This is a genomic window from Marinobacter goseongensis, assembly GCF_023156235.1.
In the GTDB taxonomy this organism is placed as follows: Bacteria; Pseudomonadota; Gammaproteobacteria; order Pseudomonadales; family Oleiphilaceae; genus Marinobacter; species Marinobacter goseongensis.
In genome coordinates, this window is the sequence record NZ_JAKZAI010000003.1 from 229,148 (window position 1) to 395,471 (window position 166,324).

General features: G+C 60.4%; 145 protein-coding genes and 1 pseudogene (1 of these 146 only partly in view). 65 read left to right on the forward strand and 81 right to left on the reverse strand.

Annotation, left to right across the window (positions count from 1 at the left end; all coding sequences use genetic code 11):
- Both MLC70_RS02965 and MLC70_RS02970 read left to right on the forward strand, forming a co-directional pair.
- Positions 1-139: the 3' end of a PEP-CTERM sorting domain-containing protein gene (locus MLC70_RS02965; protein ID WP_248181574.1), read on the forward strand. The gene continues 785 nt to the left of window position 1, outside the view; the window shows 139 of its 924 coding nt (coding positions 786-924); the start codon falls outside the window, past its left edge; the stop codon is at positions 137-139.
- A gap of 140 nt (positions 140-279) precedes the next feature.
- Positions 280-1,164 carry an alpha/beta fold hydrolase gene (locus MLC70_RS02970; protein ID WP_248181575.1) on the forward strand — a complete coding sequence of 295 codons (885 nt, stop codon included), beginning with the start codon at positions 280-282 and terminating at the stop codon, positions 1,162-1,164.
- 29 nt (positions 1,165-1,193) lie between these two features.
- Here the strand turns inward: MLC70_RS02970 and crp are convergent, their stop codons facing one another.
- Positions 1,194-1,835, reverse strand: coding sequence for a cAMP-activated global transcriptional regulator CRP (crp, locus tag MLC70_RS02975; RefSeq protein ID WP_248181721.1), 642 nt, complete (start codon positions 1,833-1,835; stop codon positions 1,194-1,196).
- A gap of 229 nt (positions 1,836-2,064) precedes the next feature.
- Here crp and MLC70_RS02980 point away from each other — a divergent pair, with 229 nt between their 5' ends.
- The 3 genes from MLC70_RS02980 to MLC70_RS02990 all read left to right on the forward strand — a co-directional run bounded on the left by MLC70_RS02980 (position 2,065) and on the right by MLC70_RS02990 (position 4,473).
- Positions 2,065-2,487, forward strand: coding sequence for an OsmC family protein (locus tag MLC70_RS02980; RefSeq protein ID WP_248181576.1), 423 nt, complete (start codon positions 2,065-2,067; stop codon positions 2,485-2,487).
- Between the two features lie 203 nt (positions 2,488-2,690).
- Positions 2,691-3,485 carry an adenosylmethionine decarboxylase gene (gene speD / locus MLC70_RS02985; protein WP_248181577.1) on the forward strand — a complete coding sequence of 265 codons (795 nt, stop codon included), beginning with the start codon at positions 2,691-2,693 and terminating at the stop codon, positions 3,483-3,485.
- A gap of 130 nt (positions 3,486-3,615) precedes the next feature.
- Positions 3,616-4,473 carry a pirin family protein gene (locus tag MLC70_RS02990; protein WP_248181578.1) on the forward strand — a complete coding sequence of 286 codons (858 nt, stop codon included), beginning with the start codon at positions 3,616-3,618 and terminating at the stop codon, positions 4,471-4,473.
- A 10-nt stretch (positions 4,474-4,483) separates the two neighbouring features.
- Here the strand turns inward: MLC70_RS02990 and MLC70_RS02995 are convergent, their stop codons facing one another.
- Together MLC70_RS02995 and MLC70_RS03000 are read right to left on the reverse strand one after the other, a co-directional pair.
- Positions 4,484-5,350: a phosphoribulokinase gene (locus MLC70_RS02995; protein ID WP_248181579.1), complete on the reverse strand. Its 867-nt coding sequence runs from the start codon at positions 5,348-5,350 to the stop codon at positions 4,484-4,486.
- Positions 5,351-5,369: 19 nt separating this feature from the next.
- Complete coding sequence (locus MLC70_RS03000; protein WP_248181580.1) at positions 5,370-9,140, reverse strand: DUF1631 family protein; 3,771 nt, start codon at positions 9,138-9,140, stop codon at positions 5,370-5,372.
- Between the two features lie 157 nt (positions 9,141-9,297).
- Here MLC70_RS03000 and MLC70_RS03005 point away from each other — a divergent pair, with 157 nt between their 5' ends.
- The gene (locus MLC70_RS03005) at positions 9,298-10,368 is read left to right on the forward strand and encodes an aminopeptidase (protein WP_248181581.1); all 1,071 of its coding nucleotides are present in this window, start codon (positions 9,298-9,300) and stop codon (positions 10,366-10,368) included.
- Here the strand turns inward: MLC70_RS03005 and argA are convergent.
- The 7 genes from argA to coaBC all read right to left on the reverse strand — a co-directional run bounded on the left by argA (position 10,342) and on the right by coaBC (position 19,581).
- The gene (gene argA / locus MLC70_RS03010; protein ID WP_248181582.1) at positions 10,342-11,649 is read right to left on the reverse strand and encodes an amino-acid N-acetyltransferase; all 1,308 of its coding nucleotides are present in this window, start codon (positions 11,647-11,649) and stop codon (positions 10,342-10,344) included. The two genes, MLC70_RS03005 and argA, sit on opposite strands and share 27 nt — an antisense overlap.
- A gap of 24 nt (positions 11,650-11,673) precedes the next feature.
- Positions 11,674-12,843: an acetylornithine deacetylase gene (gene argE / locus MLC70_RS03015; RefSeq protein WP_248181583.1), complete on the reverse strand. Its 1,170-nt coding sequence runs from the start codon at positions 12,841-12,843 to the stop codon at positions 11,674-11,676.
- A gap of 27 nt (positions 12,844-12,870) precedes the next feature.
- A complete protein-coding gene (locus MLC70_RS03020) occupies positions 12,871-14,112 on the reverse strand; it encodes an acetylornithine deacetylase (protein WP_248181584.1) in 1,242 nt (413 codons plus the stop codon).
- A 39-nt stretch (positions 14,113-14,151) separates the two neighbouring features.
- Positions 14,152-15,048, reverse strand: coding sequence for an acetylglutamate kinase (gene argB, locus MLC70_RS03025; RefSeq protein ID WP_248181585.1), 897 nt, complete (start codon positions 15,046-15,048; stop codon positions 14,152-14,154).
- A 73-nt stretch (positions 15,049-15,121) separates the two neighbouring features.
- Positions 15,122-17,779, reverse strand: coding sequence for a phosphomannomutase/phosphoglucomutase (locus tag MLC70_RS18490; protein WP_282448262.1), 2,658 nt, complete (start codon positions 17,777-17,779; stop codon positions 15,122-15,124).
- A gap of 97 nt (positions 17,780-17,876) precedes the next feature.
- Entirely contained in the window at positions 17,877-18,338 is a 462-nt protein-coding gene (gene dut / locus MLC70_RS03035) for a dUTP diphosphatase (protein WP_248181586.1), read from the reverse strand.
- Positions 18,339-18,375: 37 nt separating this feature from the next.
- Positions 18,376-19,581 (reverse strand): bifunctional phosphopantothenoylcysteine decarboxylase/phosphopantothenate--cysteine ligase CoaBC, encoded by a 1,206-nt coding sequence (coaBC, locus tag MLC70_RS03040; RefSeq protein WP_248181587.1) that lies wholly within the window; start codon positions 19,579-19,581, stop codon positions 18,376-18,378.
- A 169-nt stretch (positions 19,582-19,750) separates the two neighbouring features.
- Here coaBC and radC point away from each other — a divergent pair, with 169 nt between their 5' ends.
- From radC to rpmG, 3 genes are all read left to right on the forward strand, one after another.
- Positions 19,751-20,425, forward strand: coding sequence for a RadC family protein (radC, locus tag MLC70_RS03045; protein ID WP_248181588.1), 675 nt, complete (start codon positions 19,751-19,753; stop codon positions 20,423-20,425).
- Between the two features lie 198 nt (positions 20,426-20,623).
- Positions 20,624-20,860, forward strand: a complete 237-nt coding sequence (gene rpmB / locus MLC70_RS03050; protein ID WP_114335425.1) for a 50S ribosomal protein L28 — start codon at positions 20,624-20,626, stop codon at positions 20,858-20,860.
- An 11-nt stretch (positions 20,861-20,871) separates the two neighbouring features.
- On the forward strand, positions 20,872-21,027 hold the full coding sequence (gene rpmG, locus MLC70_RS03055; RefSeq protein WP_007153739.1) for a 50S ribosomal protein L33: 156 nt from the start codon (positions 20,872-20,874) through the stop codon (positions 21,025-21,027).
- A 70-nt stretch (positions 21,028-21,097) separates the two neighbouring features.
- On the opposite strand, the gene MLC70_RS03060 is transcribed toward rpmG, so the two are convergent.
- The 3 genes from MLC70_RS03060 to MLC70_RS03070 all read right to left on the reverse strand — a co-directional run bounded on the left by MLC70_RS03060 (position 21,098) and on the right by MLC70_RS03070 (position 23,410).
- Positions 21,098-21,961, reverse strand: a complete 864-nt coding sequence (locus MLC70_RS03060; protein WP_248181589.1) for an endonuclease/exonuclease/phosphatase family protein — start codon at positions 21,959-21,961, stop codon at positions 21,098-21,100.
- 53 nt (positions 21,962-22,014) lie between these two features.
- Positions 22,015-22,650, reverse strand: a complete 636-nt coding sequence (locus MLC70_RS03065) for a thiol:disulfide interchange protein DsbA/DsbL (protein WP_248181590.1) — start codon at positions 22,648-22,650, stop codon at positions 22,015-22,017.
- Between the two features lie 151 nt (positions 22,651-22,801).
- Complete coding sequence (locus MLC70_RS03070; RefSeq protein WP_248181591.1) at positions 22,802-23,410, reverse strand: c-type cytochrome; 609 nt, start codon at positions 23,408-23,410, stop codon at positions 22,802-22,804.
- Positions 23,411-23,585: 175 nt separating this feature from the next.
- On the opposite strand from MLC70_RS03070, the gene yihA reads away from it, so the two are divergent.
- Positions 23,586-24,230, forward strand: a complete 645-nt coding sequence (yihA, locus tag MLC70_RS03075; RefSeq protein ID WP_248181592.1) for a ribosome biogenesis GTP-binding protein YihA/YsxC — start codon at positions 23,586-23,588, stop codon at positions 24,228-24,230.
- Positions 24,231-24,387: 157 nt separating this feature from the next.
- Here yihA and MLC70_RS03080 read toward each other — a convergent pair whose 3' ends face one another.
- Entirely contained in the window at positions 24,388-25,089 is a 702-nt protein-coding gene (locus tag MLC70_RS03080; RefSeq protein ID WP_248181593.1) for a TetR/AcrR family transcriptional regulator, read from the reverse strand.
- 208 nt (positions 25,090-25,297) lie between these two features.
- Between MLC70_RS03080 and MLC70_RS03085 the strand changes: the two genes are divergently transcribed.
- The 5 genes from MLC70_RS03085 to MLC70_RS03105 all read left to right on the forward strand — a co-directional run bounded on the left by MLC70_RS03085 (position 25,298) and on the right by MLC70_RS03105 (position 29,891).
- Positions 25,298-26,743 carry a coniferyl aldehyde dehydrogenase gene (locus MLC70_RS03085; protein WP_248181594.1) on the forward strand — a complete coding sequence of 482 codons (1,446 nt, stop codon included), beginning with the start codon at positions 25,298-25,300 and terminating at the stop codon, positions 26,741-26,743.
- Positions 26,744-26,839: 96 nt separating this feature from the next.
- A complete protein-coding gene (locus MLC70_RS03090) occupies positions 26,840-27,472 on the forward strand; it encodes a hypothetical protein (RefSeq protein WP_248181595.1) in 633 nt (210 codons plus the stop codon).
- 30 nt (positions 27,473-27,502) lie between these two features.
- Entirely contained in the window at positions 27,503-29,095 is a 1,593-nt protein-coding gene (locus MLC70_RS03095) for a GMC family oxidoreductase (protein WP_248181596.1), read from the forward strand.
- 53 nt (positions 29,096-29,148) lie between these two features.
- Entirely contained in the window at positions 29,149-29,643 is a 495-nt protein-coding gene (gene coaD, locus MLC70_RS03100; protein WP_248181597.1) for a pantetheine-phosphate adenylyltransferase, read from the forward strand.
- On the forward strand, positions 29,643-29,891 hold the full coding sequence (locus tag MLC70_RS03105; protein WP_248181598.1) for a YfhL family 4Fe-4S dicluster ferredoxin: 249 nt from the start codon (positions 29,643-29,645) through the stop codon (positions 29,889-29,891). The genes coaD and MLC70_RS03105 overlap by 1 nt, the downstream gene beginning before the upstream one ends.
- An 8-nt stretch (positions 29,892-29,899) precedes the next feature.
- On the opposite strand, the gene MLC70_RS03110 is transcribed toward MLC70_RS03105, so the two are convergent.
- From MLC70_RS03110 to MLC70_RS03125, 4 genes are all read right to left on the reverse strand, one after another.
- Positions 29,900-31,192 carry a DUF945 family protein gene (locus tag MLC70_RS03110; RefSeq protein WP_282448263.1) on the reverse strand — a complete coding sequence of 431 codons (1,293 nt, stop codon included), beginning with the start codon at positions 31,190-31,192 and terminating at the stop codon, positions 29,900-29,902.
- 19 nt (positions 31,193-31,211) lie between these two features.
- The gene (ppk1, locus tag MLC70_RS03115; RefSeq protein WP_248181600.1) at positions 31,212-33,350 is read right to left on the reverse strand and encodes a polyphosphate kinase 1; all 2,139 of its coding nucleotides are present in this window, start codon (positions 33,348-33,350) and stop codon (positions 31,212-31,214) included.
- Positions 33,351-33,385: 35 nt separating this feature from the next.
- A complete protein-coding gene (gene hemB, locus MLC70_RS03120) occupies positions 33,386-34,417 on the reverse strand; it encodes a porphobilinogen synthase (protein WP_248181601.1) in 1,032 nt (343 codons plus the stop codon).
- A 454-nt stretch (positions 34,418-34,871) separates the two neighbouring features.
- Positions 34,872-35,093, reverse strand: coding sequence for a hypothetical protein (locus MLC70_RS03125; protein ID WP_248181602.1), 222 nt, complete (start codon positions 35,091-35,093; stop codon positions 34,872-34,874).
- 275 nt (positions 35,094-35,368) lie between these two features.
- Between MLC70_RS03125 and MLC70_RS03130 the strand changes: the two genes are divergently transcribed.
- The 4 genes from MLC70_RS03130 (at position 35,369) to panP (ending at position 40,177) form a co-directional block, all read left to right on the forward strand.
- Entirely contained in the window at positions 35,369-36,031 is a 663-nt protein-coding gene (locus MLC70_RS03130) for a TetR/AcrR family transcriptional regulator (protein WP_248181603.1), read from the forward strand.
- A 1-nt stretch (position 36,032) separates the two neighbouring features.
- Positions 36,033-37,742, forward strand: a complete 1,710-nt coding sequence (locus MLC70_RS03135) for an acyl-CoA dehydrogenase family protein (RefSeq protein ID WP_248181604.1) — start codon at positions 36,033-36,035, stop codon at positions 37,740-37,742.
- Between the two features lie 191 nt (positions 37,743-37,933).
- The gene (locus MLC70_RS03140) at positions 37,934-38,272 is read left to right on the forward strand and encodes a DUF503 domain-containing protein (protein WP_248181605.1); all 339 of its coding nucleotides are present in this window, start codon (positions 37,934-37,936) and stop codon (positions 38,270-38,272) included.
- A gap of 225 nt (positions 38,273-38,497) precedes the next feature.
- Entirely contained in the window at positions 38,498-40,177 is a 1,680-nt protein-coding gene (gene panP / locus MLC70_RS03145) for a pyridoxal-dependent aspartate 1-decarboxylase PanP (protein ID WP_248181723.1), read from the forward strand.
- A gap of 103 nt (positions 40,178-40,280) precedes the next feature.
- On the opposite strand, the gene MLC70_RS03150 is transcribed toward panP, so the two are convergent.
- Both MLC70_RS03150 and MLC70_RS03155 read right to left on the reverse strand, forming a co-directional pair.
- A complete protein-coding gene (locus tag MLC70_RS03150) occupies positions 40,281-40,547 on the reverse strand; it encodes a hypothetical protein (protein ID WP_248181606.1) in 267 nt (88 codons plus the stop codon).
- A gap of 131 nt (positions 40,548-40,678) precedes the next feature.
- On the reverse strand, positions 40,679-42,238 hold the full coding sequence (locus MLC70_RS03155; RefSeq protein WP_248181607.1) for an inorganic phosphate transporter: 1,560 nt from the start codon (positions 42,236-42,238) through the stop codon (positions 40,679-40,681).
- A gap of 251 nt (positions 42,239-42,489) precedes the next feature.
- Between MLC70_RS03155 and MLC70_RS03160 the strand changes: the two genes are divergently transcribed.
- From MLC70_RS03160 to MLC70_RS03170, 3 genes are all read left to right on the forward strand, one after another.
- Complete coding sequence (locus tag MLC70_RS03160; RefSeq protein WP_248181608.1) at positions 42,490-43,593, forward strand: GGDEF domain-containing protein; 1,104 nt, start codon at positions 42,490-42,492, stop codon at positions 43,591-43,593.
- A gap of 85 nt (positions 43,594-43,678) precedes the next feature.
- Positions 43,679-44,125: a flavodoxin domain-containing protein gene (locus MLC70_RS03165; protein ID WP_248181609.1), complete on the forward strand. Its 447-nt coding sequence runs from the start codon at positions 43,679-43,681 to the stop codon at positions 44,123-44,125.
- Positions 44,126-44,234: 109 nt separating this feature from the next.
- Positions 44,235-46,793 (forward strand): EAL domain-containing protein, encoded by a 2,559-nt coding sequence (locus tag MLC70_RS03170; protein ID WP_248181610.1) that lies wholly within the window; start codon positions 44,235-44,237, stop codon positions 46,791-46,793.
- A gap of 46 nt (positions 46,794-46,839) precedes the next feature.
- On the opposite strand, the gene tesB is transcribed toward MLC70_RS03170, so the two are convergent.
- From tesB to MLC70_RS03185, 3 genes are all read right to left on the reverse strand, one after another.
- Positions 46,840-47,700: an acyl-CoA thioesterase II gene (gene tesB, locus MLC70_RS03175; RefSeq protein WP_248181611.1), complete on the reverse strand. Its 861-nt coding sequence runs from the start codon at positions 47,698-47,700 to the stop codon at positions 46,840-46,842.
- Positions 47,701-47,768: 68 nt separating this feature from the next.
- Positions 47,769-48,923: an NAD(P)/FAD-dependent oxidoreductase gene (locus MLC70_RS03180; RefSeq protein ID WP_248181612.1), complete on the reverse strand. Its 1,155-nt coding sequence runs from the start codon at positions 48,921-48,923 to the stop codon at positions 47,769-47,771.
- Between the two features lie 43 nt (positions 48,924-48,966).
- Complete coding sequence (locus MLC70_RS03185; RefSeq protein ID WP_008173532.1) at positions 48,967-49,134, reverse strand: rubredoxin; 168 nt, start codon at positions 49,132-49,134, stop codon at positions 48,967-48,969.
- A 264-nt stretch (positions 49,135-49,398) separates the two neighbouring features.
- Between MLC70_RS03185 and MLC70_RS03190 the strand changes: the two genes are divergently transcribed.
- From MLC70_RS03190 to phoR, 5 genes are all read left to right on the forward strand, one after another.
- Entirely contained in the window at positions 49,399-49,956 is a 558-nt protein-coding gene (locus tag MLC70_RS03190) for a hypoxanthine-guanine phosphoribosyltransferase (RefSeq protein WP_248181613.1), read from the forward strand.
- Positions 49,937-50,518 carry a chorismate--pyruvate lyase family protein gene (locus tag MLC70_RS03195; protein WP_248181614.1) on the forward strand — a complete coding sequence of 194 codons (582 nt, stop codon included), beginning with the start codon at positions 49,937-49,939 and terminating at the stop codon, positions 50,516-50,518. The genes MLC70_RS03190 and MLC70_RS03195 overlap by 20 nt, the downstream gene beginning before the upstream one ends.
- 83 nt (positions 50,519-50,601) lie before the next feature.
- Complete coding sequence (gene ubiA, locus MLC70_RS03200) at positions 50,602-51,489, forward strand: 4-hydroxybenzoate octaprenyltransferase (RefSeq protein ID WP_248181615.1); 888 nt, start codon at positions 50,602-50,604, stop codon at positions 51,487-51,489.
- Positions 51,490-51,623: 134 nt separating this feature from the next.
- The gene (phoB, locus tag MLC70_RS03205) at positions 51,624-52,316 is read left to right on the forward strand and encodes a phosphate regulon transcriptional regulator PhoB (protein WP_248181616.1); all 693 of its coding nucleotides are present in this window, start codon (positions 51,624-51,626) and stop codon (positions 52,314-52,316) included.
- A gap of 42 nt (positions 52,317-52,358) precedes the next feature.
- On the forward strand, positions 52,359-53,675 hold the full coding sequence (gene phoR / locus MLC70_RS03210; RefSeq protein WP_248181617.1) for a phosphate regulon sensor histidine kinase PhoR: 1,317 nt from the start codon (positions 52,359-52,361) through the stop codon (positions 53,673-53,675).
- On the opposite strand, the gene MLC70_RS03215 is transcribed toward phoR, so the two are convergent.
- Positions 53,676-54,563 carry a response regulator gene (locus tag MLC70_RS03215; RefSeq protein ID WP_248181618.1) on the reverse strand — a complete coding sequence of 296 codons (888 nt, stop codon included), beginning with the start codon at positions 54,561-54,563 and terminating at the stop codon, positions 53,676-53,678. It abuts the gene before it with no gap.
- Between the two features lie 289 nt (positions 54,564-54,852).
- On the opposite strand from MLC70_RS03215, the gene MLC70_RS03220 reads away from it, so the two are divergent.
- The 3 genes from MLC70_RS03220 to MLC70_RS03230 are packed head-to-tail and all read left to right on the forward strand — an operon-like array spanning position 54,853 to position 57,827.
- Entirely contained in the window at positions 54,853-56,088 is a 1,236-nt protein-coding gene (locus MLC70_RS03220) for a lytic murein transglycosylase (RefSeq protein ID WP_427902085.1), read from the forward strand.
- A gap of 12 nt (positions 56,089-56,100) precedes the next feature.
- Positions 56,101-57,132 (forward strand): metal-dependent hydrolase, encoded by a 1,032-nt coding sequence (locus MLC70_RS03225; protein WP_248181619.1) that lies wholly within the window; start codon positions 56,101-56,103, stop codon positions 57,130-57,132.
- Between the two features lie 2 nt (positions 57,133-57,134).
- Positions 57,135-57,827, forward strand: coding sequence for a pseudouridine synthase (locus MLC70_RS03230; protein ID WP_248181725.1), 693 nt, complete (start codon positions 57,135-57,137; stop codon positions 57,825-57,827).
- A gap of 10 nt (positions 57,828-57,837) precedes the next feature.
- Here the strand turns inward: MLC70_RS03230 and MLC70_RS03235 are convergent, their stop codons facing one another.
- Positions 57,838-58,317, reverse strand: a complete 480-nt coding sequence (locus tag MLC70_RS03235; RefSeq protein ID WP_248181620.1) for an asparaginase domain-containing protein — start codon at positions 58,315-58,317, stop codon at positions 57,838-57,840.
- A gap of 18 nt (positions 58,318-58,335) precedes the next feature.
- Positions 58,336-59,289 carry a D-alanyl-D-alanine endopeptidase gene (gene pbpG, locus MLC70_RS03240; protein ID WP_248181621.1) on the reverse strand — a complete coding sequence of 318 codons (954 nt, stop codon included), beginning with the start codon at positions 59,287-59,289 and terminating at the stop codon, positions 58,336-58,338.
- A gap of 297 nt (positions 59,290-59,586) precedes the next feature.
- On the opposite strand from pbpG, the gene MLC70_RS03245 reads away from it, so the two are divergent.
- On the forward strand, positions 59,587-62,265 hold the full coding sequence (locus MLC70_RS03245; protein WP_248181622.1) for an EAL domain-containing protein: 2,679 nt from the start codon (positions 59,587-59,589) through the stop codon (positions 62,263-62,265).
- Here the strand turns inward: MLC70_RS03245 and ilvD are convergent.
- The 4 genes from ilvD to MLC70_RS03265 form a co-directional block, all read right to left on the reverse strand.
- Entirely contained in the window at positions 62,178-63,854 is a 1,677-nt protein-coding gene (ilvD, locus tag MLC70_RS03250; protein ID WP_248181623.1) for a dihydroxy-acid dehydratase, read from the reverse strand. The two genes, MLC70_RS03245 and ilvD, sit on opposite strands and share 88 nt — an antisense overlap.
- A gap of 71 nt (positions 63,855-63,925) precedes the next feature.
- The gene (locus tag MLC70_RS03255) at positions 63,926-65,464 is read right to left on the reverse strand and encodes a flavin-containing monooxygenase (protein ID WP_248181624.1); all 1,539 of its coding nucleotides are present in this window, start codon (positions 65,462-65,464) and stop codon (positions 63,926-63,928) included.
- A 68-nt stretch (positions 65,465-65,532) separates the two neighbouring features.
- Complete coding sequence (locus MLC70_RS03260) at positions 65,533-66,456, reverse strand: ferritin family protein (RefSeq protein ID WP_248181625.1); 924 nt, start codon at positions 66,454-66,456, stop codon at positions 65,533-65,535.
- A gap of 48 nt (positions 66,457-66,504) precedes the next feature.
- Positions 66,505-67,332, reverse strand: coding sequence for an SDR family NAD(P)-dependent oxidoreductase (locus MLC70_RS03265; RefSeq protein WP_248181626.1), 828 nt, complete (start codon positions 67,330-67,332; stop codon positions 66,505-66,507).
- 96 nt (positions 67,333-67,428) lie between these two features.
- Between MLC70_RS03265 and MLC70_RS03270 the strand changes: the two genes are divergently transcribed.
- The gene (locus MLC70_RS03270) at positions 67,429-68,046 is read left to right on the forward strand and encodes a TetR/AcrR family transcriptional regulator (RefSeq protein ID WP_248181627.1); all 618 of its coding nucleotides are present in this window, start codon (positions 67,429-67,431) and stop codon (positions 68,044-68,046) included.
- Here MLC70_RS03270 and MLC70_RS03275 read toward each other — a convergent pair.
- Complete coding sequence (locus tag MLC70_RS03275; protein WP_248181628.1) at positions 68,033-68,323, reverse strand: type VI secretion system PAAR protein; 291 nt, start codon at positions 68,321-68,323, stop codon at positions 68,033-68,035. The genes MLC70_RS03270 and MLC70_RS03275 overlap by 14 nt on opposite strands.
- Before the next feature lie 186 nt (positions 68,324-68,509).
- On the opposite strand from MLC70_RS03275, the gene MLC70_RS03280 reads away from it, so the two are divergent.
- Positions 68,510-70,894 (forward strand): phosphoketolase family protein, encoded by a 2,385-nt coding sequence (locus tag MLC70_RS03280; protein ID WP_248181629.1) that lies wholly within the window; start codon positions 68,510-68,512, stop codon positions 70,892-70,894.
- Here the strand turns inward: MLC70_RS03280 and MLC70_RS03285 are convergent.
- From MLC70_RS03285 to ald, 4 genes are all read right to left on the reverse strand, one after another.
- Positions 70,875-73,619, reverse strand: a complete 2,745-nt coding sequence (locus MLC70_RS03285) for a cation-translocating P-type ATPase (RefSeq protein WP_248181630.1) — start codon at positions 73,617-73,619, stop codon at positions 70,875-70,877. The genes MLC70_RS03280 and MLC70_RS03285 overlap by 20 nt on opposite strands.
- Before the next feature lie 94 nt (positions 73,620-73,713).
- The gene (locus MLC70_RS03290) at positions 73,714-74,322 is read right to left on the reverse strand and encodes a Yip1 family protein (RefSeq protein WP_248181631.1); all 609 of its coding nucleotides are present in this window, start codon (positions 74,320-74,322) and stop codon (positions 73,714-73,716) included.
- A gap of 92 nt (positions 74,323-74,414) precedes the next feature.
- A complete protein-coding gene (locus MLC70_RS03295; protein WP_248181632.1) occupies positions 74,415-74,984 on the reverse strand; it encodes a glutathione S-transferase family protein in 570 nt (189 codons plus the stop codon).
- Between the two features lie 28 nt (positions 74,985-75,012).
- Positions 75,013-76,125 carry an alanine dehydrogenase gene (ald, locus tag MLC70_RS03300; RefSeq protein ID WP_248181633.1) on the reverse strand — a complete coding sequence of 371 codons (1,113 nt, stop codon included), beginning with the start codon at positions 76,123-76,125 and terminating at the stop codon, positions 75,013-75,015.
- Positions 76,126-76,296: 171 nt separating this feature from the next.
- On the opposite strand from ald, the gene MLC70_RS03305 reads away from it, so the two are divergent.
- Positions 76,297-77,100 (forward strand): dienelactone hydrolase family protein, encoded by an 804-nt coding sequence (locus MLC70_RS03305; RefSeq protein WP_248181634.1) that lies wholly within the window; start codon positions 76,297-76,299, stop codon positions 77,098-77,100.
- Positions 77,101-77,179: 79 nt separating this feature from the next.
- On the opposite strand, the gene MLC70_RS03310 is transcribed toward MLC70_RS03305, so the two are convergent.
- From MLC70_RS03310 to cysZ, 5 genes are all read right to left on the reverse strand, one after another.
- Positions 77,180-77,386: a cold-shock protein gene (locus MLC70_RS03310; protein WP_041340064.1), complete on the reverse strand. Its 207-nt coding sequence runs from the start codon at positions 77,384-77,386 to the stop codon at positions 77,180-77,182.
- A gap of 238 nt (positions 77,387-77,624) precedes the next feature.
- A complete protein-coding gene (gene crcB / locus MLC70_RS03315; RefSeq protein ID WP_248181635.1) occupies positions 77,625-78,005 on the reverse strand; it encodes a fluoride efflux transporter CrcB in 381 nt (126 codons plus the stop codon).
- 17 nt (positions 78,006-78,022) lie between these two features.
- The gene (locus tag MLC70_RS03320; RefSeq protein ID WP_248181636.1) at positions 78,023-80,473 is read right to left on the reverse strand and encodes an acyl-CoA dehydrogenase; all 2,451 of its coding nucleotides are present in this window, start codon (positions 80,471-80,473) and stop codon (positions 78,023-78,025) included.
- A gap of 99 nt (positions 80,474-80,572) precedes the next feature.
- Positions 80,573-83,434, reverse strand: coding sequence for an RNA polymerase-associated protein RapA (gene rapA / locus MLC70_RS03325; RefSeq protein ID WP_248181637.1), 2,862 nt, complete (start codon positions 83,432-83,434; stop codon positions 80,573-80,575).
- 68 nt (positions 83,435-83,502) lie between these two features.
- Positions 83,503-84,261: a sulfate transporter CysZ gene (gene cysZ, locus MLC70_RS03330; protein WP_248181638.1), complete on the reverse strand. Its 759-nt coding sequence runs from the start codon at positions 84,259-84,261 to the stop codon at positions 83,503-83,505.
- 96 nt (positions 84,262-84,357) lie between these two features.
- On the opposite strand from cysZ, the gene MLC70_RS03335 reads away from it, so the two are divergent.
- Positions 84,358-84,771, forward strand: coding sequence for a VanZ family protein (locus tag MLC70_RS03335; protein WP_248181639.1), 414 nt, complete (start codon positions 84,358-84,360; stop codon positions 84,769-84,771).
- A gap of 414 nt (positions 84,772-85,185) precedes the next feature.
- Here MLC70_RS03335 and MLC70_RS03340 read toward each other — a convergent pair whose 3' ends face one another.
- Positions 85,186-85,860 (reverse strand): class I SAM-dependent methyltransferase, encoded by a 675-nt coding sequence (locus tag MLC70_RS03340; protein WP_248181640.1) that lies wholly within the window; start codon positions 85,858-85,860, stop codon positions 85,186-85,188.
- A gap of 88 nt (positions 85,861-85,948) precedes the next feature.
- On the opposite strand from MLC70_RS03340, the gene mnmH reads away from it, so the two are divergent.
- From mnmH to MLC70_RS03365, 5 genes are all read left to right on the forward strand, one after another.
- Positions 85,949-87,043, forward strand: a complete 1,095-nt coding sequence (mnmH, locus tag MLC70_RS03345; RefSeq protein ID WP_248181641.1) for a tRNA 2-selenouridine(34) synthase MnmH — start codon at positions 85,949-85,951, stop codon at positions 87,041-87,043.
- Between the two features lie 123 nt (positions 87,044-87,166).
- Positions 87,167-88,027: a mechanosensitive ion channel family protein gene (locus tag MLC70_RS03350; protein WP_248181642.1), complete on the forward strand. Its 861-nt coding sequence runs from the start codon at positions 87,167-87,169 to the stop codon at positions 88,025-88,027.
- 152 nt (positions 88,028-88,179) lie between these two features.
- Entirely contained in the window at positions 88,180-88,737 is a 558-nt protein-coding gene (locus MLC70_RS03355; RefSeq protein ID WP_248181643.1) for an aminoacyl-tRNA deacylase, read from the forward strand.
- An 88-nt stretch (positions 88,738-88,825) separates the two neighbouring features.
- Entirely contained in the window at positions 88,826-90,121 is a 1,296-nt protein-coding gene (locus tag MLC70_RS03360; protein ID WP_248181644.1) for an FAD-dependent monooxygenase, read from the forward strand.
- 29 nt (positions 90,122-90,150) lie between these two features.
- A complete protein-coding gene (locus MLC70_RS03365) occupies positions 90,151-90,516 on the forward strand; it encodes a histidine triad nucleotide-binding protein (RefSeq protein ID WP_248181645.1) in 366 nt (121 codons plus the stop codon).
- A gap of 97 nt (positions 90,517-90,613) precedes the next feature.
- Here MLC70_RS03365 and phoU read toward each other — a convergent pair whose 3' ends face one another.
- The 5 genes from phoU to MLC70_RS03390 form a co-directional block, all read right to left on the reverse strand.
- Entirely contained in the window at positions 90,614-91,336 is a 723-nt protein-coding gene (phoU, locus tag MLC70_RS03370) for a phosphate signaling complex protein PhoU (protein ID WP_248181646.1), read from the reverse strand.
- Positions 91,337-91,369: 33 nt separating this feature from the next.
- Positions 91,370-92,257: a phosphate ABC transporter ATP-binding protein PstB gene (pstB, locus tag MLC70_RS03375; RefSeq protein WP_248181647.1), complete on the reverse strand. Its 888-nt coding sequence runs from the start codon at positions 92,255-92,257 to the stop codon at positions 91,370-91,372.
- Positions 92,258-92,268: 11 nt separating this feature from the next.
- Positions 92,269-93,546 (reverse strand): phosphate ABC transporter permease PstA, encoded by a 1,278-nt coding sequence (pstA, locus tag MLC70_RS03380; protein ID WP_248181648.1) that lies wholly within the window; start codon positions 93,544-93,546, stop codon positions 92,269-92,271.
- On the reverse strand, positions 93,539-94,927 hold the full coding sequence (gene pstC, locus MLC70_RS03385; RefSeq protein ID WP_248181649.1) for a phosphate ABC transporter permease subunit PstC: 1,389 nt from the start codon (positions 94,925-94,927) through the stop codon (positions 93,539-93,541). Before pstC ends, pstA begins: the two co-directional genes overlap by 8 nt.
- 149 nt (positions 94,928-95,076) lie before the next feature.
- Positions 95,077-96,135, reverse strand: a complete 1,059-nt coding sequence (locus MLC70_RS03390) for a substrate-binding domain-containing protein (protein ID WP_248181650.1) — start codon at positions 96,133-96,135, stop codon at positions 95,077-95,079.
- Between the two features lie 194 nt (positions 96,136-96,329).
- Between MLC70_RS03390 and MLC70_RS03395 the strand changes: the two genes are divergently transcribed.
- On the forward strand, positions 96,330-96,731 hold the full coding sequence (locus tag MLC70_RS03395) for an acyl-CoA thioesterase (RefSeq protein ID WP_248181651.1): 402 nt from the start codon (positions 96,330-96,332) through the stop codon (positions 96,729-96,731).
- A 20-nt stretch (positions 96,732-96,751) separates the two neighbouring features.
- Here the strand turns inward: MLC70_RS03395 and uvrD are convergent, their stop codons facing one another.
- Positions 96,752-98,917: a DNA helicase II gene (gene uvrD / locus MLC70_RS03400; RefSeq protein ID WP_248181652.1), complete on the reverse strand. Its 2,166-nt coding sequence runs from the start codon at positions 98,915-98,917 to the stop codon at positions 96,752-96,754.
- A 158-nt stretch (positions 98,918-99,075) separates the two neighbouring features.
- Entirely contained in the window at positions 99,076-100,530 is a 1,455-nt protein-coding gene (locus MLC70_RS03405; RefSeq protein WP_248181653.1) for an NAD-dependent succinate-semialdehyde dehydrogenase, read from the reverse strand.
- A gap of 177 nt (positions 100,531-100,707) precedes the next feature.
- On the opposite strand from MLC70_RS03405, the gene MLC70_RS03410 reads away from it, so the two are divergent.
- The gene (locus MLC70_RS03410) at positions 100,708-101,724 is read left to right on the forward strand and encodes a histone deacetylase family protein (RefSeq protein ID WP_248181654.1); all 1,017 of its coding nucleotides are present in this window, start codon (positions 100,708-100,710) and stop codon (positions 101,722-101,724) included.
- Positions 101,725-101,742: 18 nt separating this feature from the next.
- Here MLC70_RS03410 and thiI read toward each other — a convergent pair whose 3' ends face one another.
- Positions 101,743-103,197, reverse strand: a complete 1,455-nt coding sequence (gene thiI / locus MLC70_RS03415) for a tRNA uracil 4-sulfurtransferase ThiI (protein WP_248181655.1) — start codon at positions 103,195-103,197, stop codon at positions 101,743-101,745.
- A gap of 160 nt (positions 103,198-103,357) precedes the next feature.
- Here thiI and ppnN point away from each other — a divergent pair, with 160 nt between their 5' ends.
- Positions 103,358-104,740 carry a nucleotide 5'-monophosphate nucleosidase PpnN gene (gene ppnN / locus MLC70_RS03420; RefSeq protein ID WP_248181656.1) on the forward strand — a complete coding sequence of 461 codons (1,383 nt, stop codon included), beginning with the start codon at positions 103,358-103,360 and terminating at the stop codon, positions 104,738-104,740.
- 44 nt (positions 104,741-104,784) lie between these two features.
- Here the strand turns inward: ppnN and MLC70_RS03425 are convergent, their stop codons facing one another.
- A complete protein-coding gene (locus tag MLC70_RS03425) occupies positions 104,785-105,117 on the reverse strand; it encodes a c-type cytochrome (RefSeq protein ID WP_248181657.1) in 333 nt (110 codons plus the stop codon).
- A gap of 132 nt (positions 105,118-105,249) precedes the next feature.
- Between MLC70_RS03425 and MLC70_RS03430 the strand changes: the two genes are divergently transcribed.
- Positions 105,250-106,353, forward strand: coding sequence for an enoyl-CoA hydratase/isomerase family protein (locus MLC70_RS03430; protein WP_248181658.1), 1,104 nt, complete (start codon positions 105,250-105,252; stop codon positions 106,351-106,353).
- A gap of 18 nt (positions 106,354-106,371) precedes the next feature.
- Here the strand turns inward: MLC70_RS03430 and MLC70_RS03435 are convergent, their stop codons facing one another.
- The 3 genes from MLC70_RS03435 to MLC70_RS03445 all read right to left on the reverse strand — a co-directional run bounded on the left by MLC70_RS03435 (position 106,372) and on the right by MLC70_RS03445 (position 109,670).
- Entirely contained in the window at positions 106,372-107,076 is a 705-nt protein-coding gene (locus MLC70_RS03435) for an ankyrin repeat domain-containing protein (protein WP_248181659.1), read from the reverse strand.
- A 69-nt stretch (positions 107,077-107,145) separates the two neighbouring features.
- Positions 107,146-109,293 (reverse strand): tRNA(Met) cytidine acetyltransferase TmcA, encoded by a 2,148-nt coding sequence (locus tag MLC70_RS03440; RefSeq protein WP_248181660.1) that lies wholly within the window; start codon positions 109,291-109,293, stop codon positions 107,146-107,148.
- Entirely contained in the window at positions 109,293-109,670 is a 378-nt protein-coding gene (locus MLC70_RS03445) for a DUF2237 family protein (RefSeq protein ID WP_248181661.1), read from the reverse strand. The genes MLC70_RS03440 and MLC70_RS03445 overlap by 1 nt, the downstream gene beginning before the upstream one ends.
- 79 nt (positions 109,671-109,749) lie before the next feature.
- Here MLC70_RS03445 and MLC70_RS03450 point away from each other — a divergent pair, with 79 nt between their 5' ends.
- From MLC70_RS03450 to MLC70_RS03465, 4 genes are all read left to right on the forward strand, one after another.
- Positions 109,750-110,880, forward strand: coding sequence for a tRNA-queuosine alpha-mannosyltransferase domain-containing protein (locus tag MLC70_RS03450; RefSeq protein WP_248181662.1), 1,131 nt, complete (start codon positions 109,750-109,752; stop codon positions 110,878-110,880).
- Positions 110,881-110,931: 51 nt separating this feature from the next.
- Positions 110,932-113,205, forward strand: a complete 2,274-nt coding sequence (locus MLC70_RS03455) for an ATP-dependent helicase (RefSeq protein ID WP_248181663.1) — start codon at positions 110,932-110,934, stop codon at positions 113,203-113,205.
- Positions 113,206-113,383: 178 nt separating this feature from the next.
- The gene (locus MLC70_RS03460; protein WP_248181664.1) at positions 113,384-114,577 is read left to right on the forward strand and encodes an OmpA family protein; all 1,194 of its coding nucleotides are present in this window, start codon (positions 113,384-113,386) and stop codon (positions 114,575-114,577) included.
- A gap of 109 nt (positions 114,578-114,686) precedes the next feature.
- A complete protein-coding gene (locus tag MLC70_RS03465) occupies positions 114,687-115,172 on the forward strand; it encodes a DUF4124 domain-containing protein (protein WP_248181665.1) in 486 nt (161 codons plus the stop codon).
- On the opposite strand, the gene MLC70_RS03470 is transcribed toward MLC70_RS03465, so the two are convergent.
- The 3 genes from MLC70_RS03470 to MLC70_RS03480 form a co-directional block, all read right to left on the reverse strand.
- Positions 115,129-116,403: a methyltransferase gene (locus tag MLC70_RS03470; protein WP_248181666.1), complete on the reverse strand. Its 1,275-nt coding sequence runs from the start codon at positions 116,401-116,403 to the stop codon at positions 115,129-115,131. The genes MLC70_RS03465 and MLC70_RS03470 overlap by 44 nt on opposite strands.
- 182 nt (positions 116,404-116,585) lie before the next feature.
- Positions 116,586-117,857: a D-amino acid dehydrogenase gene (locus tag MLC70_RS03475; protein ID WP_248181667.1), complete on the reverse strand. Its 1,272-nt coding sequence runs from the start codon at positions 117,855-117,857 to the stop codon at positions 116,586-116,588.
- Between the two features lie 29 nt (positions 117,858-117,886).
- The gene (locus MLC70_RS03480) at positions 117,887-118,717 is read right to left on the reverse strand and encodes a polyphosphate kinase 2 family protein (protein ID WP_248181668.1); all 831 of its coding nucleotides are present in this window, start codon (positions 118,715-118,717) and stop codon (positions 117,887-117,889) included.
- 129 nt (positions 118,718-118,846) lie between these two features.
- Between MLC70_RS03480 and MLC70_RS03485 the strand changes: the two genes are divergently transcribed.
- Positions 118,847-119,656 (forward strand): TatD family hydrolase, encoded by an 810-nt coding sequence (locus tag MLC70_RS03485; protein ID WP_248181669.1) that lies wholly within the window; start codon positions 118,847-118,849, stop codon positions 119,654-119,656.
- A gap of 19 nt (positions 119,657-119,675) precedes the next feature.
- Here the strand turns inward: MLC70_RS03485 and MLC70_RS03490 are convergent, their stop codons facing one another.
- From MLC70_RS03490 to MLC70_RS03525, 8 genes are all read right to left on the reverse strand, one after another.
- Positions 119,676-121,952: a diguanylate cyclase domain-containing protein gene (locus MLC70_RS03490; RefSeq protein ID WP_248181670.1), complete on the reverse strand. Its 2,277-nt coding sequence runs from the start codon at positions 121,950-121,952 to the stop codon at positions 119,676-119,678.
- Positions 121,949-122,908: an ABC transporter substrate-binding protein gene (locus MLC70_RS03495; protein WP_248181671.1), complete on the reverse strand. Its 960-nt coding sequence runs from the start codon at positions 122,906-122,908 to the stop codon at positions 121,949-121,951. Before MLC70_RS03495 ends, MLC70_RS03490 begins: the two co-directional genes overlap by 4 nt.
- Positions 122,909-123,012: 104 nt before the next feature.
- Positions 123,013-123,921 carry a LysO family transporter gene (locus MLC70_RS03500; RefSeq protein WP_248181672.1) on the reverse strand — a complete coding sequence of 303 codons (909 nt, stop codon included), beginning with the start codon at positions 123,919-123,921 and terminating at the stop codon, positions 123,013-123,015.
- A 33-nt stretch (positions 123,922-123,954) separates the two neighbouring features.
- A complete protein-coding gene (locus tag MLC70_RS03505; protein WP_248181673.1) occupies positions 123,955-124,326 on the reverse strand; it encodes a PA4575 family protein in 372 nt (123 codons plus the stop codon).
- An 18-nt stretch (positions 124,327-124,344) separates the two neighbouring features.
- Positions 124,345-124,665, reverse strand: a complete 321-nt coding sequence (locus tag MLC70_RS03510; protein WP_248181674.1) for a DUF2288 domain-containing protein — start codon at positions 124,663-124,665, stop codon at positions 124,345-124,347.
- 99 nt (positions 124,666-124,764) lie between these two features.
- Positions 124,765-125,160 (reverse strand): response regulator, encoded by a 396-nt coding sequence (locus MLC70_RS03515; RefSeq protein WP_248181675.1) that lies wholly within the window; start codon positions 125,158-125,160, stop codon positions 124,765-124,767.
- Between the two features lie 24 nt (positions 125,161-125,184).
- The gene (locus MLC70_RS18630; protein WP_248181676.1) at positions 125,185-126,330 is read right to left on the reverse strand and encodes a response regulator; all 1,146 of its coding nucleotides are present in this window, start codon (positions 126,328-126,330) and stop codon (positions 125,185-125,187) included.
- The gene (locus MLC70_RS03525) at positions 126,327-128,012 is read right to left on the reverse strand and encodes a diguanylate cyclase (RefSeq protein WP_248181677.1); all 1,686 of its coding nucleotides are present in this window, start codon (positions 128,010-128,012) and stop codon (positions 126,327-126,329) included. Before MLC70_RS03525 ends, MLC70_RS18630 begins: the two co-directional genes overlap by 4 nt.
- A gap of 103 nt (positions 128,013-128,115) precedes the next feature.
- Here MLC70_RS03525 and MLC70_RS03530 point away from each other — a divergent pair, with 103 nt between their 5' ends.
- Genes MLC70_RS03530 through MLC70_RS03540 form a run of 3 tightly spaced genes read left to right on the forward strand, consistent with a single transcriptional unit; the run spans position 128,116 to position 134,677 of the window.
- Positions 128,116-129,912 carry a sensor histidine kinase gene (locus MLC70_RS03530; RefSeq protein WP_248181678.1) on the forward strand — a complete coding sequence of 599 codons (1,797 nt, stop codon included), beginning with the start codon at positions 128,116-128,118 and terminating at the stop codon, positions 129,910-129,912.
- Positions 129,899-132,736, forward strand: a complete 2,838-nt coding sequence (locus MLC70_RS03535) for a PAS domain S-box protein (protein WP_248181679.1) — start codon at positions 129,899-129,901, stop codon at positions 132,734-132,736. The genes MLC70_RS03530 and MLC70_RS03535 overlap by 14 nt, the downstream gene beginning before the upstream one ends.
- The gene (locus tag MLC70_RS03540) at positions 132,737-134,677 is read left to right on the forward strand and encodes an ATP-binding protein (RefSeq protein WP_248181680.1); all 1,941 of its coding nucleotides are present in this window, start codon (positions 132,737-132,739) and stop codon (positions 134,675-134,677) included.
- A 65-nt stretch (positions 134,678-134,742) separates the two neighbouring features.
- Here MLC70_RS03540 and acnA read toward each other — a convergent pair whose 3' ends face one another.
- Together acnA and MLC70_RS03550 are read right to left on the reverse strand one after the other, a co-directional pair.
- Positions 134,743-137,502 carry an aconitate hydratase AcnA gene (gene acnA / locus MLC70_RS03545; RefSeq protein ID WP_248181681.1) on the reverse strand — a complete coding sequence of 920 codons (2,760 nt, stop codon included), beginning with the start codon at positions 137,500-137,502 and terminating at the stop codon, positions 134,743-134,745.
- 139 nt (positions 137,503-137,641) lie between these two features.
- Positions 137,642-139,474, reverse strand: a complete 1,833-nt coding sequence (locus MLC70_RS03550) for an ABC transporter ATP-binding protein (RefSeq protein ID WP_427902084.1) — start codon at positions 139,472-139,474, stop codon at positions 137,642-137,644.
- 138 nt (positions 139,475-139,612) lie between these two features.
- Between MLC70_RS03550 and MLC70_RS03555 the strand changes: the two genes are divergently transcribed.
- Positions 139,613-141,067 (forward strand): hypothetical protein, encoded by a 1,455-nt coding sequence (locus tag MLC70_RS03555; RefSeq protein ID WP_248181682.1) that lies wholly within the window; start codon positions 139,613-139,615, stop codon positions 141,065-141,067.
- A 36-nt stretch (positions 141,068-141,103) separates the two neighbouring features.
- Here the strand turns inward: MLC70_RS03555 and MLC70_RS03560 are convergent, their stop codons facing one another.
- Complete coding sequence (locus MLC70_RS03560) at positions 141,104-142,552, reverse strand: rhomboid family intramembrane serine protease (RefSeq protein WP_248181683.1); 1,449 nt, start codon at positions 142,550-142,552, stop codon at positions 141,104-141,106.
- A 126-nt stretch (positions 142,553-142,678) separates the two neighbouring features.
- On the opposite strand from MLC70_RS03560, the gene MLC70_RS03565 reads away from it, so the two are divergent.
- Positions 142,679-143,257 (forward strand): OmpA family protein, encoded by a 579-nt coding sequence (locus MLC70_RS03565; RefSeq protein WP_248181684.1) that lies wholly within the window; start codon positions 142,679-142,681, stop codon positions 143,255-143,257.
- A 12-nt stretch (positions 143,258-143,269) separates the two neighbouring features.
- On the opposite strand, the gene MLC70_RS03570 is transcribed toward MLC70_RS03565, so the two are convergent.
- From MLC70_RS03570 to MLC70_RS03590, 5 genes are read right to left on the reverse strand one after another with little or no spacing between them, the layout of a single operon-like run.
- A complete protein-coding gene (locus tag MLC70_RS03570; protein ID WP_248181685.1) occupies positions 143,270-143,671 on the reverse strand; it encodes an MAPEG family protein in 402 nt (133 codons plus the stop codon).
- A gap of 2 nt (positions 143,672-143,673) precedes the next feature.
- Positions 143,674-143,916 carry a GlsB/YeaQ/YmgE family stress response membrane protein gene (locus MLC70_RS03575; RefSeq protein WP_248181686.1) on the reverse strand — a complete coding sequence of 81 codons (243 nt, stop codon included), beginning with the start codon at positions 143,914-143,916 and terminating at the stop codon, positions 143,674-143,676.
- Between the two features lie 60 nt (positions 143,917-143,976).
- Complete coding sequence (locus MLC70_RS03580; RefSeq protein WP_248181687.1) at positions 143,977-144,714, reverse strand: lysophospholipid acyltransferase family protein; 738 nt, start codon at positions 144,712-144,714, stop codon at positions 143,977-143,979.
- A gap of 46 nt (positions 144,715-144,760) precedes the next feature.
- Positions 144,761-145,372, reverse strand: coding sequence for a class GN sortase (locus MLC70_RS03585; protein ID WP_248181688.1), 612 nt, complete (start codon positions 145,370-145,372; stop codon positions 144,761-144,763).
- Complete coding sequence (locus tag MLC70_RS03590) at positions 145,369-147,489, reverse strand: marine proteobacterial sortase target protein (RefSeq protein WP_248181689.1); 2,121 nt, start codon at positions 147,487-147,489, stop codon at positions 145,369-145,371. The genes MLC70_RS03585 and MLC70_RS03590 overlap by 4 nt, the downstream gene beginning before the upstream one ends.
- A 206-nt stretch (positions 147,490-147,695) precedes the next feature.
- Here MLC70_RS03590 and pdsR point away from each other — a divergent pair, with 206 nt between their 5' ends.
- From pdsR to MLC70_RS03605, 3 genes are all read left to right on the forward strand, one after another.
- On the forward strand, positions 147,696-148,397 hold the full coding sequence (pdsR, locus tag MLC70_RS03595; protein ID WP_248181690.1) for a proteobacterial dedicated sortase system response regulator: 702 nt from the start codon (positions 147,696-147,698) through the stop codon (positions 148,395-148,397).
- A gap of 3 nt (positions 148,398-148,400) precedes the next feature.
- Complete coding sequence (locus tag MLC70_RS03600) at positions 148,401-150,395, forward strand: ATP-binding protein (RefSeq protein ID WP_248181691.1); 1,995 nt, start codon at positions 148,401-148,403, stop codon at positions 150,393-150,395.
- 131 nt (positions 150,396-150,526) lie between these two features.
- Positions 150,527-151,837, forward strand: coding sequence for a DUF3422 family protein (locus MLC70_RS03605; protein ID WP_248181692.1), 1,311 nt, complete (start codon positions 150,527-150,529; stop codon positions 151,835-151,837).
- A gap of 10 nt (positions 151,838-151,847) precedes the next feature.
- Here the strand turns inward: MLC70_RS03605 and MLC70_RS03610 are convergent, their stop codons facing one another.
- Positions 151,848-152,627 carry an ATP-binding protein gene (locus tag MLC70_RS03610; RefSeq protein WP_248181727.1) on the reverse strand — a complete coding sequence of 260 codons (780 nt, stop codon included), beginning with the start codon at positions 152,625-152,627 and terminating at the stop codon, positions 151,848-151,850.
- Positions 152,628-152,720: 93 nt separating this feature from the next.
- Between MLC70_RS03610 and MLC70_RS03615 the strand changes: the two genes are divergently transcribed.
- The gene (locus tag MLC70_RS03615) at positions 152,721-155,645 is read left to right on the forward strand and encodes a transporter substrate-binding domain-containing protein (protein ID WP_248181693.1); all 2,925 of its coding nucleotides are present in this window, start codon (positions 152,721-152,723) and stop codon (positions 155,643-155,645) included.
- Positions 155,646-155,729: 84 nt separating this feature from the next.
- Here MLC70_RS03615 and MLC70_RS03620 read toward each other — a convergent pair whose 3' ends face one another.
- From MLC70_RS03620 to MLC70_RS03645, 6 genes are all read right to left on the reverse strand, one after another.
- Positions 155,730-156,308 carry an outer membrane beta-barrel protein gene (locus MLC70_RS03620; protein WP_248181694.1) on the reverse strand — a complete coding sequence of 193 codons (579 nt, stop codon included), beginning with the start codon at positions 156,306-156,308 and terminating at the stop codon, positions 155,730-155,732.
- A gap of 180 nt (positions 156,309-156,488) precedes the next feature.
- Positions 156,489-156,764, reverse strand: a complete 276-nt coding sequence (locus tag MLC70_RS03625; RefSeq protein ID WP_248181695.1) for a hypothetical protein — start codon at positions 156,762-156,764, stop codon at positions 156,489-156,491.
- Positions 156,761-157,669, reverse strand: a complete 909-nt coding sequence (locus MLC70_RS03630; protein WP_248181696.1) for a lipase family alpha/beta hydrolase — start codon at positions 157,667-157,669, stop codon at positions 156,761-156,763. The genes MLC70_RS03625 and MLC70_RS03630 overlap by 4 nt, the downstream gene beginning before the upstream one ends.
- 105 nt (positions 157,670-157,774) lie before the next feature.
- Complete coding sequence (locus MLC70_RS03635; RefSeq protein ID WP_248181697.1) at positions 157,775-158,266, reverse strand: hypothetical protein; 492 nt, start codon at positions 158,264-158,266, stop codon at positions 157,775-157,777.
- A gap of 2 nt (positions 158,267-158,268) precedes the next feature.
- Positions 158,269-158,592, reverse strand: coding sequence for an ElaB/YgaM/YqjD family protein (locus MLC70_RS03640; RefSeq protein ID WP_248181698.1), 324 nt, complete (start codon positions 158,590-158,592; stop codon positions 158,269-158,271).
- 202 nt (positions 158,593-158,794) lie between these two features.
- Positions 158,795-159,229, reverse strand: a complete 435-nt coding sequence (locus MLC70_RS03645) for a DUF4124 domain-containing protein (protein ID WP_248181699.1) — start codon at positions 159,227-159,229, stop codon at positions 158,795-158,797.
- Positions 159,230-159,809: 580 nt separating this feature from the next.
- On the opposite strand from MLC70_RS03645, the gene MLC70_RS03650 reads away from it, so the two are divergent.
- From MLC70_RS03650 to MLC70_RS03670, 6 genes are all read left to right on the forward strand, one after another.
- On the forward strand, positions 159,810-160,355 hold the full coding sequence (locus MLC70_RS03650; protein WP_248181700.1) for a methanogen output domain 1-containing protein: 546 nt from the start codon (positions 159,810-159,812) through the stop codon (positions 160,353-160,355).
- Between the two features lie 14 nt (positions 160,356-160,369).
- Positions 160,370-160,996: a PAS domain S-box protein gene (locus tag MLC70_RS18635; protein WP_248181701.1), complete on the forward strand. Its 627-nt coding sequence runs from the start codon at positions 160,370-160,372 to the stop codon at positions 160,994-160,996.
- Between the two features lie 3 nt (positions 160,997-160,999).
- Complete coding sequence (locus MLC70_RS03660) at positions 161,000-162,214, forward strand: sensor histidine kinase (RefSeq protein WP_248181702.1); 1,215 nt, start codon at positions 161,000-161,002, stop codon at positions 162,212-162,214.
- Between the two features lie 24 nt (positions 162,215-162,238).
- Positions 162,239-162,586: a response regulator gene (locus tag MLC70_RS18730; RefSeq protein WP_427902086.1), complete on the forward strand. Its 348-nt coding sequence runs from the start codon at positions 162,239-162,241 to the stop codon at positions 162,584-162,586.
- 468 nt (positions 162,587-163,054) lie between these two features.
- Positions 163,055-163,315, forward strand: coding sequence for an acyl-CoA-binding protein (locus MLC70_RS03665; protein WP_248181703.1), 261 nt, complete (start codon positions 163,055-163,057; stop codon positions 163,313-163,315).
- A gap of 145 nt (positions 163,316-163,460) precedes the next feature.
- A complete protein-coding gene (locus MLC70_RS03670) occupies positions 163,461-163,772 on the forward strand; it encodes a site-specific integrase (protein WP_248181704.1) in 312 nt (103 codons plus the stop codon).
- Here MLC70_RS03670 and MLC70_RS03675 read toward each other — a convergent pair.
- A complete protein-coding gene (locus MLC70_RS03675) occupies positions 163,769-164,242 on the reverse strand; it encodes a hypothetical protein (protein WP_410797644.1) in 474 nt (157 codons plus the stop codon). The genes MLC70_RS03670 and MLC70_RS03675 overlap by 4 nt on opposite strands.
- A 149-nt stretch (positions 164,243-164,391) precedes the next feature.
- A pseudogene (locus MLC70_RS03680) lies at positions 164,392-164,739 on the reverse strand (GreA/GreB family elongation factor); the annotation flags it as partial.
- A 107-nt stretch (positions 164,740-164,846) separates the two neighbouring features.
- Here MLC70_RS03680 and gmtY point away from each other — a divergent pair.
- The gene (gene gmtY / locus MLC70_RS03685; RefSeq protein WP_248181705.1) at positions 164,847-166,163 is read left to right on the forward strand and encodes a gamma-mobile-trio recombinase GmtY; all 1,317 of its coding nucleotides are present in this window, start codon (positions 164,847-164,849) and stop codon (positions 166,161-166,163) included.
- Positions 166,164-166,324: the final 161 nt, after the last annotated feature.

Genomic DNA, 166,324 nt, shown 5'->3' on the forward strand with positions numbered 1-166,324 from the left:
GAGCTACTCCTACGTGATGGGCGAAACCCTGGACACCGTTGACCTGCCCGTCAACGAGGTTCCGGAGCCCGGCACCCTGGCACTGCTGGGCCTCGGCCTGACCGGTGTCTGCCTGGCACGTCGCCGCAAGCACGCCTGAAGCTGTTCGGCCCGCGGTGACCACCGCGGGCCCCGCTGCGTGTCCCGCCCAACAATCTGGCCCGCTCAGCACGAGCGCACGCCCCCCTGTCCCGTTAACCTGATGCCCTGAAACCGAATTCAACGCATCAGGAGTAAACCATGGCGACACAGCAACACTGGGTGAACAGCAACGGGGTCAATCTGTACGTGACCACCGAAGGCTCGTCCGATGCCCCGCCACTGGTTCTGGTCCATGGCTACCCGGACAACCACACCGTCTGGGACAAGGTCACCGCCCAATTGGTCGACCGCTATTTCGTCATCCGCTACGACGTGCGTGGTGCCGGTCGTTCGGACAAACCTCCGCGCACCCGGGATTACCGCATGAGCCACCTGGCGGAGGATCTCACTGCCGTGGTCAATGCGGTGATTGCGGATCGGCCGTTCCATCTCGCTGCCCATGACTGGGGCTCGATCCAGAGCTGGGAATCCGTCACCCACGGTCCGCTGAAGCCACACATTCTGTCTTACACCAGCATATCCGGCCCCTGCCTGGACCATGTCGCGTTCTGGCTGAGAAACAACGTCACCCGCCTTCGCGAGGGGGGCACCCGCAAGGTGCTCGGCCAACTGGCGAGCTCTTGGTATGTGGCCATGTTCCAGCTGCCGTTGCTGCCGGAAACCGCATGGCGCGCGGGTCTCGACCGGCTATGGCCGAACTATCTGCGCAAGCGGGAACAGGTGAGCGAAGCAGACTTCAGTCACTTCCAGCGCAATGACGGTCGCTACGGGGTGAAACTGTACCGGGCCAATTTCCTGCCGCGCCTGTTGCGACCGGAGCCCAGGCAGGCAGACTGCCCGGTTCAGCTGATTGTGCCGAAGCAGGACAATTACGTGGGGGAGCAGTTATTCGAGGATCTGGGAAAATGGACCGGCAAGCTCAGTCGCAAGGACATCGATGCGCCTCACTGGGTACTGCTGACCCAGCCGGATACCATTGCCGGCTGGATCGACGGATTTGCCCGGCAGTCCGCTCGCACCTGAGGCTGCGGGCATCAGGCCGTGCCTGAGCGTCACCGGGTGCCGTAGACCACCATGGTCTTGCCCTTGACCCGCACCAGCCCCTGATCTTCCAGGGTTTTCAGTACGCGACCCACCATTTCCCGGGAGCAACCGACAATGCGTCCGATTTCCTGGCGGGTGATCTTGATCTGCATGCCGTCGGGATGGGTCATTGCGTCCGGTTCCTTGCACAGGTCAAGTAACGTGCGCGCCACCCGGCCGGTCACATCGAGGAACGCCAGGTCACCCACCTTACGGGTGGTCTGGCGCAGGCGGGACGCCATCTGTTCGCCGATGAAGTACAGCACCCGAGGGTCCTGCTGGGCAATCTCGCGGAACTTGGTATAGCTGATCTCGGCGACTTCGCACTCGGTTTTGGCCTTTACCCAGGCACTGCGGGAATCCATGTTGTCGAACAGGCCCATCTCGCCGAAAAAATCTCCGGCGTTCAGGTAGGCCATGATCATTTCGCGCCCATCGTCATCTTCGATGATGACGGTGACCGACCCCTTGACGATATAAAACAGCGAATCGCTTTTGTCACCCGCGTAAATCATGGTGCTCTTGGCGGGGTAACGCCGGCGGTGACATTGCGAAAGGAAGTAATCCAGATGCTTGGTTTTCTGCTCAACCGGCTTGACGATAGTGGCCATAGTGCGAGTCATGCCTCCTCAAATACTGGCGGATCCCGATGATTGTTATATACCCCGCTTTCCGTGCGGGTTTATTCATTTTTATACATAATCAGCGCAACTTATAACAAGAAGGCCCGGTTTCGGCAACCTGAAAGCGTAGTGATCACCACCGGCTGGCGGCTGCCGCGGCACCAGCCGATGTGCTAGCATCACGCCCAGATCCCCTTGTACTGCGGAGCACTTCGCCATGAAAGCAACCATAGACTGGGCCGGCAACGCCAGCTTCACAGCCACCAGCGGCACCGGACACACGGTTCAGATGGACGGCCCGCCCGATCACGGCGGCGAAAATCTCGGGCCCCGGCCCATGGAGCTGCTGTTGATGGGCCTGGGCGGCTGCTCATCCTTTGACGTTATGAGTATTCTCAAGAAAAGCCGGCAGGATGTGACCGCATGCCACGCCGAGCTCGAGGCCGAACGCGCCGACGCCATTCCCGCAGTGTTTACCCGCATTCATCTGCACTTTGTGGTGACCGGTCACAAGTTGAAAGAGGGGCAGGTCAAACGCGCCGTCAGCCTGTCTGCGGAAAAATACTGCTCAGCATCCATAATGCTTGAAAAGGCCGGCGTCGAGATCACTCACAGCCATGAGGTCCGCGAGGCGGAATAGCCGGCGGCAGCCACCGAAACCCGGTTACCAAAAGTTGGTTGCACAGACTACCCAACGTCATTCGCGGTGTGCATAATACGCACCCTTCTCCGCCGGTCTGCGCAAATGGTGAACAACCCGGTCAGTTATCGGTGGCGGCCTCAGCAGAATGCCCTGTCAGGCATTCTGTAGTCATTCATCTCCATCATTCGGAGGGGCTGAGCATGGAATCAAAACTCCAGCTGCACGGTTTCAACAACCTGACCAAATCCCTGAGCTTCAATATCTACGATATCTGTTATGCGCAGACTGAAGAACAGCGTGAAGCCTACATCGACTACATCGACGAGATGTACAACGCCGAGCGACTGACCCAGATTCTCAGCGATGTGGTCAAGATCATCGGCGCTAACATTCTCAACATTGCCCGCCAGGACTACGAGCCCCACGGCGCGTCGGTGACCATGCTGATTGCCGAGCATGAACTCACCAGTGGCGAGGAGCCGGACAACGAGGAATCCCCGGGGCCGCTGCCGGACACCATCGTGGCGCACCTGGACAAGAGCCACGTCACCGTGCACACCTACCCGGAAAGCCATCCCCATGATGGTGTCAGTACCTTCCGCGCCGATATCGACGTATCCACCTGTGGCCTGATCTCGCCGCTGAAGGTGCTGAACTACCTGATCCACAGCTTCGATTCCGATGTGGTCACTGTGGACTACCGGGTCCGGGGTTTCACCCGCGATGTGGATGGCACCAAGCACTACATCGATCACGACATCAACTCGATTCAGAACTACCTGACCGAAGACACCCAGAACGCCTATCAGATGATTGACGTCAATGTGTACCAGGAAAACCTGTTCCACACCAAGATGATGCTGAAGAACTTCAAACTCGACAACTACGTGTTCGGCGTCAACGCCAGCGACCTCGACCCGGGTGAAGCCCAGTCCATCGAAGATCGCCTGCGCCGTGAGATGCTGGAGATCTTCTACTCCCGCAACGTGGAATGAGCCCCGTCGCGACCGGCGGCACCCCGCCGCCGGTCATTCAGTTTTTTTGATGTCCCACTCCGAAAATCTCCGTTTTCTTCCCGACAGCCTCCGGCGTTTAATAGCATGATAGCCACGCAAGGAGGACACCATGACTTTACGAGCCGTCAAGCAAACCATCCCCGCTCTGGAAACCTCCGATGGTGCCGGCGTGAAAATCAAACGGTCCATCGGTCAACATCAGAACATTCGCCTGGATCCGTTCCTGATGCTCGACGAATTCGGTTCCGATCAACCCCAGGATTATATTGCCGGGTTTCCCTCGCACCCGCACCGGGGCTTCGAGACCGTAACCTACATGATAGAAGGCCACATGCTTCACGAGGATCACCTGGGCAACCGGGGCAACCTCAGGAACGGCGGCGTGCAGTGGATGACCGCCGGGCGCGGCATTGTGCATTCGGAAATGCCCCAGCAGGAATCCGGTCGCATGCGCGGCTTCCAGCTCTGGCTCAACCTGCCGGCGGCCGAGAAAATGAAGCCCGCCGGCTACCGCGATCTGCAACCGGAAGACATCCCCGAGGTACCGCTTAAGGGGGGTCGACTGAAACTGATTGCCGGTGAGGTTGCCATTGATGGCATCAACCGGGCCGGTGCTGTGACCGGTGGCAGCACCCGCCCGCTCTACATCGATATCCAGCTGGAGCCTGAGAGCGCTGTTTCACTCCCGGTTGATGAGGAACTGGACGGCCTGCTGTACCTCTACGAAGGCAGCGCCGGGCTGCGCCACGGCGAGCACCCGGAGGCACTCACCCCGAGCGCAGCCAGCATCCTCGGAAGCGGCAACGAGATCCGGCTGGAAGCCGGCAGGGCGGGCGCGCGTCTGCTGTTGATTGCCGGCAGGCCGATCAACGAACCGGTAGTTCAGTACGGCCCGTTCGTCATGAACAGCCGCGCGGAGATCGAGCAGACGCTACGGGATTACCGGGACGGACGCCTGACAGCCTGAGGGCGACCAATCACGCGAAGGGTTTTTGCGCCATCAATCGCAACACCATGGGTCTCAGGATGAGATCCATGGCCAGCCCCAGCTTGGTACCGGGGATCACCAGAGTGTCGTGACGGGACACACTGCTGCCGGCAATCATCTGCAGCAGATACGGAAAGTCGATTTCCGACGCCTCGCGGAAGCGGATCACCACCATGCTCTCATCTTCGGTGGGCACGTCCCGAACCACGAACGGGTTGGAGGTGTCGACCAGCGGCACCCGCTGGAAGTTGATGTGGGTCTGGGCGAACTGAGGCACGATGTCATGCACGTAGTCGTCCATGCGGTTGATGATGGTCTCCACCACGGCTTCCTGGGAATAGCCTCGCTTGTTGGTATCCCGGTGAATTTTCTGGATCCACTCCAGATTCACGATGGGCACCACACCGATCAGCAGGTCCACGTACTGGGCAATATTGTAGGTGTCGCTGACCACACCTCCGTGCAGCCCTTCATAGAACAACAGGTCCGTATCCGCCGGCAGCGGCCCCCAGGGCGTAAAAGTACCCGGCTTGTGGCCCGCTGACCGCAGTGCCTGGTCTTCATCGTGCACGTACTGGCGATACTGACCGTTGCCGGTGTGGCCGTAGTCGTAGAACAGGGCCTCAAGCTTTTCGATATGATTGGCGGCCAGCGCGAAATGGTTGCGCTCACCAAACTGACCCTTCGCGGCCAGGCGGGCCATCTGCTCGCGGGTGTAACGGTGAAAACTGTCGCCACTGACCATGGCGGCGTGCAGCCCTTCACTGGCAAACATGCGGCTGAAAATCTGGCCGGTGGTCGTGGTGCCCGCGCCCGAGGACCCGGTCACCGCAATAACGGGATGGCGTTTTGACATGGCAAACAGAGCTCAGAAGTTAGTTTAGACTGTCCAGCAACCGCGGCTTTTCGATCACGAAACCCTGGGCATAATCCACACCCAGCTGCCTCAACTGGTCAAGCACGTCGCGGGACTCCACCTGCGAGGCAATCACTTCCCGCTTCATGTAGTGGGCCATATCCACCATGGACTTCACCATCGCGCGGTCCGTATCGTTGATGTCCACCTGGTTGGTGAAGGCGCTGTCGAGCTTGATCATGTCCACCGGCAGGGTACGCATCAACTGGAACGACACCGGTCCGCTGCCAAAGTTGCCCAGACAGAACCGGCAGCCCAGTTCTTTCAGTTCGGTCATGAACCCGGCCAGGCGATCAAGATCGGTGATAGCGGCAGTTTCCGTCAACTCGAACCACAAACGCTCGATGGGCGCATCCTTCTGGCTCAGTTTGTCATAGATGAACTCCAGCAACGACTGGTCGTTGAGCGAATAACCGGACAGGTTCACACAGACACCGCCCAGATGTTCCGGGTCCGGCCCCTTGTCCCGCAGCCAGTCAAGCATATGCCCCACCACCCACCGGTCCACGGCCTGCATGCGGTCATAGCGCTCGGCGGTGCGCACGAAATCGCGGCCGGCGATCAGGTTGCCGGCATCGTCGTACATGCTGATCAGCACCTCGTACTGGGCCGACATTTCGGTGTTGGGATGAAGCGGTATCATTTTCTGGCAGCGCAGCAGCATGCGCTCTTCATCGAGATCTCCGAGACTGGCAACCTTGGCGGCAATCTGCTCCTGGCGAGACTGGTCATCGGCGTCCAGGGTATAGTTCACCACCTTGCCATGCCCCTGCTGTTTGGACGCCTTCATCGCCTGCTCTGAGGCTCTTAGCCAGCGCTCAGCAGTCGCCAGAGCCGGCAGTTCCATGGCCATCCCCGCGCTGGCCGACAGGCGGTAGTGACGTTCCCCGAAGATCAGGTCACAGGCCTCGATATCGTCAATGATGGCCTGTGTTGTTTCGGCGGCGGTCTCTGCGGGTAGCAGCCAGGCAAACTCATTGCCCGCCAGACGCGCCAGCGGCATGCCATCCACCACCCGGGCGCGGAGTATGTCCGCGACCTGACGCAAGGCATCGTCGCCGGCCTGATAGCCGGCCGTATCGTTGAGAAGACGGAACTTGCGCAGGTCCAGTCGCAGCAGCGCCCGCTCATCTTCCCGCTGCGCCAGTTGCTGATCCAGCACCCGCTCGAATTCACGACGCCCCAGCAGGCCGGTCAGCTCGTCGTGGGTCGACGCCCACGACAGCTGGTCATAGACCTTTCGTACCATCCGGTCGAGGCTTTCGTCCACCAATGGACGCTCGTATTGGCTGTCCGGCACCACGATGCCTTTGCGCATCTGACGCGCCAGCGCCTCCAGGTCCAACTCCACCACCCGCATGCCCTGGTGATTCACAAACACGAACCGACTGAATTCGCGGGCAATCCACACCAGCCGGATGTACTGGGGCTCGTCAGGATTGTCCTGATCCCGCAACCAGTCACCGGTGCGCAACTGCTTGGCCCGATGGACCCAGCGCTGCAGGCTTTGCTGCTCACGCTCGGACAGAGTCTTGCTTCTGCTCTCCTCCGAGGCCAGCGCTGGCATGTCCACCATCTCGGCCGGTGTCTCGACACTGCGAACCAGAAACTGCTTTAGCTCATCCCGGATCTGGGATGACGGCATGTGGTTGCTCGAAATGGAGGCCAGGCCATCCTGGATCACCCGCAGCAACTCCGGCAGGTTGACACCCGCTTTCGGGTCATCCGCAAACGCCAGCAGAGAATCCACAACCGACAGATAGTCCTGCCATAACTGACTGTCCTGCCCCTGTCGGATCCACGTCAGCGACAGCAGGTCACGCCAGCCACCCTCCAGCAGACTCAGCAGAGCCCGGGGTACCCGGCGCCCGGCCAGTTTCCGGTTCAACACCTCGGCGACAGCCGCCTTCGACTCCGCTACTTTCTGCGCGCCTTCAGCGGCCGCGGTCACCCGCTCCACATTGCGACGGTACACCAGGTTCTGGCGATCGATCAGGGTGTCCAGCTCCTGCAGAGTACTGTCAAACACCCCGGTGTCCTGTTCAAAATCGGTCGTGATGCGATGAATCAGCTCGTCAATACGGCGCTGTACCACCGGATTGATTCGTCCACCCTTGACCCCTAGCTGGGCCAGACGGTTCATCACACCGCGAACCGGGCTGTTCTGATCATCGAAAAACGTGGGATCCCGCATCACCACCTTCAGCACCGGCACTTCCAGCTGGCGCATCCGGCTCTGGGCATAATCGCTGAGTTTCGGGCTTTCCACCACGCTGCGGAAAAAGCGGTCGACCACGTCCAGAGTGTCCTGCTGTTCGTCATTGAGTGCGTGATCGCCACTGTGTTTGACTCGTTCCACCACCCGCTCACGAAGGCTCGGCTGATCCGGAGCCAGGGCTGCAGTTTCCGCCTGCAGCTGCTGCAGCTCCCGGTGCAATTCACCGGCGGATAGCGGGCGCGCGTTGGGGGCAAACGCCACTGGCTCGGCATCGCCGCGGGCCAGCCGGCTGGCGGTGAGCGTACCAATCAGGTTGCGCACCGTGGCAAACGCGGTCTGGGCTGCCTGGGCGTGACCGCGAAACTCCTGCGGTGCACGACCGGCAAATCCGGGTTTGCGCTCAGGCGCGGTTTGCCGGGCAGGCGGCGCGGACTCCGGGACTGCTACTGCGGCGGATGACGATTGCGCGCTTGTTGTCGCGGGTTTTGGTGCAGGCGCCGGCTTTTCTTCCGCTGCCGCCGGGCGCTCACTGAGGTATTTGCTCAGGTCCAGATCCGGCAACACGCCGTGCCGGATCAGAATATTATTGAGTTCCTGATACAGGGGGCCGAGCTGCTGCAATATGGTCTGCTCAAACACCTTGAGACAGATCTTCTCGACATCGCGACTGGCCTTGAGGTGGTTCAACCCGTTATGAAACGCTTCACAAACCAGGGACGGCCCAAGCGGGTTGTGGTGGCCAGTGGCATTGGCAACCCCCAGCGTGTCGAGCCTAAGCTTCAACTGCAGCAACTCGCCGCGGAACTGGGTGTCCGCTTTGGTGACCATGACCCGGATAGTCAGCCAGTCCTCGAATTCGCCTTTGTCCACCACCGACAGTTCTGAACCGGGAAATCCTTTGGGTGCCGGTTTGAGGGGTGACTCCAGATTCTGCGCCATCTGATGCCAGATCACCCGCTGGCGGGCCTGGAGTTGCCCCGTCGCGTCCATGTAGTCGTTGGCCTGCTGATCACTGACCGCACGCTGTGCCGCCTGTTTCAGGGCCGCCAGCATCTGCACGAAACAGGTGTCCATCAACGGCTCGATAAACTGCACGACTGCCCGCGCCGACTGATGCAGAACGAACTGTACCCGGTCGCTGGGCGCCCGCAGTGCGGACCGCTCCTGATCACGGCTGCCGCCGCATTGCTTGAGCATGGCGTGCACGGCGTCGGGATTGGAACGGGTGAAGTGCACACCCATAGCACCTTCGATACGACGAATCGCACTGACGTGAAGCTCGTGGCGACGATTTCCCTCCGCCGTGCGGAAGCGCACAACAAATTCGTCGGGATGATCGTTGGCAAAAATCCGTTCGAGCTTGCGCGAAGTATCCCCGGAGTAGCGAACAAACAGCCCCTCCGCGCAGAAATCGGCAATCTGGCACGGCCAGGTCTCACCCGAGCCGAGATCCAGCTGGGCGGCGAGCTTGATAGGCTTTCGAGGGCTTGTGCGACGATCTCTGGGGTCCATGAACTACCTGATATCTGGCAAAAACGGGGGAAGGATTCTTCTCTTCCACCGGTGTCCCTGAAGGAGCGGCATCTGCCGCAAACTACTCATCCGGGATCTGTCTGTAATATAGTGAGGAATCCCGTGCTGAGACAGACACACTATAACGTTGTGAACCATGACACAGCTTAGTCAGATCTATACGCTTTTGCTACTGGTAACAGTGCTTCCGGGGTGTACGACCATTGGCTACTACAGTCAGGCCATCAGCGGCCACGTCTCGCTGATGTGGTCGGCGCAACCGGTTGACGACCTGTTGGAAAATCCCGCGACCGACCCGTCTCTGGCGGACAAGCTGGCACTGGCCCGAGACGCCCGCGCGTTTGCGAAAAGCCGCCTGGCGTTGCCAGTAGGCGATGCCTTCACCGAGTTCACCGAGCTGGGGCGCCCCTGGGTGGTGGTGAATCTGGTGGCGGCGCCGGAGTTTTCCCTGACACCGCGTCAGTGGTGCTACCCGGTTGCCGGATGCCAGGCTTACCGCGGTTATTTCAGTCTTGACGATGCGCGCTCTGAGCAGAAAATCCTGAGCACCCGCGGCTACGACACCTTTATTGGCGGTGTCACCGCTTACTCCACGCTGGGCTGGTTCGATGATCCGCTGCATTCCGGTTTTACCAACCTGCCCGATGACCGCATGGTGGCGCTGATGTTCCATGAACTCGCGCACCGGGTGGTGTACGTGGACGAGGACACCGCGTTCAATGAAAGCTTCGCCACGGCGGTGGAGCTGGAGGGCCTGCGGCTATGGCTGGAAGAGAGGGGCGATACGAGCGGATTTGCGGAAGCGCTGGCACGCCTGAAACAGAGGAACGCCACCCTGGTGCTGGTGGAAGACACGGTGACGGCCCTCGAGCGCCTGTACCAGGGCCCGGGCGCGGTGGCTGCAGCCGACATGCGGCAACAGAAACAGGAGCTGATCGCCGACCTGATGGCCCGCTATAATGCGATGGCCGAGAGCTGGGATGAACCCGGGCCTTTCGGCGAGTCCGTAGACACCCTCAACAACGCCAACCTGGCGCTGTTCCGCCAGTACAACCAGTACGTGCCCGGATTCCGCCAGCTGCTGCGGGAGCATGACTACCGCTTTGCCGACTTTTTCGAGCAGGTGCGTACGCTGTCGGCACGGGAGTCCGAGCAGCGTTCGCAGGCACTGCTGCACCTGTCAGAGCGTTTTGACGAACACTTTTGAGTTGCGCTGGGTGTTGTAGGCCGCCAGTTTTGGCCCCGGCAGTTCCTGAACCGTTGAGGGCAGAAAACCGCGCTCACGGAACCAGTGTTCGGTCTGGGTGGTGAGCACGAACAACCGCGCGATGCCCTGGCTGCGCGCCAGCCTCTCCACCATCGCGAGGATGTCATCGCCGCGGCCGGCACGGCGGTAATTGGGGTCGACGGCGAAGCAGGACAATTCACCGGCGCCTTCCTCCGGGTAATGGTAGAGCGCGGCACACCCGACAATGGTGCCGTCGCGCTCCGCTACCACGAAACGGTCGATTTCGGTTTCCAGCATCTCCCGCGAACGACGCACCAGAATGCCCTGCTCTTCGAGCGGCTGGATCAGTTCCAGCACACCGCCAATGTCTTCGGCCCGGGCCTGGCGAATCTGCTCGTAGTGGTCGCCACTGACCAGAGTGCCGGAACCGTCGCGAGTGAACAGCTCCTCCAGCAGGGCGCCGTCATTCACGTAGCTGATGATGTGGGAGCGGCGCACGCCTTTGACACAGGCATCGCAGGCAGCTTTCAACAAGGCGGCATCGTGACCGGTGACCGCGCCTTGCGCCAGCTGCTCGGAGGCCTGCCGCGCAGACAGCTCGCGAATCAGCGAGCCGTCGGCCTCCAGCAGCCCCTGATCGTCGATGAAGATGATCAGTTTCTCGGCCTGCAGGGCAGCCGCCACCTGGCTGCCGACATCCTCGTAAGACAGGTTGAACGTGTCGCCGGTGGGGGAATAGCCCTGGGGCGGCAGCAACACAATGTGCCCCAGCTCCAGCAGCTTTTCGATACCGGCCACATCCACCCGGCGTACCCGCCCGGTGTAACCGAAGTCTACCCCATCGAGAACCCCGACCGGGCGCGCGGTCACGAAGTTACCGCCGCTGACACGAATTCGCGCATTGTGCATCGGCGAGTTCACCAGCCCCATGGACAAGTGGCTTTCCAGATGCGCCCGCAACCCGCCAACGGCCTGCAGTACCAGCGGTAGCTGATCCTCCGGCGTCATTCTCAAGCCACGATGGAACGACGACTCCACCCCGGCACTGTCCAGACGCTCCTGGATCTGCGGGCGCGCTCCGAATACCACCACCAGTCGCACGCCGAGACTGCTCAGCAACGCAATGTCGTGAATGATATTGATGAAGTTGTCGTGGGCTACCGCATCCCCGCCAATGGTCAGCACCACCGTGCGGCCCCGATGGGCGTTGATGTACGGGGATGAATGGCGGAATCCGTGCAGCCAGTCGTTGGATTTCAATCGTCTCTCCTGATGGCCTGGGTGTTACAGGCAGAACTGGTGAATCAATCCCTTGAGGATCCTGACGGTGGGCTCCAGTTGCGACAGCTCCAGGAACTCATCGGGCTGGTGGGCCTGATCGATGGAGCCGGGGCCCATCACCAGGGTTTCCAGACCGAGCTGCTGCAACCACGGTGCCTCCGTGGCAAAGCCCACGGCGTGCGCGGTGTGACCGGTCAGCTTTTCACAGGCACGAACCAGCTCCGCATCCGCCGGCGTCTCGAACGGCGGCACACCATCGAACAGCGGCTCGAACACCAGGTTCAGCTCACGGCGTTCTGCGACCGGCCGGACTTTACTCAGAATGGCCTGGCGCAGGGTTTCCATATTCATGCCCGGCAACGGGCGCAGATCAAAATGCAATTCGCATTGGGCGCAGATCCGGTTCGGGTTGTCACCGCCGTGGATGCAGCCCAGGTTCATGGTCGGCACCTGCACCTCAAAGTTCGGGTTCTGGTATTGCGCCTGCCAGCCCGACCGCAGCGCCAGCAATTCGCCGAGAGCCTCGTGCATGCCCTCCATGGCATTGCGGCCGAGCGCCGGATTCGACGAGTGCCCGGACTGCCCCTCAAACTTCAGCCGCTCCATCATAATGCCCTTGTGCATGCGTACCGGCTTCAGCCCAGTGGGCTCGCCAATCACCGCGTAACGGCCTTTCGGCCGCCCTGCCTCCGCCAGCGCCCGGGCGCCGTTCATCGAGCTCTCTTCGTCGGCGGTGGCCAGAATGATCAGCGGCTGTTGCAGCTTCTGCCCGGCGAACGCCCGGGCCGCTTCGATGGCCAGCGGAAAAAACCCCTTCATGTCGCAGGTGCCCAACCCGTACCAGCGGTTGTCACGCTCGGTAAGAGTGAACGGATCGCTCTGCCAGCGCTTGTCGTCGAAGGGTACGGTGTCGGTGTGCCCCGAAAGCACCAACCCACCGGGGCCGCTGCCCAGAGTGGCAATCAGGTTGTACTTCCCCGGCATGCCGGGCACCGGCATCATCTCAACAGCAAAACCCAGCGGCTCCAGCCACTCGGCGAGAGTGCGCACGACCGCCTCATTGCTGTGATCCCACTCAGGGGTCGCGCTGCTGATGGATGGCAAGGCGATCAGCCGTGTCAGCATGTCGCGAATACCCGGCACAAAACCGGTTTTCAGTGTGGACTCAGACATAGAACAATTCCCTGATCCGGTTGCGGATCAACGGGTCTGGCCGCGCCGCCAGACCTCAAATGACTCAATGGCGCGAATAACAATCGGGTAGGCGACTTCGCCGCCACCCACAATACGGGCAATCTCCAGGGTCTGCTCGTCGACACTGGCCAATCGCCCCTCCACCACATTGCCGTTGGACAAGGTGGCCTTCACCGTGCGCCCTTTCCAGCGGCCGGCTTCGGTCACATCGGCGGGGTACCAGCCGGCCACCTGGCCGTCTTCACCCTCCGGAACCAGAGGTTGAACAGCCTCCCCTGCAACGGTCGACTCGGGGGGCTGAACCGCCCTCAGAAAGACGTCCGGAACGACCTGTTCATTGTACCTGACTGCCAGTGTTGCGGACTGTTCCCCGTCCGGCTCCCGCACCGGCACACCCATAAGCTCTTCGCCGGGCATCAGCGTGAGGGTCAGCTCACCGCCCTCGGTCAGCCATTGCCGATACAGCGCCAGTAACTGTGGGCTGGCCTCGTAACCGCGCGCATTCAGCCCGGAGCGAAACGCCTCCATCACGATTTCGGTCCACTCTTCGGTGGCCACGGCAGATTCGCGGGCGCAGTAGGCGGCGATCCGCCGCATCAGACCACCGTCACGGAGAATAACTCGCATGGGCCCGTCCGCGCCCTGAATCGGCGAATCGGGGTTCAGCACATCAAGGCGGGCTCCGGGCCAGCGGGCTTCCAGGCTGCCAGCCTTATCCGTAGTGATTTCCAGATACAGATCCTCGGGCTGCTGCCGGATCAGGACTTCGCCGCCAATGCCGTTCATCCCCATTCTCACCAGGTCTCCGCTGCCCAGTTGTTGGCGGTGGTCGGGGCCACAGACCGGCGCAAACAGGGTGTCAGCGCCATCAGCACCGTCAGTGACCCAGTTGCGGAACATGCTGGCCTCGACTCGCACGCCCAGCCGCTCTCCCCGCAGGGTCCATGAAGGTGGCAGTGCCGCCGGATCCAGCAGCGTCTTCAACAGATTCACCGGCGAGCCGGCATCAAAGGTTACCCGTCCGGCGCGCAGCGGGCCGGCAAGGCGGAAATCCTGGTAACTGGCGTCGTTAAGCAGCAGACGCCCCTCAATACCCGAGCTGATCGAGCCCCGCTCGATCACGCCCACTTGCTCCATGGCCGCCCGGGTGTCGGCAAGGCGCTGGTCCGCCAGCCACCACACCGATGCTTTGAACAGCACCCAACCGAACAGCAGTATGATGGCCACAAAAGTCAGCAGGCGTTTCATCCATTTATCCTCATGCCGGGCAATACGACCGGATACCCATCAGTTGCGGGAAATCAGTGTCCCCACACCCTCATCGGTGAATATCTCCAGCAGGGTGGCGTGCGCAACCCGGCCGTCGATGATGTGAGACGTGCGCACGCCATTTTCCACCGCACTCAACGCGCAACGGATCTTCGGCAGCATGCCGCCGTGGATGGTGCCATCTTCAATCAGATCGTTGACCTGCTTTGCGGTCAGGCCGGTCAGCACCTTGTCTTCCTTGCTCTTGAGGCCGGACACATTGGTCAGCAGGATCAGCTTTTCGGCTTTCATGGCCTCTGCCACTTTACCCGCCACCAGATCGGCATTGATGTTGTAGGAAGCGCCATCGGGGCCTACGCCGATCGGTGCGATCACCGGAATCACGTTGCTTCGGGTCAGCATGTCGATGACCTCCACATTGACACTGGCCACCTCGCCCACGTGACCGATATCGATGATTTCCGGCCGCTCCAGTTCCGGGGAACGGTCGAACACCTCGAGCTTTCGGGCACGGATCAGGTTGGCATCCTTACCGGTCAGACCCACGGCAGTGCCGCCCTGAGCGTTAATCAGTGACACAATTTCCTTGTTCACCTGACCGCCGAGCACCATCTCCACAATATCCATGGTTTCGCTGTCGGTCACCCGCATGCCGTTGACGAAGCGGGATTTGATGTTCAACCGCTCCAGCAACCCACCAATTTGCGGGCCGCCGCCGTGCACCACGATCGGGTTGATGCCCACCAGCTTCATCAGCACCACGTCGCGGGCGAAACTGCTCTTGAGCTCTTCGTTCTCCATGGCGTTACCGCCGTATTTGATGACCACGGTTTTTCCGGTAAAACGCTGAATGTAGGGCAAGCCCTTACTCAGTACGGACGCCACCTGCATTGCTGTTTCACGATCCAGTGCCATGTTGCTGCCTTCGCCTTTCCAAACGGTCGGTTAACGTAGTGTCAGAGTGCTCTGTCTGTGCTCCGGGCGGCCATCAAAAGCTCACCGCCAGGTCCGGAGCCACTTTCTGTAGCTGGTCACGGAACACCTGTTTGATGCGCTCCAGTGCCTCCTCGGTTTCCGCCTCGAACCTCAGCACCAGCACCGGGGTGGTGTTCGACGCCCGGCACAAGCCCCAGCCGTCGGCATAGTCCACACGAATGCCATCGATGGTGCTGATATTGCCATCGCCGAACACCCCTTCCTTCCCCAGGCGCGCCACCAGCTCGAACTTGGTGTCTTCGGTCACATCCACATTCAGTTCAGGCGTACTGATGTCTTCCGGGAAATCCTCGAACACCTCATCGCTGTGGCGGTCCTCAATGCCCAGAATTTCCAACAGCCGGGCGGCCGAATACAGGCCATCATCGAACCCGTACCAGCGTTCGCCGAAGAAGATGTGGCCGCTCATCTCTCCCGCCAGTAATGCCCCGGTTTCCTTCATCTTCGCCTTCATCAGCGAGTGTCCGGTTTTCCACATGATCGGGCGCCCCCCGGCTTCGGAGATCACCCCCGCCAGGCGGCGGCTACACTTGACGTCGTAGAGCACGTCAGCGCCCGGATTGCGCGAAACCACGTCGCGAGCAAACAGCATCAGCAGGCGGTCGGGCCAGATGATCTTGCCGGTGTTGGTCACGACACCCAGGCGGTCTCCATCGCCATCGAAGGCCAGGCCAATATCCGCTTTTTCCGCCTGAACCCGGGCAATCAGGTCCGCCAGGTTGTCGGGCTTGCCGGGATCCGGATGGTGGTTGGGAAAATCGCCATCCACCTCGCAGTACAGGGGAATTACATCACAGCCGAGCTCTTCCACCAGCATGGGTGCCAGCTCTCCGGCAATACCGTTACCGGCGTCCAGCACCACCTTCAGGGGTGCAGCCACGGCAATATCGCCCACAATACGATCCAGATAGGCGCGCCGGACATCCTCGGACGACTGGGCCCCCTGGCCACTGGCCAGATCTCCGGTCTGGATCCGCTGCAGCAGCTTCTGAATGGCGTCACCGGACAGAGTCTCCCCGCCCAGCATGATTTTCAGGCCGTTGTAGTTGGCCGGGTTGTGACTACCGGTCACCATCACCCCGGAACCGGTCTGCAGTTTGTGAGTGGCAAAATACAGCACCGGCGTGGGTACCGCCCCCACGTGAACCACATTGCAGCCGGTGGACATGATCCCCCGAGCCACGGCGTCCGCGAGATCGGGGCTGGAGTGACGGCCATCGTAGCCGATGCAGATCCTGTCCACACCCCGCTGCGCCGCTTCGCTGCCAATGGCGCGGCCGATGGCATACACAATATCCTCGGACAGGGTTTCACCCACAATGCCCCGTATGTCGTAGGCCCGGAAGATTCCGGCAGGCACGCTGACCGATGGCGGTGTCGCCTCCCGCACTGCCGATGCCGGAGAGGCCTCCCCGAGACTGTCATCCCCGCTGCCACCCCCGCTGCCACCCCCGAAACCCAGAACGTCTTCATCACCGTCGAGCATGTCGATGTCCAGCATGTCCTTTTCCTGGAACAATGGCTCGTCGGTCTCTGCCGGCACCGGCTTTGACGCTCCCTTCGCCGGCCGGGCCGACTCGGAGGCTTTCGCCATCCGCTTATCAACCATCTGGGACAACCGCTGCAGGACCTCGCCGGCGGAAGCCACCATGTCCCACCTGAGCGCGGGCAGCTTCAATCGCTCACCGCCGAATACTTTCTGAGCCCACTGGGTGAGCGCGGTCACATCCTGACGGATACTCCGCTGGGCCGCGCCCAGCAGCATCCACACCACAATCGCCGCAACGAGCACCGGAGCCAGCACCAGAATCAGCGAGAGCATGGCGCTGACCACCGGAGCGGGGGCCGAGGCCGGTTTGTAGCTGATGGACCAGTCCGGGGCGCCGAGCCCGCGCTCCAGCGCGGCACCGCCGCCGGTGCCGTTGCTGACCACCACCCGGGCGCTGCCACCGACTGTTTGCACCAGCGCCAGCTGCCCGCCAAGCTGATCGTTATTCACCGCCAGCAGCGGCCGCAGTTGCGCTGCATCGAACACCACCAGCATGCTGCCGGCCATGGCCTGATTATTCGGATTACGAATAGGTGCGGCCAGCTGGAAATACCACTGGTTGTCGCGGGGAAAGGCGTCGGGGTGCAACGAACGCCCGGATTCGGCCCGCCGGGCCAGGTCGAGACCGGCAAACCCAAGGGTGTCCGAGCCACTGGCACTGCGGGGTATATCACCGTAGGGGAAAAGGTGAACTGCACGCACGCCGGGCAAGGCACCGGCAAGCTCATCCGTAACGGCCTGCCTTTCTTGTGGGCTGGCCAGCGCCTCACGCACGTGACCCTGCGCGGCCAGTCCGGACACCGCGGCCTGCAACAGCGCAACGTGCTGGTTCAGGCGATTGGCCGCGGTGTCGACCTCAACCGCCGCCTGCAACTGCGCACGGCGCGATTCCGCCGGTCCGACGATCAGAAAGTGGATCAGCCCCGCCGCCAGCAAACCGGCCACAAACACCACCGCCGCCTGGGTTCCGGCAACCGAGCCCATGCGTTTCAGGCGTGGACCACTGGCTGCCCTTTTTCTCGGCTTCGATTCAGCCGGCGACGGGTTATCGGATTGGTCGGCCACAGCGTCATCCGGTTTCTTCTTTTTACCCAGCTTCATGAGTCCATCCTGCACTTATAATTTTTTCCGAGGCAACGAGCCATCAGCCAAGTATAGACGCCCGACGCTTTTTCTGCGTTTACAGTCTGTTACCTGATCAACGGGTGCCGGTGGAGCCAAAACCACCGGCACCACGGTCACTGGCGTCAAAGGCATCAACCACTTCAAAATCCGCCTGCACCACCGGCACCAGAACCAATTGCGCCAAACGCTCACCGATGTCGATGGTGAACTCGCTGTGCCCACGATTCCAGCACGACACCATCAGTTCGCCCTGGTAGTCCGAATCGATCAGACCAACCAGATTGCCCAGCACAATGCCGTGCTTGTGGCCCAGACCACTACGGGGCAGGATAACGGCCGCCAGTGAAGGATCGGCGATGTGAATCGACAGGCCGGTTCTGATCAGCTCGGTATCGCCCGGTTTCAGGGTCACCGGCTGCTCCAGGCAGGCCCGCAGATCCAGTCCTGCAGAGCCCTCGGTGGCGTATTCCGGAAACGCGATGGTGTCACCGATTCTGGGGTCTAGGATGCGGACCTGAAGTGTTTTGCGTGTCATGAAAGTTCCTGTCGGTAGGGTTTCAGAGAAATACGGTTCAGGGCAGTTGCCCGGCAATCAGTGCGATCAGCCGGCGGGCGATACCGGTTTTGCTCTCCGGCCCGATGGCCTGCTGGCCACCCGGCCAGAACACGGTGACGGCGTTACGATCACTGTTAAAACCCAACCCGGGCACGGAGACATCGTTGGCAACAATCATGTGCAGCTTCTTGCGTGCCATCTTGTCGCGGGCGTAATGCTCCACATCGGTGGTTTCTGCGGCAAACCCGACCGTGAAAGGCGCATCGTCCCGTGCGGCAATGGTTGCCAGAGTATCCGGGTTGCGCACCAGGGCCAGAGTCATGTCTGTGCCGGTCTTCTTGATCTTGTCACTGGCGCAGGCACCGGGACGGTAATCCGCTACCGCGGCAGTGGCGATGAACAGGTCGCAGCCTTCGTCCACCGCACGACTGGTTTCCATCAGCATCTCCTCAGCGGTCATCACCGGCCGAACCAGCACGCCGGGAGGTGCAGACAGGGTGACCGGCCCGCTGACCAACACCACGTCGGCGCCAGCGGCACGAGCAGCCGCGGCAATGGCATAGCCCATTTTACCGGAGCTGTGATTGCTGATGTAGCGCACCGGGTCAATGGGTTCTCGCGTTGGCCCGGCGGTAATAACAATCCGCTTGCCGGTTAAAATACCGGGGCCAGGCGATGGCGCACCGGCGTCGCCAGTTATCCGCTCGAACAGAACCAGGGGCTCCAGCATCCGGCCCGGGCCGGTATCCCCGCAGGCCTGGGATCCTTCATCCGGCCCCCACAGCCGGATCTGGGAATCCTCAGCCAGTAATTCGATGTTGCGCCGGGTGCGGGCGTTGTTCCACATGGCCTGATTCATTGCCGGAGCCAGCGCGATGGGCGCTTCGGTCGCGCAGCACAGGGTTGTCAGCAGGTCGTCCGCCAGGCCATGAGCCAGGCGGGCAATGAAATCCGCTGTGGCGGGCGCAACCACAACCAGATCTGCCCACTTGGCCAGCTCAATGTGCCCCATCCCCTGCTCAGCCTCGGGATCCAGCAGCGACGTCCTCACCGGCTCTCCGCTCAGGGCCTGAAAGGTCAGCGGCGTGACGAACGCCTCGGCGCCCCGGGTCATCACCACGCGGACCTCGTGCCCGGCCTTTTTCAGCAGACGCACCAGCTCGGCACACTTGTAGGCGGCAATACCGCCGGTGATTCCCAGCAGAATTCGTTGTGGGGCCATACCCGCTCCGTACCCGAATGACATAAAGAAGTCATAAGATACCACGGCTAACGCCTGTGGACAGCCTGCAGCCCGTGATAGACTTTCTGACAGATTTCAGTGGCCTGCGCAGGACGCGCCGACGCCACCCGAACCCTGACCACTGACCACTGACCGCAAGGATGCAACCATGACCACCCCCACCTGGCCCGCCGACGAGCGCCCGCGCGAACGACTGCTGGCCCACGGCGCGGGCAGCCTGTCTGACGCCGAGTTGCTGGCCATTTTCCTGCGCACCGGCACCGCCGGTATGCCGGTGATGGCACTGGCCCGCCACCTGATCGACAACTTCGGTGGCCTGCGCGGCCTGATGACAGCATCGCAACGACAATTCTGTGAGGTCAAAGGCCTCGGCACCGCCAAATACGCCCAGGTTCAGGCTGCCATGGAGATGGCGCAACGGGTGATGGACGAACCCCTGCGCCAGGGCGACCCGCTGCGATCCCCCGGCGACACCCGGCGTTTTCTGTGCAGCCGGCTCGGCACCTACCCACACGAAGTGTTTGCCGGTCTGTTTCTGGACAACCGACACCGGGTCATTCAGTACCGGGAGCTGTTTCGCGGCACGATTGATGGTGCCGCGGTCTACCCCAGGGAGGTGGTGCGTCAGGCATTGGAGTATAATGCAGCGGCGGTCATTTTTGCCCACAACCACCCGTCCGGCGTGGCGGAACCGAGCCAGGCGGACATTTCCCTCACCCGACGCCTGAGCGAGGCCCTGGGATTGGTCGATATCAGGGTTCTTGACCATATGGTTGTCGGCCACGGTGAGGTAATATCCCTGGCTGAACGGGGGTTGATGTAAACTGCGCTGGGCCAGATCCAAAAAACTGGCCAAATTCCCAACAATTTTTTGCGTTGGGGGGCCAGTTCTGGTATAAAAGCGTCCCTTTCTGGCGGCGTCTGGCGAGCAGCTTGCTTTTTCGTGGCGCAAGCAGCGACAACCAGAAGCGCGATTAAACGAATTCGTATATCAAGACCATTGCTCAGGTCGGAGGCAAGTATGTCCAGAGTTTGTCAGGTTACCGGTAAGCGTCCGGTCACCGGTAACAACGTATCCCACGCGATGAACCACACTCGTCGTCGCTTTCTGCCGAATCTGCAGAACCACCGCTTCTGGGTTGAATCAGAGAAGCGTTTCGTGAAGCTGCGCGTATCCACCAAGGGTATGCGCATCATCGATAAAAAAGGCATTGACGCTGTGCTGGCCGATCTTCGTGCCCGCGGCGAGAAATTTTAAGGAGCCGCATCATGCGCGAGAAAATCAAGCTGGTTTCATCAGCAGGTACTGGTCACTTCTACACGACCAACAAGAACAAGCGTAACACCCCGGAAAAAATCGAGATCAAGAAATACGATCCGGTTGTCCGTAAGCACGTTGCGTACAAGGAAGCCAAGATCAAGTAATTGATCCGGCGACCGACAAAAAACCCGGCCTTGTGCCGGGTTTTTTAGTGCCTCAAACCTTTCCCTTTTATCAGAACGTCTCCAGATACCCTTTCGGCAGCGCCACATCCATGGCAATCGGCAGGTGGTCGGACATCGGATAACTCACTACCTCCGAGCGGCGGATCTCCAGACTGGGACTGACCAGGATGTGATCCAGCGCTTTTTCCGGACGCCAACTGGGGAAACTGTGGGCGGTATCCGGCAGCGGAATCAGGTTCGTTTCCTTCAGGGGGGTCTGGGTCAGTAACTCTTCGGCGTGATTGTTCATGTCCCCCATCAGCACCACGTGCTGATAATCGCCGATCAGTTCGCGGATGTAACCCAGCTGGCGCTGCTGCGCCGCCCGGCTCAGCGACAGGTGCATCATCACCAGCACCAGCGGGTCGTCTTCGGAGCCATAGCGGGCAATGATCGCACCCCGCCCGGGGATCAGCCCCGGCAGCTTGTGCTCGGTAACATCCAGCGGCCGATAGCGGCTCAGCAGCCCGTTACTGTGCTGGGCAATCTGCCCGAGGTTGCGGTTGAGCTGTTGATACCAGTAAGGAATGCCCGCCGCCTCAGCCAGGTACTGAACCTGGTTGATGTAGGCACTGCGCAGACTGCCGCCATCGCACTCCTGCAGGGCAATGACATCGTAGTTGCGCAACAACGTGGCAATTCGGTCGAGGTTCTCGATGCGGTTGCGGTGCGGCAGAAAATGCTGCCAGCTGCGGGTCAGATAATGCCGGTAGGACGAGGTATTGATCCCCACCTGGATATTGAACGTCAGCAGCCGGATATGCCGGTGCGCTTCGAACTCGGGCACATGCTCGCTGCCCGAGCTGCAACTGCCCCTGGGCTCTCGGGCAGGGCGCAGGAGCCCGTCCAGCTGCTTGCGAATGTGTCTGTACATAGTGGCCAGCTCACCCGACTGTGACGCGTGTTTACCTGCGCAAGCAGGGTTGTTTACTCGGCAGCGCCCCGCTCCTGTTCGACCAGGTAATCCACCACTTCCAGCGCCGCTTCATGACTGCCAGCCATGGAGGCACTGACCGTATACTTGCCATTAACCAGCATAGTCGGTGTCCCAGTGATGCGCGCACCACGGATTTTGGACTGCGCCTTCTGCATTTTCGCATTCACCCCGAAGCTGTTGTAGGCCTTCAGGAACGCCTCGCCATCGACGTCATGATCGCTGACGAACGCTGCCAGCGCCTCACCGGAGTTCAGTGGCCGGCGATCCCGGGCCAGCGCGTCGAACAGCGCGTCGTGCACCTTGTCCAGCTCACCCATGAACTCCAGCGCGTAAAATGCCCTGGCGTGTGGTTCCCAGGATTGACCGAGCGCTGCCGGAATCTGCACGTAATCGACGTCGTCCGGGATATCCTCTACCCAGGACTCCACCAGCGGCTTGAAGTTGTAACAATGGGGACAGCCATACCAGAACACTTCTGCCACTTCGATGGTTTCGCTGTTGTCGGTACGAACCGGTGAACTGAGCTCCCGGTAATGGGTGCCTTCCTGCCACTCCGCCGCACTGACCTGTCCGGCAATGGCAAAGGCTGCGAGCAAGGTGACAGCAGTACTCAGACTTCTCAACATCGACTATCTCCGTTTTTGAACATTGTTTCTGGACCTGATTATGACCCAGCGTGCGCATAAAGTTCCACCGACCCCAGATTAAAGCGGGGAAAGGCATAAAAAAACCCCGCACCGGGCGGGGTCTTCACGTCGCGACACTGATCCGATGAACTCAGTTCAGGCCGGAGAGGTAGTTGGAAACCGCTTCAATTTCCGAGTCGGTCAGCTTGGCGGCCACGTCCATCATGATGGACGCATTCTGGCCACCGGCACGCTCACCATCGCGGTAAGCCTTCAATTGCTTCTGGATATACTCGGCATTCTGGCCACCCAGTCGCGGATAGCCCGCCGGCTCGTTACCCTTGCCCTGCGGGCTATGACAGCCGGAGCAGGCAGGAACGCCAGACGCCATGTTGCCGCCGCGGTACAACGCCTGACCGGCGTCAACCAGATCCGGATTGGCCTGCTGGACAGTCATGTCCTGCTCGTTGTAATAGGCGGCCAGGTCCTGCAGGTCCTCGTCTGACAGGTTATCCAGAATACCGGTCATTTCGGCGATCTGACGGTCGCCGTTCTTGACTGCCACTAACTGGCGGTACAAGTATTTTTCACCCAGCCCGGTCAGTTTAGGGTAAATCCCCATGATGGGTTTGGCACCGCCTTCGCCGTGACAACTCGCGCACACTGCTGCATTCGCTTTGCCTGCTTCAGGATCTCCCGCCCCGTGCGCCATCGCTGTGAGGCCAACGCCGAGAACAACTCCTGCGATCAGTTTTTTCATGCTCGCTCCGCTTCTCTCATCCAAAGTATTCTTCGTTATGCAGCCGGCAGGCACTGGCCCAGACAGGCACAAAACCGGGGCTGTTCAGCAGCAACGCTCAGCGTGCTGCCCGGAATTGGTGTAGCATTATACATTAATCCCTGATAACTGAAATCCAATAGGAAATCCAACCGCCGTGTCATCCGACCTGACCCCGAAGCCCGTCTCGTTCAACAGCGCCCGCTTTCTGATCAGCGCCTCCAAACTGGAGGAGTGCCCACCGGACACCGGTGCCGAGGTGGCATTCGCCGGGCGCTCCAACGCCGGTAAGTCCAGCGCCATCAATTCGATCACCGCGCACGGCAAGCTGGCAAGAACCAGTAAAACCCCCGGTCGTACCCGGCTGATCAATTTCTTTACGCTGAACCGGGAACATTGCCGCCTGGTGGACCTGCCCGGCTACGGCTACGCCAAGGTCTCCCGGGACATGAAAGACGACTGGCAGAAGCACCTGGGTCATTACCTTAATGATCGCCGCTGCCTGCGCGGCCTTGTGCTGGTGATGGACATCCGCCACCCGCTAACCGATTTCGACCAAATGATGGTGGAATGGTGCGAGCATAACAACCTGCCACTGATGATTCTTGCCACCAAGGCCGACAAGCTGAAGTTTGGTCAGGCCAAAACCGCGATGATGGGGATTGCCAACAAACTGAAAGCCTTCACCTGCGTGCACCACCTGATCATGTTCTCGGCCACGTCCAAGCGCGGCGTCGATGAGTGTCGTGATGCGCTGAACGCGTGGCTTGAGGGAGAGAATACGTCGCCTGCGGCGGAGTAAGCGATAAAAAACCGGCTTGCCATCAGACAAGCCGGCGAAACGTCAGGGTTTGCGACGTGCTAAAACCTGAGAACTCACTCAGGGTGACACCAGGGATGTCCGGATCCCCAGTGTCGGTAGTGAGACACCCGGCCTTTTGAAAAGTTCCCGCCGCTGATCAGTTTTTAATCAGACTCGCTTCGGCGGTTTGCGCTTGAGGCGCAACCGCCGTCTCCGGCAGTTGCGGACGGTACCGCTCCCGCAGGGCCATCACCCGCTCACGGTAAGCGGAAGTCAGGTAAGGCACTTCCAGCGTCAGCACCTGATAAATGCCCTGCTTGAGCTCGGTCAGGGTCAGCGTGGCAGACTCCTCACCGGCATGGGCGGTTTTCAGGAATGCCATCCAGTTGGTGATCACCAGCCAGACATTCAGCGACATGGCCGCCCGTAATTCGTCCGGCTGCGGCTCGATGATTCCGGCTTCCGCCAGTTTCTCGAAAATACGGCTGATGGCATCCAGGCAGCGGTTGGTGAACTCCCGATAGTCCTGCCGCAATCGCCGATCACCATCCAGCAGATACTCCAGATCCCGGTGAAAGAACCGGTAACTCCACAAACCATCAAACACCGATTCCAGATAGAACGTCATGTCCTCGAGGGTGAGCGGCCGGTCTTCGGGGATATCCAGGTAAAAATCCACCAACTTTTCATATTCCAGGAAAATCTCGTAGATGATGTCCGACTTGTTGCGGAAATGGTAATAGAGGTTGCCCGGAGAAATAGCCAGGTGCGCGGCAATGTGATTGGTGGTGACGTTCCGCTCTCCCCGTTCGTTGAAGAGCTCCAGGCTAGATAACAGAATCTTGTCTCTGGTTTTCATAGGTTCGGCGTGGCCTTGTTGTTAAGGACGTCGTTGTATGGCCGGCGGATGGCCTGATCCGCCATCGGGCTTTTCTTGACTCACTAGAGTATATACTCTAATAATACCATCAAGCGCAAATTGGGCGTTTTTTCGCCACCACGCACTATCGCCACACACAACAACAGTGTTTCCGGCACCCCGCCCGGAGCCGCGAGGAGAAAGCACCATGGGAGCTACAGTCGTTCAGCTTACCGAGAGCAAGAAACAGATTCAGCATACACACCGTGTGTTCGAAGACCAGAAAAAGGCCTTCCGCAACAATCCGATGCCGTCGCTGTCAGAGCGCCAGGAAAACCTCAAACGTCTGAAGCGTGCGCTGCTGAACAACCAGGACAAACTGACCGACGCCATCGATCGGGACTTCAGCTGTCGCTCACGGGACGAATCGCTGATTGCCGAGATCATGCCGTCCATACAGGGCATCAACTACACCCTGAAAAACCTGAGCGGCTGGATGAAGCCGTCCAAGCGACACGTCAGCGTGCTGTTCCAGCCGGCCAGCAACAAGGTGCACTACCAGCCCAAGGGCGTTGTCGGCGTGATCGTGCCCTGGAACTATCCACTCTATCTCGCGGTTGGCCCCCTGGTGGCCTCGCTGGCGGCGGGTAACCGCACCATGATCAAAATGTCGGAATTCACCCCGCACACCTCGGCATTGTTCAAAGAAATCATCGAGTCCACCTTCCCGGAGGACCTGGTGTCGGTGATCACCGGCGAAGCTGACGTGGCCGCTGATTTCTCCGGCCGGGCGTTCGACCACTTGCTGTTCACCGGCTCCACGTCCGTCGGCAAACTGGTGATGAAGGCGGCCGCCGAAAATCTGACCCCGGTGACCCTGGAACTTGGCGGCAAGTCACCCGCCATTGTGTCCTCGGACGTACCGATGGAAGATGCCGCCCAACGCATCGCTTTCGGTAAGGCTTTCAACGCCGGCCAGACCTGCGTGGCCCCGGACTTCGTGCTGTGCCCCGCCGATCGGGTCAAGGCGTTTGTGGACGAGTTCCGTGCCCGCTTCAGCGACATGTACCCGAGCCTGCGGGACAACGACGATTTCACCGCCATCATCAACGAGCGTCAGTACGATCGCCTGCAGAGCTATCTGACTGACGCCCGCGAGAAAGGCGCGGAAGTTATCGAAATCAACCCCGCCCGGGAGAATCTCAACGATGGCACCCGCAAGATTCCGCTGACTCTGGTGCTGAACACCACACCGGACATGAAAGTGATGCAGGACGAAATCTTCGGCCCGATTCTGCCGGTGGTCAGCTATGGCAATCTTGACGAAGCCATCCACTACATCAACGATCGCCCGCGGCCGCTGGCGCTGTACTTTTTCGGCTACGACAAATCCATGCAGCAACACGTGGTAGACAGCACCCATTCTGGCGGCATGTGCATTAACGATGCCCTGATGCACGTGGCTCAGGACGACTTGCCCTTCGGCGGTGTTGGCGACTCCGGCATGGGCCATTATCACGGCAAGGAAGGTTTCCTGACCTTCTCCCACCACCGGGCTATCTTCGCCAAACAGAAGTTCAACAGCGGCAAGTACGTGTATGCCCCCCATGGCACCGCCGCCCACAAAATGGTCTACAAGCTGTTCATTCGCTGAAATACCGACAATCCGGAGACCGAAAAGCCGGAGAAAGCGCCGGGTTGCACCCCGGCGCTTTTCGTCAGCCAACGACAATAAAAAGGCGACCCTGACATGCCCCACGTTCCCCATTCCGAATCCCACGACGCGACCGCCATGGACCGGCGCAGCTTTCTCCGCACCGGCGTGGGTGGCACGCTGTTTCTCGGCACTGTAAGCCTGGGCGCCGGTCTCAGTGGCTGCGCTACCGCGCCCGCGGGGCGCCTGAGCGCCGTGGATACCCGCATGGATGCCAGTTACCGCTTCCAGTTTCTCACCCGTGACGACATCACGCTGTTCGAGGCCCTGCTGCCCGCGATCGTCGGGCCGGCGCTGACCGAGCAGCCGGAACAGCGCAGCCAAGCGATTGCTGGCACCATTGAACGTATCGATCAGGGCATCGTGCAATTCGGCCCGGCCAACCAGCAAGAGTTGCGGCGGTTGTTTGACCTGCTCAACTTCGGGCTGACACGGATCACCATTGCCCGGGTCTGGTCCAGCTGGCCCAGTGTGACAACCGCCGAAGCCGAAGCCTTTCTGCAGCGCTGGCGCTCCAGCGGGATCGGCCTGTTCAACAACGGCTACATTGCACTGACCAAAATCAGCAACGTGGCGTTCTATGGCCACCCTGATCACTGGCATCTCTCGGGTTATCCGGGACCACCGACCTGGGCCAAGGATGCCCTGCCCCAGTTCAAGAACGCCTGACACCGCCTTTGCTGATTACCGGAGCCAATCATGTCGTTAACCGATCGTATCGCCCAGGGCCTTGAGTCCGGCTGGCGCGTCACCGACGCCGCTACCCTTACCAATCACCAGACCCACGAAGCCGATGTGGTCATCATCGGCACCGGCGCCGGCGGCGGCACCACCGCCGAAATACTTGCCCGCGCGGGGTTGTCGGTCATCCTCGTGGAGGAGGGTCGGCTGTATCACCAGAAAGACTTCCGCATGGACGAGCTCACCGCCTATGCCTCGCTTTACCAGGAAGGCATGAGCCGGGTCACCAAAGACGGTGCCATTGCGATTCTGCAGGGCCGCTGCGTCGGCGGATCCACCACCGTAAACTGGACGTCAAGCTTCCGCACCCCCGAGCCGACACTGAATTACTGGGCCGACCAGTTCGGCCTCGAGGCCCTGCGGCCAGAGGCAATGAGACCCTGGTTCGACGGTCGGGAGCAGCGCCACACCGTGGCTCCCTGGCTGACCGATCCCAACGTCAACAATGACATCCTGCGCCAGGGCTGTGAAAAGCTCGGTTTTTCCTGGAAAGTCATCCCCCGCAACGTGAAGGGGTGCTGGAATCTGGGTTACTGCGGCGTAGGCTGCCCCACCAACGCTAAGCAGGGCGCTCTGACCACCACCATTCCCGCTGCCCTGGATAACGATGCCCGCCTGTTCCATGGCTTGCGCGCCGACAAACTGGTGATGAAGCAGGACCGCATCGACCATCTGGTGGCCTCCGCCATGTCCGCGGACAGCGTGACACCCTCGGGTGTGACGGTGACGCTCAAGGCCCGGCATTTTGTGGTCGCGGCCAGCGCCATCGGCTCGCCGGGGCTATTGCTCCGTTCACAGTTGCCCGACCCCCACAACCGGGTCGGCAAGCGCTCATTTATCCACCCGGTCAATGCCACCGTGGCCCGAATGCCTGAAAAGGTCGATCCGTTCTACGGGGCCCCCCAATCGATCTACTCGGACGAGTTCAATTTCCGCGAGGGCGTAGACGGGCCGGCAGGCTACAAACTGGAAGTACCGCCGCTGCATCCGGCGCTGTCCAGCGGGGTGGTGCCGGGTCATGGCACGGAGCAGCTCGACAACCTCAAACAGCTGCCCTGGATGCAGTCGGTGATTGCGCTGATGCGGGACGGTTTTCACCCGGACAGCCCCGGCGGCACCGTCAGCCTCCGTGATGACGGCAGCCCGGTGCTGGATTACCCGGTCACCGACTACCTTTGGACCGGGTTGCGTAACGCGTTCCGCACCATGGCGGAAATCCAGTTCGCCGCCGGCGCAGAGCAGGTGCGACTGATGCACCTGGACTCGCCCTGGTTTGATCGCTGGGCCGACGCCAAAGCCGCCATCGACACTCTGCCCATGGAGCCGCACCGCGTGCGGCTGTTCACTGCACATCAGATGGGTGGCTGCGGGATGGGCAAGGACCCACGCAACTCGGTGGTGAACGGGTTTGGCGAGCACCATCAGGTCAGCAACCTGAGCATTCACGATGCCTCGGTGTTTCCCACCAGCATCGGCGCCAACCCGCAGTTGTCGGTGTACGCGCTGGCGGCGCGCAACAGCACTCGCCTCGCCAGCCGGCTCAGAGGCTGACAAAGGCGCAGGTGCCCGAGTATGCTATAGGCCCGTTACCCAAGGAGCTGTGCATGCCTAAAGTCATTTACCCGGGCACTTTTGACCCAATCACCAATGGCCACACCGACCTGATCGAACGGGCTGGCCGAATGTTCGACGAAATTGTGGTGGCGGTCGCTTACAATTCGAAAAAACAGCCGCTGCTGAATCTGGACGAGCGCTGCGAGCTGGTCCGCAAGGCCACTGCCCACATTCCCAACGTGACGGTCACCGGATTCAGCAATCTACTGGCGGATTTCGTGCGGGAACAGAAAGCAACGGTGATTCTGCGGGGATTACGGGCGGTGTCGGATTTCGAGTACGAGTTTCAGTTGGCGGACATGAATCGGCGCCTGGCGCCAGAAGTCGAAAGCGTGTTCCTGACCCCGGCCAACCACCTGTCCTACATTTCCTCAACGCTGATCCGGGAAATTGCCTCCCTGGGCGGTGACGTGTCGGAATTCGTGGACCCCGCCGTTGAGACTGCCCTGAAACAGAAATTCCAGCATTCCTTAGGTAATCCCTGATGGCCCTGTTGATTACCGACGAGTGCATCAATTGCGATGTCTGCGAGCCAGAATGCCCGAACGATGCGATTTCGCCGGGCGACGAGATTTACGTGATTGATCCCAACAAGTGCACCGAGTGCGTGGGGCATTTTGATGAGCCCCAGTGCCAGCAGGTTTGCCCGGTGGATTGCATCCCCCTGGACCCGATGCGGCCGGAAACCGAGGCGCAGCTACTGGAAAAATACCACCAGCTGACCGGCAACTGATCAGGCCATTACAGCAGGGGGGGTAACGGAATAACCACTCCGTTCACGTTGAGGGCCAGATCCTTCAGCTCCGCCTCCATGCTCAATCGGTCGCCCTGCTGCACCATCATGCCTTCCTTGATCAGCGGTGCCAGCTGCATCATCAGCGCCGGATACTTGTCGGCCAGCATAGCGGGCAGGCTCACCGCCACCTGACCGGTCAGCCGCTGCATGACCATCAGCATTTCTGCCCGCTCCTGGTCCGAGAGCCGGGGATGGCCGATCATCACCTCACCGTTCACCTCACCTTCCGGTGTCATCACGCTGATGGCTGGAAAGCCGATAGTGAAGCCTTCCGCCGCCAGACCAAGCAGCGACTCATTGATGCGATTCATGCTGGCCATCTGATGCTCAAAAGCCGCCGGCGAGCCGCCCTGATCCATGGCGGCCATCTGCAGATCGGTCAGGGCCGCCGTCAGGGCACTCCAGCCGTCCACATCCAGATCCTGCAGCACAAATTCCAGGCGGTGCGGGCCGGCGGTCTGCTCACCGGCGGTGACAGTGTCCACTGTCGCCAGGGTTTCGCTGTTCACGCGTCGTTCGTTATCAGTGGCCCAGGTCTGGCTGGTCAGGGCAAAGCCTTCCAGCCGCACCGACGGCTGTCCCGGAGCAGACCACTCCAGGACGTCGAGATGCGCCTCACCTTCCCCCGTCCAGACTTCGCCGCGCAGGTGGCGCAGACTCTGTTCCAGCCGGAATTCATTCACCGAGAGCGACATCTCCGGGGAGGACACAACCATTCCGGGCCAGACGAGGGTCAGATCCGCCTCGGTGCCGGCGCCACCAATATCTGCTCGGGCAAAGCCCCCAGACATCCGCAGCGTCTCACCGGTCTGGTCGTCGTTCACCGACACCGCCGGCATGGTCAGCTCGACAATGGCGGTGCCCCACAGACGGGTTTCCAGGGTCAACTCGGGTTTTTCCTCCGCGAACAGTTCCTTCGCGACCTCCGGCAAGTCCTCCAGTGGGGAGAACTCCATCAAGCTGCCAGTTACCCCGTGGGAGACCCGGGCCTGATACCGGAACCGCAGGGGCTCGTCCCCAGCGGGATCATCAAACACCAGGGTGCCCTCAAAGCGGCCACCGAGATAGCCACGCTGGTAATCACCGGTATCCACCCGGACAAACTGCTGTGACGCGTTCACCTCCGATGTAACCCTGTGCCATTGCTGCTCGGTCACCATGCCAACCCCATAGGGCGCGGCGATGGCGGCGGCAAGGACAACCGCACCCACGACTATTCCTGTCTTTTTCAATGCCATTCTCCGTCACACTCTGAATTTATTGCCCGGTCAGGCGGTCCAGCAGAACCAGTTGCGATGCCAGCCGCTCTTCGCCTTCCGCGGGCTGATTCTGCAGGTAGCTGCCATCCGGCTGCAAGACCCAGGACTGGCAATTGTCCGCAAGATAGGTATCCAGGTCCTCACGCACCCGCGCAATCAGGTGCGGGTCTTCCAGCGGGAAGGCGGTTTCGATCCGGCTCAGCAGGTTGCGTTCCATGCCGTCGGCACTGGAACAGTAGACGTCCGGCCGACCATTGTTGCCGAAGTAATAGACACGGGTATGTTCCAGAAAGCGACCGATGATCGATCGCACACGGATGTTGTCCGATAGCCCCGGCACCTCCGGCCGCAGGCAGCAGATACCGCGAATGATCAGGTCAATCTTTACCCCCGCCTGGGACGCCCGGTACAACGACTTGATCAGCTGCGGTTCGGTCAGCGCATTGAACTTGAGAATGATGCGGCCTTTCTGGCCGTGCTCCGCCTCACGATCGATCAGGCTCAACAACCGCGTATGCAGGGTAAAGGGCGCATGGAAAAGTTTCTTGATCTTCAGTGCCTTGCCCATGCCGGTCAGCTGCTGGAACAGCTTGTTGACGTCATCGCCGATGGATTCGTCACAGGTCAGGAAGCTGTAATCGGTGTACAGCCGGGCGTTACCGGCGTGGTAGTTGCCGGTACCCAGGTGAACGTAGCGACGCAGGCGCCCCTCTTCCCGCCGCACGATCAAAATCATCTTGGCGTGGGTCTTGTAGCCCACCACACCGTAGACCACGATCACCCCGGCTTCCTGCAGACGGCTGGCCAGCTCGAGGTTTTCTGCTTCGCTGAAACGCGCCCGCAGTTCGATCACCGCGGTCACTTCCTTGCCACGGCGGGCGGCATCGGCCAGTGCTTCAACAATTTCCGAGTCCGCGCCGGCGCGGTAGAGCGTCTGGCGGATCGCAAGGACCTGGGGATCTTTTGCCGCCTGGCGCAGCAGGTCGGTCACCGGGCTGAAATTCTCATAGGGGTGCAGCAGCAGGATCGGCCGTTTGCGGATGGCATCAAACATCGAATCCTTGCTGCGGATCTGCCGCGGTATCGAGGGTGAAAAGCCGGAGTACGTCAGGTCCGGCCGATCCACCAGCCCGCCGACCGCCATCAGTCGGGTCAGGTTCACCGGGCCGTGCACCTGATACAGGTCCCGCTCGGTCAGCCCGAACTCCTGCAGCAGAAACTGAACCAGTTCTTCCGGGCAATTGTCAGCCACTTCCAGACGCACACCGTCACCAAACCGGCGGCTGAGCAACTCTCCCCGCAGCGCCGACGCCAGATCCTCGAGATCGTCCTCCAGCTCAAGGTCGGCGTTGCGGGTCAGGCGGAACTGGTAGCAGCCCTTGACCTCCATGCCGGGGAACAGCTCGTCGGCGTGGGCGTGAATCATCGACGACAGGAACACCAGATTCTCACCGCCATCGCAGACGTCATTAGGCAACCGCACCAGCCTCGGCAGTGAGCGCGGCGCGGGAACGATGGCCATACCGGTCTCTCGCCCGAAGGCGTCCTTGCCGTCGAGTTCCACAATGAAGTTGAGGCTTTTGTTCACCAGCCGGGGAAAGGGGTGGGACGGGTCCAGTCCGATGGGGCTGACCACCGGCAGGATTTCCTCGTCGAAGTAACGGCGCACCCACTCGGCCTGGGCCGGAGTCCACTCCCGGCGGCGCACGAAATGGATGTTCTCCTGCTCCATCTCCGGAATCAGCACGTTGTTGATGATGTCGTACTGTTCACGGATGTACTCGTGAGCCACGCGGCTGATTTCCGCCAGCGCCTGCTCAGGCATCATGCCGTCCGAACCGACGGTCTCACGGCCGTATTTCATCTGCTGGCGCAGACCGGCGACACGGATCTCGAAAAACTCGTCCATGTTGCTGCTGAAAATACAGCAGAAAATCAGCCGGTTGATCAGCGGGTGCGTGGTGTCCAGCGCCTGCTTCAACACCCGATAGTTGAACTGCAGCTGGCTGAGTTCACGGTTGAAGTAGTTTTCGCTGGCGCCCAGATCAACTTCCTGCCCCACCGGCGGCACTTCCACCGGGGCCGGGATGCTCTGATCGTCCACAACGTGCAATTCATTGGCTGATTCGGTAGTCATGACTCGCTGATTCCAGATGTTTGATTCTTGGTACTTTATGGCTTCCCGGCACCTTGCGCGGACTCACGCAGCAGCCGTGCTGCCCTGACCGCGAAATAGGTCAGGATGGCATCGGCACCGGCCCGGCGCATGGCCATCAGGCTTTCCATCATCACCGCATCGCCGTCGAGCCAGCCATTGTCCGCCGCTGCCATGTGCATGGCATACTCTCCGCTGACCTGATACACAAATGTAGGTACCTGTAGCTCGTGTTTGACTCGGTACACAATTTCCAGATACGGCATGCCGGGCTTGATCATCACCATGTCGGCCCCCTCGGCCAGATCCATGGCGACCTCGTGGAGTGCCTCATCACTGTTGGCCGGATCCATCTGATAAGTCGATTTATTGCCTTTGCCCAGATTGGCGGCGGAACCGACGGCATCACGGAAGGGGCCATAATAGCTCGACGCATATTTGGCAGAATAAGCCAGAATGCGAGTGTTCACATAGCCCGCCGATTCAAGGGCATCGCGGATGGCACCGACGCGGCCGTCCATCATGTCTGAGGGCGCCACGATATCGGCGCCGGCATCTGCATGGGACAACGCCTGATTGACCAGCGCTTCAATGGTGACGTCGTTCAGCACATAACCGTCATTATCAACGATGCCGTCCTGGCCATGGGTGGTGAACGGATCCAGCGCCACATCGGTGATCACACCCAACTCAGGCACCGCTTTCTTCAATGCACGCACCGCACGCTGGGCCAGACCGTCGGAGTTCCAGGCGCCCGAACCGGATACGTTCTTGTCCGCCGCCGGCACCACCGGAAACAGCGCCACCGCCGGAATGCCCAGGTCCACCAGTTCTTCCGCCAGCTCGACCAGCAGATCAATGCTTAACCGTTCAACACCCGGCATCGACGGCACGGCTTCGCGCTTACCCTGACCTTCCAGCACAAATACCGGGTAGATCAGATTGTCTGCGGTCAGTTGATGCTCCCGCACCAGGCGACGAGAAAAGTCATCGGCACGATTACGACGCAGGCGGGCAGCAGGAAAAGCACGACGGATGGGTGAACGCATATAACACCTCCTGGGGCGGGTCAGATTTTTGGCCGACCGGAGATCACCGATCAACCGCACTTTCATCATACACGCCCATGCCGTCGGGAGGCACGCGACCGCCGGTAATGGCCCCGATAGCGCCAGATCGTAACCGGGGGATATGACAGCTCCGTTACCGCAAGGATCCAGAGCCCCTGCTCACCGTTACTCGGGTCACGAGTCGACAGCCGGCGGTTGTGACCCGGGTGATTGATTTACCAGCCAAAAACCGACGAGGACTGCTATGATCACCAGCAAACCCGTTGCCAGCAGCAATGAGACTCTCATAATCCGCAGGTGCTTGTTGGAATTATAAAATGCAGTCCGCCGGCGAAGCCGGCAGCCGAGGGAAACAGAATAGACCAATGCTCCAGGGCTCGCTGAGACAGCGTTCAAAAACCGGCCCGCTCCGCACGGAGGCGGGCCCGAGAGATCAGAGTGACCGGTTATTGAAACCAATCTCCACCTTGCGGGAAGGGTCGGACCGGAACGTTGTGTCCACTTCCTGGATTTTTCCGCCCTGGCTCAGAAATGCTTCGATGTCCGCCTGCAACTGTGCACGAATCCGGGCACGGCCAGCGACCGAGTGGTTATCCTCGTTGTCGCTGCTCCAGCTTCCGGATTGCTCCAGATTGCTTTCGTCGAATTCACTCACGGCCTTAATCTCCATCAACGAAAACAAAACACCGAGCGCACCAAACCCGGCGCGGGCAGGCCGCTCTGTCTCGGTGACACCGGGCGTTCCGGATCACCTTGGCGTCTTTATAATCTGCTTTTTCGAGCAACGCTATTTCAGATCAACGACTTTTTTGTAATTTTTTGTAATCACTAATAAGATATTGAAATGCATATATAAAATTGTTCATCCGTCAGCCCCTTCCAGGTTGACACAAAGAATGAATAATGATTCACTACTTCAAAGGAGCCGGCATGGCTTACCGGGAAACGGAAAAAATGCGCAAACGCAAGGCGGAAGCCCGTCAGCGCATTCTGACTTGCGCCTATGAATGTGTGGCTTACAGCGGATTCCGCAGCGCCAGAGTGACCACCATTGCCACTCAGGCTGGCGTGGCGACCGGAACCATCTACCGCCATTTCGAGTCCAAAGAGGATCTGTTTGCGGAGATCTTCCGGTTGGCCACCCAGAGGGAGGTGGACAAGGTCGCGGAGGCTCTGGCCACCCGGGGTAACGCCACCGCCCGACTGGAAGCCGCACTGCGCCAGTTTGCAGAGAGAGCACTGCGGGGACCGGTCATGGCCTGGTCGCTGATCGCCGAGCCGGTCGATCCGAAGGTGGAAGTGGAACGACTGAAATACCGCAAGGCCTACGCCGAGCTGTTCGAGCAAGCCATCAGCGAGGGCATGGAGGAAGGCTGCATTCCACAACAGGACGCCGGTCAGAGCAGCACCTGCCTGGTGGGTGCCATTGCCGAAAGCCTGGTGGGACCCTTGTCACCGGTGCAAAGCGACGCCCGACAGAAACCGGGAAACGAACCGGAACCCGACAACAACGACAACAACGACAACAACGATCCGCTGGTCAACGCCATCATACGATTTTGCATGCAGGGGCTGACTGGCACCAGGAGGTAACATGAACGCCCGCCAGCCCATACCGCCCGTCGCGGCCGATGACGCACAGGAACCGCAAGAGCACTACTTGGCCCAGACCCACGACGTGGTCAACCAACCGCCCGCCCTGGAAGACTACAACCTGTACGAACAGGATCAGGCGCTGCAGGAAGCGGTGATACGGGAAGGCGGGCCGGGCGCCACGAACGGCCTGGTCGCCTTCGGCGCCCTCGCCGGTACGCGCGAAACCATCGAACTGGGCTTCCGCGCCAACGAGAACAAACCGGTGTTCAACACCCACGACCGCTTCGGACACCGCATCGACCAGGTGGACTTCCACCCCGCCTATCACCAACTGATGTCCATCGCGATGGAACATGGCCTGCACAGCAGCCCCTGGACCAACCCCGGTGCCGGCGCCCACGTTAACCGCGCAGCCAAGTACTACATGCACTCCCAGGTGGAAGCCGCCCACTGCTGCCCCATTACCATGACTTTCGCCGCCATCCCCTCGATCCGCAAACAGCCGGAACTGGCGGCGTTGTGGGAAGATCGCATCCTTGCCAATGCGTACGACCCCCGCAACCTGCCCGACGGCGGGAAAAGCTCGGTGACCATCGGTATGGCGATGACCGAAAAACAGGGCGGCAGCGATGTGCGGGCTAACAGCACCCGGGCCTACCCCGTGGGCGCTGAAGGTCCCGGCCAGCCCTATGAGCTGCTCGGCCACAAATGGTTTGTCTCCGCCCCCATGTGTGACGCTTTCCTGGTGCTGGCCCAGACCAGCAACGGCCTGTCCTGCTTCCTGATGCCGCGCTGGCGACCGGACGGCAGCAAGAACCCGTGGCAGATCCAGCGCCTGAAGAACAAGATGGGCAATGTCGCCAACGCCTCCAGCGAGGCGGAACTGCGCGGCGCCCTGGCGTGGATGGTCGGTGACGAAGGCCGTGGCGTACCCACCATCATTGAAATGGTGGCCATGACCCGCTTCGACTGCATGATCGGCAGCTCCGCCGGCATGCGCCAGGCCGTGGCCCAGGCCACCCATCACTGCCGCCACCGCAGCGCCTTCGGCCACCGCCTCAACGAACAGCCGCTGATGCAGAACGTGCTGGCCGACCTGGCGCTGGAAAGCGAAGCGGCACTGGTCTATACCCTGCGCATCGCCCGCGCGCTGGACAACCAGCACCTGGAACACGAACGCCTGCTGGCGCGCCTGGCCACCCCGGTGGGCAAATACTGGATCTGCAAACGCGCCCCCAACCACGCCTATGAAGCCATGGAGTGCATCGGCGGCAGCGGCGTGATGGAAGACTGCATCATGCCACGCCTGTTCCGCGAATCCCCGGTCAACGCCATCTGGGAGGGCAGCGGTAACGTCCAGTGCCTGGACACCCTGCGCGCCATCCAGAAAGAGCCGGACACCCTCGAGGCCTTCTTCCGCGAAGTAGCCGAAGCCCGCGGCAGCGATGACCGCTTCGACCGCTTCGTGGCCGAGCTGCAGAACGACTTCGCCGACATCAGCGACTTCCAGTACCGCGCCCGCAACCTCGTCGACCGCCTGGCTCTGGCCCTACAGGCCAGCCTGCTGCTGCGCGGCTCCGACCCGGCCGTGGCCGACGCCTTCTGCGCCGCCCGCCTGCAGTCCGGCGGCGGCCTCAACTATGGCAACCTACCCTCCGGCACCGACGCCGCGGCCATTATCAAACGGGCCACGCCTGTAGTAGGCTAAAGTTCAAATGATCAGGATATCCGAAGCCTGACTGAACCCGATGCCACCTGAAAAGTTGGAGAGCTGTCGGGGGCAGGACTTCCAAAACCCTGCGGAGCCATGGATGGCGGAGCGGAGCGTACAGGGACGTATTCACAGCGTGTTTTGGAAGTCCTGCCCCCGGCGGCTCCCGCACCGAAGCCGAACACAACATGTCAGAAGCACTCAGAAAACTGCTCAACCAGTCTGGTCCGACGCCGGTGATCACCCCCCACGTGGGTGTGCTCACCCTGCACTTCCAGCTTTACGGCTGCGAGGATCTCAAGGCCAAACGCAAAGTCTTCACCGCCCTGAAAGCCGTCTGGGGCCGCGAACCTGATCTGGCAGTGGCGGAGACCGCCGACCAGGACGCCCTCGACTGCGCCACCTGGACCATCGCCGCCCTGGGCAGCTCGACCCAGCAGATCACCCAGCGCCTCGACCAGGTCGAAAAAGCCATTCAGGAACGGGTGGATGCTGCCATACTGGACGTGCACCGGGAGATTCTCTGAGTGCGGCCGGAGGCCCTGTAGCCTAACTACCCACCAGGTCGTATACTACGCGTCCTTTGACAGGGTGCCGAAAGGCTGGCTCAGGGGTCATAAGGGAGGCCAGAGCGCCCGCGGGACAACGGGCAAGACGATTTCTTCACCGTCGGATGTAACCGTCCGGCTGTATCCGCCAGGCATCCGGAACCCGCCAGGCGGATGACCACCGATGAAAAGTGTGTGTCGCGTATGACCGGAAAGAAAAAATCCGCCCAGGCCTCAGTTGAGGCAATGTATCGGGTCTTCACGGTGCCAGAGGCGCCGGAATCGACCCTGAGCCGGATTGACCAGAACATATCCCGCAACCTTGCCGGTTTCCTGCAGGAACACATCGTCGCGGTCGAGCGGGACCTGTCAGAAGTCGAAAAGGACTTCTCCGACTACGCCATTCCCGAAAAGCCCGTGTTCGTCTCCGAACAGGCCCAGTTCCTGCTGGACAAGCTGGTGGCCAACTCGGTTCACACCGCCTCCCCCAGCTTCATCGGCCACATGACCTCAGCGCTGCCCTATTTCATGCTGCCGCTGTCCAAAATCATGATCGCCCTCAACCAGAACCTGGTGAAGACCGAAACCTCCAAGGCGTTCACCCCCATGGAGCGCCAGGTACTGGGCATGATTCACCGGCTGGTGTATGGCCAGGACGGTGCCTTCTACCGCAAGTGGATGCACGACCCCCGCTACGCCCTCGGCGCCATGTGCTCCGGTGGCACGGTGGCCAATCTGACTGCGTTGTGGGTTGCCCGCAACCGCGCATTCCCGGCCGAGGGCAGCTTCCGCGGCATCCATGAAGAGGGCCTGTTCCGGGCGCTGCGCTATTACGGCCACGAGGGTGCCGCCATACTGGTGTCCCGCCGCGGTCACTACTCCCTGCGCAAGGCCGCCGACGTGCTTGGCCTGGGCCGTGAGTTCCTGGTGCCGGTGGACACCGACGACGACAACCGCATCGATACCGACGCGCTGCGGGACAAATGCCTGGAACTGCAGAAACAGAAGATCAAGGTCATGGCCATCTGCGGCATCGCCGGCACCACCGAAACCGGCAACGTTGACCCACTGGACGCCATGGCCGACATCGCCCGGGAATTCGGCGCCCATTTCCATGTCGACGCCGCCTGGGGCGGCCCCACCCTGTTCTCCCGCGCCCACCGTGGACTGCTGCGGGGCATCGAACAGGCGGACTCGGTCACCTTCGACGCCCACAAACAGCTTTATGTGCCCATGGGCGTGGGCCTGGTAGTGTTTCGTGATCCAAGCCTTGCCAGCGCCGTCGAGCACCACGCCCAGTACATCATCCGTAAAGGCTCGCGGGATCTGGGCAGCACCACTCTGGAAGGCTCACGCCCCGGCATGTCGATGCTGATCCACTCGGGCCTGAAAATCCTGGCACGGGAAGGCTACGAAATCCTTATCGACCAGGGCATCGACAAGGCCCAGACCTTCGCCGATCTGATCGACGCCCATCCGGATTTCGAGCTGGTGACCAAACCGGAACTGAACATTCTGACCTACCGCTACTGCCCGCCCGAGGTGCAACAGGCGCTGGCGCAGGCCGATGAACTGCAGGCGGAAAAACTCAACGCCTGCCTCAACCGCATCACCAAGTTCATCCAGAAAACCCAGCGGGAGCGGGGCAAGGCATTCGTCTCGCGGACCCGACTGGAGCCGGCCCGTTACTTCCACTTCCCCTGCATCGTGTTCCGGGTGGTGCTGGCCAATCCGCTGACCACGCGGGAGATTCTGGAGGATATTCTGGCCGAACAGCGGGAACTGGCGATGACCGAGGACGGGATTCAGGACGAGATTTCAATTCTGCATCAGATGGCGGATGCGGTGCTTAAGCAGCGTGAGCCTGGCGTACGACAGGCCTGAGTAATCCTGGATCGGGTTCCGCCAGCGCCGCCATCCATGGCTCCGCAGGGTTTTGGACAGGCCACCCCGACCCCGGCTCTGCGTTCTGCCGCAGCCCCCCGACTCAGTAAAGCGCCTCTTCGTCATCCAGCACTTCGTGCAGGATGTCCAGAAACATATGATCCGCCTCACTCCAGTTCTCCGGGATACGGATCGTGGTATTCGCGCTGATCTCACGGGCAATCACTTCATTGGCATTCTGCTCGCTACGGTGCTTGCGGGCGATTTCCACGGATTTGACAGCAATGGTGGGATCGCTCAGTACTTTTTTGATGAACACTCGCAGCTCATTGATCATACGAGCCTGACGGCTTTCGGCAGACGAACTCATCATAAACTCCCGGATAGTTTAACGTTCAGGGCTCACCCCTCAACATCGCAATAGTATGGCTAATTCGGCGGGCGGCAACCAGCCCGGAATCGTCCCGCCCGGTCCGCCAGCGAACCGGGCAACGGCCAGCTTTACATCAACAGCCCACGCAGGGTGAAGAACAGCATCGCCGCCATCAGTGCGGAGGCCGGCACGGTGATGATCCACGCGGCCACGATGCGAGTCAGATGGGAACGCTTGACCATTTCCTCGCGGTAGATCTTCTTCAGGCGCTTGCGTTCGCTCTTGGACAACGGCACCTGCTTTTTCTTCTTGGCCTGCTTGAGCAGGTTTTCCATTTCCTCCACCGAGGCATTGCGGAAGTCGTCGAGGAACGGACGCAGGCGCGCCTGCTCTGCTTCGTCATGCTGCTCCATGATCTTGTGCAGCTGGGTGGCGTAGTTGTATTTCAGATACTCCCGCAGGAAGCCGACACCGAACACACCGCCGATGGCGATGTGGGTGGAGCTTACCGGCAGGCCCAGCTGGGAGGCGATGATGACCGTGAGCGCGGCCGACAGGGCGATACAGAAGGCGCGGGTTTTGTCGAGTTCGGTGATCTCGCTGCCCACTGTCTTGATCAGGCGCGGGCCGAACAGCATCAGGCCAACGGCAAGGCCGAGCGCACCCACCAGCATGACCCAGAGCGGAATGGCGGCGGAGGTCACCACCGCGCCGGCCGACAGGGCATCGTTAATCGCGGCAAGCGGACCAATGGCGTTCGCCACGTCGTTGGCACCGTGGGCAAAACTGAGCAGCGCCGCGGCAAAAATCAGCGGCCAGGTAAATAGGGAGTTCACCCCCTCGGCACTGTTTTCCATGGTGGCGGCGCGACGACCGACCAGTACCCGCATGGCCACGAAAACCACCGCCGCAACCGCCAGCCCCACCAGCGACGCGCCGAGGAAGTCCACCTCAACCAGCTTCTTTACACCCTTGACCATCAGGTAGGTGCCGAACGCCCAGGCCATGATTGCCACCAGCCAGGGCACAAAGGTGCGCGCCGCCGGGATCAGATTCTGGCGATAGAGTACGGTTTTTTTGATGGCAAAGAGGAACAGCGCTGCCAGCACGCCGCCCATCACCGGTGAAATCACCCAGCTGGCCACGATTTTGCTCATCACCGCCCAATCGGCGATGCCCCAGCCCCCAGCGGCAATACCCGCGCCCAGCACACCGCCAACGATGGAGTGAGTGGTGGAAACCGGTGCGCCCATCCAGGTGGCCAGGTTCAGCCACAAGGCACCGGCCAGCAACGCGGCGGTCATCAGCCAGACGAACGCGTTAACGTCGTCGAGACGATCGGCGGCAATGATGCCGCCCTTGATAGTCGATACCACGTCACCGCCGGCAATGATCGCGCCGCCGGCTTCGAAGATGGCCGCAAGCAATACCGCACCGCCAAGAGACAGGGCGCCGGAACCCACCGCGGGGCCAACGTTGTTGGCAACGTCATTGGCACCGATGTTGATCGCCATGTAGCCGCCGATAACCGCGGCGGCCATCAACAGCATGCTGTTGGGCATGCCACTGCTCAGTTGCCCGACCACCAGCCAGATGCCGAGCAGGAACAGAAAGCTGAAGCCTACCCGGTAACGCTCGGTGGAAGGACTGGTCAGGAGGGTGTCAAGAAATCCGCTTTTCGGGGCCATAACAGATCCGGTCTCGTCGATGCTGAATGAGTTGCTACGTATTGCGCCTTCCCGGCCAGTCAGATTGCGCCTTCCCTAGGGTAGTCTACACTGCGCGGCAACTATAATTTTTTTGCCACAAAAATGAAACATTTGAACCGGACCCGGGGCTGCTGACAAATATCTTGGATAGTTGCTGCACGGTCGGCTCAAATTGACTCATAATTGCTATAAAACGCGCCAGAAATACAACAATAGCAACAAAGGCAGCCATGACCGATCGCATCCCCCCCCAGCCCCCCGACAGCTCGGAAGAGGCGCGCATCGCGCGGCTGCTGACGTGGTTGTCGCTGATGGCGATTGTGTTTCTGGTGGGCATCGGCACCAAGGCGTGGAACGCCGATCACGCGGTCCATGCCTGGACGCTCTGGGCATTCGCGTTGCCGATCGCACTGAACATGGCCCACTTTGCGCGCACCCGGAACCGGGCGGCCCAGAAAGGCGGTCTGATTACCGTGGTGGGCTTGCTGTTCGCCTATCTGATGGCGTCTGGTGGGGAGAGCAACACCGGCCCGCTGTGGTTTTTCGTGTTCCCCCCCCTGCTCTTCTACCTCACCAACCTGAAAACCGGCACCGCCATTCTGCTGTTCTGCTATCTGCTCGCGGTGGTGGTGTTCCAGTTCCCCAACCTGCCGCTGGTCACCGCGGAATACTCAACCGACTTCAAGATCCGCTTTTTCGCGGCACTGACCTTCGAGTCCATTTTCTGTTTTGTGCTGGAAGCCAGCCGGCTGAAGGCGAGAAACGAGTTGATGGAACTGGCCCGCACCCATGAACATGCGGCCCGTACCGACGAGCTGACCGGGCTGGCCAACCGGCGGGATATGCAGCACCGGCTGTTGGCGGAATTCTCGCGCTTCCAGCGTTCGGGCCATCACTTCTCGATCGTGCTGATCGATCTGGACCTGTTCAAGGCGATCAACGACCAGTTCGGCCATGACGCCGGTGATGAGGTGCTGAAAACCTTTGCCGGCCAGATGCGCACGGTGATCCGCCAAACCGACGTGGCGGCCCGCTGGGGCGGCGAGGAGTTTCTGCTACTGCTGCCTGACACCTCGTTACTGCAGGCCCTCACGCTCGCCGAGCGCCTGCGGGCCGAGGTGGAGACCACAGAGTTCGTGTTCGGCAGGCAACGACTGCCGGTCTCCATCAGTGCCGGGGTCTGCTCCATCGCCAAGGCCAGCTCGGTGGATGAGCTGCTGAAACAGGCGGATGTCCACCTTTACAGCGCCAAGGAGGCGGGTCGCAATCGTATTGCCCCACGCGTCCGCAGTCTTGGCGGGAATGACGCTGCCGACCCCCTCACCCAGTCTTGAGCGGCGCCGGACCAACCGCTATGATCCAACGCCAGATCTAACCATGGCGGCCAACAACTGCCATGAAGACATGACAGAGGCGGATATGGCAGCAATTCGAGTACTGGTGGGCAGCGTTTACGGCGGCGCTCTGATGACCGCACGGGCAATCCGGAAAACCCTGGAAAGCGAGGGGCACACCGTCACCGTGCTGGAGAATCCGGTGCTGGACCAGATCACCGACAACACCGACCCCCTGCTGATATGCACATCAACGACAGGACAGGGCGAGGTGCCCCCGAACCTGCTGCCGTTTTACCTGTCCCTGCGCGAGCAACTGCCGCAGCAACCCGGACGGCCGTTTGGCGTGATTGTGCTGGGTGACAGCTCCTACGGAGAGACGTTCTGTGGCGCCGGCGAGCTGCTGGAAGAGGCGCTGTACGAAACCGCCGCCCGCAAGGTCGGTGACACCCTGCGTATCGACGCGCTGGAAACCCTGGAGCCGGAGCAGGAAGCCCTGCCCTGGTCGCGGGAATGGATCGCCAATCTGTAACCGTGGTGGCAGAGTGAGTAACACTCTGCAAATTTCAGGATGACACCCTTGAGCGGTTCCCGGGCGGAAGTCATACTGCACAAAACAAACATAACAAGTTCGGTATTTTGTGCGCCATATTGCTCTGTTTTTCGCCCTGATGGGCGCGATGATCACCATGGCCCCCGAAGGTCAGGCAGATGCCACGGGGTCGTCACGACTTCCCCAGCCCACCATTGCCTTCCTGGAGGCGCCCGGGGGCGACGACCTCTCGGGCTTGCTGGCCCGTCCGGATTGGCAGCCCCTGGCGGAAGACACCCCCAATTTCGGCTATGTGACCGGTCATTACTGGTACCGTCTGTCCCTGCCGGATGGACCTCCGCAGCAGGTGCTGGAAATCAGCTATCCGCAACTGGATTATGTCACCTTTTATCTGCTCGCTGATGGCGAGCTGGTGGACAAAGTCGTCACCGGGGATCATCTGCCGTTTGCCGAGCGCCCGCTTTACCACCCCAGCTTTCTGGTGCCCTACACCGTAGAGCCGGGTGTCAGCTACGAGATACTGCTGTCGGTCCAGACCAACGGCGCGCACCAGGTGCCCATTCGGCTGTGGGAGCAGAACGCCCTGTTCGACGCCCTGACCACCGAGGACCGCCTCCACAGTCTGTATTACGGCATCCTGATCACCACCATTTTCTTCAACCTGTTTATCTTCCTGACCCTGCGGGAAGCCACCTACCTGTTCTATGTGCTGTCGACATTTGGCTACCTGTTCCTGATGGCGACTCTGCGTGGGGTGACTTATCAGGTGTTCTGGCCCGAAAGTCCGTGGCTGCATAACCAGACCATGCTGATGGCCGTTCCGGTGGCCGTCGTGTTTGCACTGCTGTTTGCCCGCTCGTTCCTCAAACTGCGGGATCGCGCGCCCCTCACGGACCGGCTGCTGAAAGTCATTATCGGGCTCAGTCTGGCGGCGGTGCTCGGCACCTTCGTGCTGGATTTCAATACCTCGATCAAATCCTCGGTGGCGCTGGCATTGTCCGGCTTCCTCGTGCTGACGGTGATCGGGCCGGTCCAGTGGGCCCGGCGCAACCCCCAGGCTGGCTACTACACCGTCGCCTGGGCGCTGTTGATTGTCGGCACCATGCTCACCGCCGCCAACAAGTACGGCTTGCTACCCACCAACTGGCTGACCACCTACGGCATGCAGGTGGGCTCTGGCCTGGAAGCCATTCTGCTGACCATCGCCCTGGCCAAACGGCTGTACAACGAGCGGGAAGAGAAGCTGCACGCCCGCGAAGCGGAGCTGCGAGCCATGGCGGCGCGGCGGACCGCAGAGCTGCGGTTGATGGATCAGGCCCTGCACAACCCCCTGACCGGGCTGCCCAACCGCACCAGTTTCGAGATGATGATCAACGATCTGATCACCCGGGTGCCCGATCGCCGTTACGCCATTGCAGTAATCCACCTGAGCAACCTGCAGGCGATCACCAAGACCCTAGGGCATCGCAATACCGATCGCCTGATCGAGCTGGCCTCGGCCCGCTTCAACAGCATTGTCAGGGAACTGCCGGGGATTCTGCCCATCGAGACCACCGAACAGCGGTCGGTGTACCTGGCGTCACTGGAGCCTTCAACCTTCGGTTTTGTGGTCGATGCCGCGATGATCGGTAACGCACCCCGCGCCATCATTCAGGGCCTGGAAGAGCTCCGGGAACCGGTGGACTATCTGGGCATGCAGCTGCCGCTGGATCCGCAGATCGGTACCGCGATCTTTCCGGAGCACGCCCAGGACACTAACTCACTGATTCGCCGCGCCCACATCGCCCAGGGCTCGAACGAAGCCCGCGACCGCGGATTGGCCTATTACCAGCCAACACGGGATTCCTACAGCGCCGACCGGCTGACACTGGTCTCGGAGTTGCGCAAGGCGCTGCAAAACGGCGAGCTGGAGCTGCACCTGCAGCCCAAAATGGCGCTGCCCTCCCGCACCATTGTCGGGGTGGAGGCACTGATTCGCTGGCCTGAGCGCAACACCCCCATCCCTGCCGATATGCTGATCGGTATTGCCGAGCAGACCGGGCTGATCAAGCCACTGACGCGCTGGGTTCTGGAACAGTCTCTGGCGCTTCGGACCAGGCTGGTGGAACAGGGCTGGCCGCTGGGCATTGCCGTGAATATTTCGCCGAACAATCTGCGGGAGCCGGACTTCCCGATGTTTGTCCAGCGGCTGATGAGCAGTCATCACAGCCACCGCGGCATGATCATCCTGGAGGTCACCGAAACGTCGATGATGCAGGACCCGGCCAACTCCCTGAAGGCGTTGAACTCGCTGCACACAGCGGGTATCCCGGTCTCCATTGATGACTTCGGTTCGGGCTATTCGTCGCTGTCGTACATCAAGCAGTTGCCCGCCAGCGAGATCAAGATCGACCGCTCCCTGATTACCGATATCGGTACTCATGCCGGTGACCGCGTCATCGTGCAGACCACCATCGATATGTGCCATTCCCTCGGCTACAAAGTCGTGGCAGAAGGCGTGGAAGACGAGACCACGGCGGCGCTGCTGGAGAGCATGGGCTGCGACATGATCCAGGGCTACCTGCTCACCCCGCCACTGCCCCTGGAAGAGCTGCTGGTCTGGTTATCCGACCGCGCCGCCGCGGAGGACAAGCGGAAGATTGTCTGATGCCGGGAAGGCAAGAGGGCGAAAGAGCGGCTGTCACCCCGGTCCGTCAGCGGGCGCGTTTGCGGATCAGCGCTTCCTGGGTGGTGGACGCCACCAGACCGCCCTGCTGATTGAAGAAGTTGCCGCGATTGAAGCCGCGGCCGCCGGAGGCGCTGGGGCTGTCCTTGTCGTACAGCAGCCACTCGTCCATGCGGAAATTCCGGTGAAACCAGATGGCGTGGTCCAGGCTGGCCACCTGCATGCCCTTGCTCATGAAGGTAACACCGTGGGGATTGAGCGAGGTGCCCAGAAAAGAAAAGTCCGACGCATAGGTCAGCAGGCAGCGATGCAGGACCGGGTCATCAGGCAGATGTCCCTGGGTCCGGAACCAGCTTTGCTTGTGGGGCGGCCGCGCCTCGGGCTTGAACGGATTGACCGGGTCCACCGGACGGATCTCGATCGGACGCTCACGGGTGAGCGTATCCCGCAGGTGCTCGGGAACGTGAGGGGCCAGCATCTCGCCGTATTCCTGCTCCGACTTCAGGGTGTCCGGATCCGGTGCATCGGGCATGTCCAGCTGGTGCTCAAAACCCTGCTCCTCCACCTGGAAAGACACCGATCCGGTGAGGATCTCTTTACCGCCCTGGCGCGCAATAACCCGGCGCACGGAGAAGCTGCCGCCATCCCGCACCCGCTGCACTTCGTAGTCAATCGGCATGCTGTGATTGCCCGGGCGCAGAAAGTAGGCATGCAGGGAATGGGGCAACCGGCCTTCGACCGTGCGACTGGCCGCCATCAGCCCCTGCCCCAGAACCTGGCCGCCAAACACGTTGGGAAAACCAAGGTCTTCACTGTCACCCTGGAAATGGTCGTCCCCGATTGGCGAAAGATCCAGAAGATCCACCAGCTTTCTGGTTATCTCAAGCATGCCCACTCCTGTCAATTCGTTAGCTCACGAATGAATTTCTACCCGAAGCCGGGCCTTTTCGCAATAACTCAGCCGTGAATGGGGGGCACTTCCTTTGACAGGGCCTGCTTTTCCACCGCAAACCGGCCAGTCACCGCGAAACCCAGCACGGCACCATCCGCCGCTTTGAACAAGGCACGGACATCGCTGCCCTCCTGCTCAAGCTCCCACGCTCCGGCAGCGTTGGGCGGGGGCGGGCAGACGGCCGTGGGGCAGCACGGGGTTTTGATCATGACCGGCATGGTGCCGTAAGCCACCTCGGTGCGCTCACTCACCAGCGTTTTCGCCAGGGCTCGGGAGCAGGCCATCAGCGGCAGCACGTACAGCAGCACGTGGCCGTCGACCTCGGCGCAGTCACCCAGGGAATAGACATCCGCCGCGGAGGTTTCCAGCGCCCGGTTAACCACAATGCCCCGGTTGGTGGCAATGCCGGCAGCTTCCGCCAGTTCGGTTCGCGGCCGCAGACCGACAGCGGAAATCACCAGATCCGCTTCCAGCGTCTCGCCGTTGGCCAATGCCAGCCGCACGCCCTCACCGGCACGGTCAATGCGATCCACCACGGTTTCGAGATGGAAACCCACGCCCAACTCGGTCAGCTCGGCCTTGACCGCCTCTGCCGCCGGCGGCGGCAGCAGACCCGGCATCAGCGTGTCAGAGGGGGCAATCACATCCACCTCGACACCGCCGTTGCGGAGGTCGTTGGCAAACTCACAGCCGATCAGGCCAGCACCCATGATGGCCACCCGCTTTTTGCCCGCCAGCGCTTCGCGGAACGCGCGGTAATCCATCAGATCGTTGATGGAATGCACGAATTCCTGACCGTCACCTTCAATATTCAGGCGAATCACGTCAGCGCCCCAGGCCAGCACCAACTTGCTGTAGCGGAGACGTTCGTCGCCCAGCACCAGCTCGTGGGCTGCGGTGTCGATGCCGGTCACCGTGGTGAACGTGCGCAGCTCGAGATTCAGCTGCTCGGTCATGGCGTCGGCACTGGCCTGGGCCAGCTCCTCGGCCTCCTTGCCCTTGGTAAAACCGGTTGACAGCATAGGTTTGGAATAACTGAAGCCGTCATCGGCGGTGACCATGACGATGGCGATGTCCTTGTCTTGCTTACGGATCTCCCGGGCCAGGGAGTATCCGGACAGGCCGGTTCCCACGATGACGATAGGGGCTTCTGTTGTCATTCCAATTCTCCGTCGGTGTGCTTCTCAGGGTGGCGGCCGGGTATCAGCCAATCTCGATCATTTCAAAGTCTTCTTTGCCCACGCCGCAGTCAGGGCAGACCCAGTCCTCAGGCACATCTTCCCACTTGGTGCCCGGCTCGATACCGTCTTCCGGCCAGCCTTCGGCCTCGTCGTAAATCAGTCCACACACAACACACTGCCACTTTTTCATAATCTCTCTCCGCGTAGAATTCGGGCGCAATGATAATTGTCAGACAATATTGCACGCAAGTTTTTTGGTTGTGACTGCACATTACTCAAAACGGGCCACCATCATACCCACCCGCCCGGGATTGACCAATGCCACTCAGGACAGTCTTTCCCGGGTATTTCTGCCAATCGCCACAAATACCCATGGGCCGGTCGGCGGGTTGCCCCTCCCTTATACCCGCCTCCTCCGGTATAATCGCCGGTTTTACGACAGGATCCGACCGCTATGACCGATACCGTCGCCGAGATGAATCAGGTAATGAATGAAGCCGATTGCCTGGTCGATGAACAACAGGTACAGGTGGCCATCCGCAGCCTCGCAGACGACATCACCCGCCGCCTGAGAGACAGCAACCCCCTGCTGTTCTGCGTGATGAACGGCGGCCTCATCCTCACCGGACAGCTGCTACCGCTGCTGAAGTTTCCGGTGCAGGCGGAATACCTGCACGCCACCCGCTACCGTCAGGAAACCACCGGTGGCATCCTGGAATGGAAGCTGCGACCGGAAGCGGACATGAAAGACCGCACCATCCTGATCGTTGACGACATCCTGGACGAAGGCACGACCCTCTGCGCCATCGCCGATTACTGCCTCGCCCACGGCGCCCGCGAAGTGCTGACCGCGGTACTGGTGGACAAACAACACGACCGCAAGGCGCACCCGGATCTGAAAGCCGACTTCACCGGCCTGAACGTGGAAGACCGCTTCCTGTTCGGTTTCGGCATGGACTACAAAGGCTACTGGCGCAACGCCCCCGGTATTTATGCCGTCAAGGGACTTTGACCGGCGGGTGGACACGCCTGGCAGGGTGCCATTAACCGCACCCCTGGCGATTCCGCCCACCGACTGGTATCGCTCGCTGGCTGCTGCAGGCCTCCGTGACAACACGGTGCACGGCCCCGCCCGTTTCTGGTTACAGGCGGAAGGTTCGCTGACCCGGGAACTGCAACGGCGCTGCACCGACTCATTCCACGTTAACGTGATCCGCGAAGGGTTTTCGCGCCCGACCCGTGAAGAGGCGCAGACACTCAACGTGCCCGAGCGCCAACTGGCGTGGATTCGCGAAGTGCAGCTGTGTGGCGACGGTGCGCCCTGGGTTCTGGCCCGCACCGTTATTCCACTGCCCACCCTGGAAGGCGCCGGGCGACGCCTGCGCCACCTCGGCCGCCAGCCACTGGGCGCCTGGCTGTTCAGCAACCCCCGCTGGCAACGTGGCCCGTTTGAAACCGGCGTCTGCCTGACCTGCGACCCGAGCCAGCCCCCGGTGGCCCGCCGTTCGCGTTTCCACAACGGCGACAAGGCGCTGCTGGTGGGCGAGTACTTTCTGCCCCAGTTCTGCCACTGAGCCCGGCCTTTAACAGGCGCACGTCCGCTGGCTATAATCCACGCTCAGGAAAACACCAGCCATACCCAATCGGACCACGCACTATGCTGTTGAACGCCATGCCCGAACACCTGCGGAGCCGCCTGGCGGACTACGCCAAGCTACTGCGACTGGATCGCCCCATCGGCAGTTTGCTCCTGCTCTGGCCCACTTACTGGGCGCTGTGGCTGGCCTCCGACGGATTCCCGGGCATCGGCAACCTGATCATCTTCACCGTCGGGGTGTTTCTGATGCGCGCCGCCGGCTGCGCCATCAACGACTTTGCCGACCGCGACGTCGACCGCCACGTCAAACGCACCAGAGATCGCCCCCTGACCTCTGGCCGCATTGCCGCCTGGGAAGCGGTCGCCCTGTTCCTCGGCCTCGCCCTGGTGGCCTTCCTCATGGTGGTGCTGTTCACCAATCCGCTGACCCTGTATCTGTCCTTCGGCGGCGTGGTTCTTGCGTTCATTTACCCGTTCATGAAGCGCTACACCCACCTGCCGCAGCTTTTCCTGGGCGCCGCCTTCTCCTGGGCCATTCCCATGGCATGGGCGGCCGAAGCCAATGAACTCACCCAGCTGACCTGGCTGCTGTTCACCGCCAACGTGCTCTGGACCGTGGCCTACGACACCTTCTACGCCATGGTCGACCGCGACGACGACCTCAGGATTGGTGTCAAATCCACCGCCATTCTCTTTGGCGACGCCGACCTCGCCATCATCGGCTTTCTGCAGGGTCTGGTGGTGGTGATCCTGATCATGGTGGGCAACCAGGCGGACCTGGGCATCATCTACAATCTGGGTGTCCTCGCCATGGCCGGCCTGTTCATCTACCAGCAGTACCTGGCCTGCTTGCGCGAGCGGGAGGGCTGCTTCAGAGCGTTTCTGAACAATAACTGGGCAGGATTTGCGGTGTTTGCCGGGCTGGTCGTCGATCGCTTGCTGCAATGACAGTAAGGAATATGGGAGCGGTGTGTCGCAGTCGTGCCCACTCCCGCCACCAGGCAGAATGTGTCATATACTTGTAACACTATGGCGTTGTAATAAGGCAGCAACAAACCAAGGTCTGATACAGGTTAATGCCCATGAATGGAAAAACTGTCCTGATCGTCGACGACGAGGCCCCGATTCGCGAAATGATCGCCGTGGCCCTGGAAATGGCGGATTACGACTACCTGGAGGCAGCGGACGCACTGGAAGCGCATGCCCTGATCGTCGACAAACACCCCGACCTCGTCCTGCTTGACTGGATGCTCCCCGGCACCAGCGGAGTGGAACTGGCCCGCCGCCTCAAAAAAGAAGAGGCCACAGCCGATATCCCCATCATCATGCTCACCGCGAAAGTCGAGGAAGACAACAAGATTCAGGGCCTGGAGGTGGGCGCTGACGACTACATCACCAAGCCCTTCTCCCCCCGCGAACTGGTCGCCCGTCTGAAAGCGGTACTGCGCCGGGCCACACCACCGGGCGTTGATTCTCCGGTAGAAGTGGAAGGCCTCACCCTTGACCCGGTCGGCCATCGGGTCACCACCGAGCAGGGCGCCCTCAGCATGGGCCCCACCGAGTACCGGCTGCTGCAATTCTTCATGACACACCAGGAACGGGTATATACTCGCTCTCAATTGCTGGATCAGGTCTGGGGTGGCAACGTCTACGTTGAGGAGCGTACCGTTGACGTGCACATTCGCCGGCTGCGCAAGGCCCTTGGCGAGCAACATGACCACCTGATCCAGACGGTGCGTGGTGCCGGCTACCGCTTCTCCACCCGGGCGGCATAAACGGCGGACGCAACGGCGGCACACCAACTCCAGGGCGTCTCGATGCAACACAACTGGTCACGATACTTTCGCCTGATCATCGGGTTTCTGGTCGTCTGCACCGCGGCGGGCGCCTTTTTCGGTTACCCGATCTACGGCCTGACCCTCGGTTTGATAGCCTACCTGTGGTGGACGCTGGTACACGCCCGGCGCCTCTACCACTGGCTGGGCAACCCCGGCGCAACCCGTGAGGCGCCCCAGAGCATCGGCCTCTGGGGCGACATTTTTGACGGTCTCCACAAACTGCATCAGAGCCACCTGCGCCTGCAGGATCGCCTGCGGGCACAGATCAACCGGGTGCAGGAATCCACCAACGCCATGCGCGATGGCGTCATCATGACCGACGCCAAAGGCTCCATGGAATGGTGGAACGGCTCCGCCGAGTACCTGCTCGGATTCCGCCGCAACACCGACCGCGGCCAGTACATTCACAACCTGATCCGCACCCCGGCGTTCAAAGCCTACTTCGACGCCCGCGACTACCGCGAGCCGCTGGACATCAACTCTCCGGCCAAGCCCCACATTCACCTGCAGATCCAGATCAGCCTGTTCGGTGACGACGATCGCCTGATCGTGGCCAAAGACGTGACCCGGCTGTATCAACTGGAGCAGATGCGCCGGGATTTCGTAGGCAACGTGTCCCACGAGATGCGCACCCCGCTGACCGTCATCAGCGGCTATCTGGAGACCCTGGTCGACAACGCCGACGACCTGCCGCCGAAGTGGCGCCGAGCCATCACCACCATGGCCCAGCAATCGTCCCGCATGGAAGCCCTGATTACCGACCTGATCCTGCTGTCAAAGATTGAAACCGGGGAACAGACCGTCAATGACACGGTGACCGACGTGGACGCACTGATTCGCCAGATCTGCCACGACGCCAGCGCCCTGAGTGGGGAAAAGGAACACGAATTCAGCGTGAAGATTACCGACCAACGGCTACTGAAGGGCGACGAAAGCCAATTGCGCAGCGCCTTCTCCAACCTGATCTTCAATGCCGTGAAATACACGCCCGCCAGGGGCCACATCACCGTGACCTGGAGCGCCAACCGTGACGGTGCGCATCTGTCGGTGCGGGATACCGGTATCGGGATCGATCCGGTGCACATTCCCCGCCTCACCGAACGTTTCTACCGCGCCGACCCGAGCCGCCACAAAGACACCGGCGGCACCGGCCTCGGGCTGGCCATCGTCAAACACGTGTTGCTGAACCACGACGGCACTCTGGAAATCAAGAGTCGCATCGGCGACGGCAGCGAGTTTATCTGCCACTTCCCGCGGGAACGGCTGGTCGAACGGGTACCGGAAAACGTATCCTGATCAGCGGTTGGCGGCGCGGAAACGCGCCACGAAGCGGGACAGGTCTTCAAGCTTCTTCGGATCCTCATCTACAAAGCGGATGGTGACACTGACAAAATCCGTGTCCTGACGCTTATCCACCGCCTGCAACTGGTGAACGTATCCGTTAAGCCTCGCCATCTGCCCTTCCGCAATCTCGATGTCCACCACCGCCTGATCAAGAATGCCGGGAAAATCCTGATCCCGCTTCGCGATAACACGCACTTCTGTCAGGTTGATGTCTTTCACCACAGATTTGAGCGTGCTGTCGGCAAAGCGCACCGAGGCCACGCTCAGCGAGCTGCGGGCGGCGGGTTTCTGCTCCGGAACCCCGGCGCCGGCCGCCAGCAGGGGCGAGGCGGCTGTGCCTCGCTCTGTGGCCGGGGTGTCGGTGACAGGCTCACGCTTCTGGGTCAGCAACGTCGCCGATTCCTTGAAGGCATCGGTGGGGCTGGCCATGGATTTTCCGCCGTGGTCCATGGCGTCTTTAAGGCTGCGCCCCATCACCTTGATGATTTTCTTGCTGAGACCGTCCGGACTGAACGGTTTGCCGAGATATTCCGACACCCCCTCTTTCACCGCTTCTACCACATGATTCTTATCGCCGCGGCTGGTGATCATGATAAACGGCACTTTCTCGTACTGCGGCTGCTGGCGCATCCACTGCAGCAGTTCCAGGCCGGACATCTCCGGCATTTCCCAGTCGCAGAGGATCAGATCGAAGGCGCCCCGGGACATCAGCGACTGTGCGCGACGGCCGTTCTGCGCGTCGGTGGTTTCAATCACGGGAAAACGCTGGCGAATCGTTCGTTTCACCAGATCCCGCACGAAGCTGGCGTCATCCACTACCAGCGCTTTGAGCATTGCCATGTTGTTTTGACCCTTTTACCGACCATCCGGGACGTTTCTCGATGAAACTATAGAACAAAGCAGACCCGGGAAAACCCCGACGCTACAAAAAGACCACAATTCACTGCAGGCGGGAACCGGCGGGTTAACGATTTGTCACGGTGACAGGCCCAAACCGGTATTTTCGTTCGTAAAAAAAAGGCTACCATGGCCGGGCCTGTTCAAAATGAACACCTCACCCATTATTGTTTCCATACCGAGGTTCTGCGTGCAAAACAGACATTCAGGGACTACCCACGGACAACGGACACTGCAACGTCTCTCTGTGACCGGACTGCTGCTGGCACTGGCGCTGCCGGTCGCCGCGGAAACCAGCAACACCGAGGCGTTCGGACAATGCGTTGCACGCCTCAAAGACCACGCAATTGCAGCGGGTGTCAGTACCAAAACCGCCAACGATGTGCTGACAGAGGTCGAACACCTTGACCGGGTGATCGAGCTCGATCGGCGCCAGCCCGAGTTCACCACCACGTTTGCGGATTACCTCAATCGCCGGGTGAACGAAGACCGCATCAGCAAGGGTCGGGAATTACTCAAAGAGCACCGGGAGCTGCTTGCCCGGGTCACCCGGGAAACCGGTGTACCGGCGCCGTATCTGGTGTCTTTCTGGGGGCTGGAAACCAACTTTGGTTCCTACTTCGGCAAGATGTCGGTGCCCAGTTCGCTGGCAACCCTGGCCTGCGACCCGCGCCGCAGAAGCTTTTTTACCGAGCAGCTGACCGCCGCGCTGCGGATTATTGACGAAGGCGCCATTGCTCCGGAACAGATGGAGGGATCCTGGGCCGGCGCCATGGGCCATGTCCAGTTCATGCCCACGGTGTTTCTCAAGCACGCCGTGGACGGTGACGGCGATGGCAAGCGGGATCTGTGGAACAGCCTGCCGGACGCCATGATGTCCGCAGGTAACTTCCTGCAACATCTGGGCTGGGACGGCGACTACCGTTGGGGCCGGGAAGTGCGGCTGCCCGCCAGTTTCGATTACTCACTGGCCGACGGCCGGCGCCTTGAGCTGGCGGAATGGAACAAGTTGGGCATCACCGACGCCTTCGGCAACGCACTGGCGGATGAGCCCATCGACGCGGCCCTGGTGGTGCCCTCCGGCCACCGCGGACCGGCGTTTCTGGCCTACCGCAACTTCAACGTGATCATGGGCTGGAACCGCTCGGAATTCTACGCCATTGCCGTGGGCCACCTGGCCGATCGTATCGCCGGGGCGGGCGGCCTGCAGACCCCCCCACCGGAGGATCAGCCCAATCTGTCCCGGGACATCATCCTTGCCCTGCAACAGTCACTGAACGGCCGCGGATTCGACACCGGCAAGCCAGACGGCATCATGGGGCCAGCCACCCGCGGGGCCATCCGCGGCTATCAGGCGGCCAACGACCGCATCGCCGACGGCTATCCGTCTCAGGACATCCTCAACGAGCTGACCGTGGCTCCGGAGGCCGAGAATCAACCCGACGCGTCCGAGGAATCCGATGACTGAGCACAGTACGCCATGGACTCGATAACCCAGGCGGCCCTCGGGGCAACGCTCGCCGGCGCAGTAGCCGGCAAAACCCTCGGGCGCTCGGTGCTGCTGACCGGAGCTGTGCTGGGCACCCTGCCGGATCTGGACGTGATCATCGATTACGGCAGTGCCGTGGCCAATTTCACCCAACACCGGGGGTTCAGCCATTCGCTGTTAATCCTGATCCCGCTATCGTTTCTGCTGGCCTGGGCATTGTGGCGCTGGAAACCGCAGCTGAGTTATCAGCGCTGGCTGCTGATGACCGGCCTGATACTGGTCACCCACCCGGTCCTGGACGCGTTCACCACCTATGGCACCCAGCTGTTCTGGCCCTTTGGACCACCGGTGGCGCTGAACAGCATTTTTATCATCGACCCGCTGTACACCCTGCCCCTGCTCGCCGCCATGGTGTTCTTTCTATGCCGGCCACAGAGAACAACCGCACTGGTGACGGGCCTGGCGGTGTCCACTCTGTATCTGGGCTGGACGCTGGCTGCGCAACAGATGATTACCAATCGGGTGGAACCGGCACTGGCCCAGGCGGGGCTGGCAGAGGCACCGCGCATGGTGCAACCCATGCCTTTCAACACCGTTCTGTGGCGGGTTACCGTGGTGAGTGATGATCGCCGGGTGGAAATGGTGACCGGCTTTCTCGACGGCGACGCGCCCCTCAACCTCGAGGAATTCGCCCGCGATCCGGCACTGGCCGCGCGCGCCCGCACCCTGCCTGAGGGACAGCGACTGGAATGGTTTACCGATGGCTTCCTGCATTATGAGCAGCAAGGCGAGCTACTGATCGCCACCGACGTGCGCCTCGGGGTTCCGGGCGCGCACCCGTTCACGTTCGTGCTGGCGAAGAACAACGGCAATAGACTGGAACCGTCCCTGAGCTACCGTCTGGACCGCCCCGCGGTCCGCAAGGAACTGCTGGGTGCGCTCTGGGCCAGACTGACCGGCACGGCGCCGGTGCTGTGCCTGGCCAGTCTCGAGCTGCCACCCCCCGGAGAGCGGTGTTCCTGACCGTGCGCCTTGATCAGTTTGTGGCCACCGCCACCGCGCTCTCCCGCAGAGAGGCCAAGCAGGCGATCACCCGGGGTCGCGTGCGGGTAGACAGCCACCCCTGCCGCGGCGCAAATACCCAGATCGACAGCGATGCCCGCGTCACACTGGATAACGCCACGCTCACCCTTCCCGGCGAACGCTACTTGATGCTCAACAAACCGGCCGGCGTGGTCAGCGCCACCACCGACAGCGATCACCCCACGGTACTGGATCTGCTGCCCGCGGCCACCGCCCGGGGCCTCCATATTGCCGGCAGACTGGATGCCGACACCACCGGCCTGGTGTTGCTGACCACCGATGGCCGGTGGTCGCACCGCATCACCTCGCCACGGGTGGAATGCCCCAAGACCTACCGGGTATCCCTCAGTGAGGCGGTAGCGGACGAGGCCCTGCAGCAACTGGAATCGGGGGTCACCCTGCGCAACGACCCGAAGCCCACGAAACCCGCCAGCATCCGGCGCCTCGGTGACCGCGAGATCGAACTGACCATTTCAGAAGGCCGGTACCATCAAGTGAAGCGCATGTTGGCGGCGGTGGGTAATCATGTGCTGGCGTTGCATCGCCAGCGCATCGGCACCATCGAGCTGGATCCGGCCCTGGCACCCGGAGCCTTCCGCGAGCTGACCGATGCCGAGATCAACAACGTGGTCTGAGTGCCGGCGATCAGGCCCGCTCGAACTTCTGGGCCTTGAGATTCTTGCGCACGGCACCGGCCTCGAACACCTCACCGTTCATGGCAATGTAGACACCCGCCGGCAGCAGCTGCACCGCAGCCCAGGCGAAGCCGACATTGAATATCGCATCACTGCGGCGCATTCTCGCCGGTTGCATGGCACCCAGCAGCACAATGGTCTTGTCGGTGATGGTCGACAGCGCGCGAGCCGTTTCGGCCATGGTGTCGGTACCGTGGGTAATGAGGATCTGCGTCGCATCAGCGGCCGCCACCGCCTCACGAACGGCCTCGCGATCGGCATCGGTCATCTCGAGACTGTCCTTTCGCAACAGGCCGTTAATGGCGTAGCCGTCGTGAATATTGGATTCGGTCAGCAACTCCGGCAGCAACGTGTCTCCGATCTCAAACGCGCTGTTGGCATCAAAATACACCTTGTCGATGGTGCCGCCGGTGGTAAAAATCTGGATCATCTGTTCCCCCACTCCCTGTCAGTTTGAGCTCGCCGGCTGTTGCGTCTGACCGCCCTCGGCATAGATCGCGTTTTTCTCCTGCTCATACGCCTTGGCCGCCGCCGCAACGCGGCCGGTTGCGCCGGTATCCAGCCAGTTGCGGATGCGGCCGGCATCGCCGATCGGTGAGCGGGTGCCAAGCGAATCCAGTAGCACCGTCACCACCTGTTTGCCGTTCATGTTGGACACCATGACCAGGCAGCGGCCCGCTTCGGACAGGTAGCCGGTCTTGCTCAGACTTACGCCCCAACTGTCCCGATGCACGAGAATGTTGGTGTTGCCATAGGACAGGCTATATCGGGGCTGGCGGAAGCTGGCGGAGAAATAGCGGGTGGTCGAATAGTCGCCAATCTGCGGGTGGCGTGCCGCGGCATTGGCCAGTTTGACAAGGTCCGCCGCGGTGGAGGTGTTGTGCACCGAGAGTCCGGTCGGATCCACAAACCGGGAACGGGTCATGCCCAATGCCAGCGCCTTTTCATTCATGGCGCGAACAAACGCATCGAAGCCACCGGGATGCTGACGGGCCAGGGTGTAGGCCGCAAAATTCTCCGAGGACATCAGAGCGATTCGCAACACGTCCGAACGCCGCAGCTCCGAGCCCACACGAATACGGGTATAGGCATTGGCCGGCGCCGGTATGTGGCGTTTCTCGAACACCAGCCATTCATTGAGCGGTACGCCGGAATCCAGTACCACCAGTGCCGTCATCAGTTTGGTGATGGAAGCGATGGGCACGATCCGGTCGGCGTTCTTGCCGTAAACCAGGTCGTTGTCACCGGCGAAAGTAACGGCCGCGTTGACAGACGCCAACTGAACCACACTCGCTTCGCCGCCCTCACTCTGACTGCGGGCACCCGTATTGTGGGCGTAGGCCTGGCTCATAACCGCACTCAGCAACAACAGCATCAGGCCTGACAAGGCACTTCGGATCATCCATCAACCTCTGACTTCATTTCTGTGGCTTCATTCACGGTGGCTACTATACCAGCGAATGACACCAGGAGAATGAGCGCCGCCGCCACAAACCATTAACACTCCGTCAGGTTCGTGCCGACCAACAGGGACGTGCACGCATTCACAGTTCTCACCCAGGCGTTTAAAACAGCAAATGCAAAACACTATAAAATGCAGTAAAATTACTGCAATTTCATAATGTTGCAGATTATTACATCGTGTAATCAAGGTGTAACTGCCAGCTCGACATTCCGACAACGCAGGATTTTCCCCTGAATGGACTCATCCGCGAGCCCGACAACGCAAGCCCGCGCAGGAACCCCGTGGCGGCGTCTGCCAAAACTGGCCCGGCGCTGGCTCCCGCTGAGCTCGCTGATATTCAGCGTTTTCTACGGTGTCGCCGCACTGTCGCTGTCACCGTCGATCAACAGCGTTGATCCGCGGCACGGGCTGGCCACCGCGCCGCCCGACGCTGATCTGATTCACGTTCGCACCGAGTTTTCTCTGCAATCCCTCGATCAGGCGCTGAGCGCTCCGCAACAGGCGGCGGTCGCGCCCTGGACCTCCACACCGGAGAACCACACCGGCATCGGTTATCTGAACCAGCCCGCGACGTTCCGGTTCTCGTTGGAGAATACCTCGGAGGAACCGGTCATCAAGCTGCTGGTGGTGTCGGCCCCGTTTCTCGACCGCATCCGCCCTGCCATGGTGACGCCGGAAGCCCGCGTGGAACGCCTGCCGGTTATGGGCGACAGGCACGCGTTCCAGCGCCGTTACTTCAAACTGCCGCAGTGGATCTGGCCGGTGACACTGAACCCGGGCACCACCACCTTTCTGTTTGAAGTGGAAAATTCCGGGCCTACCCTGCTGCCCCTCTCGGTTCACAAGCCAGAGGACATCCTCGGACATACCGCCTTTACTCTGGCCTGGAAGGCCTTCATCGCTGGGTTACTGGCCTTCGCCCTGCTCTTCAACATCAGTATTGTGGTGATGCTTCGACGCCCCGGTCTGGCCTGGCTCAGTGTGTTTATGGTGGGGGTCATGCACAGCCAGCTGGTCATGGACGGCTTTGGCCTGTGGTTTCTGTGGCCGGGCTGGCCACAGATCAACAATCTGTTGAATGTCAGCCTTCCGCTGTGCCTGATCGCCCTGTGCCAGTTCACCCCAAACTTTCTGTCGATTCCACGGTACATCACGTCGGTGCTGCACGGCTTCAGTATCGCCGCGTTCGTCATTCTGATTGCCGCGCCACTGGGGCTGCCCTTCCCCGGTCAGGGTACTTTACTGGTGCTGGCCACCCTGACCGGCCTGTTCATACTGGCGGTGGTGGGCCGGCAGCTGCACCGCCATGTGTACGCCCGCTATTACGGCCTGGCCATTCTGGTCATCCTGAGCGGGGCCACTGCATCGTCCCTTCGCACCGTGGGTTGGGTGCCGGTCAACGACCTCACCGACTCGGCCTTTTTCCTCGGTGCCGCCATCGCCTCCCTGGTTCTGACCTCCGGCGTGGGACGGTTGCTACTTGAGGAACGAAAACGAAGACTGCATTCCGATGTGCGTGCCCGTCAGGAGGAGCAGCTGCGGTCAAGGATTGAGCAAGATTATGATCGGCTGCTGAAAACCCATCGGGTAACCGGCAAACCCAACCGCGCCATGCTCGAGGAATCACTGGACACCCTTAATGCAGCGGCAACGCCCTACACCCTGTGCATTGTGCGCCTCACCCGCTTCAATGAAATTGAGCAGGCGCTCGGCTACCGCACCGCCGAGGAACTGCTGAAAATCTACCTGCGCCGCCTCAACAGCTTTCTGAAGCGGTCCTTCAGTACCCGCCTGGTGATGGTTAACGGCTTTGCCCTGGCCAGCATCGACACCGTCAACCACGCCTTTGCTTTCCACCGCAGCGATGACACGGCCGGCGACCGACAGACACTGGAAGATGTGGTGTCCTGGCTTGGCCGGAATTTCAGGGAAGGGCGCTTTGCGTTTTCCTGGAGCCCGTCGGTGGGTGCCGCCCACGCCCCGGAACATGGTCCGGATGCGGCCGGCCTGCTGTCTTCCGCCGGCTTTGCCTCACTCAACGGCGATCGCATTCTCTGCGAGTACGACCCGTCAATCGCGGAGTGGCAGTACCGCCAGCAGATCCTGATGCTCGACGTAGAAGACGCGCTGGCCAACGGCCACATGTGGCTGGAGTATCAGCCCAAGGTCCATATTCGCGAAGGCCGGGTCAACTCGGTGGAGGCACTGATTCGCTGGCAGCACCCGGAGTTCGGCCGCGTGCCGCCAGACCACTGGGTACCGCTGGCGGAACAGGTCGGCATGATTCATCCGGTCACGCTGTGGGTCATCAACCACGCCTGCGGCGATCACCGCCGGCTGGCGGCGCATCACGGATCCACGGTCGCCATTGCGGTAAATATTTCCGCCAAGGACCTGGCCCAGCCGCACTTTGATCGGGAGGTGCTGGAGATCACTCAGCGGCACGGGATGACCCCGGGCGACCTGATTCTGGAAATTACCGAAACCGCGATGATGGCGGATCCCGAGGCCGCTCGCGTGATGATCCACACCCTCAGCAACCTGGGCTTTCGCATCGCCCTTGATGATTTCGGCACCGGCCACTCATCACTGGGCACCCTCGCCCGTTTTGATCTGGACGAGCTCAAGATCGACCGCAGTTTCCTCAAGGACATCCTGGAGCACCCCACCCGCCAGCGGATCTTCCGTGCCACGCTGGAACTGGGGGAAGCGCTGGATCTGGACATGGTGGTGGAAGGGGTAGAAACCCAGGCCGTGGCCGCGTGGCTTCAGCAGTTCCCGGGCCTCCACGGCCAGGGCTTCTACTGGGGGCCGGCCGCAACGGCTCATGGCAGATCCGTCACCGCACCCAGAGACGCCGAGCTGACCGTACGGGCGTATTTCGCCAGCACCCCCCGGGTGAATCGTGGCTGAGGCGCCTGCCAGGCACTGAGCCGTTGCTCCAGTTCCGAGTCCGGCACATCCAGCTCAATGCGGTTGCTGACCGCATCGATGGTGATGGTGTCGCCATCCTCCACCAGGGCAATCGGGCCACCTTCGGCCGCTTCTGGCGTGATGTGCCCCACCACGAAGCCATGACTGCCACCGGAGAAGCGGCCATCGGTAATCAACGCCACATCGCTGCCCAGGCCCTTGCCCATGATGGCCGATGTAGGGCTGAGCATCTCGCGCATGCCTGGCCCTCCTTTGGGGCCCTCGTAACGGATCACCAGCACATCCCCGGCCACCACCGTGCCATCGAGAATCCGCTCCTGAGCCTCCTCTTCGGAATGGAACACCCTTGCGCGGCCGGTAAAGTGCGTGCCTTCCTTACCGGTGATCTTGGCGACCGCGCCGGTGGGCGCCAGATTGCCGAACAGAATGCGCAGGTGGCTGTCGGCCTTGATGGGGTTGTCGAAGGCGTGAATGATGTTCTGATCCTGCGGATAGGGAGCCACTGCCTGAAGGTTTTCAGCCAGAGTCCGGCCGGTGACCGTCAGGCAATCACCGTGCAGCAGGCCACGATCCAGCAGCATTTTCATCAGCGGCTGGATACCGCCGATGGCCACCAGCTCCGACATCATGTAGTGGCCGCTAGGGCGCAGGTCCGCCAGCACCGGCACCCGCCGGCCGATCTCCACAAAATCGTCCAGCGACAGCTCCACTCCTACGGTGCTGGCCATGGCCAGCAGATGCAGCACCGCGTTGGTGGAGCCCCCCAGGGCGATCACCACGGTAATGGCGTTCTCGAATGCCTCCCGGGTCATCACATCCGAGGGTTTGATGTCTTTGTCCAGCAGGTTCAGTACCGCCGCACCGGCGGCCCGGCAATCCTCGGCCTTGGACCCGGATACCGCATTCTGGGCCGAACTGCCCGGCAGGCTCATGCCCATGGCCTCGATGGCCGAGGCCATGGTGTTGGCGGTGTACATACCGCCACAGGAACCGGGGCCGGGAATCGCGGTTTCCTCGATCTGTTTCACCTCGATCAGATCCAGGTCGCCGCGGGCGTGGGCACCCACCGCCTCGAACACCGAAATGATGTCAGTGTGATTTTCGCCGGGCATGATGGTGCCGCCGTAAACAAACACCGACGGGCGGTTCAGCCGCGCCAGGCCCATAATGCAGCCCGGCATGTTCTTGTCACAGCCACCGATGGCCACCAGACCGTCAAAGCCTTCACAACCGGCGGTGGTTTCAATGGAATCGGCGATGACTTCACGGGACACCAGCGAGTACTTCATGCCCTCGGTACCGTTGGCGATACCGTCGGACACGGTGATGGTGTTGAAAATCAGCGCTTTGCCACCGGCCTCGTCGGCGCCGGCCGCCGACTCCTCCGCCAGGCGGTTGATGTGCATGTTGCAGGGGGTGAGGTTACTCCAGGTGGAGGCGATGCCCACCTGGGGTTTGCGGAAATCCTCATCGGTAAAGCCCACGGCACGCAACATGGCACGGCTGGCAGACTTGCCTATGCCATCCACCACCGGGGCGGAATAACGACGGCGCTTGTCCTCTGTCATGGGTCTCTCCTTGCTGATCGGCTACAGGTCCGATTCAGATTGTCAGAAAAACCGTCTCACAACAACGCTTCTCAGGCGCGGATCAGCGCATAGTCCTTGAGGTCCAGAGACGCCATCTGCCGCGCATACTGGGTGGCAAACCCCGGATACATGGTGGCGTTGAAGCCGTCTTCGGTGAGGTACCAGCTCTTGCAGCCGGAATTCCAGTTGGTCTTCGCCAGCCGCTTCTGGATTTCCCGGTTATGGCGGGCCTGGATATGGGACTTCACATCCAGCGCCTTGATCTCCAGCGCGCGCAGCACCCTGACGGCTTTCAGGATGTACTCAATCTGCGACTCCATGTACACCAGCGCCGAGTTGTGCCCCGGCCCGGAGTTGGGGCCAAAGGTCATGTGCAGGTTGGGGTAACCGGACACATTGATGCTCTTGTAGGCCTGCGCACCGCGGTGCCATTCCTGGCCCAGCTCCCGGCCACCGACGCCCCTGACCGGGAAGGGCGTGCCGGCGTTGCTGACATCGAAGCCGGTAGCAAACACAATGCAGTCGAACTGATGCTCGATGCCCTCGGCGGTGCGGATGCCCTGTTCGCTGATCCTGGCAATCGGCCAGGTCACCAGCTCGCAGTTGTCCTGCTGCAGGGCCGGGTAATAATCACTGGACATCAGCACCCGCTTGCAGCCGATGCGGAAATCCGGCTTCAACTGACGACGCATCCAGGGATCCTTGACCTGCCGGTTCAGATGCGCTTCGGCCACCTTCTCCACCACCCGGGTCAACGGTGAATTCCACACAATACCCAGCGCCACCGACTCATGGCCCAGATACAGCGCCTTGCGCACCGCCGCCTGACTGGCCGGGACCTTGCGGAACAACGTCCGGTTCCAGCCCGGGGTGGCAAAATCCGGCTTCGGCAGCACCCAGCCGGGAGTACGCTGAAACACCTTCAGCTTCGCCGCCTGAGGCACCAGCGCCGGAATAATCTGCACTGCACTCGCTCCGGTGCCAATCACCGCCACCCGCTTGCCGGTGAAATCATACTCATGATCCCACTGCGCGCTGTGCACCGTGTGACCCTTGAACGAATCAATACCCGCAATCTTTGGCAACCCGGGGTTCGACAATGGCCCCTGCGCCATCACCACCGACCGGCCGCGGAACACCTCCCCGGACGCCGTGACCGCCGACCACACCCCGGCGGCTTCGTCGTATTCCAGCCCGGTGACATTCCGGTTGAGCCGCACCATCCGTCGCAGATTGAACCTGTCCGCCAGGTAGTGAACATACTTCAGAATCTCTCCACTGCCGGAAAAACTCCGCGACCAGTCCGGATTCGGCGCAAAGGAGAACGAATACAGATTCGACGGAATGTCACAGGCCGCCCCCGGGTAGGTGTTGTCCCGCCAGGTACCACCGATGTCAGCGGCCCGCTCCAGAATCACCACATCGCGGATGCCGTCCTGCTGCAACCGCAACGCCGTGCCGAGACCACCGAAGCCCGCCCCAACGATCAGCACCTCATGAACATCCTGCTTAACCGGTTCAGAAGTCCCCTGCCGGGTCGCCTTTCTCTTACGTGGAGCAGTTTTGGCTTTCTCAACAACAGTCGTCATAACACTCTCTCAATTTCAACAAAGCGACCCCCATCCCTCGCCTCACTCCATAGCTGGGGCAAACAGAGTCAGGCCGTGGTGCGCCAGGTCAGCCCCTTGACCCAGGTCGGCACCGGCCCTACCGCCCGGTTGGGAATAAAACTGGTCAGCTTCACCAACGCATCCACCGGCACGTGGTACGGATGCGAGCGATTTACCACCATCTTTCCGTGCTGGCTGATGATCTGGAACCAGGGATTGCGGCGCCCCTCCTCAGTACGACCGCCAATGCGCTCATACTTGTTCATCGCGTCATACAGGCGCTCTTCCTTCAGCCCCATGGCGACAATGTTGTCCCGCATCTTGTTGAGCAGCGGCGCGTAGGCCAGCACCCCGAGAATCAGTTTGGGGTTGGCCACGGTACCGATCGTTTTCACCGCCAGTTGATGCAGCTTGCCGCGGCCCAGCATTTCCATAACATGGAAATCCACCCCCAGATGCCGCGACTCATCGCCGTTGATCTTCGCGAACACCTCGTGACACAGGGGATCGTCCACCTCCTCCAGCAGGAATTTCAGCAGCGCGCCGTCCAGGGCAATCTCCAGCATCGGAATCACCGAACCCAGCACCTCCAGCGGCATATCATCGCTGTAGCGGTCCAGCCACTCGATGGTCAGTCGCAGATTGATGTTCGGTTCCGGCAACTCATCCCCTTCGAGCATGCCCCAACGGCGCATCAGAGCCATTTCAGCATTGGCATGACGCTGCTCTTCGGCATGGAAATAGGTGTAAATCTCCCGCAGGGTGTCGGTCGGGGCCTTCTTCGCCATCGCTGCAAAGCCGCGGGCGCCGACGTGCTCGATCCACATCAGGTCCGACATGAACGCCTTCAGCTTGGGCCACTGCTCCGGGCTGATCTTGTCAGCACCCGGGGCCTCCCAGTCAATGTCCGCCAGCGCCCACTGGCTGTCCTTGATTTTCTCCAGCATCTTGTCGAGATCGATAGTCGCCATAACGTGCCTTCCTTTCAGATCGGATCAGGGTGGATCGGCCCGGCTCAGTCAGTGCAAGCGGCTGACACCGAACCGGTTGATCAGCCCGGTGCCGAGGGCATAGGTGCGTGGAATCAGACGCTTGGCGCGCCAGATCATGCGCGCATCGAACTGCGGCATGACGTACAGATCGCCCCGGTCCAGAGCGTTCAGGGCATCGTTCACCACCCGCTCCGGCGACATGCCGAAACGATCCATCAGGCGGTCGAACAGCTTCGAGGATTCCCCGATGATGCGGCCGTTGGCCTTGATGTTGGTTTTCACCAGCGTCGGGCACAACGCCGTTACCGAGATGCCGGAACCGGCCAGCTCGGCTGCCATGGTCTCGGTCAGTGCCAGGGCACCGGCTTTAGTGACGTTGTAGGCGCCCATCAGCGGGGCGGCCGAAAAGCTCGCGGTGGACGCCACATTGATAATGCCGCCATGGCCCAGCTCTTTCAGTTTCGGAGTAAACACATGACAACCGTGAATCACGCCCCAGAGGTTGATCCCCAGGGTCCATTTCCAGTCGGCCATGGTGGCCTCACCGACCGGCTTGCCGCCGACACCGACGCCGGCGTTGTTGATCACCAGGCTGACCGGCGCGGGCAACACCCGCTCGGCCTCGTCGGCCAGGGCCTCGACCTGATTGAGCTTGCTGACGTCACATTTGAACGCCCAGGCCTGACCTCCCAGCTCCTTGATCAGAGCCACGGTCTCCTCGGCGGTGGCCAGATTGATATCCGAACACAGCACAGTACCGCCACGACGGGCAATTTCCAGTGCGAACGCACGGCCGATACCACTGCCGGCACCGGTTACGACCGCAGCGGCGCCGCGGCTGGGTTTGTTGGGCAAACGACTTCCAAACATGGAGTACCTACACTTTGACAATGAGCGAATGATTCACTCACCATAAAGCGAACGCTTGTTCGGAATCAATTCGGAAAAATTATGGCCAGAAAACCTGTGCAGCAACGCGCCAAAGCCACCGTGGACGCCATTGTCGAAGCGGGCTTCATTGCCATGGCAGAGCGCGGACCAGCGGCCACCACAACCCGGCAAATCGCTGATATTGCAGGAGTTGGCGTGGGCTCACTGTATGAGTACTTCGAGAACAAGGAAGAGATCTTTCAGGTCATGAGCGAGCGCTTTGTGGCCGACACCATTGGAATGATCCAGCCCCTGATTCCCACCATTGTTCGGAAACCGATTAAAGAGGCGGTGCTCGATCTGCTCGCCCACTTCCGCGATTTCCTGCAGGCCAACAACGAGCGCTACCTGAAATGCGCCCGTTACGCCATGGCGCTGGATTTCGAGCAACACGTGGAACCGCTGCAGAAAACCCTGTCGGAACTGGTCACCCAGTATCTGATGCACCACCCGGAAACGCTGAAGATCCGCAACATCCCGACCATGAGTTACATCATGATCAACGGCGGCATCTACTCGGTGGTGCGGCACCTGTGCGATCCGGCCCCGCCCATCACCTTCGACGAACTGGCCGGGGGGCTGGCGGATATGGTGGGCCACTACACCGAGCGCGAAATGGCCCTGGTCAGCGACCGATAATCACACTGCCGCTGCCGACGGTGACGCCACCGCAGGTAATGGCGCTCCCGGTGACGGCAGCGGGTATGCCGTTGATCAGCACGCTTGCTGAGCCTGCGGCCACCGCGCGAGGGTGAGGCGGGTGTTTGGGCTTGGAGTGCATGGCGAGGGGATCGCCGACCCGGGCAACCGGTTTACCGTCCACCAGCACATCGGGAGACCCCGCAATGAGGGGGGTGGGCGGAAAGCCCTCATGATCGGTGCCGAGGTCACCCAACAAAACAATCGCTTTGCTCATTCCCAGAAGTCCTTATCGTCCGTGACTGTCTTCATGTCTTGCGGCCTATCTTAAAGCCAATCGCTGTCACTGCCAAACGACCAGGTCTCACCCGCACCGGATGCGTCAGGGGATGACCTGCGTCAAAGGCGGTCCCGAGCCCATCTTCTACAATTCTGCCATACCCAAACGCCATGGAGGCACACCATGTCATCAACCGGCCATCCGGAGTTCGAGCTCTGGCGACACGGCTACGGTGTTATACGGCATTCCCCGACCACCTGCACCCGCGCCAGAGCCATGGCAGAGGCACTGGTGGCCAACGGCCAGCAGCCGGACACCGAGGCGGTATTCCGCAAGCTGAGCGCACTCGATCGCCTGACCAGTGCCGGTCTGTGGCTGGTCGCCCACATGACCTACACACAGCGGGTGGATATCAGCGGCCAGCCGCTGCAGCCGCGCGATTTCAAACACTTTCCGGAGGGCCACACCGGCGGCGCACTGAACATGGTGCCGGCCTATGCCGCTTACCTGGCACTCAACAACCTGACCGGGCAGACCCGCAGCTGGCTGATGGGTCAGGGTCATTGCGTGGCCGCCATCGACGCCCTCAACGTGCTCACCGGCAACCTGCACCCGGAGCAGCTCAGCCGCTACCATGGCCCCGAGGGGCTGTCAGCACTGGTATCCGATTTCTACAGCTATCGCCAGCGGCCGGATGGCGGCATGGCCGCCCCCCTTGGAAGCCACGTCAATCCCCACACCGCCGGGGGCATTATCGAGGGCGGCTATCTCGGGTTCGCCGAACTGCAGTACGCCCACATGCCCCTGCCCGGGGAATCCCTGGTGGCCTTCCTGTCCGACGGCGCGGCCGAGGAACAGCGCGGCAGTGACTGGGTTCCCCGCTGGTGGCGGGCTGAAGACTGCGGCACGGTGATGCCGATCATGATCGCCAACGGCCGCAGAATCGAGCAGCGCACAGAGCTGGGCACCCGCGCCGGTCTCGAGCGATTCGAGGAGCACCTGTCCGACCGCGGCTTCGCCCCGGTACGCTTCGATGGCCGCGACCCCGCTGCCTTCGTCTGCGTGCTGTTTGATATGGAGAACACCCTCGCCGCCAACGGCCGGCGGGCGATCAAGGGCGAGCAGGTCTACCCGGTTCGGGTACCCTACGGCATTGCCGAGACCGTCAAGGGGTTCGGTTTCTATGGCGCTGGCAGCAACGCGGCCCACAACCTGCCGCTGCCCGGCAGCCCGCGCGTGGATGCCAAGGCGCGAGAGCTGTTCCAGAGCCACGCCGATACGCTGTGGGTGGCACCGGACGAGCTGGCAACCTGTGTGCAACAGCTCAATCAGCACGTTCACCAGCAACGTCCGCTGGAACGGGATCACGCCCTGGCAACGCGGAACCCGCCGGAGCCACAAATACCGCACCTGCCCCAGGTCAGCACCGGATGTTCGCCGATGCAGGCCGTCGACGATTTCTTTACCGCGCTGGTGGATGCCAATCCCCACCTGCGAGCGCGGGTGGGCAACCCGGATGAACTGGCCAGCAACCGGCTCAGCAGGGTACTTAATCAGCTCAAACACCGGGTCAACAACCCGGAAAGTGATCAGGAGTCGGTGCAGGGCCGGGTGATCACCGCGCTCAATGAGGAAGCGGTGGTTTCGGCCTGTCTCGGCAACAAGGCGGGATTGAACCTGGTGGCCAGTTACGAGGCGTTCTGCGTGAAAATGCTGGGCGCCATCCGTCAGGAACTGATTTTTGCCCGCCATCAGCGGGAAGTGAATAGGCCCGCCCGCTGGCTGGGCTTTCCGGTGATTGCCACCTCCCACACCTGGGAAAACGGCAAGAACGAGCAATCCCATCAGGACACGACGTTCTGTGAAGCCTTGCTGGGGGAAATGAACGACGTATCGCGGGTGGTGTTTCCCGCTGACTACAACAGCACGCTGGCGGTGCTGCCCGGCATCTACCGGGGCCGCGGCACCCTGACCTGCATGGTCATACCCAAACGGGACCGCCCCTGCGTGTTCAACGAGACCGAGGCCCGGGCCCTCGCCCGCAACGGCGCCTTAGTGGTGGACGAAGATACCTCCAGCGGCGAACCGGTGCTGCTGATTGCCAACGGCGCCTACCAGTTGTCGGAGCTGATGCGCGCTTGCGAACGGCTGCGTGAAACCGGCACACCGTTCCGCCTGGTCTATCTGCAGGAGCCGGCCCGGTTTCGCCAGCCTCGGGATGTCCACGAGGCTACGGCCTGTCTGTCCGAGTTTGAACGGGAGCGACTGTTTCCATTCCGCCTTCACTGCCGCGTGGCCCTGACCCACATGCGGCCGGAGGTGTTCCGAGGTCATCTGCACCCTCTCTTCCCCGAGCCGCGCCATTCCCGGGTGCTGGGCTACATCAATCGCGGCGGCACCCTGAACGAGGCCGGCATGCTGTTCGCCAACCGCTGTTCCTGGGCCCATGCGCTGTCAGCCTGTGCCCTAGTCACGGAACGGCCACCCGGCGAATGGCTGTCCAGTGCCGAGCTGGCGGCTGTTGAGGGGCGCGGTGACCCCGGCGTGATCACTCGAGGGCCGGGCTAGACGCGCCCGGTTTACGCCTCGCCCGCAAGGCGGTCTCCAGCTCCAGAATCACCAACACGGTCACCCCGGCACCGAAGGCAAACAGCAACTGCGTCAACCCCAACGCTGCGCTGCCGAAGGTACGGTGGAACAGCGGCAGATAGGTGAAAATCAGCTGCAGCACCGCCACACCGGTCACTGCCAGCACCACCACCGGCGTACCCAGGACGCCCTTGAGGGTGATGGAGGGTGAGTCCAGGTAGCGCACGGCAAACAGATAGAACACTTCCATCGCCACCAGGGTGTTGACCGCGAGCGTCCGTGCGATGGCCTGATCGCCGGTGTGATGCATGGCCCAGTACCAGGCGGCGAAGATACCTGCAAGGAACAGCAACGACACGAACACCACCCGCCACACCACAAACCCGGCCAGCAGGGGCTCGTTCCGCGGCCTGGGTGCACGCTTCATGACACCCGGCTCCGGAGGCTCGAACGCCAGAGTCATCGCCAGCATCACCGAGCTGACCAGATTGACCCAGAGAATCTGCAGGGCCGTGATCGGGAGAGTCAGCCCCAGCAACAAAGCAGTGATCAGACTGATGGATTCGCCGCCGTTGATGGGCAGCATGAAGGCAATGCCCTTCTTGAGATTGGCGTACACGGTGCGGCCCTCCTGCACCGCGGCAGCGATACTGGCAAAATTGTCATCCAGCAATACCACCGCGGCCGCTTCCCTCGCCGCTTCCGAGCCCTTAACCCCCATGGCGATGCCCACGTCCGCCCGCTTCAGGGCCGGAGCATCGTTCACGCCATCACCGGTCATGGCCACAACACCATGACGGGCCTGCAGCGCCTCCACCAACCGGAGCTTGTGTTCCGGGCTGGTGCGCGCAAATACGTCCACCTCCGCCGCAAGGTCCATCAGCTCGGGATCGCTGAGTGCGTCCAGCTCGCGGCCGGTCACCACCCGGCGGGTGTTTTCCAGCCCCAGTCTGGCAGCAATGGCGCCGGCGGTCATGGCGTGATCACCGGTGATCATTTTGACCCGGATACCGGCCTCATGGCAGTCGCGGATGGCCTGGATGGCCTCCTGACGCGGCGGGTCCAGCAATCCGACCAGGCCCAGCAACTCCAACCCCTCTTCGACTTCGTCTACCGACAACGTGTGCTGAGCGGTGGCCGGCTTTCTGGCCAGGGCCAGCACCCGCAAACCGCCAGAGGCCAGTTCCGTGATGGCGGTCTCCCAGGACGCCCGGTGCAGTTCGCCGGTACCGCCGTCAGCACTGACCACACCATGGCACATGCCAAGGATCCGTTCCGGCGCGCCTTTGAGGTACACCACCGTGTGGCCATGATGGTCGTGATTGAGGGTGGCCATGAATTGGTGCTGGGTATCGAATGGAATTTCATCCAGCCGGGGCCAGTCCTGCTCACTCTGTGCCAGGTCGAACTCTGCCTTGTGGGCGAACACCTTGAGCGCGCCTTCCATCGGATCGCCCGCGACGGTGGTTTCCCCGTTCCGGTGACGGAGCTGGGCGTCATTGCACAGGGCCGCTGCACGCGCCAGCTCTGACAGCGCCGACGACTGCGCCGCCTCAACCTCGCTGCCCTGCAACCGGCCCTCCAGATCGTAACCCTCGCCACTGACATCGAGCCGCTGGCCAGCCACCACCACGCTGGTGACCATCATCTCGTTGCGGGTCAGGGTGCCGGTCTTATCGGAACAGATCACCGACACCGCGCCCAGGGTTTCAATCACCGGCATCCTCCGCACCACTGCATGGCGGGCGGCCATGCGCCGCACGCCGATGGCAAGGGTGATGGTGAGTATCGCTGGCAAGCCTTCGGGAATCGCCGCCACCGTCAGCCCCACCACGGCCATGAACAGCTCCGCCATGGGCAACCCGCTGAAAACCAGGCCGCCGGCGAAGATACCCAACCCGGTGACCACGATCAGTATCGACAGGTAACGGGCAAACCGGTCGATCTGTTCCAGTAACGGCGTTTTCATAGTGGCGGTATCTTGCAGCAGGCCAGAGATGCGGCCGATCTCCGTCTCTGCCCCGGTTCGAACCACCAGCCCCCGGGCCGTTCCGGTAGCCACCATAGTGCCGGCGAATGCCATGCCGTAATGATCGCCCAGAACCGCATCGGCAGCCACAGGATCGTCCGTCTTGTCGACCGGTTCGGATTCGCCAGTGAGAATGGCCTCGTCGATCTTCAGATGGTGACACCGTTCCAGACGCAGGTCTGCGGGCACCCGGTCTCCCGACTCCAGCAACACCGTGTCTCCGGGCACCAGTTCCGCGGCATCAATGCGGTGCTGACCATCCTCCCGCAGAACCAGCGCTTTCGGCGCCAGCATGTGCCGAATAGCCGCCAGTGCCTGCTCGGCTCGCCCCTCCTGGATGAATCCGACCAGCGCCTGAATCACCACCACTGCCAGGATCACCACGGTATCCACCCAGTGCCCGAGGATGGCGGTGATGGTGGCAGCGGTGACCAGAACGTAGATCAGGAAATTACGAAGTTGCCGGCCCAACCGCGCCAGAGGACCCCGCCGGGCGGCCTCCGGTAAGCGGTTATAGCCCCAGCGCACCAGCCGCGCAGACGCCTCGGCCTGCGGCAAGGGTGCCGCAGCCTGCAGCGCCTGTCGCGCTTCCGTGGCTGTCAGGGTGTGCCAGGCACGACCTGGCTCGTGGGGTGATGTTCCAACGGGCAGTTTGGGGGGTGTTGAGGTTGGCATGAACCGGCTCCCTGGCGCTTTCCTGCTCCTATTGAAACCCGGCCATGACATCGGCCGGGTTGTTACAGGTCAAAAACAGCGCCAATGAACCCGGTCAATTCACGAATACGGGGCCGAATCCCATGTTCCACAGCAGAACCGAGCCCACCCGGGTGGAGACCAGAATCACCAGGGCCACTGTCAGCAGGGCGCCGCCGTACATCACCGCGCGGTCCTTCTCGATGCCCATGACAATGGGCAAGCCGTCAAACATCAGCCAGGCGCCGTAACAGGCGGCCAACAGAAAGACGAGGGCATTGAACCAGGGCACCGGGTAAAGCAGCGCGAAGCCGGCGAGGAACAATGGTGTGCAGGAGTAGGACGCTAACGCAATGCCGTTGGACGGCACCTGTTCTTCCGCCGCGCCGTAGGTTCTTGCCATCCAGTTGATGGCGTAGCCCAGAGCAAAGACGCCGATCAGCATGGCCAGGTACGTCAGCACGCTGAGTTGCATGGCGCTGATTTCGGTCATTTTGATGAGCCGGTCGTTGCCGACCGTCCAACCGAAATGCGCGGTGGAAATGTACGCACAGATCGGGGCAATGGCTGCCAGAACCAGTACGTAAGCCACATAGAGACGGCGAGGGGGCGCATGTTCTCTGCGAATGGACGCCCATTCTTCATCAGGATGAGTAAACAGACCGAATGCATGTGACAGGAGCATTGCCGCTCTCCTTTTTGTCGTTATTGACGCTTATTGGTTACGCTTCTACCTGAAAGCTAGATCAGAACGGCAAAAAGCTCCAGTCATACCGATCAATTGCGAGGGTCGGTCTCGGCCACCCAGGGCCGCTGCTGGTGACGGTCGCGGAATGACAGCAAGCTCTCGACACCCTCGAAGCTTATCAGGCTGCGGAAATCGAGCCAGTCCACCAGGCAGTACAGACACATCGCCGGGTAATTCCAATCCTCGAACGCGCCCTCGTCGACCAGGGCTGTAAGGGTGCGCAGCGTGGTCATGATGCGCTCCCGCTGCAGATTGAAAAACATGACATCGGCGCCGGTGTCGAGGCCGGATCGCTCCGACAACAGCAGGGTTACCGCGGAATCGTTGGCGGCGTCGATCAGGGTGAGCTGGTTCTGCTGGTTCCAGGTCAGCGGATCGCGGCCCTGCTTGGCGCTGATGTAACGCGCGATGATCCGCGAGTCATAAATATCCTGGCCGTCGCTCTCCAGCATGGGGATTTTCAGAGCCGGATTGTTGCGACGCAATTCGTCCCGGCCCTCACCATAGATATCCAGGTTGATGAATTCGTAGGGCTCTTCATCCATCAGGATGCGAATGCGGCGAACATAAGGCGACGTCGTCGAACCAATCAGTTTCATGTGCTCTCCAGTGATCAACAGTTTATTATTAAAGTAGGCTATCCGGATCGGTGTAGGCATACCCGGTCGCCTCTGCCACCTCCCTGTAGGTCATCTTCCCTCGGAAGACATTCAGACCCCGACGCAGGTAAGCATCGGACGTCAGCGCACCCACGACCCCCTGATTGGCCAGCGCCACGATGAACGGCAGGGTAGCATTGTTCAGCGCCAGCGTGGACGTGCGGGCAACCGCACCGGGCATGTTGGCCACGCAGTAATGTACCACGCCATCCACAATGAACGTGGGTGCATCGTGAGTGGTCGCCTTCGAGGTTTCTGCGCAGCCGCCCTGATCGATGGCGACATCCACGATCACGCTGCCTTCCGGCATCCGCGATACCATGTTGCGGCTGACCAGTTTCGGCGCCGAGGCCCCGGGAATCAGCACACCGCCAATGACCAGATCGGCCTCGATTACCGAGCTCTCCAGGGTGTCAGCGTTGGAAAACAGCGTGCTGATGCGGTTGCCATAGAGCTGGTCAAGCTGCCTCAGCACGTCCAGGTTGCGGTCCAGCACCGTGACCCGGGCGCCCAGCCCGACCGCCATTGCAACCGCATTCTGCCCCACCACGCCACCACCGATGACCGTCACGCGGGCGGGAGCAACGCCGGGCACCCCCCCGAGCAACACTCCTCGCCCCCCCATATTTTTTTCCAGGCAATGGGCCCCGGCCTGAATCGCCATGCGCCCGGCCACTTCTGACATGGGCGCCAGCAACGGTAGCCGGCCGTGGCGATCAGTGACGGTCTCGTAAGCGATGCAGGTGGCCCCCGAGCTTACCAGGTCGTCGGCCTGCGGCTGATCCGCTGCCAGATGGAGGTAGGTAAACAGCGTGTGACGATCGCTCAGCTGCGCTCGCTCCGCGCGCTGGGGCTCCTTGACCTTGACGATCAGCTCGGCATTGGCAAACACCGCTGCACCGTCATCCACCAGGGTCGCTCCCGCTGCCCGGTATAGGTCATCGGTAAATCCGATCGCGGCACCGGCAGACGTCTCCACGAACACGGTATGCCCGTGTGACACCAGCTCCCTTACCGCGGCCGGCGTCATGCCAACCCGGTACTCGTGGTTTTTCACTTCCCTCGGCACACCAATGTTCATGATTTCCCCCGTTGCTGCCGCGCAGCGATGAGCCTGACCGGTGATTCTCCTGACAAAGTGTAGTAAAAAGGTCTGGGTCACGGAGACCCGACAGGACGCATCGGTTGAACAGACCTTCCCGTACATACCAGGACGTCGTCTCAACCACAGCACACAGGAGCAGGAACGCACATGAAAACCTTGATCGCCACCCTTTCCGCCACCACGCTGGCCTTTTCGCTGACCAGCACACAGGTCATCGCCGAAATGCAGACAGAAACCGTCGAATACACCGTTAACGGCACCACCTTTACCGGCTACCTTGCCTGGGATGACGAGGCCGATGGCAAGCGCCCCGGCGTTCTGGTTGTCCACGAATGGTGGGGCCACAACGAATTCGCCCGCGAGCAGGCCGAGCGACTGGCGGCAGCGGGATACACCGCGTTTGCGCTGGACATGTACGGTGACGGCAAACTCGCTGACCATCCGGACGATGCACAGAAATTCATGAAGGAAGCCACCAGGGACCTGGATCAGGTGCAGGCGCGATTCACCGCGGCCATGGAGTTGCTGCAGGACCACGAGAGCGTGGACAGCGGGCGCATCGCCGCGCAGGGATACTGTTTCGGTGGCGCCGTCGTGCTGAACATGGCGAGACTGGGGCTGGATCTTGACGGGGTGGTGAGCTACCACGGCGCGCTGGCAAGCCCGATCAAGGCCGAGGCCGGCAAGGTCAACGCGCGGGTTCAGGTGTATACCGGCGGGGCCGACAAGATGGTGCCCTCAGATCAGGTCGCCGGACTGGTGCAGGAAATGCAGGATGCCGAGGTGGACCTGACGCTGGTGTCTTTCCCGGGCGTTCTGCATTCGTTTACCAATCCCGGGGCAGACCGCATAGCCAGCGAGTTCAACATGCCGGTGGGCTTCGATCAGGCCGCCGCCGACCGCTCCTGGAACGGCACCCTGGAGTTTTACGAAACCATCTTCGCCGAGTAAGCAACCCGCAACCCCCGGTGAACTTCAGGCACAAAAAAAGGCAGCCGAGGCTGCCTTTTTGGCGGTTACCCTCTGTTATTTACAGAGCAGTAACGTTCTCCGCCTGAGGACCTTTCTGGCCCTGGGTAACGGTGAACTCAACCTGCTGGCCTTCTGCCAGAGTTTTGAAACCGCTGCCCTGAATAGCGCTGTAGTGAACAAAAACGTCCGGGCCGCCTTCACGAGTGATAAAGCCAAAGCCTTTAGCTTCGTTGAAGAACTTAACAGTACCGGTAGTAGTAGACATACTAAAATTTCCTGAAATCAATCATATTATCTGCTGCCAACACCCTCATGGTGCAAGGTCAGCGTGTCACGGAAAAACAGAATTCGCGGAATCAAAAACAGGACGGTCACTGCTAACTGCGGAGGTACGTCTTATTCATGAAATGCTTTACTAATCTTTCCTACGAAAAACACTCTACTCCTGATTTCCGGGATTGCCAAGGGTATTTTTCAATAAAATGTGTAGGTAAAGGTACCCATCACCCCCTCAACACCCCAAAGGCATAAATTCCCAGCGCGGTCATGAGGATGGAGCCCACCACGTGGGCCAGAACGCCGGCGAGGGCCATCCCCCACTTGCCTTCCTGGATGGCTGCAAACATTTCCAGCGAGAAAGTGGAAAACGTGGTCAGGGCGCCGCACAGACCGGTAATGGCAAACAGCCGCCACTCCGGCGCCAGAGCGCTGCCATGCATAAAGAACCCGATCAGCAGGCCCACCAGGGCACTGCCAGCCAGATTGGCCACCAGCGTGCCCAGAGGAATGGCGTGGTAGCTGGCGTTCAGCCATAGCCCGAGGGCCCAACGAAGGTTGGCGCCGATCACGGCGCCAACACTCACAGCAACAACCGATAACCACATTTCAGCGGTTCGCCCGGTTACGCGGGGTTGTGGTCAATCAGCGTGTCCTTGTTGCTGGCAAACTCGTCGAACGGGAAATCGTCCACGGTCAGCATCTCCAACACCACAGCTTCATACTGGCGCATGAAGTCGGCCTCTTCCTTGGTGTAGACCCCCGCCTTCAGAGCCGATTCGAACCGCTCCTCCGGGTGCAAGGCGGTCATTGGCAGCTCGCCCTTGGCGTAGGCCTTGGTGACCTTGCGATACAGCTGCTCGGCCTTGTCGTAGTCCTTCAGCAGTCCGTTGTAGCGGGCCAGCGGGTTTTCCACCGTGCCTTCGCCATCGGTGTTCCAGGTGGCGGCCGTCAGCTTGCTGCGAATCGGCGTATCGGTGGAAATCGCACGGGCCAGCTTGCGGGCCAGGTCATCATGGGGCAGATCCCAGCGGCAGCCCAGCGGCAACGTCACCGCCCGCAGCGCCAGCGCAACCGGCCGGTTGGGCAGGTTCTGCAGGAACTCGTCCAGTGCGCTCTCGGTGCGGTGCAGCAACAGCCCGAGGCTGTACTCCATCACTTCCTTCTCACCCTCGACCGGCTGAGTTTCGTGCCAATTTTTCAGCACCATCGACGCCAGGTAGAGGTTGGACAACATGTCCCCGAGGCGCGCCGAGATCAGCTCGCGCATTTTCAGTTCACTGCCCAGGGTGGTCATGGCGGCATCCGCACACAGACCGAAGGCGGCACTGAAACGGGCCACGGCTTGCGCGTAACGACGGCTAGCGCTGTCGAAGGGCACGTCAGCACGGCCCACACCCAGCGCCTGGGTGAAGGCGCGGGCGGCGTTACCAAAGATCAGACCGGCATGGCCAAAGAACGCATCGTCGAACGCGTCGATGTCATCATTATCCTTGGCGGACAACTCCCGCAGCACGTAGGGATGGCAGCGAATCGCGCCCTGACCGAAGATCATCAGGCTGCGGGTCATGATGTTGGCACCCTCCACCGTGATGGCAACCGCCGAACCACTGAAGCCGATACCGAGATAGTTACGCGGCCCCAGGGTCACCGTCTTGCCACCGTGAACGTCCATGGCGTCAGTCGCAATGCCACGCTGGAACTCGGTGAGGTGGTACTTGAGAATCGCCGACGGCACCGCCGGCTTCTCGCCCTTATCGATCATGTTGGCGGTGTGATTGACGGCAGCCTGGGTGATGTAGGTCTTGGCGGCGATACGCGCCAACGGCTCCTGCACACCTTCCATGTCCGCTACCGGAGTGTTGAACTGGCGACGGATACGGGTGAAGCCACCGGCAGTGCCGACAGCGTAGGCTGCAGCGCCGGCCGCACCGGACGGCAGCGTGATGCAGCGTCCCACCGACAGACACTCAACCAGCATGCGCCAGCCTTCGCCCGCCATGTCCTGACCACCGATAATGTAATCCAGCGGGATGAAGACGTCCTTGCCGATGATCGGCCCGTTCATGAACGGTGTGCCGATGGGGCAATGGCGACGGCCGATTTCCATACCCTTGGTGTCACGGGGGATCAAAGCGCAGGTAATGCCGTGATCTTCTTTGTCGCCCAACAGGCCATCCGGGTCAAACATGCGGAACGCCAGTCCCACGACGGTGGCGATGGGTGCGAGGGTGATCCAGCGCTTCTCGAAGTTGAGGCGGATACCCAGAACTTCCTTGCCGTCCACTTTCTGCTTGCAGACAATACCGGTATCCGGCAGCGAGGTGGCGTCGGAGCCGGCACGGGGGCCGGTGAGACCGAAACAAGGGATCTCGCGCCCGTCCGCCAGACGCGGCAGATAATGATTTTTCTGCTCTTCAGTACCGTATTTGACCAGCAGCTCGCCGGGACCGAGAGAGTTCGGCACGCCGACGGAGACCATCAGCATTTCGTTGGCGGCCAGCTTCTGCAGCACCGCAGTCTGTGCCTTGGCGGAGAAACCGAGGCCGCCGTATTCCTTGGGAATGATCATGCCGAAGAATCCCTCTTTCTTGAGGAAATCCCACAGCTCCTTCGGGAGATCGGCGCGCTCGACGGCGAGGTCCCAGGCGTTGCACATGGAGATGGCCTGCAAGCACTGATTGTCCACGAACGATTGCTCTTCCTCGCTCAGGCCGGTGTGCCGGTTGATCAGCAGGTTGTGCCAGTCCGGCTGACCGGTAAACAGCTCACCGTCCCAGCCCACAGTACCGGCTTCCAGCGCGACTTTTTCGGTTTCCGACACTTTCGGTGCAACCTTCTTGAACATCGCGAATACACGGGGGGTGAGCCAGGATTTGCGGAACCCGGGCAGCCCTGCGGCGGCGGTCACAGCGGCGCCGATAAACAGAATCAGGGCAAGGGTGCCAGAGGCCAGAATCAGTGACAGCAGGCCGACAACCACCATCACACCGATGGCCGGTTTCGCACCTGATTCACGACGCATCACGGTCAGCAGACCGGCCAGCGCCACCAAAAACAGAATGAAAGTCATCATAGGGTCTCTCTGTCATCCATGGATTGAATAGTGAAGACTGTAAAACGTTACGTCCAAGTTACCCGATCAGATGATCGCTGACCAGTAACCACATCATGATCAGGCAGTTACAATCACCCGGATACCCTCCAGCGCGAGACTGGCCTGATCAATGGCAGACTTTGCCGCCGCGAACTGGTCGCGGAAGAATCCGATCTCGCCATCGCGAATGGCCGGATTCACCTTTTGCAGCGCCTCCAGACGCCGGATCTCCGGCTCGAACATCTCGCTCAGCTGCGTCATCGCCTGGTCCCGCAACGGCTCAAGGTGCGGCTGCGCCAGCCGCTCGGCGTGATCGACCATGGTTTCCACCTGGGGACGAACCTGGGGCACAACGGCCTGGGCGGTACGACGGCGGATGTTCGAGCACAGATCGTTCAATCGATCGTGAGGCAGCGCCGCCGAAAGATCGCGACCATTCACGTCCACCAGCAGCCGCAGCGGGGAGACCGGCAGGTAGCGTGACAGCTGCAGCGCCTCAGGTGCAGGGCAGTGCACCGTAAACAGGACTTCCAGCAACAGCGTGCCAGCCGGCAGCGCCTTCACCGAGAGACTGGCCAGGGCCGCCTTGCCAAGGCCGGAGCTGGTTACTGAGTCCATCACGCCGGTCACCATCGGGTGTTCCCAGCTCATGAACGCGAGATCTTCCCGCTCCAGCGCCTGCTGCCGGCTCCAGGTGACGGTGAGACCGTCCTCCGGCAGCTCCGACACGTGGCCGGCGTGATACTGCTCACCCGGCCTGAGCACATCGGCGTGCTCGGAATGGTCTTCCACATCCACACCGAGGATATCGAAGGCCTCCATCATATAATCCCTCACCGCGGCAGACCCCTCTTCCGACTCGATCTGGCTGATCAGCTTCTGGGCCACGTCCCGGCGGCAGGAATTCATCTCGATCAATGCATCGCGACCATTCTGCAACAGGGTGCGCAGGCGGTCAGCCTCGGCCCTGGAATCAGCCAGCACGGTATCCAGCTCGCCGAATTCACCGCCCAGCACCCTCAGCCAGGCCGCCTGCACTGTGCCCTGAACCGCAACTCCGACGGAGCAACTCTCGTTGAACGCGTTGAGCCCCTCATGGAACCAACGGAACTGGGCCTCCTGAACGGTGCCTTCCAGATACGGAATGTGAATATCGATGGTGTCAGACTGGCCGATTCGATCCAGCCGGCCGATCCGCTGTTCCAACAGGTCGGGGTTGGCGGGCAGATCGAACAGCACCAGATGATGGGCAAACTGGAAATTGCGGCCCTCGCTGCCGATTTCCGAGCAAATCAGCGCCTGGGCACCCTGCTCGCTGTCGGCGAAATACGCCGCCGCCCGATCGCGTTCGATCAGGCTCAGGTGTTCATGAAAGGCCGCACTGCGAATCCCGGCCCGTAGCTGCAGGTAACTCTCCAGCGCCATGGCGGTGCCGGCGTGGGCACAGATCACCACCACTTTGGCAGGCTTGAGACTGGCCAGAGTTTTCTCCAGCCAGGCGACCCGCGGGTCTTCCGCCAACCACTGTTCTTCATCCAGCGCCCGCTCCGGCGCCAGGTTTTCAAGGCCGAAACGGTGGGGCTGATAGCGGTCCGGACACGCCAGCGGCACTGGCAGCGCACGCCGTTGGGGAAAACCCTGAATCGCCGCGCGGGTGTTGCGGAACAGCACCCGTCCGGTGCCGTGCCGGTCCAGCAAGGCGTCAATAATGGCCTGTTGGGGTTCGGGTGCCTTTTCCAGTATCGCCAGCTCATCCCCGAGCCAGTCCTGCAGCGCGGCGCGATCGTCCGCGGCGAGGCTGCCGTCGTTTTCCTGCAGGCGGCGCACCACCCGGTTGATAGCCTCGTACTGCTGCTCTTCCGCGCGGAAATCCTCAAGATCGTGAAAACGCGCAGGGTCCAGCAATCGTAGCCGGGCAAAGTGACTGGCCACCCCCACCTGTTCCGGAGTCGCAGTCAACAGCAACAGGCCACGGCTGGCCGCAGACAAGTCCTCCACCAGCCGGTATTCGGGGCTGGCCTGTTCCGGACTCCAGGCCAGGTGGTGGGCTTCGTCTACCACCATCAGATCCCAGCCGGCGGCGACCGCATCCTTCTGCGCCTGGGGGCTCGACATCAGGAAATCCAGGCTGCACAGCACCAGCTGATCACTCTCGAACGGATTGCTGGCGAAGGATTCACCAAACACTTTGGTCATCAGTGCATCAACGTCATCCTCGCTCTCGGCGAGGGCGTCGTAACGGCCCTGGTCGATGATGGAGAAGCGCAGGTTGAAACGCCGCAGCATTTCCACCAGCCATTGATGGATCAGCGAATCCGGCACCACGATCAGTGCCCGCTTTGCGCGACCGGTATGCAGCTGATAATGCAGTATCAGACCCGCCTCGATGGTTTTGCCCAGACCCACCTCATCCGCCAGCAACACCCGCGGGGCGTGGCGGCTGGCCACTTCGTGGGCAATGTAGATCTGGTGCGGCAGGTGCTGGGTACGGGCGCCGATCAGTCCCTGTGCGGCGGATGCCCGCAAGCGCTCCTGATGCTGAAGAGTGGCCACCCGCAGGCGGAAGGCGCCGTTGCGATCAAACTGGCCGGCAAACAGCCGTTGATGGGGCGCGGAGAAATTCACCGAACTGCTCAGCTTGACCTCGGAAATCTGCTGGATATCGTCACCGTTGTCGGCGTGGTACATCAACACACCACCCAGCTCTTCCACCGCCCGGACAACGTAGCGTTCACCGTCGAAGGTCTCGATTTCCTCACCCATCTGATAAATGATGCGTGACAGGGGCGCATTATCGATGGCGTAGGTGCGCTCCTCGTCGGCAGCGGGGAAACCCAGCGTCACCCGACGGCCCGAAATATCAGTGACGATGCCGAGCCCGAGGCCGGTATCGCTGTGGCTGACCCAGCGCTGGCCAATGACAAAATCCGATGCGTCCAAGAAACCTCCGTCGCGTTTCAATTCAGTCTTTTTTACGTTCGTTACGTTCGTGACCGTGGTCAGTGCCACTACTTGAGTGGTTTGAGGTCGGTGCCGTTCTCGTGAACCCAGTAGGCCGCCGCGCCACACACGGCCGCGGGCACCACCACCAGGTTCAGCACCGGCACCATGGCCGCCAATGCTACCGGCATTCCGAACCCGAAGGCCGACAGCCGGGTATCTCCCAGCAACCCGCGCAACGCCGGGAAACTGACCTTGTGGTTGTCAGCCGGGTAATCCACGTACTGCAGCGCCATCATCCAGCAGTTGAACGCAAACCAGAGCGCTGCGGCCACCAGATTCACCACCGGTATCAGCCCGAGAATCAGCAGGCCGATGGCCCGCGGCAGGTAATAGAGGATTTTCTGCACCTCACGCCAGAGCGCGCGGGGAATATCGCGGATGATCTGCCCCCAGCTGTCGTCGGTGCTGACCTCCTGGCCGGTCAGGTGTTTTTCCGTGAGCTCGGCCAGATAGCCGTAGAAAGGAGAGCCAATCAGGTTTGCCAGAATGACGAACCCGTAGGCCAGCATCAGCAGGATCACCACGCCGTAGAGCATCCAGAACAGCCAGTCCAGGCTTTGCAGCCAGGCCCAGTCCGGCAGCCACCCCATGGCCGCAGCGATCATCCCGGCAAACAGTTCCGCCAGGAAATAGAACAACAGGCCGAATAACAGCACGTTGATCACCAGGGGAATAATCACGAACAAGCGCAGGCCGGGCTGACGTATCAGCCGGAATCCCTCGCCGAGGTAGCCCAGGCCACGAAAAAAGTTACCCTTCAACATAGGTGGCATTACCTCCGCTTCAATGACAGTGACGGGGCGCAAAGCATATCATGTTGCCTCACTCACCACAGCCCGAGGGCCACCCGGATTCCACCGATGGACACACTCAAGCGCCAGCTGGCACGAATTCTCGATTGCCAGCCCCTGTGGCGGACCGCCCTGCTGATCTCCGTGGTCGCTATTCTGTACCTGGCCACCACCAGCGATCCTTACCCGGTACCCGCATCCAGCTACGACAAGGTGAATCACCTGATTGCCTTTGCCGAACTGACCTTGTTGTCACGGCTGGCCTGGCCACAGACCCATCCAATCCGGTTCATCCCGCTGCTGATTGCGTTCGGATTGCTGATCGAAGTTATTCAGTCGCAACTGCCCTACCGTGATTTCTCCCTTGCGGATGTGGTCGCAGATGCCGTCGGGGTCGCCATTGGCTTGCTGCCCTGGCCCGGTCTGCCCCGGTGGAAGACCACCGGTAACGCCACCCAAAACCGGATGTGCGAGAAACGCTAAAAATCGTGTGCGATATCTCTCACAAGACTGTGCGAGATTTCTGAAACATTGTGTAAGCTCTTCGGCTCCCGCCAATCTAAAAATTCACAACATATTGATTTGTATATTTTATTTTTGTAACAACCTGTGTCATTGCCAAAATGATGAATATTGGTCACAGGTTTGTCAGATCAGGATTGCTATAGTGGATTCGTCAGGGATGACAGGGAAATGGACGACGCACTGGACGCACCCCGGCATTGGATGCAGGGAGAGGCAAGGACACAGGGACGCCTCGCTTAAAGGATAATTATTCGGATCGCCGGCTCGGAGGCTGGCACCAAGGAGCGGCTCAAGGATAACGCAACACGGCAGTTGCACACATCGCACGGATGCGACGACCTGTTCCGAAAAGGGCAGCACACGGGTTGCCCTTTATTTTTTTGCGGTTGCCATTTCGCCAGCCACCCGATAGATCCTCACCTGATTGAACTCCTCGAACTCATTGAGATCCGGCCAGGTCCGGCCTTCGATCACCGCAAGCCGCTGATAATGGTCATCGCCCAGATCCCGCAACCGGGAATCCGCCAGCAGTACTTCCGGGGCCGCTGCCCTGAACGCCTGCAATAACGGCCGGTTGTTAGGATCGTAGAGCACGTCCGCCGCGGTGATCAGATCAACGGTTGCGGATCGTTGCCGCCAATCCGCACACAAGGTCACCGACACCCCATTCAGCCGGGCGTTGGCCGCAGCAGCATCCAGCGCAGCCGGGTCGATATCACAGGCAATTGCCTCCGCCGCACCGGCGATGGCGGCCGCAATCGCGACCACGCCGGATCCGGAGCCAAAATCCAGCACCCGCTTGCCCGCCACCTGGTGCGGATTCGAAAGGATCCACTGGGCGAGCACCTGTCCACTGGCCCAACAAAAGGACCAGTACGCCGGCTCACCGACTACCGCCTGGGCCTCCTCATGACTCAGCGGCCCCTCCAGCACCGCAGGATCAAACAGATGCAAACCGATATCCGGACACCCGGCCGGCCGGGTCACCGCGACACGGCCACGGCTGAGGGTTTTCTGCAAATGGTGGTCAAGCTGCTGCTGATTCATCACATCTCCGGGCCGGCCTGTAAACGAGCATAAAAACAGTGTCTTCGTTATACTGCAAACTCATTTTTTTCACGATCTTGGCACCTCAATGGCCTCCAGACCCGACACCGACGACTTCCTGTCCCTTTTCCTGAACGACATTCCGCTGATGGACGTGCGGGCACCGGTTGAGTTCAGCAAGGGCAGCTTTCCCCGCGCCGAAAATGCGCCACTGATGAACGACGAAGAGCGTCATCGGATCGGTATCTGTTACAAGGAAAAAGGACAGGACCGGGCCATCGAGCTGGGGCATCAATTAGTGACCGGCGACATCAAGGCCCAGCGAATCGAGGCCTGGAAACGCTTTATTGCCAGCTACCCCCAGGGCTACCTGTTCTGTTTCCGTGGTGGTTTGCGATCACGACTGACCCAACAATGGATTCGGGACGCGGGCATTGACTACCCGCTGGTCAAAGGCGGCTATAAAGCGCTGCGCCGGTTCCTCATCGACAGCCTCGCAGCGCTGATCACCTCATCGGATTTCCGCATTCTCAGCGGGCGGACTGGCACCGGGAAAACCCGGGTGCTGCAACAACTGCCCAACCCGGTGGATCTCGAGGGACTGGCCAATCACCGCGGATCCAGCTTCGGCCGGCAAGTCACACCTCAGCCCTCCCAGATCGACTTCGAGAACCGACTGGCCGTGGCCATGCTCAAGGCCACCCATCGGGTTGGCGGTCCGATTTATCTGGAAGACGAGAGTCGCCTGGTTGGGCGCTGCGCGCTGCCGGATACGCTCAGACAGCGGATGTCCGAGGCACCGCTGATGGTGCTTGAGCAGCCTATGGAAGAGCGCATCAGTATTATTCGCGAGGACTATGTGGAGATCATGCTGGCCGATTACTCCGCCCGCGACGGCGAGGTGGCGGGTTGGCAGAATTTCCAGGATTACCTGCTCAGCGCACTGGACCGGATCCGGAAACGGCTGGGCGGCGAACGCCACCAGCAATTGCGAAACCGGATGGTCGCCGCCCTTGATCAACAGCAGCACAACGGCGACACCAGCGGCCATAATGAGTGGATCCGCGCACTGCTGGAGGAATACTACGACCCGATGTATGACTATCAGCTCCGCCAGAAAGAAGGCCGTATTGTGGTCCAGGGCGATCCGGCCACTATCGTCGATTGGGCCAATCAATGTTAGTTTGTGCTCGAAACCGGAAAAGACCTGAAAGTGTCTTGCGAGTTGGATACGCTTCGGCTTTGCTGTAAACACAAGTCTGTCATCAACCACTTGATAATCTGACGAAGAGCAAGGAGTACCCGAATGGAAGAGTTGTTTGGAGCGAATGGGCGCGCGTCCGAGATCGTGGATCAGGCCATCACCCTGGTCATGACCTACGCCCCCAAGGTTGTCCTCGCCATAGTGACATTGCTGGTCGGTCTCTGGCTGATCAAGCGATTTGTCGGCGTGATCGACAAGAAACTCGGGGAAAAAGACCCGTCACTGAACAAGTTCGTCTGCGGCCTGACGGGCGCCCTTCTGAAAATCATGCTGATCATCTCAGCCGCCTCCATGATCGGCATCGCCACCACCTCATTCATTGCAGTGATCGGTGCTGCCGGTCTCGCGGTGGGCCTGGCCTTGCAGGGCAGCCTGTCCAACTTTGCCGGTGGCGTACTGATTCTGATCTTCAAACCCTTCAAGGTGGGTGACACCATTGAAGCACAGGGCCACCTTGGTGCCGTTGCCGAAATCAGCATTCTGTATACCATCGTGAACACCTTCGACAATCGCCGTATCGTGATCCCCAACGGCAGCCTGTCCAACGCCACCCTGGTCAACGTCAGCATCTACGAGAAACGTCGCTGCGACATGACCTTCGGGATTCATTACGACGACGATATCGACACCGCCAAGGCCATCTGCAGGCGCCTGTACCAGGAAGATGAGCGCTCGCTGATGGATCCGCCACCGCGCATCTGCGTGGGCAGCCTGGGCGACAACTCCGTCAACATCATGTTCCGCGCATGGGTGGCCACCGACGACCTGTGGCCGTACTACTGGGACATGCAGGAAAAGGTCAAGAAGGCATTCGATGCTGAAGGCCTCACCATTCCGTTCCCTCAGCGCGATGTGCACGTTTACAACCACAGTGGAGCGGAAGCGGGACAAACGTCTCAATAATACGTTTGCTTACTCGCATTCTTCACAGGCTCAACTAAGCTGACGTTAATGGTGCCTGCCAGCCCTTCCGGCAGGCACCAGGCCATTGGGGCCAGACACAGAACAATCATCGGCCTCAGTCTCGCTGTCATTGCTGGTAGGAGGTTGTCACTATGCCGGTACAGCAGTTGAAAGATTTCCTCGATCAGGCCGATGTGGAATACATGTGCCTGTCCCATCCCCCCGCGTTTACTGCCCAGGAACTCGCCCATCACGTCAAGATTGCCGGCGACCGGGTAGTGAAAACCGTCATTATTGAGCTGGACGGCAAGATGACCATGCTGGTCATGCCCGCCACCTGGCGCATCCGCTGGGATCGCCTGTCGCGCATTCTGGATACCGATTTCGTCGACCTGGCGGATGAGCAGGAGTTCCAGGATCGCTTCCCCGAGTGTGAAGTCGGCGCCATGCCACCGTTCGGCAACCTGTTCGGGATGTCGGTGTTTTGCGCGGAAGCTCTGACCGAACAGCCGGAACTGGCGTTTGCCGCCGGTAGCCACACCGAGTCGGTGCACATGAAAACCAGCGACTTTCTGACTCTGGTGCAACCCATGGTGCTCAACCAGGGGTTTGTGAAGCCCGGCGCGCAAAAGCCGGCGTGGCTGGTCAAAGGGCGCCGCCAACCGGATGAGCTACCCGGAGCCCGGGTATCCGGCCTGGCCGGTTACTGAACCGGGCAAACCTGTCACCGGCTTGATCCGGGCCGCTTGTCTGAAATCTTCCATCGCGTAAACTGGAAGCCTCAGACAGGAACCCGTTATGACTCAAGCTTTTGACATAGTTGTTGTCGGTGCCGGCATGGTGGGGGCTGCCCTTGCCACCGGCCTTGGCCAGAATGGCTTTCGCGTTGCACTGGTGGACAAGCAAACGGCACCCCGCTACGACCCTGAGGCGCCGCCGGACATCCGGGTATCCGCCCTCAGCGCCGGCAGTGAACGCTACCTGCAACAATTGGGTGCCTGGCCTGAAATCATGGCGTTACGGGCAACGGTGTATCGCCGCCTCGCGGTCTGGGATGAAACCCGCCATCCACTAAGCGCCCTGATCCCCCGCAAGCCCACCGAAGTGGTGTTCGACGCCACCCTACTGGCCGCCAGCCACCTGGGCCATATTGTGGAAAACCGCATCACCCAGCAGGCCTTGTGGCAGTGCGCCGCGAACCAGCCGTCGGTGACCCTGATGCCGGGTACCGGCGTGACCGCGTTAAACAACGGCGACGACCGGGCCACGGTAACACTGGAGAATGGGGACACCCTGAGCTGCCAGCTGGTGATTGGTGCAGACGGTGGCCAGTCGCGCCTTCGCGAACTGGCCGGTATCGGCGTCACCCGGGACCAATATGCCCAGCAGGCCATGGTGATTTCCGCACGCTATGGCGGCCCGGTGGAGGACATCACCTGGCAGGCGTTCCACCCGTCCGGTCCCCGTGCCTTTTTACCCCTGCACAGTGCCGGGCCGGCGCACCCCGGCGAAAGTTGGGCCTCTCTGGTGTGGTACGATTCGCCGGAGGAACTGGCGCGATTGAAAGCCCTTGATAATGAGGCACTGATACTGGCGATCCAGCGGGGGTTTCCCGATGATCTGCCGCGGCTGACCCACATTGATACCCGGGCCAGCTTTCCCATCGCGCGGCAGCACGCCAAGCACTACCACAATGGCCGCGTGGTGCTGGTGGGCGATGCGGCCCACACCATCAATCCGCTGGCCGGCCAGGGTGTGAACCTGGGCTTCCAGGACGCCGCTTGCCTGCAAACGATGATCCGCGAAGCCCACCGTGCCGGTGGTGACCTTGCCCATCCGCTGTGGCTGGCCCGCTACGAGCAGCAACGGCGCCCGGCCAATCGCCGCATGATGCTGGCGATGGATGCCTTCTACCACCTGTTCAGCAACCGCATTCCACCGGTTCACCTGCTGCGCAACCTCGGCCTCGGCGCCGCCCGCGCCCTGCCCTTCGCCCGCAACCGCGTGGCCCGTTACGCCATGGGCATTGACGAGGAACTGCCGGCGATGCTCAAACAGATCACGGCCCGCTTACCAGGGCTGAAACAGCTCTGAGTCCGGCACACAACCATCAAGGAGCCACCATGTCAGACACCATTTTCACCAAGATCATCAACCGGGAGATTCCGGCAGACATTCTCTACGAGGACGACATCAGCCTGGCGTTCAGCGACATCAACCCCCAGGCTCCGGTGCACTTTCTGGTAATCCCGAAGAAGCCCATCGCCACGATCAATGACATCACCGAAGGCGATCGTGAGCTGGTGGGTCACCTGTATGTAGTGGCGGCGAAAATTGCCAGGGAAAAGGGCTTTGCGGACGACGGCTATCGCGTGGTGATGAACTGCGGCGAGAACGCCGGGCAGACGGTGTTTCACATCCATCTGCACGTGCTGGCCGGCAAGCCTCTGGGGTGGCCGCCTTATACGGACAAAATGAAGCAGGCCTGATGGGGTTTTACCGTTTGGACTGACCTTGGGGGAGGCAAACGCGGCTGTCTTTCTGTTTAGGACAGCGGCCGTCCCCCAAGCTCAAAAGCCCGAAAAATCAGCGCCCGACAACTTTCTCAGCTTCTTCCACCGGCGTATGACGAACGTCCTCGCCTTTGACCATGAAGATCACGTTCTCGGCAATGTTGCAGGCATGATCTCCGACCCGCTCCAGAGCACGAAGCACCCACATCACCGACATGCACCGTGAAATGTTGCGGGTGTCTTCCATCATGAAGGTCAGTAAGGTACGTGTAGCCGCCTGATACTCCTCATCAACACGCTTGTCTTCCTTCATGATCCGCAGCGCCTGCTCAGCGTCCAGGCGAGCAAAGGCGTCCAGCGCGTCGTGCAGCATGCTCAGCACGTGGTTGCCGATATGGCGGACTTCCACGTAGCCGCGGGGCGCCTGGCCTTCCTCGTTGAGCTTGATGGCGAACTTGGCGATTTTCTTGGCCTCGTCGCCCACCCGCTCAAGATCCGCGACCATCTTGATGACAGAAATCACCAACCGGAGATCCCGGGCCGTAGGCTGACGACGGGCAATGATCAGGGTAGCCTCTTCGTCGATGTCCATTTCCATCTGGTCGACTTTCTTATCACCGGCACGTACTTCGTCCGCCAGGTGGCCATCATTGTCCACCAATGCATGAATCGCACGGTCCACCTGTGTCTCAACCATCCCGCCCATTTTCAGGAACTCGGTTTTGAGCTCCATCAGTTCATCGTTGAACTTGTGGGAAATGTGGTCGCCGTAAACGTCGTCCTTTTTGGTTGGCATAGCTCTGTTCTCCAATATTCAGCAATAACCGGATTAACCGAAACGACCGGTGATGTAGGATTCCGTCAGTTCATGCTCGGGCGCAGTGAAGACCTTGGTGGTCTCGTTCACTTCCACCAGATGGCCCAGGTGAAAATACGCGGTGCGGTGTGACACACGTGCGGCCTGTTGCATGGAGTGGGTCACGATGACGATGGTGTAGCTCTCCGACATTTCCGAGATCAGCTCTTCCACTTTCGCGGTGGCGATCGGGTCCAGCGCCGAGCAGGGCTCGTCCATCAGGATCACTTCCGGGCTGACAGCGATGGCCCGCGCTATGCACAAACGCTGCTGCTGACCACCGGACATGCCGGTAGCGACGGCGTCCAGGCGGTCTTTCACTTCATCCCATAGCCCGGCCTTGCGCAGACTGTTCTCGACGATTTCGTCCAGATCCGACTTGCGGTTCGCCAGGCCGTGAATGCGCGGGCCATAGGCCACGTTGTCATAGATCGACTTGGGGAACGGATTGGGTTTCTGGAACACCATGCCAACTCGGGCCCGCAACTCCACAACATCGCGCTTCGGATCGTAAATATCATGGTCGTCAATGGACAACTGACCTTTGACCCGACAGATGTCGATACTATCGTTCATCCGGTTCAGGCACCGGAGAAACGTTGATTTACCGCAACCCGACGGACCGATAAATGCGATCACTTCGTTACGGCCAATATCCAGACTGATATTCTTGATGGCCCGGTCCTGGCCATAGAACACTTCGACGTTACGAAGTTTGAACTTGGGGTTCTCCGAGAACGGGTCACCCACGGTCTTTCCTTCTTCAACCAGGGTTTCCGCCGGCTTGTCTTCATCCACCGGGGCAATCGTTTCTTCAGGCATATCGGCTTCGCTGGTTACGGCTGGGTTCATAGTATTCATTAATAATCTCCTTACCACCGACGCTCAAGACGTTTACGGAGCCAGATGGCGAGTGCGTTCATAGTGATCATGAAGGTAAGCAGCACCATGATGCCGGCGGACGCCAGCTCGATGAAGCCTTGTTCAGAGCTGCTGGCCCAGAGGTATATCTGTACCGGCAATACGGTCGCTGAATCGAGAAAGCCACTGGGCACATCCACGATGAAAGCCACCATGCCAATCAGCAATAATGGCGCCGTCTCGCCGAGTGCCTGAGCCATCCCGATGATCGAACCGGTGAGCATGCCCGGCATGGCCAGAGGTATCACGTGATGGAGCACCACCTGCATCTTGGAGGCGCCAACACCCTCTGCGGCCTCGCGAATGGAGGGCGGCACGCTCTTGATTGCTGCCCTTCCGGAAATGATGATGGTTGGCAGTGTCATCAGCGCCAATACCATGCCACCTACCACCGGAACCGAGCGCGGCATGCCGAAGAGCCCAATAAAGACCGCCAGGCCAAGCAGACCGAAAATGATCGACGGCACCGCAGCCAGGTTATTGATATTGACCTCGATAAAGTCGGTAATCCTGTTCTGGGGCGCAAATTCCTCCAGATAGACCGCGGCGGCAATACCGACGGGAAACGCGATGGCCAGCGTCACCAGCATGGTCAGCAGAGAACCGACAATGGCCCCGAGAATACCGGCATTGGCAGGCTCTCTGGAGTCACCGCGGCTGAACAGCACATCGTTGAAGCCGGTATCGATAACACCTTTTGCCTGCAGCTGATCCACCCAGCGTTGCTGCTGATCCGACAGTTTCACGCTGTACCGCGGGTTATCCGCGTGCTTGACGTAAGTCGAGACCCTGTCGTGCGCCAGGAACTCCATGGTCTGAGTGGTGTTCAGCAAACCCGGATTATCTTTCAGTAGATCACGAATCTCGCTGGCGCCATAGGTGCCGATCAATCGGCCTAACTCCCGTTTCTCACCAGCGCTGTCAGCCTCGGGAATATGCGCTTGCAGGGCCGCAATGATGGGCGCAACGAAGTCAGCCATGGACAGCTGATCCTCGTCCGTGGGGTCGTCGAGATACATCGTTTCGGAATCAAGAGTCACATCCAGCGTAATAGTGGTCTTGACGAAGCCGGTGTGACCTTTGCTGATAATGTCGGCAAAAAGAATGGCCAGGGAGGCAAGGGCAATGAAAATCGCCAGCATGCCATACAACCGGAACCGGCGTTCCTTGCGATAGCGGCGCTTGAGGGAGTTGCGGACAATCTCCGCCTGAGAACGTTGATCAGTCATACTGTTCCCTATACTTGCGAACGATCTTGAGGGCTACCACGTTCAGCAGCAGCGTGACGATGAACAACAGCATACCCAGGGCAAATGCAGACAGGGTCTTGGCACTGTCGAACTCCTGGTCACCCACCAACAGCGTTGCAATCTGCACAGTCACGGTCGTTACCGACTCCAGAGGGTTGGCGGTCAGATTTGCGGCAAGGCCCGCTGCCATCACCACGATCATGGTCTCGCCGATGGCGCGGGACGCGGCCAGCAGGATGCCGCCAATGATCCCCGGCAGTGCGGCGGGGAAAATAACCTTTTTCATGGTTTCGGACTGGGTCGCGCCCAACGCCAGCGAACCGTCTCGCATCGCTTGGGGAACCGCATTGATGACGTCGTCAGAGAGCGAGGACACGAACGGCACAATCATAATGCCCATCACCAGGCCCGCAGCCAACGCACTCTGGGAAGACGCCTCCAGGCCCACCATTTCCGCAAGATCGCGGATAAACGGAGCTACGGTCAGTGCCGCAAAGAAACCGTAAACAACGGTCGGAATGCCCGCCAGCATTTCCAGCACCGGTTTTGCGGTAGAACGCACCCGCTTGCTGGCGTATTCAGACAGGTAGATGGCTGACAGCAGGCCAACGGGCACGGCGACCAACAGTGCGATGGCCGAAATCAACAAGGTGCCGGTAAACAGCGGGATGACACCGAACGCCCCTTCAGATCCCACCTGATCAGCCCGCAAGGCTGTCTGGGGACTCCAACTGGTGCTGAACAGAAAATCACTGATCGGTACCCGACCGAAGAACCGGATGGTCTCCAGAATCACTGAAAAGACGATACCTGCCGTGGTCAGGACCGCCAACGCCGCACACACAAAGAAGATGCGACGAAGCGTTGTCTCAACATTGAGTCTTGCGTTGATGTGAGGCGCAACACGGGTCCACGCAAACGCGGCACCGGACACGGCAACCAGCAAAACCAGAGCGGCTTTGAAGTTCGCGCTTTGATTATCCATCGTCTCAAGCACCGACGCGGCCCCGACAATATAGTCTGGCACAAAATCCGGATTCAGCTTCCCTGCCGCCACGTTGCTGATCTGGGAAAGTATCAGACTCGCCTCTCCGGGCGATTCCGGCCAGACATCCTGGGGCAGCGATGCAATAACGATCCCCTGGATAACCTTGCCCTCAAATCCGGCCCAGGCTGCGAGAACCAACAGGGCGGGGATCGCGCACCAGAGTGCTGCCCGCGTCGCGTAGTAGAAAGGAAGAGCTTTAAGATTCCGGATGCCGCCCAGGGGCGCTGCCACGGCCCGGGATCGCATATAAGCGAGGCCATAGGCAACCACGGCGAGAACCAGAACCAGGGGCAGAAGATTGGCCGTCTGCATATCAGTCTCTGTATTGATGGCTTGAAGTTGACTCGGCGTCTATTTTGCCAGTTTGCGGCACAAAAATATTCACACACATGTAATAAAGGAACGCGGACCTTGCGGCCCGCGTTCCTTCTTCATCATCCATGACGTGCCTTGCAAGAACCTTACAGTTCTTTGCCAGTCATCGACTGCAGGTCCTTGACACGCTTAGCAATTGCCATGCGCTCGTTGCGCGGGCTAGGAATCAGACCCACGTCTACCAGGTAGCCGTTGTCACCCCAGGTGCTCTCGCTGGTGAACTCAGCCACGTATTCCTGGATACCCGGAACAACACCAACGTGCGCTTTCTTGATGTAGAACCACAGCGAGCGAGCAACCGGGTAGTCTTCGACTGAAATATTCTCAGGAGTGGGCTCGACACCGTTGATGGTTGCGGCCTGGATCTGGCCCGAGTTTTCCATCAGGAAGCTGTAGCCGAAGATCCCGTAGGTGCCTGAATCCTGCGCCAGACGCTGAACAATCAGGTTGTCATTTTCACCGGCTTCGACGAACGGACCGTCTTCACGCATGCTGTGGCAGACGCTTTTGAACTTGTCTTCGTTCTCGTCTTCCATCTGTGCAATCATATCGAACTGCTTGCATCCACCTTCCATTGCAAGCTCAACAAACGCGTCTCGGGTACCTGAGGTCGGAGGGGGGCCCATTACGCTGATGGCCTTGTTTGGCAGGCTGGCGTCGATGTCGCTCCACTTCTCGTAGGGGTTCGAAACCAGCTTGTCACCGCCATTGGGATCGGGAACTTCTTTGGCCAGCGCCAGGAAAATCTGCTCCAGACTGAAGTCAGCCTTGACCGCATCCTTGGAGTTGGCGATGACGATGCCGTCAGCACCGATGCGTACTTCGGTGATTTCCTTGACGCCGTTAGACTGGCACAGTTCGAATTCGCTGGACTTCATGCGGCGTGAAGCGTTGGTGATATCCGGATGCTGGGTACCAACACCTTCACAAAACAGCTTCAGGCCGCCGCCGGAACCGGTAGATTCCAGTTTCGGAGTCGGAAAGTCAGTGTTGCGACCAAAACGCTCGGCAACCACGGTCGCGAACGGGTAAACGGTAGAAGAGCCGACGATATTGATGGTGTCGCGGGCCATGGCCGGCGCTGATACGGCGGCAATGCTGCCTGCCAGTGCTACGGTTGTGAGGGCGGTTTTCAGTTTAATCACGCTGAGTCTCCATTATTCGTTTGGACTTTTTGTCGGATTGGCTTTACCGATGAGTGCAGAGTAACGAGGCTCTGTGACAACTTTATTACAGTCACTGAAATATAGATCATGGCGTGCAAATTTTCTTGCAGACTGCCCGCAGCCCGCTAACATGCGGGTATAACAATTCTGAGCAGTAAAAAAAGGCAGGTTCCATGACAGCGCTCGACGACGACAAACCCACCCCGCGAGGCGACCTCACGCTTCAGGTAGTGCCCCTTCCTTCTGACACCAACGCCAATGGCGATGTGTTCGCCGGCTGGCTGGTCAAACAGATGGACATTGCCGCCGCCACCATGGCGGGCCGGATTTCCCTCGGCCGCAATGCCACCGTGGCCATGGACCGGATGGAGTTTCTGTCGCCGTTACGGGTGGGTTCCCAGGTGGGCTGTTACTGCGAACTGGTGGACATCGGCCGCAGCTCGATGCAGATCAAGGTGGAAGTCTGGACGCTAGACCGCGCCGCAAAGCACCCACGCAAGGTCACCGAGGGCCTGTTCGTGTACGTGGCGATTGACGAACATGGGCGCATCCGCGAGGTGCCTGAGCAGGGCTGACACAGCCCATGCTAGCGTAATCAGCAGGCTTCCAGCGGCGCATAGGCCAGCACCAGCCACTTGGCTCCCTCGTCGAAATTGACCTGAACGCGGGTGTGGTGGCCGGTGCCCTCGGAGTTCATCACCACGCCCTCGCCAAACTTCGGGTGGCGCACCCGCTGCCCCAGGCTGAAACCGGATTGCGCCGCGGAGTCCTGGCTGAACAGGCCCTCGTTTGGCCGCTCCATCATCATCGGGCGGCTGACCGTATTGCGCAGCCGCACTTCCTGAATGCAATCACCGGGAATCTCCCGCACGAACCGTGACAGGGCGTTGAACTTCTCCTGCCCATACAGCCGTCGGGATTCCGCGTAGGTGAGCACCAACTGCTTCATGGCGCGGGTAATGCCCACATACGCCAGCCGACGCTCCTCTTCCATGCGCCCCGGCTCTTCCAGGGACATACTGTGGGGAAACAACCCCTCTTCGACCCCGGCCAGGAACACCAGCGGAAATTCCAGGCCCTTGGCGGAGTGCAGGGTCATCAGCTGCACGCTGTCTTCGTGGGATTCTGCCTGGGACTCGCCGGCGTCCAGCGCCGCCTGGGCAATGAATTCCGCCAGCGGATCCACGCCCTCTTCCACCTCGAAATCCGACAGGGCGTTGACCAGTTCCTCTAGGTTTTCCACCCGGGCCTGGCCCTTCTCGCCTTTTTCGCTGGCGTGGTAGTCCTTCAGCCCGCTCGCTTCGATGGTCTGCTTCATCAAACCGTGCAGGGAAGCGTCGTCCGCCATCTCCGACAGGTCGTGGATGATCGCCATGAAGGATTGCAGGCCGGTTTTGGCGCGGCCCTTGATCAGCCCCGCTTCCAGCAACCGCTCCGCCGCCTCCCACAGGGAAATGCTCTGGCCGGTGGCCACTTCCCGCAATTCCGCCAGGCTCTTGGCGCCGATGCCCCGCGTGGGAATGTTCACCACCCGTTCGAAGGCGGCGTCATCGCGGCGGTAATGCACCAGCCGCAGGTACGCCAGCGCATTGCGAATCTCCTGGCGGTCGTAGAAGCGCAAGCCGCCGTAGACCCGGTAAGGAATGCCCTGGCGCATCAGGGATTCTTCCAGCACCCGGGACTGGGCGTTGGAGCGGTAGAGGATGGCGGATTCGCTGCGTAGATTGCCATCCTGGACCCAGCTGGAGATGGTGTCGGCAATGTAGTTGGCTTCGTCCTGCTCGTTGAACGCCGCATACAGACTGATGGGCTCCCCCTCGGGACCGTCGGTCCACAACTCCTTGCCGAGGCGACCCTGGTTGTTGGCAATGACCGAGTTGGCCGCTTTCAGGATCAATTGGGTGGAGCGGTAATTCTGTTCCAGCCGCACCAGCCGCGAATTGGGGAAATCCCGCTGATACTGCTGGATATTCTCGATCTTGGCACCACGCCAGCCATAGATAGACTGGTCATCGTCCCCCACCACGGTCAGCGGTACACGGTGGCTGGCCAGTACCTGCAGCCAGGCGTATTGAATGGTGTTGGTGTCCTGGAACTCGTCCACCAGAATGTGCTGGAAGCGGCCCTGGTAATGGGCCAGCAATTCGGGCCGATGCAGCCACAGCTCGTGGGAACGCAGCAGCAACTCACCAAAGTCCACCAGGCCACTGAGCTGGCACAGCTTTTCGTACTGGCGATACACCGTCAGCATGGTGGAGGTGAACTGGTCCCCGGGATTCTCCTGGATATGATCCGCCCGCAGCCCTTCGTCTTTCTGGCTGTTGATAAACCACTGCGCCTGCTTCGGCGGCCAGCGGCTCTCATCAATCTGCAGCTCCCGCATCACCCGCTTGATCAGCCGCAGCTGGTCGTCGCTATCGAGTACCTGGAAATTCTCCGGCAGGCCGGCGTCCTGCCAGTGCGACCTCAGCAGGCGATGGGCGATGCCGTGAAAGGTGCCGAACCACAGCCCTCGCGCCGGAATGTCCATCATCTGCTCGATGCGGTACCGCATCTCTTTTGCCGCTTTATTGGTGAAAGTGACCGCGAGAATTCCCGTGGGTGGCACCCGATCTACCTGCATCAACCACGCAATCCGATGGACCAATACCCGCGTCTTGCCACTACCGGCGCCCGCCAACACCAACAGGTGATCGTTCTGTGCAGTGACCGCCTCGCGTTGGGCGTCGTTGAGGGCATCGATAATGTGGGAGACATCCATAGGGGTTTAATCGCTACTGGTTAAATGAACAGGTGTTGAAGTATAACAGGAGAAGAAAGGGTTTGTCGGCGGGGCTTGGGTAGCCCTTTTACTCTCGGCGGGATGCACGGGGGAGCAGGTCTCCCCCGTGCATTTCAGGCTTGGAAAAAACTTCTCTCTTAAAAACCTCTGGGTACTGCTTGCGCTTCCACAAACTCGAACAAGCCTTCCAGGCCCCCTTCGCGGCCAATACCGGAGGCTTTCATGCCCCCAAACGGTGCCTCCGGGGTCGGACCGGTGCCGGTGTTCCAGCCACAGTGGCCAAACCGCAGGCCGGCGGCAACGCGCTGGGCGCGCTCGGCGTCGTTGGTGAACACGTAGGAGGCCAGACCGAATTCGGTGTCATTGCCGGCGTCGATGACCTCCTCCTCGCGACGGAACAGCGCCATGGGCACCAGTGGGCCGAAAGTTTCCTCGCGGTAGCAACACATGTCCCGGGTGACGCCGGTGATCACGGTGGGCGGGAAGAACAGGTGGCCGTCACCGAGGTCTTCCGGTTCCTTGCCGGCAACCAGCGAGGCGCCGTTCGCCAGGGCATCTTCCAGGTGACGTTTGACCTTGTCGAAGCCGGCCTGGTTGATCAGCGGACCGAGATCCACGTCTTCCGTCAAACCATTACCCACATTCATCTTGTTGACCCGCGCTGCGAGCTTCTCGCCAAAAGCGTCAGCTACTTTCTCATGCACGAAAATCCGGTTGGCGCAGACGCAGGTCTGGCCGCCGCCACGGAATTTGTTGGCGATCAGATTGTCAGCGGCGGAATCCAGGTCGGCGTCATCAAACACGATGAACGGGGCGTTGCCGCCCAGCTCAAGCGCCAGCTTCTTCACCTGTTCGGCGGTGTCGACCACCAGTTTGCGACCCACTTCAGTGGAGCCGGTGAAGCTCAGCATCGGCACGTCGGGGCTTTCACACAGCACCTTGCCGATCACGCTGGCTTTACCCATCACCAGATTGACCATGCCATCGGGCATGTCCACGTACTTGTCCATCAACCGGAACAGGGCAACCATGGTCAGCGGCGTTTCGCTGGCGGGTTTGATCACCGAGGGACAGCCGGCCGCCAGGGCCGCAGACAATTTCTTGGCAATCATGCCGATAGGAAAATTCCACGGCGTAATCAGCCCGGCGACGCCGATGGGGCGGTAATGAACCGTCCAGGTGCAGTCTTTGGGCTTTTCCGTCAGGGTGTGGGCGTCCAGCGCCTGAATATGCTTGGAGCAATAATCGAAGAAGCCGGCGGCGTAATCCACCTCGCCCTGCGCTTCCTTGAGCGGCTTGCCGTGCTCCATGCACAGGATACGGCCCACTTCTTCCTTGTGCTCTCTCAACGCGTCGCGAATACCCTCGAGCCATGTGCGGCGGGTTTCCAGGGTGTAGGGACTGGTCAGCCGGAGTGCGGACTTGCCCGCCTCGACCGCGGCCACCACATCCGCCTCTGACATGGAGGGCACTTTGGCAATAACCTCGCCGGTGGCGGGGTTGTAGACGTCAAAAGTGTTGCCCTCGGAGGAATCGGACCAGCGACCGCCGATGTAGCCAGTCAGCTTGTCAAGCAGGGGTGACTCGATCATCTCGGCTCCTTTCGTTGATAGGCTGCTATCTGTCAGCTCTCAATGGGTGTTTGCATCTCACAGGTATGCCTTCCATAGTGGATGCAGAAGCACGGGCTGTAAAGTCACACCATGGTGTTTTGACCACCCGGTTTAACTGCTTATACTCGAAGAATGATTGATTCAGGAGGCCGGTAGATGAAAGCATTTTTCCACTCAGCGCAGGACCAGCACATCCCCAGAACCTACTTCACCCGTGGTCAGATGCGCCAGCCTCAGGAAGTCCCCGATCGCACCGGCCACATGCTGGAAGGCCTCAAGGCAATGGGCGTTCCGGTACTGCAGCCGGCCGATCAGGGCGCCGGGCCCATTTCCAAGGTTCACGATCTGGGCTACCTGCGGTTTCTGGAATCGGCCCATCGGCGCTGGATGGAAATCCCGGAAGACTGGGGCGAGGAAGTCATGTCCAACATCTTCGTGCGCTCGCCCAATGCTATGAAGGGCATTTTGGCAGAGGCCGCCCGCTATCTTGCGGATGGCAGCTGCCCCATCGGTGCCAATACCTGGAGCGCTGCCTATTGGTCCGCCCAGACCGCCCTCGGCGCGGCCGATGCGCTGATTGCCGGTGAACGCACCTCCTACGCGGTGTGCCGCCCGCCCGGTCACCACGCCCGCAAGGATGCCGCCGGTGGCTTCTGCTACCTTAATAACGCCGCCATTGCGGCCGAGCATATGAAGAGCCGTTTTCCACGGATCGTCATTCTCGATACCGACATGCATCACGGCCAGGGCATTCAGGAGATTTTCTACAACCGCAGTGACGTGCTGTACATCTCGATCCACGGAGACCCCACCAACTTCTACCCGGTGGTGAGCGGCTTCGAAGACGAGCGTGGCGAGGGCGAAGGGTACGGCTACAACATCAATCTGCCTATGCCCCACGGATCGTCCGAGGAGGATTTCTTCTACAAGCTGGACGAAGCGCTGGCCGCCATCCGCCTGTTCCAGCCGGATGCCATGGTGCTGACCCTCGGCTTTGATATCTACAAGGACGACCCCCAGGCCAAGGTCTCGGTGACCTCCGAGGGCTTCGCACGCCTTGGCAGCCATCTGCGCCAGACCGGCCTGCCCACCCTGGTGGTGCAGGAAGGCGGTTACGACCTGGAGACGCTGAGCGCCAATGTCCAGCAATTCTTCAAGGGCCTGCAGGGCTGATACTGCCCTGTCGCTCACTCACGACGCCGGGGCGTACACCTTGATGTTGGTGTGGCCTCCGGCCTTCAGATGACCGGCATGCATGCGGCTCATGGTGCCGCGATCGCAATACAGCAGGTACTGTTTGTCGGCTTCCAGCGCAGCGATTTCCCGGTTGAGCTCGTAAAACGGAATCTGAATGACGTGGTTGTTGGTCATCCGCAGCGGTGACTGCTCGCCCTCGGCCGGGTGACGCACGTCGATGATGATGTCATCCACCTCCGGCGTGTGCACCAGTTCCACCTCTTCCGGCGTAGTGGTGGTTTCCAGCAGGCGGGCGACCGGCGTGTCCTGGCGGTTATCGATGGCCTGCTGCAACACCGCCGCATCCATCAGTGCTTCGTCCTCTTCCACCCGATGCAACCTCGCGCGCGTAACGGGCTTCTGGGAAATCACTCCACAATATTCCGGCATGGTCCGCGCGTAGGCTTCGGTTCCGATCTCCCGCGCCAAGGCAATGATGGCCTCCTTGTCCATGCTCACCAACGGGCGCAGCACCACGTCCTCGCTGGCACGGTCCACCACGTTCAGGTTGGTCAGGGTCTGGCTCGAGACCTGGGCTACCGCATCGCCGGTCACCAGACCGATGGCATTGTTCTGTTGCGCGATGGCCGAGGCCGCCTTGAGCATCTGACGTTTGAGCACCACGCCCCAATGGCGGTGATTGACGCTGCGCATGATTTCCGCCACTACCCCCTCGAACGGCACGGAAACGAATTTTGCACCGTGGGATGAACCGTAGCGGGACCAGAGGTAATGCACCACCTGCCGCACGCCCACCTCATGGGCGGTGCCGCCAAGATTGAAAAACAGGAAGTGGCTGCGCAAACCGCGGCGCATCATCAGGTAGGCCGCAACCGAGGAATCATAACCACCGGACACCAGTGTCATCACCGTTTCCACGCTACCGAACGGGTAGCCACCCAGGCCACGGTGGCGGCGATGGGCAATGTGAAAATGATCATCCTGCACCTCGATGCGCACTTCCACCTCGGGCGATCTCAGGTCCACGCCCCTCGGGCGGGCGCGCTGCGTCAGTGCCCCACCCACTTCCCGCTCCAGATCAATGGAGCGGAAATCCTGATCACCATGGCGCCGCACCCGTACCGCAAAGGTTTTGCCCCGAAGTCGTTCGCCAAAGGCAGCAACAGCCTTCTCCGCAACATCGTCCATACTGACAAACGGGAACACGCCGATTTCCTGAATGGTGGAAATGCCCGGAATCCGCAGTAGTTCGTCGATCACCAGCCCCGACAGGCCGCGGCCTTCCGGCACGGCCACATCAACACGGTCCCAGCTGCCATCCACACGGATGTCGGCGTCCAGGCGGGCGAGAATCTTGCGGATGTTCTGACGCAGGTAACGCATCTGCTGTCGACGAACGGGCTTACTTTTGATGGCAACTTCAGGAGCGGGGCGAATCAGCAGCTTCATAAATCGGAATCAGGTCGGGTGGCGTATTGATCGGAATGGGCTTAGTCTAACGTTTTTGGCGGGGGCCTTAAAATCAGGCATTGCCGAAACAAGATTAAAACCGGCCCGAGCGCCCGCCCCTGCATTCATCCCTGTATAACGTTCAGGAGTTTTACCGTAGATGACCGAAGCGACCATCAATGCCCTGGTATCTCCCGAGGGCAGTCTTGAAATTCTTTCCAACCACGAAGTCAATCGACTGAAAGACAAAAGCGAGGGTGGTCTCTACCGGTTGTTCCGCCAGTGTGCCCTGGCGGTGCTGAACACCGGGGTTGAAACCGACGACTGCAAAACACTGATGGAAGCCCACGCCGACTTTGATGTGCGCCTCGTGCCCCAGCCGCGCGGGCTGAAACTGGAGCTGGTGAACGCCCCTGCCCACGCCTTTGTGGACGGTGAGATGCTTCGGGCGATCCGGGAGCACCTGTTCTCGGTGTTGCGAGACATCATCTATTCGTACTCGATTCCCCAGTCCGCCGCGGGCTTCCGCCGCGACGATCCGGAGGATATCACCAACCTGATCTTCCACATCCTTCGCAACGCCCGGGTACTCCAGGCCGGCCGGCAGCCGGATCTGGTGGTGTGCTGGGGTGGACACTCCATCAATCAGCGGGAATATCAGTACAGCAAGGAAGTGGGCCACCAGCTCGGGCTGCGGGGCCTGAGCATCTGCACGGGTTGCGGCCCCGGGGCCATGAAGGGCCCGATGAAAGGCGCCACCATTGGCCATGCCAAACAACGGGTGAAAAACGGGCGCTACATCGGCCTGACAGAGCCCGGCATTATTGGTGCCGAAGCGCCCAACCCCATCGTCAACGAGCTGGTAATCCTGCCGGACATCGAGAAACGTCTGGAGGCGTTCGTGCGCACCGGGCACGGGGTCATCGTGTTCCCCGGTGGCGTGGGCACGGCGGAAGAAATCCTGTACCTGCTTGGCATCCTGTTGCACCCGGACAACGCGGACCTGCCCTTCCCGGTGGTGTTTACCGGGCAACAGGAAAACGCCGAATACTTTGAGATGATCGACAGTTTCATCCGCAACGCCCTGGGTGACGAAGCCGCCAGCAAATACGACATCATCATTGATGACCCGGACCGGGTCGCCCAGACCATGAAACAGGGCATGAAAGAGGTGGAAACCTTCCGCCGCGCCATGCAGGACGCCTACTACTTCAACTGGATGCTGAAAATCGATCCGGTCTTCCAACTGCCGTTCGAGCCCGACCACGACAACATGCGTGCACTGGAGCTGCACCGCGACCAGCCGGTGCACATGATCGCGGCCAACCTGCGCAAGGCATTCAGCGGAATCGTTGCGGGCAACGTGAAAGAAAATGGCATTCGCCAGGTGCAGGAGAGAGGACCGTTCGAGATTGCCGGCGACCCCAGCCTGATCAGACCCCTGGAGGCGATGCTGGAACAGTTTGTGGCCCAGGACCGGATGAAGCTGCCCGGTTCCAGCGCCTACAAACCCAGTTACCGGATTGTCAGCGGGGCGGCCTGAGCCGGCCCGACTGACCTCCGATGGCGAAAGGCATCAGAAGGTAATTACTGACCGCCTGCAGGGAGGCTGGCGTAGTAGGCGGCGAGGTTGGCAATGTCGTCATCGCTCAGGGCCATGGCCTGACCCTGCATGATGGCAGCCTGACCACCGGAACGCTGTTTGTTCTTGTAGGCCTTCAGGGCTGAGATCAGGTACTGCTCATTCTGCCCCGCCAGATTTGGATAGCCCGGAATCGCAGCAATACCGTCTTTACCGTGACACGCGGCGCAAACTGCAGCCCTGGCCTTGCCCGCTTCCGCGTCGCCTGCCGCGGCTGCCGCAGGCATCAGGGCGCCAAGTGCAAACAACCCGGCAATGGTATAGTGTTTCAAACTCATTGGTTTTACCCTCTCATCGTTATGGTTGTCGGCATCCGACAACCACGTGCCAGACATCGAACAGCTTGAACTTATAGCACAGTGCCCTGGAACCTTAAATGCATTATCCCAAGGCCATGCGGAGATCTGAACATGCCCATCAAGGTGCAAGAACTTGATTGCCTGGAAGGCCGGATCGGCCTGATCACTCTGGACTCGCCCGCCACCCTGAATGCGCTCTCTGTTGACATGATCATCGAAGCTCAGCGCACCCTGGACGCCTGGGCCGAGGATGACGGCATTGCGCTGGTGGTTCTGCAAGGTGCCGGTGAACGCGCCTTCTGTGCAGGCGGCGACATCACGCAGTTATACGATGGGATCATCAACGCCGATGAGTCTGCTCCGGCAGCGGATTTCTTTACCCGGGAGTACCGGCTCGACTACAGCCTTCACCGGTTCCCGAAACCGGTGGTGGGGATTGGCCACGGGGTCATCATGGGCGGGGGTCTGGGACTGCTCACCGGCTGCCGGTACCGACTGATCACCCCGGAGATAACCATGGCCATGCCGGAAGTTGCCATCGGCCTGTTTCCCGATGTCGGCGCCAGCTGGTTTCTGAACCGTCTGCCGGGGCGCCTCGGTCTGTTCATGGGATTGACCGGCTGCCGCCTCAATGCCTCGGATGCTATCAGGGTAGGTCTGGCGGACATGGCCATCGGTCCCGAAGACCGCAGCAGCCTGCTTGATCGCCTGCAAAGCGAGCGTTGGACCGACGGTCCCGCGGCCACCGATAACCGCCTGTTTCGCCTGCTCAATCAGCTGAATGCCGTGGATTATCGCGCGCTCGAGACTAGCAAACTGGCCGCCCATGAACAGGATATCGCCAGGCTGAGTGCCGGCGACGACTTGCCAGCAATCGTGGATCGCCTGATTTCCGCTGACATCAGCAGCGACTGGTGGCAGGCGGCGGTGCACAACCTTCGAACCGGCTGTCCGTTATCCATGTGGCTGGTGTGGACCCAGTTGAAACGGGCACAGCAGATGTCGCTCAAGGACGTGTTCCGCATGGAGCTGGCCATGGCCACTGAGTGCACTCGCCGGGCGGACCTGCCCGAAGGCATCCGTGCCCGCCTGATCGACCGTGACCAGGCGCCCCGATGGTCGTTCACAGCACTCGACCAGGTACCCCAGGCTGTGATCGATGCCCACTTCCTGCCGGAATGGGACGACGAGACGGATCCAATGCAGCTCGATTGAGCTGCACGCCGCGGCAATCTAGAGCTCGGCGCCCGCCTGAATCAACAACATTTCCAGGTCCCGATTGCCATTGCCTCTGGCCACCTCCAGCGCGGTCACGCCTTGCTCGGAACGAAAATTCACGTCAGCCCCCGCCGCCAAGAGCATTTCCGCGGTCAGCATGTCGCCGCTGTCGACGATGTGCATCAACAGCGAACGGCCATTCTGGCTGACATTCACATTGGCGCCGGCCGCCAGCAGCACTTTCACAACGGACAGGTGGCCGTTCTGAGCGGCGCGAATCACCGGTGTTGAACCGGCTGCATCCGCTGCGTTCACTTGTGCACCCGCCGACAGCAGCAACTGCACCAGCCGACGGCTGCCCTGCCCGGCCGCCACCATCAGCGCGGTTTCGCCATCACCCGTGCTCAGGTCCGGATTCGCCCCCTCCGACAACAGGTACCAGGCAATGCGATCCTGCTGTCGCCTCACCGCCACCATCAACGGCGTGCCGGCTTCTGTGACCGTGTTCAGGGAGGCGCCGTCAGCGGCCAGGGACTTGACCCGATCCAGCTCACCGGCACGAATGGCGGCCACCATCGGGGTGTTTGCAGCAGATGCCTCGCGGGACGCCAGATTGGCAGGCTGATCAGCAGGGGAGGCACAACCACTGACAAGCAGGCTGAGCAGAAGCAGAAGCAGAATGAACGGATGAGCACGGATGGTGCCGGTTCCCTTGGCCATGATGAGGTCTCTGTTGGTGTTTTTTGACCGTATTCTGCGCAGGTCCGGGCGGGAATTAAATCGAGCGGGTCACAAGTTGCGGGCATGGGCCAGCACAGTGCCCGCCATGCGACGCAGTCGCTGTTCTCCGTCCCGGGCGCCAAGGCACACCCCGGCACTTTGCAGCTCCGGCCACGACCAGCCCTGAACCACACGGCGAATCCACAGCTGAGCATCCTCATGCCCCCCGAGGACCTCCGATGTCGCCTGACCCAGACTGACCTTACGCAGCACCGGCACCATCAGCTCGAAACCACGGTGGCCACTGGCAAAGCTGTCCAGGTCTCGACAATCCTCGGCGCTCAGGTGCTGCTTCGCCGCCAGCTCCGCGGTCAACAGACCAATCAGGGCCGGTTCCGTATCCCGCCAGTACAGGGGAACCAGTGCCAGCCAGTGTTCCGCCAGCCGCTGACGAATGCGGTGTAACAGGTTCTCGCCGCGAGCCGACACACCGCGCAGCATCTGAATCGGGTATTCACCGGTGCTGGTTTCCCGGGTCATGCCCGGGCGCGCCAGCGCCAGGCCCGACCGCTGCCAGAAACGGATCAACGGTTCATTACCGCCAAAACTGGTGCCCAGGCCGTCATATTGCTTGCTGGCGGCGTATGCGCACGCGGTGTCTACCAGCTGCTGACCGTATCCGCGAGAGCGGCAATGCTCGCTGACGGCCACCCGCACCACCCGCAACCAGGTGCAACAGGCCGCCTCGGGAAAGCCGCTGTGATTGGCCAGCGACTGAGCCAGAAGGTGCCCGCGCACGCGCCGCTCACCCCGCATGACCTGTTCCGCCAGCGTGGGTTCCAACCCGCCTTCTTTCGATGCCCAGAGCACACCGGCAAGCTGACCGCCCACTGTGAGCCGCCAGCTGACCGCATCGGGATCATCGAGCCACTGGCGCAGGTCGGCCGGGGTTGTGCGGTAATGGGCGTTGACCAACAGGCCAAACGCCTCTGCCCGCTCCTGTTCGCTGGCCCGCGCCGGTGCCCAGGGTGCAATCGTCACCTCACCATCGGTGGGCACCGTGGCCGGCGCATCGGCGTGCAGCAGAAACAGCTCGGAAATCAGCGGCTCCAGAGGATCGGTGTCGGACCAGCGGATGGGTGTTTGCAGGGTGACCTGGCGCCACTGCGGCGTGCGGGCATCCAGCACCTGGCGAAAACGGATCGCGAAGCCGCGGCCCGAGCCCTCGTAACCGTGCACAGTGGATGCAAACACCACCCGCGGCCAGCCGCCCAGAATCTGTGTCAGCCGTTCGGTCGGCAGCGCTGCCGCCTCGTCCACCAGCACCAGCTCCGCCATCGGCGCCCGGGCCAGTAACTGGTCAGGCGGCAGGTAAGTCAGGCAGCCACCATCCGCCAATCGCAGCTCGCCCGTCGATCGCAGTTCAGCGACATGCTCGCCCGCCGCCAGGCGAGCATGCCGAAACACCGTATCCGCAGCCTCGGCGGATGGCGCGGTCACCACCACATGCCGGCGCCCCTGCTGAAGCAACCGGACCGCCGCGATCCCGAGCGCCGCCGACTTACCCCGGCCCCGGTCCGCGGTGATCACCAGCGGGCGTCGGCGACGCCCCTGCCCGGTGCGGACGATGGCCTCGACAACCCGGTGCTGGTCGGCCGTTTCGGCGATGGCGAATGGCTGCGACGGACGCGCCAGCCGCGGCAGCACCGCGCGCTCTCCCTGTGCCGGATTGACCCGGATCACCGACGGGGACGCGGCCAGAACAGCCGACAGCCTCGCGGCAAACGGATGATGATCGAGGCCGTCAAGGCCGGTTCTGGCGTAATCGGGATCCTCAAAGGTGGCCCACTGGGTCAGCGGAGGCATCAGCCAGAACAGCAGCCCCCCGGCCTTGAGGGTGCCGGCCAGTGCCGCCAGACCGTCGGGAGGATTGCCGTGCCAGCCGTCCCAGACCACCACGTCCAGCTCGCGCCCCAACCATTGGCGGGCTTGTCCGGGCGGCAAACCCGTCAGCCGCGAATCAGGCGAGTCGTCCGCCGCGCCAGTCCAGACACCGCGTTCCATGGCCAGGGTCGGCACCTGTTGCCGCAGCCAGTCAAGGGCACTGGCCGGCTCACCTTCCACCAACACGAGGCGGCGCTCACCCAGCGCTGCCAGTTGTTGCTGCAGCCGACGCCAGGGAGCTACGTCGGTTTCTTGTGGGGCGCTGGGCGTCATCAGCTGAGATCGGTTCCATGAACTTTCAGGCTATCCAGGGCACAATGTTCCAGTGCCGCCCGATGGGTGGCCCGCAACCGCACCCGGGGCGCGCAGCCGGCATCGAATGCCTCCTGCCAGCGGGCAGCGCACAGGCACCAACTGTCCCCGGCTCTGAGGCCGGGGAAGCCAAATTCCGGTCTGGGGGTGCTGAGATCGTTGCCACGGGCCTTGGAGAACGCGAGGAACTCATCGGTGACCACGGCACATACGGTGTGGGCGCCAAAGTCGTCGGGACCGGTGTTGCAACAGCCATCCCGGTAAAAACCGGTGACCGGATCGTTGCCACAGGTTTCCAGTGTTTCACCGAGTACGTTAACGGATTCCTCAGACTGCATGGGTGTGTCCCTTTCTGCTGGTTAAATCGATATCGACTCATTACTATAACGAATTGAACGCTTGACCCGCATCTCTCCTATGGCAGATTCCCGCATCCCTGGTTCGGGAGACACTCCCCGAATCCTGCTCCTGTCCAGCTATGACGCCACCAGCCACCAACGCTGGCGCGAGCAACTGACGGCGTTGTTCCCGGGTTTTCACTGGCAGACGCTGGCGTTGCCCCCGCGTTTTTTCCGCTGGCGCATTCGCGGCAATCCGCTGAGCTGGCTGAACGAACCGGCACTGAGTGAGCCCTGGGATCTGGTCATCGCCACCTCCATGGTCGATCTGGCCACATTACGCAGCATTCACCCCCAGTTGACCCGAACGCCCTGCCTGCTCTACATGCATGAAAACCAGTTTGCTTTTCCAGTGTCCGGAACCCAGGCATCCAGCGTCGACCCCCAGATGGTCAATCTTTACAGCGCCATCTCTGCCGATCTTGTGGTATTTAACAGCGACTGGAACCGGGACAGTTTTCTCGACGGTGTGCGAGCCTTGCTCGATAAAATGCCCGACGAGGTACCCGAGGGGCTGAGCGCCTGCCTGCGGGCGAAATCCCGGGTGATTCCGGTGCCGATCGAGGACCGTCTGTTCGCCGAGCAACCAAGTGAGGTGAACTGGGTCTGCCCCCACCTGCTGTGGAATCACCGCTGGGAATACGACAAGGGACCCGAGCGTTTGCTGAAGCTCCTGCAGGCGCTGAAGCAACGTGACCTGCCATTCCGGCTCAGCGTGGTGGGTGAACAGTTCCGCAACCATCCCCGCGCGTTTGACCAGATCCGGGATCAGTTCGGGGAGCGGATCACGCACTGGGGCTTTCTCGGCAGCCGCGGCGAGTATGATCAGCTGTTGCGCCAGGCAGACGTTGTGATCTCCACTGCTCTTCACGATTTCCAAGGGCTGTCGATGCTGGAAGCCATGGCCGCCGGGTGCGTGCCGCTGGCACCGGACCGGTTGGCGTATCGGGAGTATGTTCCTGCGCGCCATCGCTACGCCAGCCATGAACAGGATGCAGACGCTGAGGCCGGCGCCGCGGCGGATTGTCTGGAACACCTCCGCCTGCACCGGGCTGCCGGGTGCCCACCAAACGCCTGGCGAGCGTCGGTACTGACCGACGCCTACCAGGCCGTGTTTGACCGGATGCTGTACCCGGCCCGGACCGATTGATCACCCCAATTTATCCCAAATCCGGACAAAAAGGCCGGTACAATGCGCCCCATGCCAAACCGATCCGACATGCCCGAACCCGATAACCTTCCGGATTACCTCACCGACGAGCAGCAGGCCATCGTCACCGCCGGCTACGAGCATTCGGTAATCACTGCTGTGGCAGGCAGCGGCAAAACCTCCACCCTGGCCTGGCGCATCCGTTATTTGCTGCAGCAGGGTCATGATCCTGACCGCATGCTGGTACTGATGTTCAACCGCAGTGCGCGGGTCGATTTCGAGCGCAAGCTGCGGGACGTTACCCGCAACCTCGGGCTGGCAACGCCGGAGATCCGCACCTATCACGCCATGGGATTGCGGCTGTATAAGCGGTTCGTGCGGGAGGGTTACCTGCCGGGGTTCTCCGACAAGATTCTCACCGAGCAGGAAATCAGCTATCAGTCGTGGTTGCTGACCCGGCGGCTGGCGCCGGACGATCTGGCCGACGAGATCCGCCGCAACAAGAAGGATTTCGTGGAAACGGCGACCGGCTTCATCGATCGGGTCAAGACCACACTGTCGCCCGCCGAGGTGGTGTTCGAGGAGCTGGGTTACGCCGACAAACACCGTTACCTGATCGACCTGTTCCACAGCTTCGAGCAGTGGCGCAAGGGCCAGGGGCGGATCAGCTACGCCGACATGCTGTACGAGCCGGTCATGGCGATTCACCAGAACCCGCCGTTGCAGCGACTGGTGAGCAACAAAATGGACCTGATTCTGGTGGACGAGTACCAGGACACGAACGAGATTCAGCATCTGCTGCTGCGTTATGTTGCTGGCGACCGGGCACGGGTCACCGTGGTGGGTGACCCGGACCAGACCATTTACGAGTTCCGCGGCGCCAAACCGGAATTCATCCTCAAACGCTTCAGTGATGAGTTCGAGAGCCCGCTGGAACAGACCCTGAGCTACAGTTTCCGTTATGGCCACCGGGTGGCGCTGCTGGCGAACCATCTGATCTGCAACAACACCGGCCGCAAGGATGTGCTCTGCCACGCCCATCCTTCGACACCGGACACCGGCATCCGTCTGCATGAAGCAGAGAATGACGGCGACACAGTGGTCGAATTGTTGCGCCAGCAGCCCGTGGAGGCACTGGCCGGCACCGCGATCCTGTTTCGGGTGTGGAGCCAGAGCGTGCCGATTGAATTGAAGTTGTTGGCGCAACAGATTCCCTACCGCATCGACGCGGGCAAGGGCGCCCTGTTCAGCCGCGAGGTGCAAGCGGTGAGTGCCCTGCTGACCGTGATTGCCGGCAGGCTGGCTAAGCTGCCGCCGGACGATCGCCTGAACACGGCCCGCCAGCTGCTTCGCTTTCCCCATGTCGGATTGAAAGAGCCGGAACTGGAGCAACTGGCCGGCTTCCTCGCCGGCTTTGAGCACGACTGGCACCAGCGCCTGCTGGCGATGGATTTCGATGCCCTGGCGCCGATGGCCGCGCGCAAGCTGCGCAAACTGGGCGAGGTGCTGGCCCGCCTGCAGGGCTACAGCGGGCCGGTCAGCAACGCCATTGCCGTGTACGCCGACCATACCGAATTGTATGAGGGCATACGCAGCCTGGCGCTGACGCACGAGGCCGCCGATGAGCGCATTGATACCGTGGAGGGCTTCCGCGCTTACCTCAGCGGCCTGAAGCTGGACGCCGCGGGTGCGCTGGAACACCTCAACACCCTCAAGAAACAGGCCGGTGAGCACGTCAGCCACGGTGTATTGTTGTCCACTATCCACCGCACCAAAGGCCTGGAATGGCCGGTGGTGATCCTGCCCGGGCTGCAGGAGAAATACCTGCCCTACACCCCGCGGCCCCAGGACAACCCACAAAGCTTCCTGGAAAGTGAGCGACGGCTGCTGTACGTGGCCATGACCCGCACCCGTCAGCAACTGCATCTGATTACCCGACCCATGACGACCACCCGTCACCTGGAAGGCGATCAGGGGCCCAGCCGGTTTGTCGATGAGCTGTGTTTCGGCCTTTGCCACGAACTGGGAACATGGCTGCACGGGCGCGCGGAATCAGAGGCTCCGGTTTTCCGGGCGACTCATCCGCTAACGCCGATCAGCCTTCGCTACGCCGAGCGCGAAGCCGTGACCCTGGAAGGCAGAGCGGCAGAGAGCAGTGCCGGCCATGGGCCGGTGTGGGCAAGCAAACGACTCAGCCACGCCATATTCGGGGCCGGTTCGGTAACCGGCGAGGAAGAGAACGCGTTTGAAGTCCGTTTCGATTCCGGTGAAACCCTGAACTTCAGCAAGAAAAGCGCGCACCTGTATTTCACTGTGCTGGCCTGATCGGCCGGCACATGTCGCGAGACATTGGGCGTACAATCCCTTATCCGGTATTTCCCGGATTTTCTTTGTGTTTTTGAATCCTCTCACGTAGGTTTCTCGTACCTAGGTGAGTGAAACACCAGAAGATAGAAGCACGATTGAAAGTTGCCTATAACTACAACCGAACAGGAGGTTCTGCATGAGCATCATGCGTCCACTGACAGCAGCCGCTCTGGCTGCATCCCTTGCCACTCCGGCCCTGGCCGACAACACACAAACCATTTACGTTAATCCTTTTGTCGGCTATCAGCTGTTTGACGACAAACGCGATCTGAGCGAGACCGGTACCTTCGGCGTCGGCGCCGAGTACCGTTTCCTGCCCAACTGGGCCGTGGAAGTGGTGTTCTCCCGCGCGGATGCCGACCGTAAATACGTCTCAGGTTCGTCCGACTTTGAGGAATTCCGCCTCGACGGCACCTACTACTTCGCCGGTCAGGAAGAAGCCTGGAACCCGTACGTGTCTCTGGGTGCCGGCCATGCAGATTTCGGTGATGACGTGCTCGCGCAGCAGACCGCCGGCTCCGATCACGATGAAACCCGCGTCAATGTGGGTGTTGGTGTTCGTTATAACGTCACTGACAACATCTCCCTTCGCGGTGATCTGCGCGAGTTTCACGGTATCGATGAAAGCACCTTCGACACCATGGCTTCTCTGGGCCTGAGCTACGCCTTCAACCGCACCACCGCTGCCCCGGCTCCCAGCGACGCCGATAACGACGGTGTACCGGACAGCCGCGACCAGTGCCCCGGCACGCCGGCCGGCGCCAGCGTCGACAGCACAGGGTGTGAGCGTGACGGCGACAACGACGGCGTCGTCGATAGCCGTGACGAATGCCCGAACACCCCGGCGGGTGCCAGCGTCAACAGCAAAGGCTGTGAGCTGGACAGCGACAACGACGGCGTGGTCAACAGCAAAGACCAGTGCCCGGACACCGCTGCCGGTGCCGAGGTTGACGCCACCGGTTGTGAAGGTGTCACTGAAACGGTAGAAACCATCGAGTTGCGCGTTCAGTTCCCGAACAACAGCTCGGTCATTGACGGCACCTACGACGCAGAAATCCGCAAGGTCGCCGACTTCATGGCGGAATACCCGGAAACTTCCGTGGAAATCGCCGGTCACTCTGACAGCACAGGCGCGGCCGAATACAACCGCTTCCTGTCTCAGCGTCGTGCCGAAGCCGTTGCCGATCGACTGACCCAGTCACTGGGTGTCGACGCAGACCGCGTCAGCGCTACCGGTTACGGTGAAGCTGAGCCGATTGCCAGCAATGATACGCAGGCAGGTCGTGCGCAAAACCGTCGGGTTGAAGCCCGCATTCAGGTTCGCCGCTGAGAAATCAGCCGGTCATCCTGATTGAAAAGGCGCCTCCGGGCGCCTTTTTTATCGGCGCCTGAAACATCGATAACGCCGGAATCTGAGGTGAGTGAATAAGGAGAGCGTTTTGGTCCGTCTGATGACACTGCTGTGGGTGTTGATGGCTCTGCCCCTCGCGGCCGACGCCGAGGTGTTCCGATGCACAACCGACACCGGCACCAGCTTTGCCGATCAACCCTGCGGTGAGAATGCGGAAGTGGTTACCATTCGGGACAACCGCATAGGGGGTAATTTCGGCGATAACCTGCCACCCGAGACCGAGACTGCAGATCCAGACGATACCACCGACCGGCAAACTGCCCGCGAAGAAAGCCCGGACACCTGCCGCTTTATCAACTCAACCCAGTTGCGCACCTACCTGACCCGCAATCAAGTAGTCAAAGGCATGACCAAAGATCATGTTCTCAGGGCGTTTGGTCGCCCACCGGAGACCTACCCCACACCCCAGGAAACCTGGGTATACCAGACCAAATACTTCGGCGCACTCTACGAGCTGACCTACGTCTATTTCAAGGACGGCTGCGTGGAGCAGGTGGTTTACCGCCAACCCTGACCGCATCCACCAGCAGGTTGCGGGGTGTCAGCGCGCGGTCGCAAAACGTGCCGAGGGTGACGTCGTAACCCTGCTCTTCCAGGAACAGGCCGTAGTCCAAAACCAGCCACAGCTCCAGTGGACGCCGGAACAAATGCTGCACCAGTTCATGGCGGCGAACCTGGGCCAGGCGTTGCTCCCCCATACGCTGCCAATAGGCAAAGTCCGTATCGGCCGCCAGGGCCAGCCCCTTCTTTTCCGCTGCCCATCGGCAGAACGCCTCGAAATCCGCACCCGTCAGTCTGGTCGGATGCGACGGCACTGGCAGATAGTCATCAACGCCACGCCGTTCACGCTGCCAGGCATCAAAGCCCAGGCGCCAGCCACTGACCCGTGCCCTTTCCGCCCGCACCCGGGCCGGCGCGGTGACGGTTTCCTGCACCGCCAGCCGCAACTCGGTGCGTTTGAGTGTGAGGGCATCGGGGCAGGCGGTCGCCCGCTCAGACAACGGCTGGTAATCCGCCGTGGCCGTGAGGTGATAGCAGCAGGGTGAAAAACTGACCCGCGCCGCGCCGTCCTCGCAGGCCCGGCGAATCAGGCGGCGATGCAGATCACCACAGGCGTGCAGTGCCACACCGTGAATGCCGGCCGGCAGGGTGAGGTCGGGGGCCATCACATCCTGGCGCTGCAGCGTAACACCGTCATTGAACCGACCGGCCAAGCGGTTGCCATCCGCCACCAGCGCGTCGTCCCATTCCAGCCCGGTGACCGGCTCCGTGCTGTGCCCGGACAGGGTTCGTGACAGATGGCCTTTGCCACAGCACCAGTCCAGCAGAGGCCGGGCAAGCGGCACAATCGCCGCCGTGAATGCACCGGCCTGCAAACGCTTGCGACCCGGCATGTCGGTGGCACGAATTTCCGGCAGGGTACAGGCGATGGCGGCATCCGGATGGCTCACCAACTGCGGCAACGTCACCAGCGAGGGTCGTTCCGTCAGCGCCGGCACAAAGCGACACAGGCGCTGGGCCAACCACTCGGGGTGGTCGTCAAAACCGGCGCAGTCCGCGTCGCTGAGGCCCTCCACCTCCGCGGCCAGCCCGGGGTAGTGCCCGATCCAGCCCGGCCGCGGCTCCATAAAGGGCGCCGGGCGCCACAGGTCCTGGTGCGCCAGCAACCACCGGTTGAGTCGCTGCCAGTGGCTGTAAATACTTTCTACCGGGTCGTGTAAACTCGCCGCCGGAGGTAACGTCATGCAACTGGCCTTTGTACTTGCTGAACCCAAGGTTCCGGAAAATGTCAGCGCGGCCGTCGCCACCGCCGCTCTGGTGTTAGGCCGCGCGAGCCGGGGTCCGTGCAATGGGGAACCGGCGCGCAACGAGGCGCCGGTTCGGCGCCCTCCGCCAGCGGCTGGAGACCCTGCGGCACGAACGCTGATTATTCCCGGAATCGCCCGGGGCGAAAAGCATCCAGGCAGACCGCCGGCTCCTCGCCATCAATGACCTGAGCAATCACATCGGCACTGCCGGCAGACAGGGTCCAGCCGAAGGTACCGTGGCCAGTGTTGAGATACAGATTGTCTCGGGAGCCACGGCCGATGATCGCGGGGCCATCGGGGGTCATCGGGCGGAAGCCGGTCCAGGCCTCGGCAGACTGAAGGTCGGCACAGCCGGGAAACCTCGACTCCACCGATTTGCGGATGGTCGCCAGCCTGGCGCCGGGAATATCGCGATTGAAATCATTGAGCTCCACAAAACCGGTGGCCCGCAGCCGGTTACCGAGGCGGGTGGACACCACCTTGAAGTTGTCGTCGTGGATGGTGGAGGTCGGCGCCCGGCCCGGGTCTTTCAGGGCAACCGTCAGGCTATACCCCTTCACCGGATAGATCGGCAATTCCAGACCCAGCGGCGCCACCAGGTGATTTGACCAGCACCCGGCACTGACCACTACCGCATCCACGTCGAGGGTTTCCAGCGTTCCGTCATCGGTTCGCAAGGCGATGGCCGTGACGTTCCGGGCATCGGCGATCAACCTCTCTGCCTCCACGCGATAGCGGATCTTCACGCCCTTTTTCTCACAGGCGGTTGCCAGTTCCCGCGAGAACAGGTGGCAGTCACCGGTGCCGTCGGTGTCATAACTCAGGGCTCCAAAAAGCGGCCCATCGCCCACCATGCCGGGCTCCGCCTCCCGCACCTGTGACGGTGTCAGCAGGCGGGACGGAATACCCAGCTCCGTCAGCAGGTCGTGGGTTTCCCGGTAGTGATCCATCGCCTCCGGCGTGCTGGCCAGATGAAGCAGCCCATGATGGTCACCATCAAAGGCCAGGCTCAGCTCCTGTTCCAACGCCAGAAACCGTTCCCGGCTGTGGCTGCCCAAACGCAGCATGGCCCGCCGGTTCAGACCAAACAACCCGGGCGACCAGGCATAGCGCAGAGTGGCAAACAGGAACCTGAGGGTTTCTACGGAGGGCGGCATCCGCAGCTTGAGCGGGCCGTCCTGTTTGAAGATCCAGGGCAGCGCCTTAAAAACCATCGCGGGGTCCGCCCACGGATACACTACCGCGTAGGAGCGCTGGGCCGCGTTGCCCTTGCTGGTCTCATTGCCGGCAATACCATGGCGTTCCAACACCGTGACCTGATGCCCACGACGGTTCAGTTCGTACGCGGTGGTCATGCCTACCACTCCGCCACCGACAACAACAACATTCATTGGCTGTTCCTCTGTGTCCGCCAACCCATTTACTCCACGCCGCTTCTCGCCAACAGCTGGCGATACCGTTCCAACACCTCTGCGTTCTCCTGCGGATATTCCGGAGCCAGCCGCTGTAATTGCTCTGCAAGCATCGCCGCCACGATGGCCCGGGCCTGGGGCTTGCGGTCGCCGGGCACAACAAACCAGGGTGCCGCCGCGATATGAGTCGCGGCTACGGCTTCCTCCGCGAACGCTTCGTACTGCTGTCGCTTTTCCCAGCCATCAATATCCGATTGGTCAAACTTCCAGCGCTTGCGAGGCTTGTCGAGCCGCTTGAGCAGGCGCTGACGATGCTCATCCTCCGACAGGTTCAGCCAGACCTTGATCACCGTGGTGCCCTCTTCCACCAGGTGACTCTCGAAATTCCGGATCGACCGGTACCGGTTCTGCCAGTGGTAACGTTCAGGCGGGTGAACAGGCCATACCCGTTCGGCGATCACTGCCTCGTGGTGGCTGCGATTGAACGCCACCATGTCACCAAACCCGGGCAGATAGGGCGTTACTCGCCAGAGAAAATCGTGCCGGGTTTCGGCCCCCTGGGGGCGGCTGAACGACCAGGCGTGGAAACCGGCCGGGTCGGCGAAGGTCGCCAGGGTGCGGATCAGGCTGTCCTTACCACTGGTGTCCGGGCCGTGCACCACCAACAGCAGAGCGCGCTGCCGGTTGGCCCACAGCCGCCGCTGGTACTCGCCGATCTGCTCGAGACTGGCTTCCAACGCCGGCACGGCGCGATCATCGTCAAGCAGGGTCGGGTAGTCCCGGAAACGGGGTGTTTCCGGGTCGAACAGAAATGCGCGCGCGAACGCCGGTAACGTCATCAGAATGCTCCGTGCTACTGACTATCAGTCCGATACAGGCCAACAATCGGACAAGCTGGTAAACTTACGCCATCAAATTCTCAGCATAGCAGTCAATGTTCCGGCTGCCCTGGAGTGTAATACCCGGCCATGAGTAAAAAACGTCGCGAGATTCCCGTATTCGATCAACCCATCATCGAAACCCACTGCCATCTGGATTACCTCAAAGATCGCCCCCTTGAGGAGACACTGGCGGAGGCACAGCGGGTCAACATCGAGAAAGTGATCACCATCGCGGTGTCTCCGGACAACCTGGCGCGGGTGCGTGAACTCAGCCAGATTGCGCCCTGGGTCTATGGCACCCAGGGCATCCACCCCCACGATGCGGAAAGTTATTCAGACGAGGTGGAAGCGGAGATTCGCGCCCATGCCGGCGACGACAAGATCGTGGCGGTGGGCGAGATCGGGCTGGACTACTTCTATGACAATGCCGACCGGGACGTGCAACGCCAGGTGTTCCGCCGCCAACTGCAGATCGCCTGTGACAGCGACCGGCCGGTGGTCATTCACAGCCGCGATGCCGACGACGACACCATTGCCATCCTCAGCGAGTTTGAGGCGACGCTCACGCGCCGGGGCGTGATCCACAGTTTCACCTCCGGCCCGGGTCTGGCGAAATACGCGCTGGATCAGGGCTGGTACCTCGGCTTCAACGGCATTACGACGTTCAACAAGGCTGAAAACGTGCGGGACATCGTGCGTATGGCGCCCATCGAACAGATTCTGCTGGAGACCGACTCACCGTTCCTGACACCGGTGCCCTATCGCGGTCGTGAAAATGCGCCGTTCTACATCCCGTTTGTGGCCGAGAAAATCGCCGAGGTGAAGGAACTGCCGCTGGATCAGGTGCTGGCGCATACCTATCAGAACAGCATCCGCACATTTTTCAACACACCCTGACCGCACCACCGGGGCTGCCCTAGGCCCCGGTATCTCCGGCGTCGAACAGACAGTAGCCGTTGCGGCCGGCCTGCTTGGCCCGGTACATGGCCTGGTCCGCCTGTCGCAGCAGCTGATCGCCATCCAGCTCGGCCGCTTGCGGGTATAACGTGACGCCGACACTACCGGATACTTCGACCATATGGTCCGCAACCCAGACCGGCTCGGCGATTTCCAGCAACAGCCGTTTTAGCAGCTTCTCCAGGCTGGTACGGTCCTGAACGTTGACAATGATGGCGGCGAACTCATCGCCACCCAACCGGGCCAGCGTGTCCTCTTCCCGCAGCATCGCGCGCATGCGGCTGGCCACTTCCACCAGCAATTCGTCGCCCGCGCCATGGCCGAAGGCATCGTTCACCGGTTTGAAATGATCCAGGTCGATGTAGACCACGGCCAGATGATCGCCCTGCCTGCGGGCCTGTGCCATGGTCTGCTGGAGGCGGTCAGCAAACAACGAGCGGTTGGGCAGCTGGGTCAGCGCATCGTAGTGGGCCATGGTGCGGAGTTTGTTCTCCTGCTCCTTGAGACGACTGATGTCGCTGAAAATGCCGACAAAGTGCGTCAGCGTTTCACGCTCGTCGAGCACCCGGCTGACCGTCAGCGCAAGAGTCAGATTCTTGCCGTCGGCGCGTTTCGACACGAACTCGCCGGCCCAGAACCCACGCTCCCTGGCTGTATGGAGAATGCCCGGCCCCTCCTCCATTGGCAGCGGCGGTAAACGGCCGGTGGCCCGCGCCCGCGAGTACCCGATCATCGACGAGTAGGCGCCGTTGACGTCAATCACCATGCCGTGCTCGTCGGTGATGAAAATGGCTTCCCTGGCATGCTCGAACACGCTGGCGGCCAGGCGCTGGCGCTGCTCCGCCTGTTTTCGGCGGGTCACATCGTAGAGCGCACAGAGGATCACGTTGTCCTGTTCGCCGCCCTCATGGATAGGTGCCAACGTCATGTCCGCGCACAGTTGGGAGCCATCTGCGCGCTCGAATATCCACTCTCCGCTTTCCACCAACCCCGCTCCGACCCTCGCCATCACCTCATCGACCTTGGCCGCCGAGCTCTCGCCACCCGGCTGCAACAGCGGCATGAAGGAAGCGACTGCCTTGTCCATCACGAACTCATGGGAGGGACACCGAAGCAGCTCAAGCGCCGCACGGTTGAAATCAAAAAAACGCCCATCGCGAATCATCAACATGGGCTGTGGCCAGCTCAGGATCAGTCGGCGCAAACGCCGCTGCTCCGTCGCCACCTGGCGCTTTTTGCGGCCCAGCCAAACCGAACTTGCCAACAGAAGGGCCAGCAACAGGCCCACCGCAACAACCCAGAACCGGTACTGATGAAAGGCATCCAGCCACGTCAGTTGGGGGGCATGGTCATAGGGCGCAACCCGCAGCTCACGGGCCAACAATTCCACGGACTGATAGTCTGCCGGAGGTGCAAAACCGGCGATACCGGCGGCGCGGGCTGCAGGGTCTTCGGCGCCCAGGGCAAACAGAGCGGAGGCAATGCGACGAACCCGAGCCTGATCCACGTGGGGAAGCGCCACCAGCGGCCATTCCGGGTACAGCCGGGTCGACACCTCATAAGGAAAACCGGAGAGATTCTGAGCATTCAATACCTTGAGCTGATCACGCAGGCGCGGGTTGTCCGCCGACATCTGCTCCAGAATGCCGGTCCGGATGAAGCCGGCGTCTACATCCCCGGCCAGCACCGAGCGCACCACTCGATCGTGGCTCCCCAGAAGCTTGATGCGGCCCCGGCGGCGAGGATCAACGCCCACCCCGATCAGTTCAAGCAGTTGGCTCTGGTAGCCACCGAGAAAATGCACGCCCGGGCTGGCGATAATCCGGCCATCAAGGTCCTCCAGACGGTTGATGTCGTCCCGCTGCCGGCGCGCTATGATCACGCCCCCCAGGCTCGCTGTGCTGGTCGCACCGGATTGGCTCAGCACCGTGGCGAGCACTCCGGTTACACTGCGCTCACTGCGGATCACCAGAAAATGGCTGGGGTTGGTCAGAAACAGGTCCAACTGGTTGGCGGCGAGGGCACGGTTCATGTCGTCCTGCGCCAGTACTTCAAGGCGCACGTCCAGCCCGGTTTTCTCGCTCAGATAATCCGCCAGCGGCTGATACTGCATCAACATGACATCCGCCGGACGATAGGCGAACACTCCCAGGGTGATTCCCTCCTTTGCGGTGGCAATCGGCGCGTTCAGAACCAGCAGAAGAAACAACCAGGACAGTCGCTGCAGACGCTTCACAACGGCCCCCGTGGGAGGAAGGACGCATCGCACAACCCTTTCAGATCAACCGGCATTTTGAGTAGCCCTTCCCTGAGCATCAGTTGGTTGAGACTGGCAGCCACCTGTTCGACACGGCCGCTCGGCGCCAGATACCGCTGGTTGGCAGAGAGGTCTGGCAGCATGACGGTCGCCAGGGCGCGGCGAACAGCCTCGGGCGTCACCTGTTGGCGGGTGGCAATTCGGTAGACGGCATCATGAAAACTTCTCACCAGATGGCTCAGCCCCCTGAAATGGCCTGCCAGCAGATCCCTCAGCGCCGGTTTCAGTGTGCCGGCCCGTTCCCGATTCACCACGAGCACATCGAAAATCGTGTCCGGCAGGGAACGGCTGTCAAACAGTCGGACCGCCCCCCGGGTTTCCAGCACCGACGCCACAGGCTCATAACTGACGGATGCGTCAATCTCACCACGCTGCCAGGCCCGGGAATGCTGATGAACCGGAAGGTCGACAATCTCAAGGTCTGACGGCTCAAGGCCCGCCTGCTCCAGTGCCCTGAGGAGCATGATGGCGGGCGCTCCAGCGAGCTCTACCGCCACTTTTTTTCCCCGTAGATCGGCCAGTGACTGCATCCCCGCGCGGGCCATGATCACATCCGCACCTGCGGACACATCCATCACGGCAATCACCGTCAGCGGCACACCCAGAGCCATTACCCGTAGGGCTTCATCCAGTGTCACGGCGGCCGCATCAAGGCGCCCCTCACGCAGACCTCTGACGGACTCCGACCCGGTTCCGCCCTTGACCAGGGCGACGGTGTCTTTCAGCCAGCCAAATTCCTCGGCCAGATACAGAGACTCATAGCCGATCCAGGGGTGAACGCCAACCTGCAGTGGCGGTTTCCGACTGCAACCCGGAAGGCCGGCACCCGCCAGGGAAGCAGAAGCCAGCAATCCAATAAATTGGCGACGGCGCATGAACCAGACTCCGGGCGACTGCATGAATTATGACTAACGTTGTATCACATAATAGACCGGCACAAGGCCGCCTTTCGTTCATAGGGCTCCGCGCGGCGTGAAATCTAGTGAAAAGACAGAAAAACCCCCATCAGGACCGGAGACAGAAACGACAGTACAAAGCCCGAGGCAATGGCAACCGGCACGCAGGCCAGACCGCCGCTGCTGCGGATCACCGGGAGTGTGAAATCCATGGCGGTGGCCCCGCCATAGCCGATGGCCATGGCGGGGCGGCGGGCAATCAACAGCGGAATGATGGCCAGTGCGATAATTTCGCGGATCACGTCGTTGAGGAAGGCCACCCCTCCCCAGGCCGGCCCGAGGGCGTCACCCACTACAATGCCCGACAGCGAATACCAGCCAAAGCCGGAGGCCAGCGCCAGCGCGTCGTGCCACGGTAAGGCCAGAAGCGGCATCAGCGCCAGCCCCGCTAGCAGCGAACTGCCCGCCATCGCCAGTGCGATACCCAGCCCCTGACGGTTCATCAGCAGTTTGCGCAGGGACAAGCCGGCATTACGCAGCTGCAAACCAATCAGGAACAGCAGCAGCATCAGCGACCAGGTCGCCAGATCCTCCGCCAGCGGCAGATCCGGCAACAGAAAATACCCGGCCAGCGCGCCGAAAGCCACCGCCGCTAGCGGTTTCAGGCCGGCCAGGAACAGGCGCTGATAGCCGGGGCGCGGAGCACTCTCCTCCTGCGCCACACTCATGGGTTGCCAGCGGTGGAACAGCCAAAGACCGGCAAGATTCGCCACCAGCAACACCCCCACCAGTGCGGCCACCTGAATGGCCATGTCACCGAGCTGCTGGGTCAGCCCCTCCATCTGGCCAAGACCCAGCCCCAACAGGGCAAGAATGAAGTACACCAGAGCCTCCACGGTGTAATGGATCACCGTCATCAACCGCTGATTCTGCAGCGGCAGGGCAAAACCGAAAAACAAAGGGGCAAGAATCAGCAAGGCGCCGGTGAGCATGGTGTCCTCGAAACGGGGGTGGGGGTCTTGAAATCAGTCGATGGGCTCGTACTGATCGGGATCAAACAGGTAGCGGCTGTCTATGGCTGCGGTATCGGTACGGAGATTGCGGGCAAGACGCTGGGCAGACACCGACCACACCACGTGATCGGCGGGTCTGGGGTCGTAGTCATCCTCAAGCAGCGCTCCGGCAATGGCCCGCAGTACCGCTTCGGCACGCCCGACACTGCGGTAGGGGCCCTGGCACCGCTGCTTTTCCGGCTGGCCGGCGTCTGTACCGCTGAGGGCGACCAATGCCCAGATATCGGCACCCACCTGTTTTACATACAGTTCAACGCGGCGCTCTTCGCGCACCAGAACCAGCGCACGGAGCGGTGAGCGGCCATGGAAGTAGTGCAGTTTCACTGTCGCGCTCCGTCGCCGTCAGTGCAGTACATGGTCGCTGCGGTCCTGAACCAGTACCCAGGGCGCGACAACCACCGCCCAGAGCTCGGTTTTTTCATCGTACCAGGCCTGTGCACGCTCCGGGGCAACGTCACCGATGCGGTTGTCTGCCATCCACTGCTGGAACTGCGCGGTGTTGTCCGCTGCCAGTTCGGCGGCCACATCCAGCAGGTCCAGATCCGGCTCGACCCGGACAACATGCCCGCGCGCGTAGTAGGTCTGCAGGTCGTGCCAGCTGATTCGGGAGGTTTCGAGGTTCAGTTTGGTAAGTAATTCGTCGCGGGACGATTTGGACGACATAACGTGCCTCGGAGCCAGGAAATTACAGTTACAGATTACCCGTTCGACCTCCTCTAAACCAGTAGAACCGAATGGTTACCACTCGAGAACGAGCAGTCTTCAGTCCAGCTTTTTCCAGATATCGCGGATCTTTTCAGACAACGTCATCGGATCGAAAGGCTTGGGAATGACGTCGACAGCGCCCTGTGCGAGATACTCTCTGACCTCCTCAGGCTGCACCTTAGCGGTCATGAAAATCGCGGGAGTATTGCGGAACTCCGGTCGTTCACGAATGGCACGCAGCGTCGACGGCCCGTCCATCTGAGGCATCATGACATCCAGCAGGATCAACTGGGGGTTAAAGGCCTCCAGGTTCTCAAGCGCGCTGGCGCCGGAGCCACAGGCCTGCAAGGTGAAGCCTCCGACGGCTTCAAGAGCAAGCTCAGCAACGGCACGGATATCCTCCTCATCTTCAACCAGCATGATTCTCTGTAGCTGTGAGCCGGATCGAGTCATCTACAAATCCCTCGTCTGTGATGCTTATCTCAGTGAATTGAGCCAGCTCTCGAGACCGAGCCGGCTGAGGAGCCTCTGACATTCGGGCGTTTCCATCCGGCCCTCTGCGATGAGCCCCGCAGCGCGCATGACCAGAAGGTCTTGCCTGACATCTTCACGGGCAAGGTAATGCACTGCACCAATCATTTGCCGGATTGCCAGGGGCAGGCGCCACCGTACCTTCAGCTTATTACCGTAACGGTGCGCCCAATCCCTGAGCCCGCTCTCGATCTCCGAGTCGCTCAAGTCGCCGCCCTGATAGATAAACTCTTCCATCACCCGCAATACAGCCAGCTCTCCCATACGACTCAAGAGCCCAGCGGTCTGGAATTCCAGCGGTTTTTTGCCAAGAGCTAAGGCAATCTTCTGGGCTTCCAACCCGACAGTTTCTGCCTGAACCCCATAATATCCAGCGTTGCGGGCCAATGACTGGGGCTTCGAAGCGGTATCGGTATCGAGCGCCAGTGCCAATGCCAACGCCTGGCTCAAGGCCATAGGCACGCCAATCACGGCAATCGCATCGTGAACCGTTCCTACCGGCTCGCCGATCCGGCGGAACGAGGACCGGTTTGCCACCTCAAGGAGCCTGGCACAAAGCGACGCCTCTGTTTGCCATATCTCAGCAAGCTGGGCAACAGAAAGGTCTTCCACGCGATCTATCAAATCCAGAACCTTGGCAACATCCATCCGAGTCGGCATCTGCATACCCGCCTCAAGATTCTCGGACAGCATCTCAGCAAGTGTTCTGACCTCCTGTTGCTCCGGCAAAACCGCCTTGAGCATGTCATGAAGGCGACTATGGAGCATGTCCACTCGGAAAGGCTTGCTAATATATCCGCTGATGCCGTAATGCGCAGCGTTCAGGATGGAGTCACGATCCGCGCGACCGGTGACCATAACAACGGGCACCTGCTTATCGGCCGCCCGAATCTCTCGTAACAGACCGAGGCCCGATCCGTCCGGCAGCGTCCAGTCGACAACGAAAAACCCCGGGGTTTTCGTGTGCCAGATCTTCAGAGCCTCCTGGACCGAAAAAGCCTTGAAGACCCGCAGAGCCGGATGCAGGCCAGCAACCACAGCCTCAAGAAGATCCGCCATCAGCTCGTCATCCTCGACAACAACCACATTCACTCTGGCTCAACCCCCGTCACCACACTGTCGAGATCCCCGACTGCGGTCACGCCATTTCGGCCACCGGATTTGCGACCATAAAGTGCTCTGTCAGCCGCCTCAATGGCATCATCGGCTGTCTCGAAGCCGCAAAGTGAGGCGATACCCACGCTCAGCGTTACGGAAAATGGAGCCTCGCTTCCCTTGAAGGTAATTGTTGACAGCTGATTACACACCTCCTGCATCGATTGTCTCGCGTCCTCAATCGAGCAGTTTGGCAACACCACGATGAACTCTTCACCTCCATAGCGACCAATAACATCCGTTTGTCTGAAGTGATGCCGAAGAAGGTTTGCCAGACCTTTGATCACCAGATCACCGACCCTGTGCCCATGCCGGTCGTTCACCTGTTTGAAATGATCAAGATCCAGCATCGCCACAACAGACTGCTCCCCCAGCCTCTTACAACGCGCGTGCTCCTTGGCAACTTCAGAATTAGCCAACGAGTGTTTCAGCAGGCCGGTCAGGCTGTCGCGGGAAGCAAGCTTATCCAGTTGTTTGGCGCGATAGCATCGAACTTTGGCCGCTTGAACCAGAATGCTATCGGTAACCGGTTTGGCCAGAAAGTCATCGCCTCCCTGCGACAAGGCATTAAACTGAAACTCCCTGTCCTCCTCAGACGACAAAAAAATGATCTGTAACCCCACCCACTCAGATTCAAACCGGAGCATCCTCGCGAGAACCGGCCCGCTGAACGGCCCCATCTGCATGTCCATGAGTATGATGTCAGGGCGGAACTCCGACAGGGCACTCAGAACCTTGGACGGTGAGCTCACCTTGCGCACGTCGAACCCGGCATTTTCCAAAACCACGCTGTAGTACTCAAGCAACTCCTGGTCATCATCAACGATCATTACCCGGCCTGAGTCGGATTCAGTTCGTTCACTGATAAGCCGCTCCATGCAGTCAACCAGTGCAGGCACATCAATTGGCTCGCTTGCATAACCATCGGCTCCAAGCGATGCGAGCCGATAGCGATTTTCAAAGGTATCTTCCGAACCGATACAAATCATGGGAGCCCGCGTTTCGCCAATCACCGGCAAAACACTCTGCTGGATCAGCACGCGGTCACGTACAAGCACCACGGCTGCGTTGAGAGACACAGAGTCAGACGGGAGAGCGAACGAGGTAACGCATTGCACGATGAACCCGTGAGGGCTCAGTGCGGCGGCAAGCGACTCCCCGGACTTTTTATCGGGCTCGACAATCAGCACTGCAAGCTGCTCCGAGGACGCGACATGCCTCTCCGTTGAATGCTCAGGAGCCTCCGCGATGACCTCTTCCACAGTCAGGAGATCTGACAGCTTCCCGACTCGCTCCATGAACCGATCATCGAGAAGCTCGGCCATCGTAACCCGCTCGTTACCCGGCCCGGTGCCGTCGCCGTCTGCATACGGTTTGAGTTCCAGTTCCAGCGCTCGCGCTTCATCACCGAGAGCACGAAACCCAAAGGTTCCCGCGGAACCCGCCAGCCGGTGGAGTGACTGATAGGCCAGCCGCAGTGCTTCCGGATTGCCGTCTCCAGTCGCCGCAAGGCGCAACGCGTTAAACACAGCCTGCTGATCAGCGAGCGCTTTTTGCTCGAAGCGCGCCTTCAAAAGATCCAGCTTTTCTTTAACGTCGACCCTGTGTGCTTCGGACATATGCAACTCAATCAGATCCGCTCGAAATATCTTTTATGCCATACTCATCGGGCAGTTCCAAAGCTGCCATTTATATTTATAAAGTACCACCGAGGAAACCAACTTGCCCAAATTTTCGCTCGGCACCCGCTTCGCGCTCATCATCGTGCTCGGATCATTATCAACTGTGGCAGCAATCATGGCCGTCGCCTACAGCGCGCTGGTAGACGACTTCGAAACGCTCCTGACCCAACAACAACTCACCGAGACCCGGCGTATCGCATCCGAGGTGGAGCAGCGCCTCCAACTCAAACTTGATGTACTTGCTGAGTCAGCGAGAATGATGAGCGATGGCGAATCACTGCATTCCCTGCCCGAGATCCAATACCTGCTTGATCGGCAAAATCTGCTGAGCTCGCTGTTTCCAGACGGGGTTTTAGTATTGAACGCAGAAGCAACGGCCATCGCAGAAAATCAATATGCTCCTGGTCGTATTGGAACAAATTATGCCGATCGGCAGCATTTCCGCCAGGCCATTCAAACCCGTGAGCCCCTCATCAGCCGGCCGATTATTGGTCGCGTTACCGGGGTTCCGCTGTTGTCCTTCCTGACCCCCATCGAATCCGATGAAAACGACCTGCTGGGGTTAATGGCCGGTACCGTCAATATTGGTCAGACCAGCCTTATTCCGCTTGACAGGCTGACCCGCCTTCGCAATCGAAACGACACATTCAAAGTCGTTGATATCAACCACTATCTCTACATCGAAGGCGGACCGGCGGCGGGAGAGCGCGTACAGCCCTTACCTGCGCCGGGGGCCGACCCACTGGTTGACGCGGCGTTATCCGGCATCAACTTCGGAACGGTAACCGATTCCACCGGCGAGGAATTAATCTACGCCGCCAGTCACCTGGAAAATCTGGGTTGGATGTTTGTGCGCGCGGTGCCATATGAGCGGGCGACCGCCCCTGCAAAAAAGTCTTTCATGAAGTTTCTGGGAATCAGCTTGGTGGTTGGTTTAGTGATTGCCGCCCTCAGCTTTTTCGCAAGCCGATCAACAACCAAACCCCTCAACAAAATGACACAAACCATCGAAAAAATGGCCCGAAACCCCTCCCGGGGTCAGCGCCTCATCGCCGCAGGCTCCATCGAGACCAGGCAGCTGGCCAATGCGTTCAACCAGCTGATGACTGAGCGCGATGTGATCAGCAAAATGAAAGAAGAGTTCGTTTCCAACGTCAGTCATGAGTTGAGGACTCCGCTCACATCGATCAATGGCGCGCTCCGATTGCTGGCGTCCGGAGCCGCAGGGGGGCTACCGCAGAAAGCCGAAGAAATGGCAAACCTGGCATTGCGGAACGGAGACCGGCTCCAGCTGCTGATCTCCGATCTCCTGGATTTCAGCAAACTCGCGGCCGGTCGAATGAGCATCAATTTGTCGCCACAACCCATACTTCCGATCATCAAAACCGCCATCGTGAGTAATGCATCCCTGGCCCATGAGCGCGGCCTGTCACTGGAGGTTGAGGGGAACGAAAACCCGGTTGTGCTGGCGGACGCGCACCGGTTAAGGCAGGTGCTGGACAACTTCATCAGCAATGCGATCAAATTCTCGCCCCCGGACCTGGCAATTTCGATCCGAATCACACAACGCCGCCCGGGCTATACGTCGATTATCGTCCACGATCGTGGCACCGGGGTACCGGAGCACTTCGAGCCCAAGCTGTTTGAACGTTTTTCCCAGGCCAACAGTGGCTCGGCAAAGTCGGTCACAGGCACCGGGCTTGGCCTCGCCATCTGCCGGGAACTTGCCACGCTCATGAATGGGCAGACAGGCTACTTCTACGACCAGGGCGCCAATTTCTGGATTGAGTTACCCAATGTTGTAAGCAGGAAGACCAGTACCGATGAAAGCACCTGACCTGAGCCACAAAGAGCTCCAGCGGCAAGCGGCTCTTGAACGAACTGGCCTGCTTGACACTCAACCTGAAGAACGATTCGACCGCTACACGGCGATCGCCTGCAAAGCGTTCAAGGTGCCAATTGCTTTGATCAGTCTGGTGGACAGCAACCGACAATGGTTCAAGTCCTGCCAGGGGCTTTCGATCTCGGAAACCCCCCGCGAAGTCTCTTTCTGTAGCCACGCGATTCGTGAATCGGAAATCCTGGTGATCGAGGACACGCTCTGCGATGACCGCTTCATGGACAACCCGCTAGTCACGGAGGAACCCCACATTCGCTTCTATGCGGGTGCGCCATTACATGACAGTGACGGCTTCCGACTTGGAACCCTCTGCCTGATCGACCGCGCGCCGCGCACCTTTGATCAGAATGACCAGGCGCTTCTGCGTGAAATCGCCGATTGCGTGGAACGTGAAATCAACCTGCAGGTCGCCACCGAACTCTACCAAGAGCTCAAGAGCAGTGAACGCCGAGCCAAAGCCGCCATAGAAGGCACGCGAATTGGTACCTGGGAGTGGAACGTACAGACAGGTGAAACGGTCTTTAACGAGCGCTGGGCCGACATCTGTGGCTATCGGCTCGACGAACTCGAACCGGTCAATATCGAAACCTGGTTGAACCTTGCACACCCAGAGGATCGGCCGGAATCGGAACGCCTGCTCAATGCCCACTTTTCCGGCGAGCTGCCAGAGTACGATTGTCGGTGCCGCATGAAACACAAAAACGGCCACTGGGTATGGGTGCACGATCGCGGCCAGGTCTTCGAATGGACCGAAAAAGGCGAACCGCTGATGATGTGCGGCACCCACGCCGACATCACCAATGAAATGGCCAGCCTCGACCGCATACAGCGACAAAATACCGCGTTGAGCATCCTCAATGAATTGGCCCTCGATCCCGAAACCGATGACAACGCAAGGATCGAGAAAGCCCTACGCCTCGGGGCAGACTATCTGGATCTGGATCTGGCGATCGTGAGCGAGATCACCAGAGACGTATACTCGGTACGGTGGTTTGTTGCCCCAGCCCAAGCAGGGCTTGAACAGGGCCTCAGCTTTCCTTTGGTCGACACCTATTGCTCACTGCTCCTGGGGTCTCGAGACAGTCTGGCGATCGCCCACATGGCGAAATCCCAGTACCGAAACCACGACTGCTATGACAAGTTTGGATTGGAGAGCTATCTTGCCGCGCCTGTTTTTATCCGGGATCGACTTTACGGCACCGTCAACTTTTCCTCCCCGGAACCACGGGCTCAGGACTTCTCCGATACCGATATCACGTTCGTAACACTCCTCGCGCGATGGATCGCTGGCGTCATCGAGCGCAAGCTCAGTGAGCAGATTCTGAACAAGCTGATCGAGCAGACACCCGGGATGCTTTACCAGTTCCAGCGCTGGCCGGACGGCCACTCTGCCTTTCCTTTTTCCAGCCCACACATCAAGGATATCTACGGCGTCACCAGCGACGAAGTCAAAGACGATGCCTCGGTCTGTTTCAACAAGATACATCCGGATGACCTGGCGGAGATGATGGTCAGCATCGAAAGGTCCGCAGAGACACTGTCGATCTGGAATGCCCATTACAGGGTCAAGGACGGGCACTCAGGCTGGCGCTGGGTCGAAGGGAAATCATCGCCAGAACTCATGCCTGATCAAAGCGTGATATGGCATGGTTACATCGCCGACATTGACGACACCAAGCGCACAGCCCTTGCTCTGCAGGAAAGCGAAGCTCAGCTGCGACGGCTCTACGAGCTGTCCCCCATTGGTATTGCGCTGAACGATTACCTGTCGGGCGCGTTTCTGGATGTCAACGAGGCCCTGCTGGAGCCAACGGGCTACAACCGCAATCAAATGATGTCAATGAACTACTGGGACCTCTTGCCCAGGGATTTCGAAAGCCAACGACAGACAATCATTACCAAACTCCAGACCGAGAGACGCTTTGGCCCATACGAAGCAGAAATCGTACGGGCCGATGGCTCCACCTACCCAGCCGTCGTTCGAGGGATGAGAATACGCAACCCCTCCCAACAGCCACTGATCTGGACGTTGATCGAGGACATTTCCGAGCGTAAGAAAATAGACCGGCTGAAGAGCGAGTTCATCTCCTCAGTGAGTCACGAACTCCGGACGCCACTGACTTCGATCGCCGGATCGCTCGGGCTGGTTGAGAGCGGCGCCCTCGGTGAGCTGCCAGAGCAGGTCAGGCGCATGATATCCATCGCTCATCGGAATAGCGATCAGCTGCGACAACTGGTTGATGACCTGCTCGATATGGAAAAGCTCGTCTCCGGACGCCTATCGATGAAATTAAAGGAAGACCCTGTCCTTCCTGTGATTGAAGAGTCTGTAGAGCGCCTGAACACCTATGCACTGGAGAGTCGGGTTTCTGTTCACATAGCCAACGACTTTTCCGACTGGGCCGCCTGGATAGACCGGGGCCGTCTGGGCCAGGCATTCACAAACCTCTTGTCCAATGCCATCAAGTTCTCGCCAGATAATGGTGAGATTCACATTACCAGCGACATAGGGAACGGCTGCATGCGCATCTGCGTGGCTGACCAGGGCCCGGGCATTCCGGACAGTTTTCGCCCACGGATTTTCCAGAAATTCGCACAGGCTGACAGCTCGGACACCCGCGGAAAACGGGGAACCGGTCTTGGGTTGGCCATCACCAGAGAGATTATGGCGCAAATGGAAGGCGAGGTCGGATTCGAGTCGAAGGAAGGTCTGGGCTCTGTCTTCTGGCTGGAATTGAAATTGAACAAGGTCAAGCACTAGATGGACAACACGGCGGGCTACAGAGCGTTTTACTATCTTATCTGGGTTGCCCGTACCGCCGTGCTGGCTTTCATGATTACGGTTGCCGTTGTGCTTGATAATGGAGCCACCGAGAGCCATCGGGCAGAGGTCCGGCAACAATGGCAAGCGCGGCTCAACGACCTCAGCCTGAAATTACAGGCCGCCATTCTCCAGAATGTGCAGACGGTCTGGGGGCTCGCCGCGAATGTGTCCGTTGACCCCGATATTACGGAGAATGAGTTTCAGCAGCTGGCTTCTGTTATTTTCGGTCTTGCGCCACAGCTACGAAACATCGGTTTGGCCCCTGACCTGACCATACGCTATATCTATCCACTGGCGGGCAATGAGGCGGCGCTGGGCCTCGATCTCTCGAAACGGGGGCTTTCCGAGGCACAGTTGGTGGAATTGAAGGCATCGAGGCGAGCGCTTTTCAGCGGGCCGATCAAGCTCGTTCAGGGGGGTGAGGGAATTGCCGCACGCATTCCGATCTTTGAGAACGACACCGACCGCTTTTGGGGGCTTGTGTCGGTCATTCTGGATCTGGAGCGCCTTTACAAAGAAGTGGGCTTGAGGTCACTCGCTGATAGCCGGGAACTGACCATTGCCAATACCGCCAACCACAGCTCAGATGGCGGTGTCTTTTTTGGCGATGCAGACAGGCAATGGCAACAGCCGGTAACCGCGCAGCTGAGTATGCCGGGCATTACCTGGACAATGTCTGCTCAACCAGCGCAGGGCTGGCCAAACCATCCGGAATCACCACTGCTGGTTCGATGCTTTCTCACCTTGATTGTTTTGCTAATCACTTCAGGCACTTTTTGGCTCACCAGTCTTTTACTTCGTGATTATCAGATGCAACGCCGTTTCCGCGGGCTTTTCGAACTGGCGCCCTTTGGCATAGGGCTGTACGACGCGCGAACCGGAAAGCAGCTGCGCGCCAACAACAGCTTCGAAGCGATGTTCGGTAACGCACCCGCCTCATTGGCATTTTTCGGCAAAGTCTATGACCCATCAGGACGGATTCTTCCCTCAGGGCTGGATATTCTGGGGCTTTTACAGAAACACCCCCGCTTCAGCGCGCTGGAAGGCGTCTTTCCCAGTGCGCAAGAGGAGCTGACACCCATACTGCTGCACGGCCTCATCCTGGAGGCTCGCCACGGCGAACCGGTCATCTGGCTGATCGCAGAGGATATTTCCGAGCGCAAAAAGGCTGATCGCGTAAAAAGTGAATTCATCTCAACGGTCAGTCATGAATTGCGAACGCCCCTGACATCCATTGCGGGATCGCTGAGTTTACTCTCGAACAACGCCGTCGGTGAGCTCTCACCAGACGCATCGAGGCTGGCCAAAATTGCTTACCGCAACAGCCAGCAACTGACATTTCTCATCAACGATCTTCTCGACATCGAAAAACTGGTCGCCGGCAAAGTCATTTTCCACCTGGCCGATTGCCGAATCGCTGATGTGGTCCGTGAATGCGTCGAAGGAATCGAAAGCTTTGCGCTCGATAAGCGGATAACCGTCAGGATCGGAGAGTTGCATGACACAGTCGTCAATGTCGACCGCGTACGGCTGCGTCAGGCGCTTAACAACCTGCTCTCGAACGCCATCAAGTTTTCTTCTGATGAGTCCGAGGTTCATGTATTTACCGAACTCTCACTTACCGGCATCCGGATGTGTGTCCGCGACCAGGGACCGGGGATCCCGGCGGACTTCAGGGACAGAATTTTCCAGAAATTTTCCCAAGCCGACGCGTCTGATCGCCGATCGCAGAGTGGCACCGGCCTGGGGCTGGCCATCACTCGGGAGCTGATGCATGCGATGGCCGGCGAGGTGGATTTTGCATCGGAGGAGGGCCACGGTGCGTGCTTCTGGCTGGACTTGCCACTGACCCAAGGTCATAGCAAGCGGTCAGCCTGAGGGCCGCCGCCCTCCACCGAATGGGCCCTTTGTCCTGAACAGACGCCAGAGCCAGCGATCCCTCGCTAGGCTGTGCGCAGCATCTCCCTCACGACGTAATGGAGAATGCCACCGTGCCGGTAATAAACAGCCTCGTTGGCGGTATCGATCCTTGATTTCAGGTCACAAGTCTGGGTGCTGCCGTCCTTGTATTTCACCGTCATTTTCAGGGTCTGTCCCGGCTGAATGTCACCGGACAGGCCCTCGATGCTGATGGTTTCCTCGCCGGTCAGCTTCAGGCTCTTGCGATCCGTGCCCTCCGGGAACTGCAGCGGCATCACCCCCATACCAATCAGGTTGGAGCGGTGAATGCGCTCATAGGACTCTGCCACCACGGCATTCACGCCCAGCAGGCGGGTGCCCTTGGCGGCCCAGTCCCGGCTTGAGCCAGTGCCGTATTCCTTGCCGGCAATCACCACCAGGGGCGTACCCTGGGCCTGATACTTCATGGCGGCATCGTAGATGGCCATCTGTTCACCGGTGGGCACGAAGCGGGTGTATCCGCCCTCCACACCATCAAGCATCTCATTGCGGATGCGTACGTTGGCAAAAGTGCCACGCATCATCACCTCGTGGTTGCCGCGGCGGGAACCGTAGGAGTTGAAATCCTTCGGCTCGACCCCGTGGTCCTGCAGATACTTTCCGGCCGGGGTGTCCGGTTTGAACGAGCCGGCCGGGGAAATATGGTCGGTGGTCACCGAGTCCCCCAACAATGCAAGGATGTTAGCGTCGCGGATGTCGTCAATGGCCTCCGGCTCCTCCCCCATGCCCTCGAAAAAGGGCGGGTGCTGGATGTAGGTGGACTTGTCTGACCACTCATACACCTTGCTCTCCGGGACCTTGATCGACTGCCAGGTGGCATCGCCGTCGAACACCGCCGCGTACTCGGTGCGGAACATGTCGGTCTTCACCTTTTCCACCGCCTCGGCAATTTCCTGCTGACTCGGCCAGAGATCTTTCAGATACACCGGATTACCGTCCTGATCGGCACCCAGCGGATCTTTGAAGAGGTCCAGGCGCACGTTACCGGCCAGGGCATAAGCCACCACCAGCGGCGGCGACGCCAGCCAGTTGGTCTTCACCAGCGGATGCACGCGGCCTTCGAAATTGCGGTTACCGGACAGCACCGAGGCCACGGTCAGGTTACCGTCGGCAATGGCCTTCTCCACCGCGTCCGGCAGCGGGCCGGAATTACCGATACAGGTAGTGCAGCCGTAGCCCACGAGGTTGAAACCCAGCTTGTTAAGATCGTCCTGGAAGCCCCCCACGCGCAGATAATCTGTCACCACCTTGGAGCCCGGCGCCAGCGAGGTTTTCACCCAGGGCTTGGTCTGCAGGCCTTTGGCGACGGCTTTCTGGGCAATCAGGCCCGCGGCCATCATCACACTGGGGTTCGAGGTATTGGTGCAGGACGTGATGGCCGCAATCACCACCGCACCCGGGTCCAGCCGGGTTTTTGCACCGTTCATTTCCATCGGCTGGCTGGCGGCGTGGTGGTAACTGTCATCCACACCCACGGCAGTCTGGCCGCCCTCGGACTCGAGTTTGCCCTCACGGCTTTCAGCCGGGCCCTCGGCCGTTTCCATCAGCAGCTCGAACGAGGCTTTCATGTTTTTCAGGGCAACCCGGTCTTGGGGCCGCTTGGGCCCCGCCAGACTGGCCTCCACGTCACCCATGTCGAGGGTCAGACGGTCGGTGTACACCGGCTCATGGCCCGGCTCGCGCCAGAGCCCCTGGGCCTTGGCGTAGGCTTCAACCAGTTCGAGCTGAGTATCTTCGCGACCGGTCAGTTTCATGTACTTGATGGTCTGCTCGTCCACCGGGAAAAAGCCACAGGTGGCGCCGTATTCCGGTGCCATGTTGGCGATGGTGGCACGGTCAGCCACCGGCATGTCCTTCAGGCCATCGCCGTAGAACTCCACGAACTTACCGACAACGCCTTTCTTGCGCAGCATCTCGGTGACGGTCAGCACCAGATCCGTGGCGGTAATGCCCTCACGGAGCTTGCCGGTGATTTTGAAACCCACCACTTCCGGAATCAACATCGACACCGGCTGACCCAGCATGGCCGCTTCGGCCTCGATGCCGCCCACGCCCCAGCCCAGAATGCCGAGGCCGTTGATCATGGTGGTGTGGGAGTCAGTGCCCACCAGGGTGTCCGGGTAGGCGATGGTCTTGTCGCCCTGGTCTTTCTGCCACACCGTTTTGCCCAGATACTCCAGATTGACCTGATGGCAGATGCCGGTGCCCGGCGGCACCACACGGAAATTGTCGAAGGCCTGCTGGCCCCAGCGCAGAAACTCGTAGCGCTCCTGATTGCGCTCCATCTCAATGGCCACGTTGTCCTTGAATGCCGAGGCGTCACCGAAGTGGTCCACCATCACCGAATGGTCAATCACCAGATCCACCGGCGACAGCGGATTGATCATTGCCGGATCCTTGCCTGCGGCTTTCACCGCCTCGCGCATGGCGGCGAGATCTACCACGCCGGGCACCCCGGTGAAATCCTGCATCAGCACGCGCGCCGGCCGGAACTGGATTTCGGTGTCGGACTTCCGGTCCTTCAGCCACTGCACCATGGCGTCCATATGGCTGCGTTCAACGGTGACATCGTCTTCGTTACGCAGCAGGTTTTCCATCAGGACTTTCAGGGAAAACGGCAGGCGATCCAGATCGCCGAGGGTCTCCGCCGCCCTCGGCAGGCTGTAGTAGTGAAAGGTCTTGCCGCCCGCTTCGAGGCTGGACAGGGTATTGAGGCTGTCATTACTGAGACGTTCGCTGGACATGGGGTGCCCCCTTTTGGCTGATACATGATGGCCGGGTTGGGAAGTCTCCTATAACTATTGCAGCGAATGCGCAGACTTCAACCAAACCACCATGAATGTTCGGGATCACTGCGGTGAATAGCGCCCCGTGAGGCTTGGTTCAGAGCTGCTGACGGTCGCCGTAAAGCTGGGCATAGAGCCCGTCCCGGGCGATCAGTTCATCGTGGTGGCCCTCCTCGATGATGCGCCCGTCCTCGAACACGCAGGCGCGGTCGGCTTTTTTGACGGCACTCAGTCGATGGGCAATGATCAGGGTAGTACGCTGGCTCAGGAATTCATCCAGCGCATCGTGAAGCCGGTGCTCGGTGTCGGAATCCAGCGCCGAGGTGGCTTCGTCGAGAATTACAATGGATGGCTCGGTCAACACCATGCGGGCGATGGCCAGCCGCTGACGCTGCCCGCCGGAGAGCCGCACGCCCTGGCGGCCAATCATGGTGTCCAGCTGGCGTGGCATCGCGGCGATGGTGTCGTCCAGCTGGGCAATTTTCAAAGCCCGCCAGAGGGCGTCGTCAGGCTTGTCACGCCCAAGGGTGAGATTCTGCCGCACGGTGTCATTGAACAGCGCCGGATGTTGCAGCACCGTGGCCACGTGCTCCCGCAGACACGGCAAACCGATGCGCTGCACAGGCACATCGTTGATCAACACCTCACCCTGCTGGGCGGTGTACATGCCCAGAATCAGCTGCACCAGCGTGGACTTGCCCCCACCACTGGCGCCGACAACGGCCACTTTCTCGCCGGGGGCCAGGTGCAGGTTGATGCCCTTCAGCACCGGCTCGTCGTCGTAACGGAAGTGCAGATTCCTGAGGGTCAGGCTGACGGTGTGGCGGCCACGGAACGGGTTCTCCAGCGCCGGATAGCGGGGTTCCTCTTCCAGCTCCAGTAACCGGTTGATCCGGGCCAGGGCGGCATTGGCCGCAAACCAGGCGTACTGCATGTTCAGCATTTCCTGCACCGGCGTCAGCATGAACCACAGATACCCGAAAATCGCGAACATCATGCCGATGCTGAGATCACTGAACAGCACGGTCACCATGGCTGCCCCGCGGAACGCGTCGACACCGAACTGGAACAGCGCAAAACTGGCGCGGGTAGCGGCGTCACTGCGCCATTCAAACTGGATGGCGTGATCGCGCACGCTGCGGGCGCGCCCGATCAGTTGTCGCAGGTAATGCTGCTCGCGGTTGGCGGCCCGCAACTGATGAATGGCGTCCAGGGTTTCGGTCAGGTCGCCCTGGAAGTCCTCGTAGGCACTGTTCTCCCGGCGCTTCAGCTCCTTCACCCGTTTACCAATCAGAATGGTGGCAAAGATCACCAGCGGGTTGAGCAACAGAATCAGCAGCGCCAGTTGCCAGTGCACCCACAGCAATACCGCGGCAGTGCCGGTGACCGTCAGGCTGGCCACCAGAAAACGGCTGATGGTGCTGCCAAGAAACTGATCAATGGTATCGAGGTCGGTAATGAAGTGGCTGCTGATGGCGCCGGAACCGCGGGTTTCGTATTCCGACATGGCCACCCGCTGCAACCGGCCCAGCAGACGGGATCGGATGCGGAACACCACATCCTTGGAGATCTTGGAAAACTCCCGCGACTGCAGCACGTTGAACGCCAGCGCGCAGACCCGGAGCGCGAAGGCCGCCAGCACCATCAGGGCAATGTAGACCATCGGCTGCTGCCAGCCTGTCGGCAACAGGGTGTTCATGAACGGCAACACCGGGCCACTCTCCTCCAGCAGAACCTCATCCACCAGCACCGGCAACAACAGGGGCACCGGCACGCTCATCAGCGTTGCCATAATGGCCAGCATATTGGCGCGCACCAGTCTTGGCTTGTGCTTCAACGCCAGCGCCAGAATATCCCGCCAATGGTAGTGCGATGGATGGCTGGCCGGCGGTGTTTCGCGGGTCTCAGGGGATTCTTGGTGTGGTGCCAAGTGGCCTCCCGGTTTGTGGATCTGATCTCTCCCTTACGTTGCAGGGCGCACAATAGTCTACCCGTCACATTGTGGCGGGGGCACGGCTTCTGTCATTATTGACGCCCTATTCTCTGACGGACCAGAACCAGGCTCACTGTGAAACACGATTGTCATTACCACCCGGGCGATGCCGCCAAATGGCACTGTGGCGAATGCCAGATACACTACTGCAGCCGCTGCATGCCAGACGCCGACAGCCGCAAGCGCCACGCCCTGTGCCCCCGGTGCAGCCGTGCCATGCGCTACCTCGGCGCAGCCACCGAAGTGGTCCCGTTCTGGAACCGGCTGGGGGCCTTTTTCCGCTACCCGTTCCACACTGACCCGCTGATTGTCATCGCCATCTGCACACTGGTGCCGTTGCTGGTCAAAGCCAACATCGTGGGCATCATTATCACCCTGTTGCTGGCGCTTGCCCTGCTGAAATATACCTACGATGTCATCCGCCATACTGCCGAGGGCCATATGAAACCGCCGCCGGTCTCGGTCGCGTTCAGCGGCAGCGGCTTCGATATCGTGATCCTGCAGTTGCTGGTCTTCGTGCTGATGGGCGGCCTGGTGGGCGCCGCCGCCATGATCGGCGGGCAGCTGCTGATGATGCTGGCCCTGGCCTTCGTGATTCTCGCCCTGCCGGCCAGCATCATGGTGCTGGCGATGGAGCGCTCGGTGGTCGCGGCGGTCAATCCGATGAATCTGGCGGTGCTGATTTCCCGCATTGGCAGCCCCTATTTCCTGCTCTATGGCTACCTGATCCTGCTGACCCTGGCTTCCGGTGCGGCACAGGACTTCGCGGTCAACCATTTCCCGCTGTGGTTTTCCCAACCGCTGGCAGGCTTTCTGAACAGTACCTTCACGCTGATTCTGTTCCATATGCTCGGCTACCTGCTGTTCCAGTACCAGGAGGAGCTTGGCTTCGCCAGCGACCTTCAGGACGGTGAGCAGCCCGGCGAGGTTCAGCACCGTGACCGCAGCGCCCGCTTTGATGCCGACATCGACATGAACCTCAAGGACGGCAACTACGACCGCGTCCAGTCGATGCTCAAGGAAGCGCTGAAAAAAGACCCGCAGAATCCCCAGCGCATCGGTCAGCTGTTCCGGCTGCTGCAGACCCGCAACGACACCGCCGATCTGTACCGCTACCACCCCCGCCTGCTGGGCTGGCTGGCAACGGGCAACAACGGCGACGACATGGCCACCCTGCTGGCAACCCTCGAAACCGTGGAACCGGGGTTCCGCCTCGACGACCCGGAGCTGGCGGTTCGCTGTGCTCGCACGCTGTATCCGCGCGGTCACTTCAAGGCCGTGCTGAAACTGCTGCAGGACTTCCACAAGCGTTTTCCGGACAGCCATGAGCTGGCACCGGCCTATCTGCTGGTAGCGCAATCTCTGGCCAACGGACTGAATCAATGGGAAAAAGCGACGGCGTTTCTCAACTTCATCCAGAAGCGCTGCGGCAACCACCCACTGCACAGCCAGATCGCCACCTACCTCAGCCAGGCGGAAAACCGCGAGCCCCTGAAAGGACCGAAAGCGTCGTTTGTCTTTGAGGAATAAGCAGGCTCGTTCATCAGGCAGATATTCCTTTCAACCTCAGGTGGCCTGCAGAAGCTGTTTGTAATGACGGGCCTTCGGTGTCATCTGGCGCTTATCGAATTCTTCCGCCAGCAGCCGACAGGCTTCGGTGGTCAGCAGTTCATCACCGCAGCTTCGCAATCGCTCGAATGCCTTCTCGGCGGCTTTCAGATCGCCGTGGCGGAGGCTGGTGAAGAGCACGCGGTTGTGATCCTCCGCCGCCAGCGGGGCATGGCGTTCGCCTTTACCCAGATACTCCTGCCAGACTTCAATCAGGCGCTCCGGTTGTTTGCGGGTCAGGGTCTCATTCATCAGTTCACGAGTGCGTTGCCGATACTCGGGAAGATCCGGGCGCAGTTTGGCGAGCTGATACAGGTGTTCCAGCAGAACGGACCGTTCCGGATAACGCTGCCAGAGCGCCTCGAACTGACGGCGGGCAACATCGAACTCCATCCGGCCCAGGCTGCCCATGGCCTGTGAATAGCCGGTGGTGAAGCGTTCATCCTGCGCCTCCGGCTCCGGTTCGAAAAACGTCTCCCGCACCTGGAAAACGCTCTTGCCCAGCAGCCACACCAGACCGGCACCAGCCAGCAGACCGCCGGCGTGGGCCATGTAGGCAATGCCGGTGGCGCCGGCAAACCAGTAATCGTAGATTTCCTTGCCCAGCCACACCGGTAGCAGCGCCAGGGCCGGCGCCCGGAAATAATTGAAGTACACCCCGACAAAGTAGAAAAACCGGATTTTCTGCAGGCCGTAGATGGCCACGTACATACCCATCAATCCGGAAATGGAGCCGGAGGCGCCTACCAGGGGCACCGGGCTGCCCAGTGAAAACGCGGTAAACACCAACCCCGACAGAGCGCCGCACATCAGGTAGGCCAGCAGATATTTCCCCGGCCCTAACGCCTTTTCCACGGTAAAACCCAGCAGAAACAGGAACACCAGATTGCCGATGATGTGCCCCCAGCCACCGTGCAGGAACTGATAGCTGATCAGCGAATACAGCGACAGCTCCGACGGTACCAAGCCCAGCTGATTGGCACTCAGGCGGTCGATGTAGTCAGCCTGGATCAGCGCGCGCTGTTCGAGCCAGCGCTGGCGTTCCCGCGCTGCCCACAACAGATCCCGGTTGTCCTGCATGTACTGGTAGAACTCCGGATCCAGCAGCAGGCTCACCGCCACCCACACCGTCTCGCCCGACGCCCTCAGTTCCTGGAACTCCTGCAGTTCCAGAGACAGCTCGTCCTTGCCCTCAAAGCGGATCTGGCGCTGCAGGTAATCCTCGTAGACCGGCGCTTCCAGCTCGGTCAGACCGGAATCCAGGTATTGCTGAATGGCCCCTTCGAGGCGCCGGTTGTCACCGCCCTGATAGAACAGAAAAACCAGCAGGCAGGTCAGGACGAGGCCCAGGGTGACCCAGGGCGGGCGGCGCCAGTTAACGGCGTTTTCAGCAGGAATAATCAGCATGGGCAGTCACAATTCATCATAATTCGTCCGTGAAAACGTGTTTTTTACCACAGTGAGGCCAGCTTTTCGCGCTCTAATGACAGACAAGGTGATTCCAGCAGCCGTTGTCATGGGACCTTCACACAAATGTCATTCAATCAGGACTGCCGGCAAGCGGAGAATCACCCGACATCGACCATTCGCCAATTGCCGTTGTTGCTGACTACGCCAATAGTAGTCAGCAACAACAAGAAACCGGATACCGGAAACAAGGAAACTGACATGACCGTACTCGTACTGGACAACCCGGAAATGCTGGCCAGAGCCGCGATTGAAGCAGGCCTTCTAATGTCTGCGACGGCGGAAACCGGTGCCCGTAAACCGCACCGTATGCGTTTTCACTATGGTTTCAACAAGCACACCCTGGACCCGCAGGACGAAGACATCCTGCGCCAGCATGCTGCCTACCTGCGGCAACAGCCGGGCGTGAAGGTGCACATTCACGGCCACACCGACAACTTCGGGTCGGAAGATTACAACCGGTTTCTTTCACGCCTCAGGGTCAATGCGGTGGCCCGGCTGCTGATGGAAGCGGGCGTGCGGGACGCACAGATTGTGACCAGCAGTTGGGGCAGCGACAAGCCGCTGGCACGCCCGGAAGACCGGGCGGCAAATCGCAGGCTGGAACTGGAATATGTCACTCAGGAAATGGCCCGGGCCCTTTAGGCCCGCCCGGGTTTAACCGTAGACCTGGTAAACGTTGGCCAACAGCAGGATGGCGGCCACCAGAATCGCCAGCCAGGTCAGAACGATCCCCGCCATGCGGGCCTTGTGAGGTCCGCCGCGACCATTGATCATGCCCCAGGCATGGAGAATACGCCCCACCACCAGCGCCATCCCGGTCCAGTACACCAGTCCCCCGGCAACCCCGTTCAGCTCGGCCAGCGCCAGCATGATCAGCCCCAGCGGGGCATACTCCACCAGATTGGCGTGGGCGCGAACGGCCGCCTCGAAATCCCGGTCGTCGGTTACGCCCATGCCTTTACCGTATTTGAGGCGGAAACGTACCACCTGGAAAGATAAAACCAACAGCAAAATGCCGATAACAGCGGCGAATACAGAAGTAACGGGTACGATCATGATCAGGCCTTCTTGATTGCACTAACGACGGCAAGCAGCAACACCGCACCCACCGTGGCGGTCACCAGCTCGCCAATGGCACCTTGAGCGGCGAGGCCCAACAGGCGGAACACGAAGCCACCGAGGAAAGAGCCGACGATACCGATACCAATGTTGGCCAACACGCCGAAGCCCCGGCCTTTCATGATCAGGCCGGCCAACCAGCCAGCAACACCGCCAATGATCAAAAACAGAATCAGATTCATAACACGCCTCTCGCAGCATTTCGGACAAAGGGTTCGAACCCCGAAAGACTGCCCTGTTTTCTATTCTGCTTCAAGCACATCCATCTTGGCCTGGGATCCGGGCAAGGCGGCGATAGCCGCCTCCATCTCGCGGCGGCAGCGCTCAATCAGCTGCGGGATGTCGTCGGTGGTGAGGCCGGCGGTTTCAACCGGTGGCAGGATACGGACCGATACCGGCTCACGTCGGCCAGTCCAGCCCAGGGCGCGGTCCTGATATTCACTGACACACACCATGGTGATGGGTGCGCCGGCGGCAATCGCGGTGTGGAACGCGCCTTTCTTGAATGTCTGCAGGCTGCGGCCACGGCTGCGGGTGCCTTCGGGAAAGATCCACAGGCTCTTGTGGTCGCGGGAAATGGCGTCACTGGTTGCCTGCATCACCGCGATGGCCTTGTGGGATCGGGCGCGATCGAGGATAACATTGCCACCGAGCCAGAAAATCTGACCAAAAAACGGGATCCAGACCAGCGCCGATTTGCCCACGGTCACGGTTCGGGGTGGCAACAGATCCCCCATCACAAACAGATCGTCGTTATGCTGATGATTGGCGATCACCACCGTGGGGCGGTCTTGTGGCATGTTTTCCAGGCCACTCGCCGGGCGCTCCATGCCGAGCAGGAAACGCCCCACCTTGCCGACCGCATACCCGAACAACCGGTTGTTGTCGGGATTGAAGGGACGCGCCAGATACAGCAGAAACGCAAAACAACAGATCACCGGCACACTCAGCCAGGCCAGGAATTTTCTCAGAACACCCATGCAACACAAACCCGTTCGTTAATTTGCGCACAAGTGTAAGCTAATTTTACAACCCGGCAACAGTATCGATTTGTAGGGGATCGCTACCAGCGGCCGCTACGCTGACCGGCTCGAATGTTGCCTGCACCACGTACCGCAGGGGGCCGCGGCTATCGAGGCTGTCAAACGGGTAACAGGTCACCAGCAACAGGGTGTGGTCATCCAGGCGGGCGGTGTCGATCTGCTCGTAGCGACTGTCGACCACACGGATGCTGTTCACCCGATACCGATACCACTTGCCCGAGCGGGTCTGGAGTTTCAGCTCACTGCCGGCTTCCAGGTGGCGCAGACTGGTGAAATGGGTGTCCCGATGACCGGCAATCACCACCGGGCCCGGCCCGGCCGCGTTCCCCAGCACCTGGCCGGGCCCGAACGCCAGGCTTTCGCCGTGGGCGCCGTCCAGCACGATCATGGACTGCCCCAGCTCCGGCAAGGACAGCCGCGCCACCGGCCAGGTGTCCGCCCAGGGCCAGGGCCGTGTCTCTATCTGCCGCGCCTGGCTCTCGGCCCAGGCCAACTCCAGCAATTCCTGCGCGACCAGGGCCTTGAACGGAATCCACAGGCCAACGGTCAGTACGGTCCCGAACATCACGGTGAGCAGCAGTAACAGGCGATTCATCGGCTCACCCTCCGCTGCAGCATCCAGCCGGCTGCCGAAAATATCAGCCCGAGCAGGCCCAGCGCGGTCAGCAGCGGCGACAGGGTCGCGGTCTGTGGATAGCGCAGCATGGTGGAGCTGCTGCCAGCCGGCAACAGGGTCGGCACCTGATCGGTCGTCAGCGGCTCTGACGTCTCGCGCACCGGGGTACTATCCACCGCCACAAAGCTGGTGAACCGGGTGATCAGTTGATGCGCCAGCGCCAGCTCGACCACCTGTTGCCGGCTTTCGTCCCCGACATGACCGGACAAGGTCTGATCCATCAGACTGTCGATCTTCTCACGGCCCCAGTGGCGATGAAGCCCCGTGCCCGATGCCGCACGGGACAAGTCCAGCGAGGTCTGCCAGCGGCTGCCATCCGACAGCCGGCCGGAAATCCCCAGGCTCCCGCTGCTCTTTACCCCGCGCATAACCTGAACCAGCGGTTCGCCAGCAAACAGATCCCCCGGCCTGATCGGATAGGCCTCGGCCGGGCCGGCCGCTGGCGGGAGTTCGATGGCGATATCGGTCAATACCGGGGCCTGCATTTTGGCAAACAGATCGTCCAGCTGGCCGGCCACATCGGCGATGTCGCTGATGGCGGTGTAACTGCCACGGCCGTAACGGGCAGCCTCCCGCATGAAATGCAGGTTTGGCGCAGAGCCGATGCCCACCGTGAACAGGCGGCGCCCGCCCAGCTGTTGCCGGATCTGCTCAAACAGCGCGGCTTCGTTGCCCACGGCGCCATCGGTGATGAACACCACCTGGCGCACATGCTGACCGGTCGTTTCTTCCTCAGGCGAATTCTCCCCCAGCGCGACCCGCAGTGCGGGCGCCATCTCGGTGCCGCCATTGGCACTCAAGCCCTCCACGTAGCGCCGCGCGCGCGCAAGGTTCTGGCCATTCGCCGGCACCGCCTGCATGAACAGAGCGTGGGTCTGGCTATTGAACTGAATAATATTGAAGCGATCCCCCGGTGACAGGGTCGCCAACCCCCGCAGCAACGACGCCCGGGCCTGACCGATGGACTGGCCTGCCATGGAGCCGGAGGTGTCGATCACGAACACCAGCTCCCTGGGCAGATTCTGGTTACGGCTCAGCCCCGGCACCAGCAGCGCCAGCAGGTAATCCTCCCCCTGCCACCGCTCGTGGAACACCGCCGCAGAGGGTGCCTGGCCCCGCACTGGTGACCACCGCACCACCACATCCTGATCCATGGGTACGGCGCCCTGCTCCGGCGCGACCCGCACCCGATGACCGTCCCAGGTGCTGCGCAGTGCGTGGCTGGGACTGGCGACATCGGCCACCGGTAAGCCGGCGTCAATTTCCAGATTGACCACCGCCCGATGACTCTGATCCCCCACGTCCTCCGCCTGCACCGTGAACGGGCTGATGGCGTCGGCATCGGGCACCGCGGTCGTCGGCCGGGCCCAGCCGCCCTGCCACTGCTGAGGAGACTGGGCCAGGGGCTCGCCCGGCATGTAGCGGGGCGTCAGGGTGGTGGGCAAGCGCAGCTCGAACTCCCCGGACTGGTAACGCACGGTTTGCTGATAGTTGAGCTCCACCGTGATGGTCTCGCCCGGCGGGATGTTGGCCAGGTGCGTGGTAAACAGGTTGGGACGCTGCTGATCCACCCGCGCGGCATTCTTGCCGGCCTTTTTGGCCGCCTCGTAGCGCCGTTTGGCTTCCTGCTTTTCCCGCACGTCGCCGACAATCTCCCGCTCCCCCACGCGCATGGTCATGCCATACACGCTGGCTTTTTCCGGTAGCGGAAACACGAACACGCCCTCACGCCACTGCTGGCTGGTGTTCCTGAAACTCTGGGTCAGCCGGGTATCGGCAATCAGCCCGCTGACCCGAACTTGGTACTCGGTGTTGAGTAGCGTGGCCTGGCCCTGGTGACGACCGTCGGCGTCCACGAACTCCAGCATACCGGTGCCCTCAGCTGCGCTGGCGGCCTCCGCGTACAACGGGTGCACAAACAACAGCAGCAGCATCGCCAGCCACAGGGATACACCCTCACAGCAGCGTTTGACGCGCCGGGGAGCGAGTCGGGGTTTATCGAGTTCCAGCCTGAGTAACGTCGTTGGTAGCATCATGGTGCATCCTTTCTTTTTCGGTTCCGGCACCGCCGGGTTGCATGGGATGACGCTATTTCAGCGCAGCGAAACGACGCTCAGGTGGCGGAATCTGGCAAACTGACGGGGAGAAAATGATGAATTGTGGCAAACCCGGCGGTTGGCCTTGTGCTGGCCCCTCACCGTGATTAAATAGAGCCTGTCATTCACCGGAACCCCTGTTATCCATGAAACGACACATCGCCCTGATTGAAGACGAGCCTGCCATTCGTGAAAATTACCGCGACGCGTTCGAGCGCCGGGGGTATCGCGTGTCTGCCTACGGTGACCGCAAGAGTGCCTTTCAGGTACTGCGTACAGCACTGCCCGATCTGGCGATCATCGACGTGGGTCTGGGGGATGAACCGGAGGGCGGCTTCACCCTGTGCCAGGACCTGCGCCAGCTGTCGGCCACCATGCCGATCATTTTCCTCACCGCCCGGGACAGCGACATCGATTCCGTACATGGCCTGCGGCTGGGGGCGGACGACTACGTCACCAAGGACATGAGTCTGGATCACCTGCTGGCGCGGGTGACGGCGCTGCTGCGCCGGGCCGATGCCTGGGCAGAGGCTCTGAAAAAGCCCGACGAAGTACTCCAGCGCGGCAAGCTCACCCTGAACGTGGACCGCATGACCGCCGACTGGCACGGCCAGCCTGTCGACCTCACGGTGACCGAATTCTGGATGCTGCATGCGCTGGTTCAGCACCCCGGCCACGTGCGCACCCGCGATCAGTTGATGGAGGCCGCCAGCACGGTGCTGGACGACAACACCGTGACCTCTCACATCAAGCGCATCCGCCGCAAATTCCAGCAGCTGGACACCGCCTTTGATGGCATTCAGACCGCCTATGGCATGGGCTATCGCTGGAATGCCCATGGGGTGTAAGCCTTGAGCCTGAAGCGCCAGCTGTTTGTTGCCAGCCTGTTGATGCTGCTGATTCCCTGGGCCGGGCTGCAGTTTGTGCTGGAGCTGGATGAAGCGTTGCGCAAGCAGGCCACCGAGCAATTGCAGGAACAGGCGAGGCGCATGGCACAAACCGCCGGGGACCTGCTGATCGGTAACGATGTCGTCGAATCCGGCACGCCGGTGATCTACGCAGAGCCTCTGGAGCAATCACCCCGGCTCGACGGCTACGGTGATGACTGGCCCGGATACGATGAGGAGTTGTCCCGCCAGCACTGGCAGCCACTGCCCGGGGGCAGCGAAAGCGCCGCCCTGCGCTGGCAGGCGGCCACCGACCAGCGCTTCCTGTATCTGCTGATTCGGGTGCAACGGCCCGACGTGGTGTATTTCGACCCCGGCTCGCCGGAGCAGCCCCATGACCGCTTGCGGCTGATTCGCGAGATGGACGGCGAGAGCTCGGAACGCCTGATCCGCACCCCGGCACCGGGCGGCATCCATGCGCTGATTCCCGGCCGGCAGGCAGAGCGGGACTTCCGCATCACCGGACGCTGGGAAACCGTCGAGCAGGGTTACCAGCTGGAACTGAAACTGCCCCTCCCCGCGCGGGGCAGTCGTCTGGGGCTGGTGGCCGAGTGGCCCGCAGAAGCAGGCACCGGACGGGCCGGAACGTCCGAGGCACCGTTGCCGGTGCTGGTCAAACGCCTGCCGACAATCGAACGAACACTGTCTGACCAGTTGGCCAGCGGCCAGCAGCTGCGGATCCTCGAACCCGATGGCTGGGTGATCGCGCGCCAGGCGCTGGCCAGCCAGCATCCCCGCCCGGAATTCGACGCCCTGAGCGCAGTTCAGGTGGTGGAGCAGATTGCTCTCAACGGCCTGCGGGCCCTGGTTCGCTTCTACCAGCCGGACCCCCTCCCCATCGACGACACCGCCATCCGGTCTGCACCGCACACCTTGCCGGACGAGGGGCTGGTGCGTCATCGCAATGGCGATACCCTGCTGATGGTGACGCAACCGGTGTTCAATGGCCGCACCCTGGTGCTGGAACAGTCGCTGGATCAGTTGCTGGCACTCTCCGGCAACACCCTGGGTTCGGTGATTGCCCGCAGCACGCTGTTGGTGGTGGCGCTGATGCTGATACTGCTGGGCTACGTCAGCTGGTTGTCGTGGCGCATCACCCGGTTGCAGCGCGCCGTCGGTGCCAGCGTTGACGACGATGGCCGCATTGTCGGCAGCCTGCCTGACACCCGGGCCCGCGACGAGCTGGGGCAGCTGCAGCAGCATTTCGGCCAGATGGTCACCCGCCTGCGGGGCTACAACGATTACCTGGAAAGCTTCTCCCGCCGGCTTTCCCACGAACTGAAAACTCCAGTGGCGGTGGTTCGCTCGTCTCTCGATAATCTGCGCCATGCCGAATCCGAAACCGAACGCAGCAATTACATCGATCGCGCTGCTTCGGCCACCGAACGCCTGAGCCAGATCCTCAACGGTATGAGTGAGGCAGCCAGGCTGGAACAGAGTTTTGACCACGCCGAGAAGGAAACCTTCGAACTGGCAGGGGTGATTGATCAGACCACCCACGCCTATCAGCAACTGGATGCCGACCATCGCATTCGCTACCGCGGCCCTGCTGGCGGCTGCACCATGCACGGCTCGCCGGAGCTGATCGTGCAGCTGCTGGACAAGCTGGTGGACAACGCGCGGGATTTCACCGCCAGTGGCGGATTGATTGAAGTCAGGCTGGCGCACCGGGGCAAGTCCCTCGAACTGGGTGTGTTCAATCAGGGCCCGCCGCTGCCCCGACAGCTGGGCTCCGACATTTTCAGCCCGTTTGTGTCACTGCGGGACGGCGCCCACGAAGGCCATCTGGGGCAGGGTTTGCTGATCGTGAAACTGATCGCCGAGCATCACGGCGGGGCGGTCACTGCCAGCAACCACAACGACGGCGTGCTGTTCACCGTGACGCTGCCAGCGGTCTGACCCCGCGTCGCTCCAAGGCCGGGCGACGGTACCTTCGGGGCAAGCCTCAGGTCGTATGTTCCCGCGGGTGCCTTTGCCCTACCCTTGGGGTTTACCCGCTTTTCAAAGCCACACCATGGAGATCAACCAGCGTGGGTTCGAGCCTTTCAGCACTTGCGATTCATCCGTTACGGGATGACCTCTACAACGAACTGCACTCCCGCCCGTTCCAGGTCCTGCCAACGCCGGCCAGGGTCACGCATATTGCGGTGCTGACCCGGCCCGAGCAACGGGATGCCCAGTTCCGCCATCTGCAGCGCCTTCACCGGCTGCTGGGCCAACCCGAGCCCCAGCAGGAAGTCAGCTGCTTCGAGAAGACCTTTGGCAATCTGAGGGTGCGCCGTGAAATGCATATGGAGTTCGCCTCGTACACCTTCATCAATCTTGACCCGGCACAGAACGGCGCACCCTTCTCGGAGACCGGCATCAGTATGCTGCCGCAAGGGTGGCTGGAAGAGCTCGCCGGCACGGTGATTGCGGCCTTCCACATCGATCTGCAGGCGCAATCCGGTCAGGGGCTGGAAGATCTGGATTACGTGCGCCAGCACTTTGAAGGACTGCGGCTGGTGGGCAGCAGCCCCCAGGAAGGTGCGGCGCGGGTGTGGGGCACGTTCAAGCTTCACAGCGACGGGTTTGGCCGCTTTCTGGTGATGAACCACCACATGTCCGACAGTCAGCTGGGCCGCCTGACCCAGCGCCTGATGGAAATCGAAACCTATCGGCTGATGTCACTGCTGGCGCTGCCACTGGCGCGGGAAACCACGCCGTCCCTCAACGACATGGATCAGAAACTGGTGGAGATTACCCAGTCACTGGCGGACAACCGGGACGTGGACGAGCCGGCCCTGCTGGCGGAATTGACCGCCATCGCGGCGCGGATCGAGGCGTTCCGCGCCCATTCCACCTTCCGCTTCTCGGCAACTCGCGCCTACCACCGGCTGGTGCTGACCCGCCTCGACGAGCTCCGGGAGGACGAACTCAGCGGTCACCTCACCATCACCGAGTTCATGACCCGGCGGCTGACTCCGGCGGTAAAAACCTGCGAAGCGGTGAGTGAGCGGCTGGAGGATTTGTCACGGCGGGTCGACCGCGCTTCGGACATGATGCGCACGCGGGTGGAACTGGCCATTCAGAGTCAAAACCAACAGTTGCTGAGCTCCATGGACCGACGCTCCAAAATCCAGCTGATGATGCAGCACACCGTGGAGGGCTTCTCGGTGGTGGCCATCACCTACTACCTGATCGGCCTGCTCAAACTGGCGCTGGATTCCCTGCAGCAGGCGGGGTTCTCGGTGAACCCGCCCTGGGTACTGGGTGTTGCCATTCCGGTGGTTCTGCTGCTGGTCTACCTCGGGGTGCGGGTGGTTCACCACCGCTTTCTGCGCATGGCGAAGCAACACTGACCCGCCGCGGCTAACGCTCCGGGTTGTGGTCACCGGCAAAATGACGATAGAACTGCTGGGCAGATCGACCGTTGCGCACCCCTTTGGCGGTGGCAAAACGGATCGCTGCCTGGTGCAACGCCGCGCGATCCGCCACGTCCGGGAACAGGGCGTCCACCGCCTGCAGATAGACCTGCTGGGAAAACGGGTAAAACGACAGCTGCAACCCGAACCGGTCCGCCAGCGAGACCTGTTCCTCGATGGCCTCCGCCGGGTGCAGTTCGCCGTCGCGCAGTTCGCTTTTGAGGTTGTCTGACATGAACTCCGGCATCAGGTGCCGGCGGTTGGACGTGGCATACACTCGCACATTCTCCGGCGGTAGCTCCAGCGACCCTTCCAGCACGCTCTTCAGTGCCTTGTAACCGGTCTCGCCCACATCGAACGACAAGTCATCGCAGAAGATCACGAAACGGTACGGCAGATCACTGATGTCATCGACGATCTCCGGCAGATTGACCAGATCGTCCTTGTCCACTTCAATCATCCGCAGGCCGCGATCCTGATAGCGGTTCAGCAACGCCTTGATCACCGACGACTTGCCCGTGCCCCGCGCGCCCCAGAGCAACACATTGTTGGACGGATCACCGGCCAGGAAGCGTTCGGTGTTGCGGGCGAGCGCCTGCTGCTGCCGCTCAATGCCCGTCAGCGCCTGCCACTGGATCGGGTCCAGCCGCCGGATCACCCGCAGTCCGGACCGGTGCCTGCGCCAGACCGCAGCCGGTGTTGTTGCCCAGTCGATCGTTGCTGCCATCATCGGATCTCCGTGTGGTGGCGTGTTACAGGAAAAAATTCCACTGGCCGGCTACACTGACGGTTCTGAATACAAAGGATTGTGAATGATTCGATGAGCGCCCCCTCGTCTCAGCGTTTCCGCTCCATGGATGTTGGCCAATGGCTGCCCGGCATGGCTTGCCTGTTGCTCATTCTGCTTGCTGCGCCGGTGTTTGCCGAGACACCTCGCACCATATCCATCGGCATCGTCTCTGACAACCAACCCTATTCCTCGATGGACGGCCGGGAGGCCTCGGGCTTTTCCGTGGATGTGCTCCAGGAAGTGGCGCACCAAGCCGGCCTGACCTTTGCCTTTCGCGCCGGCAGCTGGCCGGATATCTACGCCGCGTTCCTGAACGGAGAGCTGGACGCCATTGACGGCATATCTTACACCGAAGCCCGGGCGCAGAAGATCCTGTTCACACCGCCCTACCATGTTCGTCAGACCTACCTGATGCAGGACCGTGAGCGCCCGGTTGGCGATATCGACTCGCTGGAACAGCTCAAGCCCCTGAAAGTCGGAGTGGTTCAGGACACCTATCACCGCGATCTGCTGATGGACAATGGCATCAATCTCAGTACATACGATTCCATACCCAGCCTGATTCGTGCGCTGGCGTTCGGCTGGGTGGACGTCATTCTTGGGCCCGAACTGACCCTGACCTACTACGCCAACCTGGCAGGCTTCCGCTCACTCGAGGTCTCAGGCCCGGCACCGTTGGGCGACCGGTCTCACAAAGATTTCCGGCTTGGCGTGCTGAAATCCGACCAACCGCTGTTTGAGCAACTCCGCGACGGCCTTAACAGCGTGCCCCAGGAGCGCATCAGTGAGCTGCTGCGGCGCTGGTACGAATTTGGCGGGGCCCGTATCGCCGAGCCCGAGACCTTCAGCCTGAGCACCTTCAATCGCCAGTACCTGCAGCAACTGGGACCATTGCGGGTCGGCGTGATGCGGGACTACGCCCCTTTCAGTTTTGAAGACGGCGGCAGGCTGCAGGGACTGACCATGGATATACTGAACCGGGTGGCTGACCTTACTGGCCTGGAGGTGATTCCGGTCAGTGGCCAATGGCCGGAACTGCTGGAGCTGTTCCGGGATGGCGACATCGACATCATGGCCAATATGTCGATGAACGATGAGCGGCGGAAGTTTACCCGCTTTACGGAATCCTACCACGTGATTCCGAACGTCGTATTCACCCGCCGCAACGATCTGGTCTTCACCAACCTCATCGACCTTAAAGGTTTGAGGATCGCCTTTCGTTCGGAAATCTATTATCAGGCGACCGTCACTGAAACGCTCGGTGAAAACGCACTGGCCTTCAACAGTCAGCGAGCGATGTTTGAAGCATTAGCCGATGGCACCGTCGACGTCGTGCTGGCCGCCCTGCCTAACGGCAACTACTGGATTCGGGAACTGGGCATTGCCGGCACACGCATTGCCGGCGAGCTGTCACTGGGCGATATGGCCGGGGAGGATTTGCGCCTTGGCGTTCGCCATGCCCTGACACCTCTGGTGGACGTACTGGATCAGGCACTGGCGGCCATCAGTCCCACCGAAATGCGCACGATCGAAGATCGCTGGCTCGGAGCCACATTTAGCCACGCGCGGGAGCAACCCGTCGGGCTCACTCTGACTGAGCAGGAACAGCAGTGGCTGCAACAGCGGGAGCGGCGGCTGACATTGTGTGTTGATCCGGACTGGATGCCGCTGGAGGGTATCGATAGCCGGGGTCGCCACGTTGGCCTGTCGGCAGACTTGTTCTCCCTGTTTGCCGACCGCTCCGGCATCCGCTTTGATGTGCTGGCCGCGCCGGACTGGCACTCCGCCGTAACCGCTGCCCGCGAACGTCGCTGTGACCTGTTCCCGCTCGCGATGAAGACACCGCAGCAGTCAGAGTTCATGAGCTTTACCGAACCCTACCTGAAAATTCCCAATGTGATCATCGGCCGGATTGAAGCGCCGTTCATTGAACGCCTGCGGGAGCTGGAAGGCCAGCGCGTTGGCATCGTTGGTGACTACGCGTTCGCCGAGCTGCTGCGGCGACGCCAGCCCGGCATCCAGTTGGTGGAGGTAGACGACGAATTCGAGGGTCTGCGGCTGCTTCAGCAGGGGGATCTGGATGGCTACATCACCACCCTCGCGACGGCCAGCCACTACATGCAGGAGCTCGGGCTGGCCGATCTCAAGGTGATTGGTCGCATCCCCGCTGACTGGACCCTTTCCGTGGCTACCCGCAATGACGAGCCTGTGTTGCTGGGCATCATGCAGAAGCTGGTGGCGAGCCTGACCGACGAGGAACGCAAGAGGCTGGACGAAAAATGGCGCTCCGTCAGACTGGAACAGAAAGTGGACTACACCCTGGTGTGGCAGCTGATGATGATTGCCACCATCATTCTTGCCCTGATGTTCTACTGGAACCGCAAACTGGGCCGGCTGAACCGGAAACTGGGCATTGCCAACGCGACACTGGCGCACCTCAGTGTCACCGATGACCTGACCCGGCTCGGTAATCGCGCCTACTTTGATCGTGAATTCGCTCAGAGTTACCAGTGGTGCCAACGGCACCAGGCCGGGTTCGCCGTCGCCATGGTGGACGCCGATCATTTCAAGAACATCAACGACACCTTCGGACATGAGACCGGCGACGAATGCCTCAAGGCCCTGGCTGAAATCATGCGCGATCAGTTCCGGCGGGAGACCGATCGAATCGCCCGTTTCGGTGGGGAAGAGTTTGTGGTGTTCACCACTTACCAGAATGAACAGGACATGATTCTGCGCCTCGACAGCTTCCGGGAGATGGTGGCGAATCATCGCACTACCGCATCACAGCGGGACGTTCATTTCACCATCAGTATCGGTCTGGCCATTGGGGTTCCCGCGGCCGATACGGCACCGTCAGAATTCCTCCGGCTGGCGGATCAGACACTGTATCTTGCCAAGAAAAACGGACGTAACCGGCTTGAGACGAGAGCAGTTCCGGCATTGCACCGATGACTTCGCTGGCAGGGAGGCGGCGCATAAAAAAGCAGTGCCAGGCGCTGCGTCCTGACACTGCTTTGGGGTCAGCGATCGGCCTGCCTAGAATTGGAAGCGCACACCCACACGGCCGGTGTCAAAGTCCGGGCCGTCGTTGGTCACCTGACCGTTAAAATCGTCCTCGTCGATATCGACGTTGTAACGGTCGTATTCGGCGAAGGCGGTCAGCTGTTCGGTCACCCGGAAATCAACGCCGGCACCCACGAAGGGGCTGACCTCATCGTAGGTCTCGCTTTCATCGAACGCGTCCACGTCCAACGCGGAGGCGAAGGCACCGGCCTTGGCGTACACGCCAAAGGTGTCAGTCAGAGGTAAGCGCCCGATCAGCCCGAGGCCAACCCCCTTGAGCTTACCTTCAACGTCGTCATCACCGAAGTTGCCGAAATCGATGTAATCCGCTTCCAGCGCAAAAAACTCGTTAAACTTGTAACCGACGGAGGCACCCAGCAGGTCGTTGTCGTCATCAAACTCACCACCGTGGGACTTGTAGCCACCGTAACTACCGCTGATGAAGAAGCCGGAACTGTCCCGCGCCGTGTTGTCCTGAGCCCAGGCCGCCGGGGCAGCAAAAACGGCTGTCGTCAGAACGGTTGCACATGCAATGCTCGCTTTGTAGTTCATACGCTTTCATCCTCATGGGTTCAGAAATCCATTCAAATCGGACAGCAACCGCGAAACCCTTCGCTCGATTGCATGGCCACAGCGTACAACCCATAAGCCCATCCGGGGGTTACACCTCCCCTAAGATTCAGTCATGTATTGTTCATGTAGGTTTGTGAAATAGTGTTTTATTTAAGTAACTTAGCGATTTCGTTCCGGCCCACGCAGCAGTTCACCGGCGCCTTGGGCCACCGCGGAAACGCTCCGGTAAGACAGCCGTGATACCGAATGGTGAGTGGCCCGAACCGCCTCACTCCAGGGCCGCGTGACGGGGATGCGCTCAAGCACATTGAACGTTTCGTCGGCAATGGACAGGTGCACCCGTTCCAGCTTCTGCGCCCCATGCACCACACCATGGGTGAGAATATCCGCCAGCCCAAGCCACCAATCGTGCCCGTGTTCGTTTTCGGTTTTCATAGCAACCACTCCACTAATTGCCGGGCCACATCGGGGTGATGCGCCAGACGAATATGATCAACGCCGGGAAACGTAGCCACACCGGCCAGTTTCCAACCCGTGCGCTCGTGACCCCGGGCGCTGGACTCATGCACCAGGGCATCGCCGAACAGCGCATTCACCGGGTGGGTTCGCGATCGGGCCAGCAGGCCGCAAACCACAAAATGCCTTATTCCGGGAACCAGCGGCGGCTCCCCCTGATCCGCTGGCACGACCTCGCCCCGGGAGAGATTCCGGATGCCCTCGCTGCGCACATCAATCACCTCGCCCACCACCCGCAGGTAATCGCGGGGGGCGCGATTGAGCAGATCTGCAGTGGCCTTCGCCCCTTTGGCCAGCCATGAGCCATCGTGGGGTGACCCGAGATACACGCAGTCGGTCAGATGTGAGAGCCAACGGTGATTCTGCGCCTGACCATGATGACAGGCACTGCGTATCAGCAACCCGCCCATGCTGTGGCCCATCAGAATGACGCGTTCCACCGGAACCGGCCAGGCAGCCACCAGCGTCTCCAGCATGTTTGCCAGATCTTCACCGTTGCGGGTTATCGGGCGCCCGGTGTTGTAGCGCAGGGTCAGCGGGGTGACATCGCCGGATGTCCCGTTCAGCAGGGAGCCGTAACTGACGTCGCTCTGCCCCGGGAAGGTCCAGACCGATTCCAGCTCCATCAACCCGTGGATGGACAGACAAAGCGTGGAACCCGGCGCATCGAGGCGGGGGGCCTGGCAATCCAGTGGAGTGAGCCCATGAAAGATGCCCATCGGCAGGGCCAGCGGGTTGTTGCGTTCCTCCAGCCAGTCCCCGAGGAAACCACTGAAAATGGCGGAGGCGTGACGTTGCCACACCGGTCGGAAGTCTGAACTCATGCTTGGGGCTACCCTGTGATGAAGTCGTCTTCCCAGTGTACTCTGTTAACCATCCCAGCGATTGGCTGAGCCTTCGACCGCATCTGGCGGGGCGGCAACTGCCGATCAGGCCGCCTCACCACCGGCGGGCGCGGGCTCGGGGGCGTCTGTGCCCTTTGCGGCCTCGGTTTCCGCCTCTTTCATCAACACCATTCCACCCTGCAACAGCAAGGATTTCAGGCGCGGATCGCCCTGCTCCGCAATCCCGAAGGCAAACGCCACCAGGGCGGATTCCAGCGGATTACGGCGAATCAGTTCCCGCAACGGTTGCACCGGCGAACCGGAACCCGATGGCGAAGACGCCGCCTTGGACAGGCTGCGGGCCGGCCGTGTCAGACGGTAGAACACCAAAGCAAGCACCAGAAAACAGACCGCGCCGACCATGGCCATGGCCGCAGACTCGCCCACGACCGGCGTCAGCGCTACGGTTGCAGCGGCCACCAGCAGATAAAACCCGGTAATCAGCAGTGCCGTCAACAACACCAGCGCCAGCATGAAGCCAAGCACGGCGGCGACGGCCTTGCGCACGGCACTCTGAACGTTCGGGGACTCAAGCATGATCAACGATCGAGCAGGCGCCCGACCAGGATCCCGGCCAGAAACATGATGAGAATACTGAGGAAAGGCCGCTCCTCAATCTGATGTTCCACATCATGAACCGCCTTGGTGCCGGCATCACGGGCGCGGTGGAGAGCCTCGTCCCCGCGCTTGCGCACGCTATCGAGGGCCTCCCGGCTCTCCCGGCGTATCTCATCCCGCAGGCTGCTGATGTTACTTTTCTGACCATCAGTGACGGCTTTAGTGAGTTTGGCGAGGTCTTCTCTCAGCGCCTGCAGATCTTCCTTCACGCGGTTGTAATCGTCCTGTGCGGATTTCGCTTCCATTTGCTGCCTCCTGTCAGTTTTGACACTGCGTTTACGGCATTCCGATGACTACTATGCTCTCCCCGCTCTGTTCTCACGTTGAGGGCGGGGGTTCATTAAACGTAGCACAGGGATCGGTAAGTGGTATGACGTTTACTTAATCAGAGCCGGTGGCCGCGGCAGGACTAGCAAAAGCTAAAACCAATGTGCGAAGCATCAGCAGTCAGCGATCGCAGGCTTTTGCCACCTTTTGCCGGAAGCGCTCACGGATTGCCCGGTTCTCCGATTCAGAGACAAACACCCGCTCGCCCTGCGCGTTCAGATCATAGAACGTGGAAACGCTGGCCATGTATTTCAGCCGAGCCTGCAGTTTCTGGCATAGCTCTTCTTGCTTCTGCGACTGTTGACGGATCTTTTGCTCAGCCGCCTGCTGCTTCTCCCGCTCTCGCTGCTGTTCATCCAGAAAACGGGTCACGTTCTGATGACGAGCCTCAGCGGACGGGTCCATTCTGGGCGGCGCCGCATTGATCTCAACCTCACTGGACGCCGCCCGAGCCGGAGGGCGGTCACCGAAATGGGTCTGGCCGTTGGCGTCTACCCATTTGTAGACGCCAGCATGGGCGAGGAGGGGTAGCGTTAAGAGACACAGAAGCGTCAACAGTCTTCCTGACAATAGGTTCGATTCCATTTTCCAATTCCGGTCTTTTGGTTGTTGTTCTTCCGTAGTCAATCAAGCGCCTGACTGAATTGCAACAGGGCGCTCTTCTAATCCATAGAAATCATCAAAGCGGGCAGCAACAGAGCTCGGTTGCAATTCGATATCCCGGAAAGTTGACTTTTTTGACACCAACGTCTAACCCGAATAGTCGAGTTTTGGTTGAACGAGTTGGGAATTCTGGGCGTTCATCCAATGGAAAGTGTGTCTTTTTTCCGCTATGAAATGAGCCAGCAAAAAATGTCCGAACCGGGATAAGTCCAATCATAGGCTGGCAGTGCCTAGTGAACCGGCTTAAGTCCACGTAACGCTATCAGGCATCTTCGGTATCGGGGCTTGTCATAGTTTAGTTAATCGGCGTTCAAGTGTTGTCATAAAATGGTTACAGCTTCAGTGGTGATTGGTTGAATTCGCCAAATGGACTTTTGTTATTGGTTGCCCTATCTTCAGTTGACATTAAGTGCGTTATTCGGCCTAAAATTTTTTCATGCCAGAGATATTTGCTGGTCACGGGTGAGTGGCTATGGACAAAGGTTCGTCTTCCAAGCGCATTCCGGTTAAGCAGCTGGATATTCCATTAAATCGCGATCTATTTTTACGGTCCCTGATTCGCGAACTATCAGGAACTTTGGAGGACTTGATAGGCATTGAAGATGCCTCCGGATTTGTCAGCATTGTCGGCCAGACCATCGGCGGGCACATAAACAGTGAGTATAAGAAGGCCCTTTCGATACCAAAGCTCTCTCGTTCGGAGCTTGCAGATGTTTTAGAAAACCTGAAGAGCAGGATTCAAGGAGATTTCTACATCATCGAACAGGACGATAATAGAATCATCTTTGGGAATCGTGAGTGTCCTTTTGGTGACTATGTCAAGGATAGAACGTCCATGTGCATGATGACCAGTAACGTTTTTGGAACGATTGCGTCCGAAAACGTCGGGTATGCGAAAGTCGTGATCGAAGAAGCAATCGCACAGCATCACAGTGAATGTAGAGTCGTCGTCTATTTGACGCAGACAGGAGAATCCCAATCTCAAGTCGGACACGAATACTTTGGCGTCGATGACTGATGTTAGAAAATTGCGTGGCTTGGAAAGCACTGGACTTGCTGCCCGACCCTCTATTTATCCTCTCCTCGGATGGAACCATATTAGCAGCGAACGCCCCAGCAAAGCGGCTTTTTGCGTTGAATGCTCCCCCGATCCATCTTTCTAAATTTCCCTCGGTCGACACTAAACTGCTTCAACGTTCCCTTGTGCTTTGGAAACGCAATGGCACGCTCATTCGCGGGCCCCTCTCCGTTTTAGATAAGAAAGGAGATAGCTATGGCTGTTATGGATGTCGGCTAGCTGTCGATGGTTCCGAAGTAAAAATCATGCTTCGGATGAAGGCTAAAAGCGAAACTAATATGCGGTTCGTCGAACTGACCCGACGCGCTGCAGGTTTAAGCCGTGAACTGTATCTTCGAAAGAAAGAGGCGCAGATTGCCAACCAACGGTTTGGTGAAGCTTTTAAATCCGCCGCCCAGGGTATGGCGCTGGTGTCACTGAATGGCCGATGGATAGATGTAAATGACGCCACAACCAAACTGTTTGGTTATTCACGTGAGGAGTTGTTGGCGACCGACTTTCAGACTCTGACCCACCCAGAAGATCTGGAATCCGATCTAACTTTGCTGCAGGACTTGCTGACCGGTCGCATTGATCAGTAACAGATGAAGAAGCGCTACTATCGGCGCGACGGTACGATCATGTATGCCTTGCTCTCTGTGGGCCTGGTCAGCGACGAAGATCAGCGTCCACTGCACTTTGTCTCGCAGATTCAAGACGTTTCGACTGAGCACCATGCACTTCAAGAAATTGAAACAAACCGCTCCTTCTTAGGGCAGTTGTTTAACTCTCTGACTGATGCGGTGTTGGTGTTAGATGCTGATACACGGATTGTCGATCATAACTGGGCAGCCACTAAACTGTTAGAGCTGCCTTCCGACGCCACCGGGTCGCCCTTAGGTACTCGTTTACACGAGTTAACTGCACGGTTATCCGAAAACGGGACCAAGAGAAAAGATAAATCTGACGCGGCAAAATTGCTTGCCAGATGGAACACGACGCTCGCAATCGCCGATAAGGAACCCTTGCCTTTGGAGCTAACTCTGACCCCGGTCCGTGGGGCTGCAGAGCCTGCTTTACGGTGGGTATTAGTCGTCCGGGATTTATCCGAAAGTCAGCGAAATGAAATGCTTAAAAATCAGTTTGTCGCGACGGTGAGTCATGAGTTACGCACTCCGCTGACCTCAATTTCAGGGTCATTGGGCCTAATAACCGGGGGAGTGCTGGGTGAGTTGCCCGAGCAGATGGAGAACATGTTGCGCATTGCTCAACAAAATACTCAACGATTGATTCAACTAGTTAACGATCTCCTCGATCTGAATAAATTGTCTGCCGAAGAGATGGAATTCAGTATACAGCATGTTGATATAGCGACGATCCTTGGCCATGCCATTGAGCAGATGAAAAGTTACGCCGAACCCTACCATGTGCGACTAAAAATCACCGGCGATACATCCGGACATATCAAGGTCGATCCAGACCGCCTGTTACAAGTGTTACATAACCTTATCTCTAACGCCTGCAAGTACTCACCGCAAGGTGAAACTGTGGATATCCATTGTGAACCAGATGCTGAGGATGGCGCCCGGATCAGTGTTGTGGATCGAGGTCCAGGTATCCCTGAAGCCTTTCGCAGCAGAATTTTTGAGCGCTTTGCGCAAGCCGAGGCTTCTGATAACCGAGCCAAAGGTGGGACAGGTCTCGGGCTCGCAATCACAAAAGAACTGGTTGAGCGAATGGGCGGTGTGATTGGGTTTGAGTCACGGGAAGACGAGGGTACGCGCTTTTGGTTTCGCTTCCCGCGTGCAGAGGTTCATTAGATTTGCGGGCAAGGCATTGCCCGCATACTACACGTTGAAGATGATACAGATTTGGCGTCGGTTGTCTGGGAGCAGCTCGCCTCACTGGCAAAAATGGACGCGACAGAAACACTGCGAGAGGCCCACAAACGACTCAGACAGGTTTCCTACGATTTGATTCTGCTGGATCTCAAACTGGAAGACGGCGACGGGCTGTCGCTTTGGGAAACGATACATGGATCGCAACCGAATGTGCCGGCGGTCATTCTCTCGCAATACGAAGTACCGCGGACGAGCGCCCCAAAGGTTGCGGCTTTGGTCCAGAAAGCGCCAGTCACGGCAAGAGAGATTGAAATTTGGGTTCTGGGGTTGCTTTCGGGCCGAACCAAATAGGATTTAGTGTCGGCTCATTGAACTAATACATACCAAGGAGATCGACATTGATCTTGTGGTGCTGTTGAAGTGGGCTTGAGAGCGCGAAGCTCCCGTTTGGGCGCAAACCAAAAGAGAGAAATTTGCAAATAATATGATAAATCTGTGGCCTCTTGAACTTTGATTGAATCGTTCGAAAGGTCCTCGAGAGCCGGAAGAATGGTTGCCACCCGCAGGTCAACGCGGATACGTAGCCCCATTTGCTCGCGTACGATATAAGACCATCTGAGCATGAGTCAGCGTGGATACAGGCGTTCTTGGAGGACTGCCTAAAGTAACGAGTTCCCGGCTAACGAAACCTTTTTTAAAGACATACGCTTGGGCAAAGTTTTGCCAAGGCAGATCAGTCAATGACGATCCACGCGGCTCTGGATATACTCCACAAGACCGTCAATAACGGACGCTCCCCAACAAAACAAGGAACCCGTGATGAGTGACCTGAAAACCCAATTCGACGAAGCCGTGAACTACATCCAGTCGGCCGAGGGCGACTTTCAGCCTTCCAATGAAATGAAACTGGCGTTCTACGCTCTGTACAAGCAGGCAACCGCAGGCGACGTCAGCGGCAAACGCCCGGGCATGATGGATTTCGTGGGCCGCGCAAAATACGACGCGTGGGCGGAGCTCAAGGGCACCTCCAGCGACGAAGCCATGCAGAAGTACATCGACAAGCTCAACTCGGTGAAATAAACCGGCTTTCGGGGCCCAGGGTACAGCCGCTGCTGTCTGCCCGGGCCCCGCGATCTGTCCCGCCCGGAAAGTTTTTTGCGACATTCAAACGATTGTCATAAGATGCGCGCACGATAACAACAACGACGCATCTGGAAGCTCCACCATGAACATTACCGAGGCGCTGGAACAATCCCAGCCGGGCCTTGTTGGCCGCGTTAACGACGCCATCCGCAAACACGATCTCAACCAGCGCGCCGAGCAGACCTACCTGCACTGGATTTCCCGCTTCGTGCTGTTTCACGGTCTGAAGGATCCGGACAATCTGGCCACGGCCGACCGCCAGTTGTTTCTCAGCTATCTGAAGGACCGGATCCAGTTGTCACGGGCACGACTGAATCAGGCCAGCCAGGCCCTGACCTTCTTCTACGAGGATGTGCTGGGGAAAACACCGTCAGAACAGATCGTCGCCGCCTAACGGCCGGTCATATTGATGTTCTGGGTGTCGTAGGTGCGATTCTCCGGCGGGCGGATGATGTAGTTGTTGCTGTGGGTCTGCCCGGGAATTGATTTAGGATTGCTGAACCGGAACTCCACCGGGATTTCAAAGCGCCCCAGATCCGTACGTGAATCACGGGGCTGCAGCGCCAGTGGGTCCAGGTAAAAGTCCTCATCCGTGCGGGGCTGCACCGGCACACCGGCGGCAGGCGCCTGCAGGCCACCTTCGATGACGGTGTTGGCCAGGGTTTCCTCGCCCATGGAGCGGAACGGAATCGTGTCGACAGTTGAGCGTTCGCGATAATCGAAGGCCGCTTGCCCTTCTTCGCCCCCGGCCACCGGGGCTTGTGCCGCCAGCATCGGGGCGACGGCCAGGGAGAGCGTGAGAGTCAGCAACGGGCCAACCCTTGCTGTAACACCGTTTACTGTCGAGAGCGTGCGCGCATCCATACCATCCGCCTTATGACGGCAGCCTGGTCGTTTCACCCTGGGTGACGGCACGACGCGACTGCCAGAAACCGATCAATTTGCCAAATTTTGATCAGTCTATCGCCTAAGGCGACTAAACACCCGGCCAGTCGTCAGGTTTGTGACGGTTTTCACGCGTCCTGTGTGGGCTCCTCATAGCGGATCGCGGTGACCACCACCGTTTGCCAGCCGTCCGGCGTGCGCACGCCGACTTCATCGTCCAGGCGCTTACCAATCAGCGCCCGCGCCATCGGGGAATTGATGCTCAGGTACCCTCGCCCCAGATCAAACTCGTCCGGGCCCACCAGCCGGTAACACTGTTCGTCACCGTCCTCATGCTCGATGGTGACCCAGGCGCCAAAGAACACCTTGTTGCGGTCGTCCGGCAAGCGGTCGACCACTGTCAGTTCGTCCAGGCGTTTGCTGAGAAAACGAACCCGCCGGTCAATTTCCCGCAGCTGTTTCTTGCCGTAGATGTATTATAACCCCACTCCCAACCATACTATTATTAAACCTCTGTATCTCTTTACCTCCCGTCACTAGAAGTATAGGATCAGGAAGTAACCTCATACTATAATCATATATTATGCTTCACACCCTAAAACTTGCCGTCAGCTACACGGATACTGCAAGCGGCAACCAGCATCAGTTGCCAGCTGTCTATACTCGTAGTGGCATTCTGATTTCTCATCTCAGGTACCTGGCGTGGTATTCAGAAAAGAGCGATTCATGGAAGGAGAAGTCAGTTCAGGCAGTACGGTTGCTGATTGATTACATAGAGTCTGCACGGGAGTTCAAGAAGACAACGGCACTACTGAAGAGCTTTACCGAAGCCTTGGTAACCGGAACCATAGACCACCAAGCCAGCAACTGCCCTATTGGTCTTTTCTGGGAGCCTAGAGATCTCACCGTCGCCAACAACATACTCTTCCATATAACCCACTACACGGACTTTCTGGCAAGGCAGGATGGGTATGACCATAGCCGTATAAACCCATTCAGAAAAGCTACTGGGTGGGAAGAAAGGATGAATTGGTGCGCGTATTACCATAAACAAGCAAACGTTTTCCTGAACCATTTGTCCTCTTACTCTGACGCGCAGAAGGCGGCTGCCCAGAAGCGGCTCATCTACACCCCGATCCAGCTAATGATCAGTAATGACAAAGCAGAACGTTTTCCAGAGGATAAGATTGAATCGTTAATTAACGATGGCTTCATGATAAAGGGTGTGCCTGATTATCGCTCCCAGGCGATTACTATGCTTCTAAATTATGGTGGTCTGCGTAAAAGCGAGGTTTTCCATATCTTTACTTCCGATATTACTATTCATCCGAACCATAAAGACGAAGCTTTGGTCCGAGTCTACCATCCGGTTTACGGAAAATCGCCAGACCCCAAATATAAAAATCGCTATGAATACCTTCTATCCGAAACCTGCTACAAGCCCAGGAACAAATACCGGATAACAGAACGGCTCTACTCTGGATGGAAGAACCCACTTATGACCAGTAAGGACGGTTATTTTGAAGTGATCTTCAGCCCAACCTATAAGGCCAAGGAGTTTCTGTCTACTTGGGTCAAATACCTTAAATACCAGCGCGTGGAGCCCGGCGATAATCATCCGTTTGCCTTCACTAATGACCGCGGCGAACCAGAAACACTGAAGAACTTCCAACGTCGCCATAAACGTGCGGTAGAACGCATTGGGCTCGAGTGTAAAAAAGAACATGGAACCACAGAGCATGGCCACAGACATGCCTACGGTTATCGAGCCAGACAGCTTGGATTGAGCCAGGTTGAGTTGCAAAAGGCTATGCATCACAAAAGCCCGAACTCCTGCCTTGTTTATATCAAACCAACCAGCGATGACATCAGAACGGAAATGAGGGAGTCAGAGAAATGAATTCCGGGAAGAAACCTGACATCACAGCCAAAGCGCCCAGTGCAGCCAATTTGGCGGAGCTCAAAGCTATTTGTAAGGAGCACGGTAAGCGGCCGGTAATCCCATCTTGAGCCAGGCGCTGCCGCCGTCAGGATAGTGTCCACTTATTTTCTAGTGGACAC

Excerpts from the sequence above, each read along its gene's own strand:
- MLC70_RS02970 (WP_248181575.1), top strand. The coding sequence starts at position 280 with ATGGCGACACAGCAACACTGGGTGAACAGCAACGGGGTCAATCTGTAC.
- crp (WP_248181721.1), bottom strand. The coding sequence starts at position 1,835 with ATGGCCACTATCGTCAAGCCGGTTGAGCAGAAAACCAAGCATCTGGAT.
- MLC70_RS02980 (WP_248181576.1), top strand. The coding sequence starts at position 2,065 with ATGAAAGCAACCATAGACTGGGCCGGCAACGCCAGCTTCACAGCCACC.
- speD (WP_248181577.1), top strand. The coding sequence starts at position 2,691 with ATGGAATCAAAACTCCAGCTGCACGGTTTCAACAACCTGACCAAATCC.
- MLC70_RS02990 (WP_248181578.1), top strand. The coding sequence starts at position 3,616 with ATGACTTTACGAGCCGTCAAGCAAACCATCCCCGCTCTGGAAACCTCC.
- MLC70_RS02995 (WP_248181579.1), bottom strand. The coding sequence starts at position 5,350 with ATGTCAAAACGCCATCCCGTTATTGCGGTGACCGGGTCCTCGGGCGCG.
- MLC70_RS03000 (WP_248181580.1), bottom strand. The coding sequence starts at position 9,140 with ATGGACCCCAGAGATCGTCGCACAAGCCCTCGAAAGCCTATCAAGCTC.
- MLC70_RS03005 (WP_248181581.1), top strand. The coding sequence starts at position 9,298 with ATGACACAGCTTAGTCAGATCTATACGCTTTTGCTACTGGTAACAGTG.
- argE (WP_248181583.1), bottom strand. The coding sequence starts at position 12,843 with ATGTCTGAGTCCACACTGAAAACCGGTTTTGTGCCGGGTATTCGCGAC.
- MLC70_RS03020 (WP_248181584.1), bottom strand. The coding sequence starts at position 14,112 with ATGAAACGCCTGCTGACTTTTGTGGCCATCATACTGCTGTTCGGTTGG.
- argB (WP_248181585.1), bottom strand. The coding sequence starts at position 15,048 with ATGGCACTGGATCGTGAAACAGCAATGCAGGTGGCGTCCGTACTGAGT.
- MLC70_RS18490 (WP_282448262.1), bottom strand. The coding sequence starts at position 17,779 with ATGAAGCTGGGTAAAAAGAAGAAACCGGATGACGCTGTGGCCGACCAA.
- dut (WP_248181586.1), bottom strand. The coding sequence starts at position 18,338 with ATGACACGCAAAACACTTCAGGTCCGCATCCTAGACCCCAGAATCGGT.
- coaBC (WP_248181587.1), bottom strand. The coding sequence starts at position 19,581 with ATGGCCCCACAACGAATTCTGCTGGGAATCACCGGCGGTATTGCCGCC.
- radC (WP_248181588.1), top strand. The coding sequence starts at position 19,751 with ATGACCACCCCCACCTGGCCCGCCGACGAGCGCCCGCGCGAACGACTG.
- rpmB (WP_114335425.1), top strand. The coding sequence starts at position 20,624 with ATGTCCAGAGTTTGTCAGGTTACCGGTAAGCGTCCGGTCACCGGTAAC.
- rpmG (WP_007153739.1), top strand. The coding sequence starts at position 20,872 with ATGCGCGAGAAAATCAAGCTGGTTTCATCAGCAGGTACTGGTCACTTC.
- MLC70_RS03060 (WP_248181589.1), bottom strand. The coding sequence starts at position 21,961 with ATGTACAGACACATTCGCAAGCAGCTGGACGGGCTCCTGCGCCCTGCC.
- MLC70_RS03065 (WP_248181590.1), bottom strand. The coding sequence starts at position 22,650 with ATGTTGAGAAGTCTGAGTACTGCTGTCACCTTGCTCGCAGCCTTTGCC.
- MLC70_RS03070 (WP_248181591.1), bottom strand. The coding sequence starts at position 23,410 with ATGAAAAAACTGATCGCAGGAGTTGTTCTCGGCGTTGGCCTCACAGCG.
- MLC70_RS03080 (WP_248181593.1), bottom strand. The coding sequence starts at position 25,089 with ATGAAAACCAGAGACAAGATTCTGTTATCTAGCCTGGAGCTCTTCAAC.
- MLC70_RS03085 (WP_248181594.1), top strand. The coding sequence starts at position 25,298 with ATGGGAGCTACAGTCGTTCAGCTTACCGAGAGCAAGAAACAGATTCAG.
- MLC70_RS03090 (WP_248181595.1), top strand. The coding sequence starts at position 26,840 with ATGCCCCACGTTCCCCATTCCGAATCCCACGACGCGACCGCCATGGAC.
- MLC70_RS03095 (WP_248181596.1), top strand. The coding sequence starts at position 27,503 with ATGTCGTTAACCGATCGTATCGCCCAGGGCCTTGAGTCCGGCTGGCGC.
- coaD (WP_248181597.1), top strand. The coding sequence starts at position 29,149 with ATGCCTAAAGTCATTTACCCGGGCACTTTTGACCCAATCACCAATGGC.
- MLC70_RS03105 (WP_248181598.1), top strand. The coding sequence starts at position 29,643 with ATGGCCCTGTTGATTACCGACGAGTGCATCAATTGCGATGTCTGCGAG.
- MLC70_RS03110 (WP_282448263.1), bottom strand. The coding sequence starts at position 31,192 with ATGGCATTGAAAAAGACAGGAATAGTCGTGGGTGCGGTTGTCCTTGCC.
- ppk1 (WP_248181600.1), bottom strand. The coding sequence starts at position 33,350 with ATGACTACCGAATCAGCCAATGAATTGCACGTTGTGGACGATCAGAGC.
- hemB (WP_248181601.1), bottom strand. The coding sequence starts at position 34,417 with ATGCGTTCACCCATCCGTCGTGCTTTTCCTGCTGCCCGCCTGCGTCGT.
- MLC70_RS03130 (WP_248181603.1), top strand. The coding sequence starts at position 35,369 with ATGGCTTACCGGGAAACGGAAAAAATGCGCAAACGCAAGGCGGAAGCC.
- MLC70_RS03135 (WP_248181604.1), top strand. The coding sequence starts at position 36,033 with ATGAACGCCCGCCAGCCCATACCGCCCGTCGCGGCCGATGACGCACAG.
- MLC70_RS03140 (WP_248181605.1), top strand. The coding sequence starts at position 37,934 with ATGTCAGAAGCACTCAGAAAACTGCTCAACCAGTCTGGTCCGACGCCG.
- panP (WP_248181723.1), top strand. The coding sequence starts at position 38,498 with ATGACCGGAAAGAAAAAATCCGCCCAGGCCTCAGTTGAGGCAATGTAT.
- MLC70_RS03150 (WP_248181606.1), bottom strand. The coding sequence starts at position 40,547 with ATGAGTTCGTCTGCCGAAAGCCGTCAGGCTCGTATGATCAATGAGCTG.
- MLC70_RS03155 (WP_248181607.1), bottom strand. The coding sequence starts at position 42,238 with ATGGCCCCGAAAAGCGGATTTCTTGACACCCTCCTGACCAGTCCTTCC.
- MLC70_RS03160 (WP_248181608.1), top strand. The coding sequence starts at position 42,490 with ATGACCGATCGCATCCCCCCCCAGCCCCCCGACAGCTCGGAAGAGGCG.
- MLC70_RS03165 (WP_248181609.1), top strand. The coding sequence starts at position 43,679 with ATGGCAGCAATTCGAGTACTGGTGGGCAGCGTTTACGGCGGCGCTCTG.
- tesB (WP_248181611.1), bottom strand. The coding sequence starts at position 47,700 with ATGCTTGAGATAACCAGAAAGCTGGTGGATCTTCTGGATCTTTCGCCA.
- MLC70_RS03180 (WP_248181612.1), bottom strand. The coding sequence starts at position 48,923 with ATGACAACAGAAGCCCCTATCGTCATCGTGGGAACCGGCCTGTCCGGA.
- MLC70_RS03185 (WP_008173532.1), bottom strand. The coding sequence starts at position 49,134 with ATGAAAAAGTGGCAGTGTGTTGTGTGTGGACTGATTTACGACGAGGCC.
- MLC70_RS03190 (WP_248181613.1), top strand. The coding sequence starts at position 49,399 with ATGACCGATACCGTCGCCGAGATGAATCAGGTAATGAATGAAGCCGAT.
- MLC70_RS03195 (WP_248181614.1), top strand. The coding sequence starts at position 49,937 with ATGCCGTCAAGGGACTTTGACCGGCGGGTGGACACGCCTGGCAGGGTG.
- ubiA (WP_248181615.1), top strand. The coding sequence starts at position 50,602 with ATGCTGTTGAACGCCATGCCCGAACACCTGCGGAGCCGCCTGGCGGAC.
- phoB (WP_248181616.1), top strand. The coding sequence starts at position 51,624 with ATGAATGGAAAAACTGTCCTGATCGTCGACGACGAGGCCCCGATTCGC.
- phoR (WP_248181617.1), top strand. The coding sequence starts at position 52,359 with ATGCAACACAACTGGTCACGATACTTTCGCCTGATCATCGGGTTTCTG.
- MLC70_RS03215 (WP_248181618.1), bottom strand. The coding sequence starts at position 54,563 with ATGGCAATGCTCAAAGCGCTGGTAGTGGATGACGCCAGCTTCGTGCGG.
- MLC70_RS03225 (WP_248181619.1), top strand. The coding sequence starts at position 56,101 with ATGGACTCGATAACCCAGGCGGCCCTCGGGGCAACGCTCGCCGGCGCA.
- MLC70_RS03235 (WP_248181620.1), bottom strand. The coding sequence starts at position 58,317 with ATGATCCAGATTTTTACCACCGGCGGCACCATCGACAAGGTGTATTTT.
- pbpG (WP_248181621.1), bottom strand. The coding sequence starts at position 59,289 with ATGATCCGAAGTGCCTTGTCAGGCCTGATGCTGTTGTTGCTGAGTGCG.
- MLC70_RS03245 (WP_248181622.1), top strand. The coding sequence starts at position 59,587 with ATGGACTCATCCGCGAGCCCGACAACGCAAGCCCGCGCAGGAACCCCG.
- ilvD (WP_248181623.1), bottom strand. The coding sequence starts at position 63,854 with ATGACAGAGGACAAGCGCCGTCGTTATTCCGCCCCGGTGGTGGATGGC.
- MLC70_RS03255 (WP_248181624.1), bottom strand. The coding sequence starts at position 65,464 with ATGACGACTGTTGTTGAGAAAGCCAAAACTGCTCCACGTAAGAGAAAG.
- MLC70_RS03260 (WP_248181625.1), bottom strand. The coding sequence starts at position 66,456 with ATGGCGACTATCGATCTCGACAAGATGCTGGAGAAAATCAAGGACAGC.
- MLC70_RS03270 (WP_248181627.1), top strand. The coding sequence starts at position 67,429 with ATGGCCAGAAAACCTGTGCAGCAACGCGCCAAAGCCACCGTGGACGCC.
- MLC70_RS03275 (WP_248181628.1), bottom strand. The coding sequence starts at position 68,323 with ATGAGCAAAGCGATTGTTTTGTTGGGTGACCTCGGCACCGATCATGAG.
- MLC70_RS03280 (WP_248181629.1), top strand. The coding sequence starts at position 68,510 with ATGTCATCAACCGGCCATCCGGAGTTCGAGCTCTGGCGACACGGCTAC.
- MLC70_RS03285 (WP_248181630.1), bottom strand. The coding sequence starts at position 73,619 with ATGCCAACCTCAACACCCCCCAAACTGCCCGTTGGAACATCACCCCAC.
- MLC70_RS03290 (WP_248181631.1), bottom strand. The coding sequence starts at position 74,322 with ATGCTCCTGTCACATGCATTCGGTCTGTTTACTCATCCTGATGAAGAA.
- MLC70_RS03295 (WP_248181632.1), bottom strand. The coding sequence starts at position 74,984 with ATGAAACTGATTGGTTCGACGACGTCGCCTTATGTTCGCCGCATTCGC.
- ald (WP_248181633.1), bottom strand. The coding sequence starts at position 76,125 with ATGAACATTGGTGTGCCGAGGGAAGTGAAAAACCACGAGTACCGGGTT.
- MLC70_RS03305 (WP_248181634.1), top strand. The coding sequence starts at position 76,297 with ATGAAAACCTTGATCGCCACCCTTTCCGCCACCACGCTGGCCTTTTCG.
- MLC70_RS03310 (WP_041340064.1), bottom strand. The coding sequence starts at position 77,386 with ATGTCTACTACTACCGGTACTGTTAAGTTCTTCAACGAAGCTAAAGGC.
- crcB (WP_248181635.1), bottom strand. The coding sequence starts at position 78,005 with ATGTGGTTATCGGTTGTTGCTGTGAGTGTTGGCGCCGTGATCGGCGCC.
- MLC70_RS03320 (WP_248181636.1), bottom strand. The coding sequence starts at position 80,473 with ATGATGACTTTCATTCTGTTTTTGGTGGCGCTGGCCGGTCTGCTGACC.
- cysZ (WP_248181638.1), bottom strand. The coding sequence starts at position 84,261 with ATGTTGAAGGGTAACTTTTTTCGTGGCCTGGGCTACCTCGGCGAGGGA.
- MLC70_RS03335 (WP_248181639.1), top strand. The coding sequence starts at position 84,358 with ATGGACACACTCAAGCGCCAGCTGGCACGAATTCTCGATTGCCAGCCC.
- MLC70_RS03340 (WP_248181640.1), bottom strand. The coding sequence starts at position 85,860 with ATGAATCAGCAGCAGCTTGACCACCATTTGCAGAAAACCCTCAGCCGT.
- mnmH (WP_248181641.1), top strand. The coding sequence starts at position 85,949 with ATGGCCTCCAGACCCGACACCGACGACTTCCTGTCCCTTTTCCTGAAC.
- MLC70_RS03350 (WP_248181642.1), top strand. The coding sequence starts at position 87,167 with ATGGAAGAGTTGTTTGGAGCGAATGGGCGCGCGTCCGAGATCGTGGAT.
- MLC70_RS03355 (WP_248181643.1), top strand. The coding sequence starts at position 88,180 with ATGCCGGTACAGCAGTTGAAAGATTTCCTCGATCAGGCCGATGTGGAA.
- MLC70_RS03360 (WP_248181644.1), top strand. The coding sequence starts at position 88,826 with ATGACTCAAGCTTTTGACATAGTTGTTGTCGGTGCCGGCATGGTGGGG.
- MLC70_RS03365 (WP_248181645.1), top strand. The coding sequence starts at position 90,151 with ATGTCAGACACCATTTTCACCAAGATCATCAACCGGGAGATTCCGGCA.
- phoU (WP_248181646.1), bottom strand. The coding sequence starts at position 91,336 with ATGCCAACCAAAAAGGACGACGTTTACGGCGACCACATTTCCCACAAG.
- pstB (WP_248181647.1), bottom strand. The coding sequence starts at position 92,257 with ATGAATACTATGAACCCAGCCGTAACCAGCGAAGCCGATATGCCTGAA.
- pstA (WP_248181648.1), bottom strand. The coding sequence starts at position 93,546 with ATGACTGATCAACGTTCTCAGGCGGAGATTGTCCGCAACTCCCTCAAG.
- pstC (WP_248181649.1), bottom strand. The coding sequence starts at position 94,927 with ATGCAGACGGCCAATCTTCTGCCCCTGGTTCTGGTTCTCGCCGTGGTT.
- MLC70_RS03395 (WP_248181651.1), top strand. The coding sequence starts at position 96,330 with ATGACAGCGCTCGACGACGACAAACCCACCCCGCGAGGCGACCTCACG.
- uvrD (WP_248181652.1), bottom strand. The coding sequence starts at position 98,917 with ATGGATGTCTCCCACATTATCGATGCCCTCAACGACGCCCAACGCGAG.
- MLC70_RS03405 (WP_248181653.1), bottom strand. The coding sequence starts at position 100,530 with ATGATCGAGTCACCCCTGCTTGACAAGCTGACTGGCTACATCGGCGGT.
- MLC70_RS03410 (WP_248181654.1), top strand. The coding sequence starts at position 100,708 with ATGAAAGCATTTTTCCACTCAGCGCAGGACCAGCACATCCCCAGAACC.
- thiI (WP_248181655.1), bottom strand. The coding sequence starts at position 103,197 with ATGAAGCTGCTGATTCGCCCCGCTCCTGAAGTTGCCATCAAAAGTAAG.
- ppnN (WP_248181656.1), top strand. The coding sequence starts at position 103,358 with ATGACCGAAGCGACCATCAATGCCCTGGTATCTCCCGAGGGCAGTCTT.
- MLC70_RS03425 (WP_248181657.1), bottom strand. The coding sequence starts at position 105,117 with ATGAGTTTGAAACACTATACCATTGCCGGGTTGTTTGCACTTGGCGCC.
- MLC70_RS03430 (WP_248181658.1), top strand. The coding sequence starts at position 105,250 with ATGCCCATCAAGGTGCAAGAACTTGATTGCCTGGAAGGCCGGATCGGC.
- MLC70_RS03435 (WP_248181659.1), bottom strand. The coding sequence starts at position 107,076 with ATGGCCAAGGGAACCGGCACCATCCGTGCTCATCCGTTCATTCTGCTT.
- MLC70_RS03440 (WP_248181660.1), bottom strand. The coding sequence starts at position 109,293 with ATGACGCCCAGCGCCCCACAAGAAACCGACGTAGCTCCCTGGCGTCGG.
- MLC70_RS03445 (WP_248181661.1), bottom strand. The coding sequence starts at position 109,670 with ATGCAGTCTGAGGAATCCGTTAACGTACTCGGTGAAACACTGGAAACC.
- MLC70_RS03450 (WP_248181662.1), top strand. The coding sequence starts at position 109,750 with ATGGCAGATTCCCGCATCCCTGGTTCGGGAGACACTCCCCGAATCCTG.
- MLC70_RS03455 (WP_248181663.1), top strand. The coding sequence starts at position 110,932 with ATGCCAAACCGATCCGACATGCCCGAACCCGATAACCTTCCGGATTAC.
- MLC70_RS03460 (WP_248181664.1), top strand. The coding sequence starts at position 113,384 with ATGAGCATCATGCGTCCACTGACAGCAGCCGCTCTGGCTGCATCCCTT.
- MLC70_RS03470 (WP_248181666.1), bottom strand. The coding sequence starts at position 116,403 with ATGACGTTACCTCCGGCGGCGAGTTTACACGACCCGGTAGAAAGTATT.
- MLC70_RS03475 (WP_248181667.1), bottom strand. The coding sequence starts at position 117,857 with ATGAATGTTGTTGTTGTCGGTGGCGGAGTGGTAGGCATGACCACCGCG.
- MLC70_RS03480 (WP_248181668.1), bottom strand. The coding sequence starts at position 118,717 with ATGACGTTACCGGCGTTCGCGCGCGCATTTCTGTTCGACCCGGAAACA.
- MLC70_RS03485 (WP_248181669.1), top strand. The coding sequence starts at position 118,847 with ATGAGTAAAAAACGTCGCGAGATTCCCGTATTCGATCAACCCATCATC.
- MLC70_RS03495 (WP_248181671.1), bottom strand. The coding sequence starts at position 122,908 with ATGCGCCGTCGCCAATTTATTGGATTGCTGGCTTCTGCTTCCCTGGCG.
- MLC70_RS03500 (WP_248181672.1), bottom strand. The coding sequence starts at position 123,921 with ATGCTCACCGGCGCCTTGCTGATTCTTGCCCCTTTGTTTTTCGGTTTT.
- MLC70_RS03510 (WP_248181674.1), bottom strand. The coding sequence starts at position 124,665 with ATGTCGTCCAAATCGTCCCGCGACGAATTACTTACCAAACTGAACCTC.
- MLC70_RS03515 (WP_248181675.1), bottom strand. The coding sequence starts at position 125,160 with ATGACTCGATCCGGCTCACAGCTACAGAGAATCATGCTGGTTGAAGAT.
- MLC70_RS03525 (WP_248181677.1), bottom strand. The coding sequence starts at position 128,012 with ATGTCCGAAGCACACAGGGTCGACGTTAAAGAAAAGCTGGATCTTTTG.
- MLC70_RS03535 (WP_248181679.1), top strand. The coding sequence starts at position 129,899 with ATGAAAGCACCTGACCTGAGCCACAAAGAGCTCCAGCGGCAAGCGGCT.
- MLC70_RS03540 (WP_248181680.1), top strand. The coding sequence starts at position 132,737 with ATGGACAACACGGCGGGCTACAGAGCGTTTTACTATCTTATCTGGGTT.
- acnA (WP_248181681.1), bottom strand. The coding sequence starts at position 137,502 with ATGTCCAGCGAACGTCTCAGTAATGACAGCCTCAATACCCTGTCCAGC.
- MLC70_RS03560 (WP_248181683.1), bottom strand. The coding sequence starts at position 142,552 with ATGCTGATTATTCCTGCTGAAAACGCCGTTAACTGGCGCCGCCCGCCC.
- MLC70_RS03565 (WP_248181684.1), top strand. The coding sequence starts at position 142,679 with ATGTCATTCAATCAGGACTGCCGGCAAGCGGAGAATCACCCGACATCG.
- MLC70_RS03570 (WP_248181685.1), bottom strand. The coding sequence starts at position 143,671 with ATGATCGTACCCGTTACTTCTGTATTCGCCGCTGTTATCGGCATTTTG.
- MLC70_RS03575 (WP_248181686.1), bottom strand. The coding sequence starts at position 143,916 with ATGAATCTGATTCTGTTTTTGATCATTGGCGGTGTTGCTGGCTGGTTG.
- MLC70_RS03580 (WP_248181687.1), bottom strand. The coding sequence starts at position 144,714 with ATGGGTGTTCTGAGAAAATTCCTGGCCTGGCTGAGTGTGCCGGTGATC.
- MLC70_RS03585 (WP_248181688.1), bottom strand. The coding sequence starts at position 145,372 with ATGAATCGCCTGTTACTGCTGCTCACCGTGATGTTCGGGACCGTACTG.
- MLC70_RS03590 (WP_248181689.1), bottom strand. The coding sequence starts at position 147,489 with ATGATGCTACCAACGACGTTACTCAGGCTGGAACTCGATAAACCCCGA.
- pdsR (WP_248181690.1), top strand. The coding sequence starts at position 147,696 with ATGAAACGACACATCGCCCTGATTGAAGACGAGCCTGCCATTCGTGAA.
- MLC70_RS03610 (WP_248181727.1), bottom strand. The coding sequence starts at position 152,627 with ATGGCAGCAACGATCGACTGGGCAACAACACCGGCTGCGGTCTGGCGC.
- MLC70_RS03615 (WP_248181693.1), top strand. The coding sequence starts at position 152,721 with ATGAGCGCCCCCTCGTCTCAGCGTTTCCGCTCCATGGATGTTGGCCAA.
- MLC70_RS03620 (WP_248181694.1), bottom strand. The coding sequence starts at position 156,308 with ATGAACTACAAAGCGAGCATTGCATGTGCAACCGTTCTGACGACAGCC.
- MLC70_RS03625 (WP_248181695.1), bottom strand. The coding sequence starts at position 156,764 with ATGAAAACCGAAAACGAACACGGGCACGATTGGTGGCTTGGGCTGGCG.
- MLC70_RS03630 (WP_248181696.1), bottom strand. The coding sequence starts at position 157,669 with ATGAGTTCAGACTTCCGACCGGTGTGGCAACGTCACGCCTCCGCCATT.
- MLC70_RS03635 (WP_248181697.1), bottom strand. The coding sequence starts at position 158,266 with ATGCTTGAGTCCCCGAACGTTCAGAGTGCCGTGCGCAAGGCCGTCGCC.
- MLC70_RS03640 (WP_248181698.1), bottom strand. The coding sequence starts at position 158,592 with ATGGAAGCGAAATCCGCACAGGACGATTACAACCGCGTGAAGGAAGAT.
- MLC70_RS03650 (WP_248181700.1), top strand. The coding sequence starts at position 159,810 with ATGGACAAAGGTTCGTCTTCCAAGCGCATTCCGGTTAAGCAGCTGGAT.
- MLC70_RS03660 (WP_248181702.1), top strand. The coding sequence starts at position 161,000 with ATGAAGAAGCGCTACTATCGGCGCGACGGTACGATCATGTATGCCTTG.
- MLC70_RS03665 (WP_248181703.1), top strand. The coding sequence starts at position 163,055 with ATGAGTGACCTGAAAACCCAATTCGACGAAGCCGTGAACTACATCCAG.
- MLC70_RS03670 (WP_248181704.1), top strand. The coding sequence starts at position 163,461 with ATGAACATTACCGAGGCGCTGGAACAATCCCAGCCGGGCCTTGTTGGC.
- MLC70_RS03675 (WP_410797644.1), bottom strand. The coding sequence starts at position 164,242 with ATGGATGCGCGCACGCTCTCGACAGTAAACGGTGTTACAGCAAGGGTT.
- gmtY (WP_248181705.1), top strand. The coding sequence starts at position 164,847 with ATGCTTCACACCCTAAAACTTGCCGTCAGCTACACGGATACTGCAAGC.